Genomic DNA, 230,686 nt, shown 5'->3' on the forward strand with positions numbered 1-230,686 from the left:
AAATCTCTTCAAAGATCGCTTCTTTTTCGGTTGCTCTTCTTTTTCAAAAGCGGATGCAAAGGTAAGGACTTTTAAGTATATCTTCCAAATATTTCCGGAAGTTTTTTTTCTTTTTCTTTTTCTCGTCGTCTCTCTTGCGAAAGGGAGAACAAAGAAAAAGGAATGTCGTTACCGCCCGCCTTGTAAAAAGTATTTCAATCAACGCTTGCTTTCTTTTTGAAAGCGGGTGCAAAGGTAAGAACTTTATTTCATATCTTCCAAATAAATCGGAAGTTTTTTTTCATTTTTCTTTTCGAAGGAGGAAGTTTCGAAAGAAACAGCCTCAAAGGAAAAGAAAAAAGTAAGGGTTCTTACTCCGTTTCTGTCAGAATGTCAATCTATCGCCGCTCTCGTTCTCGAAAGCGGATGCAAAAGTAGGGGATTTAAAGATATGAGCCAAATATATCTGTCTCTTTTTTGACATTTTATTGAATTTTTTTCGTAACTCGCTGATTGATAAATGTGTTGTAAAGCATATTTTCTAAACGCTGACGGCAACCGAAGAAAGGGCGGCACATTATAATATATGCGGGCGCGTACACATACGCGTACAAACACTAAAATTACGCCTTCACATAGACCACAGACCTGCCGGCGCCACGCATACGTATAACACCGAAACGGACGAACGCTTGCAAATCGGATATTGCACGTCGGTTGGCTACACGGACAAGACGGGCATACTCGGCACGAGTGATGCAGATATTGATATCCAAAAAATCCAGCAGACATTGTTTCCGAGTATCCATATCTCCCACCGCTTTCGGTTTTTCCGAGAAAAAACGTTTATCGGCACGTTCAAGTTTCATCTTGTTGGCTACATAACGTTTGAACTCAACGCTGGGACGAAACTTCACCGTAGACATCTTGATTGACTCAGCACGAATATCTTTCTTCGTCATGGCAGACCGAGTACATTTCAGCGAAGTGCTAAAGAAGCCAAGCCCTTCTATTTCTACCGTATAACCATTGGCCAACTTATCGCCAAGCGCAGTGGAGACGGCCTGCATAATACCCACAATCATGGCATGGGGCATATGTTCCTCACGAAAGACTTGGTCTATGAAGTCCTTACCGGAAATAGTTCCTTTGGAACAGACGCGCGCATGAAGCGGTTTCGGTTCTTCACCCTCCGGGACCGGCGTCTCATAAAAATCATAATAAACACTCATAAGATTCTATATTTTAGTGATTTATCGAGAACCGGGAAAGACTAACCGCGAATATCGGGAAGACAAACTCTGAAATCGACAGAAATAAAAGACAAAGGTACTAATAATTATTCGTACCACAGGTGAAGTAAAATCAGCTTTCTGCATAATGACAATGACTGAACAATACATATAAATAAAGGATAAACATGGCGGTATAAATAAAATTTTAAAACCTTCGTGTGACAAAACCGAAAAACCTTGCGACAGATAGGGAAAATATCAACCTAATTATTTATCTTTGTTAGCTTGAAAAGTTAGCATACAAAAAAGCAATAAGACAATGAAAGATTTCTTGAAATTTACGCTCGCCACCGTAACAGGTATTATCGTATCGAGTGTCGTTTTGTTTTTCATCAGCATTCTCGTAGTTTTCAGTATGGTATCATCTTCGGAATCGGAAACGTTAGTACGTAAAAATTCCGTCATGATGCTGGATTTGAACGGCGCACTGACCGAACGCAGTCAAGAAAACCCGCTGGACTTCCTTATGAAGGATGATTACAAAACCTACGGACTGGACGATATCCTCTCCTCTATCAAAAAAGCAAAGGAGAACGAAGACATAAAAGGCATTTACCTCCAAGCAACCTCACTGAGTGCAGGATTTGCTTCGTTGGAAGAAATCCGCAATGCACTGAAAGATTTCAAGGAATCGGGCAAATTCATCGTGGCTTACGGCGACGCCTATACACAGAGCCTTTATTACCTGTCCAGCGTGGCAGACAAAGTGATGCTGAACCCGAAAGGTATGCTTGAATGGAGAGGACTGGCAGCCACCCCGATGTTTGTCAAGGATTTATTGGAGAAAATAGGCGTGGAGATGCAAGTATTCAAAGTGGGTACATACAAATCCGCAGTAGAACCGTATATCTCTACTGAAATGAGCCCCGCCAACCGCGAGCAAATAAATGCATACCTGTCTTCCATCTGGGGAGAGATTACGGGAGCCGTTGCCGAATCGCGCAACTTGTCCGTAGAGACACTGAACAAGGAAGCCGACCGTATGCTGATGTTCTATCCTGCAGAAGAGAGTGTGAAAAGCGGGTTGGTGGACACCTTAATATATAAGAATGATGTACGTGATTATCTGAAAAGCCGGTTGGGCATTGACAAAGACGACAAGATGCCGGTACTGGGTATTCAAGATATGATAAACGTGAAGAAGAATGTACCCAAAGACAAGAGCGGAAACATAATTGCCGTATATTATGCCTATGGTGAGATTGACGGCGGTTCATCCGCCTCCACCGAAGAGAGCATCAACTCCGAAAAGGTCATCAGAGACTTGCGCAAACTGAAAGATGACGAAAATGTAAAAGCCGTAGTACTGCGTGTGAACTCTCCGGGCGGAAGCGCTTACGGTTCAGAGCAGATATGGTATGCCGTAGAGCAACTGAAAAAAGAGAAGCCGGTTATCGCATCCATGGGCGATTATGCTGCATCAGGCGGTTATTACATTTCCTGCAACGCCGACACCATCGTTGCCGAACCTACCACGCTGACCGGTTCTATCGGCATCTTCGGCATGATGCCCAATGCCAAAGGTCTGACCGGAAAACTCGGTGTGAACTTCGACGTAGTAAAGACAAACCCCTATGCCGACTTCGGCAACCTGACCCGCCCGATGAACGACGGCGAAAAGGGATTGATGCAAATGTACGTAAACAACGGTTATGAACTCTTCCTGACCCGCTGTTCCGACGGACGCGGCATCAGCATGGAAGAGCTGGACAAGATAGCGCAAGGCCGTGTATGGACCGGCAGCACCGCTAAGGAACTGGGACTGGTGGACGAACTGGGCGGTTTGGACAAGGCGCTGGAAATAGCCATCGCCAAATCGGGTGTGGACGCTTACACCATAATGAACTATCCGAAAAAAGAGGGTTTCTTGGAGAACCTGATGAATACAAATCCGGGAAATTACATCAAAGCACGTATGCTGAACGGCAAAATGGGCGATGTGTACCGCCAGTTCAGCATCATTGAGAATTTCGACAAGATAGACCGCATACAGGCACGTGTACCGTTTGAACTGAACATACAATAACTTTAGATGAGAGATGCATCCGTAAAAATACATCATTGGCTATATCCCCTGTCCTGGCTTTACGGGACAGGGGTGTGCTTGCGAAACAAACTCTTTGACTGGGGCTGGCTCCGGTCAAGGAGTTTTGACGTTCCTGTGATATGCGTCGGCAACCTTGCCGTAGGCGGAACGGGCAAGACGCCGCATACGGAGTATCTGATAAAGCTATTACAGAATGAGGGCATAAATGTAGCTACACTGAGCCGCGGCTACAAACGAAAAAGCAAAGGCTACGTACTGGCAACCGTCGAGAGCAGTGTGCGGAAAATCGGTGACGAACCGTATCAGATAAAGAGCAAGTTCCCCAACATACGGGTAGCGGTAGACGAAGACCGCTGTCACGGCATTGAACAGCTACTGAAATTGGAAAATCCCCCTGTGAACGCCATACTGCTGGATGATGCTTTCCAGCATCGCCACGTAAAGGCGGGGATGAATATTCTGCTGACCGACTACCACCGTCTGTTGTGCGATGACGTATTGCTTCCTGCAGGCAGGCTTCGCGAGCCTGCAAGCGGTAAGAACCGCGCACAGATAGTTATCGTCACAAAATGCCCTGACGACATCAAGCCGATAGACTTCAACATCATCACCAAACGGCTGCATCTGTATCCGTATCAGCAATTGTATTTCTCCAGATTCCGCTACGGCTCACTGATGCCGTTGTTCCCCGAGAAGGCAAAAGAAAGATTTTCGTGCACAGGAGACGAACAGGTACTGCTTGTAACAGGTATCGCCTCCCCTGCCCCGCTGGCGGAGGAGGTGAAATCATATACCCCCAACGTCAACCTATTGGAGTTCGGCGACCATCATGATTTCAGCACGAAAGACTTACAACTGATAAAAGAACGGTTTGCACAGTTGGAGGGAAGTAAGAGACTGATTATCACGACAGAGAAGGATGCTACACGATTAAAGGAGCATCCCGCCCTGAGCGAGGAGCTGAAACCGTATATTTATGTGCTCCCCATTGAGATTGAGTTTTTGCAAAATCAACAATATATATTTAACCAAAACATTATTGGCTATGTTAGAACGTATTCAAGAAACTGCAACTTATCTGAAAGGTAAGATGCACACGCAGCCTGAGACAGCAATTATCCTCGGAACCGGACTTGGCAGCCTTGCAGGCGAGATTACCGAGAAGTATGAAATAAAATATGAGGATATTCCCAACTTCCCCGTTTCGACGGTAGAGGGACATAGCGGCAAACTGATTTTCGGCAAGCTGGGTGATAAAGATATTTTGGCCATGCAGGGGCGTTTCCATTTCTACGAAGGATATTCCATGAAGGAAGTAACTTTCCCCGTACGTGTGATGCGCGAATTGGGTATCAAAACCTTATTCGTTTCTAACGCCAGCGGTGGCACGAATCCTGATTTTGAAATCGGCGACTTGATGATTATCACCGATCACATTAACTTCTTCCCCGAACACCCGTTGCACGGCAGGAACATTCCATACGGCCCGCGCTTTCCGGATATGAGCGAAGCATACGACAAAGAACTTATCCGCAAGGCGGATGCCATCGCTGCTGAAAAAGATATCAAGGTGCAGCACGGCGTGTACATCGGCACGCAAGGCCCTACGTTTGAAACTCCGGCGGAATACAAGATGTTCCGTATTCTGGGTGCGGATGCAGTGGGTATGTCTACTGTTCCCGAAGTAATCGTAGCGAACCATTGCGGCATCAAAGTATTCGGCGTATCGGTAATCACGGACTTGGGCGTGGAAGGCAAGATTGTAGAAGTCTCTCACGAAGAGGTGCAGAAAGCCGCAGATGCCGCACAGCCGAAAATGACGGAGATTATGAGGGAATTGATTAACAGAGCGTAAATAAACAGTTGAAAGTTGCTATGCAGTGTAAAGCACGTAATAGCTATTAACTTTCAACTATCAACTAATAAAGAATGGGAACAGAAATAGCAACTCTCGGTGAGTTCGGTCTCATCCGCCATCTGACCGAGGGTATTGAATTAAAGAACAAATCAAGTCAATACGGTATCGGCGACGATGCTGCTGTCCTCTCCTACCCGGCGGACAAAGAGGTGCTGGTCACCACCGATTTATTGTTGGAGGGTGTACATTTCGATTTAACGTATGTACCTTTAAAACATTTGGGATATAAATCTGCCATCGTAAACTTTTCCGATATATATGCCATGAATGGTACACCTCGGCAAATCACCGTTTCGTTGGGCCTGTCCAAGCGTTTCAGCGTAGAAGATATGGAAGAATTGTATGCCGGAGTCCGTCTCGCCTGTGAGGAATATGGAGTGGATATTGTAGGCGGCGACACGTCTTCTTCCTATACAGGGCTCACTATCAGCATCACTTGCATTGGTGAAGGTGAGAAAGGAAAAATTGTTTACCGCAACGGTGCCAAAGAGACTGACCTTATCTGCGTTTCCGGTGACTTAGGCGCAGCCTATATGGGATTACAATTATTGGAACGGGAAAAAAGCGTCCTCAAAGGCGGTGACAAAGATTTGCAACCCGACTTCACAGGCAAAGAATATCTACTGGAACGACAACTGAAGCCGGAAGCCCGTCGTGACATTATTCAAAAGTTGGCAGAAGAGGGTATTCTGCCTACTTCCATGATGGACGTTTCCGACGGCCTGTCATCGGAATTGCTGCATATCTGCACGCAAAGCAAAGTTGGTTGCCGCATTTATGAGGAGCATATCCCTATCGACTACCAAACGGCTGTTATGGCAGAGGAATTCAATATGAATCTGACAACTTGCGCCCTCAACGGTGGCGAAGATTACGAGCTCCTGTTCACCGTCCCCATTGCCGACCACGAAAAAGTATCTGAAATAGAAGGTATCAAGCTGATAGGACATATCACTAAACCGGAATTGGGATGCGCCCTTATCACCCGTGACGGACAGGAATTTGAACTGAAAGCACAAGGATGGAATCCACTCAAAGAGGAAACTGAAAATCCGAGTGAGGAACTGTAAAAGTTAGTGCTTACAAATTTTTTCTGCATTTTTTCTAAAGTAATAAACGCTGATACTTAGCTATATAAGCTTTTATCAGCGTTTTTTATTCCTAAACCGCTTGCATAGTCCAAAACTTTCACTACCTTTGCAACCGCAAAAGAGATAGAAATGGTGCCATAGCTCAGTTGGTAGAGCAAAGGACTGAAAATCCTTGTGTCCCCGGTTCGATTCCTGGTGGCACCACTTAGAAGAAAAGCAAAAGACAGTAAAATCCTGATTTCCAAACGAAATCGGGATTTTTTGTTTTCCGAGAGGACGCAAAAAACGGCAGAATATTACAGTTGCTGGTGTTCCAAAAGGTGGAGCAAAAGAGGTGGAGCGCAAATCTCCACCGAATAAGATTACTTCTCTCTGATTTGCAACATTTTGCGTATCAAGAAAGCGTGCATGGTTTCCTACTTTTGTACAACGAAAAACTGTAGGAACATGAAAAGAGACTCATTCAACGTGCTTTTCTTTATCAAGAAAGCCAAACTGCTGAAAAACGGAGAAGCCTCCGTGTGTATGCGCATCACGGTGAACGGTGCGCGAGTGGAAAACAATATCCGCAAGAGCATCGAACCAGCCTTGTGGAATCAGGCGAAGGAGTGCGCCAAAGGCAAGAGCCGTAAATCCTGCGACTTGAATGCTTATATCGAGGAAGCAAGAATCAAACTCCACCAGACTTTCAATGAACTGGAAGAACAAGGGCAATTCATCACCGCTCGCCTGTTGCAAGAAAAGTTCTTCGGACAAGACAAAGCCTCTGAAGCTATCCGTACACTTATCGGAACCATGCAGGAGCATAACGACCAATGCCGTGAACTTGTCGGAAAGGACTATGCGCTGATTACCGTCCGCCGTTATGAAAGTTGTAAGCGTTATCTTGCAGAACTTATCAAACTGAAATACGGCAAGGAGGATTTGCCATTATCGGAAGTCAATGGAGAGCTGGTACGCTCTTTTGAATTCTATCTCAAAACGGAAAAGGAGTGCCAGCAGAATACGGTTATCCGCTACATGAAGTGCTTGAAGAAGATAACCAATCTTGCGCTTGCTAACGAATGGATTACCAAAGATCCGTTCATCGGCATCAAGTTTCATGAGAAAGAGGTTATCCGTGAGTTCTTGACAATGGATGAACTACTCACGATCTATCACAAGGAGTTTTCGTTAGAGCGTATCACTATTGTCCGTGATGTTTTCACCTTTGCGGCATTCACCGGATTAGCATTCATAGACGTACAACAACTGGCACCGGAACATATCGTGGAGGATTCTAATGGCAACCTATGGATTCGCAAACCTCGGCAAAAGACGAAGAACATGTGTAACATTCCTTTGCTTGATATTCCATTGGAGATTCTCCGTAAATATGCGGAACATCCAGCTTGCCAAAAGAAAAACAGACTGCTGCCAGTCCCCTGCAATCAGAAGATGAACAGCTATCTGAAAGAAATCGCAGACTTATGTATGATAAACAAGACCTTGACCACACATGTAGCCCGGCACTCGTATGCGACCTCTGTATGTCTCGCCAACGGTGTGAGCATAGAGAATGTGGCAAAAATGCTCGGCCATTCCAATATAAAAATGACGCAGCACTATGCACGTGTGTTGGATTCCTCCATTTTGCGCGATATGAATAATGTAAAGAACGTAATGTCTAAAGTTATGCGATAGATATGGATAGAGGAATAATAACAATCAGTGAAACAGGTGTAGTCACCATACCGACTGCACCCGTGTGGATGACCAAGTTCGAGATAGCCGACCTGTTCGGGGTGTTCTCATGCGATCTCCGCAAGGCGATTCATACCATTTACAAGAGCAAAGAACTGAACGAATTTGACACGATGAAATATCTCAAGCAACCGGATGGCATCAGTTACGATGTCTATAACATTGAAGTGATTATAGCCGTTGCATTCAGGATATGCAGTAAAGAGAGTATTTTGTTCAGGCAGTGTATAATCAATAAAATGAGTGCAACCAAAGCAACATCTATAATAACATTGTTTGTTTCCTGTGGCAGAGGCGACAACCGATGGTATAGTTGAGGTTCATTCCGTCAGCCACTCGTTCCCGATGTACGGATGCAAAGGTAGCGTATGGCTTGATGGCAGCGGCAAGGTTGGGCGGCAGAGCCGTTTCGGGCGGAATCTTCCTCCTGCGGAGCGTATTCAGCCCGAAAACCTTGCCACTGCCTGCCATACGCTTGAAGAGCATCCGGCAACGGAAACAAGCGACTGATGGGAAATCAGAAGACAGGAAAGAGGAACAGCTTACAGACGAAGCGGGATTTTAATGCTCCATCCGTAAGCCGTTCCTTTTTCTTTTTGCCGAAAGTCCGTTGTTAACACAATCACAGGGCAGACGGCAAACTGCGCTCCTTCAAGAAAATCAGGTTGCCATCAATCGGTAAGCGGAGCGGTAGCCGTCAGCCAGCATCCTTTCAATGTCGGATTCACGGTAGAGGATTTTACCGCCTAACTGGATATAGGCTATGCGCCCTTCGTTGCGGTAGTCCTGAAGTGTCCGGCGGCTCACTTTCAGCCGTGCCGACACCTCCTTGTCGGTGAAGAAACGCTCTCCGTTCAGTGTCAGTCGGTAATTGGCGGTCAGATGCTCGAAGCTGTCCAAAAGACGGTCAAGACTGCCCATGAAGTGGATTATCCACTCGTTGTCCTTGCTAATCAGTTCATTCATGTTATTTTGGATTTAGTGGGTATTGTTATTTTACTTCGTTCATTTCATCAAGTTTATATAGTTCTTCCTTTGAACTTTGCATCTTTGCGCCTGTCCTCCACAACGGAAGCAATGCGCTGTACGTCATCGGGACGGTAGTAGGTCTTGTGGTTTATCTGCGAGTAAGCCAGCGTCCCATTGTCCCGAAGCGTCTGCAATGTGCGTGCGCTGATGTTGAGCATTCGGCAAACGTCCTGATTGTCCATCCACTCTCCCATTGTCTTCTCTCCGTGCCTCTGACAGATGATATCCATGCGACTGACGAAACAGTCGAACTTGGCGACCATCGCCTCAAAAGTCTTTCTTTCAATTGATACGATTTCCATATACATAACTTTTTATTGTTACTGTTTTCTTTTGCTACAAAGGAATATATAATCTACTGCCTTGCAATGGATTTTCAAAAAGTGGCAGCGTGTTGCGCCGATACGGCAGCCATTGTCTGGGGAGATTATACAGAAACGGTTCTTTTCGCATGAATGCCGTCCAAACGGAAAGGTTGGCTATTTCATAATCCGCTTATTTAATATATATGGTTGTGTGTTGAAACAAAGTTTTGGTTGTTTGGAGAGTGACAACATTACGTCATGAAATCATTAAATCAATGTATCATCAAATTGCCGGACAACCATTGTTTTATTTTCTTCAATACTCGTTTTGGCAGGTATTCGATAAATCCTTTTGATAAGTGTTTGAATTTCTCGTTTTTCATGTATTCCGGTTTTTCATTTTTTGAATTATTGTCCACTTGAATAAGAAAATGATTGAACCTGCATTTCGACAAGTGGCAGTATATTGCGCTGATAGGCAGCCATTGTCCGATTCAAACCTCTGTCCGATACTGTATTAAGAGCGTAACTTTGCACCCAAACGGTAAGGGTCCCGCAGATGGAGCAATCCGGAGTTTGAAAAGTATTATTCCAATCCGACAAGCGGAGGATTCTTGTGTCCTCAAAGACACAGCAAGGTATATTTTCAGTTACTCGAATGATTCCGAGTAACTGAAAATCCCAGCACTGCCGTGGGCAGAATTATCCTCCGCAGTCGGATAATTTCGGGGTTCCTTAATCAAAGATTAAACAATGGACAAGCCATAAAATTAAAAGAATAAGAAGAATGAAAAAGAAGAGCAAGTACGGGAGAAATCCCAAGTTGAATCCGAAGACGCACTGCGTGATGGTGCGCTTCGATGATGTGGAGTGGAACAGGTTCCTGACGATGTACGAGGAATCGAACGTGTATGCGAAAGCCGTCTTTCTCAAGGCGCATTTCTTCGGACAGAAATTCAAAGTGTTGAAGGTGGACAAGGTGATGTTGGAATACTACACCAAGCTGTCCGACTTTCATGCCCAGTTCCGCGGCATCGCTACGAACTACAATCAGGTCGTTAAAGAGTTGCGCATCCACTTTTCGGAGATGAAGGCGATGGCGTTGCTCTACAAGTTGGAGAAACATACCATCGATCTTGTGAAACTGAGCCGGGAGATTGTGGAACTTTCAAAGGAGATGTATGCCAAGTGGGAACAACAGAAAGGATAAATTCCATTGTACACCTAAAAAATACGGTAGATACACAACCCTGTGAAATAACGCGAAACGCCGAGAATTTCATAGGGTCCGGCATATCATCATCGGACGTTCGGAACTATATGCGAAAGATGGGAATCGACCGAAAGGATTGAAAATATAATTCTTATCATAGAAACGACTTTGTCATTATGCACAGTCGTTTCTATGTTTCATTTACCTCTTTTTACTTCGTAACCAACACGAAATTGCTATTTTTGTAAAATGATTCAAGAAGAATTCGATTTTTACAGACCATGTAAGCTATTGCAACCTTACGTGAGATATTATTGGGTATTCAAAAGTAACCAGTTTTTGAATACCCTGACTTTTCCTATCGGTTGCTCTCAAATCATTTTCCATAAACAAGCACCGTTATATATCCCTGAACTAAATGTTACACAAGACAAACTGACTGTGAGCGGACAAGTTAATTTCTCGTCACACCTATATGCAGACGGAAATATAGAAATGATAGTGGTCGTATTCCACCCTCACGCCATGAGTATGTTTCTGAACATACCGACATCGCTCTTTTACAATCAAGAAGTGTCCGGTTACAGCCTTGAAAACAAAAGTTTGAATGAACTGGCTACACGAATATTCGACTGTGAGAATAATTCTATTTGCATAAGCTATATAGAAAAATGGCTGTTGTCACAAATTGCCGATAATTTAGCTGATACCACATACAGAATTAAAAGGATAGATGCCGCCATACAGCGAATATATATTACTCCGCAAATCTCTGTAAACGAATTATCTTCCATTGCCTGCCTAAGTAAAAAACAGTTCGAGCGGTTGTTTCATTCATTTGTAGGCATCAATCCCAAGGAATATACCCGTATCGTCCGCTTCCAAAAGGCTTTGGCGCAGATGCAGCATCAAGCGGGCAAAGAAATCAACCAGGCACAAATAGCATACGCCAGCGGCTATGCCGATCAGTCGCACTTTATCCGGGAGTTCAAGAAATTCTGCGGATATACGCCCGTGTCTTTGCTGAAAGTATCAAATCCATATTCCGATTTGTTCACCAATCCCGTATAAATGTCCCGTTTGTTCTATCCGAGGTCAAGCGCTTCTCCTACTTTTGCTACCTGATTCATTGAACGAAAATAGCATTAAGTATGAAAGAAGTAAATCCCCAAGAAACCAGCCGGGCATACGCCTTTGAAATGTGGATGAACGCACCCATGCCGATGGTGACGTTCTTTAAGACACTTAACGTGTCACGCCTTGCGAAAATCAGCCGGAAATCGGGCATGAAGTTTAATATGTTGATGTGCTGGTGTATCGGCAAAGCCGCAAGGGACGTGAAAGAATTTTATATGCTGCCCGTTGGCGGTAAACTGATGCAGTACGACACCATTGCAGTAAACACCATTGTCGCCAACAGAAAGGGCGAGGTAAGTTCGTGTGATATTCCTTTCTGCGATGATTTATCTTTATTTAATCAACACTATCTGCGACTTACCAAACAAGTGGCTGAAAGTTGCGTCAATCACGACTTGACGGAAAGCATGGTTATCGGAACTTCCGCATTGGCACAATATGAAATAGACGGGGCTGTCGGGATGTATAGCGGCATTTTTAATAATCCGTTCCTCATTTGGGGCAAATACAAGCGCCGCCTGCTGAAAACGACACTTACCGTTTCTTTCCAGTTCCACCACACGCAAATGGACGGGGCGCACGCTTCCCGCTTTTTAGACGGGGTTCAGAAAGAAATTGATAAATTGAGAATATAAGTTCAGGGAAAAACGCTATCTTTGCAGAACTAACAGAAAAATAAATAGTTGTTCAACAATATGAAATGGCAGTTGTGCATATAGCTACGCTCAACGAATAGCACTTCCAATTATTGCTATTCAGCAATAGACAGGCTTATGTTTTTAAGTTTGCCTGTCATTGTTTTGTCATTATCCCTTATTATAAATCTATAAGATTGTCGTGCTGCTTAAAGCGGCAGGATGTATTGTATCATATTGGTTTGAACAAATGAATTATACCTATAAGAAAATCTGGCTCATCGCTTTTCCTGTAATGATGAGCATCCTTATCGAACAACTGATAAATATTACCGATGCTTTGTTTTTAGGGCATGTGGGTGATGTGGAACTGGGCGCATCTGCCCTTGCCGGAATATGGTTCTTGGCAATTTATATGCTTGGCTTCGGGTTCAGTTTAGGGTTGCAAGTGGTAATTGCCCGCCGTAACGGAGAACAGCAGTATGCGGAAACGGGAAAAACGTTCTTTCAGGGATTGTTTTTCTTGCTAATACTGGCGGTACTCCTCTGTCTGCTATCCAAGATATTTTCTCCCGTTCTGTTGAAACATCTGATAACTTCGGATGATGTTTATAATGCGGTTATCCGCTATTTGGATTGGCGTATTTGGGGATTGTTGTTCTCTTTCCCGTTCCTTGCGTTACGCTCGTTTTTGGTAGGCATCACACAGACAAAAGCTCTGAACATGGCAGCTTTCACTGCCGTACTGATGAACATTCCGATGAACTGGCTCCTGATATTCGGCTTAGACATGGGTATATCGGGAGTGGCTATCGCATCTTCATTTGCCGAAATGTGTTCGCTGGCTGTATTGGCTGCATATATGTTTCGGCACATTGATAAAAAAGCATATGGCTTATACTGGCATATTGATATAACTATATTGAAAGAGGTATTTTCTATCTCGGTATGGAGTATGCTCCAGTTCTTTACAAGTGTAGCCATTTGGTTTCTGTTCTTCGTGGCTATCGAACGTTTGGGAGAAACAGAATTGGCTGTATCGAACATTGTAAGAAGTGTTTCCGCACTGTTTTCCGTTATCGTCAATGCGTTGGCTGGTGTCACCGGTTCTTTGGTGAGTAACCTGATTGGAGCAGGTGAAAAGAAACAAGTTTTTCCGCTTTGCCATAAGATTATCCGTTTAGGATATGCAATAGGCATTCCATTGATTGTTTTTGCGTTGTTCTTTCACCAGCACATTATAGGGGCTTATACGGAAAATCCCGCTATCATACAGCTTGCATGGCCGCCTTTTCTTGTCATGCTATTGAATTACTTCTTTGCACTACCCGGTTACGTCTATCTGAATGCTACAACAGGAACGGGAGCGACTCGGACGGTATTCATTTTTCAGGTGATAACTACTATTGCTTATCTGTTCTGCTTATGGGGATTAGATTTTTGTGATGCTCCATTAGCGGCATATTGGGCAGTGGAATACTTATACGTAATGCTGCTTGGTACACAAGCCGTCATTTATCTTAAATATAAACAATACTAAGAACTGAAAATTATGATGAACAAGATATATCCCCGCAAGGGTGACACGCAAACCGTTTATTTGAATGCTGTCGTAAAAGACCCGTCTATCGAAATAGGCGACTATACCATTTACAATGACTTTATTTCAGACCCGTGTCTGTTTGAGCAAAACAACGTATTGTATCATTATCCCATTAACCACGAACGGCTGATAATTGGAAAGTTCTGTTCTATTGCTTGTGGAGCAAAATTTCTGTTCAACTGTGCCAACCATACCCTGAAATCACTATCGACTTACACGTTCCCGCTGTTTTATGAAGATTGGGAATTGGATAAGGCAAATGTGGCTTCCGCTTGGGACAACAAAGGCGACATCGTAATAGGCAATGATGTATGGATAGGCTATGAAGCCGTTATTATGGCTGGTGTCCATATCGGTGACGGGGCTATTGTTGGTACAAGGGCGGTTGTGACGAAAGATGTTCCGCCCTATACCATTGTAGGTGGTATCCCCGCAAAGGAGATACGAAAGCGGTTCAGTTCTGATATAATAGAACAGATGCAGACTTTGAAATGGTGGAACTGGTCGGTAGATAAGATACGGGAATTTTTGCCTTATCTGAAAGATGGACGTTGGGATAAATTACAGGCAGTATGAAATCAATCAAGAATCTAATTTCACTCGGCTATTTGCTGATGGCATTATTGGTTATCGGCATAATGTATATTTGGTATAAAGAATGGTGCGATTTAGAGAAATTGGAAGTTCAAAATCGTCATATAGATACTTTTCGCCAAGAATCGCACAAAATATTTGTTCTTCTTATTGAACTTTCTTTATCGGGCGAGACAGTATTGGAATGGGAATATGCAGATTTGGAACATTACCATTATCAACGAATGGCAATGGACAGTATGCTATGCCGTTTCAAAACGATTTATCCGACAGAGCGCATAGACAGTGTACGCCATCTTCTTGAAGATAAGGAACGACAAATGCGTCAAATCGTGCAGGTATTTGAACAGCAACAAGCCACCAATGATAAGATCACTCGTCAAGTACCCATAATCGTACAGAAAAGTGTACAGGAACAGCCGCAAAAACCGAAGCGGAAAGGATTTCTCGGCATATTCGGCAAGAAAGAAAAGCCAAAGCCAACCGTGACCACAACAATGCTCCGTTCCCTCAACCGGAACATGATAGCCGAGCAACGGGCGCAAAGCCGCCGTCTGTCGGAACACACCGACAGCCTTGCTGCACGGAATGCAGAACTTAACCGTCTGTTACAAGGTTTGATTTGCCAAATAGACAGGAAAGTACAAGCCGACCTTCAAAAGCGAGAAACAGAGATAGCCGCAATGCGTGAGCAATCATTTATACAAATCGGCGGCTTGACAGGGTTCGTTCTTCTTCTATTAATCATTTCATATATCATAATTCACCGAAATACTAACCGTATCAAGCGGTACAAACGGGAAACGACAAATTTAATCAAACAGCTACAACAAGCGGTAGAGAAAAACGAGGCACTGATAGCCTCCCGCAAGAAAGCGGTACATACTATCACGCATGAACTGCGCACGCCGCTGACAGCGATAACGGGTTATGCCGGAATGGTGGAAAAAGAGAATGACATAGAACGAATCGGGCGTTATATCTGTAATATCCGGCAATCCTCCGACCGTATGCGCGAAATGCTCAACACCCTGCTGAGTTTCTTCTGCTTGGATAACGGCAAGGAGCAGCCGAATATTTCTCCTTGCCGGATTTCGGCAATCACGCACATTCTTGAAACGGAGTTTACGCCCATCGCCATGAACAAGGGGCTGGCTCTTGCCATAACCAATCAAACGGATACAGTCGTCCTGACCGACAAGGAACGTATCCTGCAAATCGGCAATAACCTGCTGTCAAACGCCATCAAGTTCACGGAGAACGGTGGCGTTTCTCTGACAACAGACTACGATAACGGTGTCCTGAAACTTATCGTCGAAGATACGGGCACAGGTATGACCGAAGAGGAACAGCAACGGGTGTTCAGCGCGTTTGAGCGTCTGGCAAACGCCGCTGCAAAAGACGGCTTCGGACTGGGACTTTCCATCGTTCAGCGTATCGTGACAATGCTCGGCGGCACGATATGGCTGGAGAGCGAGAAAGGCAAAGGTAGCCGTTTTACGGTGGAAATACCCATGCAGACAGCCGAAGAACTGCCGGAACAGATAAATCAAACACGGATTCATCATGACCGTACATTCCACGATGTGATAGCCATCGACAATGACGAGGTATTGCTCCTTATGTTGAAAGAAATGTATGCCCAAGAAGAAATACATTGCGATACCTGCACCGATGCTGCGGAACTGATGGAACTGATACGAAAAAAGGAATACAGCCTGCTTCTGACGGATCTGAACATGCCGGAAATCAACGGTTTCGAGCTGTTGGAACTGCTACGCACCTCCAACGTTGGCAATTCAAAGACTATCCCGGTAGTCGTGACAACCGCTTCGGGCAGTTGCAGCAAGGAGGAACTTATGGAACGTGGTTTCTCCGGTTGCCTGCTCAAACCGTTCTCCATATCGGAACTGTTGGAGGTTTCAGACAAATGCGCCATGAAAGGCAACCGGAATGAAAAGCCGGATTTCACCTCCCTGCTGTCATACGGGAATGAAGCCGTCATGCTGGAGAAACTGATAACGGAAACTGAAAAGGAAATACAGTCGGTCAGGAATGCAGAACAACGGAAAGACCTTCAGGAACTGGACGCCCTGACACACCACCTGCGCAGCTCGTGGGAGATACTCCGTACCGACCAACCGTTAAGGAAACTTTATAAACTGCTTCATTGTGATGGTACACCTGACGATAAAACAATTGGCAATGCTGTAAAAGCTGTACTGGATAAGGGTTCGGAAATCATCCGGCTGGCAAAAGAAGAAAGGAGAAAATACGAAAATGGATAAGACAAAAATCATCGTGGTGGAGGACAACATCGTGTATTGCGAGTTTGTCTGCAACCTGCTGGCACGCGAGGGATTCCGCACCGTGCAGGCTTTCCACCTCTCGACAGCGAAGAAATATCTGCAACAAGCCACAGACGGTGACATCGTGGTTTCCGACCTGCGCCTGCCCGACGGCAACGGTATCGACCTGCTGCGCTGGATGCGCAAGGAGGGCAGGATGCAGCCCTTTGTCATTATGACCGACTATGCCGAAGTGCATACGGCGGTTGAAAGCATGAAACTCGGCTCGCTGGACTACATACCCAAGCAGCTTGTGGAAGACAAACTCGTCCCCCTGTTCCGTACCATATTAAAAGAACGAAATATCGGACGAAGCCGTATGCCTCTGTTCTCGCGTGACGGCTCGGCGTTTCAAGCCATCATGAAGCGGATAAGGCTGGTAGCACCAACCGACATGAGCGTGCTGATATTCGGTGAGAACGGCACGGGCAAGGAGCATATCGCCCACCTGCTGCACGACAAGGGCAAGCGGGCAGGAAAGCCGTTCGTTGCTGTGGACTGCGGATCGCTCACCAAAGAGCTTGCGCCGTCGGCTTTCTTCGGACACGTCAGAGGGGCGTTCACGGGTGCGGACAGTGCCAGGAAAGGTTATTTCCATGAGGCGGAAGGCGGCACGCTGTTTTTGGACGAGGTGGGCAACCTCGCACCGGAAACCCAGCAGATGCTTCTGCGTGCCATACAGGAACGGAGATACCGTCCGGTAGGTGACAGAACTGACCGTAGTTTCAATGTCCGCATCATCGCCGCCACCAACGAGGATCTGGAGAAAGCGGTCAATGAAAAGCGTTTCCGGCAGGATCTATTATACCGCCTGCATGACTTCGAGATAACCGTCCCGCTGTTGCGCGACTGTCAGGAGGACGTCATGCCTTTGGCTGAGTTCTTCCGTGAAAATGCAAATCAGGAACTGGAATGCGATGTCATCGGCTTTGACGGAGAAGCCCGAAAGACATTGCTGACCCATGCGTGGCCGGGCAATGTCCGCGAGCTTCGTCAGAAAATCATGGGCGCGGTGTTGCAGGCACAGACGGGTCTTGTCACGAAAGAGCATCTGGAACTTGCCGTGACGAGGGCGACCTCACCCGTCAGCTTCGCCCTGCGCAGCGATGCGGAAGACAAGGAGCGTATCTTACGCGCGTTGAAGCAGGCGAACGGGAACCGCAAGGTTGCCGCCGAACTGCTCGGGATAGGACGCACGACGCTGTACAACAAACTGGAAGAATATGGATTGAAGTATAAATTTCAGCAACCATAGCCAGTAATTCACTGGATTTGTATGATTTTGATTATCAGAATTTGGTTAATTCTCAAAATAATATTATCTTCGTATTGAGCTGTTTGAAATGATTGGGAATCATGCAAAATGATGAAGACAGGTGGTTTCTAAACCATTACCTATATCTCTATTATTAGCTTGTAATTTATTGATATCAATCATACATTAGTTAGTGCAACAAATGTGAAACAGCAAAATGTAAACAAATATATTAAATCCAATTTTTTCAGAATACTCTTGTTTTTTGGAAGAGGAACAATGCAAGTGTCACAAGACGTTTTTCGTTTTGTTCCATTACAAAACTTTACAGATGAATCTTATATTGATTGGAGCAAAAGTATTTCTGAGATAGATACACAACTCTATGCTAAATACAAACTATCAGATGAAGAGATTTCATTCATTGAATCAATGACAAAATAATATAATATCATTTTATCAAGAATAAAGCTATGATAGAGAATGTCATAATGCTAAATAGAAAGATTTACCCCTGCTCAGATAACTGTAGCAGAGGCAAATTCCTAAAAAAAGGACTCCTCTCTCTTATTCATTACAAAATATAAAAATAGTAAATCACAATAGTATAATTTTAGCGTTCACTTTAAATTGAACGCCATTTTTTAATCACCTTTTTTGTGATTGTGAGGTTTAAGAGATGGCGTATTGCCAGGAGTCTTCTTATTATCCCTTTGCCTTCTGTCTGGTTTACCTGTTGACACGGCAATTCTTTTAGGACCAGGTTTTATGCCCATAATCATTAAAATAAAGTGACGGCTCGGCTTTTTTACAATATTACTTGCATACTTTTAAACGAATTATTACTTTTGCAGCCTATTAATGTTATACTCATTACCTATAGCCATCGTTCTTCAGGGATAATAATTCGCCTTGTTGGTTATCGCTTTGCTATATAACGATAACAACATTAATTGTTTTGATGATTTGAAAGTTCTAGCAGGTTTGACATACCTGCCAAAACTTTCATCATTAAAAATTAAGCGTATTGGATTAGTCTCCAAGTTACCGCTTTACCACAGTAGGGAGGCATTGTGTTGCCTTTCGCAATAGGTGCCGTCGTTGTAGGAAAGCCATCAACTTTCCAAACACCACTTACTGGACATTTTTCTCCTGTTTTTGCTGTCATATTATATATGATTTAGTGAATATTTGTAGGCACCTGACCAGCCATACTTGGCCACTTATTTAAAGGATAAGTATCCTCCAAGTAGAACTTGGTATAAACATCTTCCAAGACTCCCCCCCCTTGGAAGATGTTTTCGTTTGCAAATATATGACTTTTTTTCAATATCACAAATAGTTTACCGAAAAAAACTCAACTACAGACAATATATTATCATATATTCACCCTTTCGGCCCTATTAATTACTGAATTTCCCTACAATAAACAACACAGAAAAACACAAAATAAGAAAAGACCTCCTGATAAATAAAAACGAGTTAATATGTTCCTTGCAGCCCGGTACTTATTGTTCCTACCCGGTTTTAGAGTAGAAAACCTTAAGGATGATAGCAAGAAACGCCTTCAGAACACCTAGATTGTAATAGACCGACTTGTGTAACAAACTTTAAATCAAATATTGTCCCCACTATACAAGCGTCAGTTTCCTAAAACAAATTACGGTTATCCCCCCCCCAAAAAAAGAGGGGGGGGACGTGATGCCCTGCGGAGAACACAAAAGATAGTGGATGAAGATAAGTACGTAGTTGACTTCGACCTCGAACGCTTCTTTGACATGGTAAGTCATAGTAAACTAATAAAAATACTCAGTCGCGGCGTAAAATATGGAAAGGTGTAATAAATCTGATACACAAATATCTGCGTAGTGACATAATAAACGAAGAATTGTTCGAAATGAGCACCCAAGAGAGTCCCCCAAGAGGTTCTTTAAGTCCTCTACTGGGGAATATCATACCAATGAACTGGATAGGAACCTGAAAGATGTGAACATCCTATTACTTATTAAGCAAACGCTGCGCTGATATTCAGTAAATCCAAACGTAGTGTCCAATGTGTAAAGGAGTCAATAACTCGGTTCATAGAAAGCAAACTCTTCCTTAAAGTGAACCGTAAAAAGATTGTTGTATCGTATGTAAGAAAAGTAGAGTTCTTGGAATATCCTTTTTATGTAATGAGGAGAGAATGCCTTCCGAGTATACATCTTTAATTAAGATGAAAGCCAAACTCTAAGAGTTACCAAGTCTGTAATGGGGTACGAAATTAGGAAGTAGAAGCTCATTATATAAGAGTATAGACTGAATATTATATCTTACATAGATAAAACGTCTCGGTATTGATGCAAACGAATGGTTAAGGCACTGGATATGTATGTGCATTTGGAAATGCATGGAAGAAAGTCAAGGCAAAAGTTACGCTTCTAAAGAAACGCAGTGTTCTTGACTGGTAAGCACATCGGAGAGAAACACTCCCTTGGTTATTGGCATGCAACACACAGTCAATTGCTTCTAATGACAAGTTGCGTAGGATTAGTTTGTGGAACTAATTGACTACTACCTCAAAATAGAAATCGCTGTATACCGAACAGTGCGTACGAAAGATAGTTTTCGAAATCAGAAAACAAAAGTAGAAAAAACATATCGGACACTGTCCAGAATTTTGTGTAAATGAAAACAGGATTCAGTTGTAAGTTTGTTCTTATATCTGGATTCTGTTTTCAAACATAAGCATAAATTGATTCATAATCAAGCCCCAGTTTGAAATAGGCATTGTCCATTTCTTTTCAATCTCCATAAGCGAAAGATATACGGTCTTTTTTACAGCATCGTCCGAAGGAAATGAAAGTTTTGATTTCGTGTACTTTCTGATTTTTCCATTCAGGTTCTCAATGAGATTGGTTGTGCAGATTATTTTTCTGATTTCCAGCGGGAATTGGAAGAAAACAGTCAAATCATCCCAGTTGTTTCTCCATGAAAGTATAGCATAAGGATACTTTCCTCCCCATTTCTTTTCCAGATTGTCAAGTTCTGTGGCTGCAACCTCTTTGTTGGGTGCATTATAGATATTCTTCATATCCGCTGTAAACTCTTTCTTATCCTTATAAACGACATATTTACAGGAATTTCTGATCTGATGTACCACACAGACTTGAGTGGATGACTGAGGGAATACACTGCGGATAGTATCCGTAAATCCATTCAGATTGTCGGTACAGGTAATCAGTATATCCTGCACTCCACGGGCTTTTAAGTCGGTCAGGACACCCATCCAGAAAGAAGAGCTTTCCGATTTGCCAACCCACATGCCAAGAACTTCCTTCAGGCCGTTCTGTTTCAGTCCGACGCAAAGGTAAACGGTCTTGTTTATGATCTTGCCGTTATCCCGTACCTTGAAGACAATACCGTCCATCCAGACTATCAGGCAAACAGGATCAAGGGGACGGTTCTGCCACTCCTGGGCAGCCTGATTGACTTTGTTGGTAATGATGGAAATGGCCGATGTAGAGAGCTCTATTTCATAAATCTCACGCATCTCTTCCTCTATGTCAGAAACGCTCATTCCTTTGGCGTATAGGGAGATAACGAGCTTTTCTATAGAAAGTCCACGACTTTCATGTTTGGGCACTGCTATCGGCTCAAACTGGCCGTTACGGTCACGTGGAATAGAAATGACAGACTCTCCATGTTCGGTCTGGATTTTCTTCGGATAACTGCCATTCCGGGAGTTGCCGGTATTGTTCCCTGTCACAGAATTCTTTTCATAGCCCAAATGGGCATCCATTTCGCCTTCAAGCATCTTCTCCAGCACCTGGGCATGCAACTGTTTCAGAAACTTGCTCACATCCGCTTCTGTCTTGAACTGGCTAAGGAACTCCTTGCTTAACACCTCATCGGGCACTACTTGATTCTTTTCTTTCATAATCTTCTTCATTTTGCAAATCTATAAAATAAAAAATACGAGACTCAAACTTGAATCCCGTATTTTCCATTTACACAAAATATTTTATAGTGCCACATATCGAGAACTTGCTTCCAAACAGACCTTTAAGGTGTTATTAGTTTTTATTGATTACAAATTGATTTCGCTTTTTTGATTAACATATGGATTTACCGAATGACGATACCCAACTATCTCATAGCAATAATTTTGTACATTCTCAACAGTTCTTCAAATAATGCTTCATCCATTTTGGGTAACTGCTCGTATACATTCATTTTGCTTACATAATGATGTAAACTAGAATTCTTATGCAGTAATGATAAATTAATAGATTGAACATGAGCAGAAGCAATGTCATCCTTTACCAAAAAACGGATAGAATCTCTTCTTATAATATCAAAATCCAATAAACTATAATCTTGAGTTGATATTATTAGTTGAGCATTTTGTGCCGCCCCTAAAAAAAATTTCAGTAGCTGATTCAACGTATTTCTTTGAACTCCACTACTATAATCATCTAAAATTATCGTTTTCTCTTTTCTAATAGCCTCATCTAATACAATTAAAAATCGAAGTATCTCCTTAGTGCCATCAGATTGTTCTGATAGCGGCAAACGCCCTCTTCTATTTCCTGTTTTTTTATCCAAACGATGAAACGTATTCACAATGTGTTTTTCCTCATCCATCCTAAACAGCATTCTTAACTCTGCTTCTTGTTTGTCCGACAATGACTTTAGTTTTTGCAATAACTCAGCAGGATACTCTACATCAATTTTCAATTTCTCATATGACATTATATTAGTATCTACAGATTTTAAAAACGAACAAATGACATTTTTTAATTGTTTGCTATTTTCTGTTTTATCATCAGGAAGTTCTTCATTTAAATCAACATCTTCTAAATCAACAATTTCAAAACCTTCCATAAAAAATAACAAATGTGAATTTAGCAACGCATGAGAAATATTCGTTTTAATAATAGTACTAAATACTGAATTATTTTTCAATAACGAACTGCTGATAATATAATTCTCATTATCACTAACTTGTATTTTATCTGTAAAGTCAACTTTTACGATGTCACTAACTTTATCATACCAACGATGAAATAGATTGATATTAGTTTTGGTTCGTAATTCATCTAAAATCTCCTCATATATAGCATATTTATCCCATTTAATACTATATAAATACCGTGAATCATTAATATGATATACTATCTCTATTTCAGATGGCTTGTTTAAACATTCTTCGTCAAAAGCAAATGGCCTATAACGTAAAGATTCATCTTTACGTTCACGAATTTGGGCAATAAGATACTGTAATGCATCAAATGCGCTCAGAATTTTACTCTTTCCAGCACCATTATTCCCTAATAAAAATACTAGTTTTAAGATATTTATCTTGTTTTGAGTCGTAAACCCACAAAAATTATTATCCAACATTCTATTACGCTCTTTTTTCGCCGTAAATAGAATTGTTGTACGCTCCTTAAAGCAATAAAAGTTTGTGACAGTTAATGATTCAATCATAAGATATACTTTTTTATATGTGCAAAGATAATCATTTTCGAGCAACCATGCAACACAAACAGAAAAAAACTCAAGAAAATATTCTTAAAAGGCTCTGTATTGTATTTTTTCGGTTACTAATTTGCCAATTCGATTAAGTTTATTACTTTTGTGTTACGAAATCATCCGCTGTAATGATAAGCAAAACACAGCAAGTCACTGGTGGAGCAAACGGAGGAGATTACAGTTGAGTAGCTTTTGAAAATTAGTGATATTCAGCCACTTGGAAACAAATTACGATTCCTGGTGGCACCACTTTTAAAAGACTTCAAATTTGGTAAATCCCTGAAAATTAAACATTTCAGGGATTTTCTTTTTCCTCAAACTCCCACATTTTTAGCAAAATTATGCAGTTCCGTTGGTCTAAATCGTGACCAATTTAGGTCTTGAAGAAATTGACCACGAATTGTATCATAAGTCATTGATTGTCTTATCGTTTAACTCTTGCTATTCTGCACGATTCAGTAACTTTAAACCATTAATTTTTAGAGTATGAAACGACAGACTTTTAATGTGCTTTTCTTTATTAGGAAAACCAAATTAAAGAAATCTGGTGAAACGCCCATCATGTTGCGCATTACAATTGAGGGGCAACTCACCGAATTACAACTCAAACGGGATGTAATGCCTACACAATGGAATCAAGCGAAAGAACGCTGTACCGGTAAGGATGCTACATCAATGGAGACTAACCGCTATCTCCAATCGGTCAAACTTCGATTGTTAGTCATTCATAGAGAAATGGAAGATGCAGGAAAACTTATCAATCCGATGGAAGTAAAACGTAGATTTCTCGGGCTGGATGAGAAACACCTGATGTTCTTTGAAGTTTTTCAGGAACATAACGACAAATGTCGTGAGTTGATTGGCAAGGATTACGCCAAAGTAACTATCTCCCGCTTTGATACTTGTTTACGGTATTTCAAAGAGATGGCTTTGAAAAAGTATCACCTAAAGGATATTCCCATGAAAGAAATAAGCCATGCCATCATTCAGGACTATATTCATTTCCTGAAAACAAGGAAGAACTTGCAGGAGAATACAGTAATCCGTTATATGAAGGTAGTGAAGAAAATCACCAACATGGCATTAGCGAATGATTGGATGGAAAAAGACCCGTTTATCAATATCCGTTTCCATGAGCAGGAAGTACACAAAGAGTTTCTAACCAAAGAAGAATTAGAAATCATGCAAAACAAAGTTTTTGATGTTCCTCGTTTAGATTTAGTACGTGATATTTTTCTATTCCAATGCTTCACGGGGTTAGCTTTCATAGATGTATCTGAATTAAAAGCAGAACATCTTGTATCTGATAATCAAGGGAATTTATGGATTAGGAAAGCAAGACAGAAAACTAAAGTCATGTGCAACATTCCTCTTTTGGATATACCTTTAGCCATATTGGAGAAATACAAAGGGTATCCACTGGCGAAAAAGAAAGGAACATTGTTACCCGTTCCATGCAACCAAAAGCTAAACAGTTATTTGAAAGAAATTGCTGATTTATGCGGTATTAAAAAGAATTTAACCACGCATACCGGACGGCATACATTTTCAACCGTTGTCGCTTTAGCCAACAATGTATCATTGGAAAATGTAGCCAAAATGCTCGGTCATACCAATACAAATATTTAACATTAGCAGGTACTACTAAAATAAATTCAAGCATAACTAATTGATTGTAAAACCATTACTGGGCAACTGTTAATCTAACAACAGATTAAGAAGTTTATATGTATGGCAAAATGGATATGGTATCTATGCAACGAGAGCAACAAATAATATATCTGCTGCTCTCTTAATCAATATGAATAAGTACCTTATTCCACTCTCTGATAAGAGCACTTCTGCCCTGTAGGTGTTACTCCATCAGATTCCAATTCCTGTACTGATAAAGTCATTGAATTAAGTAATAGAATATCACTGATAATCCATTCATCTTCATCGCTAAACATTTCATAGAGTTTGTTACCGTCTATCTTGTACTTACCCACTTCCTTATAAGAGCTATTTTCTGTACTTGTATATTCAAATGTACCATCACTCTTATAAGTAACATGGGTAGCAACTGCATCACCGCTTGTCATCCTCCATTTGCCAATAACAAGAGAAGCATAATCATCCTGTCCTTTGATTGTGCCATTATCAATATCTATTTCATAATTAAGTGTGTTCTTGTCTCCATCATAAGAGGTTATGGTAGCTTCAAATTTCCAAATATTAGTAGAACTGTCAGATAATTTGAAATCAACTTTATATTGGTCATTGTAGATAAAGTTTGATAGCTCCTTCAACTCAGTAAGCCAAATGCTCTGTTTTGTTGTACCATTCCATCTTCCAATAAAAGCCCCATCTTCGTCAAACCAACGATAGATAACTTCACTATGAGATAAGGGTGCATAAACTTCCACAGCATCCATTCCAACACCATCACCTGTTGGTATAGTGAATGCACAAATGCTGTCACCATCCAAAGTATAGCAATAATCTCTTATGAGTACACTATTGTCGTACCAATTGAAGACGTTGTCATCTCCAAGCCCTCTGATTTCTTTAGATTTACCATTGTTATAAAAGAGTGTACTATATAACGATGCTGTTGCATCTTCTTTAAAACTATATGCAGATATTGTAATGAATTGGGATGGATTTATAATATAATTCCACATTGGAGTTATATTAGATATAGTCATATCCTTATATCCTTCAAACTCTTTAAAAACTTTACATGAAAGTTGGAACTCAGAGCTACATATACCCTCTGCTAATTTTTCCTTAGTCGAATTATGGTAAGTAGCAACCCATAAATGATTATCCTTCAATCCAGTGAAATTGGCTTGCTCCTTGTTTATTACTGTATTATCTGCATGGATGGAATAGTTGAATAAATCAATATCCTTATAGTCTGTAATTCCATATTCTTTGCAAATAAGCTCTAACGATGTTTCACCTCCAGATGTTGTCGGGGGATTTACCTCCAATTCATCATCCCCACAGGAACTAACTCCCATGCTTAATGCAACCAATAATGAGGTTGCTAATAATCTTATTGTTCTCATAGTTATTTAATTTAATTTGATTATGATGTGTAATCCCATTCCAACATTGGCATTGTATCTAATGTCTAAACCATTTGAAGAAAAGCCTTCAAATAGTTTGTCTAGTACAATTGTTGTTCCAGATTTGAGTGTTGCTCCAGATTCGAGCCATTCCTTGAAAGTACAATATGGCTTTTTGTTAGTATTCCATTCTTCACCTCCAACAAATCTCATGAAAGAGTCTTCAAACCAAATGTTAAACTCATTAGTTCTGTCGTTGAACAAGATATATGAATTATCAAACCCTCTACTCAAAGTAATGCGTATATTCTCTGTATCAAACCAAATGTTAGTATCATTGCCAAATAGTTTTGAAGCTCGAAGTGTCATCATTCTAACTACTTCTTCTGGCATTAATGGTAAGTGACATAGGGGGAATGGTCTATTCTTATCTATCTTACGATAGGTTTCCGCTTCTCGTTGGATATAGATAGCTTCTTTTGGCTCATCGTCTGGAACATATCTAAAGATTAGAATATTCTCAAGAAAGCATATCGAATTGAGTGCTTGGACTTGCCAATCTTCTAATGGAGTGTTATAAACATCCATGTCAATATTAGACAAGATTTCATTAATATTAATGTCGTCAGTTCTAAATCCTGCTTCATTAAAGGCTAAAATCCAATCACTATTATCATTGTAGTTTGTCTTATTGGATTCATTTATCAATAAAGACAATAGTTTGAGTATAGAAATTCTATCCTCTCTATTCAAAACTTGGAATAGTTCTTTCATGCAATAATTCTAATTGTGCTCACCTGTTCCCTGTGGATAAGCCGTTACTAAATAAAAAAGGTGTGGGAACTATATATGTTTTACCCTAAAGTCTGGCTTCTCGCATTGCCTTGCTGTGGATAAAACAATAGCCCCACACCAGTTTGAGATATAGAAACCTTATAAAAGGTAGGTATATAACAAATGATATGGGTGCTATTGCTACCATCTTCACAGCATTACAAATTTTGCGAGAATTTGACTTTAGAAGATAATTTCAATAACACCTTTCGTTAAATATGTCCTTCCAACTCCCTATCACCTTAGTTCATTGGAATTGGTGCAAAGATAGCGAAAGGTTCTAAATTAATGAGCATGGAGTGAGGATAAATAGTAACTATCGTGCTCTCAAACATAGTCAGAACAGGATATTTAAAAAATTTGCATCCATATTCTGTAAATCCATGTGGGTATCAAAATGATAATTCCCCTTATAAGAAGTGAATTTTAGAAATTGTTACCTACATGGATTTATAAAGTTAAAGTCAGTTTCTCCGTCTGAATTTGAGGATAGGACAAATTCAGATTGGGGTATATAAGACTGACCTTGCTCTAAATTTGTCCTGCCTTTCAAAGTGACTTCACGACATCAACCCAGCTCTGACAAGTAACCTCTTGACTTGTGTAATCTGAAACTTGCATCCCTTAGATGTAACAAAGCCTTGCTCATTCAACAGACAAGTCATTTCAGATAATGATTTGCCTTGCATTGACAATGACCGTAACAGTGCTATCGCTCTCATGTTATTTGGATTGTTAGTTGCCTTAGCCTTGTTGGTAATGATACTATGCTGAACAGCTTGTTCAAATTTATTCATCAAGTTCTCTGATTTACCAAGCTGCACACCCCTTGCTTTCTTGGCTTGAAGTGATTGCTTGGTTCTCTGACTGATTAACCCTGCTTCATATTCGGCTATGCTACTGATGATATGCAGAATTAGTCTGTTAGCTTGGGGGAAGTCGCAGAACACAATCTCAACATCACTCTCCAACAGCTTGGAAGTAAACGCTACATTCCTTGACAACCTATCCAATTTTGCTACGATTAGAATAGAGTTGGTCTTCCTGCACATTGCCAAAGCTGCAAGAAGTTGAGGTCTGTTAGACTTCTTCCCACTCTCTGTCTCAATATATTCAGCAAGTATGGACTTATTCTTCACATGGTTGTGTATAATCTCCCTTTGGGCTTCCACACCAAGCCCCGATATTTGCTGCTTCATGGTGGATTGCCTTAAATATGCTATGTATGTCTTCATAATTCACAACTATTAATAGTTGGTTACAAATGCTGAACGAACATTCAGCTTATGTAAGTAAGGACACCCAACTTAAAAATTGAATGTCCTTTTTAGGATGATACGCTATAACTGTCCTTCATCAGCGAAGCTGTAATATCCATCTGTAAGAATGAGGTGGTCTGTTACTGTAATTCTCATAAGTCTTGCTGCTTCCTTGACCTGCTTAGTAATATCCATATCCTGCCTACTTGGTTTCAGATTACCGCTTGGATGGTTATGTGCAAGAACAAGAGCCACTGAATTGGTAAGCAATGCAGCTTGTAGAATTACTCTTACATCAACAGACGTTTCAGTAATTCCACCCTCTGATATGAGAGTGTAACCTAAAACTTGGCTGGCTTGATTAAGAAACAGTACTTTGAAGTATTCTTTGTAGCAAATTGTACCCTCCTTATATGTGGGAAGTAAGTATTTATAAGCGTCCTCTGAACTAACAATCTTATGCAGGTTTTTGAATTTGGGTTTGTAGGATAGTTCCACTTCTCCCACAGTATAATCTATATTCATATTGTATGATATTTAAAAGTTGGTAGAAATAAAGAAAGGACAACTAACTGAATAGCTGCCCTTTCCTCTCTCAATCAACAATCCACTCTGCCCAAGAACCAAGCGTATTCACTATCTCCTAATTTGGCACGTTGGATGCCTTGTACAAACTCTGTGCAGTTAAGATTCCTCTCCAAGAAGTTATCTATGTAACTTGACTTCACAGAACCATTGAGCAAGTTAAGTAACTGCCAACCTGTAATGCTGTCCCCTGTACTCTTGAAGTTCGCATCAGAAACGAATGCTCTGCAAGCTGCATTAATCTGACTGTCTCCCAACAATAGACGAGGCAAGCGTTTCTGCTGGTTGGGTGTAAGAGCTTGATATAATCTCATCCTGCCTATTATTTGGCAGAACTCGCTTGTGGAGATTGACATTTGTCCAAGTGCCCTTAACAGATGCAAGTCCTTAGATGGGTTGTAAGCATGGAACAGATTCAATGCTGCTGCATATAACTCCTGTGTACTTAGAACTTCTATCTTATCCTGCAAGCCGTCAGTGGTGAGCATGAGATTAGAGCACACACGATTCCTAAAGCCTATGAAGATTTTAAATCTCTCAACAGATTTCTTACTGTACAGGTTAATCTCGTTATATGCCCTTACTCCACCAATGGATAATGCCAAACGATTACCGTATTCATCATGTACGATGGATGGGATTTCAAAACAGAAGCACATTCTCTGATAGAACAAAGTCTTCTCTTCATCTGTCAGTTCAGATGCTTTCTTACCTAATGCACTTGGGATTCTACCATTGATAGGGTGTGAGATTCTAATCTCTGGCATATCAAACTGCTCTCCATTGAAGTAGTCTTTGGCAGCATCCACCACTGCACCTATAAAGGATTGGTGGCTGATGGTTTCCTCCATTGACGCAAAACTGGGAATGATGCAGCCCTGTTGTAAGTGCTGCAAGGTTACTTCCTGCGTGTTGGCTTCAATGAAATGGTTTACTCTCTTGGGTGCTGCAACTTCTTCCACAATGATTGCTTCTTCTGCAAACTCACCCATGTTTAATGATTCTCTACGCTGTGCCATAGCTGGCATAATTACTAAATTTCTCATAATGAAATTGAATTAAATGATTATTGATTGAATGGATTTAACAAGAACAAACCCAAAACACAAGTGAATTACTTCGCTTGCATCTTAGGCTGTTCTATGTCTTTCCCTAAAGATTCTTTCAAAGGAAGTTGAGAGTAATAGTAATTTATTGGTAGGTTGTGGCAATAGTGCATCGTGCCTGTTCTCTGATTAAATAAGAATGCTTATTCCTGTCAGCTATTAGGCTACATTACTAAAGCATTCTTTTTATTTAAGAGCCAATGAGGGGGTGTTTATGTGGGTAGGGGTGTCTTGTGCATAACTCTTTAGAATTGGAAATGCTGCCAACAGTATGCTTATTAATGGTTGCTTAGACTGATTCATAAGAATAGGTCTGGCAGTTCTTCTTTGTCTTTTATCTCTTGCTTCCTGCCTACCAATCCACTTGATAATGATTTCATAAGAGCGTGTATATTCTTAACTCCCTCAAAGTCATTCTCCTTGTACTTCTTGTAAATCATGCACTCCCTTGAAATGGGGTTCCTCTGCTCTCGTTAAATGCTATCATGTGTTCAAAGGCAGCTTGCACTTCCTCCACATATTTATCTTTGGGTAAGTCTATAATAAGACCTTTGGCTTTTAATATGATTGAATCTCCAACTTCGTCCAATAAGTCCATATCCCTTAGTTGGTCTATATAGCTGGAGATAGTGCCATGCCCCATGTGAATTAGCTCTTTCAGTTTTCTTACAGATAAGGTAATAGTATGACTGTGTGGCTCTGCTGCACTGAACAGTTTAAGGATGAATCCTCTGAGTTTTAAATCCAAAGTATTGTTATATGAATCATAGAACTCCCTGTCAATTCTTCTGTAATGCCCAAAACTGACAGGAGAGAATATATAATCAGTCCAAGTTCTGTCATTCCTGCCACTATCCTTGTTCTGTATGGTAACTTCCCCTGTAGCTCTTAACTTGTCATTAAATGGTTTGGAACTCTTACCACCATTATAGTTGGCAGGTTTATCACCAACGAATGATGCAAGTTGGTCTATCGTGGTGTCAGTAGTCAATGTATATTTGTCTGCTGTCAGTAGTAACACGTATGTCCTGTAAACATCAGTGCAACCCAATTTCTGAATCAGATTATTGCTCATTACTGTATATTTCTTGAATGGTAGTTTCATAAGGCAATCGCTCAATATGTCTGATTAAAATGATTTGGTTGGTCTTTAATAAGAATCTCACTTTAGAGGAACTTAATCTGTTGGATTTCCTAAGCTCGCTCAGTTTGTCATAAAAATTGTTATTATAAATCCACATATCATCGGTTTTATTCACTCCCAGCTTACAGATTACCTGTGCGGTGTCCTTTAGGACATTGCATGGGTCTTATTGGATTGTAATGTAGGAGTGTAGAGATGGGGTGTTTAGGCACGGGGTAAAAAGTGAATAAGCACACCCCAAAGATTTAACAATATGAATCTCTCTGCTGCAAATTTTATCTTGTCAGTAAGCCAGCTTCTGCAATGATATATAATAGGTAGCAACCTTTCCATTCTTCTTTCTCCTTGTCTTTAGATAGTTATTAAGATTAGCCCATAATCCAATATGGACTTTATTATCTTTTACTCCCTGTTTAAGAGCCTTAGCCCTTATCTGCTCATAAGTAAATTCTTCCATTTTAGATATGCTGAATAGTTTATAGTCCGTCAATCTATGCGGTGGAATTATCTGTCTGTGGTAATGTAAAGGTAAGAACTTCACAGGTGGGGAACTAATGATAAGACCACACATTTAAGAATCAGACTTTAGACTATTCAGAATGTTTAAAAACTTGTATGCCCTATATGTTTTGGGGAGTGAGATAAGAGACCTGCACCAATTTGTTAGTGCAGGCTCTTGGCAGAATCTTTACTGTTCCTCTGAATGTCTGCTGACAGCTTCTTCTACAACTTCTCTAATCTCTGAAATGTACTTGTCAGATTTAATCTTTGAAATGCGTTCTACATCTGCTGGTTCCAGTTTGTTAATCATTTGGCAAACAATCTCTACACCATCTGCGCCATTCGTCCATTTACCTGTCTGCTCATCAATAAACCAATCAATGAAATATTTGTGGGAGAGATAACTATGTTTAAAACCTCTACTTCTTGCAGTCTCCAATATCTTCCTTGCACGCTCAATGTTGGCAGTAGGCAAGCATTCTGTACCATCTTCCATGCTCTGTGCCAGCTTTGCCTTATCAAGACTTGTATTGAAAGTAACCAGCTTGCTGATGGTGGAAACAGGATAACCTGTTTTAGGTAAGCCGTCATTGGATTTAACAGACTTCATATCAGTTAGTTCTTTGGCAAACTGTAACAATTCACTGTTGGGGTTACACAATGCTGCACCTGTAACATAGTCTTTACCATCCCAAATGATTGAGGTCTTGTTCAGTTCAGAGATAAGCTTCTTTATGGTCTTGTTCTTATTATTCAGTGCGTACATTACCATGATGTCAGTGGGAGCATAAGAAGTATTGTCCTTCTCATCCAACTTTCTTAATTCCATGATGGAAGTATATCTGTGCTGTCCTTCAATAATAACCACATAGTCTGCCACTTCCTCTGCTGGGACTTCCTTGCCTGTTTCATAATCCAACATGGTCAAGCCCTCTTTAGCCGCTTCTTCTCCATCTACAATGATGATGGGCGTTAATTGACCGCATTCTTTGATGGAAACCATCTTCTGTTTGAGGTTCTTCTTGTTAATGGCTCTGTTACCGCTTACGAATGCTACTTTCTTACCCAGCTCATTGATTGAAATAATGTTCGTTCTCATGTCTTGCTTGCAGTTTTTAGACTGGTGCGCTCCAGCTTTAATTGATTTTGATGTTGCAAAGGTGAGAACTTTGGAGAGATTTAAGAGAGAGTAAAATTTTAGTGGAATTGGTTCTCTCTTTACTTGTCCGCATTACAAGTCCTGTTCCTTTGACGCTGCAAAGATGGGGAGAAGCCATGAGAATTAGCGAGAGTAAAGTTAAGGGAGAAGTTACTCTCCCTTATATAAAACATTGATTATTAGTAGATATTATTATGCACGTCCCAATTCATATTCTTGTTCTTGCTTAAATATCCTTTTAGTGTGGTCTTGCTGACGAGGAAGTCTTCATTATCAGATATTCCTGTAAGATAGACAAGCTGTGATATTAGGAAGGTTACATTATATGCGTTCCTTTCACCTTTCCTGTAATTGGAGAATGAGGGTGAGAGGGTATCAAAGAACAGTTGGAATCTCTGGGCAAAGAGGCATATTCTCTTGGTTGTGCTTGCCGTTGTCTGCTTCTTGGTTGGATGGTAGCTTACCATTTCAATATTATCATTCAGATGTTCTGTATCAAATTCATTCTTTGGTTTTAAATCATCCAAATGCTCTTGACAGCATTTCAGAATAAACTTGATGGCATTGGCTGTCTCTATGGTATGTATGGATTTACCGTTTACTTGCAAGGACAAAGACAGTTCTTCTTTAAAGGTGATGTGTTCAGTTAATGGATTGGCATTGGGATTCTCTTCATATTGGGTGATGGTTTGAAGCAACTTATCCACTTCATTGGAAGGAGAATCACCACGTTCAAACGCCTGCCAACATTCACCGTCCACATAGTCCCATATAAACAGTATGGCAAACCAAAACTTATTAATATCCAACTGCAAGGCTGATATGGCTTTCTTGATTTCTATATTGTTCTTATAGTCCTCATAGGTAAGAGGTGTTTTAATCAGCCGTTCGTTGTATCTTCTTTTAAAGGTGGATATGGCGCAACTGCCCTCCAATGCAAACCTTTCATCTATAATCTTTGGTTCTGCTGGGTGTATCAGCATGGCAAAGTCCCAAACATAATCTAATATTATATCTTCTTCCCTTGCATCAGTAGTAGGGTAAACTGCATCTATATTGGTAAACTTATCTATTGGATTCATGGTCTATAATCTATTTGGTTCAACAACTATATAAGTGATTTATTGATTCTCATAATAACGCCTGTTCTTTGGAATATCAAACATCTTTACAAAAGCTGTAATGGAATATTCCTTAGTGACGGTTTCTAATGAAAGTTCTAAGGACTTGGAGTCTTTCATTGTCATTATGCAGCCCAATCGCTTCTCTGTATCAACCCAAACACTCTGTGATGGATAGAATATCGTATAGTATTGATAGCCTTTGGATTTGTAACCAATGTAAACCTCCTGTCCTGTCTTGAAAGTGACCACCACTAAAGAATATGCAGAATCTTCACCATATATAATTATGTGGTCAATAACCTTATGAATAAGTTCGTACCGTTCCATATCATCAGTAATGCTATCTACAAGAACTTTCTCGTTGGATAACGAATTGATAGCTTCTATCTTGCTCTCACAGGACAGAATCAGTTTGTTCAGCCTGTCTTTCTCATATTGGTACTTCTTGGATTCCTTATCCAAAGATGCGGCTTCCTTTATCTTGTTGATATATAAGTCTGGCATATTGGGCATTTCACGCTTGATGTCAATTGCAGCGTTTACAATGGCATTGGCTTGCGCTGTTAAATCTGCCAATTTCCCTTCTATGCCCATAAGTAACTTCTGGTGGGTTTCAATCTCCTGCCTTAACGGTTCTTCTTGCTCTTGGGCTTTGCCTGTGGCTAATTCCTGTGAGAACAGCAGCTTTACCAATTCCCAAACAATCTTCTCTATTCTTGTAGCTTTTATAGCCTTACTGAAACAGGCTGGCTTATTCTTGGATTTCATGTGCTTGTCATGGCAGACATATAAGTCCCTGCCACCCTCATAGGTATATTTAATCTTGCAGTAAGGACAATGAATCAATCCTCTTAATAATTGAAAGTGTTTGACACCTGTACTCTTACTTCTAAAAGCCCTCCCTTTCATCTTCTCCCTTGACAGGTCAAATAATTCAGCAGAAACAATGGCAGGGGTTTTGACTGTGGCAACCTCAATAGGTCTCTTGTATCTCTTACCTTTCTTGGGTTCAGTACCTTTAAGCATATATTCAGCTTCACCCTTATAGACAGGATTAGCCAGCATGGAATTGATTGTTCCCATAGTCCATATTTTAGTCTTACTTCTTGTGGGGATATTTTCTGCATTCAGCATGAGGGCTATCCTTGCACTTGAATAACCGTTGGCTGAGAGTTCTATAACCCGTCTGACCGTCTTGGCTTCCTCCTCATTTATGCTTAACCGTTTGGTCTCTGTGCTGTAATCATAGCCATAAGGGGCTTTATAGGTGTAACTGTTTCCTTCTTTAAGAATCTTGTTCTTCTTAGACGAAATGCTTCGTGCTTTAAGGGTAGCCACTTCCTGCTCTGCAATCATAGCGATTATGCCAATAATGAATTTGGTGTTCCTGTCTTCCTCTCCATTCTCGTCCAATGTCCTAAGATTCTCTTTCTTGGCATAGACACATATCCCTTTCTTGGTAAAATGTTCAATCTGCTGTTGGAGATAGAGAGACCTCCTACTAAGTCTTGACAATTCCCAAACCAAGACTATATCAATATCGTCTTTAGTCAGTTCCTTTAACTTGGCAAACTCTGGTCTGTCATCATTAAACCCGCTTTCCTTTTCTTCAAAGACATGGGTTATCTCTATGCTCATATATTTGGCATATTCCTTTAATTCGTTTGTCTGCCTGTTGTAGTCTTGGTCTAAGGTAGAAACACGTGAATAAATTGCACCTCTCATATTCTTGATTATTAAGTTGGTGCAAACTTAAGAAATAATAGTCGTACCTGCAAATGTGTTATTAAAATGACGCAGCAATATGCAAAAGTATTAGATCAGAGTATTCTCCGAGATATGCAGAATGTACGGGAGAGCTTCTCTACTAAAACCACCTAAAGATGAAAACGGCTACCCAATCCATTCGGACGGTAGCCGTTTCTCCATCTTCATCATATTAAAGACTAAAGAGAATAATCTTCTATATTATAGGCAGAACGAAACCTATCCTCCAAAATCTCCCTAATATCCGATTCACGGAACAGCACTTTGCCCGGAAGTTGAATAAAAGGGAAAATGCCATCATCCCGATAATACTGCAAAGTCCTACGGCTAATTTTGAGTATAGAACAAAGTTCTTCGCTTGTCAGATACCGTTCACCCTCAAACATGGGCTTATTATTCTTCAATGCATATTCTATATAAGGTAAAGCCCTATCTAACGATTGCAATAATTCTTGGCTATCCTCATTCGTGTATAAATCCATAAGCAATTATTCTTTAGTGGTTACTTTTATTCTACCTAAATCCAATAGTTTTTGTACTTCGGCAACCTTATAATATACTTTCTTGCCAACAGTCGAAAAAGAAAGTTTGCCACTCTCACGTAAAGACTGTAATGTTCGCAAAGGAATATTTAAGGAAGCTGCCAATGTCCTACCCTCTATCCATTCTTTCTCAATACACATATCAGAGGGAGATAAAGAAATATTATCTGCCAATGATATAATCTGTTCCAGCTTCTTTCTAAAAAAATCGAAGGAAACTCTCTCTATTGCTACTATATCCATATATAAATTACTTTTCAAAATTCTTTTTCTCAATCCTTTTCTTTTAGCTTAAGTTTTCCAGAACTTAATATGAAACATTGACAAAGGTAAGTTCCGTATTTAGCCTGTTCAAGTCCAAGTCTTCGGTTTAGATAAAAATCTTCCTCTCATTAACATTCGAGCGTATTTTTATCTAAAGACTTGCACAGACTAAATACTTCACTGGAAAAGTCAATGATTCAAATTAAATTCCGAAAAACAATGTTTTCGAGGACGGCACGTTATTCCGTCCAGCTTTCAAAGTAGTGCTTTTGCAGTAGTTTATCAATATCACTTTGTCGATAGATGATTTTTCCTTTTATTCGGATAAATGGTATTAATCCTGTATCTCGCCATTCTTGCAGAGTTCGCAAACTGACATTGAGCTTTTTAGAAACTTCATGATTGGAGAGAAAACGCTCTCCGTTCAGGTGGGGCTTGTAATGCTTCACTTGATTCAATACCGTTCAGTATTGAATCAAGTGAAGAAATAAATTCTTTGACTTGTGGTGTATCTTTACTTATTAATTCCATGATCGAAAGATTGTTTTATTGAAATATTGATTTCAAGATTGCTTGATAGCTAATCAGTTGAATGATTAGCTGATTATTAGTTTCGCAGATAGTCACCCAGTGATGAAAGGCTAAGCACGTCTTTTGCTGGATCATAATCTATGTAAATCCGTTTAGGAACAGGAGCTATAAAATACAGACTGTCTTCTTTCTGTATTTCATAAGTAGCGGGTGAAGCCTGTTTGGTGGTTTCCGATACATATATAATAGAGAGAAGATAATCGTTGTCATTCCGGTAGATGATTACTGTAGGATTCAGATTAATGCTTTCCCATGTGCCAACAATGGAGAACAGGTTGAAAGACGGATAATCTTCTTTAGTTCTTTTCATAAGGCGTGATTTGTTTGGGTGATTGATTTTGTGTTTCACTATCCACAATAATTCTTTCAACATCAGAAGACTTATAATAAATTTTGCTCCCTATTTGAGAATAAGCCAGTCGCCCACTACTTCGGTAATATTGCAGCGTTCGCTTACTAAAGCCTAACAACAGGCATACTTCCTGACTATCTAGCCAGTTTTCTACTTTTTGGGTATGAGTGCTGCATAAACTTTCTATCCGTTTGGCAAACTCTGTGAACCGCTCGCAGACATACGAGAATGTTCTTTTTTCGATGGTTACTACTTCCATACTTTTAATTTTAAATGGTTTATAAAACGTGTTGATTCTATTTCACCAGCAAATGAAAGAAGAATCAAGAGCCGTTTTCTAAACTGTCCGAAAGTGGTATGAAGTGGTTATAACTGGCTGGATAAATGAAGATAGAAATTATACACTGTGAACATACAAGATGTTAAAATCGCAGATTTTATACTTACTACTAAGTAAATTGCATATATTTGCGTTATGAATGATACAAGAAGTGAAATAATACGGTTAGGAAGTGAATTAATTCGCTCTATTGGCTACAATTCTTTTAGCTATGCAGACATATCTAAAGCATTGAATATAAAGAATGCAGCTATTCATTATTATTTCCCTTCAAAGTCGGATCTGGGAGTAGAAATAATAAGAGAAAATCTGAATGCTTTTAATGAGCTAACTAGAAAATGGGAAAGTTTGGATTATAAATCGCAGTTTTCCAATTACATTCATATGCATGATAGTTTTATCAATAATCATTGGGTTTGTATAGTTGGCTCACTTTCACCATCTTATGACACTTTACCTGAAAACATGCAGAAAGAGTTGCAGGGATTGGTAAACACGATTCTGAAATGGCTTACAGCTTTATTAGATAAAGGTTTAAAAAACAATGCTTTTTCATTTGCGGAAACACCAAGAACAAAGGCTTTTATGGTTCATTCTGCATTACTATCTTCTTTGCAAATGAATAAAGTATTAAGAAATGATGTGTATAAATCAATACAGGAAGGATTATTAAATATCTAATATTTTTTTGCCCCAAACACTTACTTACTAATAAGTATATAAATTTATAAAAATGAAAAGAATTGATTTTTTAAGAGAACAGATTATCGAATCGAGGAATTTTGTAAATCGTTTGATTTCCGAAATACCACAAGATTTGTGATACACAATTCCTCAAAACACAGATTCAAATTTTGCTTGGCAAGTTGGACATTTAATGATTAGCCAAAACTTCCATGCTATCACATGTATCACAGGAAGAAATACTAAAATCGCAGAATTGATACCTATTGTTGATTATGTGAAAATCTTCAATGGTATGGGAACCCTACATAGGTCAGTAGAAAAAAACTTGATACCAGCATATGAGCTAAAAGATCAGTTTGATGCCATTCATGAAATATGCATAGATAATTTATCCCAATTAAATGATAATATATTATTTGAGCAATTAGAACCTATTCCGTTTAAGCATCCAGTAGCTAATAATAAATATGAAGCATTATCTTGGTGTTTCAAACATGAAATGTGGCATAGTGCGGAAATGGAAGAATTAAAGCGTATGCTCGGCTACCCTATCAAATGGCTTTAAAGATAGCTGCATCTTAAATACAGGAAATGATAATAAAAGAGACAGGCAAGCTATTGTTTATTCTAATAAAGTGATTACATTTGCATACCATACTATATGGTATGTTTTAGTTATGAAGAAAGTAGATAGAAATCAATGGTTCGTAATAGGACTAAACGTTTTAGAAAATGATGGATATTCTAAGATTACAATAGACAACTTATGTGCCTTACTGAAAATTACAAAGGGAGCATTCTATCATCATTTTAAGAATATTGATGGGTATGTTGATGCTCTCATGAAGTATTGGTTGGAGGTAAACACATTTGAGTTTATTCGTGAAGTGAACAAATTGAGCACTCCCAAAGAGCAACAGCAGAAATTAGCTGATATGGCAGCATACGCTTCTATCCGAAACGAAAGTGTAATACGGTCATGGGGATATTCCAATCCAATTGTGCAAAATTATGTAGCGCAAGCGGACAGTATCAGGTTGGAATATGCAAGCAAACTAAATGAAGCAACCGGATTGGATGCTAAACAAGCAATGGATTTGGCGATAATACAATACTCCATGCTGATTGGCATGCAGCAAGTTTGTTCGGCTCTACCAGCGGAACAGTTCAAAGAGTTGCAGGATATGGTTATCAATAAATTTAAAGAGCAGTAAAATGAAAAACAGACCAATAAGTGGCTTGATTGAAAAGTATCTTCCTGCCGATTATGTAGATTCCTATTCAAGAGATATAGTTTGTAATCAGAAAATAACACCTGAAAAATTTCACAATCTTGCTTTTAACCAACTTCCTAAATGGATAGATTGGTTAATGAATTTACGAAACGCTATTGTAAAGCCATTGGGATTGGATACAAAAAGTAAATTTACAGATAAGGTGTTTGATAAAAATGAGCATGAAGAGATTTTTGGAATGACTGACAGCCACTTGGATTTTCATGTTTCAATGTGGTGTGGTGAGTATAAAAATGGCAAACAGGAACTTAGGATTACAACTATTGTCAAATATAACAATAGGCTTGGACGAATATATTTTTTCTTTATTAGACCATTTCACAGAATTATCATTTACTTTCTATTGAAACGAATAAAGAATAAATATGAAAGGCAATAAACAAGAAATATAACGCGTGTTCGATTACTTATGCCAAAATGGAATCTTTCAGATCAGAATATATATAGTCTTCTCAACTCTTCTTGCACAAAAGAGAACTTTGATGAAGCCCAATTACTTATGGCATATAGAGAATTTGTAGAATCCGTGATTACCTTTTTGAATAATGAATCAGATTACAAAACTTTAATTAGAGAACTAAATCTTACCTACATAGAATTTGAAGCATTAAAAAATAGTTTAGAAATCAGAAGAGATTTCTGTTACGAAGCAAAAAGTATAACATGTAATAAGATACTTTCATTTATTAATAAAGAACTAGATCTACTTCATCATCAAATGGGATTTCCCAAATTCTTTATTAACATTGAAGCTGGATGAAAATCTACCTTATACCTAAATAAAGATATTGCAAAGTACATCGACATAATGGAAATCGTATGTGGACTTTATTATCTAAAATGTATTACAACGGTTGATGGGAAGGAAATACATTTTAGTGATTTAGCCAATGCTTTTGAAAAGCTGTTTAACATAAAATTCAGTGATATTTATAAAAAAGAAGAGGAAGTAATCAAACGCAAGCCAGATAAACGGACAGCCTTTTTGGATAAACTGAGAGCTGCAATCATTGAAAAGTGTAAGGAAGAGGGATATTTTCCATAGGAATTCAATACAGATATTCAGGGTATTAAGTATTATTTATCGGGGAATAGGTGAACTATTCCCCGAATTTATTTGCATCCATTTTCAGAACTTTGCTTCATCAATCGATTGAAAATCATGAATGTTCAACTTAAAATGAAGCAAAATGTATATAGACAACGAAAACTTCGAGAAATGGATGGAAAAGCTATCTAAGAAACTCACTGAAATAGGGCAAGACTTAAAATCCCTAATCAATACCGATAAAGTATTAGATGATAATGAAAAGATACTCGATAATCAGGATTTAGCCTTTCTTCTGAAAGTATCTTTCCGAACTCTTCAACGCTATAGGGTAAGCGGGCTACTACCTTTCTTTACCATCGGAAAGAAAACTTATTATCGTGCTGGTGATATCCGGTCTTTCGTTCGTGAACGTGCTGATTTCCAAGCCTACAAACAGTTTGAAAAAGCCAATCAATTAGAGAATCAACCTTGAAAGCAAAAGGTAGCAAATTTAGGAATGAAGTATTGCTGTTCCTTTCTTGTGCTATCACCCCAATTTAGCAGAAACAGCTACGCCTTCCGGTTTCGCACGTTTCGCTAAATTGAGCAAGAGGGAACTGGACAAGTCCTGTTCTTCCCTCTTGCTCTGCGAGGCAAAGCCTTCGGCTTTAGCGTGTTACAAGAACACGCTGTAATGACACCTGTAATAAGCGTTTTCTTTGCAACGCTTATTATCAAGTATTTATCTATTCATATTTCTATAAAAAAGTAATTATCATGCCCAATAGCAGTCGAAAAACGATATTCACTACCATTTCCATAGACAAGGAAACGGCAGCTTTAGTAGAGAAGATATGCAAACGCTATTCACTGAAAAAGAGCGAAGTTGCAAAGTTGGCGTTTGGGGATATAGATAAGGCACATATCAACCCATCCGAAGCACCTGAATCTGTAAAATCGGAACTGGCGAAAATAAATAAGAGACAGGATGATATTATCCGCTTCACCCGTCACTATGAGGAAGAACAGCTAAATCCTATGATACGGGCAACAAATTCTATTGCTTTGCGTTTTGATGCTATCGGCAAAACTTTGGAAACTCTTATTCTATCTCAACTGGAAGCCAGTCAGGAGAGACAAACAGCCGTGCTTAAAAAGCTAAGTGAACAGTTCTGTAATCATGCCGATGTGATAAACAATCAATCCAAACAGATTAACACACTCTATCAGATACACCAACGGGATTATAAAAAACTACTTCACCTGATACAACTCTATTCGGAACTCTCCGCCTGCGGTGTGATGGATAGCAAAAGGAAAGAGAGCCTAAAGGCAGAAATCATCAATCTGATAAAAACGTAAGATTATGCACATAGATTTTGCCCCACCATCAAACGGAACATATAATAATGCTGGCAGTAGCCGTCAGTTAGCCAATTATTTAGAACATGAAGATTTAAAGCGAATAGAAAAAGGTATTTATACCGAAGTTTTTTTCAATCTGGCAGATGATAACATTTATAAATCAAAGGTCATAAAAGATATAGATACCAATATCGGGCAACTTCTTAAAACAGACGCTAAGTTTTACGGTATTCATGTCAGCCCATCGGAAAAGGAACTTAGAGCAATGGGTAACACGGAACAGGAACAAGCTAAAGCAATGAAACGCTACATTCGTGAAGTGTTTATTCCTGAATATGCCAAAAACTTCAATAAAGAACTATCTGCTTCGGATATAAAGTTTTACGGTAAGATCCATTTTGACCGCAACCGTTCCGACAACGAACTGAACATGCACTGCCATTTGATTATGAGTCGTAAAGACCAATCGAACAAAGTCAAGATAAGCCCGCTAACCAATCACAAAAACACCAAAAACGGAGTAATAAAAGGTGGCTTCGACCGTGTGAATCTCTTTCAACAAGCAGAACAGGGCTTTGATAAGTTGTTTGGCTACGACCGCCAACAATCCGAATCGTTTGATTACCACAACATGATGAAGAACGGTTCTATTTCCGAACAGCTTGAATTACAAAATCAATTTTTTACTAGCGAAAAGAAAAAAGACATAATACAAGCCAGTGAAAAAGAAAGCATGATTTCTTGCAATCTTGATAGCAAACAGAATGAGAAACATGCTTTCAGTCAGGGAGATAATAAAAGTGGAGATTCTCTGTTATCTATCTTCTCATTGGGAGATGGCAATAATTACAATACAACATCGGCAGAGGAATTACAGGCACAGAAACGCAAGAAGAAAAAGAAGAAAGGGATAAGACGATAATTGGATATGAACAACTAAGAGTCGAAATAGACCGTTACTTAACTTGCTCTTTCCATAAGAAAGATAATTAATAGATAGAAAAGGGGGGATATGCTGTGAATTAGTGTGATAGAAAAGGTTTTCAAGAGCTTTTCTGGTTGTTTTCCAAATATTTACTAATTTTGCCAGTGATAAGAAGGGGTATTATTTGGCTGTAGTTTTTCACTTTAAATCAACTATAACCCAATATGAAGATAATAACAATATAATAAGATATAATTAAGATGAAGATTTCGCCATATGCAATTGAAAACATAGCTCCATATATTGTTGGTGCTAAGACAGGAAGAGAAATAATAAAATTTTTTAGTAACTATGGAATACGAGATATTTATGATGATAAAGGGTTACCTGATATCGGCAAACCAAATGGTCAAAGACCATCTAAAACAGAATATGTAAAGAAACGATTGTCTGAATTAAACAATAGTCACCATCTTAGAGAACTACTAAATGATTTTATTAAAGATAATTCTGTAGAAGTTTCTAATTTGCAAGATATATTAAATCCTGAGGGATATAGTTTTGAAAAAATAAACGAAGAGTACAAAATTCAAGGAGGGGTAATTATTAAAGCAGAACCAGTTGTTAATGAAGCCCACTTTCAGGATATTCAAAATAGAATCCTTAAAGCTTTAGACGACGCAAAAGTATCAATAATTTTAGTGATGGCATGGTTTACAAACGAAACTCTATTTCAGAAATTGGTTGAAAAGTCCAAGCAAGGTGTTGAGATTAAACTTGCTATTATGGATGATGGAATAAATCGTAAACATGGAGTTGACATTTCTCAACTCCCCCATGTTAAAATAGAGAAAGCGCAAAGAGGAGGACTTATGCACAACAAATTTTGCGTTATTGACAATCAAGTAGTCATAACAGGATCTTACAATTGGTCTGATAATGCAGAATTTAAAAACGATGAAAATGTAACTGTAGAGCATGACCCAAAACAAGCCACGAAGTATTCAGTTGAATATAAAAGATTAACAACATAAAAAAACTTTTAATGAAGCAACATTATATTCCTAGATGCTATCTAAAGAGATTCTCTGATAATGATAAGAGTATCTTTACATACGACAAACAGCAATCAAAGGCATATCCTGCCAGTATGATGTCTGTATGTTGTGAGGATGACATGTATTCTATTTCAGACTCATATATCGAAAAAAACAACGAGGAAACTGGTAGCCACCTCAATAGATTATCACTAGAGCATAGTCACTTTGCCAATTCAGTGGAACCGATGTTCTCTCAACTATTACAATCCATAGATGTCATAAAGGATGAATGGATTTCGCAGAGGGAACAATACCGTTTACAATTTAAGGAGAAAAGAGAACTGGCATTACATCTTGTTACTCAATTTTTTCGCCATCCTCAGTTGAAAGATTCAACAGTTGATGACTATCTCAGGATGGAGAAGGCTGGAATAGATATGGTTAAATGGATTTTAGCCAAAGAAAAAGATGATGAATCCATTAATGATCTAAAAATAGATGTGCAATGTGAAGCACCTGTCCTTCATGCTCAATTGACATATCTAAATAATGAGACGCTTATGGATTTCGCTGACGCAATAGCAAGTAACATATGGATGTTCCTAGTGAGCAAAAATAGTGATTTCTACACAAGCGATTTCCCTATTGTTGTTGAACCTCATGTAAAGAATGCACGCCCTATGTATATGGGGCTTGCACAATATGGAGGAGAGTTGACATATCCTTTATCACCAAGTTTAATGCTGGTAGTTTTTGATAAGGTATATTTTAAGGAAAAAGAAGAATATGACTGTACATTCTCAATTGCAGATGACAAAGAAATCAGGCGCCAGAACATGTTAAGATACTTCTATGCCAAACGACATGTTTTCAGTAGTAAGAAAGATTTTAGTCTTATTGACATAATATACAAAGTAGGTGGTCATCATATTTTCATGAATTCTAATTTCAAATCTGAGATTGTAAGTGGTTTGGGGAAGTATTAATATTTTATAGCAAATGGCTATGACTAAAAAGAAAAAACATACCAAGAAGAAAAGACAGCTGCCTAAGACCAAGAAGAAAAAGGCAATGGCTAAGCAATCCATCAATGGTTCTAATCAATTTGAAACGCAAATGCGTGTTATGGGTAAGCGCTTGCTTGAGATCTTTAAGGATAAAAACACTGTCAATGCAACTTTAAGAGAGCATATTGAGACGATTGAGAGCTATTTCAGGAGATATGATTCTGTGCAGTTGCTTGGAAGCATTGGATTATATTTATTAGATAACCTTCCCAATCTTGAAAAGCATTTTATGGCTCAGATGAATGGCACAGAGATGCATCTGGACGAAAATGCTGAAGTGATAGCGGAGTATGCAATTAACTTTGGTCTTTCAATGCCAAACGATGGCAGAGATAATCCCACAGATGAAGTCGTTAAAGATTTGAGAAATAGATTGAGGGCTTTGTTCATGACATATATCTATCAAGATATACCTTTAGTTGATGATCCTATGCAGTCCATTGATTGGATGATTCATATGGATACTATAGTTGTTCGTGGTGATGGTTATCAAAATCATGTATATGAAGTATTTAAAGAAATGTTCTTCCCACATACAACCTTTTACCAACAACAATTTGATTATAGTGTTGACCAGCTATTTGATTTCTTTATGGATTTGGAAAATAGAGTTATATGCAAGATAGCTAGTCAAGAGACTATCTATGGTGCAACAAAAATGCATGATCGGTGGATGAAATGGGAAGAAAAGACTTTTGGCCCTATTGGCGATGAAGCCACATTGGAGAATAGGAATTTCTCAAAAGGTATGTTTGGCGCGTTCTTTGAAGCAAACCCAGATGTATCGCATACGGAAGATGGTATGCAATTCTTGATGCATCAACCAGATGATTATGGGGGTTCTGATATGATATTTTGGGTCTATCCTCAAAATGAGGTGGAGACAAGAATCCTAGATTCTCTTTCTATGAAATTTGGTGATAATTCTGCTTTTCTTGCAGAAAGCGAATTCAAAGGCAGTATTATGAATGGTCATAGTATTTTTGAGAAGCCGTTCGTTAAAGATGGTGATAAATATTATTGCTTTACTCCTATGATTCCTCATAGAAATCTGTTCTTGATTGCAGAAAAGCTTATGATGCGCAATGGAGTCTATTACCAGAAGAGTTTCCAGCAGAACACGAGTCCGATTAGCCGAGACGTTTATATTGAGAGTAAAGTAAAGTCTGTCATGAAGTCATTTCTGCCAGATGTCACATTTTATCCTTCTGCACATTATAAGATAGTGGAGGAGGGGGTAAAAAAGAATCCAGAACTAGATATTCTTGGTGTTTCAGATAAGGCTGTCTATATTATAGAAGTAAAAGCCCATGAACTTTCTTATAAGGACAGAGTTAGGCTGGATGGAGCTAAGGATAAGTTCAAAGCATCTGTTGCTGAGGCATGTAAACAATGCTGTAGGTCAGTTGATTTTATCAAAGGCTCAACAGAACCAGCATTTGGCACACAACAAGGGGCAGTTTTAATTGACAAGACGAAGCCAATATACAAGATAGCTGTAACCTTTCAGCATTATTCTTCATTGTTGGGACAGATGGATAAACTTGTGGCTGCCAGTTTGATGGAGGAACGCTTCCGTGATACATGGGTTGTGTCATTGTTTGACTTGATGGTTGTTGCTGACTTTATTGAATCAGAAGATGAATTTTTATCCTATCTTGATATGCGAAAAATCATTAATACTAATCATAGTACATTTCATGATGAACTTGATTTATTGAGTCAATTCCTCAATGATGATCTGGCTGATAAGGTAATGCCAAATAAGCCTATGATGATCATCGGTGGATCTAGTGATATTGATGAGGAATATGCAAAGGATTTCTATCTGCCAATAAATTTTGGATCCGAAAAGGAGTAAATGCATCAAATAATGGGTGTACTACTTATTTTTTTGCATATTAAAAGAATAATCTTATCTTTGCCTTTAGTATTCTCCATGAGCAAACTACCGCAAAAGCACGTAGCAAATCAGTGGGTTAAATCATGGGATATGCTTGAAGCTAAAAATATAAAATCTTAAATATCAGCGTGGTAACTCTGCAAAGAGAATCCTAGGCGATATTAAACAATGAGATACTTGAAAATAGAATCGTTCTTATAGCGAGCAAAACGATAAAACATAATCGTGTGCTAAATCATGTGGATTTCCAAATGGAAGAAACTATAAAACGGTGATAATCAACAGAGAGAAGATAATAGTTCTCTTGCTGGTGGCATCACTTGAAAAGCAGAGAGTTACAATTTAGTAGCTCTCTTTTTTTATGTCTTTACTCCTTGTTTGAGCGGCTGTTTAAGGGATCAAGGATCAACGTAAAAACCTGAGGGATTTTCTTTTTTATGCATACAACATAGTCAGTCTATATAAAAAGAAAATCCCTCAGGTTTTTACGTTGATCCGATAATCTTTATACATATACCGCAAGAAATATCCGATTCACAACAAAGAAAAGACTCATTCATTGAATATAAACGTTCAATGAATGAGTCCTTTTTACCGGTGGAGCTGGAGGGAGTCTCTCGAACCTTTTTATAAAATATCATAATCTATTAAACATCAGATTATTAAATAGTTATATTTAGCTATCATCTATCTAAATATCTCTTAATATCATTGCATATCTCAATTATTGGGTGTACTTTTGGGTGTAACTTTTCAAATACACCCAGTTTATGAACATCAAGAGAAATATCATCTTCGCACTGGAAAACCGTAAAAAAGATGGCATTCCTATCACTCAAAATGTACCCATCCGTATGCGTGTCGTTTTTGCAAGCCAACGGATTGAGTTTACAACAGGCTATCGGATTGATATGGAGAAATGGGATGCAGACAAGCAACGGGTAAGAAACGGCTGTACCAATAAGCTGAAACAAAGCGCATCAGAAATCAACACCGAACTACTGCGTCAATACACCGAGATACAGAATGTGTTCAAGGAGTTCGAAGTACAAGACATAATGCCCACCCCTGCACAAATCAAAGAGGCTTTCAATCTAAAAATGAAAGGAGAAAAGGAAGAGAGCCATCATGAGAAAGAGGAAGTGAAATTAGACTTCATGAAAATCTTTGATGAGTTTGTTGCCGAATGCAGCAAACAAAATGACTGGTCATCCTCTACTCTAAAGAAGTTTGCAACAGTAAAAAAGCACATCGCAACTTTTGATCCGAACACGACATTTGAGAGCTGGACGGAAAGACACTTCAATGAGTATATAGATTACTTACGCAGTGATAAAGATATGCGCAACACTTCCATAGCCAAGCAAATCAAGTTCTTGAAATGGTTTTTACGTTGGACTAACCGAAAAGGGTATCATCAAAACACCGCTTATGACAAATTCATGCCCAAAATGAAAAGTGCACCGAAAAAAGTAATATTCCTTACCCGGAATGAATTGGACAAAATCAGAGCCTGCCAGATACCTGCTGCCAAACAATACCTTGAAAGAGTAAGGGATGTTTTATTATTTTGTTGCTTCACAGGTCTTCGGCATTCTGATGTGTATAACTTGAAACGCAGCGACGTGAAAGAGGAACACATAGAAATTACCACCATCAAAACGGCTGACAGCCTTATTATTGAGCTGAATGACCACAGCAAAGCTATTCTTGAAAAATATAAAGATATTCCTTTCCAAAACAATAAAGCATTGCCAGTGGTAAGTAATCAGAAGATGAACGAGTATTTGAAAGAGTTAGGAGAACTGGCAGAAATAGACGAACCTGTACGGGAAACCTACTACAAGGGAAATGAACGAATAGACGAAGTCACACCTAAATATGCCTTGTTGAGCACCCATACTGGCAGACGCACATTTATTTGTAATGCTTTGGCTCTGGGCATTCCGGTGCAAGTGGTCATGAAATGGACAGGGCATAGCGACTACAAAGCCATGAAACCTTACATTGACATAGCAGACGACATCAAAATTCAGGCAATGAACAAATTTAATCTCCTATAAACATGAATACGATAACAACCCTCATACCCCAATACGGAGAGCTGAACAGAATCAGCAAAGACTGGATTGTAAGCCATACTTTCTCTTTTGAAAAGCAGAAATTCATCGTTGATTTCTACTCGGAATGGAGCGATATAAAGGCTTTTGAACAAGCTATCCTTGAACTGGTGCTGCATACACCGCCAGAACCATGTACCCTGCTGCTGAAAAGTCTGAAAAAGGAAGTCAGAGAATACACACGGCTTTATGAAGCTTACAGCCTTCCCCATGATGAAGTGATTATGCGTGTATGCAACCAATACGCAGACAGCTACAAGGAAGCCATCAAGGAAGAGATGGAAGTGGTAAACAGGCTACGCAAACCGATGAACGAAGCCAACAACCGCTATGATACCATTGGCTACCGAGAGCATACACCCGAAGAAGAAAAGCTGGCGGAAAGAGAATATGAGCGTTGCAAGGCTGAATATGAAAGGGAGAAAGCCCAGCTGGACCATCTTTATGAGCAGCAAACCCTTCTCTGGAAAGAAGCCCGGCAATACATGAAAAACCGTTGCGACGACATCTACCTGCTTAGCTTACACTTCATGGGCATCCTGACCAAATATGTACCGGACGAAGAAAACCAACCGAACGAAGCAGACAGGCAGAGCCGTACAGACAGCCAGCCAGAAACAGAAACGGCAACCGCATCGGCTACAGCTACGACTGCCGGATTGCCTGAATATTTCAGCATGAAACTGATTTCCCTCATTCATGAAATTTGTGTAGGGGAACAGTTTGAAGACATTACCGCACCGGATTTCTATGCCTGCATGAATCTGCATCCCTGCCAGTGCGTACTGAAAATAAAGCCAAGGGAAAAGATACGGGTATGCTATCTGATTTCCCTGATGAAGGAGCAGTTGCCAGAGCAGGATAAGGACAAATGGAAGGAAGCCATCCTGAAACACCTGGATATTGATGAAGACTATTACAAGTCCAAGTACAGGGAACCCGTCTCCGATTTACCCAGTATTCCCAACCAAAAGTTCGCCAAGGAAATGGACGGAATATTCCGATAACCCGTGATATTCCAATATATTTTACGACATGACCACTTATACCACTCAAAATAATTTTTGAGTGGTATTTTTATTTCTTGATATTCAGCGATATAACAAAACAATCCGTTTATATCATCCACATACTTACCACTCAAAACCCTACCTAATTTTGCATCGTTCGAGAACAGAAAAAAACAGCCTGTGCGCAGGGCTATTGTCAAACAAGTAATCATACGGACGATGAACAATCTCAAAGAACTGTTAGTGAAACCCGTCTGGCAGATGACAGGCGAAGAGTTCCTTTTTTTAAGCAGACACGCTTCTGTACAGGCAGAGGCGCAACCGCAGCCAACCACCGACACGGAAAGAAAGTACGTGTACGGCATACTCGGCATAGCCAAGCTTTTCGGATGCAGCCTGCCCACAGCCAACCGCATCAAGAAAAGCGGAAAGATAGACAAAGCCATTACCCAGATTGGACGCAAGATTATTGTGGATGCGGAACTGGCACTGGAACTGGCTGGAAAGAAAACCGGAGGACGCAGATAAAGGAGGTGATTATGGACTATATAAAAGAAATATCACCCGAACAAGCCGTTATCCTCTGGCAGGAATCCCGGCTAAGTCTGTCAAGATGCTACGAAAAAGCCCCCGAAATTCTGAAAGTACACGGCTCTGTCATCGGGACGCTGGGCAATTTCAGCGCATCCATCGGCAAAGCCAAGAGCAAGAAAACCTTCAATGTATCGGCTATCGTAGCCGCTGCATTGAAGAACAGTACCGTGTTACGATATGCGGCTGAACTGCCCGAGGAAAAGCGGAAAGTGCTTTATATAGATACGGAGCAAAGCCCCTACCACTGCCTGAAAGTGATGAAGCGGATTCTGCGGATGGCAGGATTGCCCGACGACAGGGACAGCGGTTATCTGGAGTTTCTCGCTTTGAGAAAATACACCCCGGAACAGCGCATCAGCATTGTAGAACAGGCTATCTACCACTCACCGGATATTGGGCTGGTCATCATAGACGGCATCCGGGATATGGTGTACGACATCAACAGCCCCGGTGAATCCACCCGCATCATATCCAAGCTGATGCAGTGGACGGACGACAGGCAGATTCATATCCATACGATACTGCATCAGAACAAGGGGGATGAGAACGCAAGAGGGCACATCGGTACGGAACTGAACAACAAGGCAGAAACAGTCCTGCTGGTGGAAAAGGACAAGGGGAACAGCGACATCAGCCATGTTTCCGCCATGCACATCCGGGCGATGGATTTCGAGCCTTTTGCATTCCGCATCAACGACCGAGCCCTGCCCGAACTTGCGGAAGGTTACAAGCCGGAAGTAAGGAAGCCGGGAAGACCCTCGGTGGAAAAGTTTGACCCTTACAAGGATATTTCAGAACCGCAGCACCGTGCCGCACTGGAAGCCGCTTTTGCACTGAAAGAGGAATACGGCTACAAGGAGCTGGAAGACACCTTAATCAAGACTTATCTGGCAGAGGGGGTTAGGCTGAATCACCAGAATGCAGTGGCACTTATCACCATGCTGCGCAACAAACGGATGATAGTACAGGAAAACGGCAGGAAGTATTCCTTCAAGCCCGATTACCACTATTAACCGGCTACATCGAAAATCACTTCACTTTATTCCCGTATCCTATATATACGACAATTTAGTGAAGTGATTTCAGAAACAGACTAATCGCTTCACTTTATTCCGGGGGGCTATATATTAGGAGTTTAGTGAAGTGATTGTACAGACCGCATAGTTTTAAGAGTTGCGGGCAAAAAAAGAAATAATCAAAGTACTCACTAAAAACGATTTCCTTATGAACATCGAGACTGCAAAACAAATCAATCTGGCTGACTACCTGCACAGCCTGGGTTATTCACCCGTCAAACAGCAGGGTATCAACCTCTGGTACAAATCTCCCTTGAGGGAAGAAACAGAGGCTTCCTTCAAAGTGAACACCGAACGCAACCAGTGGTACGACTTCGGTTTAGGGAAAGGGGGCGGTATCATTGAACTGGCTGCACACCTGTATGCTACCGACCATGTACCTTACCTGCTGGAGCGGATTGCGGAACAAACACCGCATGTACACCCGGTATCTTTCTCTTTTGGCAAGCAAGACTCTTTCGGTCCGAGCTTCCAGCAGCTGGAGATAGTACCGCTATCGTCTCCTGCCCTGCTTTCCTATTTACAAGGTAGAGGAATAAATCTGGAACTGGCAAAAAGAGAATGTAGTGAAGCCCGTTACACCCACAACGGCAAGCGTTACTTTGCCATCGCATTCCCTAACGGTTCGGGTGGGTTTGAGGTTCGTAACCCCTATTTCAAGGGCTGCATCGCCCCCAAGGAAATCTCCCACATCAGACAGGCGGGAAAAGCAAGGACTGCCTGCTATGTGTTCGAGGGTTTCATGGACTACCTTTCCTTTCTGACATTGAGACAGGAAAGCTGCCCGAATTATCCGGAATTGGACGGGCAGGACTACATTGTATTGAACTCCGTATCGAATATAAACAAGGCTCTCTATCCGTTGGGCAATTACGAACGCATCCACTGCTTTTTCGACAACGACCATGCAGGAATGGAAGCACTCCGGCAAATCCGCATGGAATACGGCAGAGACCGGTACATCCGGGACGCTTCGCAGATTTACAGCGGATGCAAGGACTTGAACGAATACTTACAGAAACAGATTGAAAGAAAAAGGCAGCTCCAGTCCGCCAAAGGGGTGCGCAGCCAATCACCGGAGAAGAAGAACGGCTTCCGGTTATAGCCCACTATAACTACACGCTCCGCTTTCGTAGTTGTGGGCTCTCCCGAGGGGATTAGGGCTTTGCCCTAATGACCCACTCAGGGCGTTTCACCCCTGAGAACCCCGAGCAAAGAGTGACCCTCTCTTTGCAATCTCCGCTTATGGGTTACCCCTAAGAACCCCTCTACGAAAGCGAGCAGAATAATCAATTGCAAACAAAAAAAAGAAGCTATGGCAACAAAATCAAGCATACATATCAAGCCTTGCAACATCGCATCGAGCGAGGCGCACAACCGAAGGACTGCCGAGTATATGCGTAATATCGGGGAGTCCAGAATCTATGTCGTTCCCGAACTTTCCACCGATAACGAACAGTGGATAAATCCCGACTTCGGCACTCCCGAACTGCGGACGCACTATGACAATATCAAGCGGATGGTCAAGGAAAAGACCGGACGTGCCATGCAGGAAAAGGAAAGGGAACGCAAGGGAAAGAATGGAAAGATTATCAAGGTGGCGGGATGTTCACCCATCCGTGAAGGAGTATTGCTTATCAGACCGGACACCACACTGGCTGATGTACGCAAATTCGGTGAAGAGTGTCAAAGACGCTGGGGCATCACTCCGCTACAGATTTTCCTGCACAAAGACGAAGGGCATTGGCTGAACGGTCAGCCGGAAGCGGAAGACAAAGAGTGCTTCCAAGTCGGTAACAGATGGTTCAAGCCGAACTATCATGCCCATATCGTTTTCGACTGGATGAACCACGAAACCGGGAAGAGCCGAAAGCTCAATGACGAGGATATGGCAACTATGCAGACCCTTGCTTCCGATATTCTCCTGATGGAACGTGGGCAGGCAAAAGCTGTTACAGGTAAAGAGCATTTGGAACGGAACGATTTTATCATTGAGAAACAGAAAGCCGAACTGCAACGTATAGAGGAAACCAAGCGACACAAGGAGCAACAGGTAAGCCTCGCCGAGCAGGAACTCAAACAGGTAAAAGCAGAGATACGTACGGACAAACTCAAAAGTGCAGCTACCGATGTAGCCACAGCCATAACCAGCAGTGTAGGTTCTCTTTTCGGAAGCGGTAAATTAAAAGATTTGGAACAATCTAACGAGAATTTACGTCATGAAATTGCCAAACGTGACAAGAGCATTGATGAATTAAAAGCCAAGATGCAGCAAATGCAGGAACAGCACGGCAAACAGATTCGTAATATACAGGGAATACATAATCAAGAGCTTGAAGCTAAAGACAAGGAAATATCACGATTGAATACCATTCTCGAAAAAGCATTATGCTGGTTCCCATTGCTCAAAGAAATGCTGAGAATGGAAAAATTATGCTATGTCACTGGTTTTACCAAGGGGATGGTTGATTCTCTTTTATACAAAAGGGAAGCTCTCAGATGTAGTGGAAAAATCTATTCCGAAGAATATAGACAGAGATTTGAAACAAAAAATGTAATTTTCAAAATTGAACGAAGCCCGATCAATAAGAATAAATTGATGCTGACTATAAACCAACAGCCAATCAGCGAATGGTTCAAGGAACAATGGGAGAAGTTACAGCAGCATCTGCGTAACTCAGTGCAGAAAGAACAAAAATCCAAAGGATTCAGAATGTAATCTGATAGTATTTGATTGGATTTCAATAAAATTGACTATCTTTGCAAGCGGATGGAGGTAACTCTGTCCAGACATATTAGAATTTTGAAGAAGCGTTATGCTTATCTTGTAAGTTAGAAACCTGAGAAACTTCGAACGTAGTACAAGGATAGCATAGTGGTTCTCACGCTATAGCGTGGGCTGCTATCACCATATCTGTACTACAAGGTTTTCTCAGGACCTCTAACTTAGGACGTGGGCATTTGCAGTTCCACGCTTCGTGGTTTAAACTAAAGGGTACTCAAGGAAGCTGCAAGACCCAATTCTCTTTTATTATGGAAATTATTTTTATTGGAATTGCCGTTATCTTAGGAATTTGGCTTCTATTTCATGCGGCTATATATTTATGGGTTTTATTCGAGGAATATGTTCTTCCTATACTCATATTTTGTGGAGTTGGCTCATTTTTCTTTTGGTTGATATTTTGGATATTTGGCATAAAAGAAATCTTTGGCATTTCTACCATGATTATAGGTGCTGTTATCGGTTTTATTCTATGGATATGGATAACTTTTTTTGGCGACAATGGGGGACATAGCGATTATGAACATGAAGATATGGATCATGACATGCCGATTCATGTAAAAATAGACAATTAATAACCCAATAAAAAAGAGTAAATATGAAAAAGTTTTGCTATTCGATTATCGGCTTATTTGTAATAGTTTTAGTAAGCAGTTGTAGTAATGGAAGTAAAGTGTTACAATCGCCTGAAGATGCCGTACGCGAAAGGTATGGGCTGCCGTGGCAAACAGAAGAAGAATATGAAGCCGCTTGCAAGTCTAACAGAAAGTTCCAAGGGCTTACACCCTTTACAGAGCTTCAAGAATGGTCGAAATATTATTATGAAGAAGATGCCGTATTCGAAGAAAAAGTCAAACAGTACGACATGATAAACAATACGCTTCAAAAACTGGCATTCGGGGTGATGTATAACAAGGGCAATGATGAAAACGCAATGAAAAAACTACTCATAGAATCAGGCTATGGCGATAATGAAGAACAATGCAAAGCCCTTATCGAAGGATTGAAAAAAGACGGATTCCTAATGAAAGAGCTGAATGAAATGCGCTTAGCGCACAGAAAGCGTATCATGGCAGAGATAACCCCTCTGTGCGAGTCTCTAAATGATGAAGGGATTGCGTTTCAGGCAGAAAACAGAGAAGGGATAGAAAACAATGTCATCAAAGAAGCGTATGTTACTGCGAAACCAAAGGACTATGAAATACAACCGGGACAATGTCCCTTTAATTTCTATATCAAGGCATCAATGCTGAAAGACGTCTATGTGAGTAGTTGTTCGATATATAATAAGACATTTCTAATGCATGAAGACGGAGAAGATTTTATATCGGGCATAATAGGCTTTGAAGACTTGAGATTGTTTCCATTTATCACAGGAAAGTTAGTTACATTTAGGTATTTCTAATATTAAAACCAAGAAACAATGAATATTAAGACATTTACTATTATCGCTATAGCATCATTTGCCGTTTTGTCAGTTACCGCATGCGGTGGGAAACAAAAAGCATCAATCGAAACCGAACAAACAGAAGAAACTTCAAAGACAGAAGTTATAGTGAGTGACAATAAACTTTTTATTAACTCTGATTTGTATAACATGTCGGAAGAAAAAGTGATATTCAATGCGCACGGCAGACTAGATCCTGACAACCCATCCTTTGGTACAGACCACATAGACCATTATCGCACTTTATTCGTTAAAGAAAATGGCGGATTGACCGTTGGCTATGTAGTTAAGACAACGAGAGGAATCACCCTGCAAACCGGGAAGACTTTCTATTTTTACAATGACTTATGTTTGAAGGAAAGAACAAGGGATCTTTACAATATTGTTGGGATGGTGAAAAACAATGGAGTCTTGATACCAATGAAAATCACAATTGACGGAGAGGACAACCGCATCATGCTGGAATGTAAAGGAGATGAGACGCTTACATTCGTTCCGCTTCGTGGTGATGATTCCGAAATTGAATATACGGTTCAAGCACTAAAAGATTATTGCTACAAGAACAAACTTACTATCCATGCTGTACCTTATCTGGAATTTACAAATTAAACAACCCTAATATAGCGAAATTCACTCTTTTAGTGAAATTGGGTAGTATAATTCCACAATGGTAAAAACAAAAGAGTCGTATCATTACTCATAAACGAGCTTGATACGACTCTTCTATTTAATTAGGTAACTACAATTCAAGAAGGTTGTTCTATTGGTTTATCAAAAATAACTAATTCGTCAAATAGAAGACATAATCATAAATAGCCCAATCTTTATATTTATAAATACCTTCTATCGGGAACTGTAATTTGCATTTCTTTTGGGCAGTTGAAAGTATAAGAGAAACATCGTCATCCGTAACTGTTAAGCCTTCAGGAAAAGCTAATGTAATATCAGTTATACAGCCATTTAAATCCGAATACAAAAAAATATTCATCCAACCTTTTACACCTTGAGACTTATATTTATTACAAATTTCATCTAAAAAAACTGATCCTTGCAAAATTACCGGAGGTGCATATAAACTTTCTTCTGCAAATGAGAAATTTCGGATAGACTCAGCTTTTTTCTCACTTGTATTTGTAGATACATACACATTGTTACCGATACTTTTTCTTTCAAATATTGACTGCGCAACAGTATATTGAAATGCAAGAAAAGCAAATAAAAAAAACAATATCTTTTTCATAACAGTAAATTTAATAAAGTTTGAGTAATGAATTAATGCATGATGTACCATAGTCGTAATTGCCAAACTTATATCCTTTTCCACTATATCCTCTACTATATTCTCCAAAAATATTGCTCCACTTTACGAATTCATTAATATCTATAGATGTAGGCTTCCCATTTGCACATATAGAAGCAACATACGTTTGAAATTCTCTTTCATATTGAGGTATTAAAGAAGGGTCAGTCAAGCCCGAAGTCCATAACGATTGATATGAAGGGTCACCATCTTCACCTTTAAAAGTCCAAGAATACCCAGCATGAATATATCTAATAATACCTTGATAAAAGGCTAATTCAAATTCCATCATACCTGTATCTCTTTTTTCCTTATCAGTATCTACTTTTTTACCCTGAACATCTCTTTGATACATGTGAATAAACTCATGTTCCATGCTGCTGGCTAAGATACCATAAGGAGGAAAAGCTAAACTTCCTTTTCTAAAATATGCCGACGCATATGTGTCATCCAAAAAGATAGTTCCAGCATAAGAAGTCTTATTGCGTACTGCTTCATCTATATTTCTATAGCAATTTATACTGGTCATTTTTGCATAAGCATCATTAACTTCTTTAATTTCAGCAGAAGTTAATGTCGGAGCTCCTCCTGTAAATAACGATGCCAAATTAGCGTTTAAGGCAGTTGAAACTGAACGGGTGCTTGGTTCAACATTACCTATAAATTCATCAACCTCATTAGTACAAGAAGACCAACATAGCCCAACGCATGTAAGTAAATACAAAATTTTCTTTTCCATAAGAGATCTGATTTTTAAGGTTATTACAAAACAGGAAGACTGTCACTATTTATAAGCAACTAATCATCCATGTTAATATATTTTTAAATAACAATTTTAGAAAAACAACTTAAATCGCTTACAGAAAGGATTAGATTATTTAATACTTTAAAATTTCAAAGGGGATGGAATGGAGTAACAAAATCGGGGTATTCACAAAAACTCAAGGTACAAAACAACAAGCAATACAGAAAACACCATTAGTTTTCATGATATACTTACCGCTCATCAAAAGTGGACCTGGGGAGAATCGAACTCCCGTCCAAACGAGGAAACCATATGCTTTCTACATGCTTATCTTTGCCTTCGGTTTTCGAGCATAAGCAAGACCAAAGCCACCAACCTATGCCTTATCTCCTAATATTTCGTAAGAGCTATGGAGAAGAACTCAAACTATCCCCGATTTTGCTGTGCCGCTTTATCAAACGCTTCGGAGCAAGAGCTTTTGAGCGACATCTCGTTTCCACCACTTTGGCAGAAATAAAGCTAATCTACTATACTTCGATTAAGCAGCGAGAGCATAATTTTCGTTGCCAGATAAAATTTTGATAACTGAGATTTAAGTGGAAATTACCGACCCACTGCATGCTTACATACCATTCCAACTCGCTGTCAATTCCAGTCAAGCCCAAAATGATATTTCAAAGTTACGTATTTATTTGATAAGAACAAACAAAACAGCAAAAAATATAATAGAATACCAGGCATCATAATAGTTAAATTATTTAAGACTTGTAGGTAGTGCTTGATATAAAGAATGATAATCAGACTATCACTTTTTATTTTAGGGTGTATTTCGGGGTGTAAATCCTGTAACAATCTGATTATCAATCTTATTTGTGGAGCTGGAGGGAATCGAACCCTCGTCCAAACGAGGAAATCATAAGCTTTCTACATGCTTATCTTTGCCTAAATTTTCGTGTAACGACAGAACCAAAGCCATCAACCGTTACCTTATCCTCTAAAGTTTCATCCGCACTCCGAGGCAAGTACGAACTATCCCCGATGTAACTGCACCACTTTGCCGGAACGCTTCGGAGCAACAGCTTCCGAGTGATGTCTCGTCCCAACACCTTGTGTCGGGATTAAGCTAATCTACTATGATTCGATTAAGCAGCAAGAGCAAATTGTCTTTCGCCAGATAAAATTTTGAAGACTGAGATTTAAGTGCAAATCAACGACGCACTGCATGCTTACTTACCATTTCTGCCCGCTGTCAAATCCAGTCAACCCCAGATATTTATAACCTGCAGCAGTTATGTGGCGGCAAAGATACGAATTAATTTCCGTATTATAATTCCTGTCCGGCAAATTATTTGTTTCAACGCACGAAACCGATAGTTTCATTGAAAAAAACTTTTAGTTTCAAAGGCTGGAACTATCAGTTTCAACCGTATGGAACAGAACTCTCCCATGTCATGGACAATAAATGTCCGTAGTCCGGACTATTTTGTCCTCCTCTGTTTCCGAAAATCCATATCTTTGACACCCGAAGAAAACTATTAAAAGCATACCATACCATGAAGAGATTGATTGTAGCCGCCTTGCTATTGGGCAGTGGCGCATTACTGTCGGCACAGAAAGCCACAAAGCTACCGGCACACTACAAGCCGGTGAGAAACGAAATGTACCATAAGGGTTGGATAGACTTCAACAAAAACGGTATCAAAGATACATACGAAGATCCCGCTGCAACGCTCGAAGCCCGCATAGAAAACCTCTTGGAGCAGATGACACTCGAAGAAAAGACCTGTCAAATGGTTACCCTCTACGGCTACAAACGAGTGCTGAAAGACGACCTCCCTACCCCCGAATGGAAACAGATGCTTTGGAAGGACGGCATCGGCGCTATCGACGAGCATCTGAACGGCTTCCGGCAATGGGGACTGCCGCCTTCGGACAATGAAAACGTCTGGCCCGCCTCACGCCATGCCTGGGCACTGAACGAGGTACAACGCTTCTTTGTCGAAGACACTCGCCTCGGTATTCCCGTAGACTTCACCAATGAGGGTATACGCGGCATAGAGAGTTACAAAGCCACCAACTTCCCCACCCAGCTGGGTTTAGGGCACACATGGAACCGAGAACTAATCCGCCAAGTAGGACTTATCACCGGACGAGAGGCACGTATGCTGGGCTATACCAACGTCTACGCTCCCATTCTCGATGTAGGTCGGGACCAACGCTGGGGACGCTACGAAGAAGTCTACGGTGAGTCTCCCTACCTCGTTGCCGAACTGGGCATCGAAATGGTACGCGGACTGCAACACAATCATCAGGTAGCCGCCACCGCCAAGCACTTTGCCGCATACAGCAACAACAAGGGAGCGCGTGAAGGTATGTCACGCGTAGATCCGCAAATGTCACCGCGCGAAGTAGAGAATATCCACATCTACCCCTTCAAGCGGGTAATCCGCGAAGCCGGATTATTGGGCGTAATGAGTTCCTACAACGACTACGACGGCATTCCCATACAAGGCAGCTACTACTGGCTGATGACCCGCCTGCGTCAGGAAATGGGATTCCGCGGATATGTAGTTTCGGACAGTGATGCGGTGGAATATCTCTACACCAAGCACAACACCGCCAAAGACATGAAAGAGGCCGTACGCCAAAGTGTGGAGGCAGGACTCAACGTGCGCTGTACATTCCGCTCGCCCGACTCTTTCGTACTTCCGCTACGCGAACTCGTAAAAGAAGGCGGACTGAGCGAAGAGGTTATCAACGACCGCGTGCGCGACATTCTTCGGGTGAAATTCCTTATCGGACTGTTCGACACTCCCTACCAAACCAATCTTGCCGGAGCGGACGAAGAAGTGGAAAAAGAAGCCAATGAAGCCGTTGCCCTGCAGGCATCCCGCGAGTCCGTTGTATTACTGAAAAATGCAGACGGCACACTTCCGTTGAACATCGACCGAATAAAGAAGATTGCCGTTTGCGGTCCGAATGCCGATGAAGAAGGTTATGCTCTGACCCACTACGGGCCACTTGCCGTAGAGGTCACCACGGTTCTCGAAGGAATACGCGAGAAAGTGCAAGGCAAGGCAGAGGTGCTTTACACCAAAGGCTGCGACCTCGTAGATGGACACTGGCCTGAGAGTGAAATTATAGAATACCCCCTCACCCCCGCCGAACAGGCCGAGATAGACCGTGCCGCAGCCAATGCCCGCCAAGCTGATGTGGCAGTAGTGGTATTGGGCGGCGGTCAGCGTACCTGCGGCGAGAACAAGTCACGCACAAGTCTGGAACTTCCGGGACACCAATTAAAGCTACTCCAAGCGGTACAAGCCGTGGGAAAGCCCGTGGTATTGGTATTAATTAACGGCCGTCCGCTGTCCATAAACTGGGCAGACAAGTTTGTACCCGCCATTCTCGAAGCTTGGTATCCGGGGTCCAAAGGCGGCACGGCAATAGCCGACATCCTCTTTGGCGACTATAACCCGGGCGGCAAGCTGACGGTCACTTTTCCCAAGACTGTAGGTCAGATACCGTTCAACTTCCCCTGCAAACCGGCTTCACAGATTGATGGCGGCAAGAATCCCGGACCGGACGGCAATATGTCGCGCGTCAACGGTGCGCTATACCCCTTCGGCTATGGTCTGAGCTACACTGACTTTAAGTATTCCGACCTCGAAATTACTCCCAAAGTAATCACTCCCGATCAGAAAGCCACCGTACGGCTAAAAGTAACCAATACCGGCAAACGTGCAGGCGATGAAGTGGTACAGCTCTATATCCGTGATATCCTAAGCAGCGTCACCACCTACGAAAAGAACCTTGCCGGCTTTGAGCGCATCCACCTGAACCCCGGAGAAACCAAAGAGGTGACTTTCACACTGGACCGCAAGCACCTCGAACTACTGAACGCCGACATGAAGTGGACAGTAGAACCGGGAGAATTCGCCCTTATGGCAGGCGCTTCTTCCGAGGACATCCGCCTGAACGGCATACTCACCGTAGAAGATTATCAAAGCCGTCTGCAAGCACTCGAAAGCCGGAAACCCGTCAGCCCCGTAACGGCAAGTACCGATATGGAAAACGCATCGAAGGTGCTCGACGGAGAAATCAACACCGCTTGGCAAGGCAACAAGGGAGACTATATCACCTTTGCCCTGAAGAACGGAGCCAAAATAGACGAAATATCCATCGCCTTCAAACGTGAGAACAAGCTGCCCGCAGAATTTGAAATACAGCTCTCGGGCGGTGGCGGACAATTCCTGACGGTTTACTCGGGTACTGTCAGCCGGTACGACCAACTCATCTCCTACTCTTTCAAAGGAACGACTGCCAGTGACTTGCGTATTGTAGTGAATGACGACCGCGTAGGAATAGCGGAGGTACTCATTCCAACATTCAACTATTAGTTAATCTTTCGTAAATGGGTTCCGGGAATAAAGAACTTCGTTAACTTTGTTTTTTAATTCACAGTTATAAACAGACAGAGAAATATGAAGAAAAAGATGATATGGCTTGCCGGGCTTTTAATAGCCACAAGCACCTATGCCCAAACGGATGTCAGCACCGGCATAATGCGCGGTAAGGACTACGGAGTAACTTATCTCCTGCCCAAAACCGAAATAGAGATTGTAGTGGAAGCTACCAAACACACGTATATGCCCGGAGAGTTCTGCAAGTATGCAGACCGCTACCTGCGCATGAGCAATGTGTCTGCCGACCCGGATATCTATTGGACCATCGATAAGTTGCAAACACGTGTTACAGGCGTGCCCGACAAAGATAATGTCTACTTCGTCAAGCTGAAAGACAAGACCGTAGCCCCGCTAATGGAACTTACCGAAGACGGCATCGTACGTTCCATCAATATGCCGCTCAGCAACCGCACAATACCGGCAACCAAGATAACCGCTGCCGCACAAGAGATTATAGACCCGCGTAAGTTTCTGACGGAAGAGATACTCATGGCAAGCTCCAGAGCTAAAATGGCGGAGTTGGTAGCCAAAGAAATCTACAACATCCGCGAAAGCAAGAACGCCCTTCTTCGTGGCGAAGCCGACAATATGCCGCAGGACGGAGCACAACTCAGAATCATGCTCGACAACCTGAACCTGCAGGAGCGTGCCATGACAGAAATGTTCTCCGGTACCTTGAAAGAAGAACCTCAGACGTTCACTATCCGTATCACACCTAAAGAAATGAACAACGAAGTGGCTTTCCGCTTTTCCAAGCGATTAGGCGTAGTAGCCAATGATGATTTGGCAGGCGAACCGTATTATATTTCCGTAACTGATATGAAAACTCCCGCCATTCCCGAAGACGACGGTAAAAAGAAAGTAGACGGAATCGCCTACAACGTTCCGGGACGTGCCCATATCACACTGACAGGCAACAACAAAAAATTATTTGACGGTGAACTGCCCATCACGCAGTTCGGTACGATAGAATACCTTGCGCCCGTATTATTCAACAAAAATTCCACTGTGAAAGTGCTGTTCGATACAGCTACAGGCGGGCTGATAAAAGTAGACAGAGAAAACAATTAAAGGGTTAAAAGTTGAGAGTTGAAAGTTTCAACTCTCAACTTTTAACTTTCAACTGCACAAACCCATCCTTCTGCAACTGCGTAATATAAGTCGTGACGCGGGAAGGGTAATCAGATTCATTTTGAAAATGTTCGGCAAGCAGAGTGATTATTTCCTGCACAGTCCGCTGTCCGTCTATCAAAGCCCATACGGCAGTTCCATGCTCTTCCAGTTTCACATGAATATCAGCCGACATACTTTTCGGCAATAAGAAACGCCGCATCCAGTCATATTTAAACCGGGGAAAGGAGAGCACTGCGCACTCCCCTTCCCATTCGGTTGTGATGTGTCCGCACCGGGCGGGAACAACATCCAATAAGTTTACTTTTCCGTTTGTCCCTGACATTATCGTTATCAATCTTTGATGTTGGGTTCTTCCAAACCAAGTCCTTTCTTCTTATCGACAATCTTGAGGATAAATCCCAGCACCAAAGCAGCAACGCCAAGACAGGCAAGCATCACAAGCGGTGCGGTGTAGTCATACGATACGGCAGCCTCTTCCGGAGTAATCACGCCATTCTTCAAGTCAGCAACAAGCTGCGTATTGGTTTTGTCGAGCACCTTTCCGATAAGAAGCGGGAAGAGCCAAAGACCGATATTCTGAACCCAGAAGATAAGCGCATAAGCACTACCTATAATCTTGGCATCAACCAGTTTGGGTACGCTGGGCCATAAAGAAGCGGGAACCAGTGAGAAACTTGCTCCAAGCACCAAGATAGTAAGATAAGCTATCATGACACCTCCTACCGCATTGTCTTTGAATTCCGGAAGTACAAATGCAAAAGTAAGATGGCAAAGCACAAGCAGCATGGAACCAATCATCAGCATCGAAGCCGCCTTACCTTTATGGTCAACATAGTTACCAAGTATCGGGGTTATACCCACAGCCAGCAAGGGGAATACGGCAAACACCGTTTCTGCACTTTGGCGCATATAGCCCATGTAGCAGAAGACAACCAACAATACCCCGGCAAGGGTAAGCAAGCCGTACTTCATGCTTACTTTCTTCATAAAATTACTTGCAAAAGAAGCGCCTGCAACAACCAGCATGATGCAATACTGGAGAATCGTCACCGTATTGGTGGCCCAGAAAGAATCGGAAGGTACTTCCTTGAATACCAGATTGCATTGCAACATATTCACGGCATACTTCTGGAACGGGAATATGGCTGAATAATAGAGCACGCAAAGCAACGCCACCAACCAGAATCCGCTACTTGACAGAATAGTACCGAGGTCGCTTATCTTAAACGGATCGTCCTTCTCCTCAGCCTCACCGGTCTGCGCATCCAGCTTTTTATCCATGAAGAAATAGACAATGAACATGATAAGTGCAATCAGCAACAATACAACGCCAAATGCCACCGAACGGGAAACATCGATAACGCCCCCTAACTTGGCAAATACCGGAGAGAATATCATGCAAGTGGCAACTCCCAAACGGGCAAGGGCCATTTCCGAACCCATGGCAAGAGCCATCTCACGGCCTTTGAACCACTTAACGATACCACGGGATACAGTAATACCCGCCATTTCGACACCACAGCCAAAAATCATGAAACCTATTGCTGCAAACTTGGCTGATGCCGGCATACCTTTATAGAATGGTGAAATGCCCAGTTCGTCAAAACCGGGGATATAGTTCAGATTGTTGGTAAACCAAGTCTGAAGTCCGCTTGTCTGAAAAGCGTCTGTCACCGCATACCAGTTAATGGTGGCACCGACAAGCATCACAGCTCCGGAAAGGATTGCAGTGAAGCGTACTCCCATTTTGTCGAGGATAATACCTGCGAAAATAAGGAAGAACACAAATACATTAAGAAAAGTCTCAGAACCCTGCATCGTACCGAATGCCGTTGAATCCCAACCGCGTGTAGACTGCATCAGGTCTTTAATAGGTGAAAGTATGTCCATAAAGATATATGAACAAAACATGGCGAATGCTAAAAGCAGTAGCACAAACCAGCGCATACCTGCCGAATCGCGTAGCGTCTGGTGAATCTTGTCAGTAGTTGTCATTACAATATTATAATAAATGATTGATTAAATTCGGTTTATATATCATGATGCTATCCGTCATTCAGAGCGTAGCGAAGAATCTCTTCCCCGTGTAAACATCAAGAGAGTAGATTCTTCGCTACGCTCTGAATGACAGATGGTATAATAAATATTAGCTTTTAATAAGTATCCGGTTACAAAAGTAACTAAATATAAAAGACAATAAATAAAAACAGGCAGAATTGCACAATATAAATTGTACAATCCCACCTGTCAAGAAACGAAATAATTTCTCGAATATTAGTTGGCAGCCGGTTCTGCAGCATCCGTAGCCGCCGGAGCTGTTGTTGCAGGAGCCGTTTCAGCCGGTTGTTCAGCTTGCGGAGCAGCCGTACCTACGGGCATATTGTACGGGTTTGTTTTTTCTTCTTGCTGTGCCTGTTCCAGAATTACATCACCGCCCTTGTGAGAAACCGAAGGAATGACGTAAGCGGAAGCAACACTCATCACCACCAAAAATACAGCGAGGCCCCATGTTGCCTTTTCCAGAAAGTCAGTAGTCTTGCGTACACCCATGATTTGATTGGATGATGAGAAGCCCGAAGCCAGACCACCGCCTTTGGAATTCTGAATCAACACAATGAAACACATCAGCACGGATGCAATCACCATTAAGATAACTAATAATAAATACATTTTGTTATTTTGATTTAGCGTTAATAATCAATTTCTCCAAAAATCTGATTTGGTCTGCAAAGTAAGCATTTTTTTTTGGATAATTCAAACTTAATTTTTTAATAATTTCAAGTGCTTTATCATATCTTCGCTGTTTAATGTAGATTTTTGCCAAAGTTTCTGTAAAACAGCTGTCATCCATGCCTTCTTCTACGACCTCTTCTTCAAACGATGTTTCTTCTTCCTCGTCCGAAGTTTCCGGTTCTTCCTCAAGACATACCGGTCTTTCAAGCACAGGCATTTCCGTCGATTCGCTCTTATTGATAAAACCGTCTATCAGTTCGTGTCCGCGCAATTTAGGAATTTCTTGCCCATCGGCCGATTCCGAATCAGCCTGTCCGTTGTCTTGCAGCAGATAGGTAGTGTAGTCCATTGCATAATTCAGTTCGGTAGTTTGCGAATGTTCTTCGGGAACAGTTGCCAGAAAAGCATCTATCAAGGAGAGCGTACGGTCTACGCTGGGCTCTTCTTCCAGCACTTTGGAAGAAAGCAACGACGGCTTCCGGGATTTCAGGGTGTAGCGGTCTCCTTCTATCAGATAGAACAATACACGTCTGTCGGCCACATACAATACAGCTTTACGCAGTTCCGCACCGAATGTAATGTCGTGCAGCAAATAGAGGTTCTTGAGGTATAACAGCCGGAGCGACTGGAAATAAGGATAGCGGACCACCAATGTGCGAAGTTCGTACAAGGTATCCTTATTCAACATTTCAGGATGCTGTATCCATTGTTGCAAATAGGCAGAAGTCATTCTTCGATTACCAGTTAGCTACGGTTGAATTAAATATTTGTTCCGTGATATCTTTTATCATCTTGCTTATCAAGTCATCCTGTACGTCAGTCAGCAGCAAGGACGAATCGTAAGTCTGGAAGGCGGAGAACTGTTGTTCAAAGTCTTCCTCGTGGTTCGTGTTGTTCACATAACGCACGTTGACAGTCATGGTCAGCTTCACTTTAGAAGAAAAGCCGTCGGCAGCTACAGCCTCGTTATATTGGTTATAACCGGTTATCTCACCATCTATTTCCAAATCACCGTTAGCGTTCACCAGTTGCAGACGCGTCTGTTGGATAAACATATCCTTAAGCTTCTGGTTGAACTCCGTAGTCATGGGAGCGTACACAAATTCAGCACGGTTAGGAAATTCGGCAATCGTGATGGTCTTTACTTTACTGTAATCAATAGAACTTATCGGGGCAAGTCCCATGGAGATGCGGCAGGAAGCTACCACGCACACCAAACCCGCTAACGCTGATACCAGTGTTATTTTCTTAATCCAATCCATATTCTTTTATCTTTCTGTATAGCGTGCGCTCCGATATGTTCAAATCCTTAGCCGCACTTTTGCGTTTTCCGTGATGTTTTTCAAGAGCCTTGCGTATCATCTCCTTCTCCACTTCGTCCAATGAAAGAGACTCTTCTACGTATTCTTCCGTATCCTGAATATCATCATCCACTTCAGAAGCCGGCTTTACGGAAGGATGTATTATGGTAGGCACACCGGCAGCAGGCACAGAAGCCACCACCGCAGGGGCAGGCGTATAGTAAGCGGCAGGCGTTACAGCCTGATTTCCCACAGCCGCCCGTTCGGTCATAATCTCGTGTACCAGTTTCTTCAGTTCGGTTACATCCTGACGCATATCGAAAAGCACCTGATACAATATTTCTCGTTCGCTCTCAAAGCTCTTGCTTTCGTTCTTCACGCCAAACAGTGCCGGCAAACGCTGTGCATTGTTTTGTTCGGGCAGATAGTTCTTCAAAATAGAAGCGTTAATTTCACGGTTGGTTTCGATGATGGAAATCTGTTCCGTTATATTCTTCAGCTGACGTACGTTACCGGGCCATGAATATGCCAGCAGCAGTTGCTTGGCATCCTCCGTCAACTGGATGGCAGGCATACGGTACTTCTCGGCGAAGTCCGATGCAAACTTGCGGAACAACAGCACCACGTCCTCTCCACGTTCGCGCAAAGCCGGAACCTGAATGGGCACTGTGTTGAGACGGTAGTACAAATCTTCGCGGAAACGTCCGTCGGCAATAGCCTGCGTAAGATTCACATTGGTAGCGGCTACGATGCGTACATTCGTCTTTTCCACCTTCGACGAACCTACCTTGATAAACTCGCCCGTCTCGAGCACACGAAGCAAACGGGCTTGCGTAGGCATGGGAAGTTCGCCCACTTCATCAAGGAAAATCGTTCCGCCGTCCGCTTCACCGAAGTAACCTTTCCGCTCACCGATGGCACCTGTAAAAGCGCCTTTCTCATGACCGAAGAGTTCCGAATCAATCGTACCTTCGGGAATGGCGCCACAGTTTACGGCAATGTATTGTCCATGCTTTCTCCGGCTGTATTGGTGGATTATCTGCGGGAAGCTCTCCTTACCCACACCACTCTCTCCGGTAATCAGCACCGACAAGTCGGTAGGGGCTACCTGAATGGCAATATCAATGGCACGCATCAGTGCCTCGTTATTGCCGATGATGCCAAAACGTAATTTTACTTGTTGTATTTCCGCTTTCGTCATACTACAAATCTTCTTCTACACTATCGAGTTTCAGTTTATCACTGTCGTCACGTCTTTCGTAATATTGTTTCCGCAGAGGGTTGGCGTGTGCTTCCTTCTCGCGCAAGCGGTTACGGAACACGTCGATTGCCACATAGACAGCCTGACGGAAAGAATCTTCGGAAGCGAGTCCCTTTCCCGCAATGTCATAGGCTGTGCCATGCGCAGGTGAAGTACGCACCACCGGAAGTCCCGCTGTATAGTTCACGCCTTCGTCCATTGCCAATGCCTTGAACGGGGCAAGTCCCTGGTCATGGTACATCGCCAGTACGCCGTCAAAATGGGTAAAGTTACCGGAACCCATAAAACCGTCAGCCGGATATGGACCGTAGCACAACATACCTTTGTCCGCCAGTTCTTTAATGGCAGGACTGATTATTTCCTGTTCCTCCGTACCCAGCAGACCTTCATCGCCTGCATGCGGATTCAGAGAAAGTACGGCAATGCGCGGCGCTCCGATACCGAAGTCCTGTTTCAACGAACGGTTGAAGATTACCAGTTTCTCTTGTATCAATTCTTTGGTAATAGTCGATGCAATCTCTCTTACGGGGATATGACCTGTCACCAGCGCCACCCGGAAGTCATCTTTCATCAGAATCATCAAAGCCTTTCTGCCGTCACCCAACTTCTCCTCGATATACTCCGTATGTCCGGGGAAGGAAAACTCTTCCGACTGGATAGTATGCTTATTGATAGGTGCTGTGACAATAACGTCAATCAGTCCCGCCTTATACTCTTCAATGGCTTTTTCCAAAGCGCCAAGTGCAGCTTTGCCCGCCTCAAGGTCAGGCTTGGAGAACTCCACCTTCACTTCATCGTCCGTACAGTTCACCACGCTCAGACGCTCAGGCGCAGCTTCAGATGCCGAGTTTACAATACTGAAATTGGTCGGCAAATCCAGCGATTTGCGGTGATAGGCGGCTACTTTGGGCGAGCCGTAAATAATCGGAGTGCATAGTTCCAGCATCGTAGGGTCTGAGAACGTTTTCAAAATCACCTCATACCCTACTCCGTTTATGTCTCCCTGAGTGATGCCGACTCTTATTTTATTATCTTCCATTCTTATTTTTCTGTTTTAGTAGAATCTTCTTTTGTTACTGCCAAAGGCATTTCGTTTCCTTCCTGTTTGCTTCCGGGCAACTTAAGCGTATACAATGACGCTTCCATCTGGCGCACCAAGTTACGCTTCAGCTTGTCGGGTGAGTATACAAATATTTCAGATACGATAATACGCTGATTAGCCTTGTCCAAACGGACATGGGAAACGTACGGGCCACCCATAAAGTCACCCTTCACACGCCACAGGCCGCGGGCCTCCAAAGCATATTCGCCTTGCACATTGATAGGACGCACATCCGTCATCAACGAGTCGGTTTCCATGTACATACCTTCTCTCGCACCGGGGATATTGATTTTCATCACAGAGTCGCGCTTATGCACAAAGTACTCTTTCGTAAATGTATCTTTGTCCGTATATGGGTAAGAGTAGATAACGAAGTTCTGGTCTCCGGTAGCCGCATTCGTACCTGCCCAGAAGAAATTTTCTCCCTGTTTGGTTGCGGTCAGTTCACCGGGAACCCATACGTCACAGTCGAACATACTCTTTACTTTCGTAGAAACATAGTCATTATGCTTGTTCTCCAACACTGAAATCTGACGGTTCATCTCGGCACGGGTAAAGAAGTCTACGATTACCTGTCTGTTTTCTTCGACAAACTTCTCGAAAGAGGCTTCGTCCGGTGCTTGGATAGTCAGGATGGATTGCGGAGCGGCATATACGTTTTTCGCATACTTGAACTTGGGCTGCGTGTACAAATCCTTGTTCACCTCCACAATTATAATATTACGGATGAGCTTCAAGGTAGAGTCATAATTTGCCGGAGAAGTATACATTATACGGAATGAACGTTCCGACTGGGGCAAGCCCGGTACATCAGAATCAAGTACATTGTAAAGGGCACGACCCGCAGGACGCTCCCACAACCCTTGATCAACCACTACCAAAATTTCATACGCCCGACCGCTGGATGTCGGAGTAAACACACCCTTCTTGCCGTTACCGCACGCCGAAAACAGTGCAAGTATCAGGGCCATACTCAAATAAAACAGGTGTTTCTTCATATATCTATGTATTTTAGTTTTTACAAAGCTACGAAAAAGCCATATAAGCTTGACGCCAAAGTTAATAATTTATATTAATTCTTCTTTATTCTCTTCCTGTTTGGCCGTTGAAAGCATACCGCACGCAGCAAATATATCTTCACCGCGGGAAGCCCGAATCGTAGTAAACAATCCATGCGATGTCAGATAATCGCGAAGCGTCGTCATCGTCTCCATATCGGCGCCCTCCAAATCAACTCCGGGGATAGCATGGAAACGAATCAGGTTGATGCGACAGTCCAACCCGCGCAACAGCTTCAGCAACTCCTTGGCATACAACAACGAATCGTTCACTCCCTTGAAAACAATATACTCGAAGGATAGTCTGCGCTGTTTGCTAAAATCATAGTTTCTTAACAGTTCTACAATCTCGGTAATGGAGAAGGCTTTCTCGGCAGGCATCAGTTCGCGTCGTTGCAAGGGTACGGGCGAGTGCAGGCTGATTGCCAAATGGCAGTCCGATTCTTCAATGAAACGCTGCAACCCCTTACGAAGCCCTACGGAAGAGAGTGTAATCCGTTTCGGGCTCCAACCGTAACCATAGGAGGCCGTCATCACCTCCAATGCTTTCAGCACCTCGTCAAGATTATCCAGCGGCTCTCCCATACCCATCATAACCACATTGGTCAGCTTGTCGCGTTCGGGCAGAGAATTTATTTGGTTGACAATCTGATTGGCGGTCAAGTTAGCGGTAAAGCCTTGCTTGCCTGTCATGCAGAACTTACAATTCATCTTACACCCCACTTGGGAAGATACGCACAGCGTAGCCCTATCCTCGTCCGGGATGTAAACAGCCTCTACATAATGCCCGTCTCCCACACGATACAGATACTTCACCGTACCGTCTGCAGAGCGCATGGCATCTACCGGCGCTTCACCTCCCACCTCATAGATTTCTTTCAGCAACTCCCTGTGTTTCAACGACAGATTCGTCATTTCGTCTATGGAAGCCACCTTCTTGTCATATAGCCATGAAGCAATCTGTTTGGCCGCAAATCCGGGCATTCCCAGATTCTTCACCACTGTCTTCAGTTCGGTTAATGTAAGCCCTAATAGAGGTTGTTTCATTCTGATTGTCTTTTTACTGATTCAAATACGCTGATGTAACTAATCACATTAAGTTATCTTTTGCAAAGGTAGGAATAAAGTTGCACAAATGAAAAAGCCGTTCGACATTTATCGAACGGCTCTCCCAAGTATTATAACTTTATTCTTCCTTTCTTAGAAATACAGATAGCGATTATCTTTCACATCGGCATTCAGATACAAATCATTGATGAACTGGCCTGCCATACGTGCATGCATATTCTCCAATGTAGCTTCTTCTGTCTTCTGGTCGTAAGTTTCGTTCAGTTTTTCCTTAGCGTAAGGCTGCAGAACGAATACGCCTCCGTTACCCTTAATAGGAGCACTCAGCTTATTCAATTCAGCGATTGAAGCGTAAGCGCCTACCAGCGGTTCGCTACTGCGCAATGCCGGAACGTAAGCCGGAGCAGCAAAAGTTACGTGCTTTACAGAGTCGCTAACGGCGTTCGCCATATTCTTATATTGGTCGAAAGAAGTCGCACCGGCAGCTTTCATTTCAGCCATAATTTTCTCGGCTTTCTTATCACGGAGGATTTCGCTTCTCAGCTGGTCTTTTACCATAGACAACGGACGGTAACCTTCCGGAACAATGCTCGTAACGGCTACTACCATCATATGGTCGCTTTCGCCGCATTCGTACAGACCGGAAACTTCACCGGCTTTCGCTCCAAATGCCCATTTCAAGGCTTCTTTTGTTCCTTTCACACCACCGATGGTATGTTCCGAGCTATACAAATCAGCTCTGTCCAACAGTCTGTAACCGGCATCTTCGGCATTGGCAGCCAGCTTTTCCAACGTATTGTTGGTAGCGATGAACTGGCTGAAGTCATTGTATGCCTTGCTATAAGTTTCCTTGCTGAACTCAACCGGACGCTTGATAACGGCTACTTTATATTTATCTTTCACAGCCTTCTTGTTCATAACTTGAAGAATAACGTTTGCCTGACCTAAAGCAAGGTTAGCCAACTCGTTCTGACCCAAAGTCGTGATAGCTGTGATATACTTCAGGTTGTCACCGTCCACCTGAGCGCCTTCGTAGTTGGCAGAAGAAATCCAAGTCGATTCACCTGTCTGACCGTACTTCTTGGCAATTTCCGCAAAGTCAGCTCCACCCTTGATGGCTGTATAGATACTGTCCGCCAAAGTCTTGGTCTTGTCAGCGTCTTCAGCTGCAATCTGAATCTGACGGTACTGGATAGAGTCGGCCATAGCGGTAGCAGCCAATTTCTTGAAAGAGTTGATTGTATTGTCCGATGCATTATAGTAAGGACCGTAAACACCGCCTACCTTCACAGAATCCAAACGGGCAACAACATCAGAAGGCAGCGCTTTGTCTGTATAATACAAGTCAACATATTGCTGGGTAGAACCGGTTGAGCGGATAAAGTTTGCATAGTCGGAAGAAGTCTCTACCAATTGTGCAGTGTATTCTTCCACTTCTTTTTGAATATCCGCTTTGTCTTCCGGACTTGCAGTAACCTGTACATCGATATACTTGATACTGCGGGTTTCCACATATTGTCTGAATTGTTCTTTCTTCTTGTCATAGGCCTCTTTCAGGTCAGATTCCTTGATAACGATTGTAGAATCTACAATAGAGGAATAAGGAACGGCTGCCAGCAACAGGTCAGACTGGTCTGCGCGTGCATTGAAAGCATCTTCCGCTTCAACGGGGTTAGAGAAGAGAGACTTTGTAATCAAAGCCTGGTATTTTTCTTGCAGGCGAGCCTGTACGAGCGACTTCTCTACAAAAGCCCAGAAGTTGTACATAGAGTTGTAGTACTCTGCATATTGAGCCGGCATTTGAGCCTTGTTCATTTTAGAGTAATCCACCAAGAACTTCTTCAGCATATCTTTGTCGAAAGCGCCGGTCTGCGGATTGCGGAACGGAGTCTGTTGCAGCATCGGATGTACACCGGCATCAATAATAGCCTGAAGTTCAGCCTTAGAAACAGTCAAGCCCAGTTTTGCAGCTTCGTTCTCAATTAATTTATTGTTTACGTATGCTCTCCATACTTCGTCTTTAATCTGATTGGTTTGTTCATCGCTCAAAGCGTTCAAGCCACTGGAAAATTTCACGACTTCCGTATATTCCTCTACCAATGCTTGAAAATCCTGAGCGGAAATTGTTTCCCCGTTCACTTCACCTACATCTTGTGACTGGTGCGGCTGAAGTACTTTCCACGCGTCTCCCGCGATGAAGGCAAACAGCGCCAAACCAATAACAATCACCAATAAGGGCCCTTTAGACCGAATGTTTTGTAATGTTGCCATTTTAGTTAATATGAATTATTTGTTTATTATTATTTTCTTTCCAAAGTTCATTTTAGCGCACGAAGATACAAAAAATGCTAATACGCATCTATTTATTCTTTAAAAATTTACGCTGAAACGAAATTATTCCGTGACTTTCAACCGCACTAACTCTATTTTAGTGGCTGTCACCTTAATTATCTTGAACTGATATTCGTCGATAACGACCACTTCATGCAACTTCGGGAAGCTTTGATAACGGTTCAGTATCAGCCCGCCTATCGTAAGGTATTCATCCGATTCCGGCAGTTCGAGATTGAATGTTTCGTTTACTTTCTCTATTTCAAGGCGTGCGGACAATACATATTCATGTTCGTCTATTTGCTTGCAGATGTAAGAAGTGTTATCGTGCTCGTCCTCAATATCGCCGAATATTTCCTCCACCAAGTCTTCCAAAGAGACGATGCCGGATGTACCGCCGAATTCATCTACAACGACAGCAATCGTCTTCTTCTGTTGCATAAAGAGTTTCATCAGCTTGTGCGCCGCCATCGTTTCGGGCACAATGGGTACTTCCTTGACGTTGTTTCTCCAGTCCGCCGGGTTTCTGAACATCTCGGAGGAGTGGATATAGCCGATTACATTATCTATATTGCCGTCATATACAATAATCTTGGAGATGCCCGATTCCACAAACAAGTTTCTCAAGTCCTCAAGCGAAGCGGTCACATCCACAGCCACCACTTCCGTACGGGGAACTATGCAGTCGCGTATCTTTATGTTGGAAAAATCAAGCGCATTCTGAAATATTTTCACTTCCGCATCCAGTTCCTCCTCATTGGTGGCGTTCTCTATGCCCGACTGGACAAAATAGTCCAAATCCACTTTACCGAATGCCTTGTCGGACGCTTCCTTGTTTATCTTCATGCCAAACAGGCGCAAGAAGAGATAGGACAACCCGGAAGCGAACTTTGATACAGGAAACAAAACGACGTAACAGATAAACAAAGGAACCGCAAAGACCCGCAACATCAGGTTCGGATTAATCTTGAACAAGGTCTTTGGCAGGAACTCACCCGTCACAAGGATGATAAGCGTGGATATGACAGTCTGCACCAACACCATAATAAAATGATTCTCAATCATTCCTGCCAGCAGACTCACCTCAATAATCTGTGCCATGAGGATACCGTAGATGACCAGTGCTATGTTATTCCCCACCAGCATGGTGGAGATAAAATTATTCGGGTTGCGGAAGAAGCAAGAAAGGATGCTCGACGTGACACCCGGCTTCCGTTCCATTTCAAAACGAAGCTTATCCACGGAAACAAAAGCAATCTCCATACCCGAGAAGAAGGCGGAGAAAGCCATGGTTATTAACAGGTAAATAATAGTATCCATTATATCATTTGATGCTGTCTGTTCTCAACGTATCGGAAGGAGCGGCGCTATCCTCGTCTACATAAAAGATGCCTTCCGTCTTAAAGAAACGGTATTTTGTCAGTTGTTCATTCGATTCAAAGCCAATGGCATAGATTATCTGGTCGGGTTGTTCTATGCGCACCCGCCTGTCGGAGTACACGCGCTTTTTGTTCTGGTCCCAGTACAACAGTTCGGTGTCAAACTTCTCGCCTTTCAGGTTTTGTATGTGCACATTCCCCATCAGTTTCCACAGCTCTTTCTTATTATAATAATAGGCCGTATCGGCTTTGATGCTGGCTTCCGTATGGAATACGGAATCGAATTTCTCCAAATAAATACCTTTCTCGAACGCCCAGTAAGGCGGGTTCTTACGGTCGTAAATCAGCCATTCCGCCGTGTTGACACGATAACGGGTGATACCCGAGTCGGAAATCAGTGTTGTAACCCCCTTGGTATCCATAACCGGCAACGAATCACGCTCGGTAATGGCAGCTCCCATTTCTTTTTTGCGTCCGGAACAGGAAGAAAATAAAAGAAGCATAACCATCACCCCAAGGGCAATGGTTATGCTCATATGCTTATGTTCGACAACGTTGGGTTGTAGCGACATATTCTTATCTGATGGTTGTAGACTCACCAATCCAACCGCCAATCGTGATACGGTCACCGGCTTTGTAACCCAACATAAAGAGGTCTTTGGCCTGCGGAGTATGACGTGCATAGGTTGAAATCAGTTCATTTACTTTATCTGTAACGCTCGGGTCTACGGCTTTGGCGCGTTGCAGTTTGTCGATAACTACATAGTAAGTACATCTGTTCAATGCAGGTTCGTCACTCCAGTTGGGGTTTGAACCATACATTTGAGCCAACAAGATATAAGGTTCACCGTAGCTTTCGTTGAAGCTGATAGCCTTCTGGGCATAAGTTCTTGCCTGAGACAGTTTCTTTGCCTGCCACAAAGCGGCTGCGGTAGCATAAGCCATTTCAGCTTTCTTCGAGTTGTCGGTTTCCATACCCAGCGCTTCATCGAAGTACTTCACGGCAGTATCATAGTCGCCTTTCTTATAGTACATATAGGCTACACCTACAGCTGCATCGGCACTCGGATTAACGCGATACAAATAGTCGGAAGCCTTAAAGTATGCTTCGCTTTCATTACACTTCATCATCTTCAAGATAGTGATAGTTTTCTTCAAGAAAGCGGAGTCTGATTTGTTTTCTTCAACTTTCGGACCATAAATATTCTGCAAAGACTCACAATCGGCTACACCGCTGTTTACGAACATAGCTACCAAGTTATCCTTGATTGTTTGCAGAACCGACTTTTTCTTAGGATTGTTTTCGGCTGCGATAGCATCGTCAGCATACTGTGAAGCGTTGATATAATCCTGGAAGAATTGGTCTGTATGGTTTGTATCCGCCTTTACTTTCTGCATGGACACATCAATGAAATAGTGCAGTACGGCACCGTCCGATTCACCCTTGGCAGTCTCAGCCGATTCTTTCAGCCAAGCATAAGCCTGATTCAAATCCGGAGCCGGTGAATATTGCAGATAATCCACAGCTTTCGTACCCAGTGCAGAAGCTACACTCGGCACACCCTTCATTTTCGTAGCAAACTCAGGAATGTACTTCATTTTCTGGTCATGTACAGCCATCAGCTCATCAAACAGCTTCTTATACTCGGCAGAATTACGATCCTTAATCTGGCTCATCAAGCCTACGAGAATCTTCTGCGCATCGGTATAAGTGTAATATCTCAGCGTCGGACAATCTTTCAGAACTTCCATACAAGGAGCGTAGGCGTCCTTATAGTTTTTCGCTCTTACCGCCTCATGCGAGATACTACTGTTGGCATTACAATCACTTTGTGCGAAAGTGCTGGTTGCTCCACCCGAAAGGAGCAAAACAGCGACAAGCGTTTTAATTTTCATTGTATTTAATTTTTAGTTGTTATATTGTCTATTTTCACCACTCAACATCAATCAACTTTCCGTTTGAAGAACCAGCGTTCATTAAAGGTCACCCCTACACAGACGCGCAATGTATTTTCATTGAGAAATGCAGCTGTCTTCCCTTCGGTTCTTACGTATTGGGCCGAGAGGCTCAATACGGAGCGCGTACGCGGAATAGGAAGTCCGAAACCGGCAGTCACTCCATATTCGCTGGCAGCACGCATACCGTTTATTTTGTAATAGGGTTGGGAATAATAAGCTCCCAAACGATATTTCACATGAGCCAGATAGCTTCTTCCCAACGGATTAGGAAGGAACTCAGCTCCCAAAGCTATCTTTGTACGATTGCAGAAAGCGTTTTTCGCATTCATGTAAGTCACCGAACTCCATTTCTGGAAAGTAAAATCGGCTCCTACCGTCAGACGCTTATCATACACATAGCTAAGACCCACGCCCAAACTCATCGGACTACCGAAAGTTGCAACCGTATCCCGGCTGTTTATCGTCATACCCGTATTGCTGTCGCCCAACTGGTCTTGCACATACGAGTCGTTGCTCAAATCGTGTCCCGGAGAGAACACCACTCCCAATGTAGCTTCATGCTTCTTGCCGAACGACTGCGTGTACTGTGCCCCGATGTCCAGCTTATAGCTTTGTATGGACGTGCCCGTCTGCGTAGTCAGCGGCAAAGTGGACGAGTTATTCGGGAATGTCATAGCCCTTGTGTGTGTTATATCTCCCCAAAGATACGAAATGTTCGCACCAACGGAAAGATTTTTAAATATTTTAAATCCGGCTCCCAAATATAACTGGTGCAATCCGCCGTCTCCATAATACTGCAATGCGCTGGATTGGGAAGGATATTCAGAATCTTCCCTGTACTCCGCCATACTATATCCCACATTCGAATAAGGCAGCAATCCCAAGCTCATGGCTGCCCATTTGCCCAAGCGAAATTGCATTGTAATGTAGTCGAAACTGGAGTTTTTGGCATTTTGTTTCACCGTACCGTTACTAAAGTTCGTATTCTGCAGGGAGATACCGCCGTCAAAAATAAAAGTAAGCGAATCTATCGCCGTATAGGATGCCGGATTTGCGAAATTTACTTGGTATTTATCCCGTAATCCGTATGCAATACCACCCATGGCTTTGCTATTACCTGAACCTTGGTCTGCCAATTGTCCGTATCCATATCGTGTATAGGGAGAATTCGTATTATTTTGAGCGATTGCCGCTCCGGACAACATCATGAGCAAGAACACCAAGAGTGTTTGTCTATATCCTATCATTATTATAGTTTAAAATTCGATTTAATCCTTTCAATACTAAAAATCTGTCTGCAAAGATGATACTTTTTAAGTTTGTATCAAAAGAAAATTCATCACCGCCCGTTAAAAAAACCAAAAGTTCAGGATATTTATGCTTCATAGCCATTATGTAGCCCGAAATTTCATACTCCATACCTTTCAGTACTCCTTCGCGCATTGCCGTATCGGTATCCTTACCCAACGGCAGGCGTCGTCCTTCGCGGCACACCAGCGGAAGCCTTCCCGTAAGCTCGTGGAGTGCCTTGAAGCGCATTTGCACACCCGGCGAGATGTTTCCGCCGTGATAGCGGCCGGCGGCATCAATGAACTCGTAGGTGATGCAGGTTCCGGCGTCTATCACCAGAATATCCTTCCCCGGAAATTGTTCATAAGCCCCCACCACAGCTGCCATACGGTCGTATCCCAACGTCTCGGGAGTTTCGTAAAGATTATCTACCGGAAGCGGCGTTTTTTCATTCAGCCGCAACAAGGGGACGGAGAGCTGTTCCAATCGCGCCGACACCCGTTCGTTCAAGTCTATAACGGTAGCTACAATCGCCTTTTCCACCGCATACTCGGCACAGATACCCGGCAGACTGTCAAGCGTTTGATTGGAATCATAGAACACTTCTACGATGTCCTTATTTTTAAATACCGCCACCTTTGCAACGGTATTTCCTATATCGATAATAAGGTTCATTCAGCATGTTTTTAAAGCGATGCAAAGATAGTGTTTTTTTCGTTTATTTTCCCTTATATTTACATACTTTTCCCCTTTATTTACAAAGCATTCATCTATATTTACAAGCATTTTCCTTATATATAATCGCGCATAAATAATAAACCACGCTCAATATTCAGGATTCGGGCGCACGCGCTAAATCTTTTCTTTTTTTATCGAAAAATCGCCGTTATTATAAAGAGGGGGGTATACCCTCCCCGTACACACGGCGATTTTTATCGAAAAGAAATAAGTTTTCCGTTAGATTGGAAAAAGATTTCCACCACAGTGAAAATCTTTTTTGATATACATTAAAAAACTTTTTGAACATAGTGAAGAAACAGGCTGAACCCGGCACAAAAAAAACGAAAGGAGCTTCCGTAATAATTGCCATTCTAAGATTTTAAGCGTATCTTTGTAACGAATTACAAGATACAAACTCGATTCAAATCAGTGGTAATAAGTAAGTGTTGAAATTTAATTTATATCAAGAGCATCTGTCATTCAGAGCGTAGCGAAGAATCTCTTCTCTGTGTATACATCAAGAGAGTAGATTCTTCGCTACGCTCTGAATGACAGATAGTATAAACTAATTATGCGAATTCACTTTAAAACAAAAACAAATGAAATTGTACTCGCTAACTTTCTGTTTTTCCATCTTCCTCCTCCTCTGCCTCCCTGCCGCCCGGGCACAGGAATCCACGAAAAACGCCCCTGACTCCATACGCATCAGCCTGCTGACGTGCGCTTCCGGCGAAGAAATATATTCCCTTTTCGGACATACAGCCATACGATACGAGAACTATACACGCGGTATCGACGCCGTATTCAACTACGGCATATTCAACTTCAACGCACCGAACTTTATTCTCCGCTTTGCCCTCGGCGAAACAGACTACCAGCTGGGTGCCGGCAATTACGAACGTTTTGCCGCAGAATATTATTACCTGGAGCGCGATGTCTGGCAGCAAGAACTGAACCTCACCTCCAAGGAGAAAGAGAAACTGGTGGCCTTGCTCGAAGAGAATTACCGCCCCGAAAACCGGGTATATCGTTACAACTTCTTTTACGACAACTGCGCCACGCGTCCTCGCGACCTGATAGAGAAATCCATTGACGGCACGCTGCAATATGCTGACAATATGACCGATGCAAACACCGGAACATCCTTTCGCGACTTATTGCACAAATACAGCGAAGGACATCCCTGGTCACGCTTCGGCATGGATTTATGTATGGGCAGCCAAGCTGACAAAGCCATCAACCGCAGACTGATGATGTTTGTCCCTTTCTATGTACAAAAGTACTTCAACCGAGCCCGAATTACAGACAACGGAGGACAGTCGCGCCCACTGGTGCTCAACGAGGAGAAGATTATAACAACCGGAAGCGGAGAAGCCGAACAACCCCTCAACGATTTCACCCCCATGCAGGCCGCCTTGTTCCTGTTCATACTGACCGCAGCCGCCACCATCTACGGCATACGCCGGAGAAAGACGCTTTGGGGAATTGACCTCGTCCTGTTCTTCGCCGCCGGAGTGGCGGGATGTATTTTGGCATTCCTCGCCTTGTTTTCCCAGCACCCTGCCGTCAGCCCCAATTATCTGCTGTTTGTATTCCACCCGCTTCACCTTTTATGCCTGCCATGTATGCTAAACAGGGTGCGAAAAAGGAAAAGAAGCCGCTATATGCTGGCAAACTTCATAGTTTTAACACTTTTTATATTGCTTTGGCTCGTAATACCGCAAAGATTTCCGTTAGCTGTGTTACCTTTGGCACTTTGTTTGCTGATACGTTCTGCAAGCAACCTAATTCTCACATACGATAAGAAAAAATAATGAAAAAAGGACTGATAACTTCCATACTCGCACTGACATTCAGCAGCCTGCAAGCCCAGCCGCTGCCACCCTCTCCCAAGTTGGTGGTGACGCTGACTATCGACCAACTGCGCACGGACTATATGGAAGCGTTCTCGTCATTGTATGGAGAAAAAGGCTTCAAACGGCTGTTACGGGAGGGCAGGGTCTTCCGCCAAGCGGAATATTCCTTCAATGTTGCTGACCGCGCTTCGGCTATTGCCGCTTTGTACACGGGCACTACACCATCCATGAACGGCATCATTGCCGAACGCTGGTTTGACCCGAAAACCCTGCGCCCGAAGAATTGTGTAGACGACTCCGCCTTCATGGGTAACTATACCGACCAGAACACCGCTCCTACACAACTGCTGACTTCCACCTTTGCCGACGAGCTTAAAATAGCCACTAAAAACGCCGCATTGGTGTATGCCGTCGCCCCTTTCCGCGATGCCGCCGTACTATCGGCAGGACATAGCGGCAACGGCGCCTTCTGGCTGAACCACAAGACCGGCAAATGGTGCGGAACCACCTATTACGGCGAATATCCCTGGTGGCTGAGCCAGTACAACGACGGGCAGTCACCCGACTTCCGCATCAAGGAAATGGAGTGGAATCCCCTCCACCCCATCACAAGCTATACATTCCTGCCCGAATGGCGCACTATCCCTTTCAAATATAAATTTGAATTGGAAAAAGACAACAAATACCGCCGTCTGATAACCAGCCCGCTCATCAACGATGAGGTAAACCGTGTGACAGAGGATTTGCTGGATAAAAGCAATATCGGCAAGGATGAAATAACCGACTTGCTTGCAATCACCTACTACGCAGGAAACTACAACCACCGCAGCACGCAAGAGTGCGCCATGGAGATGCAAGACACCTATGCACGCTTAGACCGCAGCATCGCTCGTCTGCTGGATATGCTGGAAAGCAAGGTGGGCCTGCAGAACGTGCTCCTGTGCATCGCCTCTACGGGATATACCGACCCGGACGGGGCGGACATCGGCATCTACCGCATCCCCGGCGGCGAATTCTACCTGAACCGCTGCGCCACTTTGCTGAATATGTATCTGATGGCTACTTACGGCGAAGGGCAATATGTAGAGGGTTTTTATAACCAACAGATATATCTCAATCGTAAATTAATAGAAGAGAAGCAGTTGAACCTTGCCGAAGTTCAGCAAAAGTCGGCAGAGTTTCTGGTACAATTCAGCGGGGTAAACAAAGTATATTCCGCTTATCATCTGCTTTTGGGCTCTTGGTCGCCACAGATAGACCGCATACGCAACGGTTTTCACCGCCATCGCTCCGGCGACTTGATTATCGAAGTCCTTCCGGGATGGACTGTCATGCAGGAAAACGGCAATGACAACCGTGTGGTGCGCGCTGCCGCCGTACCCGCCCCCCTTATTCTTCTTGGCAAAGGAATAAAGCCGGAAACCATCCGCATACCGGTCGCCGTAGACCGTGTCGCCCCTACCCTGTCGAGTGCGATGCGCATCCGCGCCCCCAACGCGTGCACAGCCACTCCCCTCAATTACTGATAAAGGCTCGCTACAGAGGGCGCAAAGTTTTACAAAGCCCCTAAAATAATCTGTGTAACTTTACGTTATCTGTTGCAAAATCAGTAACTTTGCACGTCTTTTAAACTTAGTAAATAATAATAAAACAAATACATAATGGGATTTAATGAAATTTTAAGCTCGATTTTCGGCAACAAAGCCACCCGCGACATGAAGGAAATAAAACCGTGGGTAGACAAAGTAAAAGCCGCTTATCCGGAAGTAGCCGCATTGGACAACGATGCCCTGCGTGCCAAGACAGAAGAACTGAAAGCATACATCCGCAACTCGGCAACAGATCAACGCGCCAAAGTAGAAGAACTGAAAGCAAGCGTTGAAAGCACCGAACTGGAAGAACGCGAAGAACTCTTCGCCCAGATAGACAAGATAGAAAAGGAAATACTGGATATTTACGAAAAGGCATTGGACGAAGTTCTGCCCGTCGCCTTCTCTATCGTGAAGGAAACAGCCAAACGTTTCTCCGAAAATGAGGAAATCATAGTAACCGCTACGGACTTTGACCGCCATCTGGCCGCTACCAAAGACTTTGTACGCATCGAGGGTGACAAAGCCATTTACCAGAACCACTGGATGGCAGGCGGCAACGATACTTTGTGGAACATGGTACACTACGACGTACAGTTGTTCGGTGGCGTGGTACTACACAAAGGCAAGATTGCGGAAATGGCAACCGGTGAAGGTAAGACCCTGGTGGCCACCCTGCCCGTATTCCTCAACGCACTGACCGGAAACGGCGTGCACGTAGTAACCGTGAACGACTATCTGGCAAAACGTGACTCCGAATGGATGGGCCCGCTCTATATGTTCCACGGCTTGAGCGTGGATTGCATCGACAGACACCAACCCAACTCCGACGCACGCCGCCAGGCTTATCTTGCCGACATCACTTTCGGTACGAACAACGAATTCGGCTTCGACTACCTGCGTGACAATATGGCTATCAGCCCGAAAGACCTTGTACAGCGTCAGCACAATTATGCCATCGTCGATGAGGTAGACTCGGTATTGATTGACGACGCCCGTACTCCGCTGATTATCTCCGGCCCGGTTCCCAAAGGCGACGACCAGCTCTTCGAGCAACTCCGTCCGCAAGTGGAACGTCTGGTAGAAGCACAAAAGAAGCTGGCTACGCAATACCTTGCCGATGCCAAACGCCTGATTGCTTCGGATGACAAGAAAGAACAGGAAGAGGGCTTCCTTGCCCTGTACCGCAGTCACAAGTGCTTGCCCAAGAACAAGGCGCTGATTAAGTTCCTCAGCGAGCAAGGCATCAAAGCCGGTATGCTCAAGACCGAGGAAATCTACATGGAGCAGAACAACAAGCGTATGCACGAGGTTACCGACCCGCTGTATTTCGTGATTGAAGAAAAACTGAACAGCGTAGACCTGACCGACAAGGGCGTAGACCTGATTAGCGGCAACTCCGAAGACCCCACGTTCTTCGTGCTTCCCGACATCACCGCCCAACTCTCCGAACTGGAAAATGAAAAGGAACTGACAGACGAGGAACGCCTTGCCAAGAAAGATGCCCTTATGACAAACTTCGCCATCAAGAGCGAGCGTGTACATACCATCAACCAGTTGCTGAAGGCTTACACCATGTTCGAGAAAGACGACGAATATGTAGTAATCGACGGCCAGGTGAAGATTGTGGACGAACAGACCGGACGTATCATGGAGGGCCGCCGCTACTCCGACGGTTTGCACCAGGCCATTGAAGCCAAAGAAGGCGTGAAGGTGGAAGCCGCCACACAGACATTTGCCACGATTACCTTGCAGAATTACTTCCGTATGTATCACAAGCTGTCCGGTATGACCGGTACCGCCGAAACGGAAGCGGGCGAGCTTTGGGACATCTACAAACTGGATGTAGTCGTTATCCCGACCAACCGCCCCATTGCCCGTAATGACATGAACGACCGCGTTTACAAAACCAAACGCGAAAAATATAAAGCCGTCATCGAAGAGATTGAGAAGATGGTAGAAGCCGGACGCCCCGTCTTGGTGGGTACTACTTCCGTTGAAATCTCCGAAATGCTGAGCAAGATGTTGACCATGCGCAAGATTGAGCACAACGTGCTGAATGCGAAGCTGCACCAGAAAGAAGCCGACATCGTCGCCAAAGCCGGTTTGAGCTGCGCCGTAACCATCGCCACCAACATGGCGGGCCGTGGTACGGACATCAAGCTGAGCCCGGAAGTAAAAGCTGCGGGCGGTCTTGCCATTATCGGTACGGAGCGTCACGAGTCACGTCGTGTAGACCGCCAGTTGCGTGGTCGTGCCGGACGTCAGGGCGACCCCGGTTCATCCGTATTCTTCGTATCATTGGAAGACGACCTGATGCGTCTGTTCTCTTCCGACCGTATTGCCGGCGTCATGGACAAGCTCGGTTTCAAGGAAGGCGAAATGATTGAGCACAGCATGATTTCCAAGTCTATCGAACGCGCACAGAAGAAAGTGGAGGAAAACAACTTCGGTATCCGTAAACGTTTGTTGGAGTACGATGACGTCATGAACAAACAGCGTACCGTAGTCTACACCAAACGTCGCCACGCTCTGATGGGCGAACGTATCGGTATGGATATCGTGAACATGATTTGGGACCGCTGCGTCAACGCCATCGAAGCTCCCACATACGAGGACTGCAAAATGGATCTTCTCCAGACGCTTGCCATGGAAACTCCGTTCACCGAAGAGGAATTCCGCAACGAGAAGAAAGAGAAGCTGGCCGACAAGGCTTTCGACGCCGCCATGGAACTCTTCAAACGCAAGACCGAACGTATGGCGCAAATCGCTTACCCGGTTATCAAGCAAGTGTACGAGAACCAAGGACATATGTACGAAAACATCCTGATTCCCATCACGGACGGCAAACGTATGTACAACATATCCTGCAACCTGAAAGCCGCTTATGACAGCGAATGCAAGGAAGTGGTGAAAGCCTTCGAGAAGTCTATCCTGCTACACGTCATCGACGAAGCATGGAAGGAAAACCTGCGCGAGCTGGACGACTTGAAGCACTCCGTACAGAACGCCAGCTACGAACAGAAAGACCCGTTGTTGATTTACAAGCTGGAGTCAGTGAACCTGTTCGATACGATGGTAGACAAGATAAACAATCAGACCGTTTCTATCCTGATGCGAGGACAGATTCCTGTACAGGAACCGCAGGAAGTTCGCCAAGCCGCTCCCGAACAACGGCAGGACTTAAGCAAGTACCGCGAACAAAAGCAAGACTTGAACGATCCGAACCAACAGGCCGCCGCCCAACAGGATACGCGCGAACAACAGAAGCGCGAGCCTATCCGTGTTGAAAAGACAGTGGGACGTAATGACCCTTGTCCTTGCGGAAGCGGCAAGAAGTACAAGAATTGCCACGGAAGAAATGCGTAAGATAGCTGTTAGAATCTCTTCTCTGCATACAAGAGAAGAGATTCTTCGTCACAAGCTCCTCTGAATGACTGAATGATAGGGCTTTTACATTTTGGCACATCCTCTTTTATTTATTCAAGTAAAAGATTACTTTTGTTTTCAGAACAAAGAATTAAGGCTATGACTAAATACTCTCATTATCTGTTACTGTCTTGCCTGCTACTTCTGGCAGGCTGCCAAAGCGTTGAACAGCTTTCCATCGACTATATGATGCCCGCAGACGTCAGCTTCCCGGCAAGCCTGAAACGAGTGGCTATCGTAAACAATATGCCCGAAGTACCCGAAAACAAGCCCATCCTTGCCAAAGAAAAGAAGAAAGACGACTTTGAAATAGCCCGGAAGGTAGACTATTACAACGGCGATGCAGCTATCACCACCGAGTCGCTCGCCCAGTCCCTTGCCAACGAGAACTACTTCAACGAAGTGGTTATCTGTGACTCCGCCCTGCGCGCCCGCGACATAACTCCGCGTGAAGGAGTGTTATCGCAGGAAGAAGTGAACCGGTTGATACATAATCTGGATGTGGACTTCCTCATCGCGCTGGAAAACGTACAGATATGCACAACCCGCAAAATAAAATATATGCGCGACTGGGGCATCTACTACGGAACAGTGGACGCCAAGATATACCCCACCGTCAGAGTCTATCTGCCCAACCGCAGCACTCCTATGGTTACTATCAGTAGCAAGGACAGCATCTTTTGGGAAGAAACCGGGAACGGACCGTTTGTACAGACCCACCTCATCAGCGAGGAAGATGTAATAAAACAAGCCTCCGAGTTTGCCGGAACCATACCCGTAAAGAAGTTGCTGCCTTATTGGAAAACAGCCAACCGATACCTCTTTTGCGGCGGTTCTGTAAATATGCGTGACGCCGCTGTGTACGTCAGGGAAAATAAATGGGACACAGCCATTGAATTGTGGAAACAGACCTATGCCTCCAAGAAAGGAAAGAAAAAGATGCAGGCGGCTTATAATCTGGCAGTGGGCTACGAAATGCAGGACAACATAATCGAAGCTGCCGACTGGGCGCTGAAAGCCCAAGCCGAAGCTCGCATTGTGGACGGCGTGGATAAAAAAGATTTGACTCACCTCACCCAGTCCGACCTCCCCTACTACGTCCTTACAACCCTCTACGTATCCGAATTAGAGAAACGAAAAGAAGGCTTATCCCGCCTAAATATGCAAATGCAGCGATTCAATAATGACTAAATAGACGGTGTTCTCTTTTTTTTCAGTATTAATTAATCAATTATTAATTATTTTCTCTACCTTTGAACATCCATTTAGTAAAGAAAAGCAATTATGAAACTCAGTCAATCGGCATTATCTCTCCTCGAAGAAACTATCAAGCGGGCAATCGGCAAATACACTTGCGGTTGTGAACAAACCATCGTTACGGATATTCATCTGCAAGCCAACCAAAATTCGGGCGAATTCTTCCTATTCGATGATGATGACCAAGAACTTGCCAATGCCACCATTGAAGAATGGATGACTTACGAAAACGATGATTTCTACGAAAATATAGAGCGTATCTTAAGTAGCCTGCTCTGCAACATGAAGAATCAAGGCATCTTCGACAAGCTGACCATCATGAAACCTTTCTCCTTCGTACTGGTAGATGACGACAAAGAAACCATAGCCGAACTTTTACTGTTGGATGATGACACCTTGCTGGTAAACGAAGAATTACTGAAAGGATTGGATGAGGAGTTGGACGCTTTCCTGAAAGATTTATTGGAGAAATAACGAATAATACAACCCAAATAAAAAAGGTCCGGACTTTGATTGAAGTCCGGACCTTTTCTTTTATATCAGAGGTGTGTGTTACGCTTTCTTCAAAGCGGCGATACTTTCCTTCAGTGAGTTGATGATGCTCTCTGCATCCGCCTGCTTCTTGCGTTCCATCTCAATAACGGCAGCGGGAGCATTATTCACAAACTTCTCGTTGCCGAGCTTCTTCAAGACACCTTGCAAGAAACCTTCCTTATGCTTCAGTTCGGCTTCCATACGGGCTATCTCGGCTTCTACATCAATCATATTGCCCAAAGGAACGGCGTATTCCGTTGTACCCACCATGAAAGCGGCGGCACCGTCAGCCTTAGCCTCAACTACGGTTACGGCAGAGAGGTTACACATCTTCATAATGACAGCATCAAAAGCCGCTACCGGGTTCTCACCGACAATCTGCAGCTCCAAAGCCTCTTTCTGGGCAATGTTCTTCTGCAAACGGATGGAGCGTACGTTACTGATAACTTCTTTCACCACTTCAAAACGAACAAGCAAATCTTTGCAAACCGCAGTGTCTATCGTCATTCTGTCCACCATCAGACTGATGTGTTCTTCTTCAATCTCCTCCTCCGTACGGTCATAGAGATGTTGCCAGATTTCCTCTGTAATGAATGGCATAAAGGGGTGCAACAAGTGCAGCAAGTTATCGAAGAAACGCAATGTACAGTCATGGATGTAACTGGAGATACCCTCACCATAGGCCGGCTTGATGATTTCCAAATACCAAGAAGAAAACTCATCCCAGAACAGCTTATAGATTGCCATCAAGGCCTCACTCAAGCGATATTTGCTGAAAAGGTCGGCCACTTCGGCAGCCACTTCATTCTGTTTGGATTCAAACCATTCGGCAGCTAAGCGCGCAGCTTCGGGAACCGGCTTGGTATCGTCTACCCTCCAACCCTTCACCAGACGGAAAGCGTTCCATATCTTATTGTTGAAGTTACGTCCCTGTTCGCAAAGCGCATCGTCAAAAAGGATGTCATTGCCGGCAGGAGCCGAAAGCATCATACCCATACGTACACCGTCGGCACCGTAGGTAGCTATCAAGTCCAGCGGGTCGGGTGAGTTGCCGAGCGACTTGGACATCTTGCGTCCCAGTTTGTCACGAACGATACCCGTGAAGTAGACGTTCTTGAACGGCATCTTGCCTTCGTATTCATAACCCGCCATAATCATGCGCGCCACCCAGAAGAAAATGATGTCCGGACCCGTCACGAGGTCACTGGTGGGATAATAATAGTTGATTTCTTCGTTACCTGGATTCAGGATACCGTCGAACAAAGAGATGGGCCACAGCCAAGAAGAGAACCAAGTGTCGAGACAGTCCTCGTCCTGACGCAAATCCTCCGGTTTAAGGGCAGGATTTCCGGTCTTTTCCCGTGCCAGCTTCAAAGCCTCTTCGGGAGTGGCGGCTACCACATATCCGCCTTCCGGCAGGAAGTAAGCGGGAATACGGTGTCCCCACCACAACTGGCGGCTGATGCACCAGTCTTTGATGTTCTCCAACCAGTTCTTATACGTGTTCTTATATTTGGCAGGATAGAATTTCAACTCATCGTTCATTACCGGAGGCAGGGCCATATCGGCAAAGTGCTGCATCTTGAGGAACCATTGCATGGAGAGCTTCGGCTCGATTGCCACGTTGGTACGTTCGGAGAAGCCCACCTTGTTGGTGTAGGCTTCCACCTTTTCCAACAATCCGGCACTCTGCAAGTCTTTCTCTATCTGTTCGCGTACATCGAAGCGATCCATACCGACATAGAGTTCGGCAGCTTCGCTCAGTGTACCGTTGTCATTGAAAATGTCGATAGTAGGCAGGTTGTATTTCTCGCCCAGCATATAGTCATTGACGTCGTGTGCAGGGGTTACCTTCAGACAACCCGTACCGAACTCCACGTCTACATAATCATCCTGAATAACGGGGATAACACGGTTCACCAACGGCACAATCACTTTCTTGCCCTTCAACCACTGGTTCTTCGGGTCGGCAGGATTGATGCACATCGCCGTATCGCCCATGATTGTTTCGGGGCGTGTAGTAGCCACTACGGCATAACGCTTACCGGAAGCATCGCGGTGAACGACTTCTCCCTCGGCTCCCGTCTCACCGGACATATCATCATCGGCAACGTAATATCTCAGGTAATACAGCTTGCTATGTTCTTCCTTGTAGATAACCTCCTCGTCGCTGAGGGCGGTGAGGGCTTTCGGATCCCAATTCACCATACGCACGCCGCGATAAATCAGCCCTTTGTTGTAGAGGTCTACAAATACTTTGAGCACGCTTTCGCTGCGTTTCTCGTCCATGGTAAAGGCAGTACGGTCCCAGTCGCAGGAAGCACCCAGCTTGCGAAGCTGTTTCAGGATGATGCCGCCGTGCTCGTCCGTCCATTCCCAAGCGTGCTTGAGGAATTCATCGCGGGTCAGGTCTGTTTTCTTGATGCCCTGTGCGGCAAGTTTGTTCACAACTTTGGCCTCAGTGGCAATGGAAGCGTGGTCCGTACCCGGAACCCAACAGGCATTTTTGCCTTCCATACGGGCACGACGTACAAGGATATCTTGAATGGTATTATTAAGCATGTGTCCCATGTGGAGCACACCGGTGACGTTGGGGGGCGGGATGACGATGGTGTAGGGCTCACGACCATCGGGTTTAGAACTGAATAATTTGTGGTCCAACCAATACTGGTACCACTTTCCCTCTACGTCAGCGGGATTGTACTTACTTGCTAATTCCATGTTTCTAAAATCTATATTTTGTTATAATGGGCGCAAAATTAATAAATTAATAGCTTTATCCGGCAAAAGCAATGAAAAGAATTGTATACCTTTGCTCTACAAATGATGATTTTACACGGAGTTTCCGGAACAAGCACGCAGTACCGCGCGAGTTTCAACAAACAAAACCGGGAGTTTCAACGCATGAAACCAACAGTTTCACCCTATGAAACTCAGAGTACCACCGCTTGAAACTCGCAGTTTCAACGCATGAAACTGAAAGTACCAAAGGCTTGTACCCGGAATGAAGTCCTAAGAACATAGAGAATGATGAAACGCAGCCTAACAATATCGGGAATAAGAATCAAGAGCAGTTCATTGCTTTTGATATTTTTTTTGCTGCTTGTGTGGTGTGTACAGATGGTGCCCGGCTGGGGAGACATCTATGCCAAGCACGTATATCCGTTTATCGCGCAAGGGCTTTCTTCTTTCTCATGCCTTGTCCCGTTTGCCATCGGCGACCTGTTCATTGCGCTAAGCATTGCCGGTGTACTTCTCTACCCCGTCTATGCGCGTTGCATCCGCAAACAGAAGTGGAAACACATCTTGCTGGAAGATGTAAAGTACCTTTTGTGGGTGTACGTATGGTTCTATCTGGCATGGGGGCTGAACTACTCGCAAAAGAACTTTTACGAACGGACACACATCCCTTATACCGCCTACACCCCTGATATTTTTCAAAAATTTACGGACAATTATATCGAGAACCTGAATAATTCCTACACCGGCCTTACGTCTATCAACAAGGAATCGGTTCGTAGCGAAAGCGTACGGGCATACCATCAAATCAGTGATTCCTTAGGTGTGCATCGCCCCTTTCATCCATCGCCCCGCGTAAAGACCATGTTGTTCACTCCGTTGATTTCCATGGTAGGCGTCACAGGCAGCATGGGGCCTTTCTTCTGCGAGTTTACCTTGAACGGAGATTTACTTCCCGTACAATATCCCGCTACCTATGCCCATGAACTTGCCCACTTGTTAGGTATCACCAGTGAGGCGGAAGCTAACTTCTATGCCTACCAAGTATGTACACGTTCGCAGATACAAGGTATCCGCTTCAGCGGTTATCTCTCTATACTGCCGCACGTGCTGGGCAATGCCCGCCGACTTATGGACGAAGAAAAATACACACAACTCCTCCGGCGCATACGTCCGGAGATTATCGAACTGGCTAAGAAGAACAGTGAGTACTGGATGAAGAAGTATAACCCCATAATCGGTGACATCCAGAACCTTATATATGACTTATACCTGAAAGGGAACAAGATAGAAAGCGGACGGAAAAACTATTCGGAAGTGATAGGACTGCTGATTTCGTATGACAACAAACCTGTAAACAATGAGAGTCGGGAGTTAACTCCTGATTCACTTTAATACTTAAACTGTAATATCAAAATAATGTCTACAAGAAAAGAACAAATGGAAGCCTTCGGCCGCTTCCTCGACATACTCGACGAACTGCGGGTAAAATGTCCTTGGGACAAGAAGCAGACGAATGAAAGCCTGCGTCCCAACACCATTGAAGAGACTTATGAACTTTGTGACGCCCTGATGCGCGATGACAAGCAGGACATCTGCAAGGAGTTGGGAGACGTACTGCTCCACGTAGCTTTCTATGCCAAGATTGGTTCGGAAACCGGAGATTTTGACATAAAAGATGTCTGCGACCGCCTTTGCGAGAAACTCATCTTCCGCCATCCCCACGTATTTGGCGATGTGAAAGCTGAGACTGCCGGACAAGTATCCGAGAACTGGGAACAGCTGAAGCTCAAAGAGAAAGGCGGCAACAAAACCGTGCTAAGCGGTGTGCCAGCCGCCCTTCCCTCGCTCATCAAGGCATACCGCATTCAGGATAAAGCCCGCAATGTCGGGTTCGACTGGGAAGAACGCGAACAGGTATGGGATAAGGTGAAAGAAGAAATACAGGAATTCCAAGCCGAAGTAGCCCATATGGACAAGCAGAAAGCGGAAGAAGAGTTCGGAGATGTGATGTTCAGTCTCATCAACGCCGCACGCCTGTACAAAATAAATCCGGACAATGCACTGGAACATACCAATCAGAAGTTTATCCGCCGCTTCAACTATGTAGAAGCGCACAGCATCAAAGAAGGAAAAAACCTGCACGATATGACGCTGGCAGAAATGGACAAACTATGGGAAGAAGCCAAAGCATTGGAGAATAAAAATAGACTATCTGTTTGACCCAAACAGATAGTCTATCAGACCTCAACACATCATCCGTTTCATGCAAACAGATGATGTGTTTTTATTTCTTGCCCGATTGGCGTTTCGGAGCCCTGTCTTTATTGTCGCCGTTATGGCGCATACCTTTCAGCAAGTCCCGATGGAAACGCATTTCAGCCTTCTGCACCAGATAGAGTTTCTTGGCGGACAATATCTTCTTGAACCTTCCAAAATAAGATTTGTCCAAATGGTCGGAAGCGATACGCGCATCGTACACTCCTTCCATTATTGCGTTATATTGGGCTTCAGTAGTCTTTTCGTCTTTTCCCTGACGAATCAAACTCCATGCTTTATCGTTTTGTTCTTTCTTTTTGTCCTGCAATTCAAAGTAAAGGGGGAAAAACTTAGCCGCCTCTTCCTTTGTCAGCCCGGCTTTCTCTGTAATATATGCTTTCTGCTTGGCACGAAACTCGGTGGGAGACAAATGTTGGTCGCATCCGTCCGCAGCCCGGAGTACCGGTGCGAAACTGCACATCATAACTAATAAAACAATCAGCTTTTTCATTTATTTTTCAATCAGTTAAAGTTATCCATAAGTCATTCTGCACCGGAATCGGCCAGATAGACATACAATGAATAATCATCAAGCATGGAGTTGTCCACCGCCATATTGATATATTCCATTTCTGTTTCCGCTTCATCGGCAGCCATACGGTCTGTTTCATCCGGCGTATGGTTGGAGGAAGCCACGCGGATTATCAACGCCGCGCCTACAAACATAGCCGCCATATACACCCACGGTTTTACTCTTTCCCACATCGTAACCTCTTTCTTCTCGAAAGCGGGTTTCTCCTTTTCGGGAAGCCGGTTCATAACCTCCGAAGTGAAGCTCTCAAAATACCCTTCGGGAACGTGGAAAGCATTTTCCCTCCCTATCTTCCTGAGTATGTTATCTTCTTCTTTCATAAGCTCTTCTCCTCTCTGTTTGGTTAGACATTTTTTCACGTTAAAGGTTTAATCATCTTCTCCCAATATCTTCTCTATTTTTTTCACCGCATGATGATAGGATGCTTTCAAAGCCCCCACCGAAGTACCGAAGATATCGGACATTTGCTCGTATTTCATTTCTTGGTAGTACTTCAGGTTGAACACCATACGCTGCTTTTCGGGCAATGTGAGCAAAGCCTTCTGCAAAGCCATTTGAACCTTGTCGCCCGAGAAGTAAGGATCGCTCTCCAACTTCTGAAGAGCATCGGCTTCGGGGTCGTCCAACGAAACGGTATTGGCAGCCCGCTGTTTGTTCAGGAAAGTGAGGCACTCGTTCAAGGCAATACGATAGAGCCAGGTAGAGAGCTTGGCCTCTGCCCGGAAGTAATCAATATTGACCCATGCCTTGATAAAGGTATTCTGAAGCAAGTCGTTGGCATCCTCATGTGAAAGTACCATGCGCCGGATTTGCCAGTATAACTGTTCACTGTATTGTGCAACAATCATCTCGAATCCCCGCTTCTGCGTACTCTCCTCTTGAAGAAGCGCCAACACTTCGCGTTCATTATAAGAAGAATTCATATATTCTATTCACATTTATAGCTTTCGGGAAGCAAAGATAGTAAAAGTTTAATTCACACCGATATGCAAAGCGTTTCTTTAGCAAGCTGCGTATCCGGAAAGACTGCGCGAGCCTCATCCAGCAATACCTGCTCATCATCATAGCGGGCCGAGAAATGACCTATCAGCAATTTCTTCACTTCCGCGTCACGGGCTATTTGCGCGGCTTGCGAGGCAGTGGTATGGAATGTTTCTTTGGCGCGCGGGGCGGCATCTTCGGCAAAAGTGGCTTCATGGAAAAGCAAATCCACCCCCTTTATCTGCTCCGTTATAGAGGGAAGATAAATCGTGTCCGAACAATAGGCATAGCGACGCGGAGCTGCCGAAGGACGGGTGAGACGGGCATTGGGTATTACCTCTCCTTCCGGTGTGACGTAGTCTGCACCGTTCTTAATGCGGTTCAGTTCGTACACCGGCACGTGGTAGAAGTCTGCCATATCACGCAGGATATGGTTGGGACGCGGCTTCTCGGCAAACAGGAACCCGCAACAAGGCAAGCGGTGACGCAAAGGAATGGTGGTCACCGTCAGCGAACGGTCTTCGTAAATCAAGGCAGCTTCTTTCGTTCCGAACTCATGGAAGAATATCTTATAAGTCATCTGATGGTTGAAGAAAGCAAGCATCGGAGTAAGAAGTTCTTCCAGTCCTTTAGGGGAATGGATATGCAAGTCCGCCGTACGTCCCAAGAGATTAAGCGTAGATATAAGTCCCAGCAACCCGAAACAGTGGTCACCATGCAGGTGGGAAATAAAGATACGGTTCAGACGCGAGAACTTGAGACGTGACTTCCTGAATTGCAGCTGTGCACCTTCACCGCAGTCTATCATAAACAATTTATCACGTAAGTTCACTACCTGCGAAGTAGGAAAATGGCGGGTGGTGGGCAATGCCGAACCGGAGCCAAGAATATGTAGTTCAAATTTCTCCATGATGATGCAAAGATAAGGTATTCATCACAACTCCCAAAAAGAAAGGGTACTTGTGTTTATCACAAGTACCCTTCATCTTATTTATATATAGAAGTAATTACTTCTTTCCGGCTTCCATTTGCTCTTTCAAAGCTGCCAGAGCATCGATGTCACCCAGAGTTGTAGAAGCGGCCTGGTTTTGGATTGAGGCGGGAGCTTCTTCTCTCTTACCGGTAGACTTCTTAGCTGCCTTCTTCTCAGCTCTTTCTTCCGCCTTGGCTACATCTTCGAAGATACGGCTGTGAGACAGGATGATACGCTTAGCGTCCTTGTTGAACTCGATAACTTTGAATTCGAGTTTCTCGTCCAACTGAGCTTGTGAGCCATCTTCCTTAACGAGGTGTTTCGGAGTAGCGAAACCTTCTACACCATAAGGCAGAGCAACTACTGCACCCTTATCCAACATTTCGATGATAGTACCTTCGTGTACTGAACCTACTGTAAATACAGTTTCGAATACATCCCAGGGATTCTCTTCGAGCTGCTTGTGACCCAAGCTCAAACGACGGTTTTCTTTGTCGATTTCCAGAACCTGTACGTCGATGTCTGCACCAATCTGAGTGAATTCAGAAGGATGTTTAACCTTCTTAGTCCAAGACAGGTCAGAGATGTGAATCAATCCGTCAACACCTTCTTCGATTTCTACGAATACACCGAAGTTAGTGAAGTTGCGAACCTTAGCTGTGTGCTTAGAAGCGATAGGATATTTTTCTTCGATAGTTTCCCAAGGATCAGCTTTCAGCTGCTTGATACCCAAAGACATCTTACGTTCTTCGCGGTCCAAAGTCAGAACTACTGCTTCAACTTCGTCACCTACCTTCATGAAGTCTTGTGCAGAACGCAAGTGTTGTGACCAAGACATTTCAGATACGTGAATCAAACCTTCAACGCCCGGAGCGATTTCGATGAATGCACCGTAGTCAGCCATAACGACTACTTTGCCCTTCACGTGGTCGCCTACCTTCAAGTTCGGGTCGAGAGCGTCCCAAGGATGCGGAGTAAGCTGTTTCAAGCCGAGAGCGATACGCTTCTTCTCATCGTCGAAGTCAAGGATAACAACGTTGAGCTTCTGGTCGAGTTCAACCACTTCTTTCGGATCGCTAACGCGGCCCCAAGAAAGGTCTGTGATGTGAATCAAACCGTCTACGCCGCCCAGGTCGATAAATACGCCATAGGAAGTGATATTCTTAACGGTACCTTCGAGAACTTGTCCTTTTTCGAGTTTACCGATGATTTCTTTCTTCTGTTGTTCCAGTTCAGCTTCGATAAGAGCCTTGTGAGATACAACGACATTCTTGAATTCCTGATTGATTTTAACAACCTTGAATTCCATAGTTTTGCCAACGAATACATCGTAGTCGCGGATAGGCTTAACGTCGATTTGAGAACCCGGCAAGAATGCTTCGATACCGAATACGTCAACAATCATACCACCCTTAGTGCGGCACTTGATGTAACCCTTGATAATTTCTTCATTTTCCAAAGCTGCGTTAACGCGATCCCAAGAACGGGTAGCACGAGCTTTGCGGTGAGACAGAACCAACTGTCCTTTTTTGTCTTCCTGATTTTCGATGTATACTTCTACAGTATCACCAATTTTCAAATCAGGATTGTAGCGGAATTCATTCAAAGGAATGATACCGTCTGATTTGTAACCGATGTTCACAACTACTTCACGCTTGTTCATTGCGATTACGGTTCCGTCAACTACCTCGCGGTCGTTAACTTTGTTCAGCGTGTTGTCATACGCTTGTTCCAGTTCTTCGTGGCTTGCACTGGCTACTGATTCGCCGTTTTCGTAAGCATCCCAGTTGAAGTCTTCAATGGGAGCGACATTTTTTAAATTTTCCATTAATAAATAAATTGTTTAACTCGTTAATTAAGTGAGACTTTATGTTTACTCATATTAAATCGGGCGCAAAGATAGGAGTATTTTCTTGAATGACAAAAAGTTCTTTCTGAAAATATCCGTTCTTTACGCCCGATTTCCAAAGATTTATACCTTATATATATTAGGAATTCTCTTTGATATATGCCAAAGCCGCTCCGATAGCCGTGCGATATTCCGCATAGGGAGGGATGTGGAAACGGACATGGTAGATGCTTTCCATTTTAGGAAATACCTCCCGGCACTGCGGCAGTTGGGTAAGATTGCCTATCAGAACAAAGTCCTTTACCGGACTGTTCAAAGCGGAAAGGACAGCCGCACCGCCTATCGTCTGGAGTACGGTATAAATGATGCCGCAGGCTATGTCTTCCTGCGAAGCGTTACTGTCGGCTTTTCCGAATAATGAGGCAGTAGCGGACACAGGTAAATCGGGCAATGCGTTATTACAGATGTCACCGATTTGCAGATTGACACGGGTCACATCACCCTTTGCCGCCAAATCGGCCACCTGATGAATATCGTGCGTCTTGAGCAACAAGCGCGAAAGTCCTTGCAAAGTTCCTCCGCCGATGCCCATACCGCCGATATGCTGGATTTCATCCCCGTTGATTTTCACAAAGGATGTACCTGTTCCCATGCTGACAACCATCAATTGGTCTATGTCCGTAGCATGGCGCGCACCCAGCCCGTTGGCTATGAACTCATCCGTCTTGCGAGTGGGAAGCCCGTAAAGCGGACTGTCCACAAATGCACTGCCCACACCGGTCAGCATCACCTGCTCCACATCAGACAACTGAATTCCGTTATCATAGATATACTTGCCGAACGCTCCGAATAGGGAAGTCACCGGGTCTGCCGCCGTTATGAACATCGGAGACTGTATCTGCCCCTTATTGATTCCAACGATTTTAGTGGTACTTCCACCTACGTCTATACCTATTACGATTCCCATAACCTTAAATTTTTGCGACAAAGATAAAGTATAAATTCCTATAATCTCCCATTTCTGTTTACCTATTGAATAACTCAAACGTAAACTTGACTCCTACTTCCTGATACTTCCAGTTTGCAAAGCTCGCAAAAACGCCAAAGTCGAAGATATGCGTACCGATGCCATATCCGACTTCAAGATAGGGATTCAAGTGAGGAACAACCAAAGCATTCAGATACAAACGCTCATTCAGTACATACTGGGTATACTTCTTCAAGTGACGCAGCAAGAGGAAGGGCGCTTCGTACGTGAAATGCCCGCGAACATACTTACGGGACGAGTTGTACCAGCGTCCGTCGAGCAACTGGAATACTCCGCCGATTTCATCATTCCAACCGACAGGAAGATTGGAGCGTGCCAAATTGGCGAAATCCACAAAATAGAGTTCCTTCTGATTCGTAAAAGCTCCCCAACCAAAGCGGTAATAAATGTCGCGCATCAACCCCAAGGGAATGTTGTGCTGAAAATCCACTTCTATGCGTTCGTACTTTCCGGTGCTGTTCATAATTCCGCTGATTCCGCGTTCCCAGTCCACAGAAACTGTAGGATATTTGGAATGAAGATTAATTTTACGATCACCACTCATGTAATAATACTGACCGGGAGTCCACGTGACTCGTACACGAGGTGCAAAGCTGTTATAACTGTGACGGAACTTTTTCAGAATTGAAGGGTCAAAACCCGGATAAATGGGCGAGATGCCTGTTGACATCACATTCGGAGTATCGGGATAGACAAGAACAAACTTTGAACGCTCCACTTCCGTACGCCGATGCAAAGAAAGTCCCACGTCCAAGGTCAGCCCGTTTACAATCTCCCAGCTATGGCGTATCTGTAAATATAAATCCTTGAAATAATCCAAATGAATCTGGTCAAAATCGAAGATGCTGTCGGGAATAGCTTTCAGGTCATCCAGCACATCACTGCTATAAATACGGTTACCATTACCCACACTGACGTGCAGGGCCGCGCGTTTGCGAGGCCAGTAATCGAAATCAGAATTGATTGACCAATAAAACTCTTTCCGCTTGAAGTTATAACCTAACTTGGGGACGACACGCAACAAGCGATCTCCCGTAAACAAACGGTTGTATTTAAACTCCTGGCGATAGGAGAAACCGTTGCTACCGCTATAACTTAACAACAAAGGGTTGATGATAGGCGAGCAACGCACACTTCCCATCTTGGCAAGGTCTACGGTATACCGGCTGACCAACGCATCCCCTATCTGCCCCCAAAACTCCAGCCGCTTGTTTTTGGGCTTCCGCTTATAAAGAAGTGTATCACGGCGCAAAAAGAAATCCTCATACAACTTCTGCTCATGCGAAGTCAACGGAATGGGACGCAAAGTATTGAAATAGGCCGTGTCACGCTGATAGGCGTTCGTATCCGTCAAAAGGGTATAAGACTCGGACAAATCGTATTTGCTCTTAAGCCTATTCCGCTTGACTGCAGCTGCAGGAGCATGCTGACGAATATCTTTATAGTTGAGCATTGCCGTATAGCTGCCGTCCACCACATTACCCAGCAAACGGAAAGTGGCATCGACATTGAAATGAACGGGCAAGAACTCGTCGCTGCTTCCCACCTTGCCCAACTTCACCAGATTATTAAAGCGAAGCAATTCGGAACGCCCCGAAAAACGTATTTCACGCACGCTCCATACGTTATCACTGACAATCATATAGCCACCCACAAGCTGAAAACTCTTACTCTTCGGCATAAAACGAATACGAAACTCACGGTTATGCACTTCACCCATTATGGAGTCTACATAATAAGTGTAGTACTTCTTGGCATTGGCTGCCAACGGAGACAGAAGTTTATCATATAATAAGGTGGAAGAATAAATGTTGATGTGGAAGTATTCGAGCAAACGACCGTCCAACTCCCAAAGTTCGGAGGTAGTACCTACACTTGCCTTCACCTTCTGGTCGTAAATATCAGGGGCGGTATAGTGCAGTTCGCTGTGTGTTTCCATCATATACTCCCGCACGCCTTTCTTCATGCGAAACATGGAAGGGATAAAGCGAAGCAAACGATTCTTCTTACGGATATTCGCCCAACCCTTTATATAGAGCTCCGCCTTATACTCATCGACAATGCGCTCATAAAAAGGCGCAAAGAAGATGACTTTGTCCATAATGGAATCCGCATAAGCTCTCTGCCCTGCATACGACCGGGGAACAGCTGTAGCACCCGCCTTCTGCAAACTTGCACACAAGAGACAGACTCCTATCCATATGCATATTAGATGTTTCAACCGCAATATCGTCTTATGTGGGAACAAATATAGAAAAAAAGTAATAACTTCCACTTAAATTCTATTTTCATTTTACGAAGCTAAAAAAGGCCCTAAAAAGCATAATTTCGAAGCACACCCCTCTTTTTTAGGGGGTAATTCTTCAAAAAACATATAAAAATCCAAGATTACCCCCTAAAGAATAGGGGGTAATTCAGAAAAAACATATAATTTTGCACCCAACAACCAACAAAAGAAGAGACTAATATGTCAAAAATGAGATTTTTTGCTTTGCAAGAGCTCGCCAATCGTCGCCCTCTTGAAGTCATCACCCCTTCAAACAAGTTGTCCGATTACTACGGCAGCCACGTTTTCGACCGTAAAAAGATGCAGGAATACCTGCCTAAAGAAGCTTTCAAAGCCGTTACAGACGCTATTGAAAAAGGCACTCCCATCAGCCGGGAAATGGCCGACTTAATAGCAAACGGAATGAAAAGCTGGGCCAAGTCCCTGAATGTTACTCACTACACGCATTGGTTCCAACCCCTGACGGACGGAACAGCCGAAAAACATGACGGCTTCATCGAGTTCGGAGAAGACGGAGATGTCATTGAACGTTTTTCCGGGAAATTGCTTATCCAGCAGGAACCGGACGCCTCTTCTTTCCCCAACGGTGGTATCCGTAATACATTCGAAGCACGCGGATATACGGCATGGGACGTGTCTTCACCGGCCTTCGTCGTGGAAACCACGCTTTGTATTCCAACCATTTTCATCTCTTATACCGGTGAGGCGCTGGACTATAAAACTCCCTTGCTCAAAGCACTCGCAGCAGTAGACAAAGCAGCGACGGACGTCTGCCAGCTTTTTGACAAAAACATAACACGCGTATATACCAATTTGGGCTGGGAACAGGAATATTTCCTCGTAGACTCCGCACTCTACAACGCACGTCCGGATTTATGTCTGACAGGACGTACATTAATGGGGCACTCGTCAGCCAAAGACCAACAGTTGGAAGACCACTATTTCGGTTCTATCCCACCACGTGTGACAGCTTTTATGAAAGAGCTGGAAATAGAATGCCACAAACTGGGCATCCCCGTCAAAACACGCCACAACGAGGTAGCCCCCAACCAATTTGAGTTGGCTCCCATCTTTGAAAACGCCAATCTCGCCAATGACCACAACCAGTTGGTTATGGACTTGATGAAACGCATTGCCCGCAAACACAACTTCGCCGTACTACTGCACGAGAAACCATACAGCGGCGTGAACGGTTCGGGTAAACACAACAACTGGTCGCTTTGCACTGATACGGGAATAAATCTCTTTGCTCCGGGGAAAAACCCGAAAGGTAATATGTTATTCCTTACATTCCTTGTGAATGTACTGATGATGGTATATAAAAACCAAGACCTGCTTCGCGCTTCCATTGCAAGTGCGGGAAACAGCTATCGTCTGGGTGCCAATGAAGCTCCTCCCGCTATTTTGTCCATTTTTTTGGGTAAGCAATTATCTTCTATCCTCGACGAAATAGCCCGTCAGGTAAGCAACAGCAAAATGACAGCCGAAGAAAAGACGACTCTTAAACTGGGTATCGGACGTATTCCTGAGATACTATTGGATACGACAGACCGTAACCGTACCTCCCCCTTCGCTTTCACCGGCAATCGCTTTGAGTTCCGCGCCGCCGGCTCATCTGCCAACTGCGCAGCTGCCATGATTGCCATCAATGCAGCAATGGCCAATCAGCTGAACGAGTTCAAAGTTTCCATTGAAAAACTAATGGAAGAAGGTGTCGGCAAGGATGAAGCCATCTTCCGCATATTGAAAGAAACCATCATCGCTTCCGAACCTATCCGGTTTGAAGGAGACGGTTATTCCGAGCAATGGAAACAAGAAGCTGCCACCCGCGGATTGACAAACATCTGCCATGTGCCGGAAGCCCTGATGCGCTATATGGACAATCAAGCCCGCTCCGTACTTATCGGTGAACGTATCTTCAATGAAACTGAATTAGCCTGTCGCCTTGAAGTAGAGTTAGAAAAATACACCATGAAGGTGCAAATTGAAAGCCGTGTTTTGGGCGACCTTGCCATTAACCATATCGTTCCGACTGCGGTCATTTATCAGAACCGCTTACTGGAAAATCTGCGAGGACTACGCGAGATATTCCCCCCCGAAGAATATGAAATTCTTAGCGCTGACCGCAAAGAACTGATACGTGAAATATCTCACCGCGTGACAGCTATCAAGATGCAGGTACGCGAAATGACGGAAGCACGCAAAGTAGCCAATCATATGGACAATTATAAAGACAAAGCCTTTGCATACGAAGAAACTGTACGTCCGTATCTGGAAAGTATTCGTGAACATATTGACAATCTTGAAATGGAAATAGACGATGAGATATGGCCATTGCCGAAATACAGGGAACTGTTATTCACTAAATGATAATTTAGCGGCTTTGCCGCTAAATTAATTATGAATGATGAATTGGCGGTACTGTCATGCCGAATAACAATTCATCATTCATAAGCCCTTTATTGCAATTTTTTGATACAAATGTGCCGTTTTTAATTTTTTCTTTTTACATTTGTGCTGTACAACACAGTTTTGCAGCATTTATGGTAAAAATAAACTTATCTGATATTAATGTTCCGGAGTTGATTCCCGATATATGGTCACCCCTGAATGAAGAACAGCGAGAATTCCTCGCTAACCATTTTACGCTCCAGAATTATAAAAAGAACGAGATTATTCATTGTGAAGGTGAGACACCCACTAATCTGATGTGTCTACTAAATGGAAAAGTCAAAATCTATAAAGATGGTGTAGGCGGAAGAAGCCAGATTATCCGAATGATTAAGCCAACCGAATACTTTGGATACCGTCCTTATTTCGCAAAAGCGGATTATGTGACCGCAGCCTGCGCTTTTGAACCTTCACTGGTATGCCTGATACCAATGACAGCCATTATGACATTGTTATCACAAAACAATGAATTAGCTATGTTTTTTATCAGGCAATTATCCATAGACCTCGGCATTGCCGACGAGCGTACCGTAAACCTCACCCAAAAACATATTCGCGGACGTTTGGCTGAGTCTCTTATTTTCCTCAAAGAAAGTTATGGTTTGGAAGAAGACGGTTCTACATTAAGCATCTACTTGTCTCGTGAAGATTTGGCCAATCTTTCCAACATGACGACGTCCAATGCTATCCGTACGCTTTCACAGTTTGCAACGGAACGCCTGATTACCATTGACGGACGAAAGATTAAGATTATTGATGAAGAAAAACTGAAGAAGATAAGTAAAATAGGCTAAATGAAGAATTAAGAATGAAGAATTAAGAATTTAGGCTGCGCAATAATATTTGTTATACTACATTTATTTATTGCGCAGCCTAAATTCTTCATTCTTCATTTTAACTTAGCAAGAATCTCTCTGCCTCAATAGCTGCCATACACCCTGTAGCCGCTGCCGTAATGGCTTGACGATAGTGAGGATCGGCAACATCTCCTGCAGCAAAGACTCCGGGAACCTTTGTACGGGGAGTGCCGGGGTCTGTCAGAATATAACCTGTTTCATCCGTATCAACATAAGGTTTGAAAATATCAGAATTAGGCTTATGACCGATAGCCAAGAAGAAACCATCGATTGCCAAGTCGTAGCGTTGTTCATCCGGTTCACCCATACGTTTCACCAAGTGCACGCCTTCCACACCATTATCTCCGTACAGTCCTACCGCATTGTGTTCAAACAAGACTTCAATCTTCTCGTTGTTCATAACACGTTCCTGCATAATCTTGGAAGCACGTAAGAATGGCTTACGCACAATCAGATATACCTTGCTTGCCAAGCCTGCCAAATAAGAGGCTTCCTCACAAGCTGTATCTCCACCTCCAACTACTGCCACCACTTTCTTACGATAGAAGAAACCGTCGCAAGTAGCACAAGCGCTGACACCCATACCGGCATACTTTTTCTCGTCTTCCAATCCTAAATATTTGGCAGCCGCTCCGGTTGCAATGATAATGGTTTGCGCCTCGATAACCTTCTCTTCGTCAATAGTTATCTTATACGGAGCTTGACTCAAGTCGGCAGCCGTAGCCACACCGAAACGCAAATCTGTGCCGAAGCGCTCGGCCTGTTTACGCAAATCTTCCATCATCTGCGTACCGTTAATACCTTCCGGATAACCGGGGAAATTCTCAATATCGGTTGTGGTAGTCAACTGGCCACCGGGTTGCAAGCCCTCATACAGGACGGGAGAAAGGTTAGCACGCGCAGCATAAATAGCCGCTGTATATCCGGCAGGACCGGAACCTATAATTAAACATTTTACTTTTTCTGCTTCCATATTATTATTCTGTTATAAATAGTACATTTCATCATCTTAAATCAATTATTTCAGCCGTAGGATATGCTTTCTTATCAAATACAAAAAGGCCGTCATCATATTTTTTTCCTGTTTGATAGGAATTTATAAGCACCAATACTGCATCTTTACTCCCCCTCTGAACCATACTAAGCCTCAAAGGACGAAAAGAGCGTTTCTCTATATACAAGATAATACATTGTATATCTTGATCCCGTTTGGTAGCGGTCATCACTACTTTGTAGGTTGTATTATCCGAAGCATTACCTATTTTAGCCACTTTCAATTTATAGTCTTTCTTATAGAGGGACAACCATGCATAAGGATTAATACCCTGCAATTCTTCCGGAGTAGGTTCGGAAACATTGACTTCATCACTGGAAGCCAGATAACTCCATTGCGTACGTCCATCAAACCACGTCGTCATACCTTCTGTTTCCAACAGGAATTTGTCATCCTTCAGGCAAATGGAACCATTCGAGTTTCCTTCAGGTGCACGAACCGAAAAAGTCAGTTTTATCCCATTTTCTTTGCGGAAAGCATCCGCCACACGATCAAGTATATCTTTGGCATCCGACTGTTGCGCAGCTACGGGCAAAACCAAACCAAGCATCCAAAAAGTAAACAAAAAGCTTTTGATTTTCATGTAATTCAAACGTTGGTTTATTACAAATTGTTCAAACGCGCTTCCAAATCCGTTATGTCCGCACAGAACACTTCACGCGCCTTACTACCCTGTGCCGGACCTACAATTCCCGCTTTTTCCAACTGATCCATAATACGTCCCGCACGGTTATAACCAATAGCAAACTTACGCTGGATAAGTGAAGTGGAACCCTGCTGTTGATAAACAATCAGTTGGGCAGCGTCTTCAAACAATGGGTCAAGGCGCCCCATGTCCACATCACCCAAGTCACCGCCTGCGTTCTCGTCTACATACTCAGGCAGATAAAATGCCGTAGGATAACCTTGCTGACGGGCTATAAACTTCGTAATCTCCGCAACTTCCGGCGTATCAATAAATGCACACTGCACACGAACAGGATCTGCGCCTTGCAAGAACAGCATATCACCGCGACCTATCAACTGGTTGGCTCCCGGTCTGTCAAGGATAGTGCGGGAGTCCACCATAGCCGATACTCGGAAAGCAATACGTGCCGGGAAGTTAGCTTTAATCGTACCCGTAATAATATTTGTCGTAGGACGCTGTGTAGCGATAATCATGTGTATGCCAACGGCACGCGCCAACTGGGCGATACGGGCAATGGGCAATTCCACATCTTTACCGGCTGTCATAATCAGGTCACCGAACTCATCTATCACCACCACGATATACGGCATGAATTTATGTCCTTTTTCCGGATTCAGACGGCGATTGATAAACTTTTCATTGTATTCTTTAATATTACGTACATGTGCAGCCTTCAACAGATCGTAGCGTGTATCCATTTCAATACAGATAGAGTTCAAAGTCTGAACAACCTTGGTTACATCCGTTATTATGGCGTCCTCACCGTCGGGCAGTTTGGCAAGGAAATGATGTTCAATCACCGAATAGATACTGAATTCCACTTTCTTCGGGTCTACCAGCACGAACTTCAGTTCTGCGGGATGTTTCTTATATAACAAGGAAGTAATGATAGCATTCAGTCCTACAGACTTACCCTGACCGGTAGCACCGGCAACGAGCACGTGCGGCATTTTGCACAAATCCACCATAAAGACTTCATTGGTAATAGTCTTGCCCAGCGCAATCGGCAAATCGTACGTAGATTCCTGAAACTTCTTGCTGCCGATAATGCTCTGCCCGGAAACAATCTTCGGATTGGAGTTAGGAACTTCAATACCAATTGTTCCTTTTCCCGGTATCGGAGCAATGATACGGATGCCCAAGGCAGAAAGGCTAAGAGCAATATCATCTTCCAAACCGCGTATCTTAGAAATACGGACACCTTGTTCCGGTGTTATTTCATACAACGTCACCGTAGGACCAACCGTAGCCTTAATAGTACTGATTTCGATGCCGAAGCTACGCAGTGTATTGATAATCTTATCCTTATTAGCGTTTTGTTCTGCCATATCAATCGTAGGTTCGGCATTATCATAATGCTTCATCAAATCGATTGTAGGATAATGATAGTTTTCCAAATCAAGACAAGGATTATACGGTTCTATCTCCGGACCGCGATATTCTTCATCTTCCACTGTTTCCACTTCAAAAACAGGTTCATTGCTTCCTTGCTGCACCGAAGGCGGAATGGCGGAAGTTATATCCGGAGACGGAGTTTCAATCGTCATCAGTACTTCGCCTTCCTCATTGGCTGTTGTGGCTTTATCCTTTGCCACTTCTCCTAAATCGAGCGTTATCTCATGGCTATCCTCATCATCCTCTTCCTCTTTACCGGATTCATCCGGTTTCTGAGCTGGTCCCTCTTTTTCCACATCAGAGGATGTTTCAGCCACAGTCTGCGGCTTCTTTCCTTTCACTGTCCAAGAGTCCGTAAACTCTTCCGGCGCTTCACCGGATTCGCTTTCTTTCTTTTCATTATGTTTCAGAAAGCTAAGGCTAAAGAGTTTCCTCAACCAGATTACAGTACGTGCGCTCAGATAAATAAGGAAACAGATGGCAGTAACCAGCAATATCATCCATACACCCGGTACCCCAACCTGAGACACCAGCCAATTGCTGACATTATACCCATGCATACCGCCCAAATAAAGGAAAGAGTCTTTATATTGGTCCACAAACACGAAACCAAAGAATACCGAGAACCAGACCAACAGCAACGAGCATCCAATAAACCACTTCCACAAACGTACCACACGGACACGCATCAGTTTTAATCCAGCCACGGCCAAGAATACCAAAATAAAGAAAGATGATATGCCAAAGCATTCGTTTATTAAATAACTGGCAAGCTGTGCCCCACGTGAACCGGCATAGTTCTTCACCCCATTATGCGTAGAAATCAAATCCTGCGTATTACCGGAATCTATAATACTTTGATCCGCCGCTCCTGTAAAGAAGAAAGACGAAAAGGCCAGCAACAGGTAAACCGAAAAGATTACCAGTATCAGACCGACAACAAAATGGACGGTTTCATTCTTTAAAACAGCGGCTATCTTTCCGAAAAGAGAAAGAGAGCGTTCCGTATCTTTGATTGTATTTTTCTTGACCATAAAATCTATTCCGCTAATATCCGTATAATGACGCAAAAGTAACAAAAAAAAGCTTATGCAGTAATGCTTTCAAACCTTTTTCGTACCTTTGCGTTTCAAATCAAGAAGATATGAAAAAAGAAAGTCAAGTGATATTCGACCGTAATGTTGTGGAATTCGTAACCGTAGCTGCCGAGTTCTGCAAGTTCTTGGAACAGACGGAAACCATGAAACGTTCCGTCTTCGTCGATACATCCTTAAAAATACTTCCTTTGCTTTATCTCAAAGCTTCCATGCTACCCAAGTGCGAAACGATAGGCGATGAAGCCCTCGAGACATTTGTAACAGAGGAAACGTACGAAATACTCCGCATGAATCTGGCAGGTATTCTCGCCGAGAAAGACGACTACCTTGATGTATTTGTATCGGACATGAAATACAGTGACCAACCTATCACAAGAAACATTTCCGAAGACTTGGCCGACATCTATCAAGACATCAGAGACTTTATCTTCGTATTCCAGCTGGGGCTTAATGAAACAATGAACGACTCGCTCGCCGTCTGCCAAGAACATTTTACCCTATACTGGGGACAAAAGTTAGTGAATACTTTGCGTGCCCTGCATGACGTAAGATACAACCAACCGGAAGAGGAAGACAATAAAGAGGAAGAGGAATAAACTGTAAACTATGATTATCAAAAGAAGTATAGATAAAGAAGAAGTAAAGGAAATGCCCAAAGCTGTCTTTCCGGGGGAGATACATATAGTACAAACCCCTCAGGAGGCAGAACGTGCGGTGGCTTATTTAAAAAGATGTTCCATACTGGGCATTGACAGCGAGACACGCCCTTCCTTCACCAAGGGGCAATCTCACAAGGTAGCCTTACTGCAAATTTCATCGGAAGAGCACTGTTTCCTTTTCCGTCTCAATCTCACCGGGCTGACTCTTCCGATTATCATGCTGCTCGAAAATCCCGGCGTAACCAAAGTCGGTCTCTCCTTGCGTGACGACTTCATGATGCTGCACAAACGTGCCCCATTTGAACAACGCGCCTGTGTCGAGTTACAAGAATATGTCCGCACATTCGGTATCCAAGATAAAAGCCTGCAAAAAATCTATGCGATTCTTTTTAATGAAAAGATATCAAAAAGCCAGCGTCTGTCTAATTGGGAAGCCGAAGCGCTGACACCGTCCCAACAGCAATATGCAGCCACCGATGCGTGGGCTTGCCTAAACATATACAACCGGTTGCAGGAACTGAAGCGTACCGGTGATTTTGAAATGGCAACCGAAGAGAGTTGCCACACAACCACATTATAGCATTACCACATCTTAATTATAATTTATGTATAAAGTATATCTAAAGTCCGGCAAAGAAGAATCATTAAAACGTTTCCACCCTTGGATATTTTCCGGTGCTATTGCACATTTCGACGGAGAGCCAGAAGAAGGAGAAGTTGTCGAAATCTATACATCCAAGAAAGAATTTATAGCTAAAGGACATTTTCAGATTGGCAGTATTGCTGTTCGCGTACTTAGCTTCCGTCAAGATGAAACCATCGATACCGACTTTTGGAAACGTAAGCTTAGTATAGCCTACGATATGCGACGCAGCATTGGCATTGCCGAGAGCCCCACCAACAACACTTACCGTCTGGTACATGGTGAGGGGGACAACCTGCCCGGACTCGTGATTGACATCTATGCCCGTACAGCCGTTATGCAGGCACATTCCGCCGGTATGCACCTCGACCGTATGGCAATAGCCGATGCATTAACCGAGGTTATGGGTGATAAGATTGACAATATCTACTATAAATCCGAAACAACTCTCCCATTCAAAGCCGACCTTTATCCGGAAAATGGCTTTCTGAAAGGTGGAAGCACCGATAATATTGCTATGGAATACGGCTTAAAATTCCATATCGACTGGTTGAAAGGTCAGAAAACAGGTTTCTTTGTGGACCAACGAGAAAACCGTTCATTGCTGGAACGCTATGCCAATGGTCGCAGCGTACTGAATATGTTCTGCTATACCGGTGGATTCTCGGTCTATGCCATGCGCGGCAATGCCAAACTCGTACATTCCGTAGACAGCTCAGCCAAGGCCATTGACCTGACGAATAAGAATATTGAATTGAATTTCCCCGGTGATAGCCGCCATGCCGCCTATGCAGAAGATGCCTTTAAGTACCTTGACCGCATGGGCGACCAATACGACCTTATCGTTCTGGACCCGCCGGCATTTGCCAAGCACCGCGACGCATTGCGCAATGCCCTGCAAGGATACCGCAAACTGAACGTCAAGGCTTTTGAGAAAATCAAACCGGGTGGCATACTTTTCACTTTCTCTTGTTCGCAAGCCGTCAGCAAAGAGAATTTCCGTACAGCTGTATTCACCGCAGCTGCCATGTCCGGTCGCAGCGTACGCATTCTGCACCAACTGACGCAACCTGCCGACCATCCCGTAAGCATCTACCACCCCGAAGGAGAATACCTGAAAGGGCTTGTTTTATATGTAGAATAAACACCAAAATATTAAATCATGTTAATACAAAGAAGAAAAACATCAAAGCATTATGTTGTATAACATAAAACCCATTATCTTTGCACTGTGTTTTTCATGGTATTAGATTTAAGGTTAATAAAGATTGGCTGTCTGGGATAGATAGCCTTCTTTTTTTATATACACTTCTTGTTTTTCTGCCTGTTGCGTCGTACATTTGCACCTATTACACAATTCAACAATATTCAAAAAAGCTAATATTATGAGCATCAAATTCCGACTCACAGCTATGCAGTTTCTCCAATTCTTTATTTGGGGAGCATGGCTTATCTCATTAGGCGGCTATATGGGCGGTACATTACATTTTGAAGGCGGCCAGATTGGCGCAATCTTTGCAACCATGGGAATCGCTTCGCTTATCATGCCCGGACTCATGGGAATTATCGCCGACAAATGGGTAAATGCCGAACGTCTTTACGGCATACTCCATCTTATCGGTGCCGGTGCTCTGATTTATGCATCCACTGCCACTACATACAGTCATATGTATTGGGCAATGCTACTCAATATGCTTGTATATATGCCCACACTGTCATTGGCCAATACAGTTTCGTACAATGCACTGGAACAATATAAACTCGACCTGATAAAAGACTTCCCACCGATACGGGTATGGGGAACGGTAGGTTTCATTTGCGCCATGTGGGCTGTAGACCTTACCGGATTCAAAACTGGTCCCGCACAACTCTATGTAGCGGCTATTTCAGCAATCATCTTAGGACTTTATGCCTTTTCTCTTCCCGGTTGCCCACCAGCCCGCAGTGAAGGAAAAACGATGCTCTCCGCTTTTGGACTTGATGCATTGGTACTTTTCAAACGTAAGAAGATGGCAATTTTCTTCTTGTTCTCCATGTTGTTAGGTGCAGCGCTGCAAATTACAAATACTTATGGAGACTTATTCTTAAGTTCGTTTGCTTCTATTCCTCAATATGCAGACTCTTTCGGAGTAAAGCACTCTGTAATTTTACTCTCCATTTCCCAAATGAGCGAGACGTTATTCATTCTCGCTATTCCGTTCTTCCTGAAACATTTCGGAATAAAACGTGTTATGCTCATCAGTATGTTTGCCTGGGTATTCCGTTTCGGATTGTTTGGTTTAGGAGACCCTGGCAGCGGGTTGTGGATGCTAATCCTTTCCATGATTGTATATGGCATGGCTTTTGACTTTTTCAATGTCTCTGGTTCACTATTCACTGAAATGGAAGCCCATCCAAGTATTCGTGCCAGCGCACAGGGGCTCTTTTTTATGATGACAAACGGATTGGGAGCAATCATAGGCGGATATGCCAGTGGTGCCGTAGTAGACGCATTCTCTGTATATGCTCCCGGTGGCGGTTTGATAAGTCGTGAGTGGACGCCTGTATGGCTCATATTCGCAGGTTATGCCTTAGTTATTGGAATATTATTCGGAATCGTATTCCGTTATAAGCATACTACGGAAAAAGAAACCGACAAGGTGGTAGAATAATAGAATGAACAAAAAGAAGATTGAACTGCAAGTATTGAATATTTCAAATAGCCAGGCGCAGGTTGGTGCCTATGCTATGGTATTGGGCGAAGTAAATGGCCCACGACAGTTGCCGGTCATTATTGGCAGTGCCGAAGCACAATCCATGATGATTGAGATGAGAGGTATTATTCCGCCCCGCCCGCTAACACATACACTGTTTGCTTCCATCCTCAAAGCACTGGGAATTAATTTATTGCGTGTACTCATCTATAAAGTAGACAATGGAGTGTTCTATTGCTATCTCTACATGAAGGCAGAAGAAACAATCCTTCGTATTGATGCACGTACCAGCGATGCCGTGGCCCTTGCCTTGCGCATGAATGCTCCAATCTTCATATACGATGACATACTGGAAGCCGAATGCCTGAAAACAGAACATAGCATCACTATAAATGAGAACGGGGACAATACAGGCAATACTGCACCCCAAAAGACTTTGGAGCAGTTGAAAGTCGCCCTTCAAAAAGCCATAGACGAGGAAGATTACGAACGCGCCGCCCAACTGAGGGACATTATCAATCAACACAAAAAACAATAAACAATCATGCATGTATTCTATACTCCCGACATACAATTGCAAGCCGAGTTGCCCGAAGAAGAAGCCGCTCATGCTATCCGCGTATTAAGATTACAAACCGGTGACGAAGTAATGCTAACCGATGGTAAAGGGTACTTCTATCGCGCAGAAATTGGTACTGCAACGAATAAGCGCTGTCTTGTCAACATACTCGAAACCATTCACCAAGAACCATTATGGAACGGGCATCTGCACATCGCAATGGCTCCCACCAAGAACATGGATCGTACGGAGTGGTTTGCGGAGAAAGCTACTGAAATAGGTTTTGATGAACTCACTTTTCTTAACTGCCGTTTCTCAGAGCGCAAAATAATCAAGACCGAACGTATTGCTAAAATACTGATTTCCGCCATCAAGCAATCCCTAAAAGCACGCTTGCCACAACTGAATGAAATGACTGATTTTAATAAATTCGTCAGCCAGCCTTTCAAAGGCCGCAAATTCATTGCACATTGCTATGAAGGCAACAAACCTTTATTGAAAGATATTATCCGGAAAGGAGAAGACGCATTGGTACTGATTGGACCGGAAGGTGACTTCAGCGAAGAAGAAGTGAAAAAAGCCATTGAAAACGGTTTCGAGCCTATTAGTCTTGGACGTTCCCGATTGCGTACTGAAACGGCAGCGCTTGTAGCCTGCCATATATTGAACTTACAAAATCAATAATACGATATGAAAAAAAGTATTTTCTTCTATTTACTCCCCGTCCTGCTGATAGTGCTGTGTCTGGGTTCATGTAATGAAACTGCCCCAAAAACAGAATATACCCATGTAATCCCTGCCAATGCCACTGAAGTAGCGGCACTCAACATAAAGAGCATTATCAATAAAGCCGGACTGAACCATTCAGACAACCAAGCCGCCTTGCAAAAACTGTTGGGCCTGCTTCTCGAAAGCAAGAATACCAACCTGAAAAAAGAAGTGGAAACCTTGCTGAATAATCCCGCAGAAAGTGGAATAGACTGGAACGCTCCGGTTTACCTATTCGAGGCTCCTACCCTGCACAACACAGCAATCACCTTAAAGATTACCGATCTGGAAAAGTTTGAAGCCATACTTAAAATACTTGTTCAAGAACAACTATGCACCGCTCCGGTAAAAGCCAAAGGTTATCAGAGTACCGAAATAAAAGATGCCGGAATACTGCTTGCCTACAATAACGGTACGCTGCTCGGAGTGTATGGTGGCAGTTCGGAACAACTACAGAAATTACAACCGGCTATCACCGCCCTTATGCAGCAAACCGCAGACAAGAGCATCCATACAAATAAATATTTTACTCCGATGATGCAGCAAAAGGGAGATATACGTTTGTTGGCAACTCCCGATGCTCTTCCAATGGATGTTCGCGGTGTGCTGAACTGGCCGCACGGCACACAACTGCTGGGTTATGTACTGTTTGAGAATGGACGCATATACGCCACTTTACAAAGTGCCGACTTCAAAGGAGATACCAAAGAAAACAACCAGCCATTCCACCCCAAAAACTCACGAGAGTTACAGCAAGCCATGATGAGCATGATACACGGAAGGCCTTTCAATATCTCATTGACCAGCGATGAGCTGCTCACATTGAGCAATCTCCGCGTGCTTATGGAATATGCATCAGACGAACCGGAAATCAATATCCTCTATCAGTTAATCATGAAAATTGAAGAATTGAACCTGCGGGGAGACAAGAACCGGACAAACTTCACAATTGTTCTGAGCGAAAAGAACGAGAATGCCCTAAAACAACTAGTTGACTTTGCCAAGTTATTTGCAGGAATGTAATTAGCGGCCAGCGTTTAGTGATTAGTGTTCAGCACACTTAATGCGTAATTAATAATTTGTAATTAATGAACCACATTCATTTACAACAAACCCTGCCTCAGGTCTTTGCCGACCGTGACACCATTACTTCACAGATATGGCATCAAGACATCGTTTTCAGCAAGGGGAAACGTTATTTGATAGAAGCAGGCTCAGGGACCGGAAAATCGTCTTTATGCAGTTATATCTACGGGTATCGCCGCGACTATCAGGGTATCATCAATTTTGACGAACAAAACATCCGTTCATTCTCTGTTGACGAATGGACAGATATACGAAAAAATTCGCTCAGTATCCTTTTTCAGGAACTCCGTATCTTTCCGGAACTGACCGCTCTCGAGAATATCCTATTAAAGAATCGCTTGACCAACTACAAGAAGAAAAAAGAAATTCTCGCTCTTTTTGAAGCAATCGGCATTCCCGATAAAATCAATGAAAGAGCCGGTAAACTTTCTTTTGGGCAACAGCAACGTGTCGCTTTTATCCGTAGCCTTTGCCAACCGTTTGACTTTATCTTCTTGGACGAACCTATCAGCCATTTAGATGATGAAAACAGTGCCATAATGGGACGTTTACTCATAGAAGAAGCCGAAGAACAAGGTGCCGGAATTATTGTAACATCCATTGGAAAGCACTTGGAGCTTAAGTACGATGAAACCCTCCGTCTATAATCCATAAATCATAATTCAAAATCATGAACAAACTTGTTTGGAAACTTCTCCGCCAACATATCAGTGTAGGTCAGCTGACCGGATTTTTCCTCGCCAACCTCTTTGGTATGATGATTGTATTACTGAGCATACAATTCTATCGGGACACACTCCCTATCTTTACGCAGGGAGACAGCTTCATGAAGAAGAATTACATCATCGCCACCAAAAGAATCAGTACACTCGGCAGCTTTACCGGAAAAAGCAATACTTTCTCCCCAAAAGAAATCGAGGAGATGAAAGAGCAACCTTTCACCGAAAGCGTGGGAGCTTTCACCCCCTCCTTATTCAAAGTGTCCGCTGGCTTGGGAATGCAGGAAGCCGGAATACACCTTTCCACCGAAATGTTTTTTGAGTCTGTACCCGACGAGTATGTAGATGTAAATCTGGACAAATGGCACTTTGATGAAACCTCTCCGATTATACCTATTATCATCCCCCGTAATTACCTGAATCTATATAACTTCGGTTTTGCACAAAGCCGAAGCCTGCCTAAGCTCTCCGAAGGCCTCATGAATCTGATACAAATGGATATCATGTTACGGGGCAACGGACGTACAGAACAATTCAAAGGCAAGATTGTAGGCTTCTCCAACCGCCTGAATACAATTCTTGTCCCACAAACATTTATGGACTGGGCAAACAAGAGTTTTGCTCCCGGCAAAGAAGCCCAACCTTCCCGCCTCATCGTTGAAGTAAAGAACCCTACCGACACAGCCATCAGCAACTATTTCCAACAGAACCGTTACGAAACCGAAGGCGATAGTCTGGATGCCGGAAAAACGACTTATTTCCTGCGTCTCATTACCGGTATTGTCATAGGAGTAGGATTATTCATCAGCATTTTATCCTTTTACATCCTGATGCTAAGCATTTTCTTACTGTTACAAAAGAATACCGTAAAACTGGAGAACCTGCTTCTGATAGGATACAGCCCGAACCGCGTAGCACTTCCCTACAATATTCTGACAATCGTTTTGAATCTGTCAGTATTGTTATTGTCTGTCAGCGGGGTAGCATGGATACGCAGTTACTATACAGAAATTATCAGCACGATCTTTCCACAATTGGAAACAGAATCGTTGCTTCCATGTTGGATAACAGGCAGTGTTCTGTTCCTCGTAGTATCTTTACTGAACGTTATGATGATACATAAAAAAGTTACGAGCATTTGGAAAGGAAGAAAGGCATAAGCCAACCTGACCGCTGATGTAACAGATTCATTTCTTACACTCTAACCATACATTCGTTAGATATAATCCCCTATCATCAGCTTCATTTTGTATTTTTACAAGTAATAAAACCTCGTTTTCCAATTGCGGGCCGAAGAGCCTCCAACTGCGGGCCCGGCAGCACGCAACTGCCAACCGGAGAGCCCGCAGTTGGAAAACGAGGTTTAGTTACAAGCATATCGGCATTTTGCCATAGCCATATCGACATTTACAATGAGGCTAACGGAGAAATGTTATTGTACTTTCACATTAGCAACAAATTCATTTATAACGAATTCTTTCAAATCTCTCATTTTCTCTCCGTTGATACTGATATTTTCAAAGATTATATCCTTCACCATACCGTCCGGGCTTAATCCCTGAATCAGCGAACGATTCTCACCAACACCTGTATAGGTGATATTACGGAATGTGACGCCTTCGATGCCGCTGCCGGGTTGTCTGTCGTACTTAGGATTGAAACGTACTTTGACATAGAAAAGGCGACCTTCCTGAATACTCTCTACACGGACATCCTCGAACAGGACGTTACGTACCCGGTTTTTATCACCACAGTCTACTGCCATACATCCCTGATACATCGGATCATCCTCATCGTGTTCCAAAATATCAATATTACGGAAAGTCAGGTTCTCAATAACCTCGCCCGTCGACGAGTCCGGATTTCCATGACCTCCTACATTAACAGGGTGCGCAACATCCGCCCATAAAACAGAGTTCTGTACGGTAATATCGCTCGAACCGCCCCACCAATTCCAACGATGATTATAGAGCGCGACACAATCATCGCTTGTACGCAGGAAAACGTTATCAACAAAGACCTTACGACAACACATCAGGTCAATGCCGTCACTCCAGCCTCTACAACTAAAAGTTTTCAAGTTACGGATTACTATCTCCGAAGAACCGCCGCCGAACACCGTATAATGTTCGGGGTTTACAACCGTAATTCCATCAATCAACACATTTTTGGAATCGGTTATTTCAATGCCGCGGACAGGATGGTCTAATATTCCGCGACCTATAATACGCACATTCTCAGCATTATCTACCAGAAGTTTAGCTTTCAACACTGCACCCGGAGCCAAATAGGCTGTAGTATTGCTTGGTATGCGTATCTGATTATTGGGCAAATCTTTCGGACGATGTACACCCGGACCAAAGAACATAATGCCTTTTGCTTCCTTTGAGTAGACCTCTTCTTCCATAGGATTAGCGAAAAGATGCAAATTGTGCAAACGGTCTCCGTCAAACTCAATTGAAAGGTTTTGAGGCTTATCCAAAGTGAAAAAGACAGTATTCTGTACTTGCCTGTAAACTACCTTATTATTCAAGGGGCGGATGGCAACCTCACGCACTGTACCATTATTCTTTTTTACCATTACTTCTACCGGACTCCCCATATCAAACTGCACCATAGAAGCATCTTGCGGCTTATCCAAATCTACCTGTACTTTATATTCAAACAAGTCCTGCCACTCTCCACCGGGTATACGGACACGCACCGTATAGTCATCATTGTGAGGCAGTCCTGTATGTAATCCCTCCGGATAGGTTTTCAACTGTGCCAGTACAACTACGCCGTAATTTATCAGTACAAACAATATGAATAATAGTTTCCGTTTCATTGCATATCTCTGTCTATAACTTTGTCTTCTCCGTCACGCTCTTTTCTATCTTATACGTTTTTCCGTTCAATGTGATGGTGCAAGCACCCGAAGCCGTACAGTACCATCCGTCCGCTCCTTTTTCAAGCAATACGCTCACCGGAACATTCGCCTTGACAACCACTGCAGGAGTTTGCAACAGCGTACCATTCCCTAAAAAGAGTGTACAATCTTCTCCTTTCCGATTACTCCACAAAGCGTAGGTGGCCGAGGCTTTCATGCCATTGTTCATCGAACAAAGATGCGCCGCACTGTCTGAAGACAGGATATAGTCGGTGCGCCCGCTTTTCTGTGTTACACAAATTCCAACATGGCTGCCCGGCTGTCCGCACTTCACTTCCGGAAAAGTAACGGAGGTAATCTGTTCGGCTTCTTTCACTGTTGAAGGTTCATAAACCGCCACGAAAGGACGATTCCATGCTTCTCCTTCCTGACGGGCAACAAAGGTTAATGTGGGCTGCTCCTTAATATTGTAAGGCATACCCGGAGTACGGCTAAGCCCCTCTGTCATAGGACTAAGAGCTGAAAACACCGTGCGGTTTTCCTCTCCTTTCATCCACATATTCATTCGGATATCATCTTTATCGGGCATCTTAATTGTAAAGACGGCCTTTACATCTTCGCCTGTCCGGGCACACTTCTTGTCGAACAGATAAGAATAGGCATACAGATGGGCCCCGGCAAATGCAAGTTCCTCAGTAGGCCTCAGGTTTAAATCTGTGCCGTCGGCAGCAGTCAAGGTCATCTCTTGTCCCAGATTATGATAGAAATAATCGTGCATCTTGTCTCCGCCAAGCTCTTTGCGGCTACGGAAAACATCTATATAGTAGCCCGTTTCGGGACCGGTGGTGACAATACTCATCATACGTATCTGGTCTGCACGGCTTTCCGGTTCACGGAAATAGACATCACTATACGTAACGGAAGGGAACTTATCTTTCACCGCCACAGCTGCAGAAGATGCCGGAAAACAGGAAAGCAATTCGAACGAATGGTTGCTCTTCATCACCGGATAGCTGGAAATACCGTCTACGCATACAGTGTTGTGACTGGGAAACTGAGAGTAGTATTCAGCATAATCCAATCCGCTGTAAAGGTACAAGCCGATGCCGGCATCAGGCCCCAACACATACCCTTTGCCATAAAGTTCCATTGAAATGCCGTTGGCGTGCATATGATTGCCCTCACTGGCATTCAAAGATATCATCAGGCTATTGCGTGGATTCATGCCATTACGTTGTACCAGCCACGACACGTTTGGAGCGTAGAACAAAGGAGACACATAATCTTCTATTTTACCGGCATTGACATCCGACCTTAGTTCCAAGGGTTTATCGTCGAAAAAAGCATTGACGGAAACACGTACCTTTTCTTTCGCCGTATTCTTGCCGGCATCAGGATTAAGGCATTTCAGCAAAGCGGTGAAATACTTCTCCTGTTCTTCTTTGCCATTGGCTTGGGCGTTTTCAATCATCCGGACAACGGGCGTGGTTTTCAGATACCCCGGATGTGTATCTCCAAAACCGCATATCATTCTGTTGGGAAACAAATACTGGGGAGTAGCTGCAACAGCCTTGGGAAGTACCGGTAATTCTTTCGTTAAGTCACAATGCAAATTACGGTCGAAGATGTTCGTAAAATTAGCATAGTCATTCATAACTACGCCACTATAACCGGGACATTCCGCCCAAATGCCCGTATGAGGGTCGTACCCGTAGTCGGCAAGTTTTTTCAAACTCCACTGGCGGATACTGGATTGGTTGAGCACATAGTCTATATAATAGCCTCGCCCTTTGCCATCGGCATAATGGTTATCATCTTCGAGCACTATGCCAATGTCCATGATATAGCGCGCCTGCATCAGATTCCAATTATTATGGGGTACTCCATTGGCTATGATGTTGTCCGCCCACTTCTTGAAAGCTCCGGCATAGATATTCATCTTATCGGCATAGTGAACGGCCAGATACCCATGCAGGAAATCATAAAGAGGAACAATCTCATAAAGAATATCTTCATGGATTACTTCAAACGAACTCATGCCAACCAGTGTCTGCTGATGACCATAATTTGCATCAACAGGGACATTGCGATAATAGATGCCCTGCATATAGGTGTCGAACACTCCGGCAGCCAACCGGGCATATTGTTCTTCATCGGTCAGCCAATAAAGAAAAGCTGCATCACGGGCAATTCCCATAATCTCACGATTCAAGCTTTCAATGTTACGCCCTGTCTTGGAAGGATGGACTTTCTCCAAAGGGCGACCGGGTAGAGAGTTGTTATGGAAAGTAATATTACCGTCTTTATCATCGTCATAAGGAACGATATCCGCCAGTTTGGGGCGACCATGGGTGGCAAATGTGCCGCGTGTCCCGGTAAAACGCACCGTAGGAACGGGTGCCTTCGCTCCACCGGCATGGTCGAAACTTTCACCTTTTATATATACATCGGTGGCGTGCGAGTTCCAGTACATGGCAAGACGTGACAAGAGCCAGTCCGGTTGCGCCTCTGTCAGCCGGGTATAGGTATCCGTCTTTTCTTTCAGCTTATTGAAGACCTCTCTTGCCCATGATTCATTCTTAATCAAGTCACGGGTGACCTGCTTCCCATCGGCAGTCGTCAGATAGCGGGGATGCTCCCGGGAAAGTTTCAGAGTACGGGTATCAATTTGTGCTTGTAATGCTGTAACTGCCGATAACAGTAATAGTAATATAGCTTTTCTCATCTTGTAATCGTTTTGAAAAGGAATACGCACAACTCGCCTTTCACACTCAATAACCAAGAGATTTTTAGCATCCCTCCTATTCCAGAACAGAACTATCTATGCTGGCTCATATACTCTTTCGGTGACATTCCGTATTTCTCACGGAAAGAACTGGAAAAATGAGACAGATTAGTATATCCTGTAGCATAAGCAATCTCCGAAATAGTAAGCTTTTGGTCTTGTGCCAATAGAGCGGCCGCCTGCTGTAAACGTATATTCTTAATAAAATCGCGGGTAGAAAGATTGGTCAGTTCCTTCAACTTACGATGCACGTGTACACGGCTTAATCCTACTTCGGAAGCAAGCATTTCAACGTTCAGCGCAGGGTCGTCCAAATGCTCGTTCACCACCTTCATAATCTTACCCATCAATATCTCGTCACTGGACTTCATGGTGATTTTTTCCATCTTATCCTCTTGCTGCTGTGCCCCGCTGAATTTATTACGCAATAATTTGCGGTTGGCAATCAGATTGGCGATAGTCTTTCTCAATAACTCTGTATTGAATGGCTTCACCATATAAGCATCTGCCCCTGTTTCCATTCCTTCCAACGTATCTTCCGGCTTGGATTTGGCTGTCAGTAAGATTACGGGGACATGGTTCACGTTCGTGTTCAACTTTATCTTGCGACACAGAGTCAACCCGTCCATTTCAGGCATCATAACGTCCGAAATAACCAAGTCGGGGGTATCACGCAGAACCAAATCATACGCTTCCTTACCGTTACTGCAAGTTTCGACTTTATACTCATCTGATAATTCTGCTTTCAGGTATGCCTTAATCTCGTCCTCGTCTTCCACAACCAATACCCGCAAGCGTGTCTTTGCCTTAATAGCGGCCTTAGGCTCTTCCTCTTCTTCTATTAACTCTTCTTCCAGTTTCGCTAAAACAGGTTTATCTACAGTGTGGTATATCACGTTTTCCGCATCCACCGTTTCCAACTCATCGGTACGCAAGTGAGCCGACCCTAATGGTATGCGTATGATAAAGCGGCTGCCGGGAGCATCCTCTCTATTTTCTGCAAGTATTTCGCCATGATGCAATTGAACCAACGAACGGGATAAATGCAAACCAATACCGGTACCAAAATTAGACTTCGTTACATCATTATCTATCTGATAGAAGCGTTCGAAGATTCGTTCTATCTTATTTCGGTCAATACCGATGCCACTATCTGTTATGGCAATCTCAAAGTACTCGCGTAGTGCGTCCTTACGCGCCATGTCATGACCGGTTGCCAGACTGACCTGTATCTCGCCCTCTTCCGGAGTATATTTAAAAGCATTAGATAGAATATTCATCAGTACTTTATCAAAATTATTCAAGTCTATCCATACCTTCAGTTGAGGCATCATATGCTCAAAAGTAAAATGAATATTCTTTTTACGCGCCATATACTCAAATGTCTGCATCAGGTCATCGATGAATCCCACCATATCGGTCTCACGAAATTTCAGAAACATCTGCCCTTTGTCTAACTTACGGATATCCATCAACTGATTAATCAGCCGAAGGATGCGCTGAGAATTACGATAAATCATTAAGTATGTCTTATGTAACTCTGAGTCTTTCTTATCCGCCAACAATTTTTCCAGAGGATTAATAATAAGCGTCATAGGAGTTCTTATCTCATGAGAAATGTTGATAAAGAACTGTAACTTCGCTTCATTGAGCTGCTCTGCATGTTCACGCTTCATGATTTCACGACGATGCCGCATACGCGATAAGATATAGTTGACAATACCCAACACCAACAATCCAAACAAAGCTGCATAAAAACAATACGCCCACCATGTTTGATACCAGGGAGGGGTTATCAGAATCTTGATTGTACGCACTTCCGAGTAATTGCCATAATTAAGTGCGCGTACCCGGAAAGTATATTTACCGGGCGGCAAATTATTATAGGTCACACGATTTACTCCCGGTTCTGTACTAAGCCACTGAGAGCCTAATTCATCAATTTTATATTGGTAAGATATCTGCTCAGGGTTGTTGTACTGCAATGTGGAAAAGATAATGCTGAATGTATTATCCAAATAAGACAACCGGAACAGATTGGCTTCTTGCACCGATGTATGGATTATGGGGTCTCCGTTTGAAAGACTGTTTTTATGTATCGGCTGATTAAATACGTAAAAGTCCGTTATCCATACATTCGTTTCTTTGGAGGTATTTCCTATGCTTCCGGGAGAGAAACAAGTGATACCGTTGATACCACCAAAATATATCTTTCCATTCTTGTCCGTATAGAAAGCGCCGTGCATAAATTCATTGCCCTGCAAACCATCTCCCGAATAGTAATTAATAAAACGGTTATTTTGTACATCATACCGGCTGATTCCCATATAAGTGCTAATCCAAATATCATGCCGGAAGTCTTCACTAAGCCCGCATATCACATTGTTTGGCAATCCGTTTGCCATTGCAAACCTTTCCAACTCATTCGTTGTCTTATCAAAACTGTACAACCCATCCGTAGTACCGGCCCAAATCTTACCCGAATGGTCCTCTTGAATAACATACCCCACACATCCGGAAATCAAAGTGTTGACCTTTTTATAATTAATAAAACTCTCCGTTGACGGATTAAAACAACTTACTCCTTTATAATGTCCCAACCATATCAGCCCTTCACTATCACAAAATATATAATTCACCCAATCGTTGACAAGCTCATTCCGCTTCAAGTCATCGGTTTCATCTTTAGAAGATTCATAATGTTTTAACTTTCCGGTCTTCAAGTTATATTGATAAAAGCCGGAACCTAATGTCCCGATATATAGATTCTTCTGTTTGTCTTCAGTTATCGAAAATATTTTTTCATTATCAATAGGTAAAGAATAGTCACATTCTCCGGTTTTCCGATTAAACCTTGCAACTCCCCGCGTATAAGAACCAAGCCATAAGTTCTTATCCGTATCCTCATAAATACACATTATCGTATTAGCAACAGAATGGGCGGAACTCCCCGGCTGATAGTGTCTCAACCTCTTCCCGTTTGCATCCAACTCGTATATACCTTCATTATCTGCACCAACCCATAAATGACCGTTACTGTCTTGAAAAATAGACATAACACAGCCTTGTCCTATAGGATTATAGTAAATAGACTTGCTACCATAATATTCAAAAGGATTATCTTGTTTCGGTATCAAGACTACCCCTTTTTGAAATAGCCCTAACCACAAATTCTTATCCTTATCTTCCAACACTGTATGAATCTTTCCTTCCGAAAAGTCCATTGGGGCAGAATTAATAGTATAGTCTTCCAACTGTTCTTTTGCAGAATTATACATTTTCAGTCCCTGCCCGTCAGTACCAACCAGCAATTGCCCGCTCACCAATGACATACAATAAACGGACAGTGGACCGTCTCCTGTATAAGGAACCGGAATAAAGTTGTTTTCCTGCCTATTGTAACGTGACAGACCTTGCTTCTGAGTCCCTACAAAAAGATTCCCTTCCTTATCTTCTATTATGGCGGCAACATTATTGTCATTGAGGGTTGGATATTTAAATACACGCACTTCTTTCGTTGCAGGCATATAACAAATCAGGCCGTTTCCATACGTTCCTATCCAAATATTATAATAAGAATCTTCATAAAAACAAGATTGAAAATTGTAATTCGACTGCTTTAAAAGATTATCTACAGAAACTGCCTGCTTTTGCTGTTCATCCAAACGAAACATTCCCTGCCCGGTAGTTGTCATCCAGATTTCTCCATTATGCAATTCCTGCATCTGCGTTATATGTGGAAAAACCCGCTTACCCGCACGAAACATTGGAATCTCCAAAAAACTATCCGTTTCACGATCATACTTCATTAACCCATCAATACACCCCACCAGCAGATTACGTCGACTATCCTCAAACAAAGTACGTACATAATTATTCCTGATAGAAGATGAATCAGCTGAAATATGCCGGTAATTGGTGAAGCGCAAACCATCAAACTTATTTAACCCATATTCAGTTGTGACCCAAATAAAGCCTTGTTTATCCTGAAATATCTGATTAATTAAGCTACTGGATAAGCCCATATCTGTAGTATACACTTTTCCCGTCTGTGCTTCACTGTATTGAGCTATACAACACAAACATACTACAAGTACTTTCCAAACGCATCTTTTCATAGTCTTTCTTTTTTATTAGATACAAAAGTCTGACAAAGATAAACAAAAAGCAGGTTTATTCGATACATATGTAACTTTTGTGATAAAAAAACTTCATGGCTCCACCGTAAAAAAGAATTAATTTTAATTATTTTTATTGCAAAAAAAATCCATTTACAACCACCACGCCTTATTGATGTAACATACACAAAAAAGAATGTAACACAGCCGCAAGAGTATGTTACAAAAAATAAAATATAAGTATCATCTATACCCTACCATATTACAAATGCTAACTAACTTTGCCTATGTCAGAAAGTTGAGGATATACACCTCATTTCTTTAGTCATTTAAAATATAAAATAAATGTTTAACTAAAACGATAGCATATGAAAACATAAAAAGAACCTTAATGAACTTATACTTTGATTTAACATTTTTATTCAATTTAAACCTTGTTTTTTTATGAAATGCACAACTTATTATTTTAGGTCCTTAGGGCTATTGTTATTACTTTGCCTGATACCTCTGTGGAGTGTCGCTCAGAATATCACGGTAAAGGGTATTGTAAAAGATAATTTCGGTGAACCGGTTATTGGCGCCAACGTTACGGAAAAAGGAACAACCAATGGTATGATAACCGATTTGGATGGAAACTTTTCGTTAACAGTACAGAAAAATGCGACCTTAGTAATTTCTTATATCGGATATATAACACAAGAAATTGCCGTTAAAGGAAATGCAAACCTCAACATTACATTAAAAGAAGACTCCAAAGCATTGGAAGAAGTAGTCGTTATCGGTTACGGTACAGCGAGAAAATCAGACGTAACAGGTTCTATCGCATCAGTAGGAGGCGACAAACTGCGTGAAATGCCGGCAACAAACATTACATACGCTCTACAAAATCGTATAGCCGGTGTGGACATGGCACAGACTTCTTCACAACCGGGCGCTACTATGCAAATCCGAATTCGTGGTACCCGTTCTCTAACGGCTTCCAACGATCCGTTAGTAGTATTGGATGGTATTCCTTTTATGGGGAATCTTTCTGATATCAACCCCGGCGATATCAAAAGTATGGATATCTTGAAAGATGCTTCTTCCACAGCTATCTATGGTTCACGTGGTGCCAATGGTGTTATTTTGATTACCACAAACAAAGGAGCACAAGGTACACCAGCCAAATTCACATACAATGGCTATGTCGGTGCAAAATCCGTATTCTCAAAATACCCGATGATGGATGGAAAGAAGTTTGCCGAAATGCGTAAGTATGCCGGCAAATTTGATAATTCGTTAGATGAATCGGACGATGTTAACACAGATTGGCAGGATTTAATGTATCGTACCGGTATGGTAACAAGCCACGATGTCAGCGTAGCAGGAGGTACAAATCAAGGAAGCTACAGTTTCGGAGCTGCCTACTACAAAGACCAAGGGGTTATTCCTACACAGAATTATACGCGCTACTCTTTACGTGGTTCATTTGATCAAGGGGTAGGTAAGTACTTCCGTTTCGGATTAACAACCAACTCCAACTATAATGTAACAAAAGGTTCTAATATCGGTTTGTATAATGTATTGGCAAACTCTCCTATTGCTAATCCGTACAATGAGGATGGAAGCCTGAAGAGAACAGTAAAAATAAACAGCCAAGATGAATACTTTGTTGTAACACGTGATATTGTAGAAAGTTTGGAAGATACTTGGCTGAACGAACAGAAAGGCTTCGGTACTTATAACAACCTTTTTGCCGAAATACAATGTCCATGGGTAAAAGGATTAAAATATCGTGTCAATTTAGGTCTGAACTACCGTTCTACCAAAGGTGGTACTTTCACTGGTGAGGGCGTAAACAGCACAACAGAAGATACTCCTTCTACCGCATCATTAACCCACTCTGAAACAACAAACTGGGCTATAGAAAACTTGATAACTTATGACCGTACATTCGGTAAACATCAATTGAATATAGTAGGAATGTACTCAGCCGAAGAAACTGTTTATACCAAATCAAATATTGCAGCACGTGATATTCCGGCAGAGTACTTACAATATTACAATTTAGGTCGTGCAGAAGGTACAATTACCGTTAATCCAGATAATTGGGATTATCAGAAAAGCGGACTGATGTCTTGGATGGGACGTGCCATGTATACTTATGACAATCGCTATATGTTAATGGCAACTGTTCGTGCTGATGCTTCTTCACGTTTGGCAAAAGGTCATCAATGGCATACATATCCGGCTGTATCTGCCGGTTGGAATATCGGTCAGGAATCATTTATGGATGATATTGAATGGCTGGATATTCTTAAAGTGCGCGTAGGATACGGACAAACCTCCAATCAGGCTGTAAGTCCATATTCCACATGGGGAAAATTATCCACTCGTCCTTATAACTTCGGACCAACAGGTTATGCTACCGGTTATTATGTATCTGCATTGCCCAATTACAATTTAGGTTGGGAATACTCTTCTACCTGGAACTTCGGTTTGGATTTCACATTATTCGGCGGTCGCTTATCAGGAACATTAGAATACTATATACAAAAAACATCTGATTTGCTGCAGAACGTTAATCTTCCTGCAACTTCCGGTGTAAGCAGCTATGTAGGCAACGTAGGAAAAACTCAAAACAAAGGCGTCGAACTCACCTTAAACGGAACAATACTTGACAATTATAATGGTTGGACATGGGATGCCAGCCTTAACTTATCAGCCAATCGCAATGAATTGACCGAATTGGCATCCGGAGCAGAACGCGATGAAGCCAATAACTGGTTTGTAGGTCATCCCGTTGATGTAATCTACGATTATGAAAAGATTGGCTTATGGCAAGAAGGTGACCCTTATCTTGCAATTTTAGAACCGGGTGGAAATGTAGGTATGATCAAAGTTAAATATACCGGTGAATATAATGAAGATGGGACTCCCGCTCGTAAAATCGGACCGGATGACCGCCAAATTATCAGTATGGAACCCAAATTTACGGGTGGTTTCAGTACGCGTGTTGCGTATAAAGGATTCGATTTGAATGTTATTACAGCATTCAAGTGTGGCGGTAAACTTATCAGTACATTACACCATGCTAACGGTTACCTGAATATGTTGACTGGTCGTCGTGGTCAAGTAGATGTAGACTATTGGACAGAAGAAAACACTAATGCCAAATATCCAAAACCAGGTGGTATTCAAAGTGGTGACAACCCTAAATATGGTAGTACTTTAGGATATTTTGACGCTTCATACTGGAAAGTCCGTAATATCTCTTTAGGCTATAATTTCGATCAACAGAAATGGCTGAAAAATTTCGGCATCCAAAGTTTACGTGCTTATGTATCTATACAGAACCCGTTCGTAATATGCTCTCCATTCCATAAAGAAACCGGTTTGGATCCGGAAACCAACTCTTACGGTAATGAAAACGTAGCTGTTACAAGTGGCATTCAGAGTCGTTTCCTTACAGTGGGAACCAATTCTCCTTCCACACGTAATTATTTATTCGGCATTAACTTGACATTCTAATTTAGCTTTAAAACTATGAAACCAATATTTACTAATATAAGAGTTCTGGGAACTACGGCATTAGCCTTGATCTTTGCAACTTCTTGCTCAGATATTTTAGACGAACAGCCACGTAGTATTTATGAACCAACCTTCTTCCAAACAGAAAGAGGTGTAGAAGGCGGTATTACTTCTATGTATGCACACTTACGTTACATCTATGGGCAAGCTTACTATTACAATTCTTGCCTGACAGGAACAGATGAAGCGACTTATGCCCAGTCGGCTGACGGCAATTTTAAAGATGCCGATTTATCGGGTGTAGGAAGTCTGACAGCAAGCAGTAGCCGTTCAGACGTGTTATGGGGAACAGCCTTTTCAAATATCAACACGGCTAACGGCGTTATTGAGAACGGCTCCAAAGTAGGTGTTTCAGACGCTCTTCTTGCAGAAGCACACTTCTTCCGCGGTATGGATTATTTCTTATTAGTACAGACATTTGGCGGCGTGCCATTGGATTTGGGTGCAGGTGAGTTAAAATTCAACATCTCTACCTCACGCACTTCCGTACGTAACACTGTTCCCGAAGTGTACACTAAAGCGATTTTTCCTGATTTAAAAACAGCTGTCACTAATCTACCGGAGAAGCCTCGTGTAACAGGTGGAGTCGCTAAAACAGTAGCACGCTTATACCTGTCAAAAGCATATCTGACCTATGGCTGGTGGTTGGAAAACCCCAATAACATCCCCACATATCCGGAATGTAATCGTACAGATCCTGACGGGCATGATGCTGCATGGTACTATCAGCAAGCATATGATATTGCAACTGAAGCAATTGACAATCCCGGAGCATATGGTTTGATGGAGAGTTTCTATCAAGTCAATGCAGGACCATACGACCGAAACAAAGAAATCTTACTGTATGCTGATCATACCCAAGAAGATGAATACTACAACGGCGGTAGCTTGACGTATGGTAGCGGTGGAGCTCCTGATAATTTTGCCGGTTGGATGATGAATTGGAACTATACGGATATTCAGGCCAAAGATAAAGACGGTAAAACTATTTCACCGGTAATTCGCGTTGCCGAACAAGCTTATGGTCGCCCGTGGACACGTATGGCTCCTCCTCACAGTGTATTTACACATACTTTTAAAGACAAAACAAAAGATTCCCGCTACGATGGAACATTTACAACAGTTTACCGCGGTAACTGGTCTACAAACGGAAACGAATGGACAAGTGTTACAGGAGCTAACGGCATTGCAGTAGCCGAGGGAGAACCGTTATTGACTTTCCTTTCTGAAGATGATCCTGATATCAAATATCCAGAGAAAGGAGCAGGAGATAGTAATACCGGGGCTGGAGTTATAGCAGGACGTGCTGATTATGTAATGGGTCCCAGTGCAATCAGTCGTCGCGTATATCCGGGACTTTGGAAACTCGGTCCTTATCGTACTGACAACGGTACCGGTGTCGGTCAACCTAATGCCGGTAGTACACGTCCGTACAATATTGCCAAGTTTTCTGAGCTCTATTTGATTGCAGCAGAAGCTGCAGTAAAAGGCGCAACGACTAAACCTAATAAAAGTGCACGTGAGTTAGTCAACGTTTTACGTGATCGTGCAGGCAAATGGACATTCAGCAATGCAGAGAAAGAAGAAAAGGATTTGGATTATGGTTCTGATTTGACAAATGACACCCCAACAACAATTGATATCAACTATATCCTTGATGAACGTTCACGTGAATTCTTCGGTGAAGGTTATCGTTGGTTCGACCTTGTACGTACACAAAAATGGAATGAGTATGCTGACACTTACCAAATTTGTGGAAACGACAAAGGGGACCGTGAAGTCAAGACTTATACACGTACCATCAAGCCCGGACATTACCTGCGTCCTATTCCACAAGGACAGCTTGACGGTATGGAAATGACCCCTGAAGAGAAAAAGAACTATCAAAATCCTGAATATAGATAATTTATCTTTTTAAGATAAGTTCGCAATAGGTATTCATCGAAGCCGCTTGTAGATGTTCTAAAGTATCTGCAAGCGGCTTTTTATAAATATTAATATTATGAGAAATAGCATTTTTTGTATTATTTTGTTTTTAGCAAGTATGTGTTGGCAGCTACCACTAAAAGCTGCAGAACGTTTTATAACAAATGACGCTGTCGGCTTTCAATGGATACAAGAAAAAAAATCTTATCCTATACTGATAGATAACGAGGAATATAAAGGGGTACTCCGTGCCATTACTAATCTACAAACAGACGCACAAACAGTGACCAACGTCAAACCCCAAATCACAAGTTCTGTAACCGAAAAACGACTGTTGATTATTGGTTCTATCAATCGTAGCAACTGGATAAAACGGCTAATAGCATCAGGAAAAATCTCAGCCAATGAGTTAAAAGGAAAACGTGAAAAGTATATCCTATGTACCGTCAAACAACCATTCGAAGGAGTAGAGGAAGCTGTAGTGATTGCAGGTAGTGATAAAAGAGGTACTATTTATGGCATCTATGAGTTATCTTCACAAATGGGCGTATCTCCCTGGTACTATTGGGCGGATGTACCTGTGCAACATAAAAATAACATCTCAATACTCCCGGGAAGTTATACAGATGGTGAGCCTGCCATAGAATATAGAGGTATTTTCTTGAATGACGAGTGGCCCTCACTCGGAAATTGGGCACAGAAAACATTCGGCGGATTTAACAGTCAGTTTTATGAAAAAGTATTTGAACTCATACTTCGTCTGAAAGGTAATTTCATGTGGCCTGCCATGTGGGCCAGCGCTTTCTATGATGATGATATACAAAATGGAGTTTTAGCTGATGAAATGGGAATCGTAATGGGTACTTCCCACCATGAGCCTATGGGGCTAGCACAACAAGACTGGAAACGTCGCGGGACAGGCGCATGGGACTATACCCAAAACACTGCCACACTTCAAAATTTCTGGACAGAAGGTATAGAACGTTGCAAAAATTGGGAATCCGTAATTACCATAGGTATGCGTGGAGATGGAGATATGCCTATGAGCGAAAATGCCAATATTAACTTATTACAAAACATAGTCAAAGAGCAACGCAAAATTATCACTAAAGTTACAGGTAGAAAGGCTTCTGATATACCTCAGGTATGGGCTCTATATAAGGAGGTACAAGATTATTATGACAACGGCATGCGCGTTCCCGATGACATAACATTATTACTTTGTGATGATAATTGGGGCAATGTAAGAAAGCTACCTTCATTAACAGAAAAGCCTCGCAAGGGCGGCTATGGAATGTATTACCATTTTGACTACGTAGGAGGTCCAAGAAACTACAAATGGTTAAACTGCAACCAAGTAGAGCGTGTATGGGAACAAATGAACCTCTGTTATGAATACGGTGTGAGAAAGCTCTGGATTGTAAATGTAGGTGACCTTAAACCCATGGAATACCCTATTCAGTTCTTCCTAGACATGGCTTGGCAACCTAAAGCGTTCAATCCTAACAATATTTTTGATCACACCATAAGTTTTGCTGCACAGCAATTTGGCAATAAATATGCCGAAGAAATAGCAGATATTATTAAACTTTACAGCAAATATGCCCGTAGAGTGACTCCCGAGCTTCTAAATGCAAACACATATCAGTTCAATTATGACGAGTGGAACACTGTTGTAGAAGAGTGGAATAATATAGAACTACGAGCTTTAAGAGTTTATCAAAATCTCGATCCTCATTGGTACGATGCTTACGAAGAACTTGTCCTATTCCCCATTCAGGCTATGCAGAATGTCTACGAAATGTATTACTCTGTAGCAATGAATGCCAAGGTAGAATCTCCTGCCGAAATCAACTATTGGGCACAGCGTGTCGAAAAATTATACAAAAGAGATTCATTACTCTGTGCTCATTATAATTATGAAATTGCAAATGGGAAATGGAATCATATAATGGATCAGGTGCATATCGGATACACCAATTGGCAACAGCCAGAAACACAAGTAATGCCTAAAGTGAGAAAATCTCAAGACACCGTTTACCTCTGCCACAAGGAAACAGACGGATATATTTCTATAGAAGCAGGTAATTTTAAGGTCAACCATAAAGTTAGTGTCATTCCCGACCTTGGCAAGACAGAATGTGCTATCACCACTTTGCCAGCTTCCATAACCCCAAACAATGCCTATGTAGAATACGAACTTGAAACAATGTCTTCAGGCAAGGCAAAACTAAGTATACTACTTGCCCCTACTCTCAATTTCAATGCTAATAAAGGGCTACGCTTTGCCATTAGTATAGACGGTGGTCAAGAACAGATTGTCAATTTTAACGGTCATTACGATGGGAGGCTCGGCCCTTGGCAAGCTGCCAGCATCATAAAAACAGATATGGAAGCAGATTTTGGTCAAGCCGGCAGACATACTCTCCGCTTCAGATTTGTAGATTCAGGAATCGTAATGGAAAAAATACTTATAGACTTCGGTGGTCTAAAGCCAACATACCTTGGAGCACCTTCTTCTAAACTTATTAAATAGATACCCATATGAAAAACATTAAAACACTTAGTATTATTCTTTTTTCCATACTGACATTTTCAGCATGCAGCACTCCTGAACCTGTAGAACAGGATGGAACTATGCTTTGGCTTGCAAACGGACGCAGCTACGAAGATGTTCTTAACTCTGTCGTAACTAAGATAGATAGCAGCCTTACTAAAGAAGAGTATCACATTTATGATGCTGATGGCAAACGCTATATCAGTGGTGGTTCCCAATCTGCCATTCGTTACGGAGTCTATGCACTACAAAGAGCAGAAGTTCTCGGCAAAGCAGATACAGGACTGGATATTCACGAAAAGCCATATTACGAATACCGTATTCTCAATCACTGGGATAATCTTGATGATACTGTAGAAAGAGGTTATGCCGGACTATCCATGTGGGAATGGACTGCAGAAGAGATTCCTGTAAAGAGAATTCATCATTATGGTGAGCTCTGCGCCTCTGTGGGACTAAACGGTGCTGTGCTCAATAATGTTAATGCCAATCCTCACATACTTGATAAAGAACATATTAAAAGAGTATCTCAAATTGCCAATATTCTCAGAGAGTATGGAATAACCACTTATCTCTCAATAAAATGGACAAGTCCTATCACTCTCAGCGGGTTAAAATCAGGAGATCCCCTTGATTTAAAAGTTCGCCAATGGTGGAAAGATAAAGCTGCTGAGATATATGCTGCCATTCCCGACTTTGGCGGTTTCCTTGTAAAAGCAAATTCTGAAGGACAAGCCGGACCGCAAGATTATGGCAGAACCCATGCCGATGGTGCAAATATGCTTGCAGAAGCAGTGGCTCCCTACGGTGGAATTATCATGTGGAGAGCTTTTGTATATAGTCCTACCAGTAGTGACAGGGCTAACCAAGCGGTGGAAGAATTCAAATCTCTTGACGGACAATTTGCAGATAATGTTATTATTCAAATCAAAAACGGTCCTATTGACTTTCAACCGCGTGAACCTTTCAGTCCATTATTCGGACAGCTATACAAAACTCCCATGATGATGGAATTTCAAATCACCCAAGAATATCTTGGTTTCTCTAATCATCTTGTCTATCATGGTACTACTTATGAAGAAAGCCTTGACAGTGATACTTACAGAGATGGAAAAGGTTCTACTGTAGCTAAAATGGTGAAAGCTATTGCAGGGGTTGCAAATACCGGTCAAGATCCTAATTTCTGCGGCTATATTTTTGCCCAATCCAATTGGTATGCATTCGGTCGTTTAGCATGGAATCCTACGTTAAGTGCCGAACAGATTGCGGACGAATGGGTACACCAAACTTTCATCCGACCTAAAGGAATGACCTTCCAAGCCTATGAACAAAAGTTTCTTATCCCTGTCAAAGATATAATGATGAGTTCCCGCGAAACAGCCGTAAATTACATGATGCCACTTGGTTTCCATCATATATTCGGTGGATCACACTATGGACCGGGACCATGGGAAAGCAGTATAAGACCGGATTGGTCACCTGTATTCTATCACAAAGCCGACAAAGACGGAGTAGGATTTGACCGTACTCGTAATGGTTCTGCTAATGTAGACCAATACCATGAACCGCTCGCCTCACAATTCAACTCTCTCAAAACCTGTCCTGAGAATCTACTTCTTTGGTTTCATCATATTCCATGGGACTATAAACTCTCTTCTGGAAGAGAACTTTGGGACGAAATATGCCTGCATTATGACAAAGGAATCTCACAAGTTGAAAAGTACCAAGAAACGTGGGCAAGTCTCAAACCTTATATCAGTAAGACAATATTTGATGAAGTTACCCTAAAATTAGATATTCAGAAAAATGATGCAGAATGGTGGAGAGATGCTTGTATAGGTTATTTCCAGACTTTCTCCAACAAAGAACTTCCCACAGGTGTGAGACCTCTAAAAACTCCGATCGATTCTCTAATAAAAAGTAGAGTAAAATCCAATCGTTATGGTATGCCTTACCATGATGAAAATCATAAGCCTATCATTATCAAACGTCTGTAAAAATGTTTCACCCACGTATAGAAAAACTCTGTACGTGGGTGAAATTCATTCAGCAATCCTTTATCAAAATAAAAGTTTGTTCTTATAAAAGTGTTTTGTGTTTGTATAACTTACCTATTATATTTCAAAATCCTGAAATTTCTCTTATACCCTATTCTAATAGTTTCTTTATAAACTCTTTCGGCTGATAATCACGATCAAACAGCAAAGCATAATCCTTACGCCCTCTCACCGGAAAACCATTCTTCCAAGAATCTCCGTCACTCACACCCCAAGCTGTCACACGGCTCACAATATCAGAATGTTTAATAAATAAGTCCATGAACTCAGACATACGACTATTCCATTGTTGGGAAACACTATCGGGCAAAGACTCCGGATAAGGATTCAACATCTTTTTGTAAGCTACTGTATCAGATACATTGGCAGTGCGCTTTAAAGTTGGCAAAGCAGTCATATCCCATTCTGTTATCATTACTTTAGCACCAGTAGAAGCATAAGCAACCATGCTTTCCTCGAAATCTTTCAAAGAAGGATAGTCAAGACCTACATGTCCCTGCATTCCGATAGCATCCACACGGAGACCTTTAGATTTCATGTCATTTACTAAATTTACGACAGTTTCGCGTTTTCCGGCTTCATGCATATTATAGTCATTATAATATAACTCTGCTTCAGGATCAGCCTCATGAGCATATTGGAAAGCAAGAGATATAAATTCTTCACCTAAAATCTCATAAAACTTGCTCTTACGATAAGATCCATCCTCAAGAATTGCTTCATTCACAACATCCCAACCCTTAACACGTCCTTTATAACGGCTAACTATAGTTGTTATATGGTCCTTCAACCGTTGCTTCAACACTTCTGAAGATACATTTTTTCCATCCTTGTCAACACAGAACCAAGGAGCAAGTTGAGAATGCCAAACCAAACAATGACCGATGATGTACATTCCGTTGTCTTCACCGAACTTTACAAACTCATCCGCTTGACTGAAATCATAACGATTCTCCTCCGGATGAATCACTTGGCATTTCATACAATTCTCCGCCACAACCGAATTGAAATGGCGCTTCACAATCTTAACAGCCGCAGTATCTATACCGGAAGATTGTTTTGTATTCAAAGCAACACCTATCAAGAATTTGTCGCCCAACACTTCTTTCAAAGAAGCTTCATTTTCCGTTGTTACACGTGTAGCACAAGAACTTAGAGCCAAACCTGCCAACAATACTAATAACGTTTTTTTGTTGTTCATGCTTTTTTGTTTAATGATTATAAAATATAAATATGAAAAATTGAAAATAAATTATTACCAATTATCCGTCCGAAAAGGTGAAGCTAACAATCCTTCCTTATTGCACAAATTAGCATCCTCCGGATTGTTACTCCAAGCATAACGTACTGCAACAGGATTCTTCACAATCTTACTACTTACAATAACCTTATTACCTCGTATCACGGCATCTGCCCATACAAACTTTTGATCTTCACCTGCAATCGCAAAATGTCTCAGAGTTTTCCCTTCTTTACAAATCAGTCCACGACCGATTTCTGTAAAAGTCAAGATTATCTTATCACCTTCCACTTTCATTTCTTTATATAGAGGCCCCGAACCAGTAATTTTCTCTCCATACACAAGCTTACGAGCACCCAAGAAAAGCCGCTGTGCAACCACCTTTTTGTTTAATGGATGTATATCATTCCACTCACCCACATCATAAGTAACCGCCAAAGAAGTGTAAGGTACATTCAATGCCGTTTTTAATTGAGCCTCGCGTATCCTCGCCCAGCCACTATCGGAAGGGCTATCATTCTTTTCCATAAAATTAGGTAACTGTACCAATAAGAAAGGCATATCAGGCATATTCCAAAGCTCCCGCCAATCCTTAATCAAAGCTTCCAATAAAGAAGCATATATTTGCGGACGTCCGGTATTACTTTCACCCTGATACCATATAGTTCCTTTCACCTGATAATTACTAATTGGATAGATCATACCACTGTAAAGCCCAGAACCTGCCCTATTCAAATTCTTTAGTCTATCGGCATATTTTACAACTTCATTCTGATTAATGCCTATCTTATATTTCCAAGTGCCGGTAAGTTCTATTTCCGCATCATCTCCTACAATTTTATAGTTCTTACCTTTGACGAAACCGCCATTTGCAGAATTCGCAGTAAGCCTTACAGTTATCACATTTTTGCCTTCTGTCAGAACTCCTGCCGGAATATCATACTTACGTGGAGGATAAGTATAGGAAGTAAAACCTACAAAAGTACCGTTGACGAAAATGGAATCACTGTCAACCAGTGTCCCCATATAAAGGCGTGCATGTCTTCCCACCATAGATTCGGGGACACTAAAGGTTTTCCTATACCATACAGTACCTCTTGTATGGATACCATTTTCCCGCCAATACCCTGGAACTTCCATTGTAGCCCAGTCCATATCATCCATATTTTTCTGTTGCCATTTACCAGCTCCTTTATCTTGCTTTGCTAATCTCATACTATCCAAAGCAGCCTTATCAAAAACTAATTCAGGAAACATTTTTAAGTTTTTCTGACTCACCCAGCTTTCTATGGCCGAACCACCCAAACTAGACACCAGCATTCCTACAGGCACTTTATATCTATCATATGCTTCCTGAGCAAAGAAGTAAGCTAATGATGTCCAATTCAACACATCGGAAGCAACAGCTGAATGCCAACCGGCATTACCTGCAATATCTTCCTTCAACCCTCCTACAGAATTCTGAGTAGGTACCTTATAATGCCGTATCATATGGTTGTTCGACACATTAATTTCAGGGAACATCTCTGTAAGACGCGCAATAGGAGTTTCCTGATTAGATTGACCGGAACAAAGCCAAACATCTCCCACCAAAACATCGCGAATCACACGTTCATTCACTTCCAAAAGGAAAGGTCCCCCGGCCTTCTGCGGTGGCAAAAGAACCTGCCAACTTCCCGTTGCATCGGTCTCTGTATTATAATGTTTTCCCTGAAAACGTACAGTTACTTTCTCTCCGGGAGAAGCCCAACCCCATATTTTTAATTCCACATCACGTTGTAATACCATTCTATCACTTACCAGACGAGGAAGTCGAACTTTAGCTGAAAGCGGCAATAGAACAGTAAAGGATAAGAAAATAAGGCAAACAATTAACAAAAATCTTTTCATACTCTAAGTCGGATTATTGATTGTGTCAAAATTACACAATCCCTCCTAAACGAGAGAAAAAATATGTTACGCTTTTTTTTCACTAAAATTACAATATCATTCATGGTGTTACCTTTTCTTTTCCTTATGTAACAAACGACAAATACAACATCATATCAAGCCTTCAAACGACATAAAGTACCATTATACAATGACTACAAATCACAGCTATCCATTTTCAAAAATCCCGTTCGATTCTAAGAACTATAATATAATCGGCAGTACTCAGAAGCTCCACAAAACCCCAAAAACAAGATGCATAATGCAGTGTGACGATTAATGTAACATATAAGACAAAAGATGTAACATACAATAAGCTTTGTGATACATATTCTAAAGCAAATTAAAAAGCAGTTATCTACCTTTGTAAAGTTTCATAAAGACAGCTTATTTGAAAACCGTATGAAGAGATTAATTTCATTTTTAATTTTAAGTTACCTTACCATTGGATGCATCATTGCACAACACAGTAGTTTGCAAAAACAGGGCACTGCTACTCAACTTGTTGTAAATGGTTCTCCTTTCCTTATATTAGGAGGCGAGCTGGGTAATTCATCAGCGGCTTGCACACAAGACATAGAACGTATTTTCCCGAAATTAGAAAAAATGGGATTAAATACAGTATTAGTTCCCGCTTATTGGGATTTAATAGAACCGATTGAAGGTAATTTTGATTTCACACTTACGGATAAAGTCCTGCAACAAGCACGCCAGAACAATCTGAAAATTGTCTTTTTATGGTTTGGCGCTTGGAAGAATTCAATGAGTTGTTATGCTCCTTTATGGTTTAAAAAAAACTACAAAAAATATCCACGTGCATACACTCAAAATGGAAAACCACTTGAAATAGCCAGTGCTTTTTCTGCAACTGTGCAAGATGCCGATCACCGAGCATTCTCCAAATGGATGCAACATATAGCCGCTGCCGACAAAGAAGAAGGTACAGTGATTATGATACAAATAGAAAATGAAATCGGCATGCTGGAAGATGCACGCGATTATTCACGCGAAGCCAATAAAGCATTTAATGCCCCCATACCTGCAGAATTCATGACCTATTTACAAAAAAACAAAAAAACACTTCACCCGCAAATGCTAAAGAAATGGGAAAGTCAAGGATGCAAGAAACAGGGTAATTGGCAGGAAGTATTCGGAGCTGATATTTATACCGATGAGATTTTTATGGCATGGCACTATGCCAAATATGTGGAACGACTGGCACAGACTGCCCGCTCCACATATAATATCCCGTTATATGTCAATGCAGCAATGAATAGCCGTGGACGTAAACCGGGCGAATACCCTTCAGCAGGCCCATTAGCGCATTTAATTGATGTATGGCATTGTGGAGCGCCGAGTATTGATATTCTTGCCCCTGACTTGTACGATGATGGGTTCAAGAACTGGGTAGCACAATATAAATTGCACAACAATCCTCTTTTCATTCCTGAAATACGTCTGACAGACAATAACGGTGTACGCGCCTTCTACATACTCGGTGAACATGACGCCATTGGCATCAGCCCTTTCTCCATAGAAGACGGTAGCGAATTACCTACCGCCCCCTTGGTACAAAGCTATGCCAAACTAAAGGAGTTGACACCCCTGATTACCCGCTATCAGGGTAAGGATGTGATGAAAGGATTACTTTTTGACAAAACAGACAAAGAACGTATTTTTACGGACAACGATCTCACCATAACTGCTCGCCACTACTTCACCCTACCTTGGGACTCGCGCGCCACCGACGGCAGTATCTGGCCCGAAGGAGGAGGTATCCTTATAAGACTATCTATAAATGAATATATCTTAGCCGGTAGCGGTATTGTTTTGGAATTTGCCAAGACCACGGAAAAACAAGCCGCTGAAAGCCATAAGCAGTTGGGCGAAGACGGATTTGCCTTGGGCAACGAATATGCACAAAACAAGACAACCACCTTCCGTGGGAAGCGGTGTGGCATAGGATATATAGACGAAGTGACAGTGGACAAAACCGGAAAGTTCCGCTATATCCGTCGGCTTAATGGCGACCAAGATCATCAGGGACGCCATGTACGTATCTCTGTAGGAGAATTCAAGATACTGCACATACAGCTGTACGAGTATCAGTAAGCAATCCGGATAGAATGAATGAATTACCTGTAAACATAGATATACAATAAAAAATAGAATGATGAAAAGTTTGGTTTATGATAAAATTAGGTTAGGAGTAGCAGTGTTACTTTGCCTTTGCACTTCCTCATGGGTAAATGCAAAGGTAAAGTTGCCTGCTTTAATTTCAGACGGAATGGTACTGCAACGTGAGCGACCTGTCAAAGTATGGGGTACAGCAGACGCAGGCGAATACATTACCGTAAAGTTACTGAGAAAAAGCTATCATGCTACTGCTGATGCCAACGGACATTGGAGTATCGCACTGCCACCGCTGAAAGCCGGTGGACCTTACCAAATGCAAATCAATGACATCAAACTGAATAACATATTAATAGGTGATGTATGGCTTTGTTCGGGGCAATCAAACATGGAACTCCCAGTAAAACGAGTGATGGATATGTTTGCCCAAGAAATCCTCAGTTACAACAATGAAAAAATTCGCCATATCATTATTCCTAAAGAATACAATTTCCATACGCCACAAGAAGAATTATCTTCAACAAGTTGGAAAGCGCTGACACAAGAAAATGTTATGGATTTTTCCGCTCTTGCTTACTTTTTCGCCAAGGAGATGTACGAAAAGACTGGTATACCTATAGGACTTATCAACTCCAGTTGGGGAGGTACACCGGTAGAGGCATGGATTAGCGAAGACGGATTAAAAGAGTTTCCTTTATACGTCAATACCAAACGTCTGTATGAAGACGATGCCTACTGCACTCACATCAAGAAACTTGAGGGAGAAAGCTTCTACCGTTGGAACCTGTCACTCTATCGTGGCGACGCGGGATTACACGAATCGACGCCTTGGTATGCAACCGATTATGATGACCACAATTGGCGAACAGTAAATATGTTCTCGACATCATGGGGGAATAATGGTCTAAACCCTATTGGCGGTTCACATTGGCTGCGCCAAAATATAGAAATACCACAAGCATGGACTGGTAAAGAAGCGACATTACGTTTGGGATGTATTGTCGATGCTGATTCTGTATATGTCAATGGAATTTTTGTCGGAACCACCGGTTATCAGTATCCACCCCGTATCTACCGGATACCTGCCGGTGTATTAAAATCCGGAGAAAACAATATAACCGTACGCATTATCAGTAACGGTGGTCAGCCGAACTTCGTACAAGAAAAGCCATACAAGATAATCTGTGACAACGAAGAAATTAATCTGAAACAGGAATGGAAATATCGATTAGGAGCTCCCATGCCGCCCTCTCCGGATATGATGTTCTTCTGTTACAAACCGGTATGTTTGTACAATGCCATGATAGCTCCACTGCAAAACTATTCCATACGGGGCGTACTGTGGTATCAAGGCGAATCAAACGTAGCACGTCGAAATGAATATACAAAACTTTTGACAGCCATGATTGCTGACTGGCGTCATACATTCAATCAACCGAAACTGCCTTTCTATATTGTAGAATTGGCAGACTTTCTATCAAAAGATGATATCGGCGGCCGCAAAGCTTGGGCGGAAATGCGTCAAGAACAAGCCAAAGCTGCTTCTGCCAATCAGGACACTTATCTCATACAAAACAGCGATTTAGGAGAATGGAATGATATCCATCCGCTTGATAAAAAGACTTTAGGAAAACGTATTGCCGAAAGCGCTTTAAATAGTATGAAACGATAATACGCAAACTCTTGAAATGATTAAACCTATAAAGAATAAAAAAATGAATACACTTAACCAAAAAGTGTCCATGGTCGAAAAAATCGGCTATAGCCTCGGAGATTGTTCTGCGAACTTTGTGTTCCAGATGATGATGATTTACCAAACTAAGTTTTATACAGACGTATTCGGTCTGGAAGGAGCCGTTGCCGGTAGCGTAATGCTGTTAGCACGTATTGTAGATGCCTTTGTAGATCCCACGGTAGGCATTCTGTCAGACCGTACAAAATCTAAATGGGGTAAATACCGTCCATGGGTACTTTGGACGGCTCTGCCATTCATGGTATTTTATATTTTGGCATTCTACAATCCGGGAATCGAGGACAAAGGACTTGTAGCTCTGTACGCTACAATCTCTTACACTTTATTGATGACCTTGTATTCATTCAATAATACTCCTTATGCTTCATTGGGAGGTGTCATGACCAGTGATATTAAAGAACGTAATAGCATTACCAGTATCCGCTTTGTGGCAGCCACTATCGCACAATTTATTGTACAAGGTTTAACTCTGCCGTTGGTCAGCAAGTTTGCCGGTGAATCGGGAGATAAGGGACATGGATGGCTTTGTACAGTTTCATTATTCGCAGCTATCGGTCTAATATTCCTCTTTATAACTTTCTTCTCTGCACGTGAAAGGATTACACCGCCAACCAATCAGAAAACAGATACCAAACAGGATATTAAAGATGTCTTCAAGAGTATACCGTGGCGAGCCATGTTCATCTTGACACTATTCATATTCACTACTCTTGCCATGTGGGGAAGTGCAATGAACTATTATTTTGAAAATTATGTAGACGCCGGTGCGCTTTATGCTTTCCTCGACAAAATAGGATTAGTGGCAACCAAAGCCGGAGATGGAATAGGATATACTATATTAAATGCTTTTGGATTGATAGTTAGCAGTCCGGACAAGGCATATGAAGTAGGTTTCGGTGTATTCAATATGTTAGGGGCATTAGTTCAATTCTTTGGTGTAATCTTACTATCCAGTTTCCTCGCAAACCGTTACGGAAAGAAACGTGTATTTATCATATGCTTGGCACTAACCGCATTGTTCACAGCTTTCTTCTACTTCCCTAACGAAACAGATGTGGAAACAATGTTCGTACTGAATTTCCTCAAAAGCCTTGCATATGCCCCGACAGTACCTTTACTTTGGGCCATGATTGCCGATGTAGCCGATCACTCGGAATACGTCAACTACCGACGTGCCACAGGTTTCGTCTTTGCCGGTGTTGTCTTTGCCCTGAAAGCCGGTTTAGGTATCGGTGGTGCCATACTGGGATTCCTCCTGTCTGGTTTCGGTTATGTTTCAGGAGCGGGTACAGAACAAACGACTTCCGCCATACATGGTATTGTACTTTCATCCAGTTTGATTCCTGCAGCAACATTCTTCGTAGGTGTTATTGCACTATACTTCTACCCTATCACCAAAGAGTATAACGAACATATGCAAGCTGAATTGAAAGAACGGAGAAGTAAAGCTGATTATTGAAAGTTAACCGCTAAATAACATATCATGAAGCTCAAACACATACTTTTATTTATTGTGGCTGCAATACTTGCTGCATGCAGTAGTGAAAAGAGAGTAGCAACAGAACCGTCTTTAAAAGAAGCATTTGGTAATAAATTCCTTATAGGAGTAGCATTAAATGCACGACAGGTAGCCGGCAAAGACAGTGCAGCAACAAAGCTTATAAAACAGCATTTTAATTCTATCGTTGCAGAGGACTGCATGAAGAGTGTAAACATTCATCCTGAAGAGGATAGATATAATTTCGATGCCGCCGATTCCATAGTAGAGTATGGCGAAAAGAATGAAATGACCGTTATCGGTCACTGCCTCGTGTGGCACTCTCAGCTAGCTCCCTGGTTCTGTGTAGACAAGGAAGGAAAGAACGTCTCGCCCGAAGTTCTGAAGCAGCGGTTGAAAGACCACATTACAACAATTGTCAGCCGCTATAAGGGGCGTATCAAAGGTTGGGATGTAGTGAATGAAGCAATAGAAACCGACGGTTCATACCGAAAAAGTAAGTTTTATGAAATCTTAGGTGAGGAGTATGTTCCTCTTGCATTCCAGTATGCTCATGAAGCCGACCCGGATGCCGAACTCTACTACAACGATTTCGGTATGCACCATCCCGGACGGCGTGACGGAGTAGTAAAGTTGGTGAAATCACTGAAAGAAAAGGGCCTGCGCATAGACGCTGTAGGTCTGCAAGGACATATGGGCATGGACTACCCCAGTGTGGAGGAGTTTGAAAAGAGTATGCTCGCCTTTGCTTCTACCGGTGTAAAAATCATGATCACCGAATGGGAAATGAGCGCACTGCCTACCGTACATGATGGAGCCAACATCAGTGATACCGTTGCCTTTAGAGAAGCTATGAATCCCTATCCGGATGCCTTACCAGATTCTGTTTCCAAGATTTGGAATGCTCGCATGAAAGCATTCTTTGACCTTTTCATAAGGCATGCCGATATTATGGATCGCGTAACCGTTTGGGGAGTAAGTGATGGTGACTCATGGAAAAATGATTTTCCTGTAAGAGGACGTAAGGAATATCCCCTCCTTTTTGACCGTAATCACGAACCGAAACCATTCTTACGCGAATTGCTTTCACCTAAGACTGCTATATTCGACAATTTTACATATTCAGTAGAAGGTGAAGAACAGAAACAAGCCGATGCAGAAGGTTCTCAACTGACCAACCCTCTGCTTCCCGGTTGCTATCCCGACCCAAGCATTTGCCGTGTAGGAGATGATTACTATTTGGTGAACTCGTCATTCGCGTTCTATCCCGGAGTTCCTATCTGGCACAGTAACAATCTCAAAGACTGGAAGCAATTGGGATATGTACTGAACCGTCCCTCACAACTACCGTTGAAAGATGGTCTACGTATCAGCGGCGGCATCTATGCCCCGGACATCAAATACAATCCGCACAATAAGCTTTTTTACATGATAACTACTGCCGTAGATGGCGGCGGCAACTTCTTCGTAACAACCGATAATCCTAAAAAAGGAGAATGGAGCGATCCTATTTTCTTACCTGAAGTAGGAGGAATAGACCCCGGTTTCTTATTTGACGAAGACGGTAAAGCCTATATTGTAAATAATGACGCTCCGGCAGGTAAACCTGAATACAGCGGACATCGTGCCATCTGGATACGCGAATTTGATTGGAAAAATAACTGTACCGTAGGAGAACAAAAAGTGATTATAGATGGTGGTGTAGACAAATCACAGCATCCCAGTTGGATAGAAGGGCCTCACCTTTATCACATCAATGGTACTTACTACCTGATGGCGGCAGAAGGTGGTACAGGTCCCAATCATTGTGAAGTCATATTCTCGGCTTCTTCTCCTTTCGGACCTTTCAAACCTTGCAACATCAACCCGATACTGACACAACGTGATTTGCCGCAAGACCGGACCAATCCGGTAACTTGCACAGGCCATGCTGATTTGGTGCAGACCCCATCAGGTGATTGGTATGCTGTTTTCCTTGCAGTACGCCCCTACCGTAACGGACATGATGTAATGGGGCGTGAAACGTTTCTGCTCCCGGTTAACTGGAAAGATGGACAACCAATAATTCTTCCTGCAGGCAAAACCATTCGTTACACCAACCGTACTCTTGCTCCCACTCCGCTTTGGACAACTGACGGACTGGCTAATGAAGCATTCTTCATCCGTACTCCACAAAACTCTTATTATGAAATAGACAAAAGCGGGAAATTGGCATTGACTGCCCGCAGCATAAAAATCAATGACCGCCAACAACCATCTGCTATCGGACGTTGGATTACAAACAATGAATTCGATGCGCAGACTACTGTCAGTTTTTTACCCACAGCACCGGAAGATTTTGCCGGTATCATACTATTCCACAACGATGAGTGCAACATTCGTTTTGGCAAGACATTGGATGCGCAAGACCAACCTTGTTTAAAGCTGACCGTCTCCAGCCGAAGCCAGAATAAGCGTAATACAGATACAGCAGCAGAGACTACAGTTTCGTTGAAACAGTCCGATGCCGATAAAAAGATTTATCTGAAAGTAACAGGTAATGAAACGCAAACTACGGACAAAGGTGTTTATTATACTTTCTCCTATTCTTTCAGCCCCAAACAGGACTGGACACAAGTCGGCGAACCTATTTCCGCCGATTTGCTCAGTACCCAAACAGCCGGCGGCTTTACAGGTACTATGGTAGGCATATACACCACAGGAGATTATAATAAACCGGGAGATTACAATAAAATGGAAAAAGAAAAGTAATAATTCAATTCTTATAAATCAATAACTTATAACTAATTTCGCTTCACCATGAAAAAAGAGATGAGATACTTAGTACCGGGAGATTATATGGCAGATCCTGCCGTACACGTTTTTAATGACAGAGTGTATATCTACCCCAGCCACGATTGGGAAAGTGGCATAGAAGAAAACGACAACGGCGACCACTTCAACATGAAAGACTATCATGTTTTCTCTACTGATGACATCATGAACGGTGAAATCAAAGACCATGGAGTAGTGCTTCAAGTAGAAGACATACCTTGGGCAGGCCGCCAATTATGGGATTGCGACGTAGCCTTGAAAGACGGAAAATATTATATGTACTTCCCCTTGAAAGACCAAAATGACATTTTCCGCATTGGTGTAGCTATCAGTGACAAACCCGAGGGCCCGTTCATTCCTCAAGCCAATCCGATAAAAGGCAGTTATAGCATCGACCCCGCTATCTTTGATAATGGCGACGGTGATTTCTATATGTATTTCGGCGGTCTGTGGGGTGGACAGCTTCAACGCTATCGCGACAACAAAGCCTTGGAATGCGCCGCTTTGCCCGAGGGTAATGAGTTGGCTCTTCCTTCTCGCGTAGCCAAACTCAGTAAAGATATGCTGGAGTTTGCAGAAGAGCCGAAAGCTATAATCATTTTAGATGAGAATGGTAAGCCGATGACGGCAGGCGACAATGAACGACGTTTCTTTGAAGCCAGCTGGATGCACAAATACAACGGTAAATATTATTTCTCCTACTCTACCGGTGATACACATCGTCTGTGCTATGCCATCGGAGATAATCCTTACGGACCTTTTACTTATCAAGGTGTCATCCTTACTCCGGTAGTTGGCTGGACCACACACCATGCCATTACAGAATATAAAGGAAAATGGTATCTGTTCCATCACGACTGTGTACCTTCCAACGGAAAGACATGGCTTCGCAGCTTGAAAGTATGCGAACTGGAATACGATGTCAACGGAAAGATAATCACTATTGACGGACAATAACCCTAATATAACATGAAATACAGAATATTTTCGCTTTTCTATATTGCAATAGTATTCGTAACCCAAATGGCTGCCGAAGACGGTAGCCATTTGTGGCTTCGATTACCGGCCAATGCACATGCGCAAATCTCGGCTCCTCGCCAGTCGCCTACATTAGATATAGCCGTCAAGGAATTACAGCGGGCATGGACAGGGGCTCCCGTTCAACTCATTATACAGAAGGACAAGCAATTGCAACCGGAGGGATTCCGCATTCAATACAAAGATAACAAAGTTGTACTCACCTCTCCCACAGAGACCGGATTACTCTATGCCAGCTATCACCTGCTCAGATTACAAGAGACCGGACAGAGCTTGAACGACTCTCAAGTGATAGAGAATCCCGCCTACAACCTACGCATCCTCAATCATTGGGATAATATGGACCGTACCATAGAACGTGGCTATGCAGGACAATCACTTTGGAATTGGGAAGAACTGCCTAATACCCTTTCTGACAGATACGAGGCGTATGCCCGGGCTAACGCTTCTATCGGCATCAACGGTACGGTGCTGAATAACGTAAACGCTTCGCCTAAAATTCTTTCTGCCGAATACCTGCAAAAAGTAAAAGCCCTGGCAGACATCTTCCGTCCGTACGGATTGCGCGTTTACCTGTCCGTAAACTTCGCATCCCCCATGGCACTCGATAGTTTAAGTACTGCCGACCCTCTTAACAAAGAAGTTATCCGTTGGTGGAAAAATAAAGTAAAAGAAGTCTATCGCATCATTCCGGACTTCGGCGGTTTTTTGGTAAAGGCCAACTCGGAAGGGCAACCCGGTCCTTGTGATTTCGGACGCACCCATGCCGAAGGTGCTAATATGCTGGCAGATGCATTGAAACCTTACAACGGTATCGTTATGTGGCGAGCTTTTGTATATAGCCCTTCCGATGCCGATCGTGCCAAACAAGCCTATCTGGAATTCAAGCCTTTGGACGGACAGTTCCGTAAGAACGTTATTGTTCAGGTAAAGAACGGTCCGATAGATTTCCAACCCCGTGAACCGTACAGCCCGTTGTTCGGTGCTATGCAGCACACTCCTTTAATGGCTGAGTTTCAAGTGACACAAGAATATTTGGGACATTCCAATCACATCGCCTACCTGGCTCCGATGTGGAAAGAGTTCTTTGAATTTGTAGCCCCTGCTTCTCTGAAAGCGATAGCTGGTGTTGCCAACATAGGTACAGATGTGAATTGGTGCGGACACACCTTTGCACAAGCCAACTGGTATGCTTTCGGACGCTTGGCATGGCAGCCTTCTTTATCCTCTGAAAGTATCGCTGATGAATGGCTGAAACAGACCTTCAATCCTATTGAAGATTTGCGTCAACTAAAAAAGATGATGCTTGACAGTCATGAAGCTGTAGTAAACTATATGATGCCGCTCGGTTTGCACCATATTTTTGCATGGGGGCATCATTACGGTCCCGAACCCTGGTGCAGTGTACCCAGCGCCCGTCCCGACTGGCTTCCTTCTTACTACCACAATGCTGATAAACAAGGAATAGGCTTTGACCGCAGTAGCAAAGGAAGCAATGCCGTTGCACAATATCCGGAAAATCTGGCAAAACAATATAATAACATCAACACGTGTCCCGAAGAATATCTCCTGTGGTTCCACCATGCTCCTTGGACATACCGCATGAAAAGCGGCCGCAGCCTATGGGATGAACTATGCTACCATTATGACAAGGGTGTCCACCAAGTCAGAGAGTTTCAAAAGATATGGGATGCTGCAGAGAAATACATTGATGCAGAACGTTTCCGCGAAGTACAGTCTCATTTAAAGATACAAGCTCGTGATGCCGTTTGGTGGAAAGATGCCTGTCTGCTTTACTTTCAGGGGTTCTCCGGTATGCCCATTCCCCATGATATTGAACGCCCCATACACGAATTGAAAGATTTACAGAAAGTACATCTTCCTATCAGCAACTATGAATGCCCCACAAAAGAACTTCTGAATAAGAACAGATAAGAGTTAAAATAATAGTTCTTGTGCATGAAACTTTTGGTATTTGGCGTCAAAACCAAAAGTTTCATGCACAAGAACAAGAAGTTTCACAAGGTGGGACTGCAAGTTTCAACGAAGGAAACTTCCGGTTCCACCCATTGAAACAAATTTCCTACCCACCCCTTAAAAGGGAAACAACAACGGGAGCACAAAAACCATTACTACTCCCATAATAATCTGCAAAGGAAGCCCCACCTTTATGTAGTCCATAAAAGTATATTGCCCTGCCGGCATCACCAATGCGTTGGGTGGGGTAGAGAAAGGAGAAGCAAAGCACATACTTGCCGCTACTGTCACCGCAAACAAGAATGGCACAGGACTAACTCCTATCTGCATCGCACTCTGAAGCGCGATAGGAGCCATAAGAACAGCTGTCACCGTATTGCTGATAAACATTGTCATCAATGAAGTTGTAAAATAAATACCGGCCATCAGCACAATCGGTCCGTAACTTCCCAATCCGTTTACCAAACTATTGGATATATATTCCGAAGCACCGGTTTTCTCCAAAGCCAAAGACATTGGCAACATTCCGGCAAAAAGTACGATAGTTTCCCAGTTAATCGTTTTATAAGCGGCTTCCACATTGCGAAAACATCCGGTCAGTACCATCAATAAACCGGCTATCATAACAGCTGTAACGGGAGCCACCGGAATAAAGTCGAACACCATCATTACTACCATCAATGCCATGATAGCCGCAGCTACGGGAGCTTTATAATCCAGTGTCACTTTAGCTGCCTCATCCAAAGGCTGTCCCAGTACCACCCATTCAGTATCTTCCTTACTTAAGCGTGCAATATCTTGCCATGCCCCCTGTACCAACAGTACATCTCCGCTATGCATATGCTCACGTCCCAAATCCTGCAAGATATACTCTTTCTTACGACGGATTCCCAGTACATTTACGTTGAACTTATCACGGAATCCCGCTTCCTTCACCGTCTGATTGATAATTTTAGAAGAAGGCATCAATACAATCTCAGCTATGCCGATGTCATAGAAATCGAGTTTGTTGTCCGCTTTCACAGCTTCCTCGGTAGTATGCCCATCAATCATCTCCAACAAATAATCTCCGACAAAGCGGTTTACGTCTGCAACGTCTCCTGTAATGTAAAGCACGTCACCTACCCATATCGTTGTGTCAGGCGATGCCAATTTCTGAGTAATAGTTTTAAGAAACTTGTGCTGCGCAGCCTCACTGCGACGCACTTCCAAAATATTCAGTCCATACTTACGGCGGATATCCAGTTCGATAACCGTTCTCCCTATCAAGCGTGACTCATTAATGGCACGCAAACGAAACAAATTGTTTGACAATCCATATTCTTTCACCAGTTGGTTCAGTGATTTCCCTGACAGGGACGTATTCTCCCCTTTTCCCTTTTTAGACAAGAACCACTTGGTAAGGGGTAGCAGCACCAATGTACCTACTATTACACAAACAATACCCACAGGCAGAAATGAGAAGAAGGACAAAGGCTCGAATTCCGCACCCGTCAACGTATTCTGAATAACAAGGTTCGGAGGTGTACCGATAAGCGTCATCATACCGCCCATACTACTGGCAAAGGCCAAAGGCATCAATAAACGTCCTGGATTCATACCGGCACTTACAGCCAAACTCACAACTATAGGAAGCATTAACGCCACCGTTCCCGTGTTACTGACAAAAGCTCCGATAGCTGAGGTCACCAACATTACCAGCAAAAAAAGTCTCAACTCACTTTTACCGGCCAGTTTCAGAATACGAGAACTTATCATCTTTGCCAAGCCTGTTTGAAAGATAGCTCCACCTACTACAAACAGCCCCACCATCATGATTACAACCGAATTTGAAAAACCTGACAATGCTTCCTCCGGAGTCAGAATCTGAAAAACAAGCAAACCAATCAATGCACAAAGTGCAACAATGTCCGAACGGACTTTACCCGCCACAAAAAAAGCAGCGGAAAGGACAAGGATTATAAGGGTTATCAACATAAGTAAAAGTTTAAAAACCGTACAAATATACACATTTATGCCTCATTTCACAATCTTTGATTTATACAAATATGAATCCGCTTTTTATCATAAGCACATATTATGTTATTGAAGTTTTTTTATGTAAATTTGTCAGCCGAAGTTACGAAAAGAGTGTAATTTATTGGAAATGAGCGTTGGTTAATCGCTCTTGATAGTAATAGGTTACGATTTAGTTAGTTATCTACTGCATTATCCTTCTGCGCGTTGCGTAACCTTCAAAGAACTCTTCGTATGCAAAAGTAGCTATTTAATCCGAGATTTTGATATAAACTCCCAGATTTTTATCCCCTCATTCATAAGATTTTTCCGTAAAAGCGGTATTATCCGTCGGCACACCATTGCCCAAAACGAGTTTGGAACAAACGTGTGCCAACTACCGCATAGCCGGAGAAAAGGGCATTGCCTCACGCCTAAACGATGTTTAGACAGATGAAGCAATGCCCCTTTCTTTTGCGCCTATGCCAAGAGGTGCTTTTACGGGTTTTCAGATGATTTTTTTTTTTCGCTGTCCCTTTTGCCGGAAGCGGAAAGTGAATGCAGAGTGTGTCCGCCTGCCCCATGAATGAAACAGGTAGCCACACACAGCGGGCAATCCGGGAAGAATGATTGTTGTCGCCCGGCTGGACAAGTCCTGTCGGATCGGAAAACAATCATACTTCCTTTGTAGTGGTTTGCCCTTTTCACGCTTCCGGTGATGTCTTTTTCCTTTTGGTGATTCCTTTTTTACGGATTTTTCCCTGAAGTTTTTTCTACCCAATCAGCCTCTGTTTTCGTTTACCTCCATTTTTGCGCCTTTCAGTGAGCCGCATCAGGCAGTCATTTCCGTTCTGGGCGCAAAGGTAATTCCGGGATTGGACGGGAAAGCAAGGTCAAGCCTCCTGTTTTCGGTAAAAATCTCCAGCCCTGCGGGTAGTATTTTGACCGAAAAACCTTGCATTCCCTAATCCCTACCTTTTCAAGCACCCGAAACGAAAACGACCGATGCGACAGAAAGACGCATAAAAAAAATGTCGGATAAACGAGAGGCAGATAAGATAGTTTGAAACTCAACTCCCTCAGCTCTTGAATCCGCATAAAAAACAAAAAAATCAAAAACAGCGAAGATATGACAGCAACGGCAAATTTCAGACAAGTGGCGCAATACATCGGGTTGGCGATATGCGGCTTGATGATGCGCACCGCCTTCGGGGTGTTCGGCATCCTTTGGGGCATCATCAGAGAGATTGTAAACGGAGTGTTCCGAGTGGCGATAGGTGTAATCGTGGCTATCCTTTTCACCATTGCCTTCTTCGGCTTCATCCTTTGGTTATTCACCCTTTAACCCTTACCGACATGGCAAAGAGAAACTGCAAGACGGTAGCGCAGCAGTGCAAATATTACGAGGTGGACAACATCTTCGTGTATATGGTGGAAACGTACATCAACGGCAATTTTAGCACTTTCCGAAGATTGTACCACGAACTGAACAAGGACGCACGGAGGGACTTCATGGACTTCCTTCTCAGCGAGGTAGAGCCGACCTATTGGAGAGAGATACTTAAACAGACAATCTAAAAACGACAGCGATATGAAAGGAACAGACCATTTCAAAAGAACGATACAAATGTATCTGGAACAGCGGGCGGAGGAAGATACGCTCTTTGCGAAGAAGTACCGCAACCCTGCCAAAAACATAGACGAGTGTGTGACCCACATTCTGAACTATGTGCAGAAAAGCGGTTGCAGCGGCTTCACGGACGGAGAGATATTCGGGCAAGTCATCCACTACTATGAGGAAAACGAGATAGAGGTGGGCAAACCTATGAACTGCCAAGTGGTGGTGAACCATGTTGTGGAACTCACGGAAGAGGAAAAGGCGGAGGCACGTCAGAATGCAGTCCGCAGATACCAAGAGGAGGAACTCCGCAAGTTGCAGAACCGCAACAGACCGTCAGCGAGAAAAGAAACCCACCCCCAACCCTCATTATTTGATTTAGGCTTATGAAACCGAAGACCAAGATACAGAAAGAGGTGGCAAGACTTTCAGCCAACCTCCGCCCCATATCAACGACACAAATTGAATGGGCATACCGCCACTGCATTGAACATATAGGCTACCGCACCAAGAAAGGGAACATCACCTGCTCCGACTGCGGTCACGAGTGGCACAGCGACAGCGTACTGTGCGACACCCTTGAAGGTTGCACCTGCCCCAAATGCCATGCCGAACTCAAAGTGCAGGACACACGCAAACGTATCTACAAGGAAACGCAGTATTTCAGCGTGATAACCACCTGCAAAGGCTATCAGGTAATCCGTGTGGCGCAGGTCAGATGCGAGAGCAGGAAAGGCGAGCCGATGCACTTCTATTGCCACGAGGTTGTGCAGCGTTGGATTTCACCCGACGGTAAGGTTACGGACATGGCGTTGCTCCGTGGCTTCACATTCTGTTACTGCGATGTATGGGCATTGTGCAGCGCGATGGAGATAAGACCGCACAACAGCCTATACGATGATGTTGTGGCAAGAAGCTGTGCATATCCCAAAATGAGGGTATTACCCCAACTCAGACGCAACGGCTTCAAGGGCGATTTCCACGGCATTTCCCCCGTGCGTCTTTTCAAAGCCTTGCTTTCAGACCCAAGAATTGAAACCCTTATGAAAGGCGGTGAGATTGAGGTTATGAAACACTTTCTTTTCAATGCCCGTACTGCCGATGAATGCTGGGCATCATATCTGATTGCCAAGCGTCACAAGTATCTGATAGACAACTTCTCCATGTGGTGCGACTATCTGCGTATGCTCAACAAACTCGGTCAAGACCTCCGCAACCCGAAGAACATCTGCCCCGAAGATTTCATGGCGGCACACGACAACGCAACCCGAAAGATTGAAACCATACACGAGAAGGAACGAGCCGAGCAACGCCGCCGCTGGGAGATTGAAAGGCGTGAGCGTGAGCAACAGCGGCAACTGCAAAGGGAAAAAGATGCGGAGGATTTCATCGCCAACAAATCCAAATTCTTCGGATTGGTAATCACGGACGAGGAAATAATCATCAAGGTGCTTGAAAGTATAGACGAGTATTACAGCGAGGGCAAGGCACAGAACATCTGCGTGTTCGGCAGTGAATACTACAAGAAAGCCGACACCCTCATACTCTCGGCAAGGATTGGCGGTGAGATAATTGAAACCGTAGAGGTGGATTTGCGGACACTCAAGGTGGTGCAGTGCCACGGCAAGTACAACCAAGACACCGAATACCACGAGCGCATCATAGACCTTGTGAATAAGAACGCCAACCTTATCCGTGAGCGGATGAAAGTGGCATAGCATCAACCCTAAAACAACATTGATATGGAAGTAAGAATTGAAAGCATGATTTGTGTGTGGGACGATAAAATCCCTGCATTGTTCCTTGAATTTGTAAACCTCCTCACTCTCACAACGAGTGAGGGGGAATTGAGAAAGAGCGTAAAGGAGTTTGCCGAGAAGCACGAACTTGACAAGTTCTTCCTTTACGGCTTCGGCTCACACCATTTCTACCTGCACCAACGCTACACGAGCAACCCCGAAATGGTGATGAAGAACAGAGTTCTGTCAGTACATTTTTAACCATCTAAAAAGCAACATTATGGCAACACGAATGACCATCAACGGAGTAAGTACCTGCACGGAAGCAGGTACGGAGAAATACGAGCGTTTCCAATCGGGTATCGGCAGACGCAGGCGGACACTTGTGCAATACGACTACCGCCACACGGACGGAGAATTGTTCGCTTGTGTAAAAACCACATTGGACGAGTGCCGAACCGCAAGGGACAAGTGGCTGAACGCAAAGCAGGGAAAGGAGGGCAACCGATGAACACGACCTATCAAACGCTGATAGTCAAATTCAGCGAACCTATCACGGCATTGGACGGTATCTTTGACGATGCCCAAGCGTGGGGAACTGACACCCTCAAAGGGTGGATAGATGATTACGAAAGCACACGTTTCACCGCCACCGACAGCCATACGGCAGTCATCACGAGCGAGTATAATATGGAATGTGTGAAAGAGTGGCTGCAACGGCAGACACCCATTGCCGAGATGCGAGAATTTTGAACAAGTTGGCGGTGCGGACACCGCCAACACTTAAAACCCTAAAAACAACGGTTAATGATAGCACAGACGATATTACAGCAGATAGGCGGAAGAAGATTTACCGCCATGACGGGTAGCCGTGATTTCATCGACATGGGCAACGGCTTACGGATGAGCCTTACACGGAACAAGACAAGTGCCAACCGCCTTGACATCATCTATGATGCGGGGGCAGACCTCTACAATATGCGGTTCTACCGCAGGACATTCAGCAAAAAGACTTTCGAGTGCAAGGAAAAGTACATTGCCGTACACGAGGGCATCTATTTTGATATGCTGGAAGAAATATTCACGATGGTGACGGGACTTTACACACGCTTTTGAGTTGCGGCGGCGAGAGCCGCCCTACTTTCTTTCGGTGAGCATGATGGCGGACAAAGAAAGTAGCAAAGAAACCTCTGTGCCAATCTGCGATATTATTCACAAAAACAAGTTTTTATTATGGAAACAATCAGGCAGGACGGAAAAATCATCTTGCACGGCAACGACGGCATAAGCATAAAGATGATTTTCAAAAACCTTACGGGAAAGAATTTTCAAGGTAGGGAGTATGCGGACTATATCCGTCACATCGCAATCGGGAGCATGGGATTTACACCCGGAAGCATCGAATTTTGCAGGGATGGTGACGTGATAGATACGGGTACAATCCCGAATGTATGAAAAGCGGAAAATCCGATGAAGTTGGCGGCTTCATCGGATTTTCATTTACAGTCACGGGATATACAGCAGTGCAAACTCCGCCTTTCTCCGTTTGAGCAGCATGGCGTGGCGTTTTCCTTTGTAGTTGCAGAAGGCTACATACTCCCGGTAGATGTTCCTGTCGCCAGCCTCCAGCTTCTTTATCAAGGTGCTTTTAGGGATTGTCTTGCTACCCAAAAGCCGGTATGGACCCACGTTGTAAGCAAGCGTGGCAAGTAAAAGACTATCCTTCCCGAACTGCCGGAACATCGCGCAGAACTTCCGCAGGTCTTTCCGCAGGAGCGCGTCCGCCTGCCGCTTCGTCATGGTTCGTGCCGAGTACCTTTCGCCCGGCAAAATCTTGTGACCCCAACCCACGTATGGGTGGTGCTTTTCCGAGTGCCATCCCTCAAAATACTTCGTGCATCGTACCGCCCTCTCGAATAGAGACAGCCGGTAGATTGCCGCCTGCCCGTCCGTTCCCTCTTGGCGGCTGATCTGTGCGGACACAAAACAGACCGTCAGAAGCGAACAGAGCATTGTCATGAATACACGCATCATTTTAGCAAGGGGCTGAAGTTGCCGATGGGAACGATGGTCAAACCGTCATCCTTTGCATTCCGGTTGTTGAAGTCAAATTCCAACTCGAAAGAGTTGCCGAAGTTGTCCTCCACCACCACAATAAAGTTGTGCGCCTCTTCGCCCTCCGCCGTGTAGTACAGGCGGAACTTTTCGTTCTCCAGCAGGTAGCGGTCGTTAGGCAGGAAGGTGATGCCGTTATCCATTTTCAACTTTCCTTCTCCCTCAAACTGAAAATAGCGGATGGTGTAAAGCGTGTTAGCGAAGTCGCCCTCCTTTTTCAGCTCACAGCGGATTTCCACCGTCTGCCCCTTCGTCACCTTGTTCGGCACGGGCATGACCTCCACCGTGAAGGGATAGGACTGCTGGATGTCCATGTCGTCATCGCACGACACGATGGTGAATGACACAGCGGCTATCAGGCATAACGCCACCACCTTAAAGATATTTGTTCTCTTGTTTCTGTTGTTCAGTATGTTCATTTTTCTTCGATTTTTAGATGGTTGTTTTTCTGTTTTTTCGTTGTCTGTTGCAGATACTCGTTCAAGTCCTTGCAACCGCCATAGAGGGAGGAACGGTCGGCGACATGCGCCCCATACCGTTTGGCAAGAGCGTCAAGCGTCCGCCGTCCGGCTTCGTCACGGTCAAGGAAGCATCCGATGCGCCCGTAGCCGTCCAGCAATCCCGCCGCCTTCTCCACGTTGGCGACAGAGTTCAGTACAAGGCAGTCAGCGTTACCGGTTACGCCAAGCGTCACGGCGGAGAGAAAGTCCATGAAGCCCTCAAACACGAGGCACTCGTCAGCCGGGATTTCCTTCGTCCTTGCCAAAGACACATCTTTTGGCGGGATGCACCCCTTGAAATATCGGCTTCGGACTTCATATCCACCTGCCATATTCAGGAAACCGACAGCGAAATACCGTTTTCCACGCACACTGTAGTTCAGGCGGCAACAGTGGCGGGATGCTACTCCGATTGGTATGCCTCGTTCCTCTAAATACTCCGTCAGCGGTGAACGAAACAGCGGAGCGACCTCCACATCCTCAAAGACAGGTTCGGTCGGCTTCGGGAGATAGGCGGGCTTTTCCCATCCGGCAACCGTCATATTGGCGGCTTCCGCTATGAACTTCGCTTGCTTCATGAAGTCATCGCTTTGCAGAAACTCCCCGGCAAGCGTGAAGATGTCACCGCCCTTGCCCAAACCGAAGTCGTACCAAAGCTGTTTCGCCACGTTCACACGGAAAGAGGGGGTGCGCTCGCCCCTGTACGGGGCGATATACCACAGCTCGTTACCGCTCCTTCTGACAGGCTCATGCCCCAACCGTGCGAGAAAATCCGCAAGCGGCATCCTTCTGATAGCATCTATTTCCGTCCGTTCCATGCCCGTGTCAGTTGATGATGAACTTGACGCCGACCCCGAACTGCGTGTGGAACTTCCGCGTGTCGCCACCCCACAGGCAACGCTCACGCAGGTTGGCAAGCAGGGCGATACGGTCTGTCACGTAGCACTCCACATCGAGCGTCAGCGCACCGCCGTAGATGAAGGCGTCCCGGTCGTGCAGCGTGGAGCCGTCATGCAGCACCTTATTCCCCCAATTCACCGATTCATATCCGGCGAGAGCCGAAGCCCCGGCATAGACGAACACGATTTTTCGGGCGTCCGACAGTATCTTGAAGTAATATCCGCCCTCCGCCGTGAACTGCGCCACGGGTATCTTGGTATCCTTGTAGGGATTGTTTTTCAGGAGGTATTCGCCACCGAACACCCACTTGTTCCCCCTCTTCGTGTAAGTGGAGAGAGCCGCCCCGAAACTGTACCCGCCGTCCTTGCCGCCGGGATTGAAGCCGTCCGCCATGTCCGCCCTCACCTCGATGCCCTGCATCTTCGGCAGACACCGCTGGGCGTGCGCCTGCCCTGTAAAAAGGGCAAGCGACGCGATGATTATTGCGATGTACTTTCTCATGGTCAGCGCACTTGAAGTTCGTTGATGGTACCCGCACGTACCAAATCCTCGTTCTCAATCACGAAGGACTGGTGACGGCCGCCGTTCTTCTCGTTCAGCTCCACCACGAGGCACTTGTCATCGGGGATGGTGAACTTCGCCATCGTGAAGACCGTGCGCTCGCTCTTTTTGCCCGGCACGAGGGTGGCGTAGTTCTGCGCGCGGAGCGGCAGGATGATCTGCTCCTGCACGGCGGTACGCTTCGCCACCTTCTTGTCCACGATTTTCCAAGTGATGTAGTCCACATCGAAAGGCACGTTGCTCTGGTTCTTTATCTCCGTGTGGAAATAGAGCAATCCGTTGTGCGTGTAGATGCCTTTGAGAAGATACTGGATGCCGAAACGCTTGCAGCCGATATGCTTCACCTCGCGCTTGTTCTGTTTGTGGATGGACTTCATGATAAGTCGCACCAGCATCGGGCTTTCGCTGCCCAGCTCTTTCAGATAGATTTCCTGTGCGTTATTCGGGCGGTTCACCGTGCTGCCGTCATGGATGAAGTCGCACATCTCCACATTGAGCAACAGCGGTTCGGCGGCGTACTTCACGTTGAAGGTGTAGAAACTGCCGTCCTCCGTGATGACGGACATATTCGTTTCGTTGGGAAAATTCCTTACGGTAGCCTTCACGCGGATGACGTTCTCCGCTCCGTCGGCTTTCCCGGCAATCAGGTCGGGCGAGCCTAAATCGACATAGCGCACCTCCGCCGGAAAAATGACGTGGACGGTCTTGTCGTAGGTCACTTCCAGACCGTGCGGCGGTATCATGCGGTCGAAGGTCAGCTTGCGCGACAGACCGTGATACAGGTCTCCGTCCGCCTCCTTCTGCGGATAGACCTCCTTCGTCAAGGTCGGCTGTTCACTTCCGTTGGTCGTTTCAACGGTTACATTCTCCTGCGCGTTGGCAGTTGCGATGCCCATAGCGAGGGCAAACATGATGATTACTTTTCTCATTACTTTTGGATTTTAGTGGTAATTTTTTTATTGATTTCAATCTTTTTCTTGGTAAAGCATGACCCTGTACCCGGCTTTCAGATGCACCTTGACGGTGCGCATCTTCCCCGCGATGTACTGGCTCGTTCCTTGTATCAGCCCCTTGCCCAAGTCGGAGGCGAGCTGCGCCCCGGCATTGGTGGAGATATTGATGCTGCTACCCAACGAACCTCCCATGTTGGCGGCGACCTCTCGGACGGCGTTCATCTCCATCGAGTTCGGGATGAAGATGCCGGGCTGTCCGTCCGTGTCATAGACCGCAAGCTCCACGGGGATAATCGTGCCGTCGTATTCCAGCGAGGTGATCCCGATGTCGAGTCGTTCACCCTGTATCTTGCCCGTGCCGACCACCACCGCACCCCGTGGGATTGTCCTGCCCGCCACCGCCATAGGCTCCAGCAGGCGAAGCCTTACCGTCTGCCCGTCCGTCACGCTCTGCGCCTCATGCACACACGCCGGGATGGTGTTCCTGTCCGATACCTCCGCCGTGCCGACAGCCGTGTTGAAACCCCGGTTGCGTTCCTGTGAGAAAGTGGCGACAAACTCCGCGTTGCTCATGGGCTGTGCAAGGGAGGAAACGACTTGGCGGGTCACTTGCCTTACGGGTGTCGCCGTGTTCTTCTTTCCCTTCTGCACGGTGGCAGGCTCTGCCGCCTGTTCCGGCTTCCCACCGTTCTGACCGCCCATGTACTTTGCCGCCAGCTCATAGGACTTCTCCATAAGTGCCACCTGTTCGTCTATAGATGAAGTCCTGCCTTTTTCACTTTCCAGTTCCGATTCCAACGAGGCGATGCGCTCCAATAGCACATCCATCTCCGCATTGTCATTCTTCGGCTGTTCGTAAAAGTTGCCGAGGGTGGCGTTCAGGTCACGGTAGGCGGCTGCGGAGGATTGGATGGTTTGCGGCGTGGCAGGCTTTGCCCTTTCTTCCTTGCCGCCCGGATTGGCGAGGTCGAAGTCCGTACCGTCCTCCGTTCCCGCTATCTCGCGGTCGAACATGTCGCCCAGCTGCCCGATGGCACGGTTGCGGCTCTCCAGCCGCTCTTCCATCTCCCCATGCTCGTAGGCTTTCAGCTTGTCGCCGATAATCTGCCGGTTCGCCTTGTCCGCGTCTGGCATCTCGGTGTTGTAGCCGTCCGTTCCCGGCGGTTGTTCCTTGCCGGAGGAAGGGGCGAATATCAACCACATCGCCCCGATGAAGACCAGCACCATAGCAGGCAGGACTATCATCTTCTGCCGTTTCAGCCGCTGCGCCTCTGTCAGCGGTTCGCGCTCCTTTTTCGGCTTTCCCGCGTCGGGAGCGGCTTTGTTCTCTTTCGTTGATTCATTCTTCGTCTGTTCCATATAAATAAGGTGTTAAGTGATTGTCAGTTTCCACCGGGGTCGGTAGTTCCACCCGTCCGGCATGTCCCGTATCCATACGTGAGCCGTCGTTTCTGCCGATGTCATAGACGGCTCTGCCGAAGGTGTAGAGGGCAAGCATCGCGAAGGCGGCGAGCATCCCCAGCACGATGCGGCGGCGTGTTTCCGGCGGCAAACCGTCCAGATACCCTTTGAGCCTTGCCACCAGCCGTTTCCGTTTGTCGTGGAGTTTCCAATACATGCCCCACATTGATTTTCTGATACTTTTCATGTCCTGTTACCGTTTGATTGTCTGTAAATCCTTGTTCTCGATGATGGTGAACCCCTCGATGGTGAAACCGTTTGGGTTGTCGTCCGACCGCGATGCGTTCAGCAGGCGGCAGGTGGTCACGAGGCTGCGCTCGGTGACGTTGCTTTGCCGGATGATTTTCTGCGTGGCGTAGGTCACGGCACGGTAGGGATAGGCGTTGAAGTCGCACACCACGCTGTCCACTTTCAGCACTTGGTTGATGTTCCCGGCGATGATGCGGTTGTAGTACCCCTTCTCCGCGAAGTCCGAATAATAGTGGTACACGCTCTTGTCCGCCAGCAGCAGGGCACGTTTTACGTTGTGTTCAATCGCGCTTTTTTCAGGTGACAGCGTGAAGAAAAGCTCGTGGAAGCGGCGCACATGCTCCCGTGCTTCCGCCGGGCGGTTCTGCGATAAATCCTGAGAGAGAGCCAGCATCAGCGACTTGCCGTTGTCCAGCACATAGATTTTCTCCCGTTGCTTCTCTGCGAAACGGTAGGAGTTCCACACGCTCCACACCGTCACCACAGCGCACAGCGAGAGGAAGACGATACCGAACAGGCGTAGCTGCCTGAACGATGATTCGATGTTTCTGAGTGACTTAAATTCCATTCTTAATTCTGTTTCAATGATTCTACATGATTGTTATTTCAGCAATTTGCCGGCACGTCCCATCATATTGCCTGTCGCAGCTCCGGCAACACTGCCCGCCATTCCTCCGGCACGTCCCGCCATCTGGTTCACGTTGCGACCGTAACCGCCCATGCCTCCGGCTTGGATAATCCAGCCGGCAACGGTGGGAATGGTGAAGTAGCCGATGATGCCGATGCAGAGGAACACGATGTACACCCCGTCGCTCGAATCCAGCGAGAAGTTCGGGTCTGCCTGCATCCGCTCGATGTCGCTTTGCAGCATCAGCACCTGTATCTTCGCCAGTATGGTGCTGAACATGTCCGACACCGGCAGCCACAGATATACCTGTATGTAGCGGCATATCCACTGCGTGAGCGTGCTTTGGAAACCGTCCCACACCGATATGGCGAAGGCTATCGGACCGAGTATCGCCAGCACCACGAGGAAGAAGGTTCGGACGGTGTCTATCACGAGGGCGGCGGCTTGGAACAGCAATTCCAGTATCTCGCGGAAGAAGTCGCGGATGTTTTTCTTCATGTTGTACATTCCCCGGTCGATATACATCCCCGCCATCGTCACCATGTCGGAGGGCGACCAGCCGAGTTCCTCCAGCTGCTTGTCAAACTCCTCGTTGGACACGAGGTAGGCGGTTTCGGGGTTGCGCATCATCGCCTCGTATTCCAATTTGTCCTTCTGCTGGCGGTAGGTGTTCATGTCCAGCGTTTCCGCCTCCAGCATCTTTGCCGTGCCCTGTACGACGGGTGAGAGGATGCTGTTTATCGTGCCCAGCACCACAGTCGGGAAGAACATGATGCACAGACCGATGGCAAAAGGACGGAGCATCGGGAATACGTCTATCGGTTCGGCTCTCGCCAGCGACTGCCATACCCGGTAGGCGACGTAGAACAGCGCACCCAGTCCGGCGATGCCTTTCGCCACACCCGCCATGTCTCCGCACAACGGCATCATCTGCTCGTAAAGCGAACGTAGAATCTGGTGAAGGTTGTCGAAATTCATAGGCTACCAGTATCTTTCGTTCATGTTTCCGTACAGCCCCATGATGCGGTCGAGGTCGTTCTTCTTTTTCGCACGCAGGTAGCTCACGGAGATGTTCTTGTTCGTGTAGTAACTTACGAGGTTGCGGTAACGCTTCATCTTCGAGTGGCAGCGTTCCACCACGTCCATGCGCTCCTTGTCGGTCATGGAGAGCGTGGTGATGTTCACCACATTCTTCAGTTCCGTCAATACTTCGTTGCTCTCTTCCAGCAGTTTCGTGTAACCGAAAGCGATTGCCGACAGCTCTTCTGGTCTGAAATTTCCATCACGGAGCATCCTTTGGAAACTGTTTACATAAATGTCGGTGATGTCGCCTACCATCAGGATGGTCTGCTGCACCTTGCGGGCGTCCTTGACGAGATTGTTCACCGATTTGAGAGCATCGTAATACTTTTTGCCCTGCTGATAGATTTTCACCGTTTCCTGAAAGTTGCTCACCATGTTCGTGGCAGTCTTGGAGGTATGGATGATGTTTTTGGAGGCATTGATGATACCCTGCGCCAGATTGCCCGGATCGCTTACGACCCACTGTGCGCTTGCCCTGCCTGCGAAAAGCAGGCACAGGCAGATAATCATTGTTATTCTTGTTCTCATGTTACTTTGGATTTTAGTGGTTGTTATTCTTCTGTCGGGTGTCCCGGCTGCGGTTTCACCCGCACATAGTCGCCGCCCGGCGAGAAGGTCAGCACGTCCGTGGCCTCGTTATAGGACACGTCGATGCGGAAGCCGGTGTTCATGAACAGGTTGCCGGTTTTCTCCTGCAAGAGATAGGTTTCCGGTTTCAGCTTGCGGCGCAGACCGCTCCGGCGGAACACCGTCACCTTGTAGGCTTCGCCCTCCTTGTAGATAAGCACGTCGGGCTTCCCCTCCACGCTCTCCCAGTTCCCGCACAGCATATCACGGCGGTTGTCGGCCACGTCGCAGGATTGCAGCATCATGACCGCCAATCCGATCAGACACTTGCTGACTTGCAGCATTTTCACTTTTGGTAAATTCATATGCGTTTTCCTTTTTTTGTTGATACATTCTGTTTTAGTTATTCCTTGTTCCTCCGCCTTTCGGCAAGCTGCCGGATGGCGGCTTCGATGTCACCGCCCAGCTTCTCCGCCAGACGGTAAACCTCCACTTTTTCCGTTTCTTCGGTAGTGTACGCCAGATACTCTTCTGCACTGACCTCGGTGGCATAGACCGCCGATTGTGTGCCACCCAAGCCTATCCACACCTCCTTGTAGAGCCGTGAAGGGTTGTTCGCCATGTTGATGGAGAGTATCTGCGACTTCTCCTTTTCCGTCAGTCCGAGCAACGCCTGTATCTGGTCGAACTTGTTCATATACTTGCGCTGGTCGAGAAGTATCTTGCAGTCGGAGTTGTTGATGATGCTCTCCTTGACCACCGGAGAACTGATGATGTCGTCCACCTCCTGCGTCACCACGATTGCCTCGCCGTAATATTTTCTGACCGTCTTGTACATATAACGTAGGTATTCAGCCATGTTTGCCGAAGAGAGGGCCTTCCAAGCCTCCTCCACGATAAGCTGTTTCCGCACCCCTTTCAGCCGCCGCATCTTGTTGATGAAGGCTTCCATGATGATGATAGTCACGACGGGGAACAGTTCGCGGTTCTCTTTTATACTGTCAATCTCGAAGACGATGAACCGCTTGCCGAGCAGATCGATGTTCTCCGTGGAGTTGAGCAGGAAGTCGTAACGTCCGCCCCGGTAATACTGCCGCATGGTGGTGAGCATGTTGTCGATGTTGAAGTCGGACTTCTCCACCTTGATGTCGCGCTGCGCCAGTTCCGTGCGGTAGTCGTCGCGCATATACTCGTAGAAAGTGTTGAACGACGGCACGATGCTACGGTCGGATTGGATACGCTCGATGTAGGCACTCACGGCACTGCCCAGTTCGCCGCTCTCCGTCTTCGTCACCTTGTCGTCCTCCGATTTCCAGAGCGTAAGAAGCAGGGTCTTGATGCTGTCCTTCTTCTCCACATCGAAGATGTAATCATCGGTGTAGAACGGGTTGAATGATATGGGCTTCTCTTCCGTGTAGGTGAAATACACGCCGTCCACTCCGCCTGTCTTGCGCCGGATCATGCCGCACAAGCCCTGATAGGAGTTTCCCGTGTCCACCAATACCACATGTGCGCCTTGCTCATAATATTGGCGCACGAGGTGGTTCATGAAGAACGACTTGCCGCTGCCCGAAGGACCCAGCACGAACTTGTTGCGGTTGGTCGTGATACCCCGCTTCATCGGAAGGTCGCTGATGTCGAGGTGCAGCGGTTTCCCTGTGAGCCTGTCCACCATCTTGATGCCGAAGGGCGAGAGCGAGCTGCGGTAGTTGGTTTCCTCCGTGAACAGGCACACCGCCTGTTCGATGAAAGTGTGGAAACTCTCTTCCGCCGGGAAGTCCGCCGCATTGCCGGGTATCGCCGCCCAGTAGAGTGTAGGGCAGTCGATGGTGTTGTGGCGCGGCACGCACTCCATGCTTGCCAGCTGGCTGCCCACGTCGTTCCTTATGTGCTTCAGTTCCTCCGCGTCGTCGCTCCACGCCATGACGTTGAAGTGCGCCCGTACCGAGGTCAGCCCGTAGGACCGGGCTTCGTTCAGGTATTGGTCTATCCACTCGCGGTTGATGCTGTTGCTCCTTGAATAGCGTGAGAGCGACTGCATGTTACGGGCGGACTTCTCGAACTTCTGCAAGGCTTCCTCGCTGTTATTTATCAGCACATACTGGTTGTAGATATGGTTGCAGGAGAGCAGCAGCCCCACCGGGGAGGCGAAGGAGAGGCGGCAGTCGCTCCGGTCGGTGGAGAGCTTCTCGTAACGGGTGTCGGTAGCCACCTTGCCCGGCAGGTCTTCCGCGTCGGAGAGGGTGTGCAGACACAGGCGGTTGTCGCCGATGCGCATCTCCCTTGCCGAAAGTTCGATGTCCTGCAAGGTGATGTCACCTTCCGGCATGAGCGAGAAGTAGCGTTCTACCAGCCCCGCCTTACCCTCCGTCCCCACAATCTCGTCGGTGGAGAGGCGGCGCAACCTGACAAGCCCGCTGTCGTTCATGATACGCTCGAACTGTTCGCAGGCTTCCATGAACTTGGTCGTGGTTTCCCTGTCCAGCTCTTTCGGGATGATGTGCCCTCGGCACAGCGTGCTGAAGTTGCTCTGCATCCGGCTACGCTCCTTCGTCGTCTTGGTCAGGTAGAGGTAGCAGGTGTGTTTCAGGTACGGACGCTCGTTGAAGTGACGCTCGAAGCTCCGTGAGAGGAAACTCATGTCGTCCTTCTGAAGCTCCGGCTTGTAGCGTTCCTTGATAAACCAGTCCTGCTTGTGAACGACGGAGTAGTCCGGCAGCACCTTGATTGCCTTGCACCAGCAGCCGTGTATCGCCTCGTACTCCGCGCCCGTCACGGTGTAAAGCTCCGGCAGCTCCACCTCGAAAGCCACCGTGATGTCGGCGTCCTTTGAGATGATGCAGCCATGCTCCACCGCAAGCAGGGGAAACTTGTTTTCCAGTGTTGTCATTTTTGATGTATTCCTCATGTCGTTTCTTCCTTTCGTTGTCGTTTGAACAGACGGGTTATCCGCCGCCGGTTGATAAGGTATCGGGGATGGCTCCGTGACGCTCCCAATTTCATCAGCCCGTGTTCGCCGTACCGGGCGTTCAGCGCGAAGGTCTGCCACACAAGGAGGGAGGACGATGCCGCGCCGAAGCCGATACATATCCACTGGTCGATACCGACCATGTAGAGGATGACGAACAGGACGAAGAGAGCCAGCAGACCTCCGCAGAAAATGAAGAGGTACTGTGCCTTCAAGCCCTTGAACTCTACCGGACGGCCGATACCCTTGTTTACCGGGTATTCAGCCATACATTATTACATTAAAGGAAGAATGAGCGCAGGATGGTGGCGGCTACAATCAGGAAGATACACGCGCCGAACCAGCTTGCTGCTGTTTTTGAGGTGTCGGGGTCACCCGATGAGAATTTTCCGTACACTTTCACGCCCCCGATAAGCCCGACGACCGCGCCGATGGCGTATATCAGTTTAGTTCCGGGGTCGAAATACGAACTCACCATAGAGGTGGCTTCGTTGATGCCCGCGATGCCGTTTCCTTGCGCGAAAGCGGAGGCGGTTGCGGCGATGAAAAGTGCCGCGGATAGGATTGCTTTTCTGTTTTTCAAGATGTTCTTGTTCATGAATTGTCCTTGTTTTTTGCCGTCGAAAGGGTGGATAGTCCTTTGTCGGGCGGTTGTTACTCTGTTACTTTACTTTGGTTTTAGTGGATGCCCGTTTGTTTCCACAGACGTGGGCGTGTCCGTTGCGGACGGGATACGCCTTGCGTTTCCTTGCCGCGTGGGTTGATGTCACTATTTCATGTCCATTCCTTTTTCAGTTGTCATACATAGTTTCGGATGTCGAAATCCTCGATGTTGTCCGGCACGATGAACTCCTTTTCGGGTTTCTTCAGCCGGATCTCGATAAGCCCCTTGATGCGGATGCCTATCTCCGAAGAGCCTTCCATCATTTTCTCGTACAGCTCCGTGCCTTCCATGTCGGTGAACACCTTCGCCGCCTTTTCACGTTCCGCCTGTGTCGCGTCCGGGTTCATGGCGGTCTTGCAGGCGTCGTCAATCTCGTCAAAGCTGCTGCCCGAAGCCCGTGGCGTGTCCGAAGCGTCTTCATCCGGTTCGTCCTCCCCGTATCCCAGTTCCTCCGGCGGCATGCTCGTGAAGGTCTCATCGAGCTTTTCCTCCGGGACTTGCGCCGGGCGGGACGCGGTTTCCGTGTTTCCGTCGTCAAAAGTAGCCTCTTCCTCCGACAGCTCAATGCCTTTTTCCAAAGTGGCGGCTTCTTGCGCCGGTATGGCAGCGATTGTCCGGGTGGATGCCATTTTGAAACGGCTCTTGCCGATGATGTCCCCCTTTGCCGTGGAAACTTCCTCATGTGCCGCTACGCTCTTTGGCCCATTCCTGTCCAACGACCGCCATAATCCGGCGATGCCCTTGAAGAAGCGGACAAGCCGCATGTCCATGATGCGCTCGTAAAGGAGCAGGAACAGGAACCATAGGTTGCAGCCGACCGATACCGCCAGCAGAATGTCTGTCATGCTGATTGTTTCATTCATATACTTCCGGTTTTAGTTAGAATACTGAATTGTAATTCCGGGCGTAAAGGCTCTTTATAGCGTCCTCGCACTGGTTGAAGTGGTGCGTCAGCACATGGTCGATGTAGGCGGACAGTGTAAGCCTATCATGCCCGATTACACGGGTGATGCGCATGATACGCTCGTGGTACTCCGGACGCACATACGCCATCTTGCCCTCCCGCGCCTTTACTTCCGGGTCGCGGATGAATAGACGTTCATAGTCCTTCTCGCAGCATTTGCCGCTCACCGGGACGGGCGACAGTATTTCCACGCTCGCCTGCACTTGGGCAAGCATGCCTCCGCAGTCCTGCTGCGGTCTTTTTTCATTCGGTGTCATTTCTTTTTCCATTTTCAAATCAGATCTTCACGTTGTTTCTTGTACAGTTCGTTGATTCTCTCCTTGTGCTGTTCCAGATGCTGGCGCAGCACGGTATCCACATAGCCGCCCACAGAGATTTCCCCTCCGGCGATGTCGTTCACGATTTTGAGGATCTTGCCGTGTACGTCGCGGCTGATATAGACACACTGGCGGGTCTTTATCTCGTTGCGGCGCAGGAACAGCTCGTTATAGTCCTCGTCCTGCCTTTTCCGGCGGCCGCCTTCCCTCTGCGCTCTCTCCCGTGTCACGGGTTGAGCCGGTGGCGGCTCCGGTGCGGCGGTGTCCTCTCCGGTCGGTACGGCTGCGGGGTCTTCCTGCGCCGGGCGTAGTGTCCCGTCCTGTGTGCGCCGCCCGATAGATGCCAACAGCAGTTCCTCGTCGATGCCTTCCGTGTTTACTTTCCTGCTGCCCATGCTCACTGCGGTCTGATGATGTCGCTTATCTCTTCGGAAAACTCACGGATGCCGCTCCCTTTCAGCAGTGCCGTGTCCATCGGGAAGATGGTGGAGCGGAAAACGCTCTTGCGCTCTTCCGAAAGGTCGCGGCGGAACTTCTTGCTGTCGGGCAGGCGGGTGGAAAGCACCGGGAAGCCCATTTCGGCTATCACTTCCTCGTAGATGCCGTACAGGTCGTTCCTCTCCCTGCCGTCCACCATCGTCCAGAACAGATGCAGCCCCTTTGTTTTCGCTTGCCCGGTTGTCATCAGCCTGTCGCGGAACATCGTGACGAATTTCAGGGTACTTTCCACGACAAAGCGGTCGGCACTCAGGGGCGTGAAGATGTAGTCCATCTGCGAGAGCGTCTTTATCACGCCGTTGCTCCGGAGTGTCCCCGGCATGTCGAAGAAAACCACGTCGGGCTTCACGACCTCGGCGGCGATCATCCTTTCCGCATCGTCGAGGGCGTTCACCGCGTTGCTCTTGATGACCGGATAGGCGTTCTTCTTTATCTTGCGGAAATGGTCGCACGCGAGAGCCTTGAAGTAGATGCTCCTGCCGATGAGTGCCGTCTCATGTTCGCGCAGGCCGTGGATGCTGTGCTGCGGGTCGTCGCAGTCCACGACGGCGACATTGTAGCCTTTCACGTTGTGCAGGTAGCTGGCGGCGAGTGCCGTGACGGTGGATTTGCCGATGCCACCTTTCTGTGTTGCGAATGCAACGAAGATTTCCTTACTCATGGTTCTATTCAGTTTAATTGTTGATGATTTTGTTTTCTGTTTACATGCGAATTGAATTACCGCATTATCCGTTTCCGTGAACAGGCACACGGGCGGGTCACCGCGTATCCGGTTCTGCGGTGAAGCGGTGCGGCGGACAAGTGATGAATGACGACACTGCGTCATGAAGTCATTGAATCCATGCGTCACCGAATTGTCGGACAACCGGGTTTCCGACGGTTCGGGTATCCGTTTCGGCAAGTGTCCGCCGAAGCGGTTGTCCGGGTATTTGAATATTCCTTTCCTCATATCTTCAAACCGTTAGTTTCTTGAATCATGCTGCAAATAAACAAGTATATTTTTGAACTTGTATCACTTCCCAAGCAAGTGGCGGCATGTTGCGCCGGTTGGCAGCCATTGGCCGGGTCAAGTATCTGTTCGTTACCGCTTTAAGAGCGTAACTTTGCACCCGGACGGCAGGGTTCGCCGATGGCGCGCGGCCCGGAGTCCTGAAAGGTATTTTCCCAATCCGTCCCCTGACGGATTTTTATGTTCACCTGAACATAGCAAGGTATGTTTTCAGCCGCTCAAAATATTTTGAGCATCCCGGAAAACGCCTTGCCCTTGCAGGGGGCGGGCTTTCCCTCCGAAGTCGGGAAGCCTTTCAGAACTGCGGTGCCGTGACCCGAAGCGGCGGCTTATGCCGTCAATCCGCTAAATCCAAAGTAATATGAAAGAGAAAAGGAAAAGCAAAGCAGGGAGAAATCCCAAACTTGATCCGGCGGTGTACCGGTACACCGTCCGTTTCAACGAGGAGGAACACAACCGTTTCCTCGCCATGTTCGGAAAATCGGGTGTCTATGCGCGGTCGGTTTTCCTCAAAGCGCACTTCTTCGGACAGCCGTTCAAGGTGCTGAAGGTGGACAAGACGTTGGTGGACTATTACACCAAGCTGTCGGATTTTCATGCGCAGTTCCGCGCCGTAGGTACGAATTACAACCAAGTCGTGAAGGAACTGAGGCTGCATTTTTCAGAGAAAAAGGCGATGGCGTTGCTCTATAAATTGGAGCAACACACCGTCGAACTCGTGAAACTGAGCCGTCAGATTGTGGAACTGTCAAGGGAGCTGAAAGAGCAGCGAGAGCAGAGCCAAACTTGTTTGGACTCTGCCGAGTCGCGTTTGAAGAAGAGTGAAACTCAAATGGAGGCGAAATGGTCGCAAAAATCAGTGTAGGCAGCTCGTTGTACGGCGCGATTGCCTACAACGGGGAGAAGATTAACGAGGCACAGGGGCGGCTTCTCACCACCAACCGCATCTATAATGACGGTTCGGGGAAGGTGGACATCGGCAAGGCGATGGAGGGCTTCCACACCTTCCTGCCACCGCAGATGAAAGTGGAGAAACCGGTGGTGCATATCTCGCTCAACCCGCACCCGGAGGATGTGCTGACCGATGCGGAATTGCAGGACATCGCCCGCGAGTATCTGGAAAAGCTCGGTTTTGGCAACCAGCCTTATCTTGTATTCAAGCACGAGGACATCGACCGTCACCATCTGCACATTGTGACGGTGCGGGTGGATGAGAACGGGAAATGTATCAGCGACAAGAACAACTACTACCGCAGCAAGCAGATTACTCGTGAGCTTGAAAGGAAATACGGGCTGCACGATGCGGAGCGCAGGAACCGCCGTCTTGACACGCCGCTATGTAAAGTGGACGTATCGGCAGGCGATGTGAAGAAGCAGGTAGGCAATACCCTGAAGGCTCTGAACGGGCAGTACCGTTTCCAGACGATGGGCGAATACCGTGCGCTCCTTTCCTTATATAATATGACGGTGGAGGAAGCGAGGGGTAACGTGCGCGGACGGGAATATCACGGGCTGGTCTATTCCGTCACGGACGACAAGGGCAACAAGGTCGGCAACCCGTTCAAGTCCTCGCTTTTCGGGAAGTCCGCAGGCTATGAAGCCGTGCAGAATAAGTTTGCCCGTTCCAAGCTTGAGATTAAGGACAGGAAACTCGCCGACATGACGAAACGCACCGTCCTTTCCGTGCTGCAAGGCACTTATGACAAGGACAGGTTTGTGTCCCTGCTCAAAGAGAAAGGCATCGACACCGTGTTGCGCCATACGGAGGAAGGGCGCATCTACGGGGCTACTTTCATCGACCACCGCACGGGGTGCGTGCTGAACGGCTCACGCATGGGCAAGGAGCTTTCGGCGAATGCCTTGCAGGAACATTTTACCCTGCCATACGCAGGACAGCCGCCGATACCGCTATCCATCCCTGTGGATGCTGCGGACAAGGCGCACGGGCAGACCGCATACGACCGTGAAGACGTATCGGGCGGAATGGGCTTGCTCACTCCCGAAGGTCCGGCGGTAGATGCCGAGGAAGAGGCTTTCATCCGGGCGATGAAGCGCAAAAAGAAGAAAAAGCGCAAGGGCTTGGGTATGTAATCGGAGTATCAACAATTAAAAAATCAATGTATGTCACAACAAGAAGACGATTTGAGGGCATTGGCGAAAATCATGGATTTTCTGCGTGCCGTGAGTATCATTTTAGTGGTCATGAACGTGTACTGGTTCTGCTACGAAGCCATCCGGCTGTGGGGCGTGAACATCGGTGTGGTGGACAAAATCCTGATGAACTTCGACCGCACGGCGGGGCTGTTCCATTCCATACTGTACACGAAGCTGTTTGCCGTCCTGCTGCTTGCCCTGTCCTGTCTGGGTACGAAGGGTGTCAAGGGAGAGAAAATCACTTGGAGAAAAATATGGACGGCACTCGCCATCGGGTCCGTGCTGTTTTTCCTGAACTGGTGGATACTGGCTCTGCCGTTGCCGGTCGAAGCGGTGACGGGGCTGTATATCATTACCATCGGTACAGGCTATGTCTGCCTTTTGATGGGCGGTCTGTGGATGAGCCGTCTGTTGAAACACAATCTGATGGAGGATGTTTTCAACAATGAGAACGAGAGTTTCATGCAGGAAACAAGGCTCATCGAAAGCGAGTATTCGGTCAATCTGCCCACACGCTTCTATTACAAAAAGCGTTGGAACAACGGCTGGATCAATGTGGTGAATCCCTTCCGTGCGTCCATCGTGTTGGGTACGCCGGGCAGCGGCAAATCCTACGCAGTGGTGAACAGCTTTATCAAGCAACAGATTGAAAAGGGCTTCTCAATGTATGTGTACGACTTCAAATTCAGTGACTTGTCCACCATAGCCTACAACCATTTGCTGAACCACCCGGAGGGCTACAAGGTGAAGCCGAAATTCTATGTGATCAATTTCGACGACCCGCGACGCTCACACCGTTGCAATCCCATACACCCGGATTTCATGGAGGATATTACGGACGCTTACGAGAGTGCCTACACGATAATGCTCAACCTCAATAAAACGTGGGTGCAAAAGCAGGGCGACTTCTTCGTGGAGTCACCTATCATTCTGTTTGCCAGTATTATCTGGTATCTCAAAATCTATCAGAACGGGAAATACTGCACGTTTCCCCATGCCATCGAGTTTTTGAACCGCCGTTACGAGGATATTTTTCCGATACTGACTTCCTATCCCGAACTGGAGAATTACCTTTCCCCGTTCATGGATGCTTGGCTCGGAGGGGCTGCGGAGCAGCTCATGGGGCAGATAGCGTCGGCAAAAATTCCGCTTTCGAGGATGATTTCCCCGCAGCTCTACTGGGTGATGTCGGACAGCGAATTTACGCTGGACATCAACAATCCCGAAGAGCCGAAAATCCTATGCGTGGGCAACAATCCCGACCGTCAGAACATTTACGGGGCGGCTCTCGGTCTGTATAACTCCCGTATCGTGAAACTCATCAACAAGAAGGGGATGCTGAAGTCGTCGGTCATCATCGACGAGCTGCCCACGATATACTTCAAAGGGTTGGACAATCTTATAGCTACCGCCCGAAGCAACAAGGTTGCCGTGTGTCTGGGCTTTCAGGATTTCAGCCAGTTAGTGCGCGACTACGGCGATAAGGAAGCAAAAGTCGTGATGAATACGGTCGGTAACATTTTCTCCGGGCAGGTGGTAGGAGAAACGGCAAAGACACTATCGGAGCGGTTCGGGAAGGTGTTGCAGAAACGGCAGTCTATCTCCATCAACCGGCAGGATGTTTCCACCTCCATCAACACGCAGATGGACGCGCTTATCCCGCCGAGCAAGATTTCCGGGCTTACGCAGGGTATGTTTGTCGGTTCGGTGTCCGACAACTTCAACGAGCGCATCGAGCAGAAGATTTTCCACTGCGAGATTGTGGTGGATGCCGAGAAGGTGAAGCGGGAGGAAAGTGCCTACAAGAAAATACCTGTCATTACCGATTTCACGGACGAGGACGGAAACGACCGCATGAAGGATACGGTGCAGGCGAACTACCGGCGCATCAAGGAAGAGGTGAAGCAGATTGTGCAGGATGAACTGGAACGCATCGCAGGCGATGACAACCTGAAGCACCTGTTGCAGTAGAAATAAAAAAACAGAGGTGGCGGAAAATATCTCCGTCACCTCTTAAAATGAAGAACGCCTCCCAAGTATGCTGTCTTACGATGCGCCCAGGAGGTTTATTGTATTGCTTCTCTTTTTGTTTTTCCGCACCTGTAAACAGGCACTTTTTTCATTTCCAAATCGGCTCTTCTTTCCAGCGGTTGAAGAAGCCTATCTTGTAGATGGGCACATCCGCATACTCCTCAAACAATGCCAGCAGTTTCTCTTTGAACGTATGCCCCTCGTCTATGGCATTGCAGAGATATAACATTGCCGTAATCACATAGAACGGTTTTTTCTGCTGTACCTCGGTCAATGGACGGGAAAGCCATGTCATTCGCGGATTATGAATTTCACAAGGCCGTTTGACCATGTTCCGACTCCATATTCTGGAATGGTGCGCGATTATGTTGCGCATATATGAAATGGCTTCAAGCCATCCCGAAAGTTCATTGTGTAGATTCAGCCCCATATCATTGGCTATTGCTGATTTTTCGGGCAGTTGGTGGTTAAGGTTCTTGTATATCTTGGAAAGTGTGCCGAATGTGGCCACTTCAAATATAATCCACGCATCCGGGTGTTCGTCAAGCGTCTTTTCACCGCTTGCATCAGTCACAAGGTGCTTGCGCCTGTAGTCTTTCACAAAAATCTCATTGCTCCGTAAGAATTCTTCTATCAGTTCTTTGAGGTGCTGTGTGTGAAAAGCGACATCAGCAAACAATCTCTGGGGCGTGGCAAGGAATTTTTGCATCTTCCTGATGAAAGACAGGGCCTTGCTGATGTAGGCGGCAATCTCTTTTCTTTCTTCTGATAGATTGCGCACGGGATGGTGCTGCAACTCGATTTCGATGTAAGCAAGCGCGATAATGGTAAGGTTCGCATCCATGCCGCCGTTACACAGTTCAATCACTTGGGTGGCGAAAGCCGTATATGCCGTTTCCATATTGCAGTCACCGGCTTCGTTTATCAGGCGGAAGAAGTCGGTTTCCGCCAGCAAGAAATAATTCATGGTTCTGTCAATTTTGAAAATTACACTTTGTTTTCTGCGTGCGCACATAAATATAATTGGCAAAACATGTGTCAGAAAGCAAAAAATCCGGCACCGGCTTTTTCAAGGTGCTGGAATTCAGTGGTATAAAATTCAATATTTTTCCAAAGGAATGAATTTATACGGGATTAAATTGTTCATAATCAGAACATTTCTTCTATTTCCGAAAACAAAATTGTATGACTGCCGTACATTTTGGCTGTCTTGCTTATTTGTCAAGGGTGTAGATACTTCGGCATACACCGTTAGGATAGCTTTTCACAGAGGAAAGCGTCCAGTGTTGCTTTGGCAGAGCCGATTTGAAAAAATGCCGCCCACTTCCTAAAATGAAAGGAACGTTGTATAGTATGATTTCATCCACAGCGTGCATACGCAGTAGTCCGTTTATATAATCTGCCGTATCCGGTGTGGCTTCCGCGAGGTAACGGATGTTTGTGCCGTCTTTTCTCCATTCGTGCAGCATTGAAATGGAATAGTCCGGTGTCACACGGTAAAGGGCTTTCTTCCTGATTTCATCAAGACCGCAACGGTCAAGGCACAAATCCTGATGTGTTTTATCATATAACTCTGAAGAAAGACATCCGTCCATCGTCAGTACAGCGAGAATCTGAACTTTACCCATAATCGTTTCTTTTCGTTAGGCAAGGGTAAAAAAGTAGCGTGCAATTCACACTACCTTCAAGCGATGGCTCTGGTAAAGCCTTTACGGAGAGTACGTGAATGCACGCTATGCGTAAGCATAGCATAAGCATCACGCAATCGTCTCCGTAGTTCCAATTTACCAGATTTTCGCTTGAAACGCCTTGCGGTCTTATCCTATATGTTGGCGGCGAAAAGCTCCTGCCAATCGCCGTTTTTCTCAAATGTTATGCAAAGATAGCCAAATTCAGTGAATTACAGGCTATGATTGCTTGAATTTATATTTAAGTCCATACTCTTCAAGTTTGCTGTATAGTGTTGTCCTGCCTATTCCGAGCAGTTCGGCGGCGACACTCCGGTTGCCGTTTGCCTGTTTCAACGCACGCAATATCCGCTCCTTATCCTCCGCGTCATTGCGCAAGGCGAAGCTGACAGTAGAGGTCGGTTTCGTCACGGCAAGTTCCAGATGCTCTTTCATGACAACACCTTCCTGCGCCTGCAATACAGCACCCATAACTTTCTGCCGAAGTTCCCGCACGTTGCCCGGCCATGTGTGGGTCAGTAACGCTTTTCGGGCTTCGGAACTGAAACCGCTCACATTACACTCCAGTTCCTTGTTGGCTATCTCGCGGAAGAACTCCGCAAGCGGCATGATGTCCTCCTTACAGTCACGCAAAGGCGGCACGGTTATCACGAAGTCATGCAAGCGGTAGAGTAAATCCTGTCGGAAACGCTTTTCATTCACCGCTACTTCCAAATCCTCGTTGGTGGCGGCGATGATGCGGACATTGAAACTCCTGTCCGATTTGTCACCAACCGGGCGATACCGCCTCTCTTGTATGGCACGGAGCAACATCTGTTGGGTTTCCAACGCGAGGTTTCCCACCTCGTCCAGAAACAACGTGCCGCCTTCCGCTTCATGGAAATACCCTTTCTTGGTGCTGTCCGCACCTGTAAACGCTCCCTTGACGTGTCCGAAGAATGCCGACGGCGCAAGTTCTTTTGAGAGTGAACCGCAGTCAACCGCCACGAAGGGTTTGCCCGTACGTTTGCTCTTGTCGTGCAGGTGGTGGGCGATATGTTCCTTGCCCGTGCCGTTCTCTCCGAATATCATCACGCTCATGTCGGTTGCTGCTACCAGCCTTATGCGGTGCATGATTTTCTGAAAGGCGGAACCTTCACGGGCGAACACGGGCATACGGGATTGTCCCGCCTGCCGTTCTTTCTGTATGGAACGGAGAAGAGGGACAAGTTTATCCTCCACAAGTTGTTTGGGGATATAGTCTATCGAACCGAGCTTCATGCTTTCCACTGCGGTATGCACTTCGGCATAGTCTGTCATGATAATGAAAGGTTGCATCTTTCCCTCCTTTCGCATCCAGCGCAAGAGGTCTATGCCGTTACCGTCAGGCAGGCGCAGGTCGGCAACCACGATGTCATTATCCGTCGCCTGTTGCAGATGTTTCTTCGCTGTTGACAGGTGGTAAGCCTTCACGGTACGGTAGCCCTCCCGTGACAGCATGTTGCAGACAAACTCGCAGTACACGATGTTGTCTTCCACCACAATTATTTTTGTCTTATCCATTTTCGTATTTTCTCCTTTCCTCTTCTGCCAACCGGATTATTTCCGCTCCCTTGTTCAACACGGCGATCACGGCATGGCTTAACACTTCTTCATCTGGGATTACATCGCTATGAAGCAATCTGTAAAGTTCCCTCAACGGTTGGTCAGCACGGAGTATCTCCCATGAGCTACGCAGGTGGTGTGTCAGGGAATCTAACTTTCGCAGGTCTTTTTCTGTTGCCGCTTCCCGTATTGTCTGCATCTCCTTTTCGGTTTCCGTCATCAACTTTTCCAGCATAACGGCTTCATTGCCGTAGGACAACAAGGCTGAAAAATCCGGTTTCCCGTCCGGTGTTTCTTTTATGGCACACCTGTCGGAAACCTCCATCAACTCCGATATGGAGAACGGCTTGAACAGGCATCCGGCAAAGCCTTTTGCCAATAGTTCCCCTTTGTTACAACTGCCCGAAGCGGTTGCCACAACCACCGGGATTGTTGGTGAATTGCCCACGTTGGACGAACGCAATAGTTCCAGCAATTCGAAACCGTTTATACCGGACATATTCAAGTCTGTCAGCAACAGGCTGTATTCTTTCTGGCGTATCATTTCCATCAGTGCCGCAGCATCGGTGCAAGTGTCGCAGTGTATTCCTTCTTGGGAATACATCTCTTTCAGCATCAGAAGTAATACCTCATCATTGTCAATGGCGACAACATCATGGAATTTATTGTTATGATAAACAGGTGTATTGCTTGTATATCCAAGCTGTTCTTCAGCTTCCTGCATAGAAATTTCAACTGTGAAACGACTGCCTTTCCCTTTCTTGCTGTCCAAACGGATTGTTCCGCCAAGCATCGACACAATATTACGCATTATGGCAAGCCCAAGCCCGAAACCCTCCTTTGCGGCGGCATTTGATAGACGTTCAAACGCACCGAACGCTTGTTTCTGTTCCTCTTCTGTCATGCCTGTACCTGTATCTTCAACGACCAGTGTCAGAACTCCATTGTCATATTCAGTAATCAAAGAAACACCGCCTTCTTCTGTGAACTTGACAGCGTTTGACAGCAGGTTATTCCCGATTTGTATTATTCGCTCTTTGTCGGTCAATACAATGGCATCGTGTCCAGTCTTCACGGACAAGGACAACCCTTTGTTCACGGCAACAGGCATGAACTCCGTTTCAAGTGTGTGCGTGATTGCAGAAATCCGGCAGGGTGACAGACGGGGCTGTTCCTTGCCGTTGTCCAGGCGGAAGAAGTCAAGCAAAGTGTTGAGCATATCCCGCATACGGTCGGAGGATTGCAGTATATTTTGGATATATTGCCCATTATTACCGCTATTGCATTCTTTCCGCAAAAGTTCGGTATAGCCGGTTATTGCCGTCAGTGGTGTACGCAACTCATGGGTAATAGTATGTACCGCTTTCTTTCGGGAGGTTATGAGTACCTCATTTTGTTGCACGGACTGTTCCAATTGCTCGATCAAATCCGTTGTCTTGCGTTTGTATCGTTTAATGTTCTTTGCATCACGGTGTATGATGATATCGGAAATGACCAACAGCAAAAGAACAAATCCCATCAAGCCGCCTATCTGCATAAATGATTTTTTACGCATGGCTGTTATCTCGCTTTCTCTATTTTGTAAATCAGATTGTACCTTCTTTTCGATTTGGCAAATCAATCCTTGCAGTTGTCTGTTAAGTTCTGCATTACGGGCAGCAAGACTATCGGCTTGTTCTGACAATCGACGGCTCTGCGCTTTCTGTTCGTTGACCATGTTTCTATTGGATGAACGGAGCGTAGTCGTTGTTGTCGTTGGCTTCGTTCCCTCTTTTTTGCCGAAGATGCTCAAGAAACCTTTTCGTTTTGGCTTTTTGGACTGTTCCTGCACACTTTTCTGCACAATAACCGGAATTTGATTGGCTATCTTCTTGTTAATAGATTGTTGTTCATCCATTAACCGGACTATCTGGAACATCTGTCGTTCCTTATCCTCTAAAAGACTGCGCACACTATCGATGCGCTCTGCTGGATAGGTGGCCTTGAAACGGCAGAGCATACTGTCCATTGCCATACGCCGTGCATGGTAATGCTCGATATCTTTATCGTTCCATTCCAGTATTGTTTCACCCAATAGAGAAAATTTTATCATTTGAATATTGATATTGTTTATTTCTTTTCGGAGCTCGTCTATTTTTTTATTGCCAAGTTCTAATGCTTCTATCTCCTGCCATTCATAGAGGCTATTATATGCCATACATCCGATAAGAATGGAGATAAGTATATATCCCAACCGTATTGCCTTATAGAAATTTCCTGACCGCTCCATTATTTTGATGACATTGATTTTTGAAACATGAATAAAAGTTTATCTTTTTCGTTCATACGGATATTATCAGAATAATCGCCTTTTGTTATTTGATACCCGCATGGCTTAACCATAAAAACGCCTAAGCCCTTAGTGTATGAACTTACTTCTGAGGCGTAGTCTTTACTTGTATTTAATGGAACTTTCCCTTTAATATGACACCACTCATTATTGCAACTGATGTCTTCAATCTCAGACATCATTTTTTGCAAATCTGTAATAGCTTTGGAACTTGCCGATTGGGGTATCTGCAACTCAAAATAGAGCATCGGTTCGAGGATGTCCACACCTGACTGTTGCAAGGCCAGCCTGAAGACATAAGGGGTCAGCTGTCTGAAATCAGCAGGTGTACTTACCGGGCTATAATACTCGGCTTGAGTAAAAGTTACTTTCAGATCAGTCACTTCCCATCCATGTAAACCAGATTGGCAAGACATACGAATCCCTTCAAAAACGGCATTTTGAAAAGAATGGTTCAGATAACCATAGGAGATGTCACTTTCGATTTGCAACCCTGTCCCTAACGGTAAGGGTTCAATAGTCAGCCCTATTGTGGCCCAATAAGGGTTGGGCGGCACTTCGATCTGAATAATCTTATTCACCTTTTTTATAGGTCGTTCTTTGTAGATAGTCTTGATCTCATCAAAATGGACCTTGACGGAAAATCGTTCTTCCAGCAATGTCTGTATGATTTCCTTTTGTGTCAAACCATATAACGAGATTTCCAATTCATCACTATATGAGTTTATGGAAAAGGACAAAGACGGGTCTTCAATCCACAATGTATTCAGAGCGGATATCACCTTGCTTCTCTCTTCGGGCCTGTCTGGCCGGACGGAGGATTTGAGAGCGGGATGCTGACGAGATAACCCTTGAATCAAACAAGGTTTAGCACCTAAATAATCTCCGATTCGAAAATCTTCCATATCTTCTACAATCGCGATATCATTGGCCCCCACTTCATCAACATTTATCTCTCTGCCCTGATAAATAGTCTTTAGATTTTTAATCTTGATGAATTTTTCCGAATCGTTGATTCTTACAATGTCTCGAAGTCTCAGACTTCCGTCAATTATTTTTAGAAAACTTCTTTTATGTCCTTTGGGGTCATGCTCTATCTTATAGAGATAAGCTGAAAGTCTGTTTGAGACTGATTCTGGAGGAAGTATAAAAGAAGAGATGGCGTCCAACAACTCATTGATACCGATATTGAACATTGCTGATCCATGTAGTACCGGATAGACTTTGGCTTTTGCCACAAGATCGATTATCGTATTCCAATAATCAGCCGGTGAAATTTCGCTATCCGCCAAATATCGTTCTAATATATTGTCGTCATGGTTGCATACAAATTCTTTGTATTCTTCCTTTATATATGTTTGGGAGCAAATCGGATAAACCAATCCATCGACAATAGTTTGCATAAACAGGACATCTTGAGACAGATTTGTTTTTATATCCAGATACAAACGCTCTAAATTCACACCGTCACGGTCAATTTTATTGATAAATATAATTGTCGGGATTTGCAGTTTTTGTAAAGTATTGAACAGCAACTTTGTTTGCGCTTGTATGCCTTCCTTTGCGGATAAGATGAGGACTGCTCCATCAAGCATTTTGAATGTCCGCTCCACTTCCGCAATAAAATCCATGTGTCCCGGAGTGTCAATGATATTGCATTTCACACCATTCCTGATAATAGATGTCGTAGAAGCCCGAACAGTAATTCCTCTACGTTTCTCTATATCCATAGAGTCTGTTATGGTGTCACCATTATCCACACGGCCGCACTTTTCCGTTGCTCCACTGGCAAACAGCAGATTCTCGGTTACGGAAGTTTTTCCTGCATCAATGTGAGCAAGAATTCCTAAATTTATAATATTCATTTGGATTAAGCAATAATATACTACAATAGATGCATTGTCGAAATGCACCTTTTAATACCTCCTCGTAGCATGTGAGAACTACAGGATTACTAACTCGTATTAATATGTATATTATTACTGCCGCATAACGATTACAAAATTACACAAAAAAATATATCTAACAAAAGTGGGAGGATTTTTTAACTTTTTACCATAGACATTTTATTAGGGAAGCGTAGGTTCAACTGGCAAGTACAAATAAGTAGAAATGTTTGAACAACACCGTTTTAGGAAGTTGAAAAATCAAGTTTCTCTCTCGGTATAACGTTTATTTTGGCCAATATCTTCTTTAGTTTGGCATTTGAGTATTTCCCATTCGTGTTCTATTTAGCTCCTTATTATGAGTATGTAGCAAGTTGCTTATCAAATTCAGCCTCTTTGAGGGTCAAATATGGTTTTGCAAATGGTGACTGACAAGACATAAACAAGGTCAGCAGGATTTTTTACATAAATGAACATGAATGTATATAACCTAAAATAAGAATAAATTTTAATAAGGGCTGCCCAAAAAGAAAAAAATGCAGTTGCCATCCTACAGATACTTGCAGAAAGGATAAAATTTACTTTTAGACCTTTTGGGATAGCCCTTATTAATACTTCAGATAAAATTCCTAAGGTTATATTTTCAATCCTTTGGACCGGGTTTCCTCCTTGGCATACAGTCCTGGACGCCCGATTATGACATGGTTGGCAACGATACTATCCGCCGGACTGCGTATCTGCGGCGGTGCATTTTCGGGATATTGCACCTGCCTGTTCCGCACATCTTCCGCTTCCGGTTTGACCTGTTGCCCCTCGTTCTCCTTTTCGGCGACTTCGGGCGTGGGCGGCGCAAGCTCCAGCTGTATCTTGCGGTCAAGGGCGGCAAGTTCGGACTTCAACTGCTTCAACTCGTCCTCCTTCTTCCACACCTTGCCAGCTATCTCCTGCAACTGCGGTATCTCCCTTTTCAGTACCTCGTTCTTCGCCTTATACTGGTCGATGATTGAGGGTATCCTCTCAATCGCGTTGAGGAAATTGCGGGCGGCAGCCAACGGGTCAGCCAGCGCCAGATGCCCGTTGTTGTAGGTGTACTTGTAGTTTCCCTCTATCACGAAACGGTTGTCGGTAAACTCCAATCCCTCTTTGAGTATCCTTTCGCTCACCACCTTTATCGGAAAACCGTAAAGCTCTCCGACCTGCGTGTAAAGCCCGCCCGTAGTGGCGTTTTTCGCTATCTCCTGCAAACGCTTTCCGATAACCTTCTCATCGGCGGAATCCACACCGTCCACCTTAATTATATTAAGGCGGTTGCCCTCCTTGTCGGTCTGCACCACCGACAGGAAGCGGTTCCAGTCCTCCGTCATGGCATCTATGAAAGCCGTGTTGTTGCGCAACTCGCCGGTCTTTGACTCCAGCTTGAACTCCGAATCACGCTTGCCCTTGTTGAACGACTTGCGTTCCCCTTCGAGCGATGCGATCCGCTTCTCCAGTTTCGCCTTATCCAAAAGGTCGGTGTTGCCGGATAACAACGCCATGTACTCCGAGAAGTTCATGCCCGATTTCTCGTCCATTGCCCCCTCGTCGATGGTACGCGCCCCCATAGCACCGCTTTTGAGCTGCGAGATGAAAGTTTGCTTGCAGTGCAGGAGGTTGAACTTGTAGCTGTCCAGTGACTTCTCCACCGCGTAGATGATTACATCCACGTTGTTCCCGGCGAAATGCTTGGCAATCTCATTTCCTGCCCTAACTCCGCGTCCGTCACGCTGTTGCAGGTCGGATGGCCGCCACGGTGTGTCCAAATGATGGATTGCCACACACCTTTTCTGCGCATTCACACCCGTTCCGAGCATGGAGGTGGAGCCGAACAGCACACGCACCGTTCCGGCATTCATGGCGTCTATCACCGCCTTCCGCGCCTTGTCGGTCTTGCACTCCTGAATGAAGCGCACCTCGCTTGGCGGTATGCCGTAGTCCTCCGTCAGCTTGCGCTTGATTTCCGAATAGACGTTCCACCCATCGCCCGGCTGATATGTCCCCAAGTCCGAGAAAACGAACTGCGTTCCCTTTTGCGCGTCGTATTTTTGATAATAAATTCAATCTCTCAAAAATAGTTTATATAATGATTTGAAAATCAGATTGTTGAAAATTTCACGATTTTAATTAAGGAACAAACAAGAAACAAAATCGTTAATTAAAGGTATTTCCCAATTTTTTGTTTTCACTCTGTTTCTTTCTTTGCACTTGCTTATAATCGGGACTTCTTGAACAGCTTCCCACCAGATTTTTTTCGTCCGATGGTTGCATGTGAGCTTCCAAGAACCACTGCAGCCAAAAGAAAAAAGCAAGTATTCTTTAGTTCATACAAAGATAAGGAAAAACTTATAGGCAGGCAAATTTGGCTGCCTAAATATAGTTTACTTTGATTTAGCATATATATAGGCTAATGGACTAAACTAAACCTTTTCCCGAACTTCGTAAAACACTCCGGTCCCATTGTACAGCCAAAAGAAAAAAACATTCCACGTCATATTTTTCTTTTCGCTGCAACCCCCTTTTTATAAACCATCAACCTTTTACACGAGATCTTCTCTTCCCTGTGTTCGCACATCCGCTTTCGGGCTGCCTGATATGAATTGTGTCGCAAAGGTACTTGTCATGTCTTTCTTGTATGCAAGGTCAAAGCCTAACGGTTCACGACAAAATCTCCACCCTCCGTTCCGCACGGGTAGTATTTAATCGTGAAACCTTGCATAAAGAGCCATGACACCTTTTGAAGCGACATAATTAAATCAAGCCCGAAAGTAGCTGGATGCTACAAGAGGGAAAAAAGAAAACTTAAAATTCAAAGTTATGGCAAACTACGCAACAAACATTTTCCACGCAAGTACGGAAAACAAACAAGACCTCAATAAGATAGAGGCATTTCTGGACGATAATTTCAACGGCTTTGTCAACCGGTATGGCGACACGGTAGATGCCGAATTTGATTCCCGCTGGGAATACCCGGAAAAAGCAATCAACGAATTAATAGCCTTATTGGCAGCCAAAGACAAAATCTATATCCGCATACTGACATACGAGTTAGAGGACGAATACGTGAGCTTTCGGATATTCTCGCAAGGTAAATGGAACATTAAGTTATCCTAAACCTAAACACAATTCACTATGTACGAATACGAAGAAGATAGCGATATTATCGGTTTGTCCTGCACGTTGCTCAATCCATATAAAGGTTACATGGAAGGCACAATCGTGGGCGACTATGGCAATACCATAGTTGTCCGCCTTGAAAGCGGCAAGGAAATTTCAGAATACCGTGATGAAGTGATTATCCATGATTAAACGATAGCAAACGTATGACACAGATAGCAACAAAATTCGTCAAATGGGACATTCCCGAACTGGCGACATTGCAGGACAGCAAGGTTTACAAATTGCGGGTACACCTGAACAACGGAGGCAAGTTAAACCGGGAAGAAAAGAACTGGATTACCCGTAACGTATGGGAAAGTATCTATTTCAAACGTGGAATTGCCTTGAGCGGTTATCACTTTGACTTTTCCGACATCCTCAAACGGTATTTCGTCAAACAGCACGGAAGTATTCACGAGTATTATGCGATTGACAAAACAGCGTTACGCTCGATACTGTACGGCAGAATAGAGGATATTGTAGAAGTAAGCGGTTAAAACAACAAGGATATGGGAGAATACAAATTTTATCAAGACCGTAAGGTTACAAGTTGGGAACGGGATTATTTCAGTGTGAAAGCGGACAGTTATGAAGAAGCCGAGGCAATCGTCCGCTCATGGAACTGTGAGGACGTGTCGAACATCATTGACAACCGTCTTTGCTATGAAGAGTGGCAAGCATTGACCGATACATCGGAATCTATGCTCCCCGAAGAAAACGACGGCAACCCGACAATAGAAATTTTCAATCAAGACGGAGAATCAATAATGACTAATGTACCCGAAACACCTCAATCAAACCAATAGAACCATGAACGTAACAATCGAACACGTCTTTTGCCGCTATAGCGATGAAGCGGAAGAAATCTATTTCCGAATCATGAACACGATTCTTTTTGCAACTGACGAAACCGAACTTCGGGCAAGTATGGAACGCTTGAAGAACGAAACCACGCTCGACGACTATTTCATATTCGGATACGGAGCACACCATATCTGGATAAAGCAACGGCGACCGAGCGATAAAAACAGGATTTTCAAACATCGGATTATGGTAGCCCATTTCTGACAGGAACAGGCAAAAGACCTCCAATGCGCTTTGCGGGCTGAACCGGAACTACCAGCTTCAGCCCGTTCCTCTTTCTCGCAATAGACATGCTGGCACAATCCCCCTTTTATCCTCACGATCAATTTTTATACTGCCCCGGAATACCCGTTTATATTTCTCTTTTCGCTGCAAACCCTTTTTATCGCCCATCAACCTTTTACACGAGACCTTCTCTTCCCTGTGTTCGCACATCGCTTTCGGGCTGCCTGATATAAATTGTGTCGCAAAGGTACTTGTCATGCCGTTCTTGTATGCAAGGTCAAAGCCTGACGGTTCACGACAAAATCTCCACCCTCCGCTTCGCACGGGTAGTATTTAATCGTGAAACCTTGCATAAAGAGCTATGACACCTTTCGAGGCGACATAATTAAATCAGGCCCGAAAGTAGCAGGTGCTACAAGAGGGAAAAAGAAAACTCAAAATTTTATAGGTTATGACAAACGATGTAACAAATTCAAATGGAAGAGTAACGGTAGACGAAGTAATACACAGGGATTCGGTTTTCAGATACCAACTGTTAGACCGCTTACGGTCAGACTGCGAGTATTACCTCAATTACGGTAACAGACACCCCAAAACCTTATGGGCTGGCGACGAAAAATTGCAAATTGAGTTTATGATAAAACTGCATGATAGCTTCAAGGAGGGAGAAAAACCGGAGTGGCTTACGATGGATAAAATTTTGGAATACAGTAAGAGAATGATAGCTCAAGAAGAATAAAATTACTACTAAGGAACAGACTAAAAATGTGATATTATGGCATGGTTGGCAGTAAATAAAGACGGAACAGAATGGATTATGCCCGAAAAGCCCGTTCGGGGCCGGTGTGGGCATTGGGAGTATTTGGAAGAAGTGTACAATGTACCAATCGAGATAGAACTCCCCAAAGGGACTGTTTACAAACTTCTCGGCAAAGAACTGACATGGGATGACGAGCCGGTAGAATTACAGACCAAAACAGAAAAAAGGTAAATGTAGTACGGGCTGGAGTACCAGTTTCAGCCCGGTTACACCGGCTAAAATCTAAAACAGATACGCGGGTGCGATACCCTCTTTTATTTCCGAACAGACACTCATACCGTTTCCTTCGGAAATACCCCTTTATACATTTCGGCTGCGCCATATCCTTTTATATCGAACGGCCACTCATGCAAAGGCGGCTTCTCCGCTTTGTTTCAAGGCAGACTTCGGCCATTTTTCCTTTACCTCTTCTTTCCCTCATTTCTCTTGCCGGATAGAGACAGCGATATCGATACGTCGCACACGCCTTTTGCCGGATCTTCGTCCGATAGTATTTTCCACGATGCAGCGTATATGGTTGTTAAACGGTATATCGTTCTTGCCGCTTCAACCCCAAACAGCCGATACACTTTCTCGCCTGATGTTCTTCCCGCCCACCTGCCGGAACGGGAGCGGTCTTGTGTCGGTGGACGGACAGGTCTTTCATGTTTCCGAGTCCGCTGCGGATTGTTTCGCCTCGACTTTTTCGCGACCGCTTTCTATTTGAAGTCGCCATATCGTTTTTCGTTGCAAAGTTAGTATGCAGACGGGCGCGACCCGATGGTCTTGACCAATGGCGTATCGCACAAATCTTCCTTTATCGGGCTTGCGGTTTGGGGCTTCGCCTCCAAAATAAAGAGTATTTATGCGCTATCCTTGGTGCAGCCCTTTACTGCACCTACTTTTATGCACCGTAAAACTGATTTATTAACTTCAAAAAGCAATCGCAATGAAAAAGATCGAGAACAATTTCGCAGTAACCGGATTCGTGGCAAAAGATGCCGAAGTCCGTCAGTTCACCACCACAAGTGTCGCACGTTTCCCGCTGGCAGTGGCCCGTCAGGAGAAGAACGGCGAAGATACCAAGCGTATATCCGCTTTCATGAACATTGAAGCGTGGCGCAAGAACGAGAATACCGGGTCGTTCGACCAGCTCACCAAGGGCACGCTGCTTACCGTGGAGGGCTATTTTAAACCCGAAGAATGGACCGACAAAGACGGCGTGCTGCACAACCGCATCGTGACGGTTGCAGTCAAATTTTATCCGGCTGTCGATAAAGAGGAGGAAGTTCCTGCGGAACCGGCAAAGAAACCGAAGAAGGGCAAGAAGTAATTCCTGCCTTTTTGAGACAAAGCGGCCCGAAGGCCGCTTTTGTTTTGCTCGTTACCGTTCCGGAACGTCTATACTTTTATACTCCTTCATACTCCACACGAAGAGTCCGCCGTCGTCCATTGATTTTCCCGTGCAAAGTTAAGGCGGTCGGGAACCGGCAAGGCGCGGCTTCATTTGAGGTTAACAACCATCAACTCGCAAGCTCGTCAATACTTGTTCAACACAAATGAAATCGTCCATAGGACTATCCGCTTCCTCCTTGCCTTGTTTCCCTTCTGTCCGCCTTGTGGTCCGCACGTAAAATCAAATCCCGCCGGACGAGGGAAACCCTCCGAAGGCAGGGATAAAAAAACAAAAGTCAAACTTAAAATTCAAGACGTATGAAACAGATGATTTGGTCAAGCTATGACCTGTTGGACGAAACGGCAAAAGAATACTATCAAAATTCACAACGGGAAATATTGGACGATGACTGTTACGAGGTCAGCGATGAAGAATGGGCAGAAGAAGTATATCGCTGGCTGGACGACGAACGGAGCAACCTGAATAAAGAAGTGGACGGCATTATTGTCGTGTTCGGCAACTTGGGATTATGGAACGGCCGGAGACAAGGCTATCAAATATTGGGCAGCACCATTGCCGATATTTTGAAATCCCAGTGCGACGATGCAGAATGGTACGGCGACGGCTATAACATTCGCGGACGGATGGGCCATCATGACGGTACGAACTACACCTTGTATCGTATCGCCAAAGACCGTGATGAAGCGGAGCGTATCGCCGATAAGATTTACAACCGTGAAATCGACGAAGAAGGTTTCCGCCGGAGAACACGTTCCCTCTATCCGTATGTAGCCGCCGTGTACGGCTGGAAAACAAGGCAGCGCAAGCCGGACAAGGCCGCATAAAATGCTGTCCACAAAATACCGCAACGCATCCGCCAGAGATGGTTGCGGTATCCTTTATCGAATGGGCGAAACACAGAACCGTCTCCTTTTATAATCAGCTCCATTCCTTTTTATCACTACTCACGGAGCAATATCCGCCTTTTATACCGACCCCGGTCTTTCGTATATCTCCCGTCTTTTCTTCTTTCCATCACCGGTTTGGTTTTACCAGATGCAAAGGTAGGCCGTCGCACTTGATCCGGTGGCTTGAAGTGCATTTCTTGCAAAATTCTTCCTTACCGGGGTAAGAGTAATTTTCCAAGGAAAGCCACCGTATGAAGTTTTCCCGACAGCCGTGTACCGCATCCGTAAAACCCCAAAGCGGTTCAGGAAGAAAGAACCGACAAAAGGGAAAATAAGTATTAACAATTTCAAAAAACTAAGATTATGCCTAATCATGTGACAAACCGTTTAGAAATAAACGCAGACCGGGAAACAGTACAAAAAGTAATGAATTTCTTAAAAGGTAAAACCGATGATGACAATACGCCTTGTTACATCGACTTCAACAACATCATTCCTATGCCTGAAGAACTGTTGATAGAAAAAAGCAGCAGTGGAGATTTGGGTATGAAATACCTTGAAGCAATGCAGTTGAAGCCATTCTATTTTTTATTGGACGATGATGCTTTGAGAACCATTCAATGGATAGAAGGATTGGCGGAAAAGGACAGAAAAGAAGCGCTGCAACTTGGAGCATCGTATTTGGAAAATCGGAAAAAGTACGGTTATCCCACTTGGTACGAGTGGTCTACCGCCACATGGGGTACAAAATGGAATGCCTATCACCAAGACTTTGAAGAGCCGAACATACTTTGGTTCGATACGGCATGGAATGGAGTGCCACTGCTTATCCAAAAACTTTCCGAGATATTTCCGGATGTGGAATTCCATTACGCCTATGCGGACGAAGACTTAGGTTTCAATACGGGAAGAGGAACAGCCCGCAATGGAGAAATCAACATGACGATACCCGAAGGTAGAAGCAACGAAGCCTTTGAAATCATGTTTTTTGTGAAACCGGGAATGGACGAATATTTTGAACTGACGGACGAAGGTTACAAATGGGTTTCCTAAACATTCGGTACAGATAATGACCGGTGCAGGTTCGGGATACATTGACAATGGATGTGTCCTGAATCCTTTTGCCGGAATTCCCCCTTTATATCTTCATGGCTCTTTCCCTTTTATCGAAACGCGGTCCGTTCCCCTTTGTACCGTGACTATCCAGCCGGAAAGTAATCCTTTTATAACATTTTAGCTTCCCCCGTTTTATCCTCCTTACAGCCGTTTCCCAACACTCCATGCCGAAAGCCCGCTTATTTTTTCTGCAAAGTTCGATTGCCGCTTGTCTGTCCTGTCAAGAACCGCTTACGCTTGCTGTCGAAAAATCTTCCTCCCCGACTTTGTTGGAGAGTGTATTTTTCGCAGCCTTCTTGCCTGGACCGACCGTCAATCCTATAGGCAGAAAAATAATCAACCTTTCGGTACAGGATTGTACCAAAGGGAAAAACAAAAAATAGTTCAAACTTAAAATTTAGAGCGTATGACATTTAAAGAATTTATGCAAGAGAACGGTTATGAGTTACAAACAACCTTTTGGGAAGACTTCTCAATAGCGGACAGATTTGGGTTGGCGGCTGTTTTGGACACTTTCAACCGGGCTTTCAGGGAGTGGAAAGGGGACTATAAGTTCTTGACGGAACTGACATTGGTACTTAACCATAAGATATGGCAATACTATGAAAACAGACCGGATATGGCGGTACTTTACAATACTCTTTGGGAACAAGCCGACCAATACGCCAAAGAGAATCTGAAAGGGAACGAGTTAAGCTATTACTGGGAGGTGACGGATTAAATATATAATACCCTCGCATGATATAAAGAAAAAGAGGCAGTTCTAAAAGCCTCTTTTCTTTATAGGTTAACTTCTAATTCTTTTCCACCAGATAAACAAAAATACGCATTCTGGAGCTGGTGTAAGTATTCTATGCGGTGTCCGCTTACCGTATATTCATTAGCATGAGTGGTAATGTAATATACAGTTTGATCATCCCAGTCTTGTGTAATCTCCATTTCATCATTGTCAAATGTATAATCGTCAAGCTGATTAAAACCGCATTGCAAAACCAATTTTTCAGTAAGTAATATTGGCTGAATGTCTCCATTTGTTTTATACGGAGGTTCTCCCCATTTATAAACAACGGATATATTCTCTTTTCTCAACTTAGGATCATAATCCAATGCACAAACCAAAGATGGTTTACCTTTATAAGCAACGTAATTGCCAACTCTCAATTCTTTAATCATAACAATTCTGTATTATCTTTTAGACTAAAAACTTAATCCCTCTTAAATCGCTAATAGATACAAATCTACAAAATAAAATGAAACTTTTACACGTCCTTTATTTTCCCTCTTTTACGGCATTCAGGAATACTTTTGCCGGTTTGAAGGCGGGGATGGAATGAGCCGGAATCACAATAGTTGTGTTCTTTGATATGTTACGGGCCACCTTCTCTGCCCTTTGCTTGATAATGAAGCTACCGAAACCCCGCAGGAACACTTCGTTCCCGGCAATCATCGCATCTTTTACATTCTCCATGAATGCCTCGACCACGGTCATTACGACCTCTTTCTCTATTCCGGTCTGCTGTGCAATCCGGCTAACAATTTCTGCTTTTGTCATATATAAGAATTAAATAGCAATGTACAAAAATGCAACTTTTTTTGGATAAGTCAAATCTTTGGCCCACCTTTGCGGCGAAATAACGCAAAGGACATTTTATAATCCTCATCGGAGGGCTATGGAAGCCGGATAAGATGACTGGGTAAAACCATCGTCTTATCCGGCTTCCGTCGTTTTCTGCCGGAAGTAAACCATATAATATAAAATACAAAGACGTATGAAAGAAAAAGTGATTGATTTTGGGAATGAGAGAGTTTCCGTTCTGTTTAAGAAACTGTTTTTCCCCACTCTGTTGGGAATGTTGAGTATGTCGGCGGTAACGACTATCGACGGGATTTTCGTGGGACACGGCGTGGGCAGCGACGGGATTGCAGCTGTAAATATCTGCGTCCCTCTACTGATGTCACTCATGGGTGTTGGACTGATGATGGGGGCAGGTTGTTCCGTAATCGCTTCCATTTACTTGTCGAAAGGAAAAACCGTTTTGGCACGTGCGACCATCACCCAAGCCATGCTTTTCGTGACGCTCATATCCGTAACCGTCGGAGGATTCATTCTGGCGTTTCCCGAAGAAACCGCCCGTATGCTTGGCTCGTCGGAGCATTTGCTGCCGCTGGTTGTCGATTATCTGGTCTGGTTTTCCCCGTCTCTGCTGTTCGAGTTGTGGATTGCCGTCGCCTTGTTTGCCATGCGCCTGGACGGCGCTCCGAAACTCGCCATGTGGTGCAGCATCATAGCCGCAGCGGTGAATGTCGTTCTCGACTGGCTGTTCATCTTCCCGCTGGGCTGGGGAGTGATGGGGGCGGCATTTGCTACCTCCCTGAGTTGTTTGGCCGGGGCAGCGGTGGCGATGGGTTACTTGTTGTTCTATGCCCGTGACACTCGTTTGCATTCTCTTCGTCCGGGTAGAAAAAAGATTTTATTCTTCTTCCATGATATAGGAATGCAGTGTAAGATAGGATCATCCGCCTTGTTAGGCGAATTGACAATGGCGATATTGCTGTTCATCGGCAACCAGGTATTCATGCGCCATTTGGGAGATGACGGAGTAGGTGCTTTCGGAGTAAGCTGTTATTATCTCCCGTTCGTCTTCATGATAGGTAACGCCATTGCCCAATCTGCCCAGCCTATTATCAGTTACAATTTCGGCACAGGAAGCACGGAAAGAGTTCGTTCCGCCTTACGCGTTTCCGTGTTTGCGGCATTAGTTTGCGGAGTCATTTCTACTGCCGCCTTTATCCTGTTTCCTGAATTGCTTGTCGGACTATTCTTGCGCATTGACAATACTGCCGCACGCATAGCGATAGAAGGATTCCCTTATTATGGCACGGGGTTCATCTTCTTTATTTTGAACCTCTCCATTATCGGATATTATCAGAGCATGGAACAAGTAAAGCCGGCCATCACATTTGCTGTCTTGCGCGGACTTGTTTTTCTGGTTCCGTGCTTCATGGCATTACCTGCCATAATGGGAGTAAAAGGAATTTGGCTCGCCTTACCGTTGTCTGAAATTCTGACGACTTTAGTGATTGTCGTTACATTTTGGATATATTCCCGGCAACGTGCCATAATTTGCAGGTAATTTTTTCGGATTTAGGTTCCATGTAAAATGCCGCTATCAAAAAAGTTTAAAGATTGGTAGCGGCATTCTGAGCAGTTATCCGGAATAAAAATTCCGCCAAATGCATGATGTATTAATAAACATTAATGGGTCGTAAGCAATAATTCGTTATCAAAACTGTACATTTGCATAGCATATTATATACATATAACAATAAATATATTATAATTTATGGATAAATACATCATTGGCGAGAACGCTGGTAAAGTTTGGCGTTTATTGAATAGTGACCATCTCCGTAAATGGGAATTTTCAGAGATAAAGAAAATTACAGGGATGGATGATGCCGAGTTGGGTAGTGCTATTGGCTGGTTGGCCCGTGAAGATAAGGTACAATTCGAACTTGAACATCATAACAGTAAGGACGAAAAGGCATACTTGTATCTTATGTTGAATGTATATATTTGACTCCTTCCTATAATGCTGAAAAAAGAAAGAAACCATGCTGATGAAAAACATGATTTCTTTCTTTTCGTTTGGTATAGAACACAATGACGGGACACTTCCATCAATGAGAGACCGAGTTGGAGAAGACATTGATGACGACCACTCCGGCAATAATCAGGACCAGCCCGATGATGGCAGCCAGGTCGAGGTGCTGTTTGAAAACGAAAAAGCCGATAAGCGCGATAAGAATGATACCCACTCCCGACCAAATGGCGTAAGCTATGCCTACCGGAATGCTCTTCAGTACGACACTCAAGCAATAGAAAGCCGCCGCGTACCCCAGAACGGTCAATACGGACGGAACGAGTTTGGTAAACTGTTCGCTCTGTTTCAAGAAAGAAGTGGCTACAGTTTCAAAAACGATAGCCAAAAACAAGATAAGGTAAGTTTTCATTTATCTACATTCATCTTTTGATTTATACGAATCATATTCCGACTCCTGACACGAAAGAACCGGCAAGACAATGCCGCCGTTGCCTCATACGTGTTACTGGTCACGCCGGTAGTCGCTCTTGCTAAAACCGCCGAACACCGCTTTCAGAAGTTTACCCACTACCCAGAACACAACGATTATCAATATTACTTCCATACTACGTTTTTATTTAACCTGTATTAATAAATTAAACATCTGCTGTTTGTTACCAAGAGTGCGAATCCCTTTCAATCTTGTTTTCCGACAGTTAAACCGTTTATAAGCGGTAGTTGCCGCCGCCCTTTTCGTTTTACGGGTTATTCTTCCGCCGGACTGTCGTCCTTTTTCTTTTTCCGGGTTCCCAAGGGGCCGCTGAATTTCCCCCTGTTGAGTTTTACCCCATGCCTGTGGAGCACGCTGAATACCGAACTCCGACTGCTGTACCCGCTTACCGCCATGATGTCCTCGAATGAATGGCCGTTGACATACATGTCAACAATAGTATTTTCCTTGTCGGCCTTATCCATAGCCTTCATCGTTTTCTTCGGAATCTTCGCGTTCTGTTGCAGGTTCAAGACACGTGCGGACGAATATCGCAGTATCGCCACCTCTTCGGGAAGCGCCCCGAACATCTCCAGCACATCGGCAACCGTCGTTTCGGGAAACAGTTTACCCCGTGAGTCGATCCGGTCATGGATGGATATGATGCGTACCACCTTGATACGGCACAACTCAATGAAAGCCGACAGTTCGCGCGACCCTCGGAGGGCATTGCTGAATTTGGCCACCACTACCTCGTCACCCCTTTCGAGGCTCGCCACAAGCTGTTTCCATTTAGGCCGTAGCGCCTCGCTTTCGACCGGTTCCTCTATCACTTGTACACAGCCGTACTTCTGCATCCATTCTTTGTCAGCCTCGAACCCGTCGTAACGATCCGCCTTAAATATGTAACCTACTTTTGCCATCTCATTGTACACTTCTATGATAACAAGTACAAATATAACAGTTTTATTTTAAACTAAACCATACTTTGAACGGAAAATCGAATAAAGCACTTAAATCTCCCGTTTTTTTCACTTGTTTTCATTGAAAATCAAACTATTAAGTGTAATGTTAAAAATAGCTTATAAAACAAATTTCAACACTTGCCATCTTGAAAATAATACTTAGATTTGCGCTGTAAAATTCAAAATTGAACAATGAATAGTAGAAAATCATACTTAAAAATCATACTTCCCATTGCTGGACTTTCTGCCGCTTCGATTGCCGTTTTCACATTCCCGTCATGCGACAGTCCGAACGGCAAATCACTGGCGGAACCCCAAGACACGCCTGCCGGTCTGTACAGAGAGTACCTCTCCGAGATACGCAAGTCCCAAGAACTTTCCTTTGAAGAGCTGACTGTATGTATCGGGGAATGGCAAACCTTGAAAGATTCCGTGGCTGCAGCCATTCGGCAGGACACGGCCCGTCAGGCCCATTCCGGCACACGGGAAGAATGTCGTCTGTTACACGACTCCATTTGCTCGGAACTTTCCCGGTTGGCCCTGTCGAAACCGCGCACCTACAAGGAAGTGTTGAGCTTAAAAGAGCGGTTCTCTCCCTATGCCGGAGACGTGGAACTACACCGTTCCGCCGAGGAGATCCGCCCGTTTTTCGCAGCGCTGGATAAACGGCCTGCCTACCGTGGCAACAAGGAGCAAACGCTGTCGGCATATCGTAAGTTGCTTGCCGGAACCCTGAACAACGGCATACACGACAGTCGTGACCTCAAGAGATTCATCGAGAAAGAAGACGCCGTTTTTCGCGCTTTTCTGTCCGGTCTGCACGATTCCGGCAGTGCAAACATGGCCGACATTACCCGCGACACGGAGAAGTGCTGTTCCGAGGTGTTTCTCGCTGCCGGACGCAAAGAGATTACCTACAAGGAGGCCCTGATATACATGGCCCTGCGTGCCGACCGCCGACTGATACAGAACGTGCGTACCTGTCTCGACGACATACATCGGGGCGAAATCGCGACACCCGAACAGGCGCACGCCTACATCTGGATGATACTCCAGCCCTACGCTTCCTTGGACGGCCTCTGTATGACGCTTCTTTCCCCAGAGGATAAGAAAGCCCTCGACCGGATTGCGACCGAAACACCCGGCGCTTTCGAGACACTGCGTAAAATCCTGTCGTCAGAGAACAACCGGTTGGACGAGCTGCCCGGTATGCTCATGGAGATATTCATCGCCTCTTTGTAAAAGCCTATTCATAAAATAAACGATATATGATTATGTTACGACACTTTCTGGATGACTTCATGTCGTTCGTACCCCTGCAAATGCCGCAGCTTCTCAATGTGGCGACAATGGAGGAGCCGCAGTTTTACGGCGACTACGTTCTGCTCACGTTCCCGTTGCGGGACCCCTATGATTTGGAGGAGGTCATGGACATATTCGAGGACGACATGGAGCTGATCACGCTCTACCACCATGTGCCGGTCGGATTGGAAAAATCCGGTCATAGCACCTGTGCCTACTCCAATCCCGCTTTCGGACAAATGTTCAAGATGAACGCCCGGACAGACGCGGACGGTAAGGTAAACCGCGTCATCGCGACCGTTTACGATTCGTTGGAACTGATGTACGGCGACCTGTCTCTCGACTTGAAACTCCACACCGGAAACGGCAGCTTCAAGTACAAGAAGGAGCTGGAAGACGTGCTGTTGGATTTCATGTAAAACAGTTCCTATGCGAAACACGATATATCGCCAGATGATTTTCTGCATCGACACATACCGCACATGGATAGAGGTGGCCGATGACAACCTCTACAAGGAGCACGTCATTCCGAGGAACAACCGGACCGATTTCCTGGTTTCCCGCACGCTGGTACTGCGTGCTTGCAAACCGCATGGCACATACGACCGGGGCATGACGTGGACGATTCCGGAGCATGATCTGGACGCGGCACTGGCTACATACCGCAAGCAGAACGGCATATTCAAGTCCCGGATGAAGAAAGGCGCATCGTCCCTGACAGCTGAAGACACCGAGAACATTATCCGCTTGGCCACCCACGGGATTGTCCGCTTGGAACTCGTGGTACGGCCCGTTCACATACCTTCAAAACCCTATTACCTGTTATGACTTGGATTATATTACAGTTTGTGTTTCTTGCAATGCCTGTCGTCCTTCCGGCACTGTTGTACAGGAGCAGACGTTACTTCATGGCAAAATTCTACGATAAAATGATATGGAGCGAAAAGGCCCGCAGGTTGTACACCCATGTGCTGCTTATCGTATTGCTCCTCTTCCATTATGTCTATACGAGCGGACACCCCGGCGAGTTCGGTGTTGTGCCATCCACCATTGTGTGTGCCGCATGGGCCTCTTTCCGGCGGGCGGACCGATGGATGCGCTGTTTGCTCGACCGGCCGAAACGTTTCGTCTGGTTTGCGCTCTTGGCATTGGTCATCGGCTTCGTGCCGCATCTGTACACGATGTCCGTAACCATCGCCTTTATTCTTTTGGCTGCCCTGTTCTACCCGTCGGCAAGGGTCATGTCCGAAAGGACAGACATGCGCAAATTCCTCGAATGGCTGGAATATCCCGGAGCATTAGCCGACAGTTATCATAGTATCATCACGCAAGACTGCCATGATAATGCGGATAATGGCAGTCCATACAATCCGCACGATATGAATCATCAAAAACAGAACGAAAATGAGAAATAGAAATGAAGCACCCGCCACCATACTGGCCAACACGGAAGTGTTCGACTATCTGAAAGAAAAAGTCGGCGAGCGGAAAACAAGAACAGAAGCCTACTGCGACCTGTTGGATAAATCGCTGGCAGGTTTCGTCTCCCCGTTTTTAAGGAAACAAGACTACGACCTCGGTCCCTGCCAGTGCCATGTGACCGTTTCCGACCTTGCATCCGAGTGGCATTGGCACCGCGCCACCGTCCGCTCGTTTCTGGACACGCTCGAAGCATTCGGGCAGTTGGAACGTATCCGGCTGGCGAAAAGCGTCATCATTACCATGCACCTGCGAATCGGCACGCCTGACATGCCGGACAGTGGGCAGAAAGAAACGGACTTTGCCACAAGAATACAAGGAATATTGTACGATTGGGTGATTGGCAAAGCAACTTCTTTCGATGTCGGCAAATCATGCGGACAAATCATGCGTCAGACCTTGGCGGAGATAACCGGACAGGACAGCCGGGCCTATCCGGACAACCATTCCGGCACGACATCCGTGCATACCCTCCGATCAGAAGAACAATTGCGTGAGACCGTTTTGGAGTGTATCGCCCATGCCGCCCTATGGCGGGTTCTGCGCAAGTCGAGATTCGACGACGGCTCACCGCTCGTGCAGTTCTTCCGGTCCGATCTCGGTGGGGAATGGGCGGCGTTCATCGAAGCCTCGAAAGAGCTTGCAGAGCTTGTTATCGACGGAAAGCCGGATGGAACGGATTTCGGTATGGACGAAGAGACGGAACGCCTCGAATCGCTTCGTAAACCCTTTCTATCGCTTTTAGCGAAGGCGCAGGAAGAAAGTTGAACAGGGATTCGCAGACAAAGATTGTATAACCACGGGCAATTCTCCCCGGTTCAGGTTCAAATATCCTTCCAGTTATAGCAGGCATCCGGGCTTGCCCGTCTGCCACTGAACAAAGGGAAGGGGGAGCCTAATACCCCGACCGACATTCGTCGGTGGGAAGGGTGTCCGTACAAGCAGCAAGCTGGGGACACGGGGGATTGTCCGAAATAACACGGAAGCAGTATGGCAAATGCAAAACAGGTTCTTGACGTTCAAGTGTCGAAAGGAATCACCGCCGCCCAAGGCAACGAACATCTGCGCAATCGCAGCAAAGAGGCAGAGAAGTACGCCATGAGTAAGGGCAACTACGATCCCACTCGCAAACATCTGAACTTCGAGATTGCGTCCGGAGGCAAGATACGCCCTATTGACACGAGCCGTAATATCCCGGAACGGATGGCGGACATATTGGGCCGTCGCGGAATAAAGGACCCCAACGAGGGACTGATCGAACCGAAATACCGCACGGTGGTAAACATCATCTTTGGAGGTTCGCGGGAGCGGATGCACGAACTCGCATTCGGTACGCAGAAGGTGGATTTTGAAAAAGGTGCGGACAATACCAGCATCAAAAGGAAGAGCGACATCGAACGTTGGGCAAAGGATGTCTATTCATTCGTTTGTGGCAGATACGGAGAGCAGAATGTTGCCGCCTTCATTGTACACCTCGACGAGTTGAATCCGCACGTGCATTGCACGCTTCTGCCAATCAAAGACGGGAAGTTTGCGTACAAGGAGATATTCGCCGGAAAGGACAAGTTCGAATATAGTGCGAGAATGAAACAGCTCCATACGGACTTTTTCGCCGAGGTCAACACGAAATGGGGAATGGCGAGAGGCCGGAGCGTCGCCGAGACCGGCGCACGGCACAGGACGACGGAAGAATACCGCCGTATGCTCTCGGAAGAGTGTACAACTATCGAGGAGAATATTGACCGCCACCAAAAAGTGCTTTCCGATCTTCATTCGGATATACGGCTGGCAGAGCGCAGGGTAAAGGGTCTCACTTCAATGGTGGAAAACCTGCGACGAGAGAAATCCGAAAAGGAGGCCCAACTGGCAGCACTCGAAAATGACATGAACTCCCGAAAAGACGATGCCTTGGCCATATCCGCCGAGAAAGAGAAACTCGAAAAAGAACTGGTCGCTATCCAAGGGAAACTGGCAGACAAACAGGAGAAGTTACAGACTGCCGACCGACAGCTTTCCGACCTCAAAGAGAATATGGATGCCATTCAGGAACGCACGGAACAGCTTAAGGAAGAAGCCTACGAATACACCCGTGATGTACATTCCAAAGTGGACAGCCTGCTCAAGGATGCCATGCTGGAAAACATGGTCGATGAGTGGCGGGAACTGTCGGCACGTATGAAGCCCTCCGAACGGCAACTGTTCGATGGCACCCTCGTGCGCTCCGTGGCAGAACAAGGCACGGAAGTCATGCACTGCGCCACACTGTTGTTCCTCGGCATGGTCGATGATGCCACTACATTTGCCGAAACACGTGGCGGAGGTGGTGGCGGCAGTGACCTCAAATGGGGACGCGATGACGACGAGGACAACCGGGCATGGGCGCTCCGCTGCATGAGAATGGCGAGCCGCATGATGCGTCCGGCCATCGGCAAAAAGCCCAAACGATAAATGGCAAAGATTGCCTGAAAACTGAATAGATTACAATTAAAAAATTGGAATTATGACAAAGAATATCATCTTTATCTTTGCGGCGTTCTGTACGCTGCAAGCCCGTGCGGATGTACAACCCACGGAGAAGGATACTGTACGCTGCATGTTCCGTTACGATGACACTGAACTGCTGCAGCCGTTACAGCCCTCATATCTTGACGGAGTGGTCGTCCCGGCACGGGGAAACGGCAACTGGTTCGTCAGTATCGCCGGAGGCACGACGGCCTTTCTCGGCACCCCGCTTGGCTGCGAAGACCTGTTCGGGAGGTTGAAACCCTCGTATAGCCTTGCCATTGGCAAGTGGTTCACCCCGTGGGTAGGCGCACGCATAAATTATAGCGGCTTGCAGTTCAAGGACGGTACGCTGGCCGTGCAGGAATACCACCACCTCCATGCGGATCTGCTATGGAATGTGCTCGGCGGCAGTTATTCCCGTCAGGAACAGGTACGCTGGCATCTGGCTCCCTTTGCCGGTATCGGGCTGCTGCATCATGCGACCAACGGGCATAACCCGTTTGCAGTCTCTTATGGTATACAGGGGCAGTACCGGATTTCCAAAAGGGTAAGCGCCCTCGTGGAACTCTCCGGCGCAACCACTTTCCAAGATTTCGACGGGTATGGTAAGGAGAACCGTTTTGGTGACCACATGTTATCGCTTACCGCCGGATTTTCTTTTCATATCGGCAGGGTCGGTTGGAAACGCGCCATAGACCCAAGTCCTTATATCCGCCGCGATCAGTGGCTTGTCGAGCGCGTAAATGCTTTGTCGGAAGAGAACCGTCTTTATGCAGGGCAGCATGACAGAGACCGACGGACACTCGCTGAGCTGAAAAAGATTCTGGAAATCGAAGGATTGCTCGACAAGTACAGCCATCTTTTTGATGACGACGATGCATTCGACGGCAACCGTTATCCCAAAAACAATTACAGCGGTCTGAACTCGCTTCAAGCGAGACTTAAGAACCGGAAGTGGGACGGGAAATCTCCCTTGGATGGGAAGGGTACACAATCTGCCGACACAATTCCCCTTTGTGCGGGTCAAGACACACTCTGTATGCAATATTTGGCTCGTATGCAGAACGGAAAAGAGTGTATCGGCTCACCCGTGTATTTCTTCTTCCAACTCAATACGGCGCGTCTCACGGATACCTCCCAGACGCTTAATCTCGACGAGTTGGCAAGAGTAGCGAAGAAGTACGGGTTATCGGTAAGCGTCATTGGTGCAGCTGACAGTATGACCGGAACAGCATCCGTAAACAATGTCTTGAGTGCATCAAGAGCCGATTATATCGCTGAAGAATTAATCAAACGTGGGGTGTCGGGCGACAAGATAACCAAAACTCACCAAGGCGGCATTTCCGATTATGCGCCCAATGAGGCCAACCGCCATACAAAGGTTATGCTGCATCTCAAATAATACTTTTTGTTCATACGATATAAAAACATTTTTTTTCGTTTATGGAGAGCCTGTCTGTGAAGATCGGCTCTCTTTTTAAACGGAAATCTGACTGTTTGATATTTTCTAATCGGTAACGAACATCGTAATTATTTATTATATACTATCTTTGCATTCAGTCTTTTACCGGTATAATTCATGAACATGCAAAACTCTTATCTGACCTCGAAGCCGCACTACGAGATTCTGGACGGACTGCGCGGTGTGGCGGCTGCTATGGTAGTGGCCTTTCATCTGCTGGAAGCGCATTCCGGCGGCAACCATCTGAACCAGATTATCAATCATGGCTATCTGGCAGTCGATTTCTTCTTCATGCTTTCGGGTTTCGTCATCGGCTACGCATACGATGACCGTTGGAACCGGATGAGCACGGGAACCTTCTTCAAGCGTCGTCTTATCCGGCTACAGCCTATGGTGATCATGGGGAGTATCGTGGGAGCCGCGCTCTTTTGGTTTCAGGATGCCCCCTGTTATCCGGCAATGGAGGGCGTGTCCGCCGGTGCGGTGCTGCTGGTCATGCTGCTGGGTTGTACGTTACTGCCTCTGCCGCTGAAGTGGGACGTCCGGGGATGGATGGAAATGCACCCGCTGAACGGGCCGGCATGGTCGCTTTACTACGAATACATCGGCAACATATTGTACGCCTTGTTCATCCGCAAGTTCAGCAAGACGGCATTGACTGTCCTCGTGGCGATAGCGGCGTGCTTCACGGTACACCGCTGCCTTACCGCACCTGCCGGCGACATCGTGGGCGGATGGGCTTTGAACTGGGAACAGCAGTACGTGGGACTGGTCCGGCTGATGTACCCCTTCTTTGGCGGACTGCTCCTGTCCCGGCTTGGCTGGCTGATACGCACCCGCAAGAATGCTTTTGGGTGGTGCAGCCTGATGATAATCGCCGTGCTTTCCGCGCCCCGTATCGGTGGGGAGGACGGGTATTGGATGAACGGGCTTTACGAGGCTTTCTGCATCATCTGCATTTTCCCGGTTATCGTCTCGATGGGAGCGGGAGGCAGGATAACGGGCAAACGCTCCGCTGCCGTATGCAAGTTTCTGGGCGACATATCCTATCCCGTCTATATCACCCACTATCCGCTGGTCTATATTTATACGGCATGGGCGTTCAACCGTCAGGCGACACTTGCCGAAGGCCTTCCTTACATGCTGCTCACGTTCGTCGGGGCGTTCGCGCTTGCCTATGCCTGCCTGAAGTGCTATGATCTCCCGGTGCGCAAATGGCTCACGGAACGTTTCTTGAAGAAGAAATAAAAAGCGGTAAAGAAATCCTATATTTATTATCGTATTTCTGTCGGATGACAGATAAAGTTCCGACGCCGAAGGTGTTTTGCGGACGACACAATCAGATAACGCGAACCCAAATGTCTATTACTGTTTCGCTGATAGAAGAAAAGCCCCTTGATGCCTTTGCCATAGGTTTGAGGGGCTTTTGGGGAGGCTACAAACCTCTTTTTGTTGAATAGGTTCTTTTGATATTGTCACACCTTTTTCTATCCCGACCGACGTATAAAACGTGCGTGTGCATGTCGGTTGTACAGGCCAAAGACATACCGGGAGAATAAAAACAGCACTGCCCGCCTGTAGAGGGGTTTCCTACAGACGGGCAGTGAGTAAGACACGGAATTAAAGTTTGGCGGTTGTCACTGGATAGTTACGCCACTGGGCGGTACGTAGGCTGCACGGATGCGGAGAGGTCTATTGATGCGGGGTGCTTTACCGGTAGTGCCGTTATCATTCGTGTATATATCGTCCCAATCACTTTCTGCATAACCACCGTCTGGCAGGGCCTTGGTGGCACGGGCATAGCTGGTGCTCTCTGGATAGATATACGCAGGCCATATTCCTGTTCTATCTTTTGCTGCCGCCGATGACCAGTAGAAATTGTTCTGGAACTCCGTGTATGTATTGTAATAAGAGGTAAGAATACTTTCCAGTTGGGAGATACCGGGCAGGAACCAACCGGAAGAATTGCTCATGCCCTGTACGGCTCCATTGGCATTGCGCTTGTTCTTGTTATAGCAATATTCCGCCGCTGAGCGGGGTTTTTCGTTCAGGTTCATTTCTGATTGTCCAGCTTGGGTAATAATGCGCCGGGTAGCTGCCGCCCCATGTTTGTTTCCTTCCGTCCATTCGTTATTTAGCGGACCTCCGATGTATTCACCATTACAACCCCATTCCAAACCGTCATAGATATAATCCCCTTCAAACTCGTTCAGGGGGTCGTAATGGGATATATATTCCTCATAGGCTTCCACGTAGATAGTGCCTTGAAGTCTGCCTTCATAATACCACTGTACCGGCAACAGACCGTGCTGTACGATTTCAATGGTACGGGTACGTGGCGTCTGCGTGTTGTTGTCGGTGTACGAGATGTTGACGGTGGCGGTGCGGTCTTTCGTGCTTAGGTTTTCGTCCAAGTAGAAATAGATGCGGTCACGGCTCCTGCTGATGGTGTATTCGGTGTTTTGGGCAAGGGTGTTGGTCACCAAGTCCGTGGTGAAGTATTTGCGTTTGCCGTTTCCCGCAGTCCATTTCTGTCCGGTCGCCAAATGGGTATCTGTACTCATGTCGGCAGAGAGTGTTCCATTCTCCATATTTTCGGCTGGCACACGTTCCATGCGTATCCAAGTGTGACTTTCCGGGTCGGCTATGCTGACTTTCATCTTTGGATTCTCATCTTCCTCGAAGAGGTACACGTCCAAAGGTGTGATACAGAAGTGGGCGTCGTGGTCACGCTCGCGCAGCATGGACAGGTAGAACGGGTTGTTCTGCTCGGTGATGTTGACGCGGGCATCGAAGGTGATGTGGTCCGGGTTGTTGCCCACATGGGTCAGTCCGCTGATGACGATGTTGTTGGCGTAGTGCCTGTTGCGTATCACCTTGAAGTCATTCACCGGGTTGCCTCCGAGATAGAAGGTATATTCGGCCTCGATGGTGGTGTTATCCTGATTTGCGGGCAGGGAGGGGTCGCCGTTATAGGTAGTGTAGTAGGCTCTCATCTTGAAATAGGTAGCCTTACTGTTTTCGCCTACAAGTCTCGGCTTCCACCGCTGCTTGTCAACATCGTCCTCTACTCCAGCCGGATACTGATAGTTTTCCGGATCTTCGTCCGGTTCAATCATGTTCTCGAACATGTAGAAGGTCAGGGAGGCGGCCCCGCCGTGGTTGTAAACGACGGCATCGCTCTGTATGTTTTCTACATTGCGGTATGGCTCATCGGTAGTCAGGCTGGTCTGGCCATCGGCAGGCTCGGTCAGGGGTACGGCGGTAGGCATGTTGTACACGCCCCATTCCGCAATGGAAAGGCGGGGCAGTTGTCCGCTCTCGTCCGAGTGGTCGGAATCGATACTGATGTTGATGTCGATGCGGGCCATCAGTGCCTTGAGCTGCATCGTGAGGCTTCCCTTCTCGGTGAGGTTCACGGTCGCGCTCTTGCCCGCCATCGGCATTCCCGTGCTGGGCAGGGTCGTGATGTCATCGCGGGTGTTAGGAGTATAATTGGCAGGATCGTACACGAACGCTTCGAGCAGCTCCTTGGGCTTTTTCCCGTCTTTGCTATATTGGGGGAAATTATCGGGATAACCGTCGCCGTTGGCATCAGTTACCACCTCCGGAGTCACGTTGGCCAAAGCGTAGATGGTAGTTTTTTTTGCGAGTGCCGGATCTTTAAACACGTCCGTAGGAATGCTGACATTGGTCGTATTCGCCGACGGAGCCATATACGGCGAGAATACTTTCGTGTTGCTCGATTCCAGATAGTCGCCGTTTTCGTCGAAGAAGAACAGGTAGAGCTGGTTGATGCGCTTCTCCTTGTCGTCCTTGGCGATGGCCGAGCGGGTGACGACTTGCTGCGGCAGCATGTTCTGGCAGACGGCCTCGATGGTGAATCCGTCGCCGGGCGGAACGGTACCGCCGCCAAAGTCCTCCTCCGTGGTGCAGGCTGCCGGCAAGAGCATGGAGGCCACCGGCAGGAAATAATAAAGTATCTTTTTCATCTTTATGCTGTTTTCGGTTGTTGTTTTATTGGATAGAGACGTCGCTGTCGCCCCCGTCTTCCCAGAACTCGTTATCGGCGGCAATAAAGTTCAGCGCGAAGGTTTCGCCCACGAAGTTGAGCTGCGCCGTATAGCGGACACCCGCACGGGGCTGGAACTGTGTCGGACGTTCGGCTGTAGCGGTCTTATCCGCCCCTTTGTAGGTATATTCGACGGAAACCTCCACGTCCTTGCCGAAATAAGTGCCGTCCGTGGCGTTGCTCAACAGAAGCAGGTGCTTGTCGCCTATCGGGCTGACGGAACTGTTGGGAGCTACTGCAAGCCCTGTCTCGTTGTTATATATCTCGTATGTGCCGGGATAGGTGCCGCTGTAGGTGTAGAATCCCTCTTCGTTGGTATTCTTGCTGAAATCGATGGTAATCGAGCGGGTGAAGTGGCCCGACAAGGTAACACGCTTGACGGTAACAGTTTCCTTCTTTTCATCTCCGTAATTGTAGTTGTTCACGGCGAAGCCCAAGCCCGTCATGATGTGGCTGAAATTGAAGCCCACGTTCCCCGTGGTACGCAGGTGGTTATAGACGACGGAAACCATCGCGTCGGGTGTCTGCATGTCGTTCAACGTGGTAGTCGCTACATCGCCCGTCTCGCCGAACGGCATGGTGAACGTCAGTTTCGGCACGCCCCGTGTGGTGGCGCTGGCGGGACTTTCCACTGTAAAACCGTCCTTCGGGTAATAGGCGAAAAAGGTGTACCGATAGCTGTCGGGGGAGGTCGCCGCCGGATTTTCCGTCGTGTTGTACCATTTTCGCGGGCCGCCACTGTTATTATAGTCATAAGTGCAGGCCGAGCCGTTGTAGGTGACGGCTTGATTGAAGAACACGTCGGGGAAGGCGTTGCCGCTCTTGTTACCCCAGTTCGCGCTGCCCGATGCCCAGTCCTTTTCGGTGTTACTGCCACGCTGATAAGGCACGCAGTAGCCCAGTACGCCGAACGTGCCGCCGGTGGGGAATGCGTCGTGGAACGTGCTCCGGGTGAGTTTCTCCACGGTAATGACCGGGGCGGCAAAGTGGATGGCGTCGGGACTGTCGGCTTCGGGCTGCGCCCATTCCTCCTGCTGGCAGGCGGAGCAGAGAAGCAGGAGAGCCGGAAGTATGTATCGTTGCTTCATTTGGATGTTCATTTTATCGTCAAGTTACAGATAGCTTATAATTGGGTTATTGGGTCACGTCGATGGTTACGTTCCCGCCTATGGCGTCGCTCCATGCGTTGACCGTGGGCGGGTCGAACACGATATAGCCTCCGCCGGTGAGGGTGAACGAGTAACGGTAATGGTTCGCCGCCTCCCACATGCTCACGGTGGTGGCAGGCAAGGTGTAGGAAGCGGTCTTTCCCCTCTCGGCATCGGTATCGTAGGTGACAGTCAGTTTCACCCCGTCCGTGAGCGATTGCGGAATGAGTAGCAGGTCGCCCGACACGTCCGCATTTCCGGCTGGAGTTACGGAAGTCTCTTTCTCCACGCTGACGGTTCCCTCTGCCGTGTTGCTCCACAGGGGTTCCTTGCCGCTGTCGTAATCTCCCTTGACATCCAGCCCCTCAAGGGAGATGGAATGTACCGTGGCGTTGCCACCCTCACTGCGTGCCGCAAAGGTGATGCGTGCCAGCAAATGTTGGAATTTGAGGGCTACCGGACCGGGAGGCTCTGTCTGGCCTGCCATGACGGAGATACCCGTCTTTTTCGCCGTCATCAGGTCGTGTCCTTTCGTGGCGTCGAAGCCCTTGACGGTAAATGTGCCGTCCGTGCAGGTGGCGGAGGACACGGCATCGCCCAGCGTTTCCACAGACGGATAAAGGGCGTAGAAGTCGTAGGTATTACCGGGGAGCCAGTATCTCGTGCCCTCGTAACCCCACATGCCGGAAACGTATGTCACTTTTTCGGCGTTAAACACGCTCGTGGCCGTACCGCCCGTTCCGTCGGTGTAGTTCCCCCATACGCTGAACGAGTTTCCATCGGTCAACATTCCGTCCGCGTCGTCGATGGCGGCCCGTGTCACGGCGGGACCGGCAAAACGGATCGCCCCGCTGTTGCCGCTTGTTTCCATGTCCGGGCCCGTGCTTTCCGTACAGGCTCCCAGCAGGCAGGCGACAGCCGGTATGAACAAGGTTTTGAATAGGTTGTTATTCATAATCATACATTGTTTCTTTATATCCGGTTATTTCTGACGCTACCGGTAGCGTAAATAAGGAGCAACACTCCCGTTAGTGGCTATGAGGGGACATTCAACCCCTCATAGCCTGATGTGATGTCTTTTCGGCTATTGATGCAAGCGATTACTCTCCGGCGTTTTCCGGGGTTACATCACTATTTGATGCGTCAGCCCATTCATCTACATCAATAACTTTGAACTCAATTACCTGCTCCTTCAACTCCGGATCAATCGTGCTACCGTTGATTTCTACTGTATAGTTATATTTGAAACCTTCAGTCCATTGGTTCTGTACTGTGCCGCTAACATCGCCTTTATATGCCAATTTTCCTTTGAACTGATTTTCACTTAATTGTTTATTTGCTGCATCATAGAAAGTTGCGGTAAAGGTTACTTCCAGATTTTCGTTGCTTTGTGGAATGACAAAGCAGGTCGTAGTGTGGGTAGCGTCCTTAAATTCTTCGGCAATATCCCCTAATGCTCCGAAATCATAGTCCTCTGTTGAAACACTTTGAGTAGTCCAATTGATATCTGGTTTCCCGCTTTCGGCATAAGTCGCTGTAACATTAGTTGTTTTTACTGCATTCACCTTGATGTCGGAGATTTTCATGGTGTAGTCATAAGCGTCCGTGTTCTTGAACGTGAACTTCACCTGCGACAACATATGGTAGAAAGATAAGTTTACCGGACCATTATTAGCTTCTTTTGCAGTCACCTCTTGGGGTATAGCCACAATCAAATCTTTCGTATTGTCTACCGAGTAATTTGGGAATGTCAACACTCGAGAGGTTGCATTAAACTCTGCATTCTCAATTTTATTACCACCATTGGAGTAAGCGCCAAAACGGTACTTCTTGCCATTTATCCAATAAGCAGTCTGTGTGGGATTCCAAACCGTCCCCTCCGCTCCTACAGTGCCTCCGTCTACCTGAACATTGGTATATACGGAAGTCCATGAATCATCATAGTTTCCGAATACGAAGAACTTCTGAAGATTCTGCTCCGTTGTTTCAGTCACACTACTTCTCGTTGAATGGTTCACGAAAGTTCCGAACTGGATCGCCCGGCTCTGCGGCATATCCACAACTTCTTCGTTCGTACAGCTTGCCAGTGCTGCTACAGCCACTCCAAGCACAAAAAAACTTTTCTTCATAAGATGTAAAAAATTAAATTAAAAATTTGGTTATTTAGTACCTGTTGTTTTATTCGTTTCAGTCAATGGGCAGCGGTATGTCCACCCATTCTCCCCAGCCGTCCACATCTACGTCAAAGCTGCCTCCGCCTTCCAGCCCCTCGTCGTTGGAAATCGACAGCCCGCTCACGACGATAACGCCACCCCGTGGTTGTCCTTTCACTTGGTCTGTGACATCGAACTCGAAGGTCTTGAACTTGCCGTTCACCATTCTCACCTCCAAGTTCAGGCTGTACCTTCGCCCGTCCGTACCGTTTCGTCCGTAATGTTCACCCGGATAGTCGGGTACGCCGAACGACTGTACCAGCGCTTCCGCTCCGTAATCTTCCAGCGTACAGTCGAACATTACCGTGGCTGCGGTTTCTCCGGTATGCCCATCGTTCAGATAGACCGTTTCGGCCATGCCTGCCAAGGCTCCGCGTGCCAAGGCCACGTATTGTTGTCCGCTTTCGAACTCGTAACGTATCATATAGGTGTAAACCAATGGACGCAAGGTAACCGGCAGCTCCGTCGGGGCAAGTGTTTTTTCTGCCGTGTATTCTTCCATGTATGCCCCGTAAAGCATGTCGGGCTGGTTCACGGTACGTTCCCCCGCGTGCAATTCATGGAAAGAACTCCGGGTCACGCCGCGTGTGGTGGCTGTGGCGGATTCCGAAGCGGCCACGCCATCGAACACGATATATTCCGTATCATTGTTGTAGAACAACAGTTCGTGCGTGCCTTCCGGCATGGCGATCCGTCCTCCTTCATCGGGCAGATTGCTCTCTATACGCTGTCCGTCGCTGGTATAGACTTGGACACGTATTCCGTCGGCCGGAGCAGGACACAAATCTTCATAGTCGTACTTCCAGTCCTCTTCCCACAATTTTTCCCAGTCATAGGCGTAAGTACGTTCCCATTCCTGTTCCCAGTCGGAAGAGAGATTCACCTTCACGGAAAGACCATGCTCGTCGTGGTCGTAACACAGGTCTTTCCGGCAGCTCGTGGAAAGGAATGTCAATCCTGCAAACGTAAGCCCCATGAGGGTATATCGTAGCGTTGCTTTCATCGTGCGCCTCCTTTCTTTTTATCGGTATCCCACAACCGCCACACAAGGGCAAACTTCAGTTTCAACGGACCGAAGTAATTCATTCGGTTTGTCTGCTGGTACACGTAGTGCCCGTCGATGGGAAGATATTCTTCGTACTTGCTGTGCATGTACCCCAGACCGATACCGGCTTCCAGCGAGAGCCGCCGTCCGATGGGGAACATGTAGCCGTAGCTGACACCCACCATTTCGGCCTCGCCCTGATAGCCCTCTTTGCCGTTTTCAAGGTCGTACCACGTGAAGCCGCCGAACACGCCGAGGTAGTGGCCGTGCCACGGGCTGCCTTGCTTCTGTCCGAACCACCAGCGTCCCTCCGGGCTGATTGTAGCTACTTGGTAACATTTGTGCTTGCCGTCATTATTCCACCATGCCATGTCGCCTTCGAGGTTCACCGTCCAACGGTCGGCGATACGGTACTCCACTTCGAGCGAAGGCATCAGTATCGCATCGTAGAGCAGGTTGGTCTTAACGGCCAACCGCTGTACTGTCGGTCTATGCGGTTGCACGGTCGCTTCCTTCCGCACCGTTGCCGGCTCGGAGGCCGGTTCCGCCACGCTATCGGGTTGCAGGGCCGGTTCCGGCTCTTTCACTTTCGTCTCTTTTTGGGAAATGACTTTTACGGGCGGTTCGGGTTTCCGGTAGCAGGCCACCGAGAGGCTGGAGCGCAGTTCGGGAAAGAAATTCTCCAGCATGTAGGTGTACGGCATACCGCCCCGCAGGTCCATGAGCTGTTTCTTGCGTCCGTCCACTACGCGACCTGCCTTGTCGAACACCCATACGGGCGTATGGTCAAGGATATGCAGCACCTCTTCCTTGTATAATATGTCCGAGGCGGCGACCATTTGGCGCAGCATGTCCCACGCAATACCTTCTCCATGTATGCAGATCAAACTGTCGGGGATTCCGGCGTGGCGCACGAGATAGGATTTCAGGGAGTCGGCCCTGCGCTCTGACAGCACCCCGTTGAGACGGTTCACACCTTCGGGCGATGCCCACGAGCGTATCACGACGCTTTCAAGGCGGTCCGCACCGTGTTCTTCACGCAGGGTGCGGATAAAACGCTCCAGTTCCGCGCGGTTGTCCCGGAAGAGCATGTCCACTTCCCTGTGGCCCTGCCGGTAATGGATACGGGCCGAGTCCAACTCTTGCGCATGAACATACCCGCCGCAGAATAAAAGAAATAATAACAGTATTCGTTTCATTGTCATAATTCTGTCTATGCCAATTTATTTATATCAGCTATTTATTCAATCTCTGTACGTTTGTCCGTGCCGTGCTTCTTTCTTTAGAGGTAAAAAAGCACCGAACCAACAAATAATCAGCCGGATAACTGTCAGTTATGCCGATTTATTTGTTGGTTAAATCGTTCGTTAAAAAGACTATCGGAAAAAAGGTCGTATTATTCGGACACTCCGGGAAAATTTGTCCTACTCAAAGAACTGAAACGCAATTTTTTGCAGATTTTTTTTGTGGATAATTCGTGTTTTTGTAATTTTGTGGCTGAAAACGAACGATTTAACCAACGTAAAATCATACCCTCCGTTTTTGCAACTCCCCTTTCCGTCTTATCTCTTTCTCTTTCATGGCCTTATCTATTTCCTTATAGCGGCTACGGAATTTCATGAATGTATCCCGCGAAATGTCGAAACGCCTGCATATATCGGCAATCGTACAGTTCCGCTTCAACATGCCAACGATGACCTTTCGGTTTTCGATCAGCACGTTCATTTTCGTGTAGCTGCCTTTTTTCCGACCAAGGACGACACCCTCGGCTTTCCGGAGGGCGAGAGCCTCCTTCGTGCGCATCGAAATCAGGTTGCGTTCAATTTCCGCTACCAGACCGAACGCGAAACAAAGTACCTTGCTGTTGATGGAGTTGTCGAACGAATACCCCTCCTTGGTTGTGTAAAGGTTGATTCCCTTCTCCAGACACTTGCCCATGATGGCCATGAGGTCCGTCAGCGTGCGGCTTAGCCGCGAAACTTCCGTGACAATCAGCGTGTCGCCCCGTTTCATGCGCCGTATCAGTCCCCCTAATTTGCGGTCGCACCCCTTCTTCTTGCCGCTGGCGACCTCCGTCACCCACTGGCTGACGGAAAGATTTCTACTGTCGGCGAAACGCCGGATCTCGTCTTGTTGGTTAGCCGGGTTCTGTTTGCCCGTGCTGACCCTTAAATAACCTATTATCATAATCCTTAATTATTTTACGGGAGCGACATTGCCCCCGTCCGGTATAAATAAGGCATGATGGTTCGAAATGAAAGGATTCTGTACATAATTGTATGCGTAACATTTTATTCTTCAACTATTTTAATGTCTTTTCGGAATCTCGTCGGGAAAAACTGGCACGTATGTTTTCTCCGGACAGGCCGTAAGCTCGTGAAAAACATAAACCGTTACGGAGGAAATGCCTCATTCGTGGAACTGCATGAAGTCGGTGCCTATGACAACAGCCATTCTCTGATGCCGGATTTGAAGGGGCAACGAATGGACCGGATGCCCCAAATGGTTGGACGAGCAATGCTGAAATCGAATGATATGCCGAAAAATAAAGAAAAATGCGGTCTTCTCGACAGTAAGCAAGAAGCCGCATTTGTAATAAGTACCCCGATTTCTGTAAGAACGCTTTGTCCGGAAGTTGTCCGTTGAATAGGTTGTGCTTATTTCAATGATTTGCGTAGCAACGGAAGGCGTTTCAGTATATGGCCGATAGAAAGGACAGTTGTAACGATTCCTGCCCAAAAATGACATTGCCCGACCGGGGAACCTGCTCCTTCTATGCCTAACAGGGCAAATCCGGTCAGAACCACGGACAGGAACAGGACCGACAGTACCGCCGTGACCTTGCTTTTCCGGCCTATTCCGTTCTTGGCAGTTCCCTTGTACCAGCCCCAATGCGTCGCTATATGAAATATGGAGGCCATGAGGAACAGCAGGCTCGTCAGGACATGGAAAACTGCCCAATTATGCCATACCTCGTGATTGCCTTCATAGTCGGCCACATGCAATTCGATTCCGGAGTATGCGGACAGGACAAACACGGGAATCAGGCTCCAGTCTATTATAAAAATCTTTTTCATCTGTCTTTCGGTTTTAATAGATGCGGCAAAGTTCGCATCTTCGACTGGAACCGGACGATAACAAATGTAAAGAAATGAACTATCGCCTGTTTCTGATCCTCGACAGGGAAACAGAAGTAATCCCCAAATAGGAGGCAATATAATGCTGGGGAATCCGCTGTATGATAGAGGGGTGTTCTTTCAGCAGTTCTTCATACCGTTGTTGGGGGGTGTTCTTTATGCGGGAAAGGAAGAGCCGCTGATAAACATGGAAGCGTTCGATGATTTTTTCCTCATATATCTGCCGTAGCGCGGGCTTCTGTCCGAGGTTTCTGAAAAAATCTTCCCGCTTCATAACCGACAGTTCTGCCGGCTCTATGCTTTCCAGGGAAAAAAGGCTCGGTGTCCGTTGATACAGGCTGTCGAATGACGCGACGAAATCCCCTTCGAAAAAGAACTGGAAAGTGATGTCCCGTCCTTCGTTGTTGAAAAACAGGCGCAGGCAACCTTTCCGGATCAGGTACATTCTGTCGGCTACCTTGCCTTCTTCCAACAATATCGTTTTAGGAGGAACGGATAATTCGGTTATCTCCGGAAGCGATAGAAAATAGGCGTTTTTATCAGAGTTCATTGTCATTTCATCTTTATTCGTCATGGTTTGATAGTGTATTGTTCATCACGTACTCGGCACAAATTCTGATAGAGACTCATCTACTTTAATAACTTGCGTTCGCTGCCGCCAGTTCCCAATATTCTCATCTGTTGAATGGCTATCTGATTGAGTTTAATCAACCGCTCACCCTGCGGAATACCTTGGTCTATAAATACTGCATTGAGGTTTTCCATATTTGAGAGGCAAATAAGCTCATTGATTGTGGCATAGTCCCGGATATTCCCTTTCAGTTCGGGGTGTTGCTCACGCCACATCTTGGCGGTCATACCGAACATCGCCACATTCAGCATATCGGCTTCATCGGCATAGATAATACTGGCTTGTTTGGCGGTTACCTCTGCCGGGATAAGGTTCTGTTTTATGGCATCGGTATGTATGCGGTAGTTGATTTTCGACAGTTCCCGTTTGGCTGACCAACCGAGTTGCTGTTGTTCCTCGGTCTTTAATCGTTGGAACTCCTTTATAATATACAGTTCAAATTCAACGGAAATCCAGCTTGCAAACTTAAATGCTATATCCTTGTGAGCGTAAGTGCCGCCGTAGCGTCCCGATTTGGAGAGTATGCCTATTGCGTTTGTCGTACTTATCCATTTTGTCGGTGATAAGGTAAAGGCGTTCAGCCCGGCTTCCTTTTTAAACCCCTCGAATTCGAGGGGTTTAAAACTCGGGTTGTACAAACTCTCCCAAATACCCAGATATTCTATTGTATTCCGGTTACGCAGCCAGTTCCCGATAACCGCAGTCGGGTCATCGCTTTTGTATCTTGCTATGTCTGTCAGGCTGATATAATCATTCTCGTTGACTGATATAATTGTGACACTTGTGTCTTTTACTGTAATCTTTGCCATTTTATATTTGATTCTTTGGGTTTTATGTACAAAAGTAATTATAATCTATGAGACTTTCTCCTTTTCAATGAACAATATGACTTTTCCTTTCGGATATAGACAAGGATATAGACAAGGTATTTCGCTACCTCCGGTAATACCTGCTTTTCCCTTATTTCAATCATGTAAAATCACCATAAATAGGTATTGTCCAGTAAATTCAAACCCCGTACTTTTGCAAAAATATAAACGGAAACATCGTTCATTATTTATGCAGGTACTCAAAGAAGACATACGCGGCCGCATATTGGCAGTCGCCGAACAGCGATTCGGGCAGCAGGGGTATTCCAAGACCTCCATGCGCGAGATTGCCGGAGCCGTCGGTGTCGGTGTGGGGAACATATATAATTATTTCCGGAACAAGGACGAATTGTTCTGTGAAGTGGTCCGTCCCGTCCTGCACGCTATGGAAGCCATGTTGCAGGAGCATCACGGCATACGCGGCGAGGACGTGATGACGATGCGTTCCGAAAAATACCTGAAAGCCTGTATCGACGAATACGTTTCGCTCATCGAAACGCATCGCAGCCTGCTGGAGATCCTGTTGTTCCGTGCCCAAGGCTCTTCGCTGGAACATTTTCGCGAAAGCTACACCGACCGTTCGACCGGGCTGGTCAAGGCATGGTTCGCCGCCATGAAGAAGAAGTACCCGAATATAAATACGGCTGTGTCCGATTTTATCATTCACCTGCATACGGTGTGGATGTTCACGCTGTTCGAGGAGCTGTTGATGCACGCGGTGCCCAAACAGGAAATGGAATCCATTCTGCATGACTATATTCTGTTTGAAATTCAAGGTTGGAGGGCCATTATCAAGGTATGACAGATAGAAAAGACACATACGGACAAGCTGCCGTAACGGGGCAGCGGGAAAAGAGGAAATCTTCACAAAGGTTTCCTCTTTTTTTATTCGTGAACAAATCTGAATATCGTTCATTAATAAATATCATAACAAATGAAACAGAGACATAAATTCGAGAGCATTGTCGCCGAGACATTGCTCATTCCGCTCTATTACAGGGCGAAAGAGAGCGGCCGAAAGAACCCGATTCTGAACGACAAGGTTGCGGAGGGGCTGGTGGACAGTCTGGAATACGACTACTCCCGTTTCGACGGGGCGAAGTTGAGCGAGGTCGGCTGCGTCGTGCGCGGGTGGTTTTTCGACCGTGCCGTGCGCCGCTTCATAGGGAAGCACGCCGATGCGGTGGTGGTGAATGTGGGCTGTGGTCTGGACACCCGTTTCCAGCGTATCGGCGACGGGAAGGCCGTATTCTACGACATGGACCTGCCGGAAGTCATCGCGCTGCGCCGCGAGCTGATTCCGGAGCAGCCGGGCAACCCCTACATTGCGGCCTCCCTGCTGGATGCCGGCTGGCTGGACGACCTGCGTCGCCGGCATCCCGATGCGCATTTCATCTTCGTGGTCGAAGGCGTGCTGATGTATTTCTATGAAAAGCAGGTAAAAACATTTCTGCACCATGTGGCCGAGCGTTTCGGGGGCGGCGAACTGTGGTTCGACGTCTGCGGTACGATGATGAGCCGTCACGGAGTGAAACCCGATTCGCTCCGTGAACACGAGGCGCAAATCCGCTCCGGTCTGAGCGACGGGCGTCTGGTAGAACAATGGGAACCCCGCCTACGCCTTTTGGAACAGGCCAATTACATGAAGTTTTTCCGTCCGCGCTGGGGCTTCTTCTTCGGGCAAATATTGGGACGGATGACGCGGCTGTGCTACAAGTTCAGTTCGATGTTGGGATATGAAATCGTATCGAATTCCCGTGACACGGCGGCAATTCTCCATGAAAGATGAAAGAGACGACGATTGAACCTTATCTCCCAATGTTGGAACGGTTCGAAGAATTTTTCAGGGAAGAACTGGCATCCCGTTTGTCGGTCGAATCCGTTGATTCCGTGATGGAAGCGGCTGTCGAGAATTTTCATCGTATCTCCGCAATCATTCCGGATGTCCCGCCGACATCACCATGGGTGAAAAACATTATCGGTATAGCCTATGAGATCGGTCTGTGGCAAGAACTGTCGGCCAGAGGATGGAGTCCGGCAGAACTTTCCATTGTTACGCAGAAAGCATTGAAAAAGCTCACGTTGTCGAGTATCCCTTCTGAAAAAATTTCGGAAATACGCGAAATGTTGTGTTCGCCCGACTATGTGCGTCGCATCGCTTCCGCTTCGCATGTTTCCACAGAGGACGATTGGCTGTTCGATTGCGTGTTGCCGAATGCGGACGATACGTTCGATGTCGGTATGGACATTGCCCGGTGCCCGGTCGCCGAACTCTGTTCCCGTATTGGCGTCGAGTGCTTTTTTCCCTATTTCTGCGTGAATGATTATATCACACACGATGTACTCGGTATCCGGCTGACACGGACCCGCACATTGGCACACGGTGCTTCGTGCTGCGATTTCCGGCTGACAAAAGAGCGGGGAGCGGCTGACGGGGCTGTTGTAATCCGGCCGGAAGATTTACAGGAATTTACCAACAACGGATAGAGAGAATCGGATAAAATTCAATATATGGAAACAAAAGAAAAGAAGAAAGAAGGTCTGTCCCGCCTGTTCGAGATCGCGGGGCAGAAGAAAGGGCTGCTTTTTCTGGCGGGTCTGCTGTCGGCAGGCAGCGCCGTGTGTATGCTCGTACCCTATTGGGCGGTGTACGAGGTGTTGAAAGAGCTGCTGACGCACGGTACAAGCCCGGCTTCGGTGGACGAAGCCGGCATGATTCGTTGGGGCTGGATCGCCTTCTGCGGGCTTATCGGCGGACTGGTGCTGCTGTACGCCGCCCTGATGTCCTCGCACGTGGCTGCATTCCGCATTCTGTACGGATTGCGTGTCCGGCTGTCCGAGCATATCGGCAAGCTGTCGCTGGGTTATCTCAACAACACCTCTACCGGAGCCATCAAGAAGACGATGGAGCAGAACATCGAGAAAATCGAGGGATTCATCGCCCACACGATTCCCGATTTGGTGAACGTAGTGGCGACGGTCGTGGTGATGCTCGTCATCTTTTTCTCGCTGGATACATGGCTGACGGCGGTCTGTCTGGCCGTGGTGCTGTTGAGCTTCGCCCTGCAATTCTCCAATTTCATGGGGAAGAAGGCACGGGAGTTCATGAGTATTTACTATGATGCGCAGGAAAAGATGAGCGCCTCCGCCGTGCAGTACGTCAGGGGAATGCCCGTGGTGAAGATATTCGGACAGAGCGTCCGCTCGTTCCGGCAGTTCAACGCCGAGATACAGGCTTACAAGACGTTCGCCCTGAAATGCTGCGACACCTACCAGAACGGGATGATCGCGTTCACCGTCCTGCTGGGTTCGATGGTGACGTTCATTCTTCCCGTGGGTATCCTGCTGATACAAGGGAATCCGCAGTCGCTCGCATTGGCCGCCGTATGGCTGTTTTTCATCATCATGGGACCGGGTGTGGCTTCGCCCATCTACAAACTGACGTTCCTGGGCGGAAACACCAAGGAGATCGACGAAGGCGTGGCGCGTATCGACCGCATTCTGGAGAAAAAGCCCGTTCCCGAACCGGAACACCCCGAAGTGCCGCAGTCGTATGAGGTGGAGTTCCGCCACGTGTCATTCTCCTACGAAAATACGGAACAGGGCACACGTACCGAGGCGCTGCGCGATGTTTGCTTCACGGCGCCGCAAGGCCGGATTACGGCGCTCGTGGGGCCTTCGGGAAGCGGCAAGTCCACCGTCGCGAACCTGATTCCCCGTTTCTGGGACGTGGAGCAGGGCGAGATTCTCATCGGTGGCGTGAACATCAAGAACATCGCTACGACGCAGTTGATGGATACCGTTTCATTCGTCTTTCAGGATACGTTCCTGTTCTACGACACGCTGTACGAGAACATCGCCGTCGGTTCCCCCGCCGCAACGAAAGAAACGGTCGTGGCGGCGGCCAAAGCCGCCCAGTGCCACGAGTTCATCGAGCGGCTGCCGCAAGGCTACGAGACGAGAATAGGCGACGAGGGCGTGTATCTGTCGGGCGGCGAGGCGCAGCGGGTATGCGTGGCCCGCGCCATTCTGAAGAATGCGCCGATACTGGTACTGGACGAAGCCACGGCCTTCGCCGATCCGGAGAACGAATACAAGATGCAGCAGGCCCTTCAATCCCTGATAAAAGGCAAGACCGTGATTATTATCGCCCACCGGCTGTCGTCCATCGTCTCGGCGGACAACATCGTGGTCTTGCAGCAGGGACGGATCGTACAGCAGGGCCAGCACGACGACTTATCCGTCGCCGAGGGGCTCTACAAGAACATGTGGGATGCCTATACGAGCGCTTATCATTGGAAGTTGAACAAAAATTGAATACGGAGATATGAAAAAGAATAGTTTCTTGAACGATATTTTACAGAATACGAGTTGTCCGCAGGGATTCTGGGGACGGATGATTTTGCGGGGAATGAACTGTTTCCACGCTTCGCTGGCCCATCGCGGCATGAAACAGGTGGACTGGCGGCCGGAATGGAATGTGCTGGACATCGGATGCGGGGGCGGCGCCAACGTGAAGCGTCTGCTGAAGCTGTGTCCGCAGGGAAAAGTTTACGGCATGGACCTGTCGGAGGAGAGCGTCGCCTTCGCCCGCAGGCACAATGCGGGAGAACTGGACCGCCGATGTTTCATACAGCAGGGCGATGTCTGCTCCCTGCCTTACGGGGACGGGGCCTTCGATGCCGTTACGGCCTTCGAGACCGTCTATTTCTGGTCTTCCGTCAGCAAGGCGCTGGCCGAAGTCTTCCGCGTGATCCGGAAAGGGGGCTGCTTTCTCATCAGTCTGGAAGCGAGCGACCCCGAACTCGGAAAGGCGTGGACGGAGCGGATAAAGGGAATGACGGTGTACGGAGCCGAAGAACTGAAACAGTTGCTGTCCCAAGCCGGCTTTTCCGACATCCGGGTAATTCAGAAAAAAGAAGAACTGCATATCGTCGCACATAAATGAAAGGAGTGGAACATGAATGCGATTAAAAACATTACGATAGGCCATACGGAACGTCTTTACAAGCCCGTGGGCTATACCATGCTCGCCAATCTGGTCAACATCATACCTTTCTGCCTCTCCATCGAGGCGGTGCGCATCATCTTCGCCGCGTTCGACGGCAGCGGACGACCGCTCGACACGGCAAGACTGTGGTGCATTTTCGGCATATTGGCTGTCTATATGCTGGTGATGGCTTTGGCCGAACGGGCCTCCTACCGGGCCAATTTCAGAGGAGCCTACGAAATGAGTGCGTCGGGGCGCATTGCACTGGCGGAACATCTGCGGAAACTCTCTCTCGGATTTCTTTCCCGGCGCGACCCCGGCGATCTTTCGTCCATGCTCGTTACCGATTTCACGATGGCCGAGACGGGCATTTCCCACCATTTGCCCCAACTGATGGGAGCCGTCGTCATGCCCGTGCTGGCATTCCTCTCGCTGGTATGGATCGACTGGCGGATGGCCGTTGCCATGTTCGCCGCACTGCCGGTCGCCTTGCTTGTCCTATGGATGAGCACGAGTGTGCAGAAAAAGTTGAGCGGCAGGCAGATACAAGCCAAAATCAATGCCGGGAACCGCTTGGAGGAATACTTGCAGGGCATTCGCGTGATGAAAGCCTACAACCTGCTGGGCGACCGCTTTGTCCGCCTGCGCGATGCTTTTGCGGAACTGCGCCGTGCCTGTATCCGTCAGGAAGCCATGCTGGGGCCTTTCGTGCTGCTGAGCATTACATTGGTGCGGGCCGGACTGACCCTGATGGTGCTGTGCGGAACCTACCTGCTGTTGGGAGGCGAACTCTCGCTGCTCGTCTTCGTGCTGTTCCTCGTGGTCGGCTCGCGCGTGTTCGACCCGCTGACTTCGGCGCTGACCAACTTTGCGGAGTTCCGCTACTTCTCCATTGCCGGAGGGCGTATTCTCACGCTGATGAACGAGCCGGAGATGGAAGGCGAACGGCAGGCGCCGGCCACCGGCGACATCCGGTTCGAGCATGTGTCGTTCGCCTATCAGGACAAGAAGGTGCTTCAGGACGTTTCCATCGCGTTTCCGAGAAACACGCTGACGGCTCTCGTCGGTCCTTCGGGGAGCGGGAAAAGTACGGTGATGAAACTTTGCGCCCGATTCTACGACCCGCAGCAGGGGCGTGTCCTTTTCGATGGCGTTCCGATGAAAGATATAGAACCTGAAAGTCTGATGAGCCGCATCTCGATGGTGTTCCAGGACGTCTATCTGTTTCAGGACACGATACGCGACAATATCCGTTTCGGAAAGCCCGGTGCGACGGACGAGGAGATCATCGCGGCAGCCGAGAAAGCCTGCTGCCACGATTTCATCATGCGCCTGCCGCAGGGATACGACACGATGGTGGGTGAGGGCGGTTGCACGCTGTCCGGCGGCGAGAAACAGCGCATATCCATCGCCCGCGCCATCTTGAAGGATGCGCCGATTATCCTGCTGGACGAGGCGACCGCATCGCTCGACCCGGAAAACGAGGTGGAGGTGCAGAAAGCCATCGACACGCTTATCAAGGGACGCACCGTCATCGTCATCGCCCACAAGCTTAAGACGATCATGAATGCGGACCGGATCGTCGTTCTGGAAGACGGACGGGTAAAAGAACAAGGCACGCACGACGAACTGATGCGGCACGAGGGGCTTTATGCCCGTCTGTGGACGATTCAAGAGAAGTCCGCAGGCTGGACCGTATAGAATAACGGGAAGCCCGGATAATAGGACTTTCACGAAAAGCCGGAAAGAAGGCAAGCCCCTCTTTTCGGCTTTTCCTTATTTTATCGGCATTGTCGTAAATCAGTACGACGGCATAGTTACTGTTTCTGACTGCTGAACGATGCTGCGTTATTCATTGTTCGCTGGACCTTTCGGTTATGGCAGAGACAAGACGGCTACCCGGCCTCGTGTCCGGAAACACCTTATTATAATTATACCGAAAAATTTCCTTTTCAAGTCCATATTCTATACCCGTTATATCCCGTTCACCTCTCCTTTTTATTTATTCTCGTTCTTATCGCTCCCTGCCGCACTCCCTTGTCGGTGTGATTTTCCCATGCGAAGGTACAGCGTCATTCGGTCGTCAAGTACCGCTCCGCTAACCGGCTCGCGGATTTGCCCGGCAGCCTTCCCAAATCGAAGATGACCTTTCGGTCCCCGCCGTGCTGCGCTGTCGGGTTGGGTATTCCGTTCAATCCCCGGCGGTTTCCTTGCCTTTTCCTCATTTTCCCGCTGTCTGGCCTGCATGTAAAATCTATCCCGATAAGGAAGCCGGAACAGCTTCCGAAAAAAGGGAAGAAAAAGTTTAACGAATAAAAATTAACGATTATGCCAAACTGGTGTTCAACAGCGTATGTGATAGAGGGCGACGCGCAGGAAATCAAAAGCCTCTATGAGTTGATGAAAGATTTGCAGGACAGAAAAACGCCTGCCGTGAAAAACGGCTTCGGGACATCATGGCTGGGGTGTCTTGTGGATGCCTTGGGCAAGGACTGGGACAAGGTGAGTTGTCGGGGAGATTGGGCAAACCTCGAAATGGTGGGCGAAACCCTCCGCTTTACGACGGAGACGGCATGGGGGCCATGCAACGAGACATTCGACCTCGTGTGCGAGAAATTCCCATCGCTCCGTTATTATTACCAGACCGAAGAGCCGGGAATGGGCTTCTACGAGACCAACGACAGCGAAGGCAAGTATTTTACCGACAAATACATAGTCGATTTATGTACTGCCAAAGGCAAATACTTCTGCGAATATTTTGCCGACAGGGAGAGCCTGTTTGCGTGGCTTGGCGAGGTCGCAGGAAAAACCGTCCGCTCGGAACAGGATGCCAAGGCTCTGTTTGAAGAATGGGCGCAGGAAAACCCCGATTCTTGCTGCAGTATCAATGAATATGTGGTCGTGGATTAAATCGGACAGACAGCCATGAGAACCTATCATTGGAAAGAGTACGGCTTTATCGGGACTGTACCCGACTTCGCCCGGCATTTCGGGATATGCAAAAGCCCGACTTTCGTCAATGCGGTGCGGAGAGTGTCCCGACACGTTTATAACTGCATGAACGCACGGGAACAGGCGGAATATGAAGAGAAGCGGGAGCGGGTGAAACCCGCTTACCGCCTCTATCTGGACGAGGAACGCACACGTTTCATCGAAATGACGAAAGAGGAGTACGAAGCTGTCGGCCTGCCCGTGGTGCAGGAAGAGGTCGGCATGTTCAAACTGTCTTACAGGAACAGAAGCCTGCCCGCATCGTTTGTCGGAAACGGTCGGGACGAAAGCCCCGTGGCTTCGGCCATGAAAAAATATCGGGCAGAAGCCATGCGTTTCGCCGGACAGGTCATGCTGGCTACGGGTTATTTCAATACCCGTCTGCCGACCGAACAGCCCAAAACCGAGATAAACTATACGGAATTGCGATTGTCGTACAGCAACGGTATCGTGTTCTATTTTGTCGCTGACCGTAGCCGTGACGGAGTATGCGGCTGTTACCTGCAACGGATAACGCTCGACGGCAAGCAGATATATAACGGCTGTTTTAGCCGATATTCCAGCGTCGATGACGTTTTGCAAAAGACACAATCGAACGGAGAATGCCAAAATGCCCATTACCATTTTATAGAGTAGACGATAAGCCCTCTCGGACAGTAAAAGTTCGAGAGGACTTTCTCTGTACGCCGTTTCCACGGAACGACCTCCTTTTTTAGCCAATGTTCCGGCTTTTTTATACAGTCCGGCTTCTTCCCCTTTTACTCCACTATCGTATCTCCTTCTTTCCCTTATCTCGTTTCCGCCACTTTCTCGCCGGTTGGATTTTCCCATGCAAAGGTACAGCGGTCGTCCGGTGTCAAGTACCGCCATGCTAACCGCTCGTGGATTTGCCCGGCAGCCTTCCCAAATCGAAGATGTCCTTTCAGTTCCCTCCTTGCTGCGCCTGTCGGGTTGGGTATTCCGTGAAATCCCCGGCTGTTTGCTTGCCTTCCCGTCCTTTCCCCGCTGTCTGATCTGCATGTAAAATCTCTCCCGGCAAGGAAAGCTGAAAAGCTTCCGAGAGGAGGGAAATAAATAACTCGGAGTTTAATTTAACTTTTATGTATTATGCACGCAAATGGTAATCAAATTATGGAAGGGAAAGTTCTGGACGAACAGGTTAAGATAAGAATTTTTGAGGCATTCCGGCAGTCATGTTTTTTGTTTGATGAAACAAGCGGTCAATGCGCCTATATGGGGTCGGTTCGTAAATGCGATGGGAAGTGTCGCCTAATGCTACGCTTTAAGCAGAATCTGGATAAATTGTTTTGTTGAAAAGGAATTGCAGCCATTGGCTGAACCTTATCGACAAGTTCAATATAGCGGATAGAAAGATATATTAATTTTTAATCTTGACAAGATATGAGTATAATATGTACACGATGTGGCGGTACGCAGGTAGTATGCGAAGCCACAGTAAACCCCAACACCAAAGTGATAACGGAAATTTCCGACGATTCTTTGCAATTCGGCCGGTGCGAAACCTGTAAGGCACGAAGCGTCCTGACGGATGTAGAGAAGACAAAGGCCGCCATCAAGAGCGGATTTGCCGGATTTGTCGAGGCGAACGGCAGGAAGCCCCATTATGCAAGTTGTCGGATAGTATGGAAGTACACCAACGATTCCGAAGACGTAAAAATCCGGCTGCTGGAAAGCGGTGAAAGTATTGGAAACGACATGTTCTTCTCCTGCAACAGCCTCCATGCCCTCGAATCTCTGGCGGAGTTCGGAAAAGAACCGTTCATCGTAACGGAATGTTACGGGTTCAAGACCTTAACAGAAGAGGAAATCTCCGATGAAAAAGCGTATGAATACGAGTTCGGAGACGAGAAAATCGTTGTTACAGGTAAAGAAGTACGTGCATTTTACTCGGAAGTATACAGGCTGACGGCACAGGACATCGAACAGTTTGCAGCCTATAATACGGCAAAACGCATGTATTACCGGAAAAATGATTGCCAGCTTACCCCGGAGCTTGTCCGACGGTTGCTCGATGAAGAACATTTGATGAAAGCAGGTGAATCCGACAGTTTCACGATTCAGTTGTTCTTCCTGTGGCATGTGCGGATTCGGAAAGAACCTGAAAATTTTGCACCGTTCAAATACGCTTTGGAAGCCTGTTGCTTGGATAACGTACAGACTTTCAGCCGCCGATACATCACGCTCGAAAAAGCATTGCTTCATTGCCTGAACGGTTTCAATGAAAACGCTAATATTCAAAACCGCTACCAATCCCTGCAAGACTATCTTCTGGGACAGGCGCACGGCAAACGCTGATAAATAGCCTCATGCGGCACAAGCCTCCGAACCTGCAAAGCCGGTTTCGGGGGCTTTATTCCGCAAGGTCGTCTCTCCAGTTATATGCCATACCCGGCATGTCACAAGAAATTCCTTTTTAAGCGGACGTCCACCTGTTATAACCCTTATACCCCATTTCCATTCCTTTCTACCTCCCGATAGCGTTTCCCGTTTTTGCTCCTGACGTTACCCGACAAATCAAGGCAAGACACACGACACCCTATGCAGCTGCAAAGGAACGTCGGAGGAGTTAAACTCTTTTATATCACATTCCTGTGAATCTTAATAAAAAAAGTCGTTCATGGCACCTTGTGGAATTGATTTTTATATATTTGCTTCTGAAAAAAACATACTGGAAACAGTGCCGGATAGTATGTGAAGAACAGAAACTTTTGGGAAAATAATATGTAAATACAAAATTATAAAAACAAAAAAATGATTAGAGTTGCCACGATAAAGGATGCTTCAAGACTTGCGGAAATACAGATTTTCTCTAAAAGAAAAGCCTTTCGCCCTATTTTTCAAAACGATGATGTTTCCTTTAATGAAATGTCGGTATTGCGTCTTGCATTATATTATCAGGATGTTATAGGAGCTTTGGACGATATATATGTTTTTGATGACGGGATTGTAAAGGGGATGATGAAACTGGATTGTAAAAACAGTATATGGGAATTGAAAGAGTTGTATGTAGATCCGTTCTTTCAAGGAGAAGGTGTTGGGACAAAACTTATGCGCCATTTCCTTACAACAGCAAAAAGTCACGATGTAAAAGAGGTTTACCTGTGGGTGTTGGAAGAAAATTTTGCAGCAAGAAAATTTTATGAGAGCCACGGGTATGTCTATACAGGAAATAAAAAAGAGTTTTCCGATTCAGGAAAATATCTGTTGAATTATGCATTACGATTAAAAGCCACCTTATAATCCGGCTCGCGTTCCGAAAATTCCGCTTTGCCGGGCACGTGAAGTCCCTTGGACGGTCAAAAGGTTCAGGGGGCTTTTTTTGTCAATCGCCCTCACAGGCAGATTTTCTTTTTTAGCCGTTATTCCCACTTCTATATACAATCGGGCTTCTTCCTCTTTTATTCCGGTTATCCCATTCTTTCCCTGATCTCGCCCCCGTTGCCTCCTCGCCGGTTGGATTTTCTCATGCAAAGGTACAGCGGTCGTCCGGCGTCAAGCACCACTATGCTAACGGCTCGCGGATTTGCCCGGCAGCCTTCCGCAAATCGAAGATGGCCTTTCAGCCCCCGCCTCGTACCTCGACGGGTTGGGTATTCCGTGAAATTCTCCGGCCGTTTGCTTGCCTTTCCGTCCTTTCCCCGCTGTCTGGCTTGCATGTAAAATCTCTCCCGCCAAGGAAGCCGAAAGGCTCCGAAAGCAGGGAGAAGAAAAAAGCAAGTTCAACAAATTAAAAATTTAAAGTTATGCACAGCAAGATTTTTCAAATTACCGAAACACGGGTGAGCAAGGACAACTACCTGAACGAGGACACCCTCACGCAGGGCGACGATAGTTTCTTCGACTATTGTGCGGAGATTGACGATGAGGAACGCCAGTTCCATATCGACAACTTGGTAAACAACATTCTGCCCAAAGGCATGTTCGAGCTTGTTTCCGACGATACCATACGCTACAAAGGCGGTGCGGAACGATGGAGAGAAGATTTCATCGCAGACATTCGAAGCAGGGCGGAAGCCCTTACCCCCGAAAGCGTGCAGGACTGGATTGGCCCGGTCTATCAACTCGAAAAGTTCCTGAAAAACCCGCTCGATACCGCTTACTGGTTCTACATGGACGAGGAGGGGCTGCAATCCAACGCCGAGCAATCCTACGAGTTCCTGCGGCAGGCATGTGAATTTAAACCCGGTACGCTGCTTTACATCGGCGGTGTCATCGACTATCATTTTTAACCTCAAAACGCTGAACGATGAAAGGTACGGAACATTTCAAACGGACTATCAAGGAATACTTGGACGGCAAGGCACGGACGGACGAACTTTTCGCCGTCTCCTATGCCAAAGAAAACAAAAACTTGGACGATTGTATCACATTCATTCTCAATCAAGTCAAGGCAAGCGGCTGTTGCGGAATGACCGACGACGAGGTGTGGTCGCTCGCCATTCATTACTATGATGAGGACAACATCGACGTGGGCAAACCTATCAGTTGTGGCGTCGTGGTCAATCACAAGGTGGAGCTGACCGAAGAAGAAAAGGCGCAAGCCCGAAAAGACGCGCTGAAAGCCTATCAGGAGGAAGAAATGCGCAAGATACAGCAACGCCACAGCAGGCCGAAGCCGACCGCCAAAGCTGTACAGAATACCCAAACGGAACTCTCACTCTTCGATTTCTGACCATGAAAGCACGGACAAAATTTCAGCATCAGGTAGTAGCCGCCAACGGGCGGTTGCTGCCTATCACGGAGAAACAGGCAGAATGGGCGTTCCGGCATACCGTCGGACATTACGCTTTTCGTACACCGAGCGGACAAACGACCTGCCTCGATTGCGGTCATAGGTGGAACGAGACAAAGGCGAAGCGTTGCCATTGCCCGAACTGCCACGCCAAACTGACGCTCAAAGACACGCTTTGCCGCAAGACAGATGAGAAAAGCTATTTTTCTGTCATCACCACGCAGGACGGATTTCAGGTGCAGCGGATTTTCAGAATGAATGTCTGTTACCGCAAAGGCAAGAACGCATGGACAGACGTGTGCGAAGTGGCGAGATACTGGTTGGACGAGAACGGGAAAACCGCTTTGACAGCCTTGCAACGGACAATGGGGTGTTATTTGGACAGCTTTCTGTACGGGTCGGGATTGGAACTGCGGAACGACAATTACGTGTACCAACGCATAGCCGACTGTTATGTCTGTCCGGGCTACACGGTTATCCCGAAGTTACGGCGCAACGGGCTGAAAGGGTCGTTTGCCGACATCGCCCCGCAAAAGCTGATGAAAGCCCTGCTATCGGACAGCCGAGTGGAGACAATACTTAAAAGTGGACGCAAACGAGACCTCAAGCACTTCATCGACCACCCGCAGGATTTGGATTTCTGTTGGCCGTCCTACAAAATCGTGTTACGCCAGAAGTATCGGATAACGGACATTGGAATATGGGTGGATTATCTCCGTATGCTCGACAGATGCGGCAAGGACTTGCACAACGCCCACTATGTTTGCCCCGCCGATTTGAAAGCCGAGCATGACAAGTATCAGAACAAGGTGCGTATTCTCCAAGAGCAGGAAAAACGCAAGGAGCAGATGAAACGGGCGAGGGAAAACGAGGCACGTTTTAGGGAGTTGAAAGGCAAGTTCTTCGGTCTGGAGTTCACGGACGGAACGATAGTCGTCCGTGTACTGGATAGCGTGGAAGCCTACTACGACGAGGGTAATGCGTTGCACCACTGCGTGGGACAGTGCGAATATTACCTCAAACCGGATACGCTGGTATTCTCCGCACGGATAGAGGACAAGAGGGTCGAGACCGTAGAATTGAGCCTCGAAACATTCAAGGTGCTGCAGTCGAGAGGACTGTGTAATAAAAATACGAAATATCACAAGCGGATTATGAACCTCGTGCATAAGAACATCGCCCTTATCCGAAAGCGCATGGCCGCCTGATACCGGCTGCGGAAGTTATATCGGGCAACCACCTGCCAAT

At 45.2% G+C, this 230,686-nt stretch carries 205 protein-coding genes, 1 tRNA gene, 2 other RNA genes and 4 pseudogenes; 117 read left to right on the plus strand and 95 right to left on the minus strand.

Features of this window, described 5'->3' with window-relative positions:
- On the plus strand, nucleotides 1-220 hold a 220-nt coding region (locus KG118_RS00005; protein ID WP_394369726.1), incomplete at its 5' end, for a hypothetical protein.
- Between the two features lie 382 nt (nucleotides 221-602).
- Here the strand turns inward: KG118_RS00005 and KG118_RS00010 are convergent.
- Nucleotides 603-1,211, minus strand: coding sequence for an HU family DNA-binding protein (locus tag KG118_RS00010; RefSeq protein WP_117712863.1), 609 nt, complete (start codon nucleotides 1,209-1,211; stop codon nucleotides 603-605).
- Between the two features lie 322 nt (nucleotides 1,212-1,533).
- Between KG118_RS00010 and sppA the strand changes: the two genes are divergently transcribed.
- The 8 genes from sppA to KG118_RS00050 all read left to right on the plus strand — a co-directional run bounded on the left by sppA (nucleotide 1,534) and on the right by KG118_RS00050 (nucleotide 8,583).
- Nucleotides 1,534-3,300, plus strand: a complete 1,767-nt coding sequence (sppA, locus tag KG118_RS00015) for a signal peptide peptidase SppA (protein WP_117712864.1) — start codon at nucleotides 1,534-1,536, stop codon at nucleotides 3,298-3,300.
- A 6-nt stretch (nucleotides 3,301-3,306) separates the two neighbouring features.
- Entirely contained in the window at nucleotides 3,307-4,410 is a 1,104-nt protein-coding gene (lpxK, locus tag KG118_RS00020; RefSeq protein WP_117712865.1) for a tetraacyldisaccharide 4'-kinase, read from the plus strand.
- Nucleotides 4,367-5,176, plus strand: coding sequence for a purine-nucleoside phosphorylase (locus tag KG118_RS00025; RefSeq protein ID WP_117712933.1), 810 nt, complete (start codon nucleotides 4,367-4,369; stop codon nucleotides 5,174-5,176). Before lpxK ends, KG118_RS00025 begins: the two co-directional genes overlap by 44 nt.
- A gap of 74 nt (nucleotides 5,177-5,250) precedes the next feature.
- A complete protein-coding gene (thiL, locus tag KG118_RS00030) occupies nucleotides 5,251-6,309 on the plus strand; it encodes a thiamine-phosphate kinase (protein WP_117712866.1) in 1,059 nt (352 codons plus the stop codon).
- A 152-nt stretch (nucleotides 6,310-6,461) separates the two neighbouring features.
- Nucleotides 6,462-6,534, plus strand: a tRNA-Phe gene (locus KG118_RS00035).
- 243 nt (nucleotides 6,535-6,777) lie between these two features.
- Nucleotides 6,778-8,013 carry a site-specific integrase gene (locus KG118_RS00040; protein ID WP_005636778.1) on the plus strand — a complete coding sequence of 412 codons (1,236 nt, stop codon included), beginning with the start codon at nucleotides 6,778-6,780 and terminating at the stop codon, nucleotides 8,011-8,013.
- Nucleotides 8,014-8,015: 2 nt separating this feature from the next.
- The gene (locus tag KG118_RS00045; protein WP_005636776.1) at nucleotides 8,016-8,390 is read left to right on the plus strand and encodes a hypothetical protein; all 375 of its coding nucleotides are present in this window, start codon (nucleotides 8,016-8,018) and stop codon (nucleotides 8,388-8,390) included.
- Nucleotides 8,359-8,583, plus strand: coding sequence for a hypothetical protein (locus KG118_RS00050; protein WP_167454922.1), 225 nt, complete (start codon nucleotides 8,359-8,361; stop codon nucleotides 8,581-8,583). Before KG118_RS00045 ends, KG118_RS00050 begins: the two co-directional genes overlap by 32 nt.
- 150 nt (nucleotides 8,584-8,733) lie before the next feature.
- Here KG118_RS00050 and KG118_RS00055 read toward each other — a convergent pair whose 3' ends face one another.
- Together KG118_RS00055 and KG118_RS00060 are read right to left on the minus strand one after the other, a co-directional pair.
- Entirely contained in the window at nucleotides 8,734-9,039 is a 306-nt protein-coding gene (locus tag KG118_RS00055) for a helix-turn-helix domain-containing protein (protein ID WP_005636771.1), read from the minus strand.
- Nucleotides 9,040-9,092: 53 nt separating this feature from the next.
- Nucleotides 9,093-9,404, minus strand: coding sequence for a helix-turn-helix domain-containing protein (locus KG118_RS00060; protein ID WP_039849936.1), 312 nt, complete (start codon nucleotides 9,402-9,404; stop codon nucleotides 9,093-9,095).
- A 790-nt stretch (nucleotides 9,405-10,194) separates the two neighbouring features.
- Here KG118_RS00060 and mobA (KG118_RS00065) point away from each other — a divergent pair.
- The 8 genes from mobA (KG118_RS00065) (at nucleotide 10,195) to KG118_RS00100 (ending at nucleotide 18,636) form a co-directional block, all read left to right on the plus strand.
- A complete protein-coding gene (mobA, locus tag KG118_RS00065; protein WP_005636763.1) occupies nucleotides 10,195-10,617 on the plus strand; it encodes a conjugal transfer protein MobA in 423 nt (140 codons plus the stop codon).
- Between the two features lie 252 nt (nucleotides 10,618-10,869).
- Nucleotides 10,870-11,691: a helix-turn-helix domain-containing protein gene (locus KG118_RS00070; protein ID WP_005636762.1), complete on the plus strand. Its 822-nt coding sequence runs from the start codon at nucleotides 10,870-10,872 to the stop codon at nucleotides 11,689-11,691.
- Between the two features lie 80 nt (nucleotides 11,692-11,771).
- Nucleotides 11,772-12,392 (plus strand): CatA-like O-acetyltransferase, family 2, encoded by a 621-nt coding sequence (locus tag KG118_RS00075; protein WP_005636760.1) that lies wholly within the window; start codon nucleotides 11,772-11,774, stop codon nucleotides 12,390-12,392.
- 250 nt (nucleotides 12,393-12,642) lie between these two features.
- Nucleotides 12,643-13,932 (plus strand): MATE family efflux transporter, encoded by a 1,290-nt coding sequence (locus tag KG118_RS00080; RefSeq protein WP_172676538.1) that lies wholly within the window; start codon nucleotides 12,643-12,645, stop codon nucleotides 13,930-13,932.
- A 12-nt stretch (nucleotides 13,933-13,944) separates the two neighbouring features.
- The gene (locus KG118_RS00085) at nucleotides 13,945-14,571 is read left to right on the plus strand and encodes a CatB-related O-acetyltransferase (protein ID WP_005636756.1); all 627 of its coding nucleotides are present in this window, start codon (nucleotides 13,945-13,947) and stop codon (nucleotides 14,569-14,571) included.
- Entirely contained in the window at nucleotides 14,568-16,877 is a 2,310-nt protein-coding gene (locus tag KG118_RS00090; RefSeq protein WP_005636755.1) for a hybrid sensor histidine kinase/response regulator, read from the plus strand. Before KG118_RS00085 ends, KG118_RS00090 begins: the two co-directional genes overlap by 4 nt.
- The gene (locus tag KG118_RS00095; RefSeq protein WP_005636754.1) at nucleotides 16,870-18,192 is read left to right on the plus strand and encodes a sigma-54-dependent transcriptional regulator; all 1,323 of its coding nucleotides are present in this window, start codon (nucleotides 16,870-16,872) and stop codon (nucleotides 18,190-18,192) included. Before KG118_RS00090 ends, KG118_RS00095 begins: the two co-directional genes overlap by 8 nt.
- 204 nt (nucleotides 18,193-18,396) lie before the next feature.
- Nucleotides 18,397-18,636 (plus strand): hypothetical protein, encoded by a 240-nt coding sequence (locus tag KG118_RS00100; protein WP_004347709.1) that lies wholly within the window; start codon nucleotides 18,397-18,399, stop codon nucleotides 18,634-18,636.
- A 2,254-nt stretch (nucleotides 18,637-20,890) separates the two neighbouring features.
- Here the strand turns inward: KG118_RS00100 and KG118_RS00105 are convergent.
- Nucleotides 20,891-22,111 carry an IS256 family transposase gene (locus KG118_RS00105; protein ID WP_005650368.1) on the minus strand — a complete coding sequence of 407 codons (1,221 nt, stop codon included), beginning with the start codon at nucleotides 22,109-22,111 and terminating at the stop codon, nucleotides 20,891-20,893.
- Nucleotides 22,112-22,320: 209 nt separating this feature from the next.
- Complete coding sequence (locus KG118_RS00110) at nucleotides 22,321-23,664, minus strand: AAA family ATPase (RefSeq protein WP_005636744.1); 1,344 nt, start codon at nucleotides 23,662-23,664, stop codon at nucleotides 22,321-22,323.
- A gap of 531 nt (nucleotides 23,665-24,195) precedes the next feature.
- Between KG118_RS00110 and KG118_RS00115 the strand changes: the two genes are divergently transcribed.
- The gene (locus KG118_RS00115; RefSeq protein WP_213388314.1) at nucleotides 24,196-25,338 is read left to right on the plus strand and encodes a site-specific integrase; all 1,143 of its coding nucleotides are present in this window, start codon (nucleotides 24,196-24,198) and stop codon (nucleotides 25,336-25,338) included.
- A 185-nt stretch (nucleotides 25,339-25,523) separates the two neighbouring features.
- On the opposite strand, the gene KG118_RS00120 is transcribed toward KG118_RS00115, so the two are convergent.
- The 14 genes and pseudogenes from KG118_RS00120 to KG118_RS00185 all read right to left on the minus strand — a co-directional run bounded on the left by KG118_RS00120 (nucleotide 25,524) and on the right by KG118_RS00185 (nucleotide 38,249).
- Nucleotides 25,524-26,762 (minus strand): hypothetical protein, encoded by a 1,239-nt coding sequence (locus KG118_RS00120; RefSeq protein WP_213388316.1) that lies wholly within the window; start codon nucleotides 26,760-26,762, stop codon nucleotides 25,524-25,526.
- 6 nt (nucleotides 26,763-26,768) lie between these two features.
- Nucleotides 26,769-27,536: a hypothetical protein gene (locus KG118_RS00125; RefSeq protein WP_213388317.1), complete on the minus strand. Its 768-nt coding sequence runs from the start codon at nucleotides 27,534-27,536 to the stop codon at nucleotides 26,769-26,771.
- Between the two features lie 620 nt (nucleotides 27,537-28,156).
- The gene (locus KG118_RS00130) at nucleotides 28,157-28,831 is read right to left on the minus strand and encodes a recombinase family protein (protein ID WP_213388319.1); all 675 of its coding nucleotides are present in this window, start codon (nucleotides 28,829-28,831) and stop codon (nucleotides 28,157-28,159) included.
- A 105-nt stretch (nucleotides 28,832-28,936) separates the two neighbouring features.
- Complete coding sequence (locus tag KG118_RS00135) at nucleotides 28,937-29,380, minus strand: JAB domain-containing protein (protein WP_213388321.1); 444 nt, start codon at nucleotides 29,378-29,380, stop codon at nucleotides 28,937-28,939.
- 74 nt (nucleotides 29,381-29,454) lie between these two features.
- Complete coding sequence (locus tag KG118_RS00140) at nucleotides 29,455-30,486, minus strand: DUF3871 family protein (RefSeq protein ID WP_213388323.1); 1,032 nt, start codon at nucleotides 30,484-30,486, stop codon at nucleotides 29,455-29,457.
- Nucleotides 30,487-30,845: 359 nt separating this feature from the next.
- Nucleotides 30,846-31,651, minus strand: a pseudogene (locus KG118_RS00145) (hypothetical protein).
- 727 nt (nucleotides 31,652-32,378) lie between these two features.
- Nucleotides 32,379-33,290 carry a hypothetical protein gene (locus KG118_RS00150; protein WP_213388325.1) on the minus strand — a complete coding sequence of 304 codons (912 nt, stop codon included), beginning with the start codon at nucleotides 33,288-33,290 and terminating at the stop codon, nucleotides 32,379-32,381.
- A 239-nt stretch (nucleotides 33,291-33,529) separates the two neighbouring features.
- On the minus strand, nucleotides 33,530-34,432 hold the full coding sequence (locus KG118_RS00155) for a hypothetical protein (protein WP_213388327.1): 903 nt from the start codon (nucleotides 34,430-34,432) through the stop codon (nucleotides 33,530-33,532).
- A 39-nt stretch (nucleotides 34,433-34,471) separates the two neighbouring features.
- Nucleotides 34,472-36,199, minus strand: coding sequence for a recombinase family protein (locus tag KG118_RS00160; RefSeq protein WP_213388329.1), 1,728 nt, complete (start codon nucleotides 36,197-36,199; stop codon nucleotides 34,472-34,474).
- A gap of 221 nt (nucleotides 36,200-36,420) precedes the next feature.
- Nucleotides 36,421-36,723, minus strand: coding sequence for a helix-turn-helix domain-containing protein (locus KG118_RS00165; RefSeq protein WP_117712868.1), 303 nt, complete (start codon nucleotides 36,721-36,723; stop codon nucleotides 36,421-36,423).
- Nucleotides 36,724-36,729: 6 nt separating this feature from the next.
- Nucleotides 36,730-37,026 (minus strand): MerR family transcriptional regulator, encoded by a 297-nt coding sequence (locus KG118_RS00170; RefSeq protein WP_117712869.1) that lies wholly within the window; start codon nucleotides 37,024-37,026, stop codon nucleotides 36,730-36,732.
- Between the two features lie 260 nt (nucleotides 37,027-37,286).
- Nucleotides 37,287-37,578, minus strand: a pseudogene (locus KG118_RS00175) (helix-turn-helix domain-containing protein).
- 76 nt (nucleotides 37,579-37,654) lie between these two features.
- On the minus strand, nucleotides 37,655-37,948 hold the full coding sequence (locus KG118_RS00180) for a DUF3876 domain-containing protein (protein WP_117712870.1): 294 nt from the start codon (nucleotides 37,946-37,948) through the stop codon (nucleotides 37,655-37,657).
- On the minus strand, nucleotides 37,935-38,249 hold the full coding sequence (locus KG118_RS00185; protein WP_117712871.1) for a helix-turn-helix domain-containing protein: 315 nt from the start codon (nucleotides 38,247-38,249) through the stop codon (nucleotides 37,935-37,937). Before KG118_RS00185 ends, KG118_RS00180 begins: the two co-directional genes overlap by 14 nt.
- Before the next feature lie 216 nt (nucleotides 38,250-38,465).
- Here KG118_RS00185 and KG118_RS00190 point away from each other — a divergent pair, with 216 nt between their 5' ends.
- From KG118_RS00190 to KG118_RS00285, 21 genes and pseudogenes are all read left to right on the plus strand, one after another.
- Nucleotides 38,466-39,011, plus strand: coding sequence for a TetR/AcrR family transcriptional regulator (locus KG118_RS00190; RefSeq protein WP_117712872.1), 546 nt, complete (start codon nucleotides 38,466-38,468; stop codon nucleotides 39,009-39,011).
- 52 nt (nucleotides 39,012-39,063) lie between these two features.
- Nucleotides 39,064-39,582: pseudogene (locus KG118_RS00195) on the plus strand (DinB family protein).
- 112 nt (nucleotides 39,583-39,694) lie between these two features.
- Nucleotides 39,695-40,231, plus strand: a complete 537-nt coding sequence (locus KG118_RS00200) for a TetR/AcrR family transcriptional regulator (RefSeq protein WP_117712873.1) — start codon at nucleotides 39,695-39,697, stop codon at nucleotides 40,229-40,231.
- Nucleotide 40,232: 1 nt separating this feature from the next.
- On the plus strand, nucleotides 40,233-40,691 hold the full coding sequence (locus KG118_RS00205; RefSeq protein ID WP_117712874.1) for a DUF2867 domain-containing protein: 459 nt from the start codon (nucleotides 40,233-40,235) through the stop codon (nucleotides 40,689-40,691).
- Between the two features lie 120 nt (nucleotides 40,692-40,811).
- Nucleotides 40,812-41,072 (plus strand): hypothetical protein, encoded by a 261-nt coding sequence (locus KG118_RS17375; protein ID WP_233514920.1) that lies wholly within the window; start codon nucleotides 40,812-40,814, stop codon nucleotides 41,070-41,072.
- A 48-nt stretch (nucleotides 41,073-41,120) separates the two neighbouring features.
- Nucleotides 41,121-41,357, plus strand: a complete 237-nt coding sequence (locus KG118_RS17380) for an RteC domain-containing protein (protein WP_233514921.1) — start codon at nucleotides 41,121-41,123, stop codon at nucleotides 41,355-41,357.
- Nucleotides 41,358-41,502: 145 nt separating this feature from the next.
- Nucleotides 41,503-41,835 carry a helix-turn-helix domain-containing protein gene (locus KG118_RS00215; RefSeq protein ID WP_117712875.1) on the plus strand — a complete coding sequence of 111 codons (333 nt, stop codon included), beginning with the start codon at nucleotides 41,503-41,505 and terminating at the stop codon, nucleotides 41,833-41,835.
- Nucleotides 41,836-42,119: 284 nt separating this feature from the next.
- Nucleotides 42,120-42,704, plus strand: coding sequence for a BfmA/BtgA family mobilization protein (locus KG118_RS00220; RefSeq protein ID WP_117712877.1), 585 nt, complete (start codon nucleotides 42,120-42,122; stop codon nucleotides 42,702-42,704).
- Nucleotides 42,705-42,708: 4 nt separating this feature from the next.
- On the plus strand, nucleotides 42,709-43,629 hold the full coding sequence (locus KG118_RS00225; RefSeq protein WP_117712878.1) for a DUF5712 family protein: 921 nt from the start codon (nucleotides 42,709-42,711) through the stop codon (nucleotides 43,627-43,629).
- A 263-nt stretch (nucleotides 43,630-43,892) separates the two neighbouring features.
- Nucleotides 43,893-44,666: a phospholipase D-like domain-containing protein gene (locus tag KG118_RS00230; protein ID WP_117712879.1), complete on the plus strand. Its 774-nt coding sequence runs from the start codon at nucleotides 43,893-43,895 to the stop codon at nucleotides 44,664-44,666.
- 11 nt (nucleotides 44,667-44,677) lie between these two features.
- Nucleotides 44,678-45,658, plus strand: coding sequence for a DUF4238 domain-containing protein (locus KG118_RS00235; protein WP_117712880.1), 981 nt, complete (start codon nucleotides 44,678-44,680; stop codon nucleotides 45,656-45,658).
- 13 nt (nucleotides 45,659-45,671) lie between these two features.
- A complete protein-coding gene (locus KG118_RS00240) occupies nucleotides 45,672-47,600 on the plus strand; it encodes a hypothetical protein (RefSeq protein WP_199598827.1) in 1,929 nt (642 codons plus the stop codon).
- 812 nt (nucleotides 47,601-48,412) lie between these two features.
- Entirely contained in the window at nucleotides 48,413-49,705 is a 1,293-nt protein-coding gene (locus tag KG118_RS00245) for a site-specific integrase (RefSeq protein ID WP_007478456.1), read from the plus strand.
- 2 nt (nucleotides 49,706-49,707) lie between these two features.
- The gene (locus KG118_RS00250) at nucleotides 49,708-50,769 is read left to right on the plus strand and encodes a hypothetical protein (RefSeq protein WP_005654523.1); all 1,062 of its coding nucleotides are present in this window, start codon (nucleotides 49,708-49,710) and stop codon (nucleotides 50,767-50,769) included.
- Nucleotides 50,770-50,991: 222 nt separating this feature from the next.
- On the plus strand, nucleotides 50,992-51,300 hold the full coding sequence (locus tag KG118_RS00255; protein WP_005654521.1) for a DUF3853 family protein: 309 nt from the start codon (nucleotides 50,992-50,994) through the stop codon (nucleotides 51,298-51,300).
- Between the two features lie 11 nt (nucleotides 51,301-51,311).
- Nucleotides 51,312-52,379 carry an AAA family ATPase gene (locus KG118_RS00260; RefSeq protein ID WP_005654519.1) on the plus strand — a complete coding sequence of 356 codons (1,068 nt, stop codon included), beginning with the start codon at nucleotides 51,312-51,314 and terminating at the stop codon, nucleotides 52,377-52,379.
- Nucleotides 52,380-52,590: 211 nt separating this feature from the next.
- Nucleotides 52,591-53,547: a toprim domain-containing protein gene (locus tag KG118_RS00265; protein ID WP_117808953.1), complete on the plus strand. Its 957-nt coding sequence runs from the start codon at nucleotides 52,591-52,593 to the stop codon at nucleotides 53,545-53,547.
- A 210-nt stretch (nucleotides 53,548-53,757) separates the two neighbouring features.
- Nucleotides 53,758-55,161: a hypothetical protein gene (locus KG118_RS00270; RefSeq protein WP_005654510.1), complete on the plus strand. Its 1,404-nt coding sequence runs from the start codon at nucleotides 53,758-53,760 to the stop codon at nucleotides 55,159-55,161.
- 314 nt (nucleotides 55,162-55,475) lie between these two features.
- Nucleotides 55,476-55,799 (plus strand): hypothetical protein, encoded by a 324-nt coding sequence (locus KG118_RS00275; RefSeq protein WP_005654503.1) that lies wholly within the window; start codon nucleotides 55,476-55,478, stop codon nucleotides 55,797-55,799.
- Nucleotides 55,800-55,822: 23 nt separating this feature from the next.
- Entirely contained in the window at nucleotides 55,823-56,629 is an 807-nt protein-coding gene (locus tag KG118_RS00280; RefSeq protein ID WP_005654501.1) for a hypothetical protein, read from the plus strand.
- 18 nt (nucleotides 56,630-56,647) lie between these two features.
- Nucleotides 56,648-57,280 carry a hypothetical protein gene (locus tag KG118_RS00285; protein WP_005654499.1) on the plus strand — a complete coding sequence of 211 codons (633 nt, stop codon included), beginning with the start codon at nucleotides 56,648-56,650 and terminating at the stop codon, nucleotides 57,278-57,280.
- Between the two features lie 172 nt (nucleotides 57,281-57,452).
- Here the strand turns inward: KG118_RS00285 and KG118_RS00290 are convergent, their stop codons facing one another.
- The 4 genes from KG118_RS00290 to ssrA (KG118_RS00305) form a co-directional block, all read right to left on the minus strand.
- Nucleotides 57,453-57,911 carry a hypothetical protein gene (locus KG118_RS00290; RefSeq protein ID WP_005654497.1) on the minus strand — a complete coding sequence of 153 codons (459 nt, stop codon included), beginning with the start codon at nucleotides 57,909-57,911 and terminating at the stop codon, nucleotides 57,453-57,455.
- 10 nt (nucleotides 57,912-57,921) lie between these two features.
- Nucleotides 57,922-58,710, minus strand: a complete 789-nt coding sequence (locus tag KG118_RS00295; protein WP_005654492.1) for a hypothetical protein — start codon at nucleotides 58,708-58,710, stop codon at nucleotides 57,922-57,924.
- Nucleotides 58,711-58,981: 271 nt separating this feature from the next.
- Nucleotides 58,982-59,379, minus strand: a transfer-messenger RNA (tmRNA) gene (gene ssrA / locus KG118_RS00300).
- Nucleotides 59,380-59,586: 207 nt separating this feature from the next.
- Nucleotides 59,587-59,983, minus strand: a transfer-messenger RNA (tmRNA) gene (gene ssrA, locus KG118_RS00305).
- 286 nt (nucleotides 59,984-60,269) lie between these two features.
- Here ssrA (KG118_RS00305) and KG118_RS00310 point away from each other — a divergent pair.
- Nucleotides 60,270-63,113, plus strand: coding sequence for a beta-glucosidase (locus KG118_RS00310; RefSeq protein WP_117712881.1), 2,844 nt, complete (start codon nucleotides 60,270-60,272; stop codon nucleotides 63,111-63,113).
- An 84-nt stretch (nucleotides 63,114-63,197) separates the two neighbouring features.
- Nucleotides 63,198-64,250, plus strand: a complete 1,053-nt coding sequence (locus tag KG118_RS00315; protein ID WP_117712882.1) for a DUF4831 family protein — start codon at nucleotides 63,198-63,200, stop codon at nucleotides 64,248-64,250.
- Nucleotides 64,251-64,284: 34 nt separating this feature from the next.
- Here the strand turns inward: KG118_RS00315 and KG118_RS00320 are convergent, their stop codons facing one another.
- The 15 genes from KG118_RS00320 to KG118_RS00390 form a co-directional block, all read right to left on the minus strand.
- Nucleotides 64,285-64,635: a PqqD family protein gene (locus KG118_RS00320; RefSeq protein WP_117712883.1), complete on the minus strand. Its 351-nt coding sequence runs from the start codon at nucleotides 64,633-64,635 to the stop codon at nucleotides 64,285-64,287.
- A gap of 8 nt (nucleotides 64,636-64,643) precedes the next feature.
- Nucleotides 64,644-66,308, minus strand: a complete 1,665-nt coding sequence (locus KG118_RS00325; protein ID WP_117712884.1) for an MFS transporter — start codon at nucleotides 66,306-66,308, stop codon at nucleotides 64,644-64,646.
- A gap of 279 nt (nucleotides 66,309-66,587) precedes the next feature.
- Nucleotides 66,588-66,983: a preprotein translocase subunit SecG gene (secG, locus tag KG118_RS00330; RefSeq protein ID WP_117712885.1), complete on the minus strand. Its 396-nt coding sequence runs from the start codon at nucleotides 66,981-66,983 to the stop codon at nucleotides 66,588-66,590.
- A gap of 4 nt (nucleotides 66,984-66,987) precedes the next feature.
- Complete coding sequence (locus KG118_RS00335) at nucleotides 66,988-67,776, minus strand: tetratricopeptide repeat protein (RefSeq protein ID WP_117712886.1); 789 nt, start codon at nucleotides 67,774-67,776, stop codon at nucleotides 66,988-66,990.
- 7 nt (nucleotides 67,777-67,783) lie between these two features.
- Entirely contained in the window at nucleotides 67,784-68,308 is a 525-nt protein-coding gene (locus KG118_RS00340) for an LptE family protein (RefSeq protein WP_117712887.1), read from the minus strand.
- Entirely contained in the window at nucleotides 68,295-69,548 is a 1,254-nt protein-coding gene (locus KG118_RS00345) for a sigma-54 interaction domain-containing protein (protein WP_117712888.1), read from the minus strand. The genes KG118_RS00340 and KG118_RS00345 overlap by 14 nt, the downstream gene beginning before the upstream one ends.
- A 1-nt stretch (nucleotide 69,549) precedes the next feature.
- Nucleotides 69,550-70,647: a 4-hydroxythreonine-4-phosphate dehydrogenase PdxA gene (pdxA, locus tag KG118_RS00350; protein WP_117712889.1), complete on the minus strand. Its 1,098-nt coding sequence runs from the start codon at nucleotides 70,645-70,647 to the stop codon at nucleotides 69,550-69,552.
- Nucleotides 70,648-70,649: 2 nt separating this feature from the next.
- Nucleotides 70,650-71,708 carry a DUF4837 family protein gene (locus KG118_RS00355; protein ID WP_117712890.1) on the minus strand — a complete coding sequence of 353 codons (1,059 nt, stop codon included), beginning with the start codon at nucleotides 71,706-71,708 and terminating at the stop codon, nucleotides 70,650-70,652.
- A gap of 69 nt (nucleotides 71,709-71,777) precedes the next feature.
- The gene (rlmN, locus tag KG118_RS00360; protein ID WP_117712891.1) at nucleotides 71,778-72,815 is read right to left on the minus strand and encodes a 23S rRNA (adenine(2503)-C(2))-methyltransferase RlmN; all 1,038 of its coding nucleotides are present in this window, start codon (nucleotides 72,813-72,815) and stop codon (nucleotides 71,778-71,780) included.
- A 153-nt stretch (nucleotides 72,816-72,968) separates the two neighbouring features.
- On the minus strand, nucleotides 72,969-75,107 hold the full coding sequence (locus KG118_RS00365; protein ID WP_117712892.1) for a peptidylprolyl isomerase: 2,139 nt from the start codon (nucleotides 75,105-75,107) through the stop codon (nucleotides 72,969-72,971).
- A gap of 123 nt (nucleotides 75,108-75,230) precedes the next feature.
- Nucleotides 75,231-76,487, minus strand: a complete 1,257-nt coding sequence (locus KG118_RS00370) for a hemolysin family protein (protein WP_117712893.1) — start codon at nucleotides 76,485-76,487, stop codon at nucleotides 75,231-75,233.
- Between the two features lie 4 nt (nucleotides 76,488-76,491).
- A complete protein-coding gene (gene lptC, locus KG118_RS00375; RefSeq protein ID WP_117712894.1) occupies nucleotides 76,492-77,118 on the minus strand; it encodes an LPS export ABC transporter periplasmic protein LptC in 627 nt (208 codons plus the stop codon).
- Nucleotides 77,119-77,122: 4 nt separating this feature from the next.
- Nucleotides 77,123-78,442: a tetratricopeptide repeat protein gene (locus KG118_RS00380; protein ID WP_117712895.1), complete on the minus strand. Its 1,320-nt coding sequence runs from the start codon at nucleotides 78,440-78,442 to the stop codon at nucleotides 77,123-77,125.
- A 47-nt stretch (nucleotides 78,443-78,489) separates the two neighbouring features.
- Nucleotides 78,490-79,752 carry a hypothetical protein gene (locus KG118_RS00385; RefSeq protein ID WP_117712896.1) on the minus strand — a complete coding sequence of 421 codons (1,263 nt, stop codon included), beginning with the start codon at nucleotides 79,750-79,752 and terminating at the stop codon, nucleotides 78,490-78,492.
- Nucleotides 79,739-80,470, minus strand: coding sequence for a type III pantothenate kinase (locus KG118_RS00390; RefSeq protein WP_117712897.1), 732 nt, complete (start codon nucleotides 80,468-80,470; stop codon nucleotides 79,739-79,741). The genes KG118_RS00385 and KG118_RS00390 overlap by 14 nt, the downstream gene beginning before the upstream one ends.
- Before the next feature lie 644 nt (nucleotides 80,471-81,114).
- Between KG118_RS00390 and lnb the strand changes: the two genes are divergently transcribed.
- The 5 genes from lnb (at nucleotide 81,115) to KG118_RS00415 (ending at nucleotide 89,120) form a co-directional block, all read left to right on the plus strand.
- Nucleotides 81,115-82,329, plus strand: coding sequence for a lipoprotein N-acyltransferase Lnb (lnb, locus tag KG118_RS00395; RefSeq protein ID WP_117712898.1), 1,215 nt, complete (start codon nucleotides 81,115-81,117; stop codon nucleotides 82,327-82,329).
- Nucleotides 82,329-83,897 (plus strand): alkaline phosphatase family protein, encoded by a 1,569-nt coding sequence (locus KG118_RS00400; protein ID WP_117712899.1) that lies wholly within the window; start codon nucleotides 82,329-82,331, stop codon nucleotides 83,895-83,897. The genes lnb and KG118_RS00400 overlap by 1 nt, the downstream gene beginning before the upstream one ends.
- A gap of 135 nt (nucleotides 83,898-84,032) precedes the next feature.
- Nucleotides 84,033-87,329, plus strand: a complete 3,297-nt coding sequence (gene secA / locus KG118_RS00405; RefSeq protein ID WP_117712900.1) for a preprotein translocase subunit SecA — start codon at nucleotides 84,033-84,035, stop codon at nucleotides 87,327-87,329.
- Between the two features lie 159 nt (nucleotides 87,330-87,488).
- The gene (locus KG118_RS00410; protein WP_117712901.1) at nucleotides 87,489-88,580 is read left to right on the plus strand and encodes a DUF6340 family protein; all 1,092 of its coding nucleotides are present in this window, start codon (nucleotides 87,489-87,491) and stop codon (nucleotides 88,578-88,580) included.
- A gap of 93 nt (nucleotides 88,581-88,673) precedes the next feature.
- Nucleotides 88,674-89,120, plus strand: a complete 447-nt coding sequence (locus KG118_RS00415) for a hypothetical protein (protein WP_117712902.1) — start codon at nucleotides 88,674-88,676, stop codon at nucleotides 89,118-89,120.
- A gap of 78 nt (nucleotides 89,121-89,198) precedes the next feature.
- Here the strand turns inward: KG118_RS00415 and KG118_RS00420 are convergent, their stop codons facing one another.
- The gene (locus KG118_RS00420) at nucleotides 89,199-91,901 is read right to left on the minus strand and encodes a valine--tRNA ligase (RefSeq protein WP_117712903.1); all 2,703 of its coding nucleotides are present in this window, start codon (nucleotides 91,899-91,901) and stop codon (nucleotides 89,199-89,201) included.
- A 309-nt stretch (nucleotides 91,902-92,210) separates the two neighbouring features.
- Here KG118_RS00420 and KG118_RS00425 point away from each other — a divergent pair, with 309 nt between their 5' ends.
- Both KG118_RS00425 and mazG read left to right on the plus strand, forming a co-directional pair.
- Entirely contained in the window at nucleotides 92,211-93,314 is a 1,104-nt protein-coding gene (locus KG118_RS00425; protein WP_117712935.1) for a DUF3810 domain-containing protein, read from the plus strand.
- Between the two features lie 21 nt (nucleotides 93,315-93,335).
- Nucleotides 93,336-94,142 carry a nucleoside triphosphate pyrophosphohydrolase gene (mazG, locus tag KG118_RS00430; protein ID WP_117712904.1) on the plus strand — a complete coding sequence of 269 codons (807 nt, stop codon included), beginning with the start codon at nucleotides 93,336-93,338 and terminating at the stop codon, nucleotides 94,140-94,142.
- Between the two features lie 64 nt (nucleotides 94,143-94,206).
- Here the strand turns inward: mazG and KG118_RS00435 are convergent, their stop codons facing one another.
- The 7 genes from KG118_RS00435 to KG118_RS00465 all read right to left on the minus strand — a co-directional run bounded on the left by KG118_RS00435 (nucleotide 94,207) and on the right by KG118_RS00465 (nucleotide 101,851).
- The gene (locus tag KG118_RS00435) at nucleotides 94,207-94,689 is read right to left on the minus strand and encodes a hypothetical protein (protein ID WP_117712905.1); all 483 of its coding nucleotides are present in this window, start codon (nucleotides 94,687-94,689) and stop codon (nucleotides 94,207-94,209) included.
- 32 nt (nucleotides 94,690-94,721) lie between these two features.
- Nucleotides 94,722-95,090 carry a hypothetical protein gene (locus tag KG118_RS00440; RefSeq protein WP_117712906.1) on the minus strand — a complete coding sequence of 123 codons (369 nt, stop codon included), beginning with the start codon at nucleotides 95,088-95,090 and terminating at the stop codon, nucleotides 94,722-94,724.
- A 48-nt stretch (nucleotides 95,091-95,138) separates the two neighbouring features.
- On the minus strand, nucleotides 95,139-95,693 hold the full coding sequence (locus tag KG118_RS00445; protein WP_117712907.1) for an RNA polymerase sigma factor: 555 nt from the start codon (nucleotides 95,691-95,693) through the stop codon (nucleotides 95,139-95,141).
- 53 nt (nucleotides 95,694-95,746) lie between these two features.
- Nucleotides 95,747-96,661: a ribonuclease Z gene (locus tag KG118_RS00450; RefSeq protein ID WP_117712908.1), complete on the minus strand. Its 915-nt coding sequence runs from the start codon at nucleotides 96,659-96,661 to the stop codon at nucleotides 95,747-95,749.
- Between the two features lie 97 nt (nucleotides 96,662-96,758).
- Nucleotides 96,759-98,552 carry a 30S ribosomal protein S1 gene (gene rpsA / locus KG118_RS00455; protein ID WP_117712909.1) on the minus strand — a complete coding sequence of 598 codons (1,794 nt, stop codon included), beginning with the start codon at nucleotides 98,550-98,552 and terminating at the stop codon, nucleotides 96,759-96,761.
- Between the two features lie 160 nt (nucleotides 98,553-98,712).
- Nucleotides 98,713-99,540 (minus strand): type II pantothenate kinase, encoded by an 828-nt coding sequence (gene coaW / locus KG118_RS00460; RefSeq protein ID WP_117712910.1) that lies wholly within the window; start codon nucleotides 99,538-99,540, stop codon nucleotides 98,713-98,715.
- Between the two features lie 58 nt (nucleotides 99,541-99,598).
- A complete protein-coding gene (locus KG118_RS00465; protein ID WP_199598833.1) occupies nucleotides 99,599-101,851 on the minus strand; it encodes a DUF5686 family protein in 2,253 nt (750 codons plus the stop codon).
- 237 nt (nucleotides 101,852-102,088) lie between these two features.
- Between KG118_RS00465 and KG118_RS00470 the strand changes: the two genes are divergently transcribed.
- Both KG118_RS00470 and KG118_RS00475 read left to right on the plus strand, forming a co-directional pair.
- Nucleotides 102,089-104,278: a glutamine synthetase III family protein gene (locus tag KG118_RS00470; RefSeq protein WP_117712912.1), complete on the plus strand. Its 2,190-nt coding sequence runs from the start codon at nucleotides 102,089-102,091 to the stop codon at nucleotides 104,276-104,278.
- Between the two features lie 173 nt (nucleotides 104,279-104,451).
- Entirely contained in the window at nucleotides 104,452-105,153 is a 702-nt protein-coding gene (locus tag KG118_RS00475) for a Crp/Fnr family transcriptional regulator (protein ID WP_117712913.1), read from the plus strand.
- A 100-nt stretch (nucleotides 105,154-105,253) separates the two neighbouring features.
- Here the strand turns inward: KG118_RS00475 and trxB are convergent, their stop codons facing one another.
- From trxB to KG118_RS00490, 3 genes are read right to left on the minus strand one after another with little or no spacing between them, the layout of a single operon-like run.
- Nucleotides 105,254-106,189, minus strand: coding sequence for a thioredoxin-disulfide reductase (gene trxB, locus KG118_RS00480; RefSeq protein WP_117712914.1), 936 nt, complete (start codon nucleotides 106,187-106,189; stop codon nucleotides 105,254-105,256).
- Between the two features lie 31 nt (nucleotides 106,190-106,220).
- Nucleotides 106,221-106,853 (minus strand): LolA-like putative outer membrane lipoprotein chaperone, encoded by a 633-nt coding sequence (locus KG118_RS00485; RefSeq protein WP_117712915.1) that lies wholly within the window; start codon nucleotides 106,851-106,853, stop codon nucleotides 106,221-106,223.
- Nucleotides 106,854-106,873: 20 nt separating this feature from the next.
- Nucleotides 106,874-109,387 carry an FtsK/SpoIIIE family DNA translocase gene (locus tag KG118_RS00490; protein WP_117712916.1) on the minus strand — a complete coding sequence of 838 codons (2,514 nt, stop codon included), beginning with the start codon at nucleotides 109,385-109,387 and terminating at the stop codon, nucleotides 106,874-106,876.
- A gap of 110 nt (nucleotides 109,388-109,497) precedes the next feature.
- On the opposite strand from KG118_RS00490, the gene KG118_RS00495 reads away from it, so the two are divergent.
- The 9 genes from KG118_RS00495 (at nucleotide 109,498) to KG118_RS00535 (ending at nucleotide 117,737) form a co-directional block, all read left to right on the plus strand.
- Nucleotides 109,498-110,046 (plus strand): DUF5063 domain-containing protein, encoded by a 549-nt coding sequence (locus KG118_RS00495; RefSeq protein ID WP_117712917.1) that lies wholly within the window; start codon nucleotides 109,498-109,500, stop codon nucleotides 110,044-110,046.
- Nucleotides 110,047-110,056: 10 nt separating this feature from the next.
- Entirely contained in the window at nucleotides 110,057-110,689 is a 633-nt protein-coding gene (locus tag KG118_RS00500) for a 3'-5' exonuclease (protein ID WP_117712918.1), read from the plus strand.
- Between the two features lie 25 nt (nucleotides 110,690-110,714).
- Nucleotides 110,715-111,896, plus strand: a complete 1,182-nt coding sequence (locus KG118_RS00505) for a class I SAM-dependent rRNA methyltransferase (protein ID WP_117712919.1) — start codon at nucleotides 110,715-110,717, stop codon at nucleotides 111,894-111,896.
- 241 nt (nucleotides 111,897-112,137) lie between these two features.
- Nucleotides 112,138-113,403 carry a nucleoside permease gene (locus KG118_RS00510; RefSeq protein ID WP_117712920.1) on the plus strand — a complete coding sequence of 422 codons (1,266 nt, stop codon included), beginning with the start codon at nucleotides 112,138-112,140 and terminating at the stop codon, nucleotides 113,401-113,403.
- A gap of 4 nt (nucleotides 113,404-113,407) precedes the next feature.
- Nucleotides 113,408-113,983 (plus strand): bifunctional nuclease domain-containing protein, encoded by a 576-nt coding sequence (locus KG118_RS00515; protein WP_117712921.1) that lies wholly within the window; start codon nucleotides 113,408-113,410, stop codon nucleotides 113,981-113,983.
- 6 nt (nucleotides 113,984-113,989) lie between these two features.
- On the plus strand, nucleotides 113,990-114,688 hold the full coding sequence (locus tag KG118_RS00520) for a 16S rRNA (uracil(1498)-N(3))-methyltransferase (RefSeq protein WP_117712922.1): 699 nt from the start codon (nucleotides 113,990-113,992) through the stop codon (nucleotides 114,686-114,688).
- Between the two features lie 6 nt (nucleotides 114,689-114,694).
- Nucleotides 114,695-115,795, plus strand: coding sequence for a DUF4836 family protein (locus tag KG118_RS00525; protein WP_117712923.1), 1,101 nt, complete (start codon nucleotides 114,695-114,697; stop codon nucleotides 115,793-115,795).
- A 65-nt stretch (nucleotides 115,796-115,860) separates the two neighbouring features.
- Nucleotides 115,861-116,505, plus strand: a complete 645-nt coding sequence (locus tag KG118_RS00530) for an ATP-binding cassette domain-containing protein (RefSeq protein WP_117712924.1) — start codon at nucleotides 115,861-115,863, stop codon at nucleotides 116,503-116,505.
- Between the two features lie 23 nt (nucleotides 116,506-116,528).
- The gene (locus KG118_RS00535; RefSeq protein WP_117712925.1) at nucleotides 116,529-117,737 is read left to right on the plus strand and encodes an ABC transporter permease; all 1,209 of its coding nucleotides are present in this window, start codon (nucleotides 116,529-116,531) and stop codon (nucleotides 117,735-117,737) included.
- A 272-nt stretch (nucleotides 117,738-118,009) separates the two neighbouring features.
- On the opposite strand, the gene KG118_RS00540 is transcribed toward KG118_RS00535, so the two are convergent.
- The 3 genes from KG118_RS00540 to KG118_RS00550 form a co-directional block, all read right to left on the minus strand.
- Nucleotides 118,010-119,404 (minus strand): glycosyl hydrolase family 28 protein, encoded by a 1,395-nt coding sequence (locus tag KG118_RS00540; protein ID WP_117712926.1) that lies wholly within the window; start codon nucleotides 119,402-119,404, stop codon nucleotides 118,010-118,012.
- Between the two features lie 13 nt (nucleotides 119,405-119,417).
- Complete coding sequence (locus KG118_RS00545) at nucleotides 119,418-122,171, minus strand: heparinase II/III domain-containing protein (RefSeq protein WP_117712927.1); 2,754 nt, start codon at nucleotides 122,169-122,171, stop codon at nucleotides 119,418-119,420.
- A 92-nt stretch (nucleotides 122,172-122,263) separates the two neighbouring features.
- On the minus strand, nucleotides 122,264-126,349 hold the full coding sequence (locus KG118_RS00550) for a hybrid sensor histidine kinase/response regulator transcription factor (RefSeq protein WP_117712928.1): 4,086 nt from the start codon (nucleotides 126,347-126,349) through the stop codon (nucleotides 122,264-122,266).
- Nucleotides 126,350-126,793: 444 nt separating this feature from the next.
- On the opposite strand from KG118_RS00550, the gene KG118_RS00555 reads away from it, so the two are divergent.
- From KG118_RS00555 to KG118_RS00570, 4 genes are all read left to right on the plus strand, one after another.
- Nucleotides 126,794-129,859 (plus strand): SusC/RagA family TonB-linked outer membrane protein, encoded by a 3,066-nt coding sequence (locus tag KG118_RS00555; protein ID WP_117712929.1) that lies wholly within the window; start codon nucleotides 126,794-126,796, stop codon nucleotides 129,857-129,859.
- Nucleotides 129,860-129,874: 15 nt separating this feature from the next.
- Entirely contained in the window at nucleotides 129,875-131,824 is a 1,950-nt protein-coding gene (locus KG118_RS00560) for a RagB/SusD family nutrient uptake outer membrane protein (protein ID WP_117712930.1), read from the plus strand.
- Nucleotides 131,825-131,921: 97 nt separating this feature from the next.
- Entirely contained in the window at nucleotides 131,922-134,381 is a 2,460-nt protein-coding gene (locus tag KG118_RS00565; RefSeq protein WP_117712931.1) for a glycosyl hydrolase 115 family protein, read from the plus strand.
- Nucleotides 134,382-134,389: 8 nt separating this feature from the next.
- The gene (locus KG118_RS00570) at nucleotides 134,390-136,399 is read left to right on the plus strand and encodes an alpha-glucuronidase (RefSeq protein ID WP_117712932.1); all 2,010 of its coding nucleotides are present in this window, start codon (nucleotides 134,390-134,392) and stop codon (nucleotides 136,397-136,399) included.
- A gap of 151 nt (nucleotides 136,400-136,550) precedes the next feature.
- Here the strand turns inward: KG118_RS00570 and KG118_RS00575 are convergent, their stop codons facing one another.
- Both KG118_RS00575 and KG118_RS00580 read right to left on the minus strand, forming a co-directional pair.
- Complete coding sequence (locus KG118_RS00575; protein ID WP_199598753.1) at nucleotides 136,551-137,660, minus strand: endo-1,4-beta-xylanase; 1,110 nt, start codon at nucleotides 137,658-137,660, stop codon at nucleotides 136,551-136,553.
- A gap of 54 nt (nucleotides 137,661-137,714) precedes the next feature.
- Nucleotides 137,715-139,589 carry a sialate O-acetylesterase gene (locus tag KG118_RS00580; protein WP_117711235.1) on the minus strand — a complete coding sequence of 625 codons (1,875 nt, stop codon included), beginning with the start codon at nucleotides 139,587-139,589 and terminating at the stop codon, nucleotides 137,715-137,717.
- Nucleotides 139,590-140,030: 441 nt separating this feature from the next.
- Here KG118_RS00580 and KG118_RS00585 point away from each other — a divergent pair, with 441 nt between their 5' ends.
- The 6 genes from KG118_RS00585 to KG118_RS00610 all read left to right on the plus strand — a co-directional run bounded on the left by KG118_RS00585 (nucleotide 140,031) and on the right by KG118_RS00610 (nucleotide 150,799).
- A complete protein-coding gene (locus KG118_RS00585) occupies nucleotides 140,031-141,740 on the plus strand; it encodes a GH35 family beta-galactosidase (RefSeq protein WP_117711234.1) in 1,710 nt (569 codons plus the stop codon).
- A gap of 61 nt (nucleotides 141,741-141,801) precedes the next feature.
- Nucleotides 141,802-143,433 (plus strand): sialate O-acetylesterase, encoded by a 1,632-nt coding sequence (locus tag KG118_RS00590; protein ID WP_117711255.1) that lies wholly within the window; start codon nucleotides 141,802-141,804, stop codon nucleotides 143,431-143,433.
- Nucleotides 143,434-143,476: 43 nt separating this feature from the next.
- Entirely contained in the window at nucleotides 143,477-144,973 is a 1,497-nt protein-coding gene (locus tag KG118_RS00595; protein WP_117711254.1) for an MFS transporter, read from the plus strand.
- Between the two features lie 24 nt (nucleotides 144,974-144,997).
- Nucleotides 144,998-147,763 carry an endo-1,4-beta-xylanase gene (locus KG118_RS00600; RefSeq protein WP_117711233.1) on the plus strand — a complete coding sequence of 922 codons (2,766 nt, stop codon included), beginning with the start codon at nucleotides 144,998-145,000 and terminating at the stop codon, nucleotides 147,761-147,763.
- 48 nt (nucleotides 147,764-147,811) lie between these two features.
- Nucleotides 147,812-148,783 (plus strand): glycoside hydrolase family 43 protein, encoded by a 972-nt coding sequence (locus KG118_RS00605; RefSeq protein WP_117711232.1) that lies wholly within the window; start codon nucleotides 147,812-147,814, stop codon nucleotides 148,781-148,783.
- A gap of 12 nt (nucleotides 148,784-148,795) precedes the next feature.
- Complete coding sequence (locus tag KG118_RS00610) at nucleotides 148,796-150,799, plus strand: alpha-glucuronidase (protein WP_117711231.1); 2,004 nt, start codon at nucleotides 148,796-148,798, stop codon at nucleotides 150,797-150,799.
- A gap of 159 nt (nucleotides 150,800-150,958) precedes the next feature.
- Here KG118_RS00610 and KG118_RS00615 read toward each other — a convergent pair whose 3' ends face one another.
- Nucleotides 150,959-152,818, minus strand: a complete 1,860-nt coding sequence (locus KG118_RS00615) for an SLC13 family permease (RefSeq protein WP_117711230.1) — start codon at nucleotides 152,816-152,818, stop codon at nucleotides 150,959-150,961.
- A gap of 1,147 nt (nucleotides 152,819-153,965) precedes the next feature.
- On the opposite strand from KG118_RS00615, the gene KG118_RS00620 reads away from it, so the two are divergent.
- From KG118_RS00620 to KG118_RS00660, 9 genes are all read left to right on the plus strand, one after another.
- Entirely contained in the window at nucleotides 153,966-154,181 is a 216-nt protein-coding gene (locus tag KG118_RS00620) for a hypothetical protein (RefSeq protein ID WP_008126037.1), read from the plus strand.
- Between the two features lie 11 nt (nucleotides 154,182-154,192).
- Complete coding sequence (locus KG118_RS00625; RefSeq protein ID WP_004371749.1) at nucleotides 154,193-154,414, plus strand: hypothetical protein; 222 nt, start codon at nucleotides 154,193-154,195, stop codon at nucleotides 154,412-154,414.
- A 13-nt stretch (nucleotides 154,415-154,427) separates the two neighbouring features.
- Nucleotides 154,428-154,844: a PcfK-like family protein gene (locus KG118_RS00630; RefSeq protein WP_004371748.1), complete on the plus strand. Its 417-nt coding sequence runs from the start codon at nucleotides 154,428-154,430 to the stop codon at nucleotides 154,842-154,844.
- Nucleotides 154,841-156,172 carry a PcfJ domain-containing protein gene (locus tag KG118_RS00635; RefSeq protein WP_028900990.1) on the plus strand — a complete coding sequence of 444 codons (1,332 nt, stop codon included), beginning with the start codon at nucleotides 154,841-154,843 and terminating at the stop codon, nucleotides 156,170-156,172. Before KG118_RS00630 ends, KG118_RS00635 begins: the two co-directional genes overlap by 4 nt.
- Nucleotides 156,173-156,196: 24 nt before the next feature.
- The gene (locus KG118_RS00640) at nucleotides 156,197-156,454 is read left to right on the plus strand and encodes a hypothetical protein (protein ID WP_004371745.1); all 258 of its coding nucleotides are present in this window, start codon (nucleotides 156,197-156,199) and stop codon (nucleotides 156,452-156,454) included.
- Nucleotides 156,455-156,473: 19 nt separating this feature from the next.
- Nucleotides 156,474-156,704, plus strand: a complete 231-nt coding sequence (locus KG118_RS00645; RefSeq protein WP_004293898.1) for a DUF3873 domain-containing protein — start codon at nucleotides 156,474-156,476, stop codon at nucleotides 156,702-156,704.
- Nucleotides 156,701-156,946 carry a DUF6956 domain-containing protein gene (locus tag KG118_RS00650; RefSeq protein ID WP_008126028.1) on the plus strand — a complete coding sequence of 82 codons (246 nt, stop codon included), beginning with the start codon at nucleotides 156,701-156,703 and terminating at the stop codon, nucleotides 156,944-156,946. Before KG118_RS00645 ends, KG118_RS00650 begins: the two co-directional genes overlap by 4 nt.
- Nucleotides 156,947-157,000: 54 nt before the next feature.
- Nucleotides 157,001-157,309 carry a hypothetical protein gene (locus KG118_RS00655; RefSeq protein WP_004371741.1) on the plus strand — a complete coding sequence of 103 codons (309 nt, stop codon included), beginning with the start codon at nucleotides 157,001-157,003 and terminating at the stop codon, nucleotides 157,307-157,309.
- A 117-nt stretch (nucleotides 157,310-157,426) separates the two neighbouring features.
- Nucleotides 157,427-157,648, plus strand: coding sequence for a DUF7688 family protein (locus KG118_RS00660; RefSeq protein ID WP_004371739.1), 222 nt, complete (start codon nucleotides 157,427-157,429; stop codon nucleotides 157,646-157,648).
- Between the two features lie 51 nt (nucleotides 157,649-157,699).
- Here the strand turns inward: KG118_RS00660 and KG118_RS00665 are convergent, their stop codons facing one another.
- The 18 genes from KG118_RS00665 to KG118_RS00750 form a co-directional block, all read right to left on the minus strand.
- On the minus strand, nucleotides 157,700-158,227 hold the full coding sequence (locus tag KG118_RS00665) for a glycoside hydrolase family protein (protein ID WP_004371737.1): 528 nt from the start codon (nucleotides 158,225-158,227) through the stop codon (nucleotides 157,700-157,702).
- Entirely contained in the window at nucleotides 158,224-158,727 is a 504-nt protein-coding gene (locus KG118_RS00670) for a DUF3872 domain-containing protein (protein ID WP_004371735.1), read from the minus strand. Before KG118_RS00670 ends, KG118_RS00665 begins: the two co-directional genes overlap by 4 nt.
- Nucleotides 158,724-159,626 (minus strand): toprim domain-containing protein, encoded by a 903-nt coding sequence (locus tag KG118_RS00675; protein WP_004371733.1) that lies wholly within the window; start codon nucleotides 159,624-159,626, stop codon nucleotides 158,724-158,726. Before KG118_RS00675 ends, KG118_RS00670 begins: the two co-directional genes overlap by 4 nt.
- Nucleotides 159,627-159,633: 7 nt before the next feature.
- Entirely contained in the window at nucleotides 159,634-160,209 is a 576-nt protein-coding gene (locus tag KG118_RS00680; protein WP_004371731.1) for a conjugal transfer protein TraO, read from the minus strand.
- Between the two features lie 2 nt (nucleotides 160,210-160,211).
- Nucleotides 160,212-161,198: a conjugative transposon protein TraN gene (traN, locus tag KG118_RS00685; RefSeq protein ID WP_004371730.1), complete on the minus strand. Its 987-nt coding sequence runs from the start codon at nucleotides 161,196-161,198 to the stop codon at nucleotides 160,212-160,214.
- A 36-nt stretch (nucleotides 161,199-161,234) separates the two neighbouring features.
- Nucleotides 161,235-162,581, minus strand: coding sequence for a conjugative transposon protein TraM (traM, locus tag KG118_RS00690; RefSeq protein ID WP_004371729.1), 1,347 nt, complete (start codon nucleotides 162,579-162,581; stop codon nucleotides 161,235-161,237).
- Nucleotides 162,562-162,849, minus strand: coding sequence for a TraL conjugative transposon family protein (locus KG118_RS00695; protein ID WP_174362025.1), 288 nt, complete (start codon nucleotides 162,847-162,849; stop codon nucleotides 162,562-162,564). The genes traM and KG118_RS00695 overlap by 20 nt, the downstream gene beginning before the upstream one ends.
- A gap of 27 nt (nucleotides 162,850-162,876) precedes the next feature.
- A complete protein-coding gene (traK, locus tag KG118_RS00700; RefSeq protein WP_004371727.1) occupies nucleotides 162,877-163,500 on the minus strand; it encodes a conjugative transposon protein TraK in 624 nt (207 codons plus the stop codon).
- 33 nt (nucleotides 163,501-163,533) lie between these two features.
- Nucleotides 163,534-164,538: a conjugative transposon protein TraJ gene (gene traJ / locus KG118_RS00705; RefSeq protein WP_004371726.1), complete on the minus strand. Its 1,005-nt coding sequence runs from the start codon at nucleotides 164,536-164,538 to the stop codon at nucleotides 163,534-163,536.
- Nucleotides 164,539-164,541: 3 nt separating this feature from the next.
- Nucleotides 164,542-165,171 (minus strand): DUF4141 domain-containing protein, encoded by a 630-nt coding sequence (locus KG118_RS00710; RefSeq protein WP_025072698.1) that lies wholly within the window; start codon nucleotides 165,169-165,171, stop codon nucleotides 164,542-164,544.
- A gap of 23 nt (nucleotides 165,172-165,194) precedes the next feature.
- On the minus strand, nucleotides 165,195-165,575 hold the full coding sequence (locus KG118_RS00715) for a DUF3876 domain-containing protein (protein ID WP_004371724.1): 381 nt from the start codon (nucleotides 165,573-165,575) through the stop codon (nucleotides 165,195-165,197).
- 38 nt (nucleotides 165,576-165,613) lie between these two features.
- Entirely contained in the window at nucleotides 165,614-168,118 is a 2,505-nt protein-coding gene (locus KG118_RS00720; protein ID WP_004371723.1) for a TraG family conjugative transposon ATPase, read from the minus strand.
- Complete coding sequence (locus tag KG118_RS00725) at nucleotides 168,115-168,447, minus strand: DUF4133 domain-containing protein (RefSeq protein ID WP_004371722.1); 333 nt, start codon at nucleotides 168,445-168,447, stop codon at nucleotides 168,115-168,117. Before KG118_RS00725 ends, KG118_RS00720 begins: the two co-directional genes overlap by 4 nt.
- A gap of 11 nt (nucleotides 168,448-168,458) precedes the next feature.
- The gene (locus KG118_RS00730; protein ID WP_004371721.1) at nucleotides 168,459-168,776 is read right to left on the minus strand and encodes a DUF4134 domain-containing protein; all 318 of its coding nucleotides are present in this window, start codon (nucleotides 168,774-168,776) and stop codon (nucleotides 168,459-168,461) included.
- Nucleotides 168,777-168,976: 200 nt separating this feature from the next.
- Entirely contained in the window at nucleotides 168,977-169,705 is a 729-nt protein-coding gene (locus tag KG118_RS00735) for a hypothetical protein (protein ID WP_004371720.1), read from the minus strand.
- Nucleotides 169,706-169,721: 16 nt separating this feature from the next.
- Nucleotides 169,722-170,075 (minus strand): DUF3408 domain-containing protein, encoded by a 354-nt coding sequence (locus KG118_RS00740; protein WP_004371719.1) that lies wholly within the window; start codon nucleotides 170,073-170,075, stop codon nucleotides 169,722-169,724.
- A gap of 2 nt (nucleotides 170,076-170,077) precedes the next feature.
- Nucleotides 170,078-170,518 (minus strand): DUF3408 domain-containing protein, encoded by a 441-nt coding sequence (locus tag KG118_RS00745; RefSeq protein ID WP_004371718.1) that lies wholly within the window; start codon nucleotides 170,516-170,518, stop codon nucleotides 170,078-170,080.
- A 2-nt stretch (nucleotides 170,519-170,520) separates the two neighbouring features.
- Entirely contained in the window at nucleotides 170,521-171,447 is a 927-nt protein-coding gene (locus KG118_RS00750; protein WP_249671443.1) for a ParA family protein, read from the minus strand.
- On the opposite strand from KG118_RS00750, the gene KG118_RS17385 reads away from it, so the two are divergent.
- The 4 genes from KG118_RS17385 (at nucleotide 171,446) to mobC (ending at nucleotide 175,755) form a co-directional block, all read left to right on the plus strand.
- Nucleotides 171,446-171,586, plus strand: coding sequence for a hypothetical protein (locus tag KG118_RS17385; RefSeq protein ID WP_240051527.1), 141 nt, complete (start codon nucleotides 171,446-171,448; stop codon nucleotides 171,584-171,586). The two genes, KG118_RS00750 and KG118_RS17385, sit on opposite strands and share 2 nt — an antisense overlap.
- Before the next feature lie 405 nt (nucleotides 171,587-171,991).
- Nucleotides 171,992-172,495, plus strand: a complete 504-nt coding sequence (gene mobA / locus KG118_RS00755) for a conjugal transfer protein MobA (RefSeq protein WP_004371716.1) — start codon at nucleotides 171,992-171,994, stop codon at nucleotides 172,493-172,495.
- Nucleotides 172,474-173,721: a conjugal transfer protein MobB gene (gene mobB / locus KG118_RS00760; protein ID WP_008125997.1), complete on the plus strand. Its 1,248-nt coding sequence runs from the start codon at nucleotides 172,474-172,476 to the stop codon at nucleotides 173,719-173,721. The genes mobA (KG118_RS00755) and mobB overlap by 22 nt, the downstream gene beginning before the upstream one ends.
- A 30-nt stretch (nucleotides 173,722-173,751) precedes the next feature.
- The gene (gene mobC / locus KG118_RS00765) at nucleotides 173,752-175,755 is read left to right on the plus strand and encodes a conjugal transfer protein MobC (protein WP_004371714.1); all 2,004 of its coding nucleotides are present in this window, start codon (nucleotides 173,752-173,754) and stop codon (nucleotides 175,753-175,755) included.
- A 148-nt stretch (nucleotides 175,756-175,903) separates the two neighbouring features.
- Here the strand turns inward: mobC and KG118_RS00770 are convergent, their stop codons facing one another.
- The 6 genes and pseudogenes from KG118_RS00770 to KG118_RS00795 all read right to left on the minus strand — a co-directional run.
- The gene (locus KG118_RS00770) at nucleotides 175,904-176,782 is read right to left on the minus strand and encodes an Abi family protein (protein WP_213388332.1); all 879 of its coding nucleotides are present in this window, start codon (nucleotides 176,780-176,782) and stop codon (nucleotides 175,904-175,906) included.
- A 247-nt stretch (nucleotides 176,783-177,029) separates the two neighbouring features.
- Nucleotides 177,030-177,443 (minus strand): dihydrofolate reductase family protein, encoded by a 414-nt coding sequence (locus tag KG118_RS00775; RefSeq protein WP_004371710.1) that lies wholly within the window; start codon nucleotides 177,441-177,443, stop codon nucleotides 177,030-177,032.
- A 279-nt stretch (nucleotides 177,444-177,722) separates the two neighbouring features.
- Nucleotides 177,723-179,045 (minus strand): sigma-54-dependent transcriptional regulator, encoded by a 1,323-nt coding sequence (locus KG118_RS00780; RefSeq protein ID WP_004371709.1) that lies wholly within the window; start codon nucleotides 179,043-179,045, stop codon nucleotides 177,723-177,725.
- Entirely contained in the window at nucleotides 179,038-181,356 is a 2,319-nt protein-coding gene (locus KG118_RS00785; protein WP_004371708.1) for a hybrid sensor histidine kinase/response regulator, read from the minus strand. Before KG118_RS00785 ends, KG118_RS00780 begins: the two co-directional genes overlap by 8 nt.
- Complete coding sequence (gene tet(Q) / locus KG118_RS00790; protein WP_004371707.1) at nucleotides 181,356-183,281, minus strand: tetracycline resistance ribosomal protection protein Tet(Q); 1,926 nt, start codon at nucleotides 183,279-183,281, stop codon at nucleotides 181,356-181,358. Before tet(Q) ends, KG118_RS00785 begins: the two co-directional genes overlap by 1 nt.
- Nucleotides 183,282-183,937: 656 nt before the next feature.
- Nucleotides 183,938-185,392 (minus strand): annotated as a pseudogene (locus tag KG118_RS00795) (helicase-related protein); the annotation flags it as partial.
- Nucleotides 185,393-186,152: 760 nt separating this feature from the next.
- Between KG118_RS00795 and KG118_RS00800 the strand changes: the two are divergent.
- The 7 genes from KG118_RS00800 (at nucleotide 186,153) to KG118_RS00830 (ending at nucleotide 188,574) form a co-directional block, all read left to right on the plus strand.
- The gene (locus KG118_RS00800) at nucleotides 186,153-186,449 is read left to right on the plus strand and encodes a hypothetical protein (protein ID WP_007571905.1); all 297 of its coding nucleotides are present in this window, start codon (nucleotides 186,153-186,155) and stop codon (nucleotides 186,447-186,449) included.
- Nucleotides 186,450-186,467: 18 nt separating this feature from the next.
- A complete protein-coding gene (locus KG118_RS00805; protein WP_007571908.1) occupies nucleotides 186,468-186,644 on the plus strand; it encodes a hypothetical protein in 177 nt (58 codons plus the stop codon).
- Nucleotides 186,645-186,658: 14 nt separating this feature from the next.
- Complete coding sequence (locus KG118_RS00810; RefSeq protein ID WP_007571909.1) at nucleotides 186,659-186,991, plus strand: hypothetical protein; 333 nt, start codon at nucleotides 186,659-186,661, stop codon at nucleotides 186,989-186,991.
- 12 nt (nucleotides 186,992-187,003) lie between these two features.
- On the plus strand, nucleotides 187,004-187,300 hold the full coding sequence (locus KG118_RS00815) for a hypothetical protein (protein WP_007571910.1): 297 nt from the start codon (nucleotides 187,004-187,006) through the stop codon (nucleotides 187,298-187,300).
- Between the two features lie 4 nt (nucleotides 187,301-187,304).
- Nucleotides 187,305-187,562 (plus strand): hypothetical protein, encoded by a 258-nt coding sequence (locus tag KG118_RS00820; protein WP_007571911.1) that lies wholly within the window; start codon nucleotides 187,305-187,307, stop codon nucleotides 187,560-187,562.
- 472 nt (nucleotides 187,563-188,034) lie between these two features.
- Entirely contained in the window at nucleotides 188,035-188,322 is a 288-nt protein-coding gene (locus tag KG118_RS00825) for an LPD11 domain-containing protein (protein WP_007571918.1), read from the plus strand.
- 36 nt (nucleotides 188,323-188,358) lie between these two features.
- A complete protein-coding gene (locus KG118_RS00830; protein ID WP_007571920.1) occupies nucleotides 188,359-188,574 on the plus strand; it encodes a thioredoxin domain-containing protein in 216 nt (71 codons plus the stop codon).
- A gap of 349 nt (nucleotides 188,575-188,923) precedes the next feature.
- Here KG118_RS00830 and KG118_RS00835 read toward each other — a convergent pair whose 3' ends face one another.
- Nucleotides 188,924-189,118 (minus strand): hypothetical protein, encoded by a 195-nt coding sequence (locus KG118_RS00835; protein ID WP_080715528.1) that lies wholly within the window; start codon nucleotides 189,116-189,118, stop codon nucleotides 188,924-188,926.
- A gap of 213 nt (nucleotides 189,119-189,331) precedes the next feature.
- On the opposite strand from KG118_RS00835, the gene KG118_RS00840 reads away from it, so the two are divergent.
- From KG118_RS00840 to KG118_RS00855, 4 genes are all read left to right on the plus strand, one after another.
- Nucleotides 189,332-189,715: a single-stranded DNA-binding protein gene (locus tag KG118_RS00840; protein WP_007571923.1), complete on the plus strand. Its 384-nt coding sequence runs from the start codon at nucleotides 189,332-189,334 to the stop codon at nucleotides 189,713-189,715.
- A 380-nt stretch (nucleotides 189,716-190,095) separates the two neighbouring features.
- A complete protein-coding gene (locus KG118_RS00845) occupies nucleotides 190,096-190,623 on the plus strand; it encodes a hypothetical protein (protein ID WP_007571928.1) in 528 nt (175 codons plus the stop codon).
- Nucleotides 190,624-191,049: 426 nt separating this feature from the next.
- Nucleotides 191,050-191,739, plus strand: coding sequence for a DUF1281 family ferredoxin-like fold protein (locus tag KG118_RS00850; RefSeq protein ID WP_007571930.1), 690 nt, complete (start codon nucleotides 191,050-191,052; stop codon nucleotides 191,737-191,739).
- Between the two features lie 469 nt (nucleotides 191,740-192,208).
- On the plus strand, nucleotides 192,209-192,523 hold the full coding sequence (locus tag KG118_RS00855) for a hypothetical protein (protein WP_007571936.1): 315 nt from the start codon (nucleotides 192,209-192,211) through the stop codon (nucleotides 192,521-192,523).
- Between the two features lie 59 nt (nucleotides 192,524-192,582).
- Here KG118_RS00855 and KG118_RS00860 read toward each other — a convergent pair whose 3' ends face one another.
- Together KG118_RS00860 and KG118_RS00865 are read right to left on the minus strand one after the other, a co-directional pair.
- Nucleotides 192,583-192,975 (minus strand): hypothetical protein, encoded by a 393-nt coding sequence (locus tag KG118_RS00860; protein WP_007571940.1) that lies wholly within the window; start codon nucleotides 192,973-192,975, stop codon nucleotides 192,583-192,585.
- 97 nt (nucleotides 192,976-193,072) lie between these two features.
- Complete coding sequence (locus tag KG118_RS00865) at nucleotides 193,073-193,354, minus strand: HU family DNA-binding protein (RefSeq protein ID WP_007571941.1); 282 nt, start codon at nucleotides 193,352-193,354, stop codon at nucleotides 193,073-193,075.
- Nucleotides 193,355-193,571: 217 nt separating this feature from the next.
- On the opposite strand from KG118_RS00865, the gene KG118_RS00870 reads away from it, so the two are divergent.
- Complete coding sequence (locus tag KG118_RS00870) at nucleotides 193,572-194,936, plus strand: MATE family efflux transporter (RefSeq protein WP_007571943.1); 1,365 nt, start codon at nucleotides 193,572-193,574, stop codon at nucleotides 194,934-194,936.
- 210 nt (nucleotides 194,937-195,146) lie between these two features.
- A complete protein-coding gene (locus tag KG118_RS00875) occupies nucleotides 195,147-195,383 on the plus strand; it encodes a winged helix-turn-helix domain-containing protein (protein WP_007571944.1) in 237 nt (78 codons plus the stop codon).
- A gap of 100 nt (nucleotides 195,384-195,483) precedes the next feature.
- Here the strand turns inward: KG118_RS00875 and KG118_RS00880 are convergent, their stop codons facing one another.
- Nucleotides 195,484-195,816, minus strand: coding sequence for a DMT family transporter (locus tag KG118_RS00880; protein ID WP_008654963.1), 333 nt, complete (start codon nucleotides 195,814-195,816; stop codon nucleotides 195,484-195,486).
- Between the two features lie 335 nt (nucleotides 195,817-196,151).
- Nucleotides 196,152-196,799, minus strand: a complete 648-nt coding sequence (locus tag KG118_RS00885) for a recombinase family protein (RefSeq protein ID WP_007571946.1) — start codon at nucleotides 196,797-196,799, stop codon at nucleotides 196,152-196,154.
- Between the two features lie 234 nt (nucleotides 196,800-197,033).
- Here KG118_RS00885 and KG118_RS00890 point away from each other — a divergent pair, with 234 nt between their 5' ends.
- The 8 genes from KG118_RS00890 to KG118_RS00925 all read left to right on the plus strand — a co-directional run bounded on the left by KG118_RS00890 (nucleotide 197,034) and on the right by KG118_RS00925 (nucleotide 204,837).
- Nucleotides 197,034-198,083, plus strand: coding sequence for a hypothetical protein (locus KG118_RS00890; RefSeq protein ID WP_007571947.1), 1,050 nt, complete (start codon nucleotides 197,034-197,036; stop codon nucleotides 198,081-198,083).
- Nucleotides 198,084-198,109: 26 nt separating this feature from the next.
- Nucleotides 198,110-198,562, plus strand: coding sequence for a hypothetical protein (locus KG118_RS00895; protein WP_007571948.1), 453 nt, complete (start codon nucleotides 198,110-198,112; stop codon nucleotides 198,560-198,562).
- A gap of 10 nt (nucleotides 198,563-198,572) precedes the next feature.
- Entirely contained in the window at nucleotides 198,573-198,971 is a 399-nt protein-coding gene (locus KG118_RS00900; RefSeq protein ID WP_171059043.1) for a hypothetical protein, read from the plus strand.
- On the plus strand, nucleotides 198,968-199,558 hold the full coding sequence (locus KG118_RS00905; protein ID WP_007571950.1) for a hypothetical protein: 591 nt from the start codon (nucleotides 198,968-198,970) through the stop codon (nucleotides 199,556-199,558). Before KG118_RS00900 ends, KG118_RS00905 begins: the two co-directional genes overlap by 4 nt.
- A complete protein-coding gene (locus KG118_RS00910) occupies nucleotides 199,548-200,390 on the plus strand; it encodes a hypothetical protein (protein ID WP_008654966.1) in 843 nt (280 codons plus the stop codon). The genes KG118_RS00905 and KG118_RS00910 overlap by 11 nt, the downstream gene beginning before the upstream one ends.
- 222 nt (nucleotides 200,391-200,612) lie before the next feature.
- Nucleotides 200,613-202,070: a MobV family relaxase gene (gene mobV / locus KG118_RS00915; protein ID WP_007571955.1), complete on the plus strand. Its 1,458-nt coding sequence runs from the start codon at nucleotides 200,613-200,615 to the stop codon at nucleotides 202,068-202,070.
- A gap of 52 nt (nucleotides 202,071-202,122) precedes the next feature.
- Nucleotides 202,123-203,529 carry an OmpA family protein gene (locus KG118_RS00920; RefSeq protein WP_007571956.1) on the plus strand — a complete coding sequence of 469 codons (1,407 nt, stop codon included), beginning with the start codon at nucleotides 202,123-202,125 and terminating at the stop codon, nucleotides 203,527-203,529.
- Between the two features lie 177 nt (nucleotides 203,530-203,706).
- Nucleotides 203,707-204,837 (plus strand): acyltransferase family protein, encoded by a 1,131-nt coding sequence (locus KG118_RS00925; protein ID WP_007571958.1) that lies wholly within the window; start codon nucleotides 203,707-203,709, stop codon nucleotides 204,835-204,837.
- Nucleotides 204,838-205,226: 389 nt separating this feature from the next.
- Here KG118_RS00925 and KG118_RS00930 read toward each other — a convergent pair whose 3' ends face one another.
- From KG118_RS00930 to KG118_RS00960, 7 genes are all read right to left on the minus strand, one after another.
- Nucleotides 205,227-207,581: a DUF4906 domain-containing protein gene (locus tag KG118_RS00930; protein ID WP_007571963.1), complete on the minus strand. Its 2,355-nt coding sequence runs from the start codon at nucleotides 207,579-207,581 to the stop codon at nucleotides 205,227-205,229.
- A gap of 25 nt (nucleotides 207,582-207,606) precedes the next feature.
- The gene (locus KG118_RS00935; protein ID WP_007571964.1) at nucleotides 207,607-208,761 is read right to left on the minus strand and encodes a fimbrillin family protein; all 1,155 of its coding nucleotides are present in this window, start codon (nucleotides 208,759-208,761) and stop codon (nucleotides 207,607-207,609) included.
- Between the two features lie 34 nt (nucleotides 208,762-208,795).
- A complete protein-coding gene (locus KG118_RS00940) occupies nucleotides 208,796-209,770 on the minus strand; it encodes a fimbrillin family protein (protein WP_007571966.1) in 975 nt (324 codons plus the stop codon).
- 139 nt (nucleotides 209,771-209,909) lie between these two features.
- Nucleotides 209,910-210,938: a fimbrillin family protein gene (locus tag KG118_RS00945; protein WP_007571968.1), complete on the minus strand. Its 1,029-nt coding sequence runs from the start codon at nucleotides 210,936-210,938 to the stop codon at nucleotides 209,910-209,912.
- Nucleotides 210,939-210,996: 58 nt separating this feature from the next.
- Nucleotides 210,997-212,025, minus strand: a complete 1,029-nt coding sequence (locus tag KG118_RS00950; RefSeq protein WP_007571970.1) for a DUF5119 domain-containing protein — start codon at nucleotides 212,023-212,025, stop codon at nucleotides 210,997-210,999.
- Nucleotides 212,022-213,272, minus strand: coding sequence for a DUF3575 domain-containing protein (locus KG118_RS00955; protein ID WP_007571972.1), 1,251 nt, complete (start codon nucleotides 213,270-213,272; stop codon nucleotides 212,022-212,024). Before KG118_RS00955 ends, KG118_RS00950 begins: the two co-directional genes overlap by 4 nt.
- A gap of 322 nt (nucleotides 213,273-213,594) precedes the next feature.
- The gene (locus tag KG118_RS00960; protein WP_007571976.1) at nucleotides 213,595-214,254 is read right to left on the minus strand and encodes a recombinase family protein; all 660 of its coding nucleotides are present in this window, start codon (nucleotides 214,252-214,254) and stop codon (nucleotides 213,595-213,597) included.
- A gap of 189 nt (nucleotides 214,255-214,443) precedes the next feature.
- Here KG118_RS00960 and KG118_RS00965 point away from each other — a divergent pair, with 189 nt between their 5' ends.
- The gene (locus KG118_RS00965) at nucleotides 214,444-214,713 is read left to right on the plus strand and encodes a hypothetical protein (protein ID WP_225719305.1); all 270 of its coding nucleotides are present in this window, start codon (nucleotides 214,444-214,446) and stop codon (nucleotides 214,711-214,713) included.
- An 11-nt stretch (nucleotides 214,714-214,724) separates the two neighbouring features.
- Here KG118_RS00965 and KG118_RS00970 read toward each other — a convergent pair whose 3' ends face one another.
- The 3 genes from KG118_RS00970 to KG118_RS00980 all read right to left on the minus strand — a co-directional run bounded on the left by KG118_RS00970 (nucleotide 214,725) and on the right by KG118_RS00980 (nucleotide 216,644).
- Nucleotides 214,725-215,144, minus strand: coding sequence for a DUF4405 domain-containing protein (locus KG118_RS00970; RefSeq protein WP_007571980.1), 420 nt, complete (start codon nucleotides 215,142-215,144; stop codon nucleotides 214,725-214,727).
- 79 nt (nucleotides 215,145-215,223) lie between these two features.
- Nucleotides 215,224-215,778: a Crp/Fnr family transcriptional regulator gene (locus tag KG118_RS00975; RefSeq protein WP_007571982.1), complete on the minus strand. Its 555-nt coding sequence runs from the start codon at nucleotides 215,776-215,778 to the stop codon at nucleotides 215,224-215,226.
- 56 nt (nucleotides 215,779-215,834) lie between these two features.
- Nucleotides 215,835-216,644 (minus strand): KilA-N domain-containing protein, encoded by an 810-nt coding sequence (locus KG118_RS00980; protein WP_007571983.1) that lies wholly within the window; start codon nucleotides 216,642-216,644, stop codon nucleotides 215,835-215,837.
- Between the two features lie 250 nt (nucleotides 216,645-216,894).
- Between KG118_RS00980 and KG118_RS00985 the strand changes: the two genes are divergently transcribed.
- From KG118_RS00985 to KG118_RS01010, 6 genes are all read left to right on the plus strand, one after another.
- Nucleotides 216,895-217,506: a TetR/AcrR family transcriptional regulator gene (locus KG118_RS00985; protein ID WP_007571984.1), complete on the plus strand. Its 612-nt coding sequence runs from the start codon at nucleotides 216,895-216,897 to the stop codon at nucleotides 217,504-217,506.
- A gap of 132 nt (nucleotides 217,507-217,638) precedes the next feature.
- Nucleotides 217,639-218,493: a class I SAM-dependent methyltransferase gene (locus tag KG118_RS00990; protein WP_213388334.1), complete on the plus strand. Its 855-nt coding sequence runs from the start codon at nucleotides 217,639-217,641 to the stop codon at nucleotides 218,491-218,493.
- Nucleotides 218,490-219,191 (plus strand): L-2-amino-thiazoline-4-carboxylic acid hydrolase, encoded by a 702-nt coding sequence (locus KG118_RS00995; RefSeq protein WP_007571988.1) that lies wholly within the window; start codon nucleotides 218,490-218,492, stop codon nucleotides 219,189-219,191. The genes KG118_RS00990 and KG118_RS00995 overlap by 4 nt, the downstream gene beginning before the upstream one ends.
- 24 nt (nucleotides 219,192-219,215) lie before the next feature.
- Nucleotides 219,216-221,021, plus strand: a complete 1,806-nt coding sequence (locus tag KG118_RS01000; protein ID WP_007571990.1) for an ABC transporter ATP-binding protein — start codon at nucleotides 219,216-219,218, stop codon at nucleotides 221,019-221,021.
- Nucleotides 221,022-221,031: 10 nt separating this feature from the next.
- Nucleotides 221,032-221,652 (plus strand): class I SAM-dependent methyltransferase, encoded by a 621-nt coding sequence (locus tag KG118_RS01005; protein WP_007571993.1) that lies wholly within the window; start codon nucleotides 221,032-221,034, stop codon nucleotides 221,650-221,652.
- Between the two features lie 12 nt (nucleotides 221,653-221,664).
- Nucleotides 221,665-223,395: an ABC transporter ATP-binding protein gene (locus tag KG118_RS01010; RefSeq protein ID WP_007571994.1), complete on the plus strand. Its 1,731-nt coding sequence runs from the start codon at nucleotides 221,665-221,667 to the stop codon at nucleotides 223,393-223,395.
- 297 nt (nucleotides 223,396-223,692) lie between these two features.
- Here the strand turns inward: KG118_RS01010 and KG118_RS01015 are convergent, their stop codons facing one another.
- Entirely contained in the window at nucleotides 223,693-223,941 is a 249-nt protein-coding gene (locus KG118_RS01015; RefSeq protein WP_007571995.1) for a hypothetical protein, read from the minus strand.
- Between the two features lie 81 nt (nucleotides 223,942-224,022).
- Between KG118_RS01015 and KG118_RS01020 the strand changes: the two genes are divergently transcribed.
- The 7 genes from KG118_RS01020 (at nucleotide 224,023) to KG118_RS01050 (ending at nucleotide 230,646) form a co-directional block, all read left to right on the plus strand.
- On the plus strand, nucleotides 224,023-224,604 hold the full coding sequence (locus tag KG118_RS01020; protein ID WP_007571996.1) for a hypothetical protein: 582 nt from the start codon (nucleotides 224,023-224,025) through the stop codon (nucleotides 224,602-224,604).
- A gap of 15 nt (nucleotides 224,605-224,619) precedes the next feature.
- The gene (locus KG118_RS01025; RefSeq protein ID WP_225719306.1) at nucleotides 224,620-225,321 is read left to right on the plus strand and encodes a hypothetical protein; all 702 of its coding nucleotides are present in this window, start codon (nucleotides 224,620-224,622) and stop codon (nucleotides 225,319-225,321) included.
- A 765-nt stretch (nucleotides 225,322-226,086) separates the two neighbouring features.
- Nucleotides 226,087-227,001 (plus strand): hypothetical protein, encoded by a 915-nt coding sequence (locus KG118_RS01030; RefSeq protein WP_007572000.1) that lies wholly within the window; start codon nucleotides 226,087-226,089, stop codon nucleotides 226,999-227,001.
- Between the two features lie 456 nt (nucleotides 227,002-227,457).
- The gene (locus KG118_RS01035) at nucleotides 227,458-227,946 is read left to right on the plus strand and encodes a GNAT family N-acetyltransferase (RefSeq protein ID WP_008654991.1); all 489 of its coding nucleotides are present in this window, start codon (nucleotides 227,458-227,460) and stop codon (nucleotides 227,944-227,946) included.
- Nucleotides 227,947-228,449: 503 nt separating this feature from the next.
- On the plus strand, nucleotides 228,450-228,935 hold the full coding sequence (locus tag KG118_RS01040) for a hypothetical protein (RefSeq protein ID WP_008654997.1): 486 nt from the start codon (nucleotides 228,450-228,452) through the stop codon (nucleotides 228,933-228,935).
- 17 nt (nucleotides 228,936-228,952) lie between these two features.
- Complete coding sequence (locus tag KG118_RS01045; protein WP_008654998.1) at nucleotides 228,953-229,378, plus strand: PcfK-like family protein; 426 nt, start codon at nucleotides 228,953-228,955, stop codon at nucleotides 229,376-229,378.
- Nucleotides 229,379-229,380: 2 nt separating this feature from the next.
- The gene (locus tag KG118_RS01050) at nucleotides 229,381-230,646 is read left to right on the plus strand and encodes a PcfJ domain-containing protein (RefSeq protein WP_008654999.1); all 1,266 of its coding nucleotides are present in this window, start codon (nucleotides 229,381-229,383) and stop codon (nucleotides 230,644-230,646) included.
- Nucleotides 230,647-230,686: the final 40 nt, after the last annotated feature.

Source organism: Bacteroides propionicigenes (genome assembly GCF_018390535.1).
Lineage (GTDB): Bacteria > Bacteroidota > Bacteroidia > Bacteroidales > Bacteroidaceae > Bacteroides > Bacteroides propionicigenes.

What these genes read in the sequence shown, in the direction of transcription:
- KG118_RS00010 (WP_117712863.1), bottom strand. Translation starts at nt 1,211, where the DNA reads ATGAGTGTTTATTATGATTTTTATGAGACGCCGGTCCCGGAGGGTGAA.
- sppA (WP_117712864.1), top strand. Translation starts at nt 1,534, where the DNA reads ATGAAAGATTTCTTGAAATTTACGCTCGCCACCGTAACAGGTATTATC.
- lpxK (WP_117712865.1), top strand. Translation starts at nt 3,307, where the DNA reads ATGAGAGATGCATCCGTAAAAATACATCATTGGCTATATCCCCTGTCC.
- KG118_RS00025 (WP_117712933.1), top strand. Translation starts at nt 4,367, where the DNA reads ATGTTAGAACGTATTCAAGAAACTGCAACTTATCTGAAAGGTAAGATG.
- thiL (WP_117712866.1), top strand. Translation starts at nt 5,251, where the DNA reads ATGGGAACAGAAATAGCAACTCTCGGTGAGTTCGGTCTCATCCGCCAT.
- KG118_RS00040 (WP_005636778.1), top strand. Translation starts at nt 6,778, where the DNA reads ATGAAAAGAGACTCATTCAACGTGCTTTTCTTTATCAAGAAAGCCAAA.
- KG118_RS00045 (WP_005636776.1), top strand. Translation starts at nt 8,016, where the DNA reads ATGGATAGAGGAATAATAACAATCAGTGAAACAGGTGTAGTCACCATA.
- KG118_RS00055 (WP_005636771.1), bottom strand. Translation starts at nt 9,039, where the DNA reads ATGAATGAACTGATTAGCAAGGACAACGAGTGGATAATCCACTTCATG.
- KG118_RS00060 (WP_039849936.1), bottom strand. Translation starts at nt 9,404, where the DNA reads ATGGAAATCGTATCAATTGAAAGAAAGACTTTTGAGGCGATGGTCGCC.
- mobA (WP_005636763.1), top strand. Translation starts at nt 10,195, where the DNA reads ATGAAAAAGAAGAGCAAGTACGGGAGAAATCCCAAGTTGAATCCGAAG.
- KG118_RS00070 (WP_005636762.1), top strand. Translation starts at nt 10,870, where the DNA reads ATGATTCAAGAAGAATTCGATTTTTACAGACCATGTAAGCTATTGCAA.
- KG118_RS00075 (WP_005636760.1), top strand. Translation starts at nt 11,772, where the DNA reads ATGAAAGAAGTAAATCCCCAAGAAACCAGCCGGGCATACGCCTTTGAA.
- KG118_RS00080 (WP_172676538.1), top strand. Translation starts at nt 12,643, where the DNA reads ATGAATTATACCTATAAGAAAATCTGGCTCATCGCTTTTCCTGTAATG.
- KG118_RS00085 (WP_005636756.1), top strand. Translation starts at nt 13,945, where the DNA reads ATGATGAACAAGATATATCCCCGCAAGGGTGACACGCAAACCGTTTAT.
- KG118_RS00090 (WP_005636755.1), top strand. Translation starts at nt 14,568, where the DNA reads ATGAAATCAATCAAGAATCTAATTTCACTCGGCTATTTGCTGATGGCA.
- KG118_RS00095 (WP_005636754.1), top strand. Translation starts at nt 16,870, where the DNA reads ATGGATAAGACAAAAATCATCGTGGTGGAGGACAACATCGTGTATTGC.
- KG118_RS00105 (WP_005650368.1), bottom strand. Translation starts at nt 22,111, where the DNA reads ATGAAAGAAAAGAATCAAGTAGTGCCCGATGAGGTGTTAAGCAAGGAG.
- KG118_RS00110 (WP_005636744.1), bottom strand. Translation starts at nt 23,664, where the DNA reads ATGATTGAATCATTAACTGTCACAAACTTTTATTGCTTTAAGGAGCGT.
- KG118_RS00115 (WP_213388314.1), top strand. Translation starts at nt 24,196, where the DNA reads ATGAAACGACAGACTTTTAATGTGCTTTTCTTTATTAGGAAAACCAAA.
- KG118_RS00120 (WP_213388316.1), bottom strand. Translation starts at nt 26,762, where the DNA reads ATGAGAACAATAAGATTATTAGCAACCTCATTATTGGTTGCATTAAGC.
- KG118_RS00125 (WP_213388317.1), bottom strand. Translation starts at nt 27,536, where the DNA reads ATGAAAGAACTATTCCAAGTTTTGAATAGAGAGGATAGAATTTCTATA.
- KG118_RS00130 (WP_213388319.1), bottom strand. Translation starts at nt 28,831, where the DNA reads ATGAAGACATACATAGCATATTTAAGGCAATCCACCATGAAGCAGCAA.
- KG118_RS00135 (WP_213388321.1), bottom strand. Translation starts at nt 29,380, where the DNA reads ATGAATATAGATTATACTGTGGGAGAAGTGGAACTATCCTACAAACCC.
- KG118_RS00140 (WP_213388323.1), bottom strand. Translation starts at nt 30,486, where the DNA reads ATGAGAAATTTAGTAATTATGCCAGCTATGGCACAGCGTAGAGAATCA.
- KG118_RS00150 (WP_213388325.1), bottom strand. Translation starts at nt 33,290, where the DNA reads ATGAGAACGAACATTATTTCAATCAATGAGCTGGGTAAGAAAGTAGCA.
- KG118_RS00155 (WP_213388327.1), bottom strand. Translation starts at nt 34,432, where the DNA reads ATGAATCCAATAGATAAGTTTACCAATATAGATGCAGTTTACCCTACT.
- KG118_RS00160 (WP_213388329.1), bottom strand. Translation starts at nt 36,199, where the DNA reads ATGAGAGGTGCAATTTATTCACGTGTTTCTACCTTAGACCAAGACTAC.
- KG118_RS00165 (WP_117712868.1), bottom strand. Translation starts at nt 36,723, where the DNA reads ATGGATTTATACACGAATGAGGATAGCCAAGAATTATTGCAATCGTTA.
- KG118_RS00170 (WP_117712869.1), bottom strand. Translation starts at nt 37,026, where the DNA reads ATGGATATAGTAGCAATAGAGAGAGTTTCCTTCGATTTTTTTAGAAAG.
- KG118_RS00180 (WP_117712870.1), bottom strand. Translation starts at nt 37,948, where the DNA reads ATGAAAAGAACTAAAGAAGATTATCCGTCTTTCAACCTGTTCTCCATT.
- KG118_RS00185 (WP_117712871.1), bottom strand. Translation starts at nt 38,249, where the DNA reads ATGGAAGTAGTAACCATCGAAAAAAGAACATTCTCGTATGTCTGCGAG.
- KG118_RS00190 (WP_117712872.1), top strand. Translation starts at nt 38,466, where the DNA reads ATGAATGATACAAGAAGTGAAATAATACGGTTAGGAAGTGAATTAATT.
- KG118_RS00200 (WP_117712873.1), top strand. Translation starts at nt 39,695, where the DNA reads ATGAAGAAAGTAGATAGAAATCAATGGTTCGTAATAGGACTAAACGTT.
- KG118_RS00205 (WP_117712874.1), top strand. Translation starts at nt 40,233, where the DNA reads ATGAAAAACAGACCAATAAGTGGCTTGATTGAAAAGTATCTTCCTGCC.
- KG118_RS17375 (WP_233514920.1), top strand. Translation starts at nt 40,812, where the DNA reads ATGGCATATAGAGAATTTGTAGAATCCGTGATTACCTTTTTGAATAAT.
- KG118_RS17380 (WP_233514921.1), top strand. Translation starts at nt 41,121, where the DNA reads ATGGAAATCGTATGTGGACTTTATTATCTAAAATGTATTACAACGGTT.
- KG118_RS00215 (WP_117712875.1), top strand. Translation starts at nt 41,503, where the DNA reads ATGTATATAGACAACGAAAACTTCGAGAAATGGATGGAAAAGCTATCT.
- KG118_RS00220 (WP_117712877.1), top strand. Translation starts at nt 42,120, where the DNA reads ATGCCCAATAGCAGTCGAAAAACGATATTCACTACCATTTCCATAGAC.
- KG118_RS00225 (WP_117712878.1), top strand. Translation starts at nt 42,709, where the DNA reads ATGCACATAGATTTTGCCCCACCATCAAACGGAACATATAATAATGCT.
- KG118_RS00230 (WP_117712879.1), top strand. Translation starts at nt 43,893, where the DNA reads ATGAAGATTTCGCCATATGCAATTGAAAACATAGCTCCATATATTGTT.
- KG118_RS00235 (WP_117712880.1), top strand. Translation starts at nt 44,678, where the DNA reads ATGAAGCAACATTATATTCCTAGATGCTATCTAAAGAGATTCTCTGAT.
- KG118_RS00240 (WP_199598827.1), top strand. Translation starts at nt 45,672, where the DNA reads ATGGCTATGACTAAAAAGAAAAAACATACCAAGAAGAAAAGACAGCTG.
- KG118_RS00245 (WP_007478456.1), top strand. Translation starts at nt 48,413, where the DNA reads ATGAACATCAAGAGAAATATCATCTTCGCACTGGAAAACCGTAAAAAA.
- KG118_RS00250 (WP_005654523.1), top strand. Translation starts at nt 49,708, where the DNA reads ATGAATACGATAACAACCCTCATACCCCAATACGGAGAGCTGAACAGA.
- KG118_RS00255 (WP_005654521.1), top strand. Translation starts at nt 50,992, where the DNA reads ATGAACAATCTCAAAGAACTGTTAGTGAAACCCGTCTGGCAGATGACA.
- KG118_RS00260 (WP_005654519.1), top strand. Translation starts at nt 51,312, where the DNA reads ATGGACTATATAAAAGAAATATCACCCGAACAAGCCGTTATCCTCTGG.
- KG118_RS00265 (WP_117808953.1), top strand. Translation starts at nt 52,591, where the DNA reads ATGAACATCGAGACTGCAAAACAAATCAATCTGGCTGACTACCTGCAC.
- KG118_RS00270 (WP_005654510.1), top strand. Translation starts at nt 53,758, where the DNA reads ATGGCAACAAAATCAAGCATACATATCAAGCCTTGCAACATCGCATCG.
- KG118_RS00275 (WP_005654503.1), top strand. Translation starts at nt 55,476, where the DNA reads ATGGAAATTATTTTTATTGGAATTGCCGTTATCTTAGGAATTTGGCTT.
- KG118_RS00280 (WP_005654501.1), top strand. Translation starts at nt 55,823, where the DNA reads ATGAAAAAGTTTTGCTATTCGATTATCGGCTTATTTGTAATAGTTTTA.
- KG118_RS00285 (WP_005654499.1), top strand. Translation starts at nt 56,648, where the DNA reads ATGAATATTAAGACATTTACTATTATCGCTATAGCATCATTTGCCGTT.
- KG118_RS00290 (WP_005654497.1), bottom strand. Translation starts at nt 57,911, where the DNA reads ATGAAAAAGATATTGTTTTTTTTATTTGCTTTTCTTGCATTTCAATAT.
- KG118_RS00295 (WP_005654492.1), bottom strand. Translation starts at nt 58,710, where the DNA reads ATGGAAAAGAAAATTTTGTATTTACTTACATGCGTTGGGCTATGTTGG.
- KG118_RS00310 (WP_117712881.1), top strand. Translation starts at nt 60,270, where the DNA reads ATGAAGAGATTGATTGTAGCCGCCTTGCTATTGGGCAGTGGCGCATTA.
- KG118_RS00315 (WP_117712882.1), top strand. Translation starts at nt 63,198, where the DNA reads ATGAAGAAAAAGATGATATGGCTTGCCGGGCTTTTAATAGCCACAAGC.
- KG118_RS00320 (WP_117712883.1), bottom strand. Translation starts at nt 64,635, where the DNA reads ATGTCAGGGACAAACGGAAAAGTAAACTTATTGGATGTTGTTCCCGCC.
- KG118_RS00325 (WP_117712884.1), bottom strand. Translation starts at nt 66,308, where the DNA reads ATGACAACTACTGACAAGATTCACCAGACGCTACGCGATTCGGCAGGT.
- secG (WP_117712885.1), bottom strand. Translation starts at nt 66,983, where the DNA reads ATGTATTTATTATTAGTTATCTTAATGGTGATTGCATCCGTGCTGATG.
- KG118_RS00335 (WP_117712886.1), bottom strand. Translation starts at nt 67,776, where the DNA reads ATGACTTCTGCCTATTTGCAACAATGGATACAGCATCCTGAAATGTTG.
- KG118_RS00340 (WP_117712887.1), bottom strand. Translation starts at nt 68,308, where the DNA reads ATGGATTGGATTAAGAAAATAACACTGGTATCAGCGTTAGCGGGTTTG.
- KG118_RS00345 (WP_117712888.1), bottom strand. Translation starts at nt 69,548, where the DNA reads ATGACGAAAGCGGAAATACAACAAGTAAAATTACGTTTTGGCATCATC.
- pdxA (WP_117712889.1), bottom strand. Translation starts at nt 70,647, where the DNA reads ATGGAAGATAATAAAATAAGAGTCGGCATCACTCAGGGAGACATAAAC.
- KG118_RS00355 (WP_117712890.1), bottom strand. Translation starts at nt 71,708, where the DNA reads ATGAAGAAACACCTGTTTTATTTGAGTATGGCCCTGATACTTGCACTG.
- rlmN (WP_117712891.1), bottom strand. Translation starts at nt 72,815, where the DNA reads ATGAAACAACCTCTATTAGGGCTTACATTAACCGAACTGAAGACAGTG.
- KG118_RS00365 (WP_117712892.1), bottom strand. Translation starts at nt 75,107, where the DNA reads ATGGCAACATTACAAAACATTCGGTCTAAAGGGCCCTTATTGGTGATT.
- KG118_RS00370 (WP_117712893.1), bottom strand. Translation starts at nt 76,487, where the DNA reads ATGGATACTATTATTTACCTGTTAATAACCATGGCTTTCTCCGCCTTC.
- lptC (WP_117712894.1), bottom strand. Translation starts at nt 77,118, where the DNA reads ATGTCGCTACAACCCAACGTTGTCGAACATAAGCATATGAGCATAACC.
- KG118_RS00380 (WP_117712895.1), bottom strand. Translation starts at nt 78,442, where the DNA reads ATGAAAATTAAAACGCTTGTCGCTGTTTTGCTCCTTTCGGGTGGAGCA.
- KG118_RS00385 (WP_117712896.1), bottom strand. Translation starts at nt 79,752, where the DNA reads ATGATAGGATATAGACAAACACTCTTGGTGTTCTTGCTCATGATGTTG.
- KG118_RS00390 (WP_117712897.1), bottom strand. Translation starts at nt 80,470, where the DNA reads ATGAACCTTATTATCGATATAGGAAATACCGTTGCAAAGGTGGCGGTA.
- lnb (WP_117712898.1), top strand. Translation starts at nt 81,115, where the DNA reads ATGAAATTGTACTCGCTAACTTTCTGTTTTTCCATCTTCCTCCTCCTC.
- KG118_RS00400 (WP_117712899.1), top strand. Translation starts at nt 82,329, where the DNA reads ATGAAAAAAGGACTGATAACTTCCATACTCGCACTGACATTCAGCAGC.
- secA (WP_117712900.1), top strand. Translation starts at nt 84,033, where the DNA reads ATGGGATTTAATGAAATTTTAAGCTCGATTTTCGGCAACAAAGCCACC.
- KG118_RS00410 (WP_117712901.1), top strand. Translation starts at nt 87,489, where the DNA reads ATGACTAAATACTCTCATTATCTGTTACTGTCTTGCCTGCTACTTCTG.
- KG118_RS00415 (WP_117712902.1), top strand. Translation starts at nt 88,674, where the DNA reads ATGAAACTCAGTCAATCGGCATTATCTCTCCTCGAAGAAACTATCAAG.
- KG118_RS00420 (WP_117712903.1), bottom strand. Translation starts at nt 91,901, where the DNA reads ATGGAATTAGCAAGTAAGTACAATCCCGCTGACGTAGAGGGAAAGTGG.
- KG118_RS00425 (WP_117712935.1), top strand. Translation starts at nt 92,211, where the DNA reads ATGAAACGCAGCCTAACAATATCGGGAATAAGAATCAAGAGCAGTTCA.
- KG118_RS00435 (WP_117712905.1), bottom strand. Translation starts at nt 94,689, where the DNA reads ATGAAAAAGCTGATTGTTTTATTAGTTATGATGTGCAGTTTCGCACCG.
- KG118_RS00440 (WP_117712906.1), bottom strand. Translation starts at nt 95,090, where the DNA reads ATGAAAGAAGAAGATAACATACTCAGGAAGATAGGGAGGGAAAATGCT.
- KG118_RS00445 (WP_117712907.1), bottom strand. Translation starts at nt 95,693, where the DNA reads ATGAATTCTTCTTATAATGAACGCGAAGTGTTGGCGCTTCTTCAAGAG.
- KG118_RS00450 (WP_117712908.1), bottom strand. Translation starts at nt 96,661, where the DNA reads ATGGAGAAATTTGAACTACATATTCTTGGCTCCGGTTCGGCATTGCCC.
- rpsA (WP_117712909.1), bottom strand. Translation starts at nt 98,552, where the DNA reads ATGGAAAATTTAAAAAATGTCGCTCCCATTGAAGACTTCAACTGGGAT.
- coaW (WP_117712910.1), bottom strand. Translation starts at nt 99,540, where the DNA reads ATGGGAATCGTAATAGGTATAGACGTAGGTGGAAGTACCACTAAAATC.
- KG118_RS00470 (WP_117712912.1), top strand. Translation starts at nt 102,089, where the DNA reads ATGTCAAAAATGAGATTTTTTGCTTTGCAAGAGCTCGCCAATCGTCGC.
- KG118_RS00475 (WP_117712913.1), top strand. Translation starts at nt 104,452, where the DNA reads ATGGTAAAAATAAACTTATCTGATATTAATGTTCCGGAGTTGATTCCC.
- trxB (WP_117712914.1), bottom strand. Translation starts at nt 106,189, where the DNA reads ATGGAAGCAGAAAAAGTAAAATGTTTAATTATAGGTTCCGGTCCTGCC.
- KG118_RS00485 (WP_117712915.1), bottom strand. Translation starts at nt 106,853, where the DNA reads ATGAAAATCAAAAGCTTTTTGTTTACTTTTTGGATGCTTGGTTTGGTT.
- KG118_RS00490 (WP_117712916.1), bottom strand. Translation starts at nt 109,387, where the DNA reads ATGGTCAAGAAAAATACAATCAAAGATACGGAACGCTCTCTTTCTCTT.
- KG118_RS00495 (WP_117712917.1), top strand. Translation starts at nt 109,498, where the DNA reads ATGAAAAAAGAAAGTCAAGTGATATTCGACCGTAATGTTGTGGAATTC.
- KG118_RS00500 (WP_117712918.1), top strand. Translation starts at nt 110,057, where the DNA reads ATGATTATCAAAAGAAGTATAGATAAAGAAGAAGTAAAGGAAATGCCC.
- KG118_RS00505 (WP_117712919.1), top strand. Translation starts at nt 110,715, where the DNA reads ATGTATAAAGTATATCTAAAGTCCGGCAAAGAAGAATCATTAAAACGT.
- KG118_RS00510 (WP_117712920.1), top strand. Translation starts at nt 112,138, where the DNA reads ATGAGCATCAAATTCCGACTCACAGCTATGCAGTTTCTCCAATTCTTT.
- KG118_RS00515 (WP_117712921.1), top strand. Translation starts at nt 113,408, where the DNA reads ATGAACAAAAAGAAGATTGAACTGCAAGTATTGAATATTTCAAATAGC.
- KG118_RS00520 (WP_117712922.1), top strand. Translation starts at nt 113,990, where the DNA reads ATGCATGTATTCTATACTCCCGACATACAATTGCAAGCCGAGTTGCCC.
- KG118_RS00525 (WP_117712923.1), top strand. Translation starts at nt 114,695, where the DNA reads ATGAAAAAAAGTATTTTCTTCTATTTACTCCCCGTCCTGCTGATAGTG.
- KG118_RS00530 (WP_117712924.1), top strand. Translation starts at nt 115,861, where the DNA reads ATGAACCACATTCATTTACAACAAACCCTGCCTCAGGTCTTTGCCGAC.
- KG118_RS00535 (WP_117712925.1), top strand. Translation starts at nt 116,529, where the DNA reads ATGAACAAACTTGTTTGGAAACTTCTCCGCCAACATATCAGTGTAGGT.
- KG118_RS00540 (WP_117712926.1), bottom strand. Translation starts at nt 119,404, where the DNA reads ATGAAACGGAAACTATTATTCATATTGTTTGTACTGATAAATTACGGC.
- KG118_RS00545 (WP_117712927.1), bottom strand. Translation starts at nt 122,171, where the DNA reads ATGAGAAAAGCTATATTACTATTACTGTTATCGGCAGTTACAGCATTA.
- KG118_RS00550 (WP_117712928.1), bottom strand. Translation starts at nt 126,349, where the DNA reads ATGAAAAGATGCGTTTGGAAAGTACTTGTAGTATGTTTGTGTTGTATA.
- KG118_RS00555 (WP_117712929.1), top strand. Translation starts at nt 126,794, where the DNA reads ATGAAATGCACAACTTATTATTTTAGGTCCTTAGGGCTATTGTTATTA.
- KG118_RS00560 (WP_117712930.1), top strand. Translation starts at nt 129,875, where the DNA reads ATGAAACCAATATTTACTAATATAAGAGTTCTGGGAACTACGGCATTA.
- KG118_RS00565 (WP_117712931.1), top strand. Translation starts at nt 131,922, where the DNA reads ATGAGAAATAGCATTTTTTGTATTATTTTGTTTTTAGCAAGTATGTGT.
- KG118_RS00570 (WP_117712932.1), top strand. Translation starts at nt 134,390, where the DNA reads ATGAAAAACATTAAAACACTTAGTATTATTCTTTTTTCCATACTGACA.
- KG118_RS00575 (WP_199598753.1), bottom strand. Translation starts at nt 137,660, where the DNA reads ATGAACAACAAAAAAACGTTATTAGTATTGTTGGCAGGTTTGGCTCTA.
- KG118_RS00580 (WP_117711235.1), bottom strand. Translation starts at nt 139,589, where the DNA reads ATGAAAAGATTTTTGTTAATTGTTTGCCTTATTTTCTTATCCTTTACT.
- KG118_RS00585 (WP_117711234.1), top strand. Translation starts at nt 140,031, where the DNA reads ATGAAGAGATTAATTTCATTTTTAATTTTAAGTTACCTTACCATTGGA.
- KG118_RS00590 (WP_117711255.1), top strand. Translation starts at nt 141,802, where the DNA reads ATGAAAAGTTTGGTTTATGATAAAATTAGGTTAGGAGTAGCAGTGTTA.
- KG118_RS00595 (WP_117711254.1), top strand. Translation starts at nt 143,477, where the DNA reads ATGAATACACTTAACCAAAAAGTGTCCATGGTCGAAAAAATCGGCTAT.
- KG118_RS00600 (WP_117711233.1), top strand. Translation starts at nt 144,998, where the DNA reads ATGAAGCTCAAACACATACTTTTATTTATTGTGGCTGCAATACTTGCT.
- KG118_RS00605 (WP_117711232.1), top strand. Translation starts at nt 147,812, where the DNA reads ATGAAAAAAGAGATGAGATACTTAGTACCGGGAGATTATATGGCAGAT.
- KG118_RS00610 (WP_117711231.1), top strand. Translation starts at nt 148,796, where the DNA reads ATGAAATACAGAATATTTTCGCTTTTCTATATTGCAATAGTATTCGTA.
- KG118_RS00615 (WP_117711230.1), bottom strand. Translation starts at nt 152,818, where the DNA reads ATGTTGATAACCCTTATAATCCTTGTCCTTTCCGCTGCTTTTTTTGTG.
- KG118_RS00620 (WP_008126037.1), top strand. Translation starts at nt 153,966, where the DNA reads ATGACAGCAACGGCAAATTTCAGACAAGTGGCGCAATACATCGGGTTG.
- KG118_RS00625 (WP_004371749.1), top strand. Translation starts at nt 154,193, where the DNA reads ATGGCAAAGAGAAACTGCAAGACGGTAGCGCAGCAGTGCAAATATTAC.
- KG118_RS00630 (WP_004371748.1), top strand. Translation starts at nt 154,428, where the DNA reads ATGAAAGGAACAGACCATTTCAAAAGAACGATACAAATGTATCTGGAA.
- KG118_RS00635 (WP_028900990.1), top strand. Translation starts at nt 154,841, where the DNA reads ATGAAACCGAAGACCAAGATACAGAAAGAGGTGGCAAGACTTTCAGCC.
- KG118_RS00640 (WP_004371745.1), top strand. Translation starts at nt 156,197, where the DNA reads ATGGAAGTAAGAATTGAAAGCATGATTTGTGTGTGGGACGATAAAATC.
- KG118_RS00645 (WP_004293898.1), top strand. Translation starts at nt 156,474, where the DNA reads ATGGCAACACGAATGACCATCAACGGAGTAAGTACCTGCACGGAAGCA.
- KG118_RS00650 (WP_008126028.1), top strand. Translation starts at nt 156,701, where the DNA reads ATGAACACGACCTATCAAACGCTGATAGTCAAATTCAGCGAACCTATC.
- KG118_RS00655 (WP_004371741.1), top strand. Translation starts at nt 157,001, where the DNA reads ATGATAGCACAGACGATATTACAGCAGATAGGCGGAAGAAGATTTACC.
- KG118_RS00660 (WP_004371739.1), top strand. Translation starts at nt 157,427, where the DNA reads ATGGAAACAATCAGGCAGGACGGAAAAATCATCTTGCACGGCAACGAC.
- KG118_RS00665 (WP_004371737.1), bottom strand. Translation starts at nt 158,227, where the DNA reads ATGATGCGTGTATTCATGACAATGCTCTGTTCGCTTCTGACGGTCTGT.
- KG118_RS00670 (WP_004371735.1), bottom strand. Translation starts at nt 158,727, where the DNA reads ATGAACATACTGAACAACAGAAACAAGAGAACAAATATCTTTAAGGTG.
- KG118_RS00675 (WP_004371733.1), bottom strand. Translation starts at nt 159,626, where the DNA reads ATGGAACGGACGGAAATAGATGCTATCAGAAGGATGCCGCTTGCGGAT.
- KG118_RS00680 (WP_004371731.1), bottom strand. Translation starts at nt 160,209, where the DNA reads ATGAGAAAGTACATCGCAATAATCATCGCGTCGCTTGCCCTTTTTACA.
- traN (WP_004371730.1), bottom strand. Translation starts at nt 161,198, where the DNA reads ATGAGAAAAGTAATCATCATGTTTGCCCTCGCTATGGGCATCGCAACT.
- traM (WP_004371729.1), bottom strand. Translation starts at nt 162,581, where the DNA reads ATGGAACAGACGAAGAATGAATCAACGAAAGAGAACAAAGCCGCTCCC.
- KG118_RS00695 (WP_174362025.1), bottom strand. Translation starts at nt 162,849, where the DNA reads ATGTGGGGCATGTATTGGAAACTCCACGACAAACGGAAACGGCTGGTG.
- traK (WP_004371727.1), bottom strand. Translation starts at nt 163,500, where the DNA reads ATGGAATTTAAGTCACTCAGAAACATCGAATCATCGTTCAGGCAGCTA.
- traJ (WP_004371726.1), bottom strand. Translation starts at nt 164,538, where the DNA reads ATGAATTTCGACAACCTTCACCAGATTCTACGTTCGCTTTACGAGCAG.
- KG118_RS00710 (WP_025072698.1), bottom strand. Translation starts at nt 165,171, where the DNA reads ATGAGAACAAGAATAACAATGATTATCTGCCTGTGCCTGCTTTTCGCA.
- KG118_RS00715 (WP_004371724.1), bottom strand. Translation starts at nt 165,575, where the DNA reads ATGAATTTACCAAAAGTGAAAATGCTGCAAGTCAGCAAGTGTCTGATC.
- KG118_RS00720 (WP_004371723.1), bottom strand. Translation starts at nt 168,118, where the DNA reads ATGAGGAATACATCAAAAATGACAACACTGGAAAACAAGTTTCCCCTG.
- KG118_RS00725 (WP_004371722.1), bottom strand. Translation starts at nt 168,447, where the DNA reads ATGGCTGAATACCCGGTAAACAAGGGTATCGGCCGTCCGGTAGAGTTC.
- KG118_RS00730 (WP_004371721.1), bottom strand. Translation starts at nt 168,776, where the DNA reads ATGAACAAGAACATCTTGAAAAACAGAAAAGCAATCCTATCCGCGGCA.
- KG118_RS00735 (WP_004371720.1), bottom strand. Translation starts at nt 169,705, where the DNA reads ATGAATGAAACAATCAGCATGACAGACATTCTGCTGGCGGTATCGGTC.
- KG118_RS00740 (WP_004371719.1), bottom strand. Translation starts at nt 170,075, where the DNA reads ATGGAAAAAGAAATGACACCGAATGAAAAAAGACCGCAGCAGGACTGC.
- KG118_RS00745 (WP_004371718.1), bottom strand. Translation starts at nt 170,518, where the DNA reads ATGGGCAGCAGGAAAGTAAACACGGAAGGCATCGACGAGGAACTGCTG.
- KG118_RS17385 (WP_240051527.1), top strand. Translation starts at nt 171,446, where the DNA reads ATGAAGTCATTGAATCCATGCGTCACCGAATTGTCGGACAACCGGGTT.
- KG118_RS00750 (WP_249671443.1), bottom strand. Translation starts at nt 171,447, where the DNA reads ATGACGCAGTGTCGTCATTCATCACTTGTCCGCCGCACCGCTTCACCG.
- mobA (WP_004371716.1), top strand. Translation starts at nt 171,992, where the DNA reads ATGAAAGAGAAAAGGAAAAGCAAAGCAGGGAGAAATCCCAAACTTGAT.
- mobB (WP_008125997.1), top strand. Translation starts at nt 172,474, where the DNA reads ATGGTCGCAAAAATCAGTGTAGGCAGCTCGTTGTACGGCGCGATTGCC.
- mobC (WP_004371714.1), top strand. Translation starts at nt 173,752, where the DNA reads ATGTCACAACAAGAAGACGATTTGAGGGCATTGGCGAAAATCATGGAT.
- KG118_RS00770 (WP_213388332.1), bottom strand. Translation starts at nt 176,782, where the DNA reads ATGAATTATTTCTTGCTGGCGGAAACCGACTTCTTCCGCCTGATAAAC.
- KG118_RS00775 (WP_004371710.1), bottom strand. Translation starts at nt 177,443, where the DNA reads ATGGGTAAAGTTCAGATTCTCGCTGTACTGACGATGGACGGATGTCTT.
- KG118_RS00780 (WP_004371709.1), bottom strand. Translation starts at nt 179,045, where the DNA reads ATGGATAAGACAAAAATAATTGTGGTGGAAGACAACATCGTGTACTGC.
- KG118_RS00785 (WP_004371708.1), bottom strand. Translation starts at nt 181,356, where the DNA reads ATGGAGCGGTCAGGAAATTTCTATAAGGCAATACGGTTGGGATATATA.
- KG118_RS00800 (WP_007571905.1), top strand. Translation starts at nt 186,153, where the DNA reads ATGGCAAACTACGCAACAAACATTTTCCACGCAAGTACGGAAAACAAA.
- KG118_RS00805 (WP_007571908.1), top strand. Translation starts at nt 186,468, where the DNA reads ATGTACGAATACGAAGAAGATAGCGATATTATCGGTTTGTCCTGCACG.
- KG118_RS00810 (WP_007571909.1), top strand. Translation starts at nt 186,659, where the DNA reads ATGACACAGATAGCAACAAAATTCGTCAAATGGGACATTCCCGAACTG.
- KG118_RS00815 (WP_007571910.1), top strand. Translation starts at nt 187,004, where the DNA reads ATGGGAGAATACAAATTTTATCAAGACCGTAAGGTTACAAGTTGGGAA.
- KG118_RS00820 (WP_007571911.1), top strand. Translation starts at nt 187,305, where the DNA reads ATGAACGTAACAATCGAACACGTCTTTTGCCGCTATAGCGATGAAGCG.
- KG118_RS00825 (WP_007571918.1), top strand. Translation starts at nt 188,035, where the DNA reads ATGACAAACGATGTAACAAATTCAAATGGAAGAGTAACGGTAGACGAA.
- KG118_RS00830 (WP_007571920.1), top strand. Translation starts at nt 188,359, where the DNA reads ATGGCATGGTTGGCAGTAAATAAAGACGGAACAGAATGGATTATGCCC.
- KG118_RS00835 (WP_080715528.1), bottom strand. Translation starts at nt 189,118, where the DNA reads ATGGCGACTTCAAATAGAAAGCGGTCGCGAAAAAGTCGAGGCGAAACA.
- KG118_RS00840 (WP_007571923.1), top strand. Translation starts at nt 189,332, where the DNA reads ATGAAAAAGATCGAGAACAATTTCGCAGTAACCGGATTCGTGGCAAAA.
- KG118_RS00845 (WP_007571928.1), top strand. Translation starts at nt 190,096, where the DNA reads ATGAAACAGATGATTTGGTCAAGCTATGACCTGTTGGACGAAACGGCA.
- KG118_RS00850 (WP_007571930.1), top strand. Translation starts at nt 191,050, where the DNA reads ATGCCTAATCATGTGACAAACCGTTTAGAAATAAACGCAGACCGGGAA.
- KG118_RS00855 (WP_007571936.1), top strand. Translation starts at nt 192,209, where the DNA reads ATGACATTTAAAGAATTTATGCAAGAGAACGGTTATGAGTTACAAACA.
- KG118_RS00860 (WP_007571940.1), bottom strand. Translation starts at nt 192,975, where the DNA reads ATGATTAAAGAATTGAGAGTTGGCAATTACGTTGCTTATAAAGGTAAA.
- KG118_RS00865 (WP_007571941.1), bottom strand. Translation starts at nt 193,354, where the DNA reads ATGACAAAAGCAGAAATTGTTAGCCGGATTGCACAGCAGACCGGAATA.
- KG118_RS00870 (WP_007571943.1), top strand. Translation starts at nt 193,572, where the DNA reads ATGAAAGAAAAAGTGATTGATTTTGGGAATGAGAGAGTTTCCGTTCTG.
- KG118_RS00875 (WP_007571944.1), top strand. Translation starts at nt 195,147, where the DNA reads ATGGATAAATACATCATTGGCGAGAACGCTGGTAAAGTTTGGCGTTTA.
- KG118_RS00880 (WP_008654963.1), bottom strand. Translation starts at nt 195,816, where the DNA reads ATGAAAACTTACCTTATCTTGTTTTTGGCTATCGTTTTTGAAACTGTA.
- KG118_RS00885 (WP_007571946.1), bottom strand. Translation starts at nt 196,799, where the DNA reads ATGGCAAAAGTAGGTTACATATTTAAGGCGGATCGTTACGACGGGTTC.
- KG118_RS00890 (WP_007571947.1), top strand. Translation starts at nt 197,034, where the DNA reads ATGAATAGTAGAAAATCATACTTAAAAATCATACTTCCCATTGCTGGA.
- KG118_RS00895 (WP_007571948.1), top strand. Translation starts at nt 198,110, where the DNA reads ATGATTATGTTACGACACTTTCTGGATGACTTCATGTCGTTCGTACCC.
- KG118_RS00900 (WP_171059043.1), top strand. Translation starts at nt 198,573, where the DNA reads ATGCGAAACACGATATATCGCCAGATGATTTTCTGCATCGACACATAC.
- KG118_RS00905 (WP_007571950.1), top strand. Translation starts at nt 198,968, where the DNA reads ATGACTTGGATTATATTACAGTTTGTGTTTCTTGCAATGCCTGTCGTC.
- KG118_RS00910 (WP_008654966.1), top strand. Translation starts at nt 199,548, where the DNA reads ATGAGAAATAGAAATGAAGCACCCGCCACCATACTGGCCAACACGGAA.
- mobV (WP_007571955.1), top strand. Translation starts at nt 200,613, where the DNA reads ATGGCAAATGCAAAACAGGTTCTTGACGTTCAAGTGTCGAAAGGAATC.
- KG118_RS00920 (WP_007571956.1), top strand. Translation starts at nt 202,123, where the DNA reads ATGACAAAGAATATCATCTTTATCTTTGCGGCGTTCTGTACGCTGCAA.
- KG118_RS00925 (WP_007571958.1), top strand. Translation starts at nt 203,707, where the DNA reads ATGAACATGCAAAACTCTTATCTGACCTCGAAGCCGCACTACGAGATT.
- KG118_RS00930 (WP_007571963.1), bottom strand. Translation starts at nt 207,581, where the DNA reads ATGAAAAAGATACTTTATTATTTCCTGCCGGTGGCCTCCATGCTCTTG.
- KG118_RS00935 (WP_007571964.1), bottom strand. Translation starts at nt 208,761, where the DNA reads ATGAACATCCAAATGAAGCAACGATACATACTTCCGGCTCTCCTGCTT.
- KG118_RS00940 (WP_007571966.1), bottom strand. Translation starts at nt 209,770, where the DNA reads ATGATTATGAATAACAACCTATTCAAAACCTTGTTCATACCGGCTGTC.
- KG118_RS00945 (WP_007571968.1), bottom strand. Translation starts at nt 210,938, where the DNA reads ATGAAGAAAAGTTTTTTTGTGCTTGGAGTGGCTGTAGCAGCACTGGCA.
- KG118_RS00950 (WP_007571970.1), bottom strand. Translation starts at nt 212,025, where the DNA reads ATGAAAGCAACGCTACGATATACCCTCATGGGGCTTACGTTTGCAGGA.
- KG118_RS00955 (WP_007571972.1), bottom strand. Translation starts at nt 213,272, where the DNA reads ATGACAATGAAACGAATACTGTTATTATTTCTTTTATTCTGCGGCGGG.
- KG118_RS00960 (WP_007571976.1), bottom strand. Translation starts at nt 214,254, where the DNA reads ATGATAATAGGTTATTTAAGGGTCAGCACGGGCAAACAGAACCCGGCT.
- KG118_RS00970 (WP_007571980.1), bottom strand. Translation starts at nt 215,144, where the DNA reads ATGAAAAAGATTTTTATAATAGACTGGAGCCTGATTCCCGTGTTTGTC.
- KG118_RS00975 (WP_007571982.1), bottom strand. Translation starts at nt 215,778, where the DNA reads ATGACGAATAAAGATGAAATGACAATGAACTCTGATAAAAACGCCTAT.
- KG118_RS00980 (WP_007571983.1), bottom strand. Translation starts at nt 216,644, where the DNA reads ATGGCAAAGATTACAGTAAAAGACACAAGTGTCACAATTATATCAGTC.
- KG118_RS00985 (WP_007571984.1), top strand. Translation starts at nt 216,895, where the DNA reads ATGCAGGTACTCAAAGAAGACATACGCGGCCGCATATTGGCAGTCGCC.
- KG118_RS00990 (WP_213388334.1), top strand. Translation starts at nt 217,639, where the DNA reads ATGAAACAGAGACATAAATTCGAGAGCATTGTCGCCGAGACATTGCTC.
- KG118_RS00995 (WP_007571988.1), top strand. Translation starts at nt 218,490, where the DNA reads ATGAAAGAGACGACGATTGAACCTTATCTCCCAATGTTGGAACGGTTC.
- KG118_RS01000 (WP_007571990.1), top strand. Translation starts at nt 219,216, where the DNA reads ATGGAAACAAAAGAAAAGAAGAAAGAAGGTCTGTCCCGCCTGTTCGAG.
- KG118_RS01005 (WP_007571993.1), top strand. Translation starts at nt 221,032, where the DNA reads ATGAAAAAGAATAGTTTCTTGAACGATATTTTACAGAATACGAGTTGT.
- KG118_RS01010 (WP_007571994.1), top strand. Translation starts at nt 221,665, where the DNA reads ATGAATGCGATTAAAAACATTACGATAGGCCATACGGAACGTCTTTAC.
- KG118_RS01015 (WP_007571995.1), bottom strand. Translation starts at nt 223,941, where the DNA reads ATGCAGGCCAGACAGCGGGAAAATGAGGAAAAGGCAAGGAAACCGCCG.
- KG118_RS01020 (WP_007571996.1), top strand. Translation starts at nt 224,023, where the DNA reads ATGCCAAACTGGTGTTCAACAGCGTATGTGATAGAGGGCGACGCGCAG.
- KG118_RS01025 (WP_225719306.1), top strand. Translation starts at nt 224,620, where the DNA reads ATGAGAACCTATCATTGGAAAGAGTACGGCTTTATCGGGACTGTACCC.
- KG118_RS01030 (WP_007572000.1), top strand. Translation starts at nt 226,087, where the DNA reads ATGAGTATAATATGTACACGATGTGGCGGTACGCAGGTAGTATGCGAA.
- KG118_RS01035 (WP_008654991.1), top strand. Translation starts at nt 227,458, where the DNA reads ATGATTAGAGTTGCCACGATAAAGGATGCTTCAAGACTTGCGGAAATA.
- KG118_RS01040 (WP_008654997.1), top strand. Translation starts at nt 228,450, where the DNA reads ATGCACAGCAAGATTTTTCAAATTACCGAAACACGGGTGAGCAAGGAC.
- KG118_RS01045 (WP_008654998.1), top strand. Translation starts at nt 228,953, where the DNA reads ATGAAAGGTACGGAACATTTCAAACGGACTATCAAGGAATACTTGGAC.
- KG118_RS01050 (WP_008654999.1), top strand. Translation starts at nt 229,381, where the DNA reads ATGAAAGCACGGACAAAATTTCAGCATCAGGTAGTAGCCGCCAACGGG.